This window comes from Lolliginicoccus lacisalsi (assembly GCF_014841105.1).
Classification (GTDB): domain Bacteria; phylum Actinomycetota; class Actinomycetes; order Mycobacteriales; family Mycobacteriaceae; genus Lolliginicoccus; species Lolliginicoccus lacisalsi.
Genome location: NZ_JACYWE010000003.1, coordinates 240,523 through 440,919, shown reverse-complemented (window position 1 = coordinate 440,919; position 200,397 = coordinate 240,523). Strand labels below are relative to the sequence as shown.

Below are 200,397 nucleotides of genomic sequence, written 5' to 3'. Positions count from 1 at the left end.
GGGGCCCACCAGGGACAAGGACGCCACGCGCGGCAGGCACCGCCCCGAAAAAGGGGCGGCACGACCCAGAAAGGGCCCCGCGCGCTCGCGGCACCCACGCGATCATCCACCCGGCCGCACCACTCCCGGCCCCCGCGAGGGGCCCGGCACGACGACGACCAGGATCCAATGAAACAAAACTGGCACACTGTTGAGTTCTCAATCAACACGCCCACCAGGCACCCCGCCAACAGGCGGGGAAGCTCCCACAGGCACAGCCAGCCACACTAGCATCCCCGCGCCCCGGGAGGCAACAACGCCCCCCGCGATCCAGGTCCGCCCTGGCGCCCGTCCCCCGCTCTCGGCGGGCCCGCGCACCGGCTGGCCCCAAGAAAGTTACACACCCGCGGGACCGAATACAAATCCCGGGCAACATCCCGCTGAGCAGGGCACGAATGCCCGCCCAACTCCAGGGGGCGCGATACGTCGGGAGGCGCGCGCGGACTGCCGCCTAGAGCCGACGGATCCCGGCGAAGTTGCGCTTGCCACGGCGGATGACCAGCCATTCGCCGTGCAGCCAGTCGGCCGCGTTCGGCTCCCACGCCTCGTCGCTGATCCGATTGTTGTTGACCGAGGCGCCTCCCTCTCGGACGGCTCGGCGCGCGGCGCCCTTGCTCTCGCACAGTCCGCTCGCCACGAGAAGGTCAACGATGGTGCGGGGCTCGCCCTCGCCCAGCTCAGCGACCGAGGCCTCGATGAGCGCGGCACCCAGGGTGGTCCGATCAAGACCGGCGATGTCCGCGCGGCCGAACAAGGCCTGGCTCGCGAGCTCGACGGAGCGCGTGTTGTCCTCGCCATGGACCAGGTTCGTCATCTCCTGCGCGAGTCGCTTCTGCGCGGTGCGCAGGTGCGGGCGCTCCTTGGTCTCGGACTCGAGCTCGTCGAGCTCGTCCTGGGACAGGAAAGTGAACCACCGCAGGTACTTGATGACGTCGGCGTCGCTGGCATTGATGAAGTACTGGTACCAGGCGTAAGGGCTCGTCATCTCGGGGTCGAGCCAGAGGCTGCCGCCACCGGTGGACTTCCCGAACTTCTTCCCGTCCGCGGATGTGACAAGGGGGACCGTGAAGCCATGGACATGCGCGCCATCGAGCCGGCGCACGAGATCCACGCCAGCGATGATGTTCCCCCACTGGTCCGATCCCCCGACCTGGACAGTGCAGTCGTGCTTGCGGTGGAGCTGAACGAAGTCCTGGGCCTGGAGCAGCATGTAGGAGAACTCCGCGTAGGAGATTCCGTCGGTCTCGAGGCGTCGCTTGACTGTCTCGCGCGCGAGCATGACGTTGACCGAGAAGTGCTTGCCGATATCGCGGAGGAACGAGATCGCGGACTGGTTGGCCGTCCAGGTGATGTTGTTCTCGATGATCGCCGCGTTGGGCGCGTCATCGAACTCCACGAATCGCTCGAGCTGGCCCTTGATCCGGTCGGCCCACTCCGCGACGACATCCTCGTCGTTCATGCTGCGCTCGCCGACATCGCGCGGATCCCCGATCAGCCCTGTCGCCCCGCCGGCGAGCACGATGGGCCGATGCCCGGCGCGCTGCATGCGGTGCAGCACGAGCAGCGGGATGAGATGCCCGGCGTGCAGGCTCGGCGCGGTGGGATCGAACCCGGCATAGACCGTGGTCATACCGGAGGAGAGTTGCTCGCGCAGCGCCTCGGCATCAGTGGATTGCGCGATCAGGCCACGCCAGGTCAGTTCTTCAAGGATGTCGATCGTCACGCACCCGATCATTCCTCATGCGCGGCGCCCAGGCTAATGCCCCAGGCTATTGGGCCCGGCTGCATCGGTGGCCGCTGGGTGCCGCCGGTACGCGGATACCGCAGGATGGCCTGGCAGCCAGAATCGCCACGCGCGATCGGCAGCCAGCCGGACCCCGACGCGCGGCCCCGCGTGGATGGACTCCTCCTGATCGCCCGCGCCACGCTCGAGCAGGACGGGACCCCCCTCGGCGATCACATCAGTGCCACGCAGTTCCCACGGGATGCCCAAAGCGGCGGCGAGATTGGCCGGGCCCCGCGCGAGCTGATGCACGGCACGTTCCATGCCCCGGCGGTCCTGGGCAGCGCCGATGCCGTCGAGGATCTCCCCAGCACGAAGCAGCACGCCACCCGCGCGCCCGTCGGGGCCGTAGGTGATGTTGAGGCACAGGTGCATGCCGTAGATCCGGTAGATGTACAGGTGCCCGGGCGGGCCGAACATCACCTGGTTGCGCGCGGTCGGGCCACGGTACGAGTGGGCAGCGGGGTCTGGCCAGGGGCCATCGGGCGGACCGCCATATGCTTCGGTCTCGACGATCCGCAACCGCACCGGGCCGTGCTCGATGGTGCAGCCAATGAGGAGGCGGGCAGCCTCGGCGGGCTGGCTAGCCTCGAGCGCGGAGCGCAAGTCCGCTCCCCTAATCGCTGGGCGTTCCCACCGAGATGTAGCGCGCATGGGTCTCGTCATCGACATCGCGGGCCTCGTCGACCAGCAGCACCGGGATGCCGTTCTCGATCGGGTAGGCCTTGCGAAGGCGCGGGTTGTAGAGCGCCTCGCCCTCGATATGGATGAGCGAGCCGCGGTCCTCGGGGCAGGCGAGAATGTCGAGCAGTACTGGGTCTAGTGGCACAGTGGTCTACCTTATCCGGATTCAGGGTTGCTTGCGCTTGAGGATGCGCTTGCGGGCGGCCTCGGTCAGCCGCATGTACTTGTGCGTAGTGGTGTCGTAATACCATGCGTGGCTATCGGCGGCGGGGAGCCCCTGCTGGGCGAGCAGGCGTGTCTTCGGGCGGTACCAGGTGGTCATGGGGAGTTCCCGCACCTCGTGGATGATGTCGGGGCGCTGGGACCCGGGCAGCACGGCGAGGGCACGATCGAATTGCTCCGGCGCGAAGTCCCGGCCAGGCTCGTCGCTTCGGCGCGATACCGCGGCGATGACGAATGCGCGGCCCTCGTGCTCCACGCCGTAGACCACCGCCAGATCGAGCACTTCGACGTCCGCGAGCGCATCCTCGATGGGCAGCGAGTACACGATCCCCCGATCGGTCCGCATCACGCTGTTGCGGTTGTCGACCATCCAGTAGTCGCCATCGGCGTCGCGGCGGAAGAGATGGTCGGTGGGGATCCAGGTGTCGCCAGGCCTGAACACCCCGCGGATGACGTTGGAACTGTGCTCCACGCCGGTACGCGGGTGGGCGAGCAGCAGGCCGGTGTCGTCGTCCTCCACCTCGCGGACAAAGCCTCTCTCGTCCTCGAGGAAGCGATTGCTCTCCACATCGAACGCCGCGAGCTTGATCGTCGCGGAACCGGGTATCGGTCGCCCCTTCGCGCCAGGCTTGGCGCCCGTGATGTTCGCCAGGACTGCCTCGCCCTCGGTGGAGGCGTAGAACTCGACGACGCGGGCGGGCGCGAACCGCTCGGTGACACGCTGCCACAGGGCCCGGGGCATGCCTGAGCCCATGAAGAGGCGGATGGGATGGTGCCGCTGGATCTGCAGGTCCTCGTCCTCGACGAGCTCGCGGAGCAGTGTCCAGGTGTAGGACACGACGGTCACGCCGTAGCGGTGGACCTCCTCGGCGAACTGGGAGGAGTCGAAGCTGCGTGTCAGTGCTATGCGGGCGCCGCCGGCGACAGCACCACCGAGGGTCATCAGCAGGCCCGAGGGATGGTGCAGCGGGGTGAGGCAGTAGACGGTGTCGCTGGCGGTCAGCGATGCGGCGGACGCGGTACCGAACGCGGAGAGTGCCCAGCGGTGATTGGTGATGAGCTGGGGCTCGATGTGGCCTCGTGAACGGGTGAAGACGATGAACGCGAGGTCGCTGGCGATGCCCGGGTTGGGCCGGTACCAGGCGGGAAGCTCGACCGCTTCCGGATCGACCTTCTCGAGGTCGGTGACGTTGGGGTGTCCGTCGACGCCCAGGTCGCGGATATCGCCACCGCCAAGCACGTAGACCTGGCCGCCAGTGGCGATTGCATCGTCCATGTTCTGCGGGTCAGTGACGATTCCGGTGGCCTCGCTGAGCCGGAGCGCATCGTCGAGGTTCGTGCCGGGCTGCAGCAGCACCGCGACAGCGCCGAGCCGGGAGAGGGCGGCAATGGTCGCCAGGGCGCTCGGCCGCGTCTCCATGAGGACCGCGACATGGGATCCCTGCCGGACCCCCACCGAGATGAGGCCACGGACGACGTTGTCGATGCGCTCGTTGACCGCCGAGTTGGTGTGGACCCGGTCGTCGAAGAGAAAGCATTCCCCGAGCGGCGCTCGCCGGCCTTGCTCCTCGAGGAGGAGACCGAGCGACATGCGCGTGTGCGCCTGCATCACGCCAAGCCTGGCGAGGCGCGGCAAGGTCCGGGGCGCCTCGCCGGCGATCTCCTTGGTGGTCTTGGCCGCTCCGACGGTGGCATCGACGAAGTCCTGTGCCACGCCGAAGCCGATCTCGGCGGCCTGGCTAGCACTGTTGACCAGCCGTGACATCACGGTGTAGTCGCCATCGGCGGCGGGCTGGTCCTCATCGGTCATGGGCTTGGCGACCTCGGGGCGCTCGGCGATCCCCTCGTTCCAGCGCACCCATTGCGCCACGGTGGGCCAGGTGAGCGTCCCGGCGCTGCTGCCGACCACGAGCCCGAAGTGACCGGCCTTCAGGGTTGCCTCGTAGACGTCGGAGCGAGGCGCGGCGCGACGAATGCCGCGGACCGCGCGAGGTAGCCCGATATCGTCGGTGGTGCCGACGAACGCCAGCACCGGGCAGATGATCTCCGCGAGGCTGATGAGGCGATCGTCAATGACGAAGCCGCCGGTCATCATGCGGTTGTGCACGACGAACTGCTTGAGCAGCTCAGCGATGGCGGGCCCCGACCATGCGACCCATCCGTCGACCTCGAGGAACCGGCGCTGCTTCTCGCGCGGCAGCAGCGCTTCACGGTCGTGGAGCTGCATGAGGAAGTCGAGGCGGGACTTGACGGTCTTGACGGGGTCGAGCATCTGGAAGCCAGTGCGGACCATCCAGCCCGGAATGGCGAGGCGGTTGAAGACGTGGTCGGCGAGGAAGTCCGCGCCCTTCGAGGCGAAGCCCACCGTGATGCCCATGGGCAGGGCCACGGCGTCGGTGGGCGAGCCGAAGGTGATCAGGCTCTTGATGCCGCGGGAGCGCCGGTAGGCGGCGGTCTGGTAGCAGAACATGCCGCCCTGCGAGTATCCGGCGAGGTGGACGTCCTTGCCCGTGTGCTCCCGGACGATGTCGACAACATCGCTGACTGCCACGACGTGGTCAGCGAGGTTGCGGGTCATGCCGCCGATCTCGCGGTCCGGGGCGCCGAAGTCGACGACCCACGGATCGAGGCCGTGGTCGTGCAGGATCCCTACCGCGCCCTGGTCCCGGGTGACGTCGTAGATGTCGGTCGCCACCATCAGGGGCGGAACGAGGATGACGGGGGCGCGCTCATCGAGATTGTCTGCCGCGGGGAAGTAGCGGCGAAGCCGGAACATCGGGCGGCGCTCCATCACCGTGAAGGGAGAGGCCTCCTCGCCGGTATCGAGCCCTCCGAACCGTATGACCTCGAGCCCATTCTGCGCGGTGGCGAGGACTCGATGCACCGGCGACGTGAGGGTTCGGGCAGTGAACTTCACGGGGACCTCCATCCTCGCCCGCCACCGTGGCCCGGCGCCGGGGATGTGCGCTCTTCCTGAATCTTCGCACATCCCCCAACGCGGTTTCTGCTACACGGGCTCCCATATACCGTGCATGGCGGCGTTTGTTGGCTATCTCACAGCCCACGCGCGCAATGCCGCGGATGCCGCTGCGACGCGATCTCGTTGCTCCACTACCCGCTCCCCCGCTGTGCCGCCGCGAGCGTTCCGCGAGGCGATCGAGCCCGCCACCGTGAGAACAGCGCGCACCTCTCCCGTCAAAGCGGGGTCGATGGCAGCGAACTCCGCGTCGGTGAGCTCATCGAGACCAACTCCGCGCGCCTCGGCGGCCCGCACGCAGGCACCGGCAGCCTCGTGGGCGACACGGAAGGGCACACCTTGCCGTACCAGCCATTCCGCGATGTCGGTGGCCAGGGTGAAGCCTGCCGGGGCGAGCTCGGCCATGCGGTCCTCGTGGAACTCCAGGGTGGACACGAGCCCCACGATCGCGGGAAGCAGCAGCTCGAGCTGCAGCACCGAATCGAAGACCGGCTCCTTGTCCTCCTGCAAGTCCCGGTTGTAGGCCAGGGGCTGTGCCTTGAGGGTGGCGAGCAACCCGGTGAGATTGCCGATGAGGCGGCCGGACTTGCCGCGGGTGAGCTCGGACACGTCCGGGTTCTTCTTCTGCGGCATGATCGAGCTGCCGGTGGACCACTCGTCGGCGAGGGTGGCATAGCCAAACTCGGGCGTGGTCCAGATGATGATCTCCTCGGCCATGCGGGAGAGGTCGACGCCGATCATCGCGAGGATGAAAGCAGCCTCTGCGGCGAAATCGCGCGACGAGGTCGCGTCGATCGAGTTGTCCGCGGCCGAATCGAAACCGAGATCCACAGCAATGGCGTCGGGGTCGAGACCGAGCGAGGATCCCGCGAGCGCTCCCGATCCATACGGCGAGACCGCGGCCCGCGCGTCGAAGTCCCGCAGTCGCTCGACATCACGCAGCAGCGGATGCGCGTGCGCGAGCAAATGATGCGCGAGCAGCACCGGCTGCGCCGCCTGCAGGTGCGTCTTGCCCGGCATCACCGCATCGGGGTGCGCGGCCGCCTGGCCGACGATCGCATCGACCACATCGAGCAGCCCGACTGCGATGCGCCGGGCCGCCTCGCGCAGCCACATGCGGAACAGCGTGGCCACCTGGTCATTGCGCGACCGCCCGGCACGGAGGCGCCCGCCGACCTCGGGGCCAACGCGCTCGATGAGGCCGCGCTCGAGCGCGCCGTGGACGTCCTCGTCGCTCTCCGCGGGCTGGAACGCGCCGGAAGCGACATCGGCAGCGAGCCCATCGAGGCCCTCGATCATGATGGCGAGATCCGCGTCCGCGAGGAGCCCGGCCTTGCTGAGCACGCGGGCATGCGCCTTCGATGCCTGCACGTCATAGGGCGCGAGCGCCCAGTCGAAGTGCGTGGACTTGCTCAGGGCCGCCATCGCGGCGGCCGGCCCGGATGCGAACCGGCCGCCCCACAGCGCGCCCTGGTTGGTGCCATGCTGTGTGGTCACTCAGCCATCACCCTTGCTGGTCGAGATCGCGACGGGCGGCGATCTTCGACGAGAGGCCATGCAGCTGCACGAAGCCCTTCGCCGCGGACTGGTCGAAGCTGTCGCCCTCGTCGTAGGTGGCGAGGTTGAAGTCATACAGCGACGTGTTGCTGCGACGACCATTGACCACGACGTTGCCCGCGTGCAGCGTGAGCCGGATATCGCCGCTCACGTGCTCCTGGGTGTGCTCGATGAACGAGTCGAGCGCGTACTTCAGCGGGGAGAACCACAGGCCGTCATAGACCAGCTCGCCCCAGCGCTGCTCGACCTGCCGCTTGAAGCGGGCCAGCTCGCGCTCGTTGGTGACGGCCTCGAGCTCCTGGTGCGCGGTGATGAGCACCATCGCGCCCGGTGCCTCGTACACCTCACGGCTCTTGATGCCCACGAGACGGTCCTCGACCATGTCCAGCCGGCCGACGCCATGCTTGCCCGCGCGCTGGTTGAGCTCGACGATGGCCTCGCGCATCGTGACGGGGCGCCCGTCGATCGCGACCGGCTTGCCCTTGTCGAAGGAGATGACCAGCTCGTCAGGGGCCTGCCAGTGCGCGGTGGGGTCCTCGGTGTAGTCGTAGACGTCCTTGGTGGGGGCGTTCCACAGGTCCTCGAGGAAGCCGGTCTCCACGGCTCGTCCCCACACGTTCTGGTCGATCGAGAAGGGGGACTTCTTGGTGACGGTGATGGGAATGTCGTTCTGCTCCGCGAACGCGATGGCCTTCTCGCGGGTCCAGGCATAGTCGCGGACCGGCGCGATCACGCTGAGGTCAGGGGCGAGGGCGCCGATGCCGACCTCGAAGCGGACCTGATCGTTGCCCTTGCCGGTGCAGCCGTGCGCGACGGTGGTGCCGCCGTGCTCCTTGGCCGCCTGCACGAGGTGCTTGACGATCAGCGGCCGGGAGATCGCCGAGACGAGCGGGTAGCGATCCATGTAGAGGGCGTTGGCCTGCACGGTGGGCAGGCAGTAGTCGTCGGCGAACTCGTCGCGGGCGTCGACGCAGATGGACTCGACGGCGCCGCAATCGAGGGCGCGCTGGCGGACCACCTCCATGTCCTCGCCGCCCTGGCCAAGATCGATGGCCAGCGCCACGACCTCGGCGCCGGTCTCCTTGGCGATCCAGCTGATCGCGACCGATGTATCGAGCCCGCCGGAATAGGCGAGGATCACGCGTTCTGCCATGGTGTTGCTTCTCCTTATCGTTCCTGGTGCCTAGTGTTCGCTATGGTTCCCGGCGCATTGCTGGGGATGTCAGGCCAGCTCCCGCAGCAGGGACACGAGGGCATCGCCATCGTGTGGCGGCCGGGCCACCACCATGATCGTGTCATCCCCCGCGATGGTTCCCGAAACCTGTGCCAGCGCAGCCCGGTCCAGCGCGCTCGCGAGGAACTGCGCCGCGCCCGGGGGCGTGCGCAGCACAGCGAGGTTGCCGCTGGCCTCCACCGAGACGAGCAGCTCGGCGAGCAGGCGCGATACCCGCTCGGTGCCACCGGTGACGCCCCGGATCGTCGTGCCATCCTCGGGGACGACATAGATGCCGCTGCCGCCATCGGCCGCCCGGAGCTTGAGCGCCCCGAGCTCCTCGAGGTCACGTGACAGCGTAGCCTGCGTCGCGTCGATCCCTTCGTCAGCGAGGAGCTGTGCCAGCTCGGTCTGGCTGTGCACCTGGTGGGCCGCGAGCAGCTCCACGATGCGCGCCTGCCGGCGCGCCCGGCTCGCCCCGGCGCCCCGCCCAGGCTCGGTCATTGCTTCCCCAGCAGCCACACGAGAAGAGCCTTCTGGGCGTGCAGCCGGTTCTCTGCCTCGTCCCAGACGACGCTGCGAGGGCCATCGATGACGGAGTCGGTGATCTCCTCGCCGCGATGCGCGGGCAGGCAGTGCAGCACGATGCAATCGGCCGCGGCCCGGGCGAGCAGCTCGTCGTTGATCTGATACGGCCAGAACGGGGCGCGCCTGTCGCGGCCGTCGGCCTCGTGGCCCATGGAGACCCAGGTGTCGGTGACGAGGACATCCGCGCCCTCCGCCGCCGCGGCAGGCTCGTGGGTGACAGTGACCGATCCGCCGGTCAGGCCCGCCCGCTCCCGGGCCGCCTCCACCACGCCCCGCGCGGGCTGGAACTCCGCGGGCGCGGCGATGGTGACGTGCAGCCCGGCTGTCGCGCCACCGAGCAGGAGGGAGTGCGCCATGTTGTTGGCGCCATCCCCGAGGTAGGTCAATCGCAGGCCAGCGAGCTCGCCCTTGTGCTCCGCGATGGTCTGGAGGTCCGCGAGGACCTGGCAGGGGTGGAACGAGTCGGACAGGGCGTTGACGATCGGCACCGTGGCAGTCTCGGCCATCGCCTCGAGCCGCTCCTGCCCGTAGGTGCGCCACACGATGGCGTCGACATAGCGCGACAGGACCTGCCCGGTGTCCTGGAGCGTCTCGTCCCGGCCGAGCTGGGTCGATCGTGACTCGACCACCACCGCGTGGCCACCAAGCTGGGCGACCCCGAGCTCGAAGGAGAACCGCGTGCGGGTGGAGGTCTTGTCGAAGATGACCCCGACGCCCCGCGGCCCCTCGAGCGGGCGGTGCAGGAACGGTGCGCGCTTGAGCTCCGCCGCGAGCGCGAGGACCTCCGCCTGCTCAGCGGGGGTCAAGTCATCGTCGCGGAGGAAATGGCGTGTCATGACGGTCCTTCGTCGAGGGCGGTGTTCAGGATCGAGGGCAGAGCCTCCACGAACCGGTTCGCCTCGTCCTCGGTGAGGATGAGCGGCGGGGCGATCCGGAGGACATCGGGCTGCGCGGCATTCAGCAGGAATCCCGCGTCGCGGGCCGCTGTCTCCGCCGCCGGCGCGCGGGGCTCGGTGAGCACAATACCGAGCAGCAAACCGGCGCCGCGCACATGGTCGATCAGCGGATGCCCGAGGCCCTCGATGCCCGCCCGGATCGTCTTGCCCAGCGCGTCGGCGTGGCTGAGCAGGTCCTGCTCGTCGATCGTCCGGAGCACCGCGAGCGCGGCGGCCGCGCAGACGGGATTGCCCCCGAAGGTGGAACCGTGCATGCCAGGGGCGAGCAGCTCGGCGGCGGCACCGGTGGCGATGCACGCTCCGATGGGCAGTCCTCCCCCGAGGCCCTTGGCGAGGGTGATCACGTCCGGGACGATGCCGGTGGCCTGGTGCGCGTAGAACCAGCCGGTGCGGCCCACGCCCGTCTGCACCTCGTCGAGCACGAGGAGCGCGCCGTGCGCGGCGGTGATGTCACGGGCTGCCGCCAGGTAGCCCGCAGGAGGCACCACCACGCCGGCCTCGCCCATGATGGGCTCGAGGAAGACTGCCGCGGTGGTGTCGTCCACCGCGGCGCGCAAGGCGTCGATATCGCCATAGGGCACGTGCCGTACGCCAGGCACGAGCGGCTCGAACGGGGCCCGCTTGGGTGCTTGCCCAGTGAGCGCGAGCGAGCCCATGGTCCGCCCATGGAAGGCCATCTCGGTCGCGATGACGGCGGTGCGGCCGGTGCGGCGGGTCAGCTTGAACGCCGCCTCGTTCGCCTCGGCCCCAGAGTTGCCGAAGAACACGCGACCGGGTACACCGAGCTTGTTGAGCAGCGCCTCCGCGAGCTCGATCACTGGCGGGCTCGCGTACAGGTTGGAGACATGCCCGAGAGTGCCGAGCTGCTTGTCCACTGCTTCGCGGATCGCCGGATGAGCGTGCCCGAGCGCGTTGACCGCGATGCCTGCCAGCAGGTCGAGGTACTCGCGGCCGTCCGCGTCGGTGACGGTGGCGCCCCGTCCGCCGACGAGGGCGACCTTGGGCACCCCGTAGGTGTCCATGAGGGATGCGGACCAGCGTTGCTGGAGCTGCGCGGTGGCGGTGTTCATGCAGGCCCTCCGGGTGTGGACGGGGTGACCATGGTCCCGATGCCTTCCTTGGTGAAGATCTCGAGCAGCAACGAATGCGGGACCCGGCCGTCGATGACGTGGGCGGAGGGGACACCGCCGCGCACGGCCCGCAGGCACGCCTCCATCTTCGGGATCATGCCGCTCGCGAGGGAGGGCAGGAGCTGCTCGAGCGCGGCCGAATCGATGGTGCTGACCAGCGAGCTCGTATCGGGCCAGGCCGTGTAGAGGCCCTCGACATCGGTGAGCACGATCAGCTTCTCGGCCCCGATGCCCTCGGCGAGCGCGGCCGCCGCGGTATCGGCGTTGATGTTGTGGACCACCCCGGCGCGATCGGGCGCGATGGTGGAGACCACGGGGATCCGGCCCGTCGCGACCAGATCGAGCACAGCGGTGGGATTGACCTCGGAGACGTCACCGACGAGCCCGATGTCGACGGGTTTCCCGTCGATGACGGCTCCGCGCTTCTCCGCGGTGAACAGGTGCGCGTCCTCTCCGGAGATGCCCACCGCGTACGGCCCGTACTCGTTGATCAGGCCGACGAGCTCGCGCCCCACCTGGCCGAAGAGAACCATGCGCACGATGTCCATCACCTCGGGCGTGGTGACGCGGAAGCCGCCGCGGAACTCGCCCTGCATGCCGAGCCGAGCCAGCATGCGGGTGATCTGCGGCCCGCCACCGTGCACCACGATCGGGTGGATGCCGCAGGTGCGCAGGAAGACCATGTCGGCAGCGAAGGCGCGCTTCAACTGATCATCGACCATGGCGTTGCCGCCGTACTTCACGACGATCGTCTTGCCATGGAACTTCTGCAGCCAAGGCAGTGCCTCGGCGAGCACATGGGCCTTGTCCAGGGCCGTCAGGGCATCGAGCCTGGTCTCGGCTGGCTCGTCGTTCGGGTTGTCGGGCATGGAGCAGTGGCCTTCCTCCGGGATGCGGGATCAGGATGAGCGGGCGGAGTTCGCGGTGATGTAGCCGTGCGAGAGGTCGGCGGTGCGGATGGTGGCCTTGCCGCTGCCGATGCCGAGCTCGACACGCACATGGATGCGCGCGCCAGCCAGGTCGATCGTGTCCACGCCGGGCGCGGCCACGCCATCGCGGCAGCCAGGGAGGTCATTGAAGAACACGCTGGTCCGATCGGGGTCCAGCATGATCGGCGCGTTCCCGATGGCCGCGAGGACCTGCCCCCAGCAGGGCTCGGAGCCGAACAGCGCCGTCTTGACTAGGGTGTCGCGCGCCACCACGCGGGCCCCGGCCAGTGCCTCGCTCTCGTTCGCCGCGCCGCTCACCGTGATCAGCACCTGCTTGGTAGCGCCCTCGGCGTCGGCCATGATCTGCTCGGCGAGGTCTTCGCATACCGCCTTCACCGCTGCGGCGAGCTCGTCATCGCCCGGATAGATGCCGGATGCGCCCGAGGCAAGCAGCAGCACGGTGTCGTTGGTCGAAGTGGCGCCGTCCACATCGAGGCGATCGAAGGTGTAGCGCACGGCATGCCGGAGGGCGCGATCGAGCTGGTCCGCGGTCGCGCGCGCGTCGGTGGTGAGCACGCACAGCATTGTGGCCAAGGCGGGCGCGAGCATGCCTGCGCCCTTGGCCATTCCGCCCACGGTCCACCCCTCGGCCGCGACGAGCGCCGCCTGCTTGGCTACCGTGTCGGTGCTCATGATCGCCCGCGCCGCGGACGTGGCGGAGTCGCCCCCGGCTCCTAGTTGCCCGACGGCTCCGTGGATGCCCGCGAGGACGGCGGGCATCGGCAGCAGGTCGCCCATGCTGCCGGTGGAGCACACCGCGACCTCGACGGCGCCGGTCTCCTGCCCGGATGCGGTCAGCGCCCGAGCGACCTCCTCGGCCGTGTGGTGCGCATCGGCGAATCCATGGGGGCCGGTGCAGGAGTTGGCAACGCCCGAGTTGAGCACTACCGCGCGCAGCTCGCCCATGGTGAGGACTTGCTGCGACCACAGCACGGGCGCGGCCTTGACCTTGTTGGTGGTGAACACGCCAGCGGCAGGGCGTTCCTGGCCGTTGTTCACCACGAGGGCGAGGTCGGGCGCGCCGGACGGCTTGATTCCCGCGGCGACACCGGCGGCCGTGAAGCCCGCGGGCGCGGTCACGCCGCTCGCCCGATCGATTCGGGCGCCCGGGATGGGCGGTGTCATGGGGCTAGCCCGACCGTGGAGAGCCCGGCGGTCTCGGGCAGCCCCAGCGCGATGTTCATCGACTGGATGGCGCCGCCAGCAGTGCCCTTGGTGAGGTTGTCGATGGCGGAGACCACAACCAGGGTCCCCGCGCTGGCATCGACGTGGACGCTCAGGTGGACCGCGTTCGAGCCTACGACGGCGCTCGTCTGGGGCAGCTGCCCCTCGGGCAGCACGTGGACAAAGGGCTCGTCGGCGTAGGCCGCGAGGTAGATGTCGCGGGCCTCGGCCGCGGTGGCGGTCGTCGGGGCCACGCAGGTAGCGAGGATGCCGCGGGCCATGGGCGCGAGGATCGGGGTGAACGACACCGAGACCGGTTGCTTGGTGAGGGCCTGGAGGTTCTGGGTGATCTCCGGGGTATGCCGGTGGACTCCCCCGACCCCATACGCGCGGGCGGAGCCCATCACCTCGGCACCGAGCAGATCGGTGCGCAGCGAGCGCCCCGCCCCTGATGCCCCGGTGACCGCGACGATGGTGATCCGCGGCTCGATGATGCCCGCGGCCACGGCGGGCGCGAGCGCGAGGGAGGTGCCGGTGGGATAGCAGCCGGGCACCGCGATCCGTGTGGCGGAGCGCAGCTTGTCCCTGGCGCCGGGCAGTTCGGGCATGCCGTAGGGCCAGGTCCCCGCGTGCGGGCTGCCGTAGAACTTCTCCCAGGCCGTGGAGTCGTTGAGGCGGAAGTCCGCGCCGCAATCGATGATCAGTGTGCTCGGGGGGAGTTGCTCGGCCAGCGTGGCCGAATGACCGTGGGGCAAGCCGAGGAACACGACATCGTGCCCGGCCAGGGTCTCGGGGCTGGTCTCGCCCAGCACGCGATCGGCGAGCGGCAGGAGATTGGGATGGTGCGCGGCCAGCGTGGTGCCCGCGCTGCCGCCTGCGGTGAGCGCGCCGATCTCGATGCTTCCGTCGAGCACGCCGGGATGGTTGAGGAGCAGCCGGAGGACTTCTCCCCCGGCGTATCCACTGGCACCTGCGACGGCGATCCGAAGAGTCATGCGACTGATTATGCGCTCCATTGCAACAATATTCAAACGCTATTTGCGCATGAGTCCCTTGATCTGCTCCAGGCGCTCCCGGGCCGCTCGAGCGCGGTTCTCCCACTGCTGCTCCAGCGACAAGCTCTCGGCCCGCTCCACATCCGTCTCGGGAGCACCGATGGCCACCGCGAACTTCGCAGCGATCCTATCCCGCACCTTGCTGAACGTCGGGATGCCGTCAGTAGTCCATCCCGGGTCGCTCTCCCCGCCGGGCTTGCCCAGCGGCGGAACCTCGCCCACCGGGTAGTCCTCCACGTCACTGGCCCGCACTACCCCGCCCGCCGCCGACAACGTGGCACCGGACAACGCCGCGCCGGACAGGTCCCCGCCCGAGGCGGGGCCCGCGACCAGGGACAACTGCGCGACCTGATGCAGCGCGCGCAGATCCTCGCGATCCGCTGTGGCCGCGGACACCACCTCGCACAATTCTGCGTCGCCGAGCACCGACAACGCACGCGTCAACGAATCGATCGACGAAGGCTTCTTCTCCACGACGACGGGCTCCCTTCGAGCAATATGCTTCCAGGATACGTCGAGCAGCCGGGCCCACAACGGCCACGCGCTACCGCAATCGCGCTCCGACCACCTCGGTGGCCCGCTCGACCGCGGCATCACGAGCAGCCGACGCCTCCTCCTCTGTCAACGTACGGTCTGCGGCACGGAAGCGCAGCGAATACGTCAAGGATTTCCGGCCCTCGCCGAGCTGCTCGCCCGCGAACACCGCGAAGAGCTCGATCTCCTCCAGCAGCTCGCCAGCGCCATCGCGCAATGCAGATTCCACCGACGCAGCGGGCACCTCCTCAGCGACCACCACGGCAACGTCCTGGAGCACCGCGGGGAACACCGACAGGCGCGGGGCCGGGAGGTTCTCGCGCACTGGCAGGGCATCGAGCTCCATCTCCACCGCGCACGTCCGTGGCGGCAATCCCATCTCCTCGATGACGGCTGGATGCAGCTCGCCAGCATGGCCGATGACCCGACCCTCCACCACGAGCTCGGCGCAGCGCCCGGGATGCCACGGGAGGTCCTGCGCCGCCCGGCGCTCGATCACCACGCCCCCGGCGCTCGCGATGACATCCGCCGCCTCGAACGCGTCGGCAGCGTCCGCGGCACGCCCCGGACCCCACGGACCACGCGGCACCCGCGCCCCGGAAAGCACGATTCCCGCACGGACCGGTTGCTCGGGGAGCGACGCGAAGAGCTCCTCGACCTGCTCCGGCTCCGGACGTCGATCCACCGGCAGCATCGGCACCGGACGGGTCGAACCGGTTGGCAGCACCACCTGGCCGATGGTGAACAGCGACACATCATGCTGCCCCCGCGCGACGTTGCGCGCGAGCACATCGAGCAATCCCGGCAGCAAGGTCGTGGCGAGGGTCGCACGCTCGCTATCGAGAGGGTTGAGCACGCGCATGGCCTGCCGCCGCGGATCGTCCGCGGCGAGCCGGAACTGGTCGAAGACCTTCGGCGAGATGAACGGCGACGGCTGCACCTCCACGAAGCCCGAATGCGCGAGCGCCCGGCTCACCGAGCGCCGTCGCCGCTGCAGCGCCGTGAGCCCCGCGCCCGCAGGCGCGGGCGGCAGCACCGAAGGAATGAGATCGAGCCCCTCGAGCCGCAGCACCTCCTCCACGAGGTCGGCAGGCTGCGTGAGATCTGGCCGCCACGATGGCGGGGTCACGAGCAACTGGAGGGAATCCCCCGCCTGCTCCTCAAGGACGCCCGCGCCGATCTGCTCCAGGCGATGCTGGGCCGCGCCCGCCGCGTACTCCACCCCGGCGACCGTGTCCGGAAGGCGGGAATCCATGCGGATCACGGCACGCTCGGGCACCGCACCGATATCGGTGAGCCCGGGCTCCACATCGCCGCCCGTGATCTCAGCGAGCAATGCCGCGGCGCGGTCGAGAGCGGCCACCGTCAGCCCTGGGTCCACCGCACGCTCGAAGCGGCGGCTCGCCTCGCTCGAGAGCTTGTGGCGCCGTGCCGTCCGGAAGATCGCCAGCGGGTGCCAGCACGCGGCCTCGAGAAGGACCTCGGTGGTCGAGGTCGACACCTCGGTGCTCGCGCCGCCCATGACCCCGGCGAGGGAGACAACACCGGAATCATCCGCGATGACCACATCCTCGGGATCGAGGCCACGCTCCACATCGTCGAGGGTGACCAGCTTCTCCCCCTGCCGGGCGCGCCGGACCACGAGGTCGCCGGAGATCCGGGCCGCGTCGAACGCGTGCATCGGCTGGCCCAGCTCGAGCATCACGTAGTTGGTGACGTCCACGGCCGGGGAGATCGGGCGGATGTCCGACAGCATGAGGCGAAGCTGCATCCACCATGGCGTCACGGCCTGCGTATCGATGCCCGTGATGCGACGCACCGCGAACCGTGCCGCATCGGCCTCCGGCTCGACGCTGACCCCCCAGGCGGGCCCCTCCGCGCCGTGGTCCGGGCCCTCGGCCGGATCAGCGAAGGCCAGGTCGAACCCGCAGCACAGCTCCCGCGACAATCCCCGCACCGAGAGGCAATAGCCGCGATCCGGCGTCACCGCGAGCTCGATCACCGTGTCCGTCAGCCCCAGCAGCCCATGCGCGTCGGCGCCCGGCGATGCCGTGCCCGGCGGCAGCACCAGGATCCCCGCATGCTCCCGGCCAAGCCCGAGCTCGCGGACCGAGCAGATCATGCCGTTGGAGACGCGCCCATAGGTCTTGCGGGAAGAGATGGTGAAGTCACCGGGCAGCACCGCGCCGGGCAGCGCCACGACCACGAGATCGCCCTCGACGAAGTTGCGGGCGCCGCACACGATGCCCTGTGGCTCGGCGCCCCCGACATCGACGAGGCAGAACCGGATGGGCTTCTTGAACTCGGTGAGCTCCTCGATCGACACGACGCGACCGACCCGCAGCGGACCCACGACAGGTCCGGGCCGGGTCACGTCCTCCACCTCGAGGCCCACGCCGACGAAGCCGGCGTCGAGCTCCTCGGCGGAGATGCTCCAGCCTGGGTTGGCACGCTGGATGATGTCTGTCAGCCAGGACTGCGCTACTCGCACGGGTGCTCGCTCCCTCGAATCACGTGATCACGAAATCAACAGCAATGAACTAGCGGTGGCTATCCCTGCACACCGAATGGCAAGGTGAAGCGGATATCGCCCTCGACGATGTCACGCATGTCAGGGATGCCATTGCGGAACTGCAGGGTGCGCTCGAGCCCCATGCCGAAGGCAAAGCCCGAGTAGGCATCCGGATCGATGCCATTCGCGCGAAGCACGTTCGGATGCACCATTCCGCACCCGCCCCACTCGACCCCCCCCGGGCCACCCTTCTTCCGCTCGAACCACACGTCCACCTCCGCGGACGGCTCGGTGAAGGGGAAGTAATTGGCGCGCATGCGGGTCCGCGCGCCGGGGCCGAACAGGCCGCGCGCGAGCGCATCGAGGGTGCCCTTCAGGTTCGCCATCGTCAACCCCTTGTCGACAGCAAGGCCCTCGATCTGCGAGAAGACCGGCGTATGGGTGGCGTCGAGCTCATCGGTGCGGAACGTGCGCCCCGGGCACACCACATAGATCGGCACCTCGCGGGTCAGCATGCTGCGGACCTGGACGGGCGAGGTGTGGGTGCGCAGCACCTGGCGGGAGCCCTCGGGAGCAATGTGGAACGTGTCCTGCATGGTGCGGGCCGGATGATCGGGCAGAAAGTTCAGGGCGTCGAAGTTGGCGTGCTCCGTCTCGACCTCGGGGCCCTCCGCGACCTCCCAGCCCATCGCGACGAACACGTCGCAGATCTGCTCGGAGATGGTGGTGATGGGATGCCGCGCGCCACGGGCGGATCGACCAGCGGGCAGGGTGACATCGATGGACTCCGCGACGAGCACTGCCGCATCACGCTCGGCGTGCAGGACCGCGCTGCGCTCCTCGAAAGCCTGCTGCACCTGCGAGCGGTAGACGTTGACCCGCTTGCCCGCATCGGCGCGCTCGGTCCTCGGCAGGCTGCCGAGAACGCGCCGCGCCAGGGCGATGGGCGACTTGTCACCGAGATGGGCAGTCTTGGCGCGCGCGAGCTCCTCGAGGTCAGCGGCGCCGTCGAAAGCAGCGCGCGCCTCCGCCGCTGCCGTGGCAAGCTGTTCCTCGCCGAGCAGGGAGACACCTTCCTGCTCGCCCGCTGGGCTGCTCGTGTTGCCGGGTCCGTGCTGCGCCGAGTTGTCAGCCACTATCCGTTCCACTCCTCGAATCCCATGCCCCTAGGCCCGCGCGGTCGCTCGGGCAAGTTCCGTGTGCGCACGTTCCGCGCGAGAGCGTGCCCCGCCGATGTTATGCGACGTTCGTGCCGCGCACCTAGCCCGCCTGTGCCCGAGCGCTCCCGTGGAGGCTCCGGGCGCTCTCGTAGAGGCACAGCGTCGCCGCCGTCGCGAGATTCAGGCTCTCCGCGCCGCCGCGGATGGGAATGCTCACCGCATGCGTGGCGCGATCGGCGATCGCCGCGGGCAGGCCGTGCGCCTCGTTGCCGAACAGCCATGCCACCCGCGTGCCCGAGAGCACCTCGCCGACGTCGAAGATCGATAGCTCTCCGCGCGCGCTGGTGGCGAGCACGCGGAATCGCGCGCGCAGGAGCTCCTCGACCACGTCTCCCGCGATCGCCGCCCGCACAACGGGCAGGTGGAAGCTGCTCCCCGCCGCGGCCCGGATCACCTTGCCGTTGAGCGGGTCCACGCTCTCCCCGGCGATGATGACCGCCGCGGCGCCGGCCGCATCAGCAACACGGATGATCGTGCCCGCGTTGCCAGGCTCGTTCACGTCCACGAGGACCGCCACGAAACCCTCGGGCGGGACCTTCGCGAGCGTGTGATCCAGCCGGGCAGCCGGAGCCTCGCACACAGCAACGAGGCCCTGTGGGGTCACGGTCTCGGAGAGCCCCTTGGCGATGCGCTCGGAGACGATCCACACCGGGCACCCGGCGTTGCCCATGATCGCCTCGTGCTTCTCGATGGCCTTGCTGGTGGCGAACAGCTCGATCACCGCGCCGCGCGCGAGCGCCGCGGCAACGGCGTTAGGGCCCTCGGCGAGGAATCGTCCGGCCTTGCGCCGCTCAGCGGGCCGGACGAGCTTCAATGCAGAAACGACCCGGGGGTTGCGATCGGAAATCGATTCCCCGGGTCGTTCGTGTGCTGCGCCTGTGCTGGTCAGGCCGCGTCCTCGGACGGTGCGTTCACGTCAGCCGGGAGCGCTGCCTTCGCGGCTGCCACGAGGGCGGTGAAGGCCTCGGGATCGGAGACGGCGATCTCGGCGAGGTTCTTGCGGTCCACCTCGATACCGGCGGCCTTGAGGCCCTGGATGAACCGGTTGTAGGTGATGTCGTTGGACCGGGCGGCCGCGTTGATGCGGGTGATCCACAGCTTGCGGAAGTCACCCTTGCGGGCACGGCGGTCCCGGTAGGAGTAGTTCATCGAGTGGAGCATCTGCTCCTTGGCCTTGCGGTACAGGCGCGAGCGCTGTCCGCGGTAGCCCTTGGTGCTCTCGAGAACTGTCCGACGCTTCTTGTGAGCGTTTACCGCTCTTTTCACGCGTGCCACTGTTGTAGTCCTGTCACTTTTCGGGGGTCATCGACCCGGCTGGTCTGGCTGTCTGGCGCTCGGGTCAGAGGCCGAGCATGCGCTTGACGCGCTTCTGGTCGCTCTTGGCGACCTCGGTGACGCCCTCGAGGCGGCGGGTGCGGTCACTGGGCTTGTGAACAAAGAGGTGGCGACGGTTGGCCTGCTCGCGGAGCAGCTTGCCACGGCCGGTCACCTTGAAGCGCTTGGATGCGCCGCTGTGGGTCTTGTTCTTCGGCATTGGATGTCCTCAGTTCTGTCGAGTGTTCGCAGTGCTCGCCGCTCGCGCGACAGCGCACTGCACGTCCTTGCTGAACGGCGTGGTAAGGCAGCGTGCACGCCGATCACCCTGCCCGGCCATGCCGCCAGGCAGTGATGGATCCTGGATCAGCTGGCCGCGGGGGCGCCCTGGCCCTCTCCCGCTGAGTCACCTTGCTCGCGGTCGCGGGCAGGCGCCTGCTGGGCCTTGATCTTGGTCTTCTGACCGCGATGCGGCGCGAGCACCATCGTCATGTTGCGACCGTCCTGGCGCGCGGTGGTCTCCACGAAGCCCAGTTCCGCCACATCCGCGGAGAGGCGCTGCAGCAGGCGGAAACCAAGCTCGGGACGCGACTGCTCGCGGCCACGGAACATGATCGTCACCTTGACCTTGCTGCCGGCCTCGAGGAACCGGGCAACATTGCGCTTCTTGGTCTCGTAGTCGTGATCATCGATCTTCGGCCGCAGCTTCTGCTCCTTGATGACAGTCTGCTGCTGGTTCTTGCGGGACTCGCGGGCCTTCTGCGCGGCCTCGTACTTGAACTTGCCGTAGTCCATGATCTTGCACACCGGCGGGCGGGCATCAGGGGCGACCTCAACGAGATCCATGTCCGCGTCGATCGCTAGGCGCAGTGCATCCTCAATCCGCACGATTCCTACCTGTTCCCCGTTGGGGCCGACGAGGCGGACCTCGGGAACGCGGATGCGGTCATTGATGCGGGTCTCGGTGCTGATGGGGCCTCCTAGGTCGAAACTGCTGCGGCGCGACAGCGAACCCAGTGCCCCAACAAGAATGCCCCTAGCTCGGATCCATCAGGATGTGGATCAATGCCAGGGGCCCAATTGCCGACCGGCCCGCTCGCACCAGCAACACCCATAGGGGCACTGCCTGCGCTAGCCATGCCCTCCAGGACTTGGCCTCGCGGGACCGGACCACTGGACACCGTTCAAGCAAAAGTGGTGCAGCGGTGGGAGCTTGGGCTCCACTTGATGCCCCCGATCTGCTCAAGGGCGGTCGCATGTGACATCGTACCAGGCATGACAGATGATTCCTACCGGATGGCAGAGGACACGACGACTCCCCCGCAGGCCGAGCTGCCCGTGCGCGAGCTCGCCGCGCTCCCCGCCATCGAGGTGATCTCCCGCGCGGCGGTCATGCTCATGAGCTCCGCGGCGGAGAAGCTCGGCCTCTCCGAGGAGGCCCCCGCCGAGAGCGAGTACTTCGACCTCGACGAGGCGCGGCGCATCATCACTGCCCTCGCTGGGCTCATCACCTCCTCCGCGGAGTACCTCGGCCCGCACGCCGGGCCGCTCCGCGATGGGCTGCAAGCGCTGCAGCGGGCGTTCCGCGAGGCCTCCGCCTACCCCGACCCGCCCGGGCAGGGGCCCGGCGAGAAGTACACCGGCCCCGTCCACTAGGGGCGCTGCCGCTGAGGCGGGCGCTAGGCTCCGTCGCGCGGGCGCGAGGCCTGCCGCGCGGGGCTAGCTGCTCGGGCGCGGGGCCTGCCGCGGACTCAACGGAGGCGGCGGGGGTCATGCGGTAGCCACTCTCGGTCATTGGTCGCGGCCGAGATGCACGTCCCCGGCGCGCTCGCGAATGAGCACGGTTCCCGCCGCGGCATCCTCCAGCCCGCGCCACCAGTGGAAACTTTTCCCGCCTCAGTGGTGAAAAGTTTCCACTGGGCAGCGGGGGGACCGCCAGCCAGCCGCGTCAGCGCGACGAACCGCGCCCGCCCGGCCGTCCGCACGCCCGCGCGCCGAGCCTGAGGTAGCCGCTGCGGCTACCTCAGGCTGGGGACCCAACAGCCAGCGCTGGTGCGAGGATGCCGCGCAGGAACTGGCCGGTATGGCTGTGCGGGGCCGCCGCGACGCTCTCGGGGGTACCTTCCGCGACCACGGTGCCGCCGCCCGAGCCTCCCTCGGGCCCCATGTCGATGATCCAGTCGGCAGTCTTGATCACATCGAGGTTGTGCTCGATGACGATGACGGTATTGCCCTTGTCCACGAGCCCGTTGATGACGCGCAGCAGCTTGCGGATGTCCTCGAAGTGCAGGCCCGTCGTCGGCTCGTCAAGGATGTAGACGGTCCGCCCGGTCGAGCGCTTCTGTAGCTCGGCGGCGAGCTTCACGCGTTGCGCCTCGCCGCCGGAGAGGGTGGGCGCGGACTGCCCGAGCCGCACATACCCGAGGCCCACGTCCACGAGCGTGTCGAGGTAGCGGTGGATCGATTTGATGGGCTCGAAGAACTCGGCCGCCTCCTCGAGCGGCATGTCGAGCACCTCGGCGATGTTCTTGCCCTTGTAGTGCACCTCGAGGGTCTCGCGGTTGTAGCGGGCCCCGTGGCATACCTCGCACGGCACGTAGACATCGGGCAGGAAGTTCATCTCGATCTTGATGGTGCCGTCGCCCGTGCAGGCCTCGCAGCGACCGCCCTTGACGTTGAACGAGAAGCGTCCGGGCTGGTAGCCACGAACCTTCGCCTCGGTGGTGGCGGCGAACAGCGTGCGTATCTTGTCGAACACCCCGGTGTAGGTTGCCGGGTTGGAGCGGGGGGAGCGTCCGATGGGCGACTGATCGACCTGGACGAGCTTGTCGAGCAGGTCAACTCCGTTGATGCGGGTATGGCGACCCGGCACGTGCCGGGCACCGTTGAGCTTGCTGGCCCGTGCCTTGGCACGGATCTCGTTGACGAGGGTGGACTTGCCGGACCCGGAGACCCCGGTGATCGCGGTGAGCGTGCCCAGGGGGAACTCGACGCTGACGTTCTTCAGGTTGTGCTCGCGCGCGCCCACGATCTTGATACGACGCTGCGGATCGATGGCGCGCCACTGCTCGGGCATCTCGATGGCGAGCCGGCCCGCGAGGTACGCGCCGGTGAGTGAATCCTCGTTGGCGAGCAGCCCCTCGAAGCTGCCGCTGTGCACGACCTTGCCTCCATGCTCGCCTGCGCGGGGCCCGATGTCGACGATCCAGTCCGAGGCCCGGATGGTGTCCTCGTCGTGCTCGACCACGATGAGGGTGTTGCCCAGATCGCGCAGGCGGGTGAGGGTGTCGATGAGGCGGCGATTGTCGCGCTGGTGCAATCCGATCGACGGCTCGTCGAGCACATAGAGCACCCCGACGAGCCCCGCGCCGATCTGGGTCGCGAGCCGGATGCGCTGCGCCTCGCCTCCGGAAAGTGTGCCTGCGGCGCGGTCCAGAGAGAGGTAGTCAAGCCCGACATCGAGGAGGAAACCGAGCCTGGCCTGCACTTCCTTGAGGACGCGCCCGGCGATCGCGGCCTCGCGCGCCCCGAGCTGCAGATCGGTGAGGAACTTGGCGCAGTCCGCGATGGAGAGCGCGGCGATATCGGCGATGGAGCGGGCGCTGCCGTCTCCGCCCGCGATGCGCACGGAGAGGATCTCCGGGCGCAGCCGCGTGCCCTGGCACGCGGGGCAGGGAGTGTCCCGCATGAAGCCTTCGTAGCGATCCTTCATCTGGTCAGACTCGGTCTGCTCGAGGCGCCGGTGGAGGAAGGGCATGACCCCCTCGAACTCGGCGTAGTAGGCACGGCTGCGCCCGTAGCGATTGGTATAGGTGACGTGGACCTGCTGCGGCGAGCCCTCGAGCACCGCGCGGCGAGCCTTCGCGGGGAGCTTCTGCCAGGGCGTATCGAGCCTGAAACCCAGTGCATCGCCGAGCCCCTGCAGCAGCCGCTGGAAGTACTCCGCTGATTGGCCCGTGGACCAGGGCGCGATGGCCCCCTCCGCGAGGGACTTCTCGGGATCCGGTACCACGAGATCAGGGTCGACCTCCTTGCGGATGCCGAGGCCGTGGCATTCCGGGCAGGCGCCATAGGGCGAGTTGAAGGAGAAGGACCGCGGCTCGAGATCATCCACCGCGAGCGCGTGGCCGTTCGGGCAGGCCAGCCTCTCGGAGAAGCGCCGCTCGCGCTCGGCGGAGTCCTCGGGCACGTCGACGAAATCGAGCACGACGATGCCGTCAGCGAGCCGCAGCGCCGTCTCCACTGAATCGGTCAGGCGTTGCTTCGCCGAGGGCTTGACCACCAGTCGGTCCACCACGACCTCGATGTCGTGCTTTTCCTGCTTCTTCAGCGTCGGCGGGGAGGACAGCGGATGCACCACGCCGTCGACGCGGACGCGGGCGAATCCCTGGGCGCTGAGCTGGGAGAACAAGTCCACGAACTCGCCCTTGCGGGTGCGCACCACCGGGGAGAGGACCTGGAACCGGGTGCCCTCCTCCATGTCGAGCACCTGATCGACGATCTGTTGCGGCGTCTGCTTCGCGATGCGCTCGTCGCACACCGGGCAGTAAGGGGTACCTGCGCGGGCGAACAGCAGGCGCAGGTAGTCGTAGACCTCGGTGATCGTGCCGACGGTCGAGCGCGGGTTGCGATTGGTGGACTTCTGGTCGATCGATACCGCCGGGGAGAGCCCCTCGATGAAATCGACATCCGGCTTGTCCATCTGCCCGAGGAACTGCCGGGCATAGGCGGAGAGGGACTCCACGTAGCGCCGCTGCCCCTCGGCGAAGATCGTGTCGAACGCGAGGCTGGACTTGCCCGAGCCGGAGAGCCCGGTGAACACGATCAGGCTGTCGCGCGGCAGATCAATATCAACACCACGGAGGTTGTGCTCCCTGGCGCCACGCACAATCAAACGATCGGTCACGTTCATCCCTTCATGAGCCCCGGCCCGGCCGCCCGACGGCCACTGTGCAGGGAACATGCTACGACCCATCCCTGACACTTCGCCGTTTCCGCTGGTAGGGAGCTCTCCGTGACCGCCCGATCGCCAAGCGCTAGCGTGGGGCCATGGCAGACGAAGCAGGCATCCCCGTCCCGATCGACAACCACTACACGGGCGCCACCACCGTGGGCGGGCCCGCCCAGCTCCAGCGCAGCCCCACGGCGTCGATCTACAAGCTCGCCGTCGGGCCGATGGACAACAACACCTACCTCGTGGTGTGCGAGCGCACCGGCGAAGGACTGCTGATCGATGCGGCCAACGAGGCCTCCCGCATCGCCTCCCTTGCCGAGCAAGCGTGCCAGCATCTCGCGCTCATCATCACTACGCACCGCCACCAGGATCACTGGCAGGCCCTCGCCGACGTCGCTGCGGCGACCGGCGCGCCCACCGCCGCCCACTCCATCGACGCCGATCCCCTGCCGGTGCAACCCGATCGCCTCCTCGCTGATGGCGACACCATCGCGGTCGGGGATCTCGCCCTGCAGGTGATCCACCTGCGTGGGCACACCCCGGGATCGATCGCGCTCGCTCTCGTCGATGGAGGCACGACCCACCTCTTCTCGGCCGACAACCTCTTCCCGGGCGGCCCGGGAAAGACAACCACGCCGGATCAGTTCTCATCCTTGATGAACGACCTGGAGAACAAGGTCTTTGGGCAGTTCCCCGACGATACGAAGGTCTATCCAGGGCACGGCAAGGACACCATGCTCGGCACCGAGCGTCCCCATTTCGGCGAGTGGCGAGCCCGCGGTTGGTAGGTCTAGCGACCGCCCCAGGGCATGCCCACGTTTGCTGCAGGCCCGCCGCTGCGGGGCCCGCGCGCGGCCAGCCCTAGCGCGCCGGATGCGACATTCTCCGCGATTCGACCGATAGACGTTCAGGAGCAGCGAATCTGGGTAGCTTGGTGAGCGGAACCCCCCAGCGAAAGGCCAGTCATGATCCTTCGGAGAATCGCGCGCCCCATGATCGCCGGCGTGTTCATCGCAAACGGCATCAGCACGCTGCGCCAGCCCAACGAGGTAGCGGACCGGGCAGCACCGTTCATCGACTACGCGCACGGCACCCTGCCACCCGACGTGTCCAGCAAGCTCCCCCAGGACCCCGTCACCCTCGCCCGGATCAACGCCGTCGCGCAGATCGGTGCCGCGGGACTCCTCGCCTGGGGCCGCGCGCCACGCCTCGCATCGGGCGTGCTGGCCACCAGCCTCATCCCCACCACCGTGGTCCAGCACCCGTTCTGGGCCGAGACCGATGCGGCGGCTCGCGCCAACCAGCGCCAGCACTTCCTCAAGAACGTCGGCCTGCTCGGTGGCCTGCTGATCGCCGCGGCCGACACCGAGGGCCGCCCCTCGGTGGGATGGTGGGCGCGGCGCTACGCGACGCGAGCCTCCGGCACCATCTCCGCGGCGGTGCCCGTGATCGGGTCGGTAGCCTCGTCCTCCGGATCGACCACCAAGGACAAGCTCTCCGAGGGCTGGTCCACCGTGGCGGAGCGCACCGCTGACGGCTGGTCAACCCTCGCCGACCGCACCAAGGACGTAGTGGAGGACGCGGCCGAAGCTACCTCGCGCTGGTACGGAACGGCCGCCGAGCGGGCCCCGGAGCTCTATGAGGTCGCGGCCGACCGTGGCGGCGAGCTCTACCACAAGGCTGCCGACCGCGGTGGCATGCTCTACCACCGTGCCGCGGACCGTGGCGCCGAGGCCGCGCACCAGGCCGCGGAAGCAGCTCGCGAGGGCACCTCCGAGGTCCGTTCGCGGCTGCGCCACCGCTAAGGACGGCACGGGAACAAGGTTCTTCGACTCCGCGTTGATGCTGCATTAGGGTGGTGGGCCCGAGCGCTCTCCCGAGAGGGGAAGCGCCGGCCCACGCCCTGGTGGTGGAGTCGAAGGAGTCTGGGTGGAGCAACGCGAGATCGACCGTGAGCAAGCGTATGTCTCAATGCTGTACGGGCGGCTCGACGCGCTGCGCGAGCAGACGCGAACACGCATCCGCGACGTCCTGCGCATGCGCGAGGAGAACCCCCAGGAGCTCTCGGAACGCGAGTCCTACAACGCCCTCTACACCGACAAGCTAGCCAAGTACACCGCTGCGGAGAACGGGCTGTGCTTCGGCCGCATCGACGACGTCGACGAGTCCGTCCGCTACATCGGCCGTATCGGCATGTGGGACGACGAGGTCGATAGCGAGCCGCTCCTGCTCGACTGGCGCGCCCCGCTCGCCCGCGCGTTCTATCTCGCGACCCCGGCCTCGCCGGACGGAGTGGCACGTCGTCGGCATATCCGCACGCGCGGCCGGGAGATCACCGCGCTGCACGATGAGATCCTCGACCCCGATGCCGCGGACGCCCTCACCGGGAGCGCCGACGGCAGCGCCGAGACCGTGAGCGAAGGAGTCGCCGGGGAGAGCGCGCTGCTCGCCGCGATCAGCGCTGCCCGCACCGGCCACATGACCGACATCGTCTCGACCATCCAGCGCGAGCAGGACGTCATCATCCGCTCGCACCATCGCGGAGTCCTCGTCGTGGAGGGCGGGCCAGGGACCGGGAAGACCGCCGTGGCCCTGCACCGCGTCGCGTACCTGCTCTACACATTCCGCGAGCAGCTCGAGCGGTCCGGGGTGCTGATCATCGGCCCCAACTCGACCTTCCTTGACTACATCAGTCAAGTGCTCCCATCGCTTGGCGAGACCGGCGTCGTCCTGTCCACCGTCGGGGACCTCTACCCTGGCGTCACCGCGCGCACCCATGACACCGATGACGTGGCCGCCATCAAGGGATCGATGCGCATGGTCGATATCCTCAAGACCGCGGTGCGCGACTGGCAGACCGTTCCCAGCGCCCCGATCGAGGTGCCGTTCGATACCTACACGCTGCGTGTGGACAAGGCGCTCGCGACCCGGGCCCGTGGACGCGCGCGCTCCTCCCGCCGCGCGCACAACAAGGCCCGGGAAATCTTCGTCAGCACTGCCGTCGACCTGCTCGCCAGCCAGTACCGCAAAGCGATCAGCGCAGGCATCGATGGCGGCCACGACCTGCTCGACCGGGACGATCTCGCTGATATCCGCGACGAGCTGCGGGCTGACCCCGCGGTGCGTGGCGTGCTGGATTCGCTGTGGCCGATGCTCACTCCCCAGCAAGTGCTGATGGAACTGCTCAGCGATCCTGACCGGCTCCGGACCGCGAGCGGCGAGCTGCTCGCGGCGGACGAGCAGAAGCGCATCCTCCGGGCGCGGAGCGCACTGTTCTCCGACACCGATGCGCCACTCCTCGACGAGCTCGCCGAGCTGATCGGCATCGACAATGACGACGACGATGAGGCAGCGCGCGCGCAGTGGCGCGCCCGCATCGCCGAGGCCCAGGACGCCCTGGACATCCTCACGGGGTCCGCGCCCCAGGACCTCGAGGATGATCTCGACCCCGAGATCCTGATGGCGTATGACCTCATCGACGCCGAGACCCTCGCCGAGCGGCAGCAGCACCGCCAGTACCGCACCACCGCCGAGCGGGCAGCCGCGGACCGCCAATGGACTTACGGCCACACCATCATCGACGAGGCCCAGGAGCTGTCCCCCATGGCCTGGCGCATGGTGATGCGACGGACCCCGAACAGGTGGATGACCATCGTGGGTGATCCGGCCCAAACTGGCAGCCCCGCATCAGCGGGATCCTGGAACGATGCTCTAGAGCCGTATGTGGCGCAACGCTGGCGCCTGCAGGGCCTCAGCGTCAACTACCGCACCCCAGCAGAGATCATGGACGTCGCCAGCGGTGTGCTCGCCCAGTTCGCCCCCGGCATTGACGCGCCACGCTCGATCCGGCATTCAGGCCACGCACCAGTGATCGAGCACGTTGGCGCCGAGGAGCTCGCGGCCGCTGCGTGGCAGAACCTGGCAAAGTGGCGCGACGAGCCGGGGACCGCTGTGATCCTCGCTCCGGAAGACCTTGTCGAGCAGGTGCGCGACGCCTCGGCCCATGACGATGCCAACACGGAGGTATCCGTGCTGTCCGTGCGCGAGGCCAAGGGCCTGGAGTTCGATTCGGTGCTGATAGTCGAGCCGGGCGCGATCGCCGCGCAATCAACCCGCGGGATGAGCGACCTGTACGTGGCCATATCCCGTGCCACGCAACGCCTCGCGATCATTCATCACGCCGCCCTCCCCGCTGGCATGGACCAGGCGGCGTCGGTGCGGTAGTTGGTGCGCCAAGTGGCTCGCGGCGAGCTCGCTGGCGGGCTGGCGGGCGGCGAGCTCGCTGGCGGGCTGGTGGGCCGGCGGCGAGCTCGTGGGCTCGCGGGCGGGCCGGCGGGCCGGCGGCGAGCTCCCCTGCTCGCGGCGGGTCGGCGGCGAGCGCCATAAGCACCGGAAACTGCCAAACGCGATAGAAAATCACCGGGTTCTGGGCCGGTTTCTATCGCGTTTGCAGCCACCGCGGCCACCACGGCCGGGCAGCCACCGCGGCCGGGCAGCCACCGCAGCCACCGCGGGCGGGCGACCCTGCCGATGCTCCACGCACAGCAATGCCCGCCCTGGCCTAGCCGGGGCGGGCATTGCTCACGCTTGTTGTGTTCCCGCAGCTGACGATGCAGCCGGCGGAAATTGCGTCAGCGGGTGGTGTGGACGATCAGCACATCGCTCGCGGACTTGCGCGCGACGTCGGATGGCACCGATCCGAGCAGGCGCCCGGTGATGGTGTTCAGCCCCCGGTTTCCGACGACGAGCAGGTCGGCATCGACTTCCTCGACGAGCGCGAGGAGCGAGTCCACGGGAGCACCTACCACCGCGCGCTCCACGATGTTCTTCGCGCCTACGGATGCAGCGCGCTCACGGGCGGTGCGGAGGATCTCATAGGTGGGGGCGGCACCAGTGATCTGGTAGGCGTCGTCCTTGAGGACATCCGTGGCGTCGCCAAGCTCCTTCGGGTCCGTCGGGTAGTAGGCGCACGCCAGGACGAGGCGGGCGCTCTCGTCACCAGCGAGTGAGCCCGCCTTCTCGACAGCCTTCAGTGATGACTCGGAACCATCGGTACCGACGACAATCGTGCGGTAGGCGGTCATTCATTCCTCCCATGATCTTGCCTGCGCTCGGGCCTCACAGCTTGCACTAGTGAGAGCGTGCATCAAAACACTACTAGCGGAAACACTAGCGGTATCGCTGCCCCTCCAAGGCAAGTTTCGGGCGGAAACACCCAAACTGCCACGATCTTGGACCGCGATATTCCTCACATTCCGGGTGTGTCGTGCTGCCTAGGACATTCCGGCGGCATCCATTCCCCTCAGTTCCTTCTTCAGGTCGGAGATCTCGGCCCGGAGCCGTGCCGCGAGCTCGAACTGGAGATCACGAGCAGCCCCCACCATTTGCTCGGTGAGCTGGTCGATGAGATCGGCGAGCTCGGCCCGGGGCATGGCCTTGGCGTCATGCCCCTCACGGATTCCCGCCGTGGTGTGGGCTGCTTGTTCGCCACGCTTGCCCCGTGCACCGCTGCGCTCGGTATCGCTGGCTTCCTCGTAGACCTGGTCGAGGATGTCGGCGATCTTCCTGCGCAGCGGAGCTGGCTCGATTCCGCGCTCGGTGTTGTAGGCGATCTGCTTGGCCCGCCGCCGGTCGGTCTCCTCGATGGCGTGCTTCATCGAGTCGGTGATGCGGTCGGCGTACATGTGGACCTCGCCGGAGACGTTGCGGGCCGCGCGACCGATGGTCTGGATGAGGCTGGTGGAGCTGCGCAGGAATCCTTCCTTGTCGGCGTCGAGGATCGCGACGAGGGAAACCTCGGGCAGGTCGAGGCCCTCGCGCAGCAGGTTGATGCCGACGAGCACGTCGAAATGGCCGAGGCGGAGCTGCCGGAGCAGCTCGACGCGGCGCAGCGTGTCGATATCGGAGTGCAGGTAGCGGACCTTGATGTCGAGCTCGAGCAGGTAGTCGGTGAGGTCCTCGGCCATCTTCTTGGTCAGCGTGGTGACGAGGATCCGCTGGTCCTTCTCCACTCGCGTCCGGATCTCGTGCACGAGGTCGTCGATCTGTCCCTTGGTGGGCTTGACCACCACCTTTGGATCGACGAGGCCGGTGGGCCGGATGACTTGCTCGACGAACTGGCCACCGGTGCGCCCGAGCTCATAGGAGCCGGGCGTGGCGGAGAGGTACACCGTCTGGCCGACGCGGGCGCTGAATTCCTCCCAGGTCAGTGGCCGGTTGTCCATCGCGGAGGGCAGCCGGAAGCCGAACTCGACGAGATTGCGCTTTCGCGACATGTCGCCCTCGTACATGCCGCCGATCTGGGGAACGGTGACGTGGGACTCATCGATCACAAGCAGGAAGTCATCGGGGAAATAGTCGAGCAATGTTGCCGGCGGCGTACCGGCCGCGCGATCGTCGACGTGGCGCGAGTAGTTCTCGATGCCCGAGCAGAACCCCACCTGCCGGATCATCTCCATGTCATAGGAGGTGCGCATGCGCAGGCGCTGTGCCTCGAGCAGCTTGCCCCGGTTCTCGAGGTCCTCGAGGCGCGACTCGAGCTCCTGCTCGATGCCACGAATGGCCTTCTCCATCCGGTCTGGCCCCGCGACATAGTGCGTGGCCGGGAAGATGCGCACCGAATCGACCTGCTCGACGACATCACCGGTGAGCGGATGGATGTAGTAAAGGGAATCGATCTCGTCGCCGAAGAACTCGATGCGGACGGCCAGCTCCTCGTAGGCGGGGATGATGTCGAGCGTGTCGCCGCGGACCCGGAACGCGCCGCGGGTGAAGGCCATGTCATTGCGGGTGTACTGGATATCGACGAGCAGGCGCAGCAATCGCTCGCGCGATACTTCCTCCCCGACGGACGCGGTGATCGACCTGTCGAGGTAGGACTGGGGCGTGCCGAGGCCGTAGATGCAGGAGACCGAGGATACGACGATCACGTCGCGCCGCGAGAGCAGGCTCGAGGTGGCACGGTGCCGCAGCCGCTCCACGTCATCGTTGATCGACGAGTCCTTCTCGATGTAGGTATCGGTCTGCGCGATGTACGCCTCGGGCTGGTAGTAGTCGTAGTAGGAGACGAAGTACTCGACGGCATTGTGCGGGAACATCTCTGATAGCTCGTTGGCGAGCTGGGCCGCGAGCGTCTTGTTCGGTGCCATCAGCAGCGTCGGCCGCTGCATCTGCTCGATGAGCCAGGCCGTGGTGGCGGACTTGCCAGTGCCGGTCGCGCCGAGCAGCACGATATCCTTCTCGCCCGCGCGTAGCCGGCGCTCGAGCTCAGCGATCGCCGTGGGCTGGTCACCGGCGGGCTTGTGGTCGCTGACCACCGTGAACTGGCCGGAGGTGCGCTCGACCTCGTGCATTGGCCGGTACTCCGAGTGCGCGAGCACTGCATCGGGGAGACCGGAGGGATCGTGGTCTTGCTCGGTCGCGAACGCCATAGGCAACAGGGTAGTGAGGGGGGCCGACAATTCCCACGCCTTTCGCGGGCGGGCAGTACGGTGGGGTGATGCCCGAGCGACCAGCATCGCATTCCCCTGGCGTCCACCCGCCGAAGTTCGAGACGTTCGACCTCGCGGCAGGCACGAACACCGATCCGAAGGGCTTCGTGCGCGCGGTCGATACGTACGTGGCCGAGCCGTGGGGGCTGTACATGGGCCGCCCCGCTGACCACCGGCAGTTCCACTACATGGAGTCGTGGCTTCTGCCCAGCATGCGGATCCGTGTCACGATCTTCCACTTCAACCCCGGGCACGAGCGGGACCAGGACTACTACATCGATATCGGCGAGTTCGCGGCCGGGGAGCAGGCCTGGACGTCGGTGGATCACTACCTCGACATCATCGTCCGCGAGGGGCGCGACGCCTATCTCGAGGATGTGGACGAGCTGCTCATCGCCCACAAGGAAGGCCTCGTTGCCGCCGAGGAGGCATCGACGGCCGTGCTGACCGCGACCACCGTGATGAGCGGCATCGCGGGGCACGGGCATTGCTTGATGAAGTGGCTCGCTGCCGAGGGGATGCCGCTGCGGTGGCGCTCTCCGGCTAGCTGAGCCTCGCGCGAGCGTGCTCGATCCATTCATCGAGCGGAGCCGCCTCGCCGACCGCCGCCCGGCGGGCACGGTCCGCGTACTGCTCCCGCGCCTCTGGGTCGGCGCGCAGCATATCGCGCAGCGCGATCGCGACCCGCTGGCCAGGCGATCCCGCCACCTGCACTTGCACGATGGCGGGGCGCCCGGGGTCAGCGTTCGCATGGAGCGCTAGCAGATCGGTGACCGGTCTCGGAGCGCTTGCGCTGTCCGCTCGGGGGAATCCCGCCTCGGCGAGCCTGTCGGCGAGCTCGTCGGCCTGGCCCTGGTCCGCGACAGCGACCTGGATATCGATCGCGTCGGGCGCGGGAAGCCCGGCCACCGCGGTCGGGCCTATGTGCTCGACCGTGGCGCTCGTGCCGCCGCAGGCCAGCTGCAGCCTCGCCACTAGCCGGGCGGCCTGCGCCGCCCACTCGAGGTCCGGCTCGCTGGGCACGATCGGCGGCGGGACCGGGGTGCGGGTGCGCAGGTTGCGCTCGAACGGGACGAGCCGGTCGTGCCATGCCGCGGTGACCTGCTGGAGCAGGTGCTCGCGGTCCTCGGTGTTATCGAGCCAGATGTCGGCGGCGGCGCGGCGCTGCTCATCGGTGGCCTGGGCGGCGATGCGGGCGCGGGCGTCGGCCTCGGGCATGCCTCGGCTGCTGGTGAGGCGGTGGACGCGCTGGTCCTCCTCCGCGTGCACGACGAGCACGAGGTGGCAGGTGGGCGCGAGGCCGTTCTCGATGAGCAGGGGGATGTCATGGATGAGGATGCCATCGGGGGGCGCCGCAGCGATGATCTCGGCGGTGCGGGCGCCCACGCGGGGGTGCACGATGCTGTTGAGGGTGGCGCGGGATTGATCATTGCTGAACGCGACCGCGGCGAGCGCGGGGCGGTCGAGGGCGCCGTCGCTGGTGAGGATCTCGGGGCCGAATGCCTCGACGAGCTCAGCAAGGCCGGGGGTGCCGGGCTCGACGACCTCGCGGGCGATCTTGTCGGCATCAACGATGGTGGCGCCGAGCTCAGCGAGCCTGGTCGAGACAGTGGATTTTCCGGCTCCGATGCCGCCGGTGAGGCCTACGCGTAGCACGCGGTCGAGTGTGCCATACCGGGGCTTGGTGCGCGGTGCCGACGACGACGGGACGGACCGAGCCCCGGTCTTCGAAGGAAGACCGGGGCTCGGTGCTGGTGCTGGGCTTGTCAGCCGTTGGGCAGGATCAGCCGTTGTTGCCGGAGAGCTTCTCGCGGAGCGCGGCGAGCTGCTCGTCGCTGGCGAGGGTGCCGGAACCGGTGGTGGCCGGCGCGGCGGCTGCCTCGGCGACGCCACTGTCGGAGGAGTAGTTGCTCGGTGCGGCCTCGGCTGCCTCGGCCTCGACCTTCGCGAACTTCTCCATCTGGGTGGTGTGCATCTTGTGGCGACGCTCGGCCTCGGCGTAGCGGGCCTCCCACTCCTCGCGCTGCTTCTCGAAGCCCTCGAGCCATTCGTTGGTCTCGGGATCGAAGCCCTCGGGGAAGATGTAGTTGCCAGCCTCGTCGTACGAATCGGCCATGCCGTACTTGGCGGGGTCGAACTCCTCGGTGTACTCCTCGTTGGCCTGCTTGAGGCTCAGCGAGATCCGGCGACGCTCGAGGTCGATGTCGATGACCTTGACCATGGCGTCGTCGTTGACGCTGACGACCTGGTCCGGGACCTCGACGTGGCGCTCGGCGAGCTCGGAGATGTGCACGAGGCCCTCGATCCCCTCTTCGACGCGGACGAACGCGCCGAACGGAACGAGCTTGGTGACCTTGCCGGGCACGATCTGGCCGATGGCGTGGGTCCGGGCGAACTGGCGCCACGGGTCTTCCTGGGTGGCCTTGAGCGACAGGGAGACTCGCTCGCGGTCCATGTCGACATCGAGGACCTCGACGGTGACCTCGTCGCCGACCTGCACGACCTCGGAGGGGTGATCGATGTGCTTCCAGGACAGCTCGGAGACGTGCACGAGGCCGTCGACGCCGCCCAGATCGACGAAGGCGCCGCAGTTGACGATCGAGGACACGACGCCCTTGCGGACCTGGCCCCTCTGGCGCTGGTGCAGGAACTCGCTGCGAACCTCGGACTGGGTCTGCTCGAGCCATGCGCGGCGGGAGAGGACCACGTTGTTGCGGTTCTTGTCGAGCTCGATGATCTTGGCCTCGATCTCCTTGCCGACGTAGGGCTGGAGGTCGCGGACGCGGCGCATCTCGACGAGGGAGGCGGGAAGGAAGCCACGGAGGCCGATGTCAAGGATGAGTCCACCCTTGACGACCTCGATGACGGTGCCCTTGACGGCCTCGTCCTTCTCCTTGAGCGCCTCGATGGTGCCCCAGGCGCGCTCGTACTGCGCGCGCTTCTTGGACAGGATCAGGCGCCCGTCCTTGTCTTCCTTGGTGAGGACGAGTGCCTCGACAGCGTCACCGACCGTGACGACCTCGCTGGGATCGACATCGTGCTTGATCGACAGCTCGCGGGACGGGATGACACCCTCGGTCTTGTAGCCGATATCGAGCAGGACCTCGTCGCGGTCGACCTTGACGATGGTCCCTTCAACGATGTCGCCGTCGTTGAAGTACTTGATGGTTGCGTCGACGGCGGCGAGGAAATCCTCGGCGGAGCCAATATCGTTAATGGCTACCTGCGGCGAGGTCGAGGTTGTGGTGGGCATTAGGTGAGGTGCTCCGGACAGTTGGACTCAAAGTTACATGGACAGGTGCGGGACTGCGCGGCACCTCGGGCACCCCTGCTGGAAGACACCGCAGAGAGGGTGGCCGCGAGGCAATCCCCGGGCAGCCCTCGAGCACCGTCAGGCACACGCAAAACCCTACCGTGCACACGGCACAGCACGAATAGAATACGTGATCACACAGTTGTGCGGCAAACCCAACCCGCGGCAACATAAGTCATTCCGCCGACCCCTCATCGGCGCGCCAGGCCCCCGGTAGACCACCCGCGAGCCCCGTCGCGCGGGGCCGCCGATCCGGTCGCCAGCAACCCGCTCGCCCACCGTCGGCCCAACCCTCTATACATTACTGTGTGTCACACAGTATAGTAGGACCCATGACACGGGACGAGCTGCTGACAGGGCACATGCAAGAGCTGCGCCGGGGCACCGTCGCATTGGCGTGCCTCGCGACGCTCTCCACCCCCCGCTACGGCTACGCGCTGCTCGAAACCCTGCGAGAGGCGGGGCTCGACGTCGACGGCAATACCCTCTACCCCCTCCTGCGGCGGCTCGATAAGCAGGGCCTCCTCGACAGCGAGTGGAATACCGAGGAGCCGAGGCCACGCAAGTTCTATCGCGTCAGCGAGCTCGGCAGCGCCATCCTCCAGGAACTGACCGACGAGTGGCGTCGCCTCAACGCATCGATCGAATCACTCTCACGAGGAGAAACGAAATGACTACTCTCACCGAGCGCTACGTATGGGACGTCGTCCGGCGCCTCCCCGAAAAGCAGCGCGGAGACATCGCCGCCGAGCTGACTGTGGCGATCACCGACATGGTCGACGCGCGCACCGACGCTGGCCAGCCGCACGCCGACGCTGAGCGGGCGGCGCTGGTCGAGCTGGGCGAGCCCCGCGCGCTGGCGGGCAAGTACCGCGACCGGCCGCAATACCTGATCGGGCCCGAGCTCTTCCCGGACTACGTCAGGCTGCTCCGGCTGCTCGCCTCGATCGTCCTTCCTGTCATTGCCATCGTGATCGTCGCGATCAAGCTGGTCGAGGACGAACCGATCGCCAGCGTGCTGGGCTCAGCGATCGGCGTCACCATCGAGGTCGCCGTGCAACTCGTGTTCTGGGTGACGCTGGTCTTCGCGATCATCGAGCGATCCGGTGGACAGGAAGACGTCCTCGAGCATGAGGATTGGGACCCGGATTCACTGCCAGCCACCACCGGCACGACAACGATCTCCCGCGGCGAGACGGTCGCCGGAATGGCGTTCATCCTCGTCGCCATCGGGTTCCTGTTCTGGCAGCACCTGCGCTCACCGGTCTCCACGCTCGACGACGCCCGCGTTCCCATGCTCTCCCCCGAGCTGTGGAACGGCTGGATGCAGGTCATCATCGCCATCCTCGTCCTGTCGCTCGCGATCGAGATCGCCAAGTACGTTCGTGGCCAATGGAACTACCCCATCGCGATCGCGAACACAGCAGCGAACGTGGCATTCCTCGCGGTCATCGGCTGGCTAGCCAGCGCCGAGATGCTGATCAACCCTGAACTGCTCGTGACCATCGCGGAACGAGCGCAGTGGGATTCCGTGCCCACGATCAACCCGTGGCTGATCATCCTGGTCGTCGCGGCGATCGCGATCTGGGACAGCGTGGACGGATTGCGCAAGGCACGCGCCACCGCCTAGCCGCGCCGCGATGGCCCGCAGCCCGGCCGTCGTCTATGGCTAAGCTATGTGCTTTCCCCCATCAACCAGCGGCAGGAAGCATGAGCCCCCAGACGCCCGGGCACGCGCCCGACCCCGAGCACACGACCGTGTCCCTGCGTCGCGTGACCTCGCCCGAGAGCGACGCGGCCAACCGTGCGTGGTGGGATCATGATTCTGCCGCGTACCACGACGAGCACGCGGACTTCCTCGGCGTGGACTCCCCTGCCGGCGAGTTCATCTGGTGCCCCGAGGCCCTGCATGAGGGCGACGTGCGCCTGCTCGGCGACATCAGGGGCAAGCGCGTCCTCGAGATCGGGTGCGGCTCCGCGCCATGCTCGCGGTGGCTGGCGAGCAATGGCGCCACCGCGATCGGGCTCGACATCTCCGCGGGCATGCTGGACCGCGCGCGTGACGTCATGGCACGCGGCGGGCCACAGGTACCCCTGGTACAAGCCTCCGCGGAGCGGCTTCCGTTCGTGAGCAGCAGCTTCGACGCGGCCTGCTCCGCGTTCGGTGGAGTGCCCTTCGTTGCTGATTCCGCTCGTGTCATGCGGGAGGTGGCGCGCGTCCTCCGGCCCGGCGCGCCCTGGGTGTTCTCGATCAACCATCCGATGCGCTGGATGTTCCCCGACGATCCCGGCCCCCGCGGCCTGACCGTGGTGTCCTCGTACTTCGACCGCAGCCCCTACGTGGAGGTGGACCGCAACGGGATCCCGGCCTACGTCGAGCACCACCGGACAATGGGCGATCGTGTTCGCGAGATCGTCGCCGCAGGACTCGTGCTCGAGGACGTGATCGAGCCCGAGTGGCCGGAATGGCTCGATCGGGAATGGGGCCAGTGGAGCCCGCTGCGGGGCTGGCACTTCCCCGGGACCGCGATCTTCCGCGCGCGCAAGCCCGCGGCCTGATATCGGCCTCTACTCCCCCGAATGCACGGCCACGCCCACCGGCCCGGTGCCCACGCACATCTCGAGACCGGGCTCGAGCGTGCGGAGCAGGAGCGTGCCCCCGCTCCCCACGACGCGGACGTGCACGGTATCGAGCCCGGGCTCGACGGGAAACACCACCTCGCGGCCGGGCTCGCCGTCGAACCGGATCGTGGCGCTGCCCGCGCCCGAGGCGAAGTAGTTGAGCTGGACGGTCCACCCATGCTCGACCATGGCACCATCGAGCGGCACCCGCCGCGGGGCGCTGTCGGTGATCCGATGCCCGCAATCCGGGACGGGACCGGGCAGGATGCGGCGGTTCCACCACACCTCGGCAGGCACGACGGCGCCCTGGTCGGTGAGCATCCGCAGGTCCGTCACCGAGTCCGTGACGACGATGCGGTCATCGAGCGGGGCGAGGAACCCGCTCGCGAGATTGTTGGGGTAGGCAACCGGCCCGAGCACCGCCCACGGCACCTCCTGCTCGAGGATCTCCACGGTGCCCTCGCCAGTGCTCGCCCGGATGCCCTCCATGTATGCACGCGCGGGGGAATCGGACCAGGTCCGCGAGAACGCGATCGTGGTCCATGCGCTGCCAGCGAGGAACACCGCGCCCGCCACTGCCAGCGACACCGGAACCACCAGCGTCGGCCGCGCGCGATGGGCCACCCGGCGGGGGGCCACGAGCACCAGGGCCATCGCGATAGCAATGACCACGGCGGAATCAGCGAGGTAGCGCAGTGACAGGACGATCTCGATGGCCGTGCCGCTGCCGCCCCGCACGGCCGCGACCGGCACCAGCGTGGCCGCGACGTACAGTCCTGCTGATCCCAGGACAAGCAACGAGGACTGCCTGCGCCGCGCCGCGAGAACAACGCCCCCGGCCACCGCCGCGACAGCGACCACCACAAGCACGACCGGCGGGTCCGCCCACGGCGTCGAGGGCTGCCACCGTTCCCATCGCCACGGTCCGCCGACAAGAGCAGGCACCACGCCGTCAGTGATCGCGCGCGCGAGGAACCTCGGATAGCTCGCCAGGCCGTCCCAGGAGGCATCGCGCGCGCCCGCCAGGTAGTAGAACGGCAGCCAGGCCACTAGCACTAGCCCCTGCGCGAGCCACATCGGCCAGGTACGGCGCAGCGCCCCCGGCCCGGCGCCCGTCGCCCGTGACCACAGCAGCAGCGCCGCGAGCGCGACCGCCGGCACCACGATGGCCTTCTCGAAGAAGCCGAGGCCCACCAGCAGGACCACCACGCTGCTCGCCAGCCATCGCCGGTGGCCCGTGCGCGCGTAGAGGACCGCGTCGCCAACCACCCAGGCCATCGCGGCCTGCAGCGGGAGCGCATTGAGCGCTGCGGACCACCATGCCATCGCCGGCAGCGTCAACGGCCCGAGCGCGAACCATGCGAGCGGCACGAGCAGAATGGGCCGCCATCCGACCAGGATGATGAGCATGCGCAGCACTGCGGCGAGCGCGAGCGCCTGCAGCACCAGCACCGAGGCCGCTGCTAGCCCCCACCCGAGCGGGCTAGCGGCGGTCACGATCCATGTCACCAGGAATGCCAGCGGCATCACGTGGCCATCGTGGCTGGCCAGGAGAAGCTCGGCCGACCAGGGCGCTTCGCGGGCGGCGCGGCTCGCGAGGATGAAATCGTCCCAATAGAAGTAGCCCTCGTGCAGCACCCAGCCGCGCAGCAGCAGCGCCGTGGCGATGATCGCCAGGGCGCAGCCGAGAATCACCGAGCGGCGGCCCTCACGCATCGGCAACCAGTAGCTCCCTCGCCGCAGCGACGATCGTCGCGGTCATCGCGGGCCTGCGCGCGCCGCCGAGGTCGTGCCGTCCTCCCTCGATCACGACGAGCCGGACGGGCGCGGTGACCTCGCGCAGCGCGGTGGTGGCCTCGTCGACGGTGCTGAACGGATCGCGATCACCGTGCACGAACACCGTCGGCCGGGTGATGGCTGGGAAATGCTCGGTGCGCATCCGATCCGGCTTGCCTGGTGGATGGAAGGGATACGAGAGCAGAAGCAGGCCGTCCGCGAGATCGGGCTGTTCGGCGCAGAGCATGCTCGACTGCCGGCCTCCGTAGGAATGGCCACCGAGGAACACGGGCGCGCTGGTGCGCTCGCGCAACATGCTCGCCGCGAGCGCGATGCCCGCGCGATCGAGGCCCGAATGCGCGCGGTGCGGCGGCCCGGACGGTCGCCGGACCCGGAACGGAAGGGTGAAACGCAGGACCAGGACGCCCTGGCTCGCTAGCTGGCTGGCGAGCTCGACGAGCAGCGGGCTCGTGGCGTCGCTGCCCGCGCCGTGGGATAGCGCGAGCGCCGCGCGCGGGCCAGCGCACTCGTGGAGGAAGCCCGTGACCGACACAGCGCCGTCGCTGAGCTCGACGGGCACCACGGGGGGCGTCGGTACGGGTTCCATGCGCACGACCGTAGCGGACGGGCGCGGTTGGAACATTTCGCGGCGCGATCTCGTTACGTAGTGTAGACCGAGCCGGGTCACCACCCCGGCAACGATCAACGTTAGGAATAGCCAGTGGCGACTCAGGCCCTTACCCACACCGATTTTGAAACCACGATCACCGACAACGACGTGGTCCTGGTGGACTTCTGGGCCGAATGGTGCGGTCCCTGCAAGTCCTTCGCCCCGACGTTCGAGGCGTCGTCGGAGAAGCACCCCGATGTGGTGCACGCCAAGGTCGACACCGAGGCCGAGCAGCAGCTCGCCGCCGCCGCGGGCATCCAGTCGATCCCGACGGTGATGGCCTTCCGCGAGGGAATCCTCGTGTTCGCGCAGCCCGGAGCCCTTCCGCCCGACGCGCTCGAGAGCCTGATCACGCAGGTCAAGGACCTTGACATGGACGAGGTCCGCGAGCAGATCGCCGCGCAGCAGGAGAACCCGCCGCAGGAGAACTCGCAGTAGCGAAACTCTTAGCAGGTAGACCCGCCGTCGGCGGGCAGTCACCGGGGAGGCAGTGATCCTGCCTCCCCGTGGCGCATCCGGAGCCGCCTTGGCCGCGGCGCCGAGCTCGCCAGGAGCCAGCGCCGCCAGGCTCAGCCCCGGCGCCCGACCCGGGCCAGCACCAGCTCGGTGAACTCGTTCGTCGATGCCAGACCGCCGAGGTCAGCGGTGGCGACACCACTGCCAAGGGTGCCGGAGATGGCGTGGCGGATGCGGCGCGCGGCGTCGTGCAGGCGCCGGTCCGCGCGCTGCCGGGCCAGCCACTCGAGCAGCAAGGCCGCGGAGAGGAACAACGCGGTGGGATTCGCGCGGTTGCGCCCCGCGATATCGGGCGCGGCACCGTGCGCTGCCTGCGCCATCGCCTGGGTGTCGGAGGAGTTGAGCGAGGCCGCGAGGCCCAGCGAGCCGGAAAGCTCCCCGGCGAGGTCGGACAGGATATCGCCGAGCATGTTCTCGGTGACGATGACATCGAAGTCCCCGCCGCGCACCAGGTGCGCGGCCATGGCATCGACGTGCTCGTCGTCGACGTGGAGGCCCGGGTACTCGCGCGCCACCGCGTGGCAGGCCTCGAGGAACATTCCCATCGCGAGCGGCAGGACGTTCGCCTTGTGCACGATGGTCAGCCGCTTGCGCCGGGTCGCGGCGAGCTCGCAGGCGACGCGGGCGATGCGCTCGCACGCTGGCCGGGTGAATACCCCGACCGCGAGCGCCACATCGACGGTGGGCTTGAACTCGCCCGAGCCGACAGCCATGTTGCGATCCGCATAGAAGCCCTCGGTGTTCTCGCGGACTATCACCACATCGAGGTCCGGGCGCAGCGCGTGGATGCCCGGCAGCGCCGCGGCGGGCCGGATGTTCGCGTAGAGGCCGAATTGCTTGCGGATGCGCCCGCCCGGGGCGGTGCGGGCGCGGTGCTCGGCAGGGTAGGCGGCATTGTCGTGCGGGCCAAGGATCCAGCCCGCCATGCTGGCCAGCGCATCAACGGTCTCGGCGGGAAGCGAATCGCCATGCGTGTCGATCGCCGCGCGGCCATACGGCAGCTCGCGCCAGCGGATCGGGGAGGCGCCCGCCGCGGCCAGCGCTGCGTCCACGACCGCCACGGTGGCGGGCACGATCTCCGCGCCGATCCCGTCTCCGTGCAGGACCCCGAGCTCGATTTCACCCATGGGTCCATCCTCGCGCATCGCGGACGGCAACGAGCAACCGGGCGGCGCGCGCGGCGGAAGCCCCTCGCGCGATAATGGGCTGATGGTGCAATCGGTCGAGCTGCTGCTGGATCCCGGCCTCGATGCCGCGGTCCGCGCGGACTGGGAAGCCCTCTCCTCGACGGGGATACGCGCGCTGCGTCCCCACCATCGGCCCCATATCACTATCGGTGTCGCGAGCGAGATCTATCCGCGCATCGACAAGGCCCTCGCGCGGGCGCTGGCGACGCTGCCGATCCCGGTGACGCTGGGCGGCCTGCTCGTGTTCGGCACGGGGCGGGTCGTGATCGCGCGCGCGATCACAGTGTCGCCGGAGCTCGTCGAAGCACATCGCGCGGTGTGGTCGGCGATGCGGGATTGCCCCGGCCAGCCGCGGCATACGGCGCCGGGCGAATGGACCCCGCACGCCACGCTCGCCAAGCGGGTTCCCATCGCGGATTGCGCCACCGCGATCGGCACGGTGGCGCGGCGCCACGACCTGCATGGCCACATCGTCGCGGCGCGGCGCTGGGATGGCGAGGAGCACCGGGATTGGCTGATCGCCGGAACCGATGGGACCAGCGGCCCCGCCGTCAGCGGCCCCACCAGTTGAGGGAGCCGTGCGGGAGAATCTCCTGGTGGGTATCCGCCCCGATCCCGGCGAGGGCGAGCAGGTTGAGAAGGACCAGGACTCCAGCGAACGCCACAAGCACTGTCATGCCTCCCACCCTGCTCCGGTGAGCCCCAGCGCGACAGTGGCGGGAATGCCATTCCGCGGCGAATTCCTGCCACACTGATGGAATGGTGCTTCGCATTGCCGTGCTCCTGCCCGCACAGACCGAGACCTTCGAGCTCGGCGTCGCCTGCGAGGTGTTCGGCGTCGACCGCCGCGATGACGGGCTGCCGCTCTACCGCCTCGATCTCGTGGCAGCTGAGCCTGGGCCCGTATCCACCCGCTATGGATACAGCATTCCCGCCGCGCATGATCTCGACGTCCTCGACCGCGCCGGGCTCATCATTGTCAACGCCGGCGGCAACGGGCTCCACCCTGATGGCTCGACCAGCGTGAGCGAGGAGCCCGGCGGTCTCGGCCCGGCACTGGAGGCGCTGCGCCGGGCCGCGCGCCGCGGCATCCCGGTCGCCTCGCTCTGCACCGGAGCGTTCATCCTCGGCGCGGCGGGACTTCTCGACGAGCGCCGCTGCACCACGCATTGGCGGCACGCTGCCGAGTTGCAGCGCAGGTTCCCGCGCGCCCGCGTCGACCCGTCCGTGCTGTACGTCGAGGATCCGCCGGTGTTCACGAGTGCCGGAACCGCTGCCTCGATCGATCTGTGCCTGCACCTGGTCCGCCAGCTCGATGGTCCACGCGTGGCCAACGGGATCGCGCGCCGCATGGTGGTGCCGCCGCATCGCGAGGGCGGGCAGGCCCAGTTCGTCAACCAGCCGCTGCCCGCGGGATCGGGCGATTCCCTGTCGGCGGTGCGGGAGTGGATGCGCGCGCACCTCGCGGAGGATCATTCGGTGGCGGCGCTGGCCCAGCGGGCGCGCCTGTCCCCGCGCACGTTCGCGAGGCGCTTCGTCGACGAGACGGGCGTGCCCCCGCATCGGTGGTTGACCGATCAGCGCGTGCTCGCCGCGCAGCACCTGCTGGAGTCATCGACACAGCCGATCGAGCGGATCGCATCGCTGGTGGGATTCTCGTCCGCAGCATCGCTGCGCGCCCATTTCCTTCGATTGCGGCAGGTCACGCCGCTGGAGTACCGCCGCATGTTCGCAGCGCCCAGGGATGCCGCTCACGCGCTGGTGGCGCCGGGCCCCGGGGGCTAGGCGGCCCACAAGCGTTGCGGGCCCAGGTCCTCGGCGCTGACAGGAATGGTCTCCGGGATCTCGCTGCCCGTCAGTACCGCTGCGGCGGCGACCGCGAGCGCGGGCGCCATCTGGATGCCGTAGCCGCCCTGCCCGGCGAGGAAGCCGAAGCCGGGGACATCCGGTACCAGCCCGGCCACCGGTGCACCGTCGGGCGCGAAAGTGCGCAGCCCGCCCCAGGAGCGGCGCACCGTACGCAGGCCGAGGGTAGTGGCCTCGTTGATCTCCTCCATGGCGCGGGCGATGTTCAGCTCGGATGGCTTGGCGTCACCAGCCTCCACGGGGTCGGCGTCGGCGGGCGAGGCGAGGATGCCGTCGCCCTCGGGCTTGAAGTACCAGCGCTCGGCGGGGTCACCGATGGTGGGGCCGTGCGGGTCGACCGGCACGCTCGCGGGGCTGAGGAACAGCGTGCGGCGCTTGGGCACCAGCCCGAGCGGGCGCGCGCCGGCCATGGTCGCGATCGCATCGGCCCAGGCTCCGGCGGCGTCGATGACAAGGCCGGCCTCGTGGGTCTCGCTCCCGGTGGTGATGCGCCAGGCCGAGCCGGATCGCTCGAGGCCGGTGACGCGTGCTCCGGTGCGGGTGGTCCCGCCGCGCGACTTGAATCCCCGCACATACATCTGGTGGACGGCGAGCACGTCGATGTCCTGGCCGCCACCGTCGAGCACGCACCAGCGCAGCGTCTCCGGCTTGAGCAGCGATGACTTCTCTAGCGCCGCGGGGGCATCGAGCTTCTCGACGCTGCCTTCCTGCGCAGCGAGCATCGATGTCAATGCGGCATCGCTCTCCTCGTCGAAGGCGGTCCACAACCGCTCGCGCGGGGTCAGCGGGTGCGTGTCCCCCCACTGCTCGGCGAGCGAGTCGAAAATGGGACCACTGGCCACAGTAAGCGCGCGCACCACCTCTCCGCCGTAGGAGGGCAGGTACATCGCGGCGGATCGCCCCGTCGAGTGAGCGGCAAGCATCGGTTCGCCCTCGAGCAGCAGCACACGGGACTCGCTGGCGAGCTCATAGGCAATGGACGCGCCCGCCATGCCGCCGCCGATGACTACTACGTCCCATGTCTCGCTCATATCAGTGACCCGCGCTCTCCCACGATGTTCCGGCGCCCATCGATACATCGAGCGGCACGGACAACGTGTATGCACCTTCCATCTCCGTACGGACCAACTGTTCCACGGTTTCCCGCTCATCGCTACGCACTTCGAGAACTAGCTCGTCATGCACCTGCAGCAGCATTCGCGAGCGGAGCCCCTCCCCGGCGAGCGCCTTGTGCACGCGCAGCATCGCGACCTTGATGATGTCGGCGGCGCTGCCCTGGATGGGCGCGTTGAGGGCGGCACGCTCGGCGACCTCGCGGCGCTGCCGGTTGTCGCTGTTCAGATCGGGCAGGTAGCGGCGGCGACCAAACACTGTCGAGGTGTAGCCATCCTTGCGGGCCTGCTCGACGACCTCGTGCAGGTAGTCACGGACCGCGCCGAACCGCGCGAAGTAGGCCTCCATCTGCGACTTGGCCTCCTCGTTGGAGATCTTGAGCTGCTGCGCAAGGCCGTAGGCGGACAGCCCGTACACCAGGCCGTAGGACATGGCCTTGACGCGCCGCCGCAGCTCGGGGGTGACCTCATCGATGGGCACGCCGAACGCCTGCGAGCCGACGAAGCTGTGGAGGTCCTCGCCGGCGTTGAACGCTCCGATGAGCCCGTCATCGCCCGATAGGTGCGCCATGATGCGCATCTCGATCTGCGAGTAGTCCGCGGTGAGCAGCGTGTCATAGGTGGTCTCGCCCGAGTGGCCGACCACGAAGGCCTCGCGGATGCGGCGGCCCGCGTCGGTGCGGATCGGGATGTTCTGCAGGTTCGGCTCGGTCGAGGAGAGGCGCCCGGTGGCAGCGATCGTCTGGTTGAACGTGGTGTGGATGCGGCCGTCGTCGGCGATGGTCTTGAGCAGCCCCTCGACGGTGGTCTTCAGCTTGGTCGCGTCGCGGTGAGCGAGCAAATGCTGCAGGAACGGGTGCTGCGTCTTCTCGTAGAGCCCCACGAGCGCCTCGGCGTCCGTGGTGTAGCCGGTCTTGGTGCGCTTGGTCTTGGGCATGTCGAGCTCCTCGAAGAGCACGACCTGTAGCTGCTTGGGCGAGCCGAGGTTGATCTGCTTGCCGATCTCCCCGTAGGCGGCCTCGGCGGCCTCATGGACGTGACCAGCGAACTCCTTGCGCAGGTCCTCGAGCATGCCAGTATCGACCGCGATGCCTGCTGCCTCGAGATGGGCAAGCACGAACGCGAGCGGCAGCTCCATCTCGGTGAGCAGGGAGCGGGACTCGATGCTCTCGAGCTCGGCGTCGAGCGCCTCGGCGAGGTCCGCCACCGCGCGGGCCCGCAGCATCGCCGCGCGGGCCTGCTTCTCGTCGGTATCGTCGGCATCGTCGAGCAAGGACAGCTGCTCGGTCTCGTCCTCGTCGATGCGCAGCTCGCGCCCGAGGTAGCGCAGCGAGAGATCGTCGAGCTTGAACGTGCGCTGCCCCGGCCGCACGAGATAAGCCGCCAGCGCGGTATCGCTGCCCACCCCCGCGAGCGTCCAGCCGCGACCGCGCAGCGCATGGATCGCCCACTTGACGTCATGCACGGCCTTGAGGTGGTCCGCGCTCGCGAACCACTCCCCGAGGGCGGCCTCATCGTCGGACGCGAGCTGCTCGGTGGCGAGGTAGGCGCCGGTGCCGTCCGCCGCTGCCAGAGCGATCGCGGTGGCGTCGGCATCGTGCACGCGGTGCACGCTGAGCACCTCCACGCCATGCCGGTCACCGGCGGTGGCGTGGGTGGCCAGCCAGTCACGGACCGTGCCGGGCTCGAGGACGGCGCCATGGATATCGAACCCGCTCTCCGCCTCGGGCTCGGTCGAGGAGAGCGAATCGAACAGGCGGTCGCGCAGCACCCGGAACTCCAGCTCGTCGAAGAGCCCATGGATGCGTTCCCTGTCCCAAGGCCGCAGCTCGAGATCCCCGGGCTGGTACGGCAGCGCCATGTCGCGCACCATCTCGGTGAGGTCCCGGTTGAGCAGCACCGCGGACAGGTTCTCCCGCAGCGCATCGCCGACCTTGCCCCGCACCTTGTCGACGTTCTCGACGAGGCCATCGAGCGTTCCGTACTCGCGGATCCACTTCGCGGCGGTCTTCTCCCCCACGCCCGGGATGCCAGGGAGGTTGTCGCTCGGATCCCCGCGCAGCGCGGCGAAGTCCGGATACTGCTGCGGCGTGAGGCCGTACTTCTCCTCCACCGCCTCCGGGGTATAGCGAGTGAGGTCGGAGACGCCCCGCTTCGGGTACAGGACCGTCACGTCGTCGGTGACGAGTTGCAGGGAGTCTCGGTCACCGGTGCACACGAGCACCTCGAACCCCTCCCCCGCGGCGGTGGTCGCCAGCGTGGCGATGATGTCGTCGGCCTCGAAGCCGGCCTCTGCCATCACCGGGATGCCCATCGCGGTGAGCACGTCCTTGGTGATCTCCACCTGCCCCTTGAACTCGTCAGGGGTCTTCGCCCGGTTCGCCTTGTACTCGGGGAACTTCTCGCTGCGGAACGTCTGCCGCGACACATCGAAAGCGGCCGCCACATGCGTAGGGCGCTCATCGCGCATCAGGTTGATCACCATCGAGGTGAAGCCATACACCGCGTTGGTGGTCTGCCCGCTCGAGGTCTGGAACTTGTCCGCCGGCAGCGCGAAGAAGGCCCGGTACGCCAACGAATGACCGTCGAGCAGCAGCAGGCGCGGGCGACCGCCGCCCTCTGGAGGCACGGTGGTGGACGAGGCGGGCTTCTTCGCTGCGGGGGAACTCACGCGACACAGTCTAGGGATGCGCCCTGACACTCGGCAGCATCGACGTGTCGTTGATTTCCCGGCACCGCCGAAACACTGGCGCAACACGCCGACATGCGCAAGCGAAACCAAACCGACGTATGGTTCCACAGTTGAGAAGATGAAACGGACAATTCGCGGAACGACGCGATTCCGACCGGCCCCGGCCCCGCGCTCGCGCGACCGGGAGGAGGACACGTGACACACACTGCTGGCCGGCGGGGCGCTTCACTCGGGGGAGCCGCGCTCGCAACGCTGCTGCTCGCGCTGCTGTCGGCGCTCCTCGCGAGTGGATTCGCCCACGCCCAGGATCCGTCCGACGATCCTCCCGCCGCCACCGGCACCGTGCAGGGCACCCTGATCAACGCGGGGAACCCCGTGGCCGGGGCAACGCTCACCGCCACCGACGAGACCGGCGCCGAGTCCGCCGAGGCTACCTCCGACGAGCGGGGCCGCTGGTCGATGACGCTCGCCCCCGGCACTTACACCATCACCCTCGTCGAGGCATCCCTTCCACCCGACGTGCTCGTGCAGACCAGCGAGCGCACCGCCACCGTCCGCGCGGATCGCGTCGCCTCCGTCATCTACACCTTCGGCGACATCCGTAGCGGCCTGAACATCTCGATGGGCGAGAAGCTGCTGCGCCTAACGATCGAGGGACTGCGATTCGGCCTGGTCATCGCGATCACCGCCGTGGGCCTGAGCTTGATCTTCGGCACCACGGGGCTGACGAACTTCGCCCACGGCGAGCTCGTCACCATCGGCGCGGTGGCCGCGTGGGTCGCCAACCTGCTGCTCGGCGAGGTGTTCCGCTTCGGCGACGGCACCTCATGGGGGGCGAACCTGAGCCTCGCCGCGAACCTCGGCATCGCCACGATCATCGCGATCATCGTCGGCATCATCGTCGGCCTGCTCAATAACTCGGTGATCTGGCGGCCACTGCGGCGCCGCGGCGCGAGCCTCGTCGCGCAGCTCGTGGTGTCCATCGGCCTCGCGCTCGCCCTGCGAGCGGCGATCCTGCTGTTCTTCTCCGACCGGTCACAGGCGTTCACCACCTACCAGGCGCAGCGACAGCTCGAGTTCGGCCCGGTCGCGATCACCCCGGTCAACCTCGGCACCATGGTGATCAGCCTGGCGGTCCTCGTGGCGGTCGCGCTGATGTTCAAGATGACCCGCATCGGCAAGGCCATGCGCGCGGTCGCGGACAACCGGGACCTCGCGGCCTCGTCCGGCATCAACGTCGAGCGGGTCATCGCGTTCGTCTGGGCCCTCGGTGGTGGCCTGGCCGCGCTCGGTGGCGTGCTGTTCGCCGTCTCGGAGCTCAATGGCACCGTGCAGTTCGAGATGGGCTTCAAGCTGCTGCTGCTGATGTTCGCCGGCATCATCCTCGGCGGGCTTGGCACCGCCTACGGCGCGCTCCTCGGCTGCGTCCTGCTGGGGCTGCTCGTGCAGTGGTCCACGCTCATCATCAATCCCGACCTCAAGTACACAGGAGGCCTGCTGGTGCTGATCCTCGTGCTCGTGCTGCGCCCGCAAGGCATCCTCGGATCCCGGACAAGGGTGGGGTGAGGCATCGATGGACATCCTCGGAATCGACACCGGCGTGGTGCTGAGCAATGCGCTCGCCCAGTTCGTCGGCCCGCAAGCGATCTTCTTCGCCCTCCTCGCGATCGGGCTGAACATCCACTTCGGCTACACCGGCCTGCTGAACTTCGGGCAGATCGGCTTCGCGCTCGTCAGCGCCTACGGCGTGGGCATCACCGTGGTGGTCTACGACCAGCCGATGTGGATCGGCCTGCTCGTGGGCATGAGCGCCTCCGTGGTGCTCGCGCTCCTGCTCGGGGTGCCCACACTGCGGCTACGAGCCGACTACCTCGCCATCGTCACCATCGCCGCGTCGGAGATCCTGCGGCTCGCCGCCCGCTCCACCGCATCCGATGACATCACCCGCGGCACGCGCGGCATCCAGGGGCAGAACTTCGCGTTCCAATCGGTCAACCCCTACGACGCGGGCCGCGAGTACACCATCCTCGGGGTGAAGTTCCTCGGCTCCACCTTGTGGTCGATGACCGTCGGATGGGCCCTGATCGCCGTGCTGCTCGTCGTGGTGTGGCTGCTGGTGCGCAGCCCCTGGGGGCGCGCGCTCAAGGCGGTGCGCGAGGACGAGGACGCCGCCCGGGCGCTCGGCAAGAACGTCTTCATGTACCGCATGCAAGCGCTCGTCCTCGGTGGCTTCTTCGGCGGCCTCGCCGGCATCTTCATCGCCATGACGCAGGCACTGAACCCCGACTTCTTCTCCACCCAGCAAACGTTCTTCGCCTGGACCGCCATGATCCTCGGCGGGGCCGCGACCGTGCTCGGGCCAGTCGTCGGCGCGATGGTGTTCTGGTTCGTCTTCTCCCTCATCGACAACGTGCTCCGCCAGCTCGCCACCGGCCCCGACTCCGTGCTGCCCATCTCCACGCAGCAGGTCGGCGCCGTGCAGATCATGCTCGTCGGCATCCTGCTCGCGGTCCTGATCATCTACCGCCCCCAGGGCATCCTCGGACGCAAGGAGGAGGTGCAGCTCAATGCCTGACACCACCATTGACCCGTTCGCCGGGGTGGAGCGCGTGCCCGGCAGCACCAAGCCCGACCCGATCATCACCGCTGATCACGTAACCCGGTCCTTCGGCGGCGTGCAAGCGGTCAACGTCGAGCACCTCGAGATCCAGCGCGGCACCAGCACCGGGCTGATCGGGCCGAACGGGGCAGGCAAGACCCCCCTGTTCAACCTGCTCACCGGCTTCGACCGCGCCAACAGCGGCACCTGGTCGCTCGACGGCACGACCATCTCCTCCAAGCCCGCCTACCGCGTGGCGCGCAGCGGCATGGTGCGCACCTTCCAGCTCACCAAGGCGCTCTCCCGCCTCACCGTGCTCGACAACGTGCGCCTCGGCGCTACCGGACAGACCGGGGAACGCATGATCGGCGCCCTGATGCCCTGGTCCTGGCGCGCGCAGGAAGCCGAGATCACCGAGCGCGCCCATGCCATGCTCGCGCGGTTCAAGCTCGACACGAAGGCCATCGACATGGCGGGCTCGCTCTCGGGCGGGCAGCGCAAGCTCCTCGAGATGGCACGAGCATTGATGACCAACCCGAAGGTCGTGATGCTCGACGAGCCCATGGCCGGCGTGAACCCCGCGCTCACCCAGAGCCTCCTCGGGCACATCAAGTCCCTCCGGGACGATGGCACCACCGTCGTGTTCGTCGAGCACGACATGGACGTCATCCGCGATGTCTCCGATTGGGTGGTCGTCATGGCGCAGGGCGAGATCATCGCCGAAGGGCCACCGAGCGAGCTCTCCAGCAACTCCGCGGTCGTCGATGCCTACCTCGGCAGCCATCACGACAAGCCGCTCGAGTTCGACGAGCAGGGCGACCCCGTCGGCGAGACCGCGCGGATGGTCGAGGAAATGGAATCCGAGCTCGCGCACCGGGTCCGCAAGGGCCAGAGCATCTCCGACGCCCCCGAGCCCGAGAGGGGAACCAGCTGATGAGCACGGGCACCGGATCCTCCTCCGGGGACCTCTCCCCCGCCCAGCTCGCCGCCACCCCGGCCGAGCACGCCCGCCTCGCTGAAGGCGCCCTGCTGCGCGCCGACGACCTCACCGCCGGCTACCTGCCTGGCGTCAACATCCTCGACCGCTGCAACTTCTACCTGAGCGAGGGCGAGATCGTCGGCATCATCGGACCCAACGGCGCCGGGAAATCCACCTTGCTGAAGTCGCTGTTCGGACTGATCCCTGTCCGCGGGGGCACGGTCACCCTGCGGGGCGCCAGCATCACCGCGGCACAGGCGCACACGCTCGTCACCCTCGGTGTCGGCTATGTGCCCCAGACCAACAACGTGTTCCCCACCCTGACCATCGAGGAAAACCTCCAGATGGGCATCTACCTGCGGCCACGCCTGTTCGCCGAGCGCTTCGCCAGCGTCACGGAGCTGTTTCCGATGCTGCGGCAACGCAGGACCACCAAGGCTGGCGCCCTCTCCGGCGGCGAGCGGCAGATGGTTGCCATGGGGCGGGCCCTCATGATGGATCCCAGCGTCCTGCTGCTCGACGAGCCGTCAGCGGGGCTGTCGCCAATGTTCCAGGACGAGGTCTTCGTGCGCTGCAAGAAGATCAACGCCTCCGGGGTCTCGATCATCATGGTGGAGCAGAACGCCCGCCGCTGCCTGCAGATCTGCGACCGCGGCTACGTCCTCGACCAGGGGCGCAACGCCTATACCGATACCGGTTCGAACCTGCTGCATGATCCGAAGGTGATCGAGCTGTACCTTGGCACGCTCGCTGGCCGCAACGAGGCACGCGGCTAGCGGGTAACGCCGGCGCCGCTGGCCGGGGGTGGCCGAGGTTCCCGCCGCTGGCCGGGGGTTCCCGCCGCTGGCCGCAAACGCGATAGAAGCTGCTTCGAATCCCGTGCTGCTTCTATCGCGTTTGGCGTTTTCCCGTGCTTTTGCGGCCCGAGGGGCAACGGGAGGGTCGGCCGAGGGCGCTAACGGCCCCGCCGCGGCTCAAGACACGCCGCGGCTCAAGACACGCCCCGGCCCCTCGACAAACGGGAGCGGGGTGGCACTCCCGTGGAGCGCCACCCCGCTAGCGTCAATCAAGACCTGCCAGGTCAGTCACCGACGACGATGTAGTCCTCGACGGGGAGCAGAGCGTTGGCGGGACCGAACTCGAGCACACCGTACGAACCGACGCCAGGCTCGCCAGCGGGGGCGAACTCGAGGTCACCGGTGACACCGTTGTAGTCGACATCCTCGCCGGCGGCGATCAGGTCGCGGCACTCGGCGAACGAGGCACAGGCCTCGCCACCGCTGGTGATGCCGTTGACCTCGGAGGCGATGTCGGGGCCGTTGGTGGAGCCCGCGGCCTCGGCGGCGAGCGCGGAGATGATCACCGCGTCGTAGGCCTCGGCGGAGTACTGGAGATCGGCCAGGTTCAGCCCGGATGCGGCGCCCGCCGCACGGACCCGCTGCTCGAAGTCACTGCTCATCGGCGACTGCGGGGCCGTTCCCTTCATCCCCTCGAGGATGCCAGCGTCCATGCCCTCGCCGAGCGCGTTGCCCATGTTGCCATCGGTGCCGTAGACGTTCTTGTCCTGCGGGCCGATGCCGATCTCGGACATGCGGGTGATGATGCGCTTGCTCTCGTCGAACCCGATCACGGCGATGCCGTCGGGGTCGAACTGGGCGATCTCATCAAGCTCAGCGTTGAACGACTGGGCGTTCGGGTCGTAGATGATGACCTGGATCTGGTCCTCCGCGATGCCGGCATCCTGGAGGAACCGCTCGGTGTTGCGGCCGAGGCCCGCGCCGTAGGGATCGTTGCGAGCAAGCACGGACACTCGCTGCACGCCATCGTTGGCAATGAGCTGCACCAGCGCCTGGGCCTGCAGCACATCCGTTGGAGCCGTGCGGAAGTACAGGCCCTTGTCCGGGTAGCACACGAACTGATCGGAGGTGTTGGCCGGGGAGAACATCAGGACTCCGGCGTCGACGACCTTGTCGATCACGCTGAGCGACACCCCGGAGGATGCCGCGCCAACGATCACCTGGACGCCATCGGCGAGCAGCCGATCAACGGTCTGGTTGGCGATGTTGGTGGTGGTATCGCCCGAGTCGCCCTGGTTGATGGTGACCGGGTTGCCGAGGACTCCACCGGCGTCGTTGATCTCCTGCACGGCAAGCTCGGATCCCGCGATCTCCGGGGGCCCGAGGAACGCGAGGTCGCCGGTCTGCGGCAGCAGGCCACCGAACTTCAGTGGCTCGGTGGACGGGTTGCCGGTCGCTTGGGCCTGGGGCGGATCGCAATCGGTATCAGCGAGCTGTACCTCGTCGGCCCCATCGTCGGAGCCGCCGCATGCGGTGAGCAGCAGCGAGGTGGCGCCCGCGATGGCTGCGAGGCGGATCCAGTGTGGTTTCGCCATAGGGAGTTCTCCTCAAAAGGTCGGGCCCAGGTGCAGGCGCTCGCTCTCGCGCGAACGGATCCCGGGCGTCCTTGTGAGGAACATAGCGGCAATTGCGACCAATCCCTCGGCCGACTCGCCGCATGTCACCATCCCGCAATAGTGGAAACAAAAAGTTTCCACAGTAATGCAGAATTCTACTTTCCAGACTTGGGCTTCATGGAAAGCGTATCGATGACGACCTGCGCGACAACCTTCATCGTCGTACGACGATCCATGGCCGCCCGCTGGATCCAGCGGAACGCCTCCGGCTCGGTCATGCCATGCGCCTTCATCAGCGCGCCCTTGGCCCGGTCGATGAGCTTGCGCGTCTCCAGTCGATCGGTGAGCTCACCGACCTCCCGCTCCAGGGCCTTCAGCTCGGCGAACCGGCTCGTCGCCAGCTCGATCGCCGGGACGAGGTCGCCCTGCGAGAACGGCTTAACCAGGTATGCCATCGCGCCCGCGTCCCGCGCCCGCTCCACGAGCTCGCGCTGGCTGAACGCCGTGAGGATCACCACCGGGGAAATGCGCTTCGCCGCGATCTCCGACGCCGCGTCGATGCCATCGCGCACCGGCATCTTGACGTCCATGATCACCAGCTCCGGCGTGAGCTCCTCGGCGAGCTCCACCGCGCGCTGCCCGTCGCCAGCCTCGCCCACGACGTCGTAGCCCTCCTCGCGGAGCATCTCGGTGAGATCGAGCCGGATCAAGGTCTCGTCCTCGGCCACGAGCACGCGCCGGACCGGCCACGCCGATCGGGCATCATGCTCCCCGGCCGCGTCCTGTGCCTCCGACGCGATCGCACCCGCGACATCCGATGCCCCGTCGCCCGCTGGCGCGCCAGTGCCGCCGGACTGATCCTGCATCGCCTCGGAGTCCTTCATCGACACCCGTTCCCCTCACCTGCCGCCGAAGACATCATCGACCGCGTTGTATTGTATTCGCTCCGCAGCAAGAGCCTACCGCCGCCAACGGCCTCCGCGCGATCATCGCCGCGCGCCACCACGCCCGATCGCGAGATGTGCAACGAGCAGCCACGTTCGGGTAGCATGCACTGTTGTCCGCGCACCGCTCGGCCACGCGCCCCACGGCGCCACCGATGCACGCGGCCCGCCCTCGTAGCCCAATTGGCAGAGGCAACGGATTCAAAACCCGTACAGTGTGAGTTCGAGTCTCACCGAGGGCACTTCTTGCTGCGAGCCAGCTCGCGCCCAGCCCGACTGGGCCTAGCGCCCATCCGGCCCGCGTCCCTGCTCGGCGAGCGCTGCCGTGAGCTCCGAGATGCGCTCCTCGAGCTGACCGATGCGCTCGTCCACAGCGGTCACCTGAGCGCGCGTCGCCGCTTTCTCGGTCTCATCGTTCTCGGATACCCGATTGACGATCGCCGACGCGATGAGGCCCGTGATGACACCGATGATGCTGATTCCGCCGAACATCAGCAGCACCGCGATGATCCGGCCCACCGTGGTCACGAGCACGATGTCGCCATAGCCCACGGTCGTCACCGTCACGATCGACCACCAGACGGCATCGCCGAAGTTGGTGATCTGCGTGCCCTCCGCGGCGCGCTCGGCATCGAGCACCGCGAGCGAGGCCATGTAGATCAGCAATGCCGCCGACGTGGCGGCATACAGCCCGACCCGCCCGTGCAAGGTGCGGCCGACCGAGGCATGCAGCTTCTGCACCACGATGACAACGCGGAGCAGGCGCAGCGGCCGCAGCATTGGCAGCGCCACGATCGCGAGCTCCAGCGGGTGGGTCAGGAACCATCGCAGCTTGCGCTTCGCCGCGACGAGGCGCACGAGGTAGTCGATCGCGAAGACCACCCACACGGCCACCATGATCAGCTCAGTGGCCGCCCGCACCCCAGGCTCCGGCCGCAGCACCGAGACCGTGTAGGCAATGATGTAGACGAAGGCGGCGCCGACCATGGGCCACTCGGTCGGTGGCAGCACTGATCGTGCATCCGGAATGCGGCGGATCATTCAGGAATGGTGCCACGGCGTTGCGGCGATGGCGAAACCTACCGCGCGCCGGGACCCTTGCCGCGCCGGGACCCTTGCCGCGCGCTAGTGGAAACTTTTCCCGCCCAGGGGAGGAAAAGTTTCCACTAGCGGGCGTTGGGTTCCAGCGGTGGCCCACGACCGCGTGCTAGTGGTCGTCCTCGCCGATGCGATGCACCTGGATGAGGTTGGTCGATCCCACGGTTCCGGGCGGGGCCCCGGCCACGATCACGACACGGTCGCCGCGCTCATACCCACCGATGGCCAGCAATGCCTCATCGACCTGGCGGATCATCTCATCGGTGCTCTCCACGTACGGCACGGTGAATGTGTCGGTGCCCCACGTCAGGGACAACTGGTTGCGCACCGCGGGAACAGGGGTGAGCGCCACCAGCGGCAGCGAGGTGTGCAGCCGCGCGAGCCGCCGCACCGTGTCGCCGGACTGGGTGAAGGCCACGAGCGCCTTCGCCTCGAGCCGCTCGCCTATGTCGCGCGCCGCGTAGGAGAGCACCCCCCGCTTGGTGCGCGGCACATGCGTCAGGGGTGGCACGACGGTTGACTCGGCCTCGACGGCGGTGATGATCCGCGCCATGGTGCGCACGGCCTCGAGCGCGTACTGGCCCACCGACGTCTCGCCCGACAGCATGACTGCATCCGCGCCGTCAAGCACGGCATTGGCCACGTCGGACGCCTCCGCCCGGGTGGGGCGGGCATTGGTGATCATCGATTCGAGCATCTGCGTCGCGACGATCACGGGCTTGGCGTTCTCCCGGGCGACCTGGATGACGCGTTTCTGCACGACCGGCACCTGCTCGAGCGGCATCTCGACGCCCAGGTCACCACGGGCGACCATGATGGCATCGAATGCCAGGACGATCGCTTCGAGGTTGGCGATGGCCTCGGGCTTCTCGAGCTTCGCGATGACCGGGACTCGGCGGCCCACCCGATCCATGACGTCGTGGACGAGCTCGATGTCGGACGGCGATCGCACGAACGACAGCGCGATCAGGTCCACACCGAGGCGAAGCGCGAACTCGAGGTCCTCGACGTCCTTCTCCGACAGCGCGGGCACCGAGACATTCATGCCGGGCAACGAGATGCCCTTGTTGTTGCTGACGGGCCCGCCCTCGACCACGCGGCACACCACGTCCGGGCCGTCGATCGCGGTGACCACGAGGCCGACCTTGCCATCGTCGATGAGCAGCCGGTCGCCCGCGCGCGCATCCTCGGCGAGGCCCTTGTAGGTGGTCGATACGCGGTCGTGGGTGCCGGCGCAGTCCTCGACGCTGATGCGGACTTCCTCGCCGCTCGCCCAGTGCGTGGCGCCATCGCCCTCGAACCGGCCGAGGCGGATCTTGGGGCCCTGCAGGTCAGCGAGGATTCCCACATTGCGACCCGCTGCCTCGGCGGCGGCACGGACATGCTGGTAGTTCTGCTCATGGGTGGCGTGGTCGCCATGGCTCATGTTGAGGCGGGCGACGTTCATGCCGCTGTCGATGAGCTGCTTCACCTTCGACTCGGTGCCGGTAGCTGGCCCCAGGGTGCACACGATCTTCGCTCGACGTTTCACAGTCACCAACATAGTCGCCTGGGTTGGGAGTGTCTGCATCGCACGGAATGAACGGGCAAGGAATTCTCGGGCCCCGCGGCCGCGACCAGCGTGGCAGCACCCACTGGTCTGGCGCTACGAGCCAGGCACGAGCGGGAAGCCGGGGATGTTGCGGACGATCCCCCAGATGATCGCCAGCGCCGTGATCACGATGATGGCGCGCCACGGCACTCGCCGAGCACGGCCTCGCGAGCGCTGCCAGGCGAGCCAGCCGCCGTAGCCGAGGAGCACCGGGGCAAGCGCGAGGAGGAACGCGTTGTCGTGGGCCGCGGCGATGAGATCGCCCCGGAGCAGGTCGTGTCCCATGCGCAGCGCGCCGCACCCCGGGCAGTCGAGGCCGGTCACCAGCTTGGTCGGGCAGATCGGGTATACCGAGGAGCTGTCGTGCGGGCTGAACGCCCAGAGGTAGAGGCAGCCCCCGCCGAGGAGCGCGGCGAGCGCGACCGCATGCAGCCGGTTGCGCGGGCGTGCCCCATGGCCGCAGCCAGGATGGTGCGGCCCGGCGTGAGGGGCCGGACGCGCCTTGGACTGGCTTGCCATGGGGCTACCTCGCTATCGCGGATCCACGCTCAGCGGGGATCCGCGCCGCTATCGCGATGGCCTGGATCGCGCGAGCTCGTGTCGTCGTCCGCATCAGCGACCGGCTCGCCCGCGGTGACCGTGGCGTTGCTGCCCGCGGGTGCCTCCGCGTCCGGGCCCGCGTCGGCGTGCGTGCCGCCGGGCTGGAGCGTGGCGGGGTCCTCCCGGCCCTTGCGGGCGAGCAGCACGTAGATGAGCGCGCCGGTGAAGACGATGGCGGAGGTGTACGAGTTGATCCGGATGCCGAAGAACTCGTTGGCCGGGTCGGCCCGCAACAGTTCCACCCAGAACCTGCCGAAGCTGTAGCCCGCGACGTAGAGCGCGAACAGCCGGCCGTGGCCGATGCGGAACCTGCGGTCGATCAGCACGAGCACCACGACGAAGAAGACGTTCCAGAGCAGCTCGTAGAGGAACGTGGGATGCACGACGTCCACGAGCTGGCCGGTGGAGATGCCGTTGAGGTTGTCGATGCGCCCTGCCGCGTCGAGCCGGGTGTAGATCTCCAGGCCCCACGGCACGTCGGTGCTGCGGCCGTAGAGCTCCTGGTTGAAGTAGTTGCCGAGTCGACCGATGCCCTGCGCGAGCAGGATGCCCGGCGCGACGGCGTCACCGAACGCCGGCAGCGGAACCTTCTTGACCCGGCAGCCGATCCACGCGCCGAGGGCGCCGAAGGCCACGGCGCCCCAGATGCCGAGGCCGCCCTGCCAGACCTTCAGCGCATCGATCGCGTTGGCGCCCTCCCCGAAGTACTTCTGCCAGTCGGTGAGCACATGGTAGGCGCGGCCACCGACGAAGCCGAACGGGATCGCCCACAGCGAGATATCGAGCACGGTTCCGGGTTCCCCGCCGCGTGCCTGCCAGCGCCGGTCGCCCCAGGTGATCGCGACGATGATGCCGACGATGATGAACAGCGCGTAGGCGCGCAGCGCGAACGGACCGACGTACCACACGCCCTGCGGCGGGCTCGGGATGTACGCGAGCAGATCAACCGTTGTAGCGGCTGGAGAGCCCTGGTTCACAGCTTTCCCCTCGATTGGCTAGGCATGGGACGCCGCAGGGAGCACTCGTCTCCCCGCGCAGGTGGACCACTTCACACGGTAGCGGAAGCGTGCGGCTCGCGTACTCCGGCTGCTAGCTCGCGAGTGAGCGCCGACACCGCGTCGATGCTGTCCTCGGCGGCGCTGACCAGCGCGGATCCCACGATGACCGCATCGGCATAGCGGGCGATCTCGGCGGCCTGGGCGCGGTCGCGCACGCCGAGCCCGATTCCGATGGGGATGTCGCTGTGCTGGCGGATGCGGGCGACGAGGTCAGGAGCGGAGTGGGAGACAGCATCGCGGGCGCCGGTCACGCCCATGGTCGATGCGGCGTAGACGAAGCCGCGGCACTGGTCGAGCGTGGTGGCGAGGCGCTCCTCCGTGGAGGACGGGGCGACGAGGAAGATGCGGTCGAGGCCGTGCGCGGTCGACGCGTCGATCCAGTCGTGGGCCTCGTCGGGGATCAGGTCCGGGGTGATGAGCCCGAGCCCGCCAGCGGCGGCGAGATCGCGGGCGAACGCATCGACGCCATACTTGAGCACTGGGTTCCAGTAGGTCATGACCACGGCGTTGCCACCGAGCTCCTTGATGTGCGCGACCGAGTCGAACACGTCCCGGACCCGGAAGCCATTGCGCCGGGCCGTCCCGGCGGCGTTCTGGATCGTGGGGCCATCCATGACGGGGGCGGAGTACGGGACGCCGACCTCGATGATGTCGCAGCCTGCCTCGACGAGCGCGGCGAAGAGGTCGCGGGAGGTCGCCTTGTCGGGGTAGCCGGCCGGGAGGTACCCGACGAGGGCGGAGCGGCCCTCGGCCTTGCAGCGCGCGAAGATCGGCGCGAGGCGGGAGGTCGATGGATCGCTTGGGCTGATGGGTGCGGTCACTGCGCGATCTCCCTTTCGGACTCGGTGTCGCTGGACGGAGCGAGCCCGAACCAGTCCGCTGCGGTGGCGACGTCCTTGTCGCCGCGGCCCGCGAGGTTCACCACGATGATCGCGTTCTCGCCAAGCTCGCGGCCGAGCACGAGGGCCCCCGCGATGGCGTGGGCGGACTCGATGGCGGGAATGATGCCCTCGGTGCGGCTTAGCAGCGCGAACGCGTCCATCGCCTCGGTGTCGGTGGCCGAGCGGTACTCCGCGCGACCGATATCGTTGAGGTAGGAATGCTCCGGGCCTACGCCGGGATAGTCGAGTCCTGCGGAGATCGAGTGCGATTCGATGGTCTGGCCGTCGTCGTCCTGGAGCAAGTAGGAGAACGCGCCATGCAGGGCACCGGGGGTGCCGCCGCCGATCGTGGCCGCGTGGCGCCCGGTCTCGACGCCGTCGCCGCCCGCCTCGATACCCACCAGCCGGACCCCGGGGTCGCCGATGAAGGCGTGGAACAGCCCGATGGCGTTGGAGCCGCCCCCGACGCAGGCGACCGCGGCGTCGGGCAGCCGTCCCGCGAGCGCCTGGATCTGGACGCGGGCCTCGAGCCCGATGATGCGCTGGAAATCGCGCACCATCAGCGGGAAGGGGTGTGGGCCGGCCACGGTGCCGAAGCAGTAATAGGTGTCGTCAGCATGGGCGACCCAGTCCCGCAGGGCCTCGTTGATGGCGTCCTTGAGAGTCCTCGAGCCTGTCTCGACAGCGACGACCTCCGCGCCGAGCAGTCGCATTCGTGCCACGTTGAGGGCCTGCCGGTCGGTATCGACCTTGCCCATGTAGATCACGCAATCCAGGCCGAGGAGGGCGCACGCGGTGGCGGTGGCCACGCCATGCTGCCCGGCACCGGTCTCGGCGATGACGCGGGTCTTGCCCATGCGCTGGGCGAGCAGGGCCTGCCCGAGCACATTGTTGATCTTGTGCGAGCCAGTGTGGTTGAGATCCTCGCGCTTGAGGAAGATGCGCGCGCCCCCGGCATGCTCGCTGAGGCGCTTCGCCTCGTACAGCGGGGAGGGCCGTCCGGAATAGTCGCGGTGCAGGCGATCAAGCTCGGCGAGGAAGCCATCGTCGGCGCGGGCCTTCTCGTACTCCGCGGTGGTCTCCTCGATCACCGCCATCAGCGCCTCGGGCACGAACCTGCCGCCGAACGCGCCGAAATGCCCGCCCGCATCGGGGTCGGACGGACTGCGCTCGGTGAGCCCGGCGCTGGCCCGGGGCATGTGCTGCCCGCCTGGCTGCGCGGCTGCCTTGAGATCCACAGGTTCGAACGGCGTCATGCCGCCAGTCTGCCCCACTTCGCTACTTCCTGTTCCCATGTCGGTGGCCGGCCCTGTCGCGCGCCGGGTCATCCCTTGCGCGCTGGCTTCGGGCAGGAGGGATGCGCGCCCGCGGTGACAAGATCGGACACGGCTGCCCGCGGATCGCCGCTGGTGACCAGCCCCTCCCCGACCAGGACCGCGTCCGCGCCAGCTCCTGCGTAGGCCAGCAGGTCCGCTGGCCCCCGGACCCCGGACTCCGCGATCTTGATGACGTTGCTCGGCAGGCCGGGCGCGATGCGCGCGAAGCAATCCCGATCCACCTCGAGGGTCTTCAGGTCCCGGGCGTTAACGCCGATCACGCTGGCCCCGGCCTCGAGCGCCCGGTCCGCCTCCTCCTCGGTATGGACCTCGACGAGCGCGGTCATCCCGAGGGACTCGGTCCGGTCGAGCAGCGCCATGAGCACGTCCTGCTCGAGCGCGGCAACGATCAGCAGGATGACATCCGCGCCGTGGGCCCGCGCCTCATGGATCTGGTAGGGGCCGACGATGAAGTCCTTGCGCAGCACCGGGATGCGCACCGCCGCGCGGACCGCGTCGAGATCGGCCAGGGAGCCCTGGAAGCGTCGCGCCTCGGTAAGGACACTGATCACGCGAGCACCGCCGAGCTCGTACTCGTGGGCGAGAACGGCGGGGTCCGGGATGTTCGCGAGCGCGCCCTTGGACGGGCTCGCGCGCTTGACCTCGGCGATCACGGCAATGCCGGGCTCGCGCAGCGCAGCGGCCGCATCAAGGGGATCCGGGGCCTGCCGCGCCAGCTTCTTCACCGCCGCGAGGTCAAGGGCGGACTCCCTGGCCGCGACATCCGCACGCACGCCGTCGAGTATGGAGTCGAGAACGGTCATCCTGCCCCCACGTGTCCTTTCCGTCGACGAGTGCATCCGCGCGCTGCGCGGCCGATCATTCATCACGACGCACCGTCATTGCTCGTAAATCGTCTAGGGCCGTCTTGGCTCAGGGTCATCGGTCGTGGGATCCTCGCCCGCATCGAGCGCATCCCAGAGCAACCGATCGCTCAATGGTATGCCCGACGCTTCTCCGGCCGAAATCGGCCCGGCCGCGAGCCCTGTCCGGGCGTTCTCCTTGCGCACCGCCGGGGTCTCGTACGGGTTGCTCGAGCGGGCAGCGGGGCGCGGCGCGCGAGCGAGGAGCAGCGCCGCAGCGAGTCCCAGCGCGGCACCGGCAACAGCAACGAGCGCTGCCACGGGATTGCCGACGATCTCACTGGCCTCCGCCCGGGCAGGCAGCTCAGCGAGCCGGGTCACGCGATCCGCATCGATCCCGCCGACGACCGTCCGGAGCGGCTCGATGAGCGCGAGGGCGGCAAGGAGACCGATCGCGAGGGCCAGCGCGGGCTGCGCCCGGCCGCGGGCGACGAGGGCAACGAGCAGCGCTGCCCCGATGGCGAGGGCGAGGGGCGCGAGCCCGGCCGCCCAGTCGGCCCCGACGATCGTGGCGCCGTAGGGCGGCCGCAGTCCATCGAGCACGGTGTAGGACACCCAGTGCAGCCGCGATGACACCCACAGCAGCGCGGCGCCGAGCAGCGCGAGCAGCAGCGCGCGCCGCCGGGCTGTCCCGGTCGGGGGCGCGGTCATGTGGGCGCGGAATCGCTCGGCGCGGCTGGGGCAGGCATGGGCTCGATGGTGCCTGCCGCAGCGACTGCTTTCAACACCGCCATTGCCTTGCTGCGTGATTCGTTGTCCTCGTACTCGGGCTGCGAGTCGGCGACGATGCCACCACCAGCCTGTACATAGGCCTTGCCATCCTTGAGCAGCGCGGTGCGGATCGCGATGGCGGTATCGGCGTTGCCGGTGAAGTCGAGGTACCCGACGATCCCGCCGTAGAGCCCGCGGCGGGTGAGCTCGAGCTCGTCGATGAGCTCCATGGCGCGGACCTTCGGCGCTCCGGACAACGTGCCCGCCGGGAAGCAGGCCGTGATCGCGTCCAGCGCGGTCCGTCCCTCGGTGAGCTGCCCGGACACCGTCGACACCATGTGCATCACATGGCTGTAGCGCTCGATGTGGCGGTAGTCGGAGACCTTGACGGTGCCGGGCCGGCAGACCCGCCCGAGATCGTTGCGACCGAGGTCGACCAGCATGAGGTGCTCGGCGTTCTCCTTCTCGTCAGCGAGCAGGTCCTTCTCGAGGAGGATGTCGTCCTCCTCGCTCGCGCCGCGCCAGCGGGTGCCGGCGATGGGATGGGTGGTGGCGACGCCCTCCTGCACGGTCACGAGGGCCTCGGGGCTCGAGCCGACGATCGTGAACGCGGTCTGATCGGGCAGCCCCTCGCCTGCCGCGCCGTCACCAGGATCGGCGGGCACGCGCATCAAGTACATGTAGGGGCTCGGGTTCGAGGCCCGCAGCATGCGATAGACGTCGAGCCCATCGGCATCGGTGTCCATCTCGAAGCGCTGGGAGAGCACCACCTGGAACGCCTCGCCCTCCTCGATCTCGTGCACGACCTGGGTCACGGCCGCGCCGAACTCCTCGCTGGTGCGCTGCCGCACGAAATCGGGCTCGGGGCGGCTGAAGGTGGAGACGGTGGAGGCAGCGGGCGCTCCGAGGGCGGCGGTCATCGCGTCGAGCCTGGCCACCGCGGCGTCATAGGCCTCGTCCGCGCGCTCGGCGGCCCCGTCCCAGTTCACGGCGTTGGCGATCAAGGTGATGCTGCCCTCGTGGTGGTCGAACGCCGCGAAGTCCGTGGCGAGCAGCATGACCATCTCGGGAACGTGCAGATCGTCGGTGGTGTGCTCGGGCAGCTTCTCCAGGCGGCGCACGATGTCATAGCCGAGGTAGCCGACGAGCCCGCCGGTCAGCGGTGGCATGCCGTCGATGTGCTCGCTCTCGAGCAGGGCGAGGGTGTCGCGCAGCGCCGCGATGGGGTCGCCCCCGGAGGGCGCGCCCTGGGGCGCGCCGCCGATCCAGACGGCCTCGCCGTCGCGCACCGTCAGGGCGCAGGTGCTCGCGGCACCGATGAACGACCACCGTGACCACGATCGACCATTCTCGGCGGACTCAAGGAGGAAAGTTCCGGCCCGGTTTCCGGAGAGCTTCCGGTAGGCGGACACCGGGGTCTCGGCGTCGGCGAGGACCTTCCGGGTCACGGGCACGACCCTGTGCTCGGCCGCCAGGTGGTGGAACTGTTCCCGCGTGGTCGTCGAATCGTGCATGCCCCCATCCTTGCAGGACGGGCCGCGCGCGTCACAACCGGTGGAGCCGCGCGGGCCGCAGCAAGGCTCAGGAGAGCTGGATGGAGCGCTTGGCCAGGCCCATCCAGTATCCGTCGATGACCTGCTCGGGCGCCTGCTCGGGGTCGCTCGAGGCGCCTAGCGCGACGAACAGCGGCGCGAAATGCTCGGTACTGGGGTGCGCGTAGGGCATGCCGGGGGCGGAGTGGCGGAAATCGAGGAGAGTGTCGAGATCACCGCGCGCGAGCGTCTCGGCGGTCCAGTGGTCGAACTCGCTGGACCATCCGGGCGGGGAGGCGCCGGCGGTGGGGTCTGTGAGGTAGGGCAGGCCGTGGGTGGTGAAGCCGGAGCCGATGATGAGCACGCCTTGCTCGCGCAGGGGGCGGAGGCGCTCGCCGAGGGACAGGAGCGCGTGGGGCTCGAGGGTGGGCAGCGATATCTGCAGCACCGGGATGTCGGCCTCGGGGTACATGACGGTCAGCGGCACGTAGGCACCATGGTCGAGGCCGCGATGGGGCTGGCGGGCCACCTCGAGCGGGTCGGGCACGAGGGATTCGACGAGGTCGGCGAGGCCGGGGGCGCCCGGGGCGGGGTAGGTCACGTCGTAGAAGCGCTGCGGAAAGCCCCAGAAGTCGTAGACGAGCGGGGTCGTGCCCGCGGTGGCGCCGATGGTCAATGGCGCGGATTCCCAGTGGGCGGAGACGATCAGGATGCTGGCGGGTCGCGGCAGCGCGCGGGCCCAGCGCTGGAGCTGGCCGACCCAGCGGGCGTCGTCGACCAGTGGTGGCGCGCCGTGGCTGAGGAATAGTACGGGCAGGGCGGCCATCGAACCTCCTAGTAGTTGCTTACGCAATTATCACGCCAGCAGGCCACGGAAGTCCAGCAACTATTCCCCGGATCACACGCCCTGGGATCGCCTGCCTCAGCCCAGCGGCACGCCACCAACGCCCCAGCTCGCGCGCGGCACATCGGTCATCACGACCCACACCGCGCTCTCGCTCTTGCCCGTAGCGGCGCAGTACGCCTGCGTCACCGCCTCGATCGCGGCACGCTTCTGCTCATCGGAAAGCCCCGGGGTCTGGGAGATCTGTATCAAAGGCATGGCACCTAGTGTGCCCCACGGCAGGCCAGGGCCTGCGCCTGGACCCGGTTCGAGATCTAGTCCTGCACGAGCGGCAGCAGCACCCGCTCATCGCCCGTGAAACAGGTGTGCACGCCCGTGTGGCAGGCCGGCCCTACCTGATCGACCACGAGCAGCACGGTATCGCCATCGCAGTCGATGCGCGCCTCATGCACATGCTGGGTATGGCCCGAGGTCTCCCCCTTGACCCAGTACTCGCCCCGGCTGCGCGAGAAGTAGGTTCCCTTGCGGGTCGCCAGGGTGTGGGCGAGCGCATGGTCATCCATCCACGCCAGCATCAGCACATCACCGGTGCTCCGCTCCTGCGCCACCGCGGCCACCAGGCCATCCGCATTGCGCTTCAGCCGCGCCGCGATCGCCGGATCCAGGCGCGCCGCCGCGATCTCGCTGCTGCTCATCGCACCACGATCCGATCCGCGCGCATCGCATCCTTGACGTCGCCAACAGTCATGTCCCCGAAATGGAAGACGCTCGCCGCGAGCACAGCGTCCGCGCCCGCGTGCACCGCGGGCGGGAAATGCCGCGCCGTGCCCGCGCCGCCCGACGCGATCACCGGGATAGCCACCGCTGCACGAACCGCCCGGATCATCGGCAGGTCGAAGCCAGCCTTCGTGCCGTCGGCATCCATCGAGTTGAGCAGGATCTCCCCCACACCGAGCTCCGCCCCGCGCACGGCCCACTCGACCGCATCGATCCCGGTGCCCTTCTTGCCCCCGTGCGTGGTGACCTCCCAGCCCGACGGCGTGTCATCCTGCCCGTCCGGCACCGTCCGGGCATCGACCGAGAGCACGATGCATTGCGAGCCGAACCTGGTGGACAGCTCGCGCAGCAGCTCCGGGCGACGGATCGCCGCGGTGTTCACGCTGACCTTGTCCGCCCCGGCGCGCAGGAGTTGGTTCACATCCTCCACCGAGCGGACGCCGCCACCCACGGTCAGCGGGATGAACACCTGCTCGGCGGTGCGCCGCACCACGTCGATCATCGTGCCGCGATCACCGGTGGAAGCAGTGACGTCGAGGAACGTCAGCTCATCAGCGCCCTGCGCGTCGTACACCGCGGCAAGCTCCACGGGATCACCGGCATCGCGCAGGTTCTGGAAGTTCACGCCCTTGACGACACGACCGTTGTCGACATCCAGGCATGGAATGACTCGCACTGCCAGGCTCATCCGCTCTCCTTCACCACACTTATCATCGGCGATGCCGCGCTACAGCCCATCATTGCCTCGGCCCCTCATTGCCCGGGCACCGATGCCGCGAGGCGCAGCAGTTCCCCGTGCGCGCCCGGCGCGGCAGCGAGCACCGACCGCGAGCGCACCGTCCATGGCTCGCCCGCCAGATCCGTCACGATGCCGCCGGCCGCTCGCACCAGCGCCACCCCCGCGGCGTGATCCCATACATGATGCCCGAAGCTGATGGTCGCGCCCAGCGTGCCCGTCGCGGTGTAGGCGAGATCCACCCCGGTCGCGCCGAGCATCCGCACCCGCGAGCTGCGGCGACTGATCTCGCCGATCAGGTCGAGCCGGTAGCGGCCGGACAATCCGCGCGTGCTATCGAGGTTGAACGAGCCCACGGCCACCATGCTGTGATGCAGCGAGCGTGGCTCGAGGCGGGGCTGCGCCTCGCCGTTGCGCATCAGCTCCCCGCCCACGACTGCCCAGATCCGCTCGTCGAGATGCGGCAACCAGGTCAGGCCGATCACGGGCTGCCCCTCGTCGAGCAGTGCGAGCAGCATCCCCGCGTACGGCAGGCCCAGCGAGTAGTTCATCGTCCCGTCAATGGGGTCGAGCACCCACACGGGCCCCGCGCTCAGGCTGTCGCCGCCGAACTCCTCGCCGTGGGTGCCGATGCCGGTGCGGCGCTCGAGCTGCGCGGCAACGAACCGCTCGAGCTCGAGATCGATCTCGGTGGCGAAATCGCGGTCACCTTTCGACACGGCGCTGGGCGAGCCATGCCCGGCCAGGAACCGTGGCCACGCCTCGTCCAGGACCTCGCATGCCTCGACCGCGAGGCGATCGAGAGTCGTGGTATCCAAGGGGGCCATGGGGAAACGCGCTACCGGGAGACCGCGCGCAGCGCCTCGGGCAGCGTGAATCGTCCGGCGTAGAGCGCCTTGCCCACGATGGATCCCTCCACCCCGTCCTCGACGAGCGTCGCGATGGCCTCGAGGTCCGCGATGGTCGAGACACCACCGGAAGCGATCACCGGAGCGTCGGTCGCGGCGCACACTTGGCGCAACAGATCAAGGTTCGGTCCGGTAAGCGTGCCGTCCTTGGTCACATCGGTGACGACGTAGCGGCTGCACCCGTCCCGATCGAGCCGCTCGAGCACCTCCCAGAGGTCACCGCCATCACTGACCCAGCCGCGCCCGCGCAGGCGCCACTGCCCGTCGATGAGCTTCACGTCCAGGCCGACCGCGATGCGCTCGCCATGCTCGGCGATCGCGCGGGCGCACCACTCGGGATCCTCGATCGCCGCGGTACCGAGATTGACCCGGGCGCACCCCGTCGCGAGCGCTGCCGCGAGCGAATCATCGTCGCGGATGCCACCGGAGAGCTCCACCTTCACATCGAGCTCGCCCACCACTTCGGCGAGCAGCTCGCGGTTGGAGCCCCGGCCGAACGCCGCGTCCAGATCCACCAGGTGCACCCACTCGGCACCATCGTTCTGCCACTGCAGCGCGGCATCGCGGGGAGAGCCATAGCTCGTCTCGCTCCCCGCCTCTCCCTGCACGAGCCGGACAGCCTGACCATCCGCGACATCCACCGCGGGCAACAACACAAGACTCACGGGCGACAACCCTAGTCGCTCGGCCCGGGTTTCACCGAACCTCGCTGCTCCGGACCGTGCGGCCCGAGCGCACGGCGCGTCATCGTGGTCGACACGAGCCCCACCGCCGCCACGGACGCTCCCAGCCCCACCAGCCCGATCACTAGCCCGATCACCGGAGAGGGCTGCGCCAGCAGGATGATCGCGGCCGCCCCAAGCAGCACCAGCGAACCCGCACCAAGGGAGAACAGCGCGAGCCGGGCCATCGAGAACTCCCCGGCAGGTCCCTCGCTGGCCCTCATAGGGATCTCACCCAGTTCTCCAGCAGGTGCGCACCAGCATCGCCGGACTTCTCCGGGTGGAACTGGGTCGCCGAGAGCGGGCCGTTCTCCACCGCCGCGAGGAAACGGCCTCCGTAGTCGCCCCACGTGAGCTTCGGCGGCGCGATGAAGTCGGAGGGCTCCATCTCCCACGACTGCGCCGCATAGGTGTGCACGAAGTAGAAGCGGGTGTCCTCGGGCAGCCCCTCGAACAGAACGCTGCCCCGGGGTGCCTCGACGGTGTTCCAGCCCATGTGCGGCAGCACCTCGGCATGCAGCCGGTCGACAGTGCCAGGCCATTCCCCGCACCCCTCGGCCTCGATGCCGAACTCGATGCCACGCTCGAACAGCACCTGCATGCCCACGCAGATGCCGAGGACCGGTCGGCCACCGGCCAGGCGGCGCCCGATGATGCGATCGCCCCGCACGGCTGTCAGGCCCTCCATGCAGGCGGCGAAGGCACCCACGCCCGGCACGACGAGGCCATCGGCATCGAGCGCCTCGCTGGCGTCGGTCGTCACGACGGTGCGGGCTCCCACCCGGTCGAGCGCGCGCTGCGCGGACCGCAGGTTGCCCGAGCCGTAGTCGAGGATCGCCACGCTCGGCGCAGGGGTTGTCATAGGACCTCCAGCAATCGCAGTGCGGCCGCGACGCCGCAGATCACCGCTGTCGCGGCGAGCACGCCGGAGAGGAAGCGGTTGGTCCGCCACAGCGCGATGGCCCCTCCCAGGAGGAAGCCCGCGGCCATGAACAACAGGTACATCACGGTGGCGCTCATCGCGCTCCCGCCCTCACAGCGCGCCCTTCGTCGAGGGGATGCCTCCGACGCGCGGATCCGGCTCCACGGCCGCGCGCAGCGCCCGCGCCACGGCCTTGTACTCCGCCTCGGTGATGTGGTGGGGGTCGCGGCCATAGAGCACCCGCACGTGCAGGGCGATGCGGGCGTTCATCGCGAGGGACTCGAAGACATGCCTGTTGATCACCGTGGAGTAGGGCGCGCTGGCGTGCCCCGGGATGATGGTGTGCAGCATGTGCTCGGGCTCTCCGGTGTGCACGCAGTACGGTCGGCCCGACACGTCCACGACGGCATGCGCGAGCGTCTCGTCCATCGGGATGTAGCAGTCACCGAAGCGCCGGATGCCCTTCTTGTCGCCGAGCGCCTGGCCCAGCGCCTGCCCGAGCACGATCGCGGTGTCCTCCACCGTGTGATGCGCCTCGATCTCGATGTCGCCAGTGGCCCGGACCGACAGGTCGAAGCTGCCGTGCGCACCGAGCGCGGTGAGCATGTGATCGAAGAACGGCACGCCCGTGGAGATGTCCGTGCGGCCCGAGCCGTCGAGGTTCCATTCCACCGCGATGCTCGATTCGCGCGTGGTGCGTTCCGCGCGACCGATCCGTGGGGTCATGATGTTCCTTCCCGTGGCGTGCTGCCGGTCACGAGCTCGCTCGCCGCGAGCTTCTTGCTCGCCTCGAGGAACGCATCGTTCTCGGCGTCGAGGCCAATGGTCGCACGAAGATGGCCGGGGATGCCCACGTCCCGGAGCAGCACCCCGTGGTCGAGGTAGCGCTGCCAGCTCGCGGCACTGTCGCGGAAGCTGCCGAACAGGATGAAGTTGGCATCGCTGGGCACCACATCGAACCCCCACGCTGCCAGCGCCGCGGCGACCCGGTCGCGCTCCGCGGCGAGGTGGTGCACGCTCGCGAGCGTCTCGTCGGCATGCCGCAGCGCGGCCCGCGCCGCAGCCTGCGTCACCACCGACAAGTGGTACGGCAGCCGCACGAGCAGCATCGCCTCCACCATCGCGGGCGCGGCAACGAGGTATCCGAGCCGCCCGCCAGCGAACGCGAACGCCTTGCTCATCGTCCGGCTGACAACGAGCTTGGACGGATGCTCATCGATGAGCCCCACCGCGCTCGGCACCGCGGAGAACTCGCCGTAGGCCTCGTCGACAACGACGATGCCGGGGGCGGCGTCGACGATCTGGCGCAAGCCGGCCAGCGGGATGCTGTGCCCGGTCGGATTGTTCGGGCTCGTCACGAACACCACATCGGGCTGATGCTCGCTGATCGCCAGCACCGCCGCATCCACGTCGAGGGAGAAGTCCGCTCGTCGCGGCGACTCGATCCACAACGTCTGGGTCCCTGTGGAGATGATCGGGTGCATCGAGTAGGACGGCGTGAAGCCCAGCGCCGTGCGGCCCGGCCCGCCGAACGCTTGCAGAAGCTGCTGGAGGATCTCGTTGGAGCCGTTCGCCGCCCACAAGTTCGCCTCGGTGACCGCGATGCCGGTCTGCTTGGACACATAGGCAGCGAGATCCTGCCGCAGCGCCCTCGCATCCCGATCAGGATAGCGATGCAGCTCGGCCGCGGCCTGCCGCACCGACTCGGCGACATCCGCGATGAGCGCCGCGGACGGCGGATGCGGGTTCTCGTTCGTATTGAGCTGCACCGGCACCTGTAGCTGCGGCGCCCCGTAGGGGGACTTGCCCCGCAGGTTCTCGCGCAGCGGCAGGTCAGCGATCGTTGCTCCGCTACCAGGCGCGTTCATCCCCGGGATCACTCCGCGGCCTTGCCGGGAAAGCGGCGCTCCACGGCCTGGCCATGCGCGGGCAGATCCTCCGCCGAGGCCAGCGCGACCACATGCGGCGCCACCTCGGCCAGCGCCTCGGCGCTGTACTCGACGACGTGCATGCCCTTGAGGAACGTTTGCACCGACAATCCCGCGGAATGGCGAGCACTGCCAGCGGTGGGCAGCACATGGTTCGAGCCCGCGCAGTAGTCGCCCAGGCTCACCGGGGAGTACGCCCCCACGAAGATCGCGCCCGCGTTGCGGACCTTGCCCGCTACCGCGGCAGCGTCCCGGGTCTGGATCTCGAGGTGCTCGGCCGCATAGGCATCAACGACCGCGATCCCCTCGTCGAGGGTGGAGACCAGCACGATCCCGGACTGCTCTCCGCCCAGCGCGGTCGCGATGCGCTCCTGGTGCTTGGTGGCCGCGAGCTGCTCGTTGACCTGCTTGTCCACGGCATCGGCCAGATCCGCGCTGGTGGTGACCAGGACGCTCGCCGCGAGCACATCATGCTCGGCCTGGCTGATCAGGTCCGCCGCGACGTGGGCCGCGTCCGCGGTCTCATCGGCCAGGATGGCGATCTCCGTCGGACCCGCCTCGGCATCAATGCCCACGAGGCTGCGGCATAGCCGCTTCGCCGCGGTCACGTAGATATTTCCCGGCCCGGTGATCATGTCCACCGGCACGAGCTCCTCGCCGGTGGTATCGGTGCCGCCGTGGGTCAGCAGGGCCACCGCCTGGGCACCGCCGACGGCCCAGACCTCCTCGACGCCGAGCAGCGCTGCCGCCGCCAGGATCGTCGGGTGCGGCAGGCCCCCGAAGTCGGCCTGCGGCGGAGACGCGACCACCAGCGATGCGACACCAGCCTCCTGCGCTGGGACCACGTTCATCACCACGCTCGACGGATACACCGCGTTGCCGCCGGGGACATACAGGCCTACCCGCTCGATCGGCACCCAGCGCTCGGTGACCGTCCCGCCCGGCACGACGCGGGTGGTGGCATCGGTGCGCCGCTGGTCTGCGTGGACGCGGCGGGCACGCTCGATCGCGACCTCGAGCGCCGCGCGCACCGCCGGATCGAGGTCATCGAGAGCACGCCGCACCTCCGCGCCGGGAACCCGAACCTGCTCCGGGCGCACGCGATCGAACTTCTCGCTGAGCTCGAGCGCGGCCGTGACGCCACGGGCACGCACATCGTCCACCACAGGACGGACCTGATGGAGCACCGCGTCCACATCCACGCCCCCGCGCGGCAGGGCCGCGCGCAGCTCGACGGTGGAGGGCATCCGGCCACGGAGATCAACGCGGCGCAGATCAACACGGGGTGACATGCGGGTCCTTCCTGAAGGGTCGCTTACCCAACCAGGATACGGGTCCGCGGCGGGCCGGCGGCAATCGTGGCGGGCAGGGCCCTACCGGCGCGGCGATTGCTCGATCTGCAGCCGCGACAGCGCTGTGCCGACGCCGCGGATCATCGAGGCGGTCATCTCCGCGAGGTCGAACCGGTCGCGCCACACCGCGATCGACCCGTCCGCGAGCTCGAAGGTCCCGCACATCCAGAACTCGAGCTCGATGGAACCGAGCAGGGCGATGCGATGGGTGCGCTCGGTGAGCACGGTCTCGCCATTGGCAGCGATGCTGTGGATCGTGATGTCCATGCTGCTGATCAGCGAGGCAGCCTTGCGCAGCTGCCGGAGCACCGGGGCGATCCCCTCGATGGGCCGGAACGGCACGATGCGCAGCTCCACCTCTGGGTGCAGGCCTCGGGACGCTGCCTCGACATCGCCGCGCTCGAGCGCGGCAAGGAAGGCCCGCACCACCGCGATGGCATCGTCACCAGCGACCGCGGGCACGCCCGTGCCCCGAAGCTCGGGCAAGCGATTGGCGCTGCGTGAAGTGTCCATGACTGCGGAAGGTACCCCGCGGCAGCAGGGGCGACAAGGGCTCGGCCGCGGCAAGCGGGACAACGTGACCAAGGCCATCATTCGGGCACTGTGTCGTCAGGGAATGTCGAGCCCGAGATCGAGCACCGATACCGAGTGGGTGAGCGCGCCAATGGCGAGGTAATCGACACCCGTCCCGGCATAGTCGCGGGCCACATCGATGCTCAGGCCCCCGGAGGACTCGAGCTTGGTGGCGGGGGCGCTGCGGTCGCGGCGCTGCACGGCGATCTGAGTCTGCCAGACGGGAAAGTTGTCGAGCAGCACGAGCTCCGCCCCGGCTGCGAGCACCTCGTCAAGCTGCTCGAGCGAATCGCCCTCCACCTCGCATGGCACGCCCGGATGGCGCGCGCGCACCGCGTCGAGCGCCGCGACGACGGATCCCGTCGCGGCAACATGATTGTCCTTGATCAGGGCCGCGTCACCGAGGCCCATGCGGTGGTTCTCGCCACCACCGGCCCGGACGGCGTACTTCTGCAGCAGCCTGAGCCCCGGCAGAGTCTTGCGGGTATCGCGGATCCTCGCCCCGGTCCCGTCGATCGCGTCGACCCAGCGGGCCGTCTCGGTGGCGATGCCCGACAGATGGCACATCGGGTTGAGCATGGTGCGCTCGGCGGTGAGCAGGCCGCGCGCGGGCGCGTCGATGGCGAGGACGACGTCACCAGGAGCGACGCGCGCCCCATCGGCGGCACGGATGTCGAGCTCGTAGTTGCCCGCGCCGAGGACCTCGTCGAGCACGAGCGCGGCGATGCCGGTTCCCGCGATCACTCCGTCAGCCCGGGTGACGATGTCCGCGCGCAGCCGCGCTCCGGCAGCGATCGTGGCCTCCGAGGTGATGTCCGGGCCGTAGCGCAGGTCCTCGTCGAGCGCGGCGCGGACCACACCGCGCGCTTCCTCGATCTCCGCGGGCGCCAGCGCGATGGCAAGGTCAGGCATGGACAGGAACCTCCAGGTCGTCGGTGATGATCATGCCGTCGGCAAAGCGGATCGTGGTGCTCCGCGCTGCGGCTGGGTCACTGCGGGGATGATCGCTCCGGGTATGGCAGCCGCGGGTCTCGCGCCGGTGCAGCGCCGCGTGGACGATCGCGCGAGCAACCAGAGCGGGGCCGTGCCACGCGTCCTCCAGCCTGCCCGCGGCGTGCTCGAGCCCGACCTCGTCGCGCACGACACCGGCATGCCGGCTCATGAGGCCCTGGACGGCGCGCAGCGGGATATCGGCGAGCGGCATGGTGCTGGGAGCGCACGCGGGCCATTCGACAGTGGCCCGGTGCAGGCTGCCTCCGCGGCGCCTGGCCCGGCCTGGCACGTGGTCCTCAGCAGCGATCGCCTCGGCGACCCGGTCGCCCATCACCGCGGCCTCGAGGAGGCTGTTGGACGCGAGCCGGTTCGCGCCGTGCAGGCCGGTGCGCGCGACCTCGCCCACGGCGAAGAGGCCCGGGACGGTGGTGCGGCCCGACCGGTCAGTGCTGATTCCACCGCAGTGGTAGTGCGCGCCGGGCGCAACGGGAATGAGATCGCGCGCGGGCTCGATCCCTTCCGAGCGGCAGAGCCGGGTGATGGTGGGGAACCGCTGCGCGAAGCCCTCGACATGCCGGGCGTCGAGGTACACGTGCTGCGTGTTGGTCCGGGCCATGCGGTCGGCGATCGCGCGGGCAACGATGTCGCGCGGAGCGAGGTCGCCCCCGCGCGCTGGGGCCGTGACCCGCTGGCCATCGTGATCGCGAAGCACCGCTCCCTCGCCCCGCACGGCCTCGCTGATCAGCGGGCACGTGCCGCTCGTGCGCGGCAGGTACAGCATCGTGGGGTGGAACTGCACGAACTCCATGTCCGCCACCGCGGCCCCGGCCCGCAGCGCGAGATCGATCCCGTCACCGCGCGAGCCCAACGGATTGGTGGTGACCTCGTACAACTGCCCGAGGCCGCCCGTGGCGAGCACCACGGCAGGCGCGTGGATGATCCCGATGGCGCCCGTCGCATCCTCGACCTTGGCGCCGGCCACCACGCCGGCCTGCACTGCCAGATCGGTGACGGTGGAGCCGCCGAGCACGACGATGCCGGGGTGCTCGTGGTGCGCCGCGCGACCGAGGGCACGCTGGATCTCGGCGCCCGTGGCGTCGCCCCCGGCATGGATGATGCGCGGGCGGGAGTGACCGCCTTCCATGGTCCGCCGAAGTGTGCCGTTCGCGTCATGGTCAAAGCGAGCACCGCGCTGGACGAGCGTGGCGACCGCTGCCGCGCCGTAGGCGACGACCATCTGGGCCGCGCGAGGCTCGACCAGCCCCGCACCGGCAGCGATCGTGTCCGCGACATGCAGCCCCGGGCTGTCGAGCGGGTCGCCGCCGTCGACCACCGCGACACCACCCTGGGCGAGCGCCGTGGCGGTCCCGGTGGTCGTTGCCGCGACCACCACGACGCGCAGTCCGCGCTCCCGCGCGCCGAGCGCCGTGGTGAGCCCGGCGATGCCCGCGCCCACCACGACGACATCCGCCGCGCACTCCCAATCCCGCGCGGGGATCGTCACTCGCCGCCGCCCGGGTTGCCGATCTCGATCATCCGCTGCACCGACTTGCGCCCCGCTGCCGCGACGCGCGGGTCCACCTCCACCTCATCGGTGCCCTCGACGAGGCTCCGGAGCAGGGCTGCGGGGGTGATCATCTTCATGTACTTGCAGGAGGCGCGGTCATTGACGGCTCGGAAGTCGACATCGGGGGCGGCGCGGCGCAACTGGTGGAGCATGCCCACCTCGGTGGCGACGAGGACCTCGCGCTTGCCGGTCGAGCGGGCAGCATCGAGCATGCCGCCGGTGGAGAGGATCTTCACACGGTCGGAGGGGACGGCCCCCTCGCCGGCGAGGTAGAGCGCCGAGGTCGCGCAGCCGCACTCGGGGTGGACGTACAGGTCGGCATCGGGGTGGCTGCGTGCCTGCGCGGCGAGCTCGTCGCCGTTGATCCCCGCGTGGACGTGGCACTCCCCCGCCCAGATGTGCATGTTCTCGCGTCCCGTGACGCGCTTGGCGTGCGCGCCGAGGAACTGGTCGGGCAGGAAGAGCACCTCGGTGCCGGGGTCGATCGAGTTGACGACGTCCACCGCGTTCGAGGAGGTGCAGCAGATATCGGTGAGCGCCTTGACCTCCGCTGTGGTGTTCACGTAGGAGACCACCACGGCTGCGGGGTGGTCGGCCTTCCATTCGCGCAGCTCGTCGGCGGAGATGGAGTCAGCGAGCGAGCAGCCCGCGCGCTGGTCCGGGATGAGGACGGTCTTCTCCGGGGAGAGGATCTTCGCCGTCTCCGCCATGAAGTGGACGCCGCAGAAGACGATGGTGTCCTCGCTGGCCTCGGCGGCAAGGCGCGAGAGGGCGAGGGAATCGCCGACGTGGTCGGCGACGTCCTGGATCTCGGGCAACTGGTAGTTGTGCGCGAGGATGGTGGCGTTGCGCTCCCGCGCGAGGCGCCGGACCTCCTGGGCCCATTCCGGGGTGGCGGCGACTCCGCCGTATCCGGCGGGACCGTCGGTGAGCTGGCCGAGCAGCCGCACCGTGGTGTCGGTCAGGTACAGCGGCGTTGTCACTGCGGTCGTCATGGCCGTTCTCCTCACGATCAGGTGTTTCCGGGTCAGATGCCCGGAGCGTTGCTCGGGAACGGCGTGGTCCGCCCCCTCGCATCAGTTTTCGACTTACAATCGAAAACGTGAATGTCAATACTATCACCGCTCACGAAGTACTGGTAGCCGTGTTCCAGGTCCGCCCCAGCCCCGGCGGGGCTCTGCCCGCCACTACCCCGGAGCTTTGCGTCCTGCTCTGGCAGCGAGCCCTCCCGCCGATGCCCGGCACCTGGTCGCTGCCCGGCGGGCAGCTCCGCAACGACGAGGACCTCCCCACCTCGGCCCGCCGCCAGCTCGCCGAGAAGGTCGACGTGCGCGAGCTGAGCCACCTCGAGCAGCTCTCCGTGTTCAGCGAGCCGGGACGCGTCCCGGGGAAACGCGTGATCGCCTCGACATTCCTCGGGCTCATTCCCTGCCAGTCCGAGCCAGAACTTCCGGCCGACACCGCATGGCATCCCGTCGCGAGCCTGCCCGGCATGGCATTCGACCATCGGATCGTCGTGGACCACGCGCGCAGCCGGCTCGCCGCCAAGCTGTCCTATACCAACATCGGCTTTGCGCTCGCGCCCGGCGAGTTCACCATCTCCACGCTCCGCACGATCTACAGCGCGGCACTCGGATACCCCGTCGACGCGACCAACCTGCAACGCGTCCTCGGCCGCCGCGGCGTGATCCTCCCCACCGGGACGACTGCACCATCCGGGCGAACCGGCGGGCGCCCCGCGGCCGTCTACCGCTACACCGACACCGACTACCGGGTCACCGACGAGTTCGCGGCGCTGCGCCCGCCCAGCTAGGCAAACACGGCTCCACCCCGCGAGATCGGGCTACCGTAGGAAGGGCATGTCGCGACAGGATGCGGCGCGGAAGGATGCGGCGCGGAGGGTTGCGACCCGGCAGCGACCCGCCGCCACGGACCACCCGATCGCAAGGACCGATGTTGAACGAGTTCACTGGTTTCCCCGTCGCCGCGCTGGACTTCTACGAGGACCTCGAGGCCGACAACTCGAAACAGTTCTGGACGTCGAACAAGCACATCTACGAGAACGCCGTCAAAGGCCCGATGGTCGCGATGCTCAGCTGCCTCGAGGCAGAGTTCGGCCCGGCGAAGCTCTTCCGGCCCAACCGGGACGTGCGGTTCTCGCGGGACAAGGCCCCCTACAAGACACACCAGGGCGCGTACGTTGGCTCGGGCCAGAGCGCCGGGTGGTACGTCCAGATCGATGCGGCCGGAATCTTCATCGGCGCCGGCTTCTACGGTGGATCGACCACCGAGATCACCGCATACCGGCGGGCCGTCGACGACGAGACGACCGGGCCGGAGCTAGAGACAATCGTCGACAGCCTGCGCGCGGACTACGAGATCGGCGGGGAACAGCTGAAGACGCATCCGCGTGGCTTCGCTCCGGACCACCCGCGGATCACGCTGCTGCGGCACAAATCGATCACCGTCGGGCAGCGGCATGTTTCCCCGGAATGGCTGAGCACGCCGGAAGCGCTCGACCGGGTCCGCGGGACATGGCGGGAGCTACGCCCTCTCGTCGAGTGGCTCACCCGCAACACTGCATGAGGAAACAACTGCTCACGCGCTCACGGTCTCGCGCCGGCGCTGCGACCGCGCCTCCACGCCAAGACCAGGATCATCGCTCATTCCCGCGGCGAGGAAATACACGAACACCGCGACCAAGGGCTGGATGAGCAAGGCCTGCCACAGCGACATCTCCGGCGGCACCGACACCATCATCAGGTCTCCCGCGGGCACGGGATCCTGGTTCCGCAGGCCCGCGAGCAGCGTGCCCACGGTCGCGGCTATCCACGAACCGAGCCCTGCCGAAGCCGCCAGCATCACCACCGCGAGCGGACCACGGACAGCGACGACCAGCCATGCCCCGATGCCGAGCACGATGCCCGCGATCACAGTGATGCCTGCGAAATACATCACGGCATCAAAAACGGCCGTGCTCTCGCCCGGAACGGTCGCCATGCCCTGCTCAGCGACGAGCGTCGGCACCGACGGCGCCACGACGGCCCACACGGCGGCCGCGCCGAGACCAACGATGACGCCCAGGAAGAGGATTCGTGCCACGTTTCCACGGTACGCGAGCTACCGAGGGATCCGCGCGCGAGCACCGTCGGCGCGAGCACCTAGGAGCGGCCACCCTCCTGCATCGAGCGAGAAACCTCCGAACGCGCCACGATGGACCGAGCAAGCGCACGGCCCGCCTCGTCGACCATCTCGCCGTCCAGCATGATCGCCCCCCGCGCTCCGCCCTCGCGCGACGTGGCTTCCTCGTAGGCCCCGAGCAGTCGCCGCGCCCGATCAAGCTCCTCCCCCGACGGAGTGAACGCGGCATTGCCCCGCTCGATCTGCGAGGGATGGATCACCCACTTGCCGTCGTAGCCCAGCGCTGCGGTCCGCCGGGCAGCCCGCTCGAACGCCTCCGGATCGTCGATGTCGACGAAAGGCCCATCGATGGCTTGCACGCCATGCGCCCGTGCCGCGACGAGAATGGTCATCAGCGCATGATGGTAGGCATCGCCCGGCGCGTACCCCGGCGGCTGGTCGCCGACCCGGAGCGTGCGGATTCCCAGGCTCGCCATCAGATCGGCAGGCCCAAGGACCAGCGACAGCAGGCGCGGGCTCGCTGACGCGATCTCGTCGATCCGGCGCAGCGCTGCCGCGGACTCGATCTGGGCCTCGATGCCAATGCGCCCGACCGGCAATCCGTGGAGCACCTCGAGCTGATCCAGCAGCAAGGACAGGGCCTGGACATGACCAGGATGATCCGCCTTGGGAAGCACGATCGCGTCGAGCTCGCTCCCGGCCCCCGCCACGATGTCAATGACATCCCTATGCGTCCATGGAGTGGACCAGGCATTGACCCGAACCGTGCGGGCCCGGCCGCCCCAGCCACCCGAAACCAGCGCCTCGACCACCTGCTGGCGCGCGGCGTCCTTCGCGCCCGCCGCGACGGCATCCTCGAGGTCGAGCAGGACCGCATCGCACGACAAGGCGCGCGCCTTGTCGATCATCCGCGGATTACTGCCCGGAACAGCGAGGATGGTGCGCCTGGCGGATCGTTCCATGGTCATCGCGAGCCTCCTTGGCGGTACGTGCCTGCCGACGATTCCTGAGAGTTTTCACTCCGCTGCCCCAATACCACCCATTCGGTACGCGAGCGGTTGCAACAAGACTGTAAAGTAAGTCACGTTTTGACGACGAAGGTGAGGAACCAGCCAGTGCCGAAGCTTCCCCGCACCCGGTCACGGTCGACCCAGCCGGGCCACAACCCCACCAGTGTTCTCGCGCTGGCCGCCCTGCTCCCCGTGGGATTGTTCGGCATCGCCGCAGGCTCCGACCTCGAGCATGCCGACACTGTCGCCGAGCAGGCCCGGGCCACAGCGGTCGCCGATGTCTCGATCCGCCATGCGGCGGCATCGACGAACGAGGCCGCGGTGGTAGGCATTGCCACCCCGGAGCTGCGCACCCCGGCCCCGTTGCGCAGCGCGCGCTCGATCGCCGTTGACGACGCCGCGCGCGCGGCCGGGCTCGACCCCGATGAAGCCCTCGCCCAGCTGGACCACGCCATCGGCTCCGCGCTCGAGAACGTCGCGGTCAACCTTGGCGCATTCTCCGTGCCGGCGGTGATGCTCGATGCGTACAAGCGCTCGGCCGCGACGATGGTGGACACCCGCCCTGGCTGCGGGATCTCGTGGACGCTCCTCGCTGGCATCGGCCGGGTCGAGTCCGGCCACGCCAGCAACGGCGCCGTCGACATCAATGGGCGCACCCTGCGCCCGATCCTCGGCCCTCGGCTCGATGGGACCACACCGGGCACCGCCACGATCCGCGACACCGATGGCGGGCAGATCGACGGCGATGGCGAGTTCGACCGGGCAGTCGGCGCGATGCAGTTCATCCCCGGCACCTGGGCCATGTACGCCTCCGACGGCAATGGCGATGGCGTATCCGATCCTCACAACGTCTATGACGCGACCCTCGCCGCCGCGAAATACCTGTGCGACGCCGGCGGTGACCTGACCGTCCCGGCGAACCAGGAACGGGCGATCCTGCGGTACAACCAGTCCCGCAGCTACCTCCACAACGTGCGCAACTGGGCCACCGCCTACGCCACGGGCGTCCTCCCCACGCCGACCGACCTTCCCCCGGCCGGAATCCTGCCCTGGGAGCTGCCCGCGCCCGGCGGGCCCGGTGCCACCACCGAGGGATCTGCCCGGACCCTCGCCGCGGAGCTCCTCGCCCAGCGCGAGGGCGAGGGACTCGAGATCGATGCCGCAGAGGAATCGACCGAGCCCGAGGCACCCCGCACACCGCTCGACGACCTCGCCGAGCTGCTGCCGCCGCCGCCCAACCTGCCGTGCGTGATCTTCTGCCCGCCCCCCGCGCCTCCCCAGGCGCCGGCACCGGCCGAGCAAGCACCCGCGCAGCAAGCACCTGCGCAGCAAGCACCCGCGCAGCAGCAGCCCGCCCCGGCACCGAGCGGGCCGCCGCCGATCGTCATCCCCGGCGTGGGCGAGATCCAGCTGCCCTTCTAGACCCGACCCCTCCCGCGAGCCGCCCTATCAGGCCGCTCGCGGGAGGGATTCGTGGCGGGCCTGCCCCAGGGCCTATGATCGTCAGTGATGTCCGCACCAAGTGAGTCAGCCATCCGGTCCGCGCTCGCGCGCGTCCAGGATCCAGAGATACGCAAGCCCATCACCGAGCTAGGCATGGTGAAGAGCATCGACATCGCCGACACCGGCGACGTCGATATCGCCATCTACCTCACGGTGTCGGGATGCCCGATGCGCACCGAGATCCATGATCGGGTGCAAGCCGCGGCGGCCGACGTGCCCGGGGTGGGAACGGTCACCGTCACCCTCGATGTGATGAACGACGAGCAGCGCACCGAGCTCCGCACGAAGCTGCGCGGCGACTCGACCGAGCCCGTCATCCCGTTCGCGCAGCCAGGCTCGCTCACCCGCGTGTTCGCGGTCGCCTCCGGCAAGGGCGGCGTGGGCAAGTCCAGCGTCACGGTTAACCTCGCGGCGTCGCTCGCCGCGCGCGGGCTCTCCGTCGGCGTGCTCGACGCCGATATCTACGGCCACTCGATCCCGCGCATGCTCGGCACCGATGCCAAGCCCACGCAGGTGGACCGGATGATCCTGCCACCGATCTCGCACGAGGTGAAGCTGATCTCCATCGCGCAGTTCACCACGGGCAATGTCCCCGTGGTGTGGCGCGGCCCCATGCTCCACCGCGCGCTGCAGCAGTTCCTCGCGGACGTGTTCTGGGGCGACCTCGACATCCTTCTCCTCGATCTGCCACCCGGCACGGGCGATATCGCCATCTCGGTGGCGCAGTTGATCCCCACGGCGGAGATCCTCGTAGTCACCACGCCCCAGCAGGCAGCGGCCGAGGTCGCCGAGCGCGCCGGGGCGATCGCGCTGCAGACCCGTCAGCGCGTCGCCGGGGTCATCGAGAACATGTCCTGGCTGGAACTGCCCGACGGCACCCGCATGGACATCTTCGGCGAGGGCGGCGGCGCAATCGTCGCGGATCGCCTCACCAAGTCGATCGGCGCGGACGTTCCCCTGCTCGGCCAGGTCCCGCTGGACCCGACCGTCCGCGAGGGCGGCGACGCGGGCATGCCGATCGTCCTCTCGAAGCCCGACTCCGCCGCGGCGCAGGCGTTGTCCGCGATCGCCGACAAGCTCGCGGTGCGCCAGCGTGGACTAGCCGGGATGTCGCTGGGCATCGACACCACACGGCACCTGCGCTAGGACTTACCGCGGCGGCTGGTTTCGGCGGCTTGGTTCGTAGCGGCCGCGGTTCGTTGCGGCCGCTTGGTTGGCCGCGGCCGCGGTTCGTTGCGGCCGCGGTTGGAGCCAAACGCGATAGAAGTTGCGGAAAACCCCCGCCATCTTCTATCGCGTTTAGCAGTATCCGGTGCTTTTACCGACCACCACCTGCCGAGCGGCGCGGCCGCCACCCACCACGCCGACCACGCCGACCGCCACCTGCCGAGCGGCGCGGCCGGCAGCGGGCGCGGCTAGTTGTTCACGAAGAAGGACACGACCGACAGGATCACCAGCAAGGAGATCAGCACCGCCCAGATGATCGTGGTCTTGTCGGGGCCGCCGTCGTTCATCGTTCTCCTCCTCGGTGCTGGATCACGCTAGGTGGCATCGGGGTCGATGGGTGGCATCTCGTCCATCCCTAGCGGCGCGCGCTCAGGATTGAGGTGCGGGCGGCCGGGATTCGCGCCGCTGGCGCTCCCTCCTGCCCCACCACGGCCGGGCTGGTCATCGAAGTTTCCGGTGAAGAACGAGTCATCCCCATCGAGCAGGTGCCGCGTGACCACCGATCGCGGATTCATGCCCCGGAGCTTCTGCAGCTCGGAGAGCGGCTTGCGGAACTCGTCGATATCGGTACCGAACTCCTCCTGGAGCTGCTTGCTCGCGCCGCTGACGTAGTCGCGGGCCTGCCGGGCCGTGCGGCCAAGCCACATGGCGGCGCCAGGCAGGCGCTCGGGCCCGAGGATGACAAGCGCGGCGACCATGAGGACAAAGATCTCGCCCCAACCGATGTTGCTGAACACGTCATTAGACTACGTTGATTCGTCATCGGCAGCACAGTGTCGCCCCGCGCGAGGGCACAGTGTCGCCCCCGTATCAGCACGATGCCGCGCCAGGAGCGCGCCGAGCACCGGTCAGGACAGGATGCGGGGTGTCACCTGGATCTCGAGGGGGCGCCCTTGCCGCCGCACCTCGAGGGTCACCGATTCCCCTACGGGCAGCTCGCCGATCGCCACGGTCAGCTCATCGCTGCTGAACACCTCGCGGCCAGCGACCCGCGTCACCACGTCGCCCTCGCGCAGTCCCGCTTCCTCCGCGGGGCTGCCCGCCGCGACGTTCGCGATCTGAGCCCCCGCTACGGCCTCGTTGACCACGGTGCGGGCGGTGACCCCGATGCCGGGGTGGTCGACGCGGCCGCTCCGGATGAGCTCCTGGACGATGCGCGCCGCGGTATCGGACGGAATGGCGAAGCCGAGCCCGATGGAGCCTCCGGTGCTGGACTGGATGGCGGTGTTGATGCCGATGATCCGGCCGGCGAGGTCCACAAGAGGCCCGCCGGAGTTGCCGGGATTGATCGATGCATCGGTCTGGATGGCATCGATGACGCCGTCGGTGTCGCTGCCGGGGCCGGAAAGCGGCACTGCCCGGTTGAGGGCGCTGACGATTCCCGTGGTGACGGTGCGGTCGAGCCCGAGGGGGGCGCCGATGGCGATGACTTCCTCGCCTACCTGCACCTCGCTGGAACTCCCGAACTCGGCCACGGTCAGGTTGTCGGCATCGGTGCGCAGCACGGCGAGATCGGTGCGGGTATCACGGCCCACGATGGTGGCGCTGGCCCGGGATCCGTCGAAGAACAGCAGCTCGATCTCGGCATCGGCGTTGCGGGCCCCGATCGAGATGACGTGATTGTTGGTGACGATGTATCCGGCCTCGTCGATGATCACACCGGAGCCGGTCGTGGCCTGGTTGCCGACGCGGACACGGATCGAGACGACAGCAGGGGTCACCGCGCGGGCGACCTCGACGACCTCTCCGCGGGGCGCATCGCCTTCCTCGCCCGCGACCTGCGCGACCGACACCTTGGTGCTGGTGCGCGATTCATAGACCTCGGCGGTGACGCGGCCGATGAGTCCTCCGGCGACGCCGATCAGGACGGCAACGAGGCCGAGGGTCGCGAGCGCCCGCCAGGACACGCGGCCGCCGAGCAGGACCTCGCGCGTGGTCAGCGGGGGCAGTGCGGTCGCGGGCGTGGCCGGGGAGTTCCCGGCTGGCTCGTCGACGGGGTTGCCCAGGGTTACCGGCGCGGCGGGATCCCGCCAGGGATCCGCGGGAGGGGTCTCGGTCCGCGGGGAGCGTTGTTGATCACGCGGATCGCGTTGCAGCACATCGGTCGAGCCGTCTGGCCGCCCGAATGCCTCGGCGAGGATCGGGTCGGGCTCGCGGACGGTGATGCCTGGGTCGCTGCGGGCCTCGTGGCGGCTCTCGGTGGCGGAGGGGCCGTCGACGCCGGAAGGGCGTCCGAACGCGCGGGAGGTCGCATCGTCGATCGTGGGGCGGTGGATGGGCCGGGGCTCGAGGCGCGGCGGCCCTGCGGTGTCCGCGCGGTTCACGGGCGCTTCCGGCGTCGCTTCCTCTGCGGGCTCGGCGCCGCCACCGGGAACCCGGGCGCGACGTCCTGGTCGTTCGTGGGGATCCGGGCGAGGGCGCTCAGCAGCGAGGCGGGTGCTCCTACGGGATCCGCGCGGCGCAGCGCGGCGCGGGCCTGGCTCTGCGCGTGGATCTGATCGCGGCACTCGCCGCACTGGGCGATGTGGGCGCTGGCCCTCAGGTGCGGCCCCATCGCGAGCTCGCCGTCAACGTAGGCGGCGACAGCCTCGGGCGACAGGTGCTCGGTGGAGGAGAATGTCCGGCGCGGCGCCGCGGGGAGGAAGCGCTCCTCCAGGCTCCCCGGCGCTGGCTGCGCGTAGGACGTGTTGCTGCGCTCGTCGTGGCCATGCGGGAAGATGCTCCACGCGCCGAAGGCCGCGAACCGCCATCCGCTACCGCCTCGTCCCGACACCATCATCACACCTCCCCTGCTGCGTATCTGACCGGTTTCCACGCTACGCCACTTGCGCGAGAGGTGGCGCGCTTGGAGAGTCTACCGGGACTGGCTCGCTGGCGCGGGTGGCCTCGCCAGCGCGCGCGACCGGGCTACCGTGGCTTGCTCAGCGGCTCGCGTGGCCGGAAGCCACGTGCTCGAGGCCTCCGGGGTCGAGCACGCCCCTGCGCTCGAGGCTATCGCGCAGCGCTTGTCGGCCGCGATGGATCCGGCTGCGCACGGTGCCGAGCTTGACGCCCAGGGTCGCGGCGATCTCCTCGTAGGACAATCCCTCGATGTCGCACAGGACCACGGCGGCACGGTACTCGGGCGCGAGCGAATCGAGCGCGCGCTGCAGGTGCGGGTCGAGGTGGGTGTCGTGGTAGACCTGCTGCGGATCCGGGGTGCCGGAGGGGACCCGGTCGTAGTCCTCGGGCAATGCCTCCATGCGGATCCTGCTGCGGCGCCGCACCATGTCGAGGAACAGGTTGGTGGTGATGCGGTGCAGCCAGCCCTCGAACACGCCGGGCTGGTACGAGGACAGCGACTTGAAGACCCGGATGAAGGTCTCTTGCGTCAGGTCCTCGGCATCGTGCGCGTTGCCGGACAGCCGGTAGGCCAGGCGGTACACGCGATCGGCGTGCTCGCGGACGATCTCGTCCCAGCTCGGCAGCGGAACGGCACCATCGGTCGTATCGAACGCGGCGGTGCCATCCATGGCCGGCGCGACGGGGGCCGGTGCGGCCTGCCCGCCGCTAGCCTCCGCGGCCGCGGCATCACTGCTGGTGGCGCTGCCGCTTGCCTGCCACGCCTCGCGCGTTCCTGGTCCCGAGAACCACATCAAGCTTCGTGCCGCCTCCCCGTCAAGACTCCTGCCGGCCAATCCTCTTCGAGGTAACACCACGGGGAGCGAGAACATTCCCCCCGGCGATGAGCCGACCGGTATGCCATACCGGTACTTCCGTGCAGCTCTACTGTCTCTGATCGGAGTATGCCGGTACTATGATCAGGCTAAGTTTCTGCTGAGAATGCAGCGGGCTCGATGGACCCGCTTCCGCGTGCCTCACGCCGAAGCGCCCCCCTGGAAGGATAACCTCACAGTCGTGCTTGCCAATGCCGACCTGATGCTTTCCCACGCCGAGACCTCCGTGGCGGAGGACGATACGTTCCGCGCCGCCCGCGAGTTCTCCGATGATCTCGGGGCCCGGGCGGTCACGCCCGCGACCGGAGCCCTCCTCGCCTTCCTGGCCCGGCTCGCCTCCGCGCGCGCGGTCGTGGAGATCGGCACCGGTGCCGGGGTGAGCGGCCTCTACCTCCTGCGCGGGATGGCGCAGGATGGTGTCCTCACCACCATCGACACCGACACCGAGCATCTGCGCGCGGCGCGGCGCGCGTTCCGGGAAGCCGGTGTGGCCACGACGCGCACCCGGCTCATCAACGGCCGCGCCCTCGACGTGCTCCCCCGCCTCGCGGATGGGGCCTACGACATCATCTTTGTCGACGCCAACGTCATCGACCAGCCGTCCTTCGTGGCCGCGAGCTCGCGGTTGCTCCGGCCCGGCGGCATCCTCATCGTCAACGCGGCCCTGCTCGGCGGGCGCGCCAGCGATCAGAGCCAGCAGGATCCGGCGGCGGTCAGCGCCCGCGAGGCCACGACGATGATCACCGAGGACGATTCGCTGACCGAGCTCATCATTCCCCTGGGCGAGGGCGTGCTCTGCGCCATCCGTTCCTGAACGCGCGGGCGGGCCGTCCGTAGGAGCCCACGGGTCCTAGACCCACACGCCCTTGCCGACCGCCACGACGCCCCCGGCGCTCACCGCGAAGCGCTCGCGGTCCTGCTCGGCATCGACCCCGATCATCGCGCCCTCCCCGACGACGACGTTCTTGTCGAGGATCGCGTGCCGGACGATCGCCCCGCGGCCGATGCGCGCGCCGGGCATGATGACGCTTCCCTCGACCGACGCCCCCGCGTTGACCAGCACGTTGGAGCTGAGGACCGAGTGGCGCACCACGGCCCCGGCGATGATGCTGCCCGCGCCCACCACGGATTCCTGCGCGAGCCCGCCCTCGATGAACTTGGCGGGGGCGAGGTTCTCCGCCTCTCCCCGGATGGGCCATTTGCGGTTGTAGAGGTTGAATACGGGCTGGGGAGATACGAGGTCCATGTGTGCCTCGTAGAAGGCGTCGATGGTTCCGACGTCGCGCCAGTAGCCGCGGTCGCGCTCCGTGGCGCCCGGAACGTGATTGTCATCGAAGTCGTAGACGTGGGCCTCCCCTCTCGCGACCAGCATCGGGATGATGTCGCCGCCCATGTCATGATCGGAGTCCTGGTTGCCCGCGTCCTCCCGCAGTGCCTCCACGAGCGCCTTGGTGGTGAAGACGTAGTTGCCCATCGACGCGAATGTCACCTCGGGGTCATCCGGGGTGCTGGGTGGATCCAGCGGCTTCTCGACGAACCGGGTGATCCTGCCGGTCTCGTCGGCATCGATGCAGCCGAACGCGGTGGCCTCCTTGCGGGGGACCCGGATCCCCGCGACCGTGGCGCCCGCTCCGGAGGCGATGTGCTGCTCGACCATCTGCTGCGGATCCATCCGGTAGACGTGGTCCGCGCCGAACACGACGATGTACTCGGGGTCCTCGTCGACGACGAGGTTCATCGACTGGAAGATGGCATCAGCGCTGCCGGTGTACCAGCGTGGCCCGAGCCGCTGCTGGGCGGGGACCGGGGTGATGTACTCGCCAGCGAGGCCGGACAGCCGCCAGTTCTGCGAGATGTGGCGATCCAGCGAATGGGACTTGTACTGCGTGAGCACGCAGATCCGCAAGTAGCCAGCGTTGACGAGGTTGCTCAGCACAAAATCGATCAGCCGGTAGGCGCCCCCGAACGGCACGGCGGGCTTGGCCCGGTCCGCGGTCAAGGGGTAGAGGCGCTTGCCCTCCCCGCCGGCGAGCACGATCCCGAGTACGTGTGGCTGACTCCTCACGGTTCCCAACCTATCGTTGACGGGCCGGGGCGGCTAGCCGAATGGCCGCGGCTCATCGCCTAGCGCAACGCTGGTTCCAGCGCGCCGCCCCTAGCGCGCGGGTGGAGCAGCGAGCCGGTACTCGGCGATGTCGACCGAGAGCGTCAAGGGCAGGTGGGTGGTTGCCGCGGCCGCCTCGAATGCCGACTCGACGGCGCGGGCGCGCTGCTGCGGATCAAGATGCCGGGCGGTGGGACCCATCGCGAGGACCAGGGACGCTTCCTCCGGTGTCACATCGACGGTGGCCCGCACCTCGTGGATCTCCTGCTCGACGAAGCGATCACCCAGCGTCGCCGCGAGCCGTTCCCCCTTTCGCTCGTCGATGCCGAGCACTCCGTCGATGCGGGCGAGCTCGGCGAGGTGGCGCGCGGCAGGGGTCGCGATCAGCCAGGTTCCACCGGGGCGGAGGATGCGCGCGGTCTCGACGGCATTGCGCGGCGCGAAGACTGTCATGGCCACGTCCGCGCACTCGCTGGCGAGCGGGAGGCCCGACCACACGTCGGCGATGATCGCCCCGGCACGGGGGTGGGCGCGAGCGAGGCGCCGGGCAGCGGGCTTGGACACGTCGATGCCTATGCCGTGGCTTGCTGGGGCCTTCTCGAGCGCGGCCGCGAGGTAGTTGCCGATGCCCGCGCCCAGATCGACGATCACCGGATCAGGGCGGCTCCGGGCCACCCGGGCAGCGATGCCGGCGATCGCCTGCTCGACGAGGCGGTAGGGCCCGCGAGCGAAGAGCTCCTCGCGCGCGGCGATCATGGCGGCATCATCCCCATGGATGGGGTTGCGCCCGCCACGCAGGAGCGACACATAGCCCTGCCGGGCGATATCGAACGCGTGGCCGCTGCTGCACCGCATGGACCGGTCCGTGCGCGCGAGCGGCTGGGCGCAGTGGGGGCAGCGCAGGCATGCGACGACGCGATCGATCACGGGGCAGCGAGCTGCTCGACGACCGTGGCAAGGGTGCGCGCGGCGAATCCCGACGCGACGGGGTTGACCTCGTCGTAGGTTTCCTCGGTGCGGGCGGGCCCGGCGATATCGAGGTGCGCCCAGGGCACATCGCTCACGAACTCGCGCAGGAAAAGGGCCGCGGTGATCGCGCCCGGCCCGGCTGGTGCCTGCCGGACGTCGGCGATGCGGGAGCTGACCGCGTCCTGGTACTCGGCGGACAGCGGCAGCCGCCACCACTTCTCTCCCACGGTGGCGCCGGCCCGCGCGATGCGCTGCGCGAGATCATCGGACTCGGTGAGGATGGCGCCGGTCCGCATCCCGAGCGCGATCTTCATGGCACCGGTGAGCGTGGCTGCGTCGATGATCAGATCGGGCTCGAGGGTGGCGACGGCGTAGGCGAGGGCGTCAGCGAGGACCATCCGGCCCTCCGCGTCGGTGTTGGTGACCTCCGAGGTGATGCCCCCGTAGTGGGTGACGACGTCGCCTGGCCGGTAGGCGCTGCCGGAGAGCATGTTCTCCGCCGACGGCAGCAGCGCGGTGACGGCGATCGGGAGGTCGAGCTCCGCGATGGCCGCCATGGCACCAGCCACGGCCGCGGCCCCGGCCATATCGGTCTTCATCAGGTGCATGTTAGCCGCGGGCTTGACCGAGATGCCGCCGGTGTCGAAGGTGATGCCCTTGCCGACCAGCACGATGTGGCCGCTGGCCCCAGCGGGCCGCCACCGGATCTCGGTGAGCCGGGGCGGCTCGGCCGATCCACTGCCCACCGCGAGGATCCCGCCGAATCCGTGCTGCCGCAGCCACGTCTCGTCCCTGATCGTTGCCTCGAGGCCCTCGGGGAGCGCGTGCTCGATCATCCGGGCGAGCTCGCGGGGCGGCTTGAGGTTGGAGGGCATCATCGCGAGATCCCGGGCGAGAGCGGTGCCGCGGGCGAGCGCCTGGGCATGGCGGATCGTGGCGCTGACGTCGTCGTGGTGCTGCACGAGGACCTGGCCCAGCGGCGCGGTCCTCGTTGTTGCCAGTGTGAGCTCATGGGAACCGGCGACGATGCCGATGGTCAGGGCATGGACCTCGGCCTCGGTGGTGGTGCGGGGCATCTCGACCACCACCACATCGATGCCGAGCTCGGCTCCATGCTCCCGCCCCGCGCGGGCGAGCGCCGCGCCCGCCGCGCGCCATCGCCGGCCGGGGTCCTCCCCCTCGGTCGGCGAATCGATCCGCACCGTCCACTGGCTGCTGTTGCGCGCGTCGATCTCGACAGGGTTGCACCAGCGTGGCGCATCACCATCAGTGATGACCGCGCGGGCGACGTTGGGGCTCGATTCGGAGAGGTCCTCGTGCCCCTGGCGGACCGCGGTCAGGGAGGTGGGAATCGCTGGGTGGGGCATGTGGCTCCTTGCGGTGCATGGGCGAGCCCCGCGCGGCTCGGGCCGGTGGCCGCTGGCCCGCGCGGGGCTCGTATCGTTCAGGGGCTCCCGGTTGCCCGGGCCGGGGCGGGGATGCTCCTCCACCCGTCCGCGCTAGCCCGTGACGTCCTTCAGCGCATCGCCGAGATCAGCGGCTTCCTGCGGAGTGAGTTCCACGACGAGGCGCCCTCCCCCCTCGAGCGGCACGCGCATCACGATTCCGCGTCCCTCCTTGGTTGCCTCGAGAGGACCGTCACCAGTCCGGGGCTTCATCGCCGCCATCTCTGCTCCCTCCAAAACTCGTGCCTGCCCCAGCGGATCCGGGGCTGCCGATGCCAGGCATCTCAGTCTAGTCCGCGCGAGCACGGGCCGTCCCGGCCACCCACAGGGGCGGCACGCCAATCAGCACGACACGATTATCCCCCGCGACACGCGGGAACAGCGGCCACGACACCAGGTTCCGCGCATCCGCCGGTGCCGATACGTCCTTGTCCCTCGGTGATCGCGCCTAGCGCTGCTTCCCGGGCGGGGCCTGCTGGGCCGACGGCTCGAGCTGGCGGACCTGCTCCCGCAGGTCGTCGATCTCCCGGCCCAGCCTGTCGAGCACCCAATCGACCTCGGCGGCCTTGTACCCACGCAGTACTTGCTGGAACCGCACCGCCCGCACGTCCGCACCGGTGACCTCGTCGCGAGGCAGCCAGGTGGGGGTCGTTCCCGGCGCCACCGGCGGCACATCCTCGCCACGACCGAACGTCAGCGCCGCGAGCACGAACAGCACCACCGCCACACCGACGATGCCCAGCACATACAGCAGCAACGTGATCATGCGCGCTTGCGCTCCCCGTCGCGCAAGCGGCGCGCTAGCTCCGCGAGGGGAGGCCGATCCTCCTGTTGCACGGGCTCGGTCCGCGACCGGTAGCCGCCAGCGGACGGCATGTACTGCGTCAGGGGAGTTCCGGAGTCCGCGATGCCCAATCGATCCAGCGCGGTCGCGAGGATCTGCCGGCTCATGAAGCCCAGATCGCTGAGTGGTCGATTGCGATGCTGCCGGACTCCCAGGTTGACCTGCGCGATGCCGTGCATGCCGTGGCGCCGGTACGCGTCCAGCAGGATGCCGATCTCTACCCCGTAACCAGGAGCGAACGGGATCGCGGCTAGCAGCTCCCGGGTCCCGGCGTACTCGCCGCCAAGCGGCTGGAACACCGCGGCAAGCTCCGGGCGCAGCGCCGCCAGCAGGGGCCGCGCCACGAGCTCGGTGACCCGTCCGCCGCCATGCTGGTCCACCCCGGCCCCCTCCCGCAGGGGCCGCCGGTAGTAGCCCTTGACCAGTTCCACGCCCTGTCGCAACAACAGAGGGCCGACCAGGCCGGGAACGAACATCGGATCAGGATCGATCAGGTCCGAGTCGATGAACACGATGAGATCGCCCCGGCTCGCCGCCACGCCCCGCCACAGTGCCTCGCCCTTGCCCGGCATCGGCGCCACGCCCGGCAGCGCCTCCTCGCGGCTGATGACCGTCGCCCCCGCCGCCCGGGCCCGCGCGGCAGTCGCGTCGGTGCAGCCGGAGTCCAGCACGATCAGCTCATCGACCAGCGACCCCAGCAGCGGCGTGATCGAGCCGACCACCGCGCCCACGGTGGCCTCCTCGTCGAGGGCGGGCAGCACCACCGAGATGGTGCGGCCCCGCTTAGCGGCCACGAGCTCGGGTATCGACCACGGGATGGAATCCCAGCTATGGGTGCGCAGCCATTCGTGGCGCAGGGGTGTGATCGTCACGCCAGGCCCCTCACCGTGCGCGCGGGCTGCCGGGTGCCGGCGATCGCGGCCACCATGTCCACCACGCGGCGGGTCTGCGCCACCTCATGCACGCGGAACACCCGGGCGCCGGTCCATGCGGCTACTGCTGTGGCGGCCAACGTGCCCTCCAATCGCTCCGTGAGGCTCGCATCAAGCGTTTCACCGATGAAATCCTTGTTGCTCAGCGCCATCAAGACAGGCCATGGAGTCTTCACGAGAACGTCTAGCCGACGCAACAAAGCGAGGCCGTGGAAGGTGTTCTTGCCGAAGTCATGGGTCGGATCGATGAGGATCCCGTCCGCCCGCACCCCAGCGCCGACCGCGCGCTCCGCCGCGCGCTGCAGCTCCGCGGCGACCTCGGCGACGATATCGCGGTAGCGGACGCGGTGCGGCCTCGTCCGTGGCTGCGCCCCGCCGGTGTGGGAGCAGACGATGCCCGCCCCGACCTCGGCAGCCACGTGCACGAGGTCCGGATCATGCCCGGCCCAGGTGTCGTTGATCAGGTCGGCACCGGCGTCGCAGGCCTGCCGCGCGACCTCCGCCCGCCAGGTATCGACGCTGATGACGATCCCCGGGTGGGCGGACCGCACGGCCTCAACGAAGGGCACCACGCGCCGCCGCTCCTCCGCCGCATCGACCATCGAGCCGGGGCCAGCCTTGACGCCGCCGATATCGATGATGTCCGCGCCCTCCTCGACCGCGCGGTGCACCAGGCTCATCGCGGCATCATCGCGGAAATGGGCGCCGCGGTCATAGAACGAGTCGGGCGTGCGGTTGACGATCGCCATGACCAGCGCCCGGTCCTCGGCCACGGGCCGGCCACACAGCGTCGACGCCTCACCGGTTTGCATGCTTCCATCGTGGCACGATCCCCGGCGCGCATGCCGTACCGGCAGGTGAACAGCTATCCGCAGCGGTCCAGGGCTTCCCTCAGGGAGCGGACGCGGGAGATCCGCGCGAGCGCGGCGTCCCCGACGAAGCCCGCCGGGCGCAACGACTCGAGCCAGTCGAAGAACCCGTCGTAGTGCCCGCCCGGGTCGAGGATGACCACGGGCTTGTCATGCATCCCCAGGTAGCCCGCCGTCCATGCCTCGGTGAACTCCTCCAGCGTCCCGATGCCGCCGGGCAGGACGAGGAAGGCATCCGCGCGCTGCTCCATGTGCTTCTTGCGCTGCCGCATGGTGTCGGTGACGATCAGCTCGTCCGCCTCGGTGTCCGCGACCTCGCGGTGCACCAGTGCCTTGGGGATGACGCCCACCGGCCAGGCCCCGGCCGCCCGCGCCGCCGTGGCGACAGCACCCATCATCGACACGTTGCCGCCGCCGGATACCAGGCCCCAGCCACGGTCGCCGAGAGCCTCGCCCACCTCGGAGGCCAGCTGCAGGTGTACCTCGGGGACGGGGCCCGACGCGCAATACACCGCGATCATGCGCTGCCCGCGCGAGCCGCTCACGGGGCGGTCCTGTCCGCTGCGCGAGGGGCGAGCCTGTCCGTTATGCGTGGGTCTGTTGCGCGCGGCGAGGCGAGGGCCTCGTGGATGTGATCCTGCGCGGCATCGATGATCGCGATCGCCTCGGCCACGCTGTCGGTGACATGGATCAGGTCCACATCGCGCGGCGAGACCGTGCCGCTCTCGAGCAACTGGTCGGTGATCCACTGCACCAGGCCGCCCCAGAAGCGAGTGCCGAGCAGGATGATCGGGAACCGGGTGACCTTGCGGGTCTGCACGAGCGTGAGCGCCTCGAAGAGCTCATCGAGGGTGCCGAACCCCCCGGGCAGGCAGATGAATGCTTGCGAGTACTTGACGAACATCGTCTTGCGGACGAAGAAGTAGCGGAAATCTATGCCGAGGTCCACCCAGTCGTTGAGTCCCTGCTCGAACGGCAGCTCGATGCCTAGCCCGACCGAGAGCCCTCCCGCGTCGCTCGCGCCCTTGTTGGCGCCCTCCATCACTCCCGGCCCGCCACCGGTGATGACCGCGTACCCGGCCTCGGCGAGGGCGGCACCGATCTTCCGGGCGGACTCGTACTCGCCGGTTCCCGGTCCGGTGCGCGCCGACCCGAACACTGATACGGCCCGTGGCATCTCGGCGAGCGCGCCGAAGCCCTCGACGAACTCCGCCTGGATGCGCATCACCCGCCACGGATCGGTGTGCACCCAGTCGCTGGGGCCGCGCTGGTCCAGCAGCCGCTGATCGGTGGTGGAGTCGTCGCAGTCGATGTCCCGGCGCAGGCGGACTGGCCCGCACTGCTGGTCCCACGTGTGGCGGGGGTGGTGTGGGTCGTCTCGCGTGTCGTCGGGCGCCATGCGGCGAGAGTATCGGCACGGGCATCGCCGCTCAACCGAGGGTGTGATCAGTGGCCGGGACCGGTGCGCTCGAGGTGGGCGATGAGGGCGAGCAGGTGGCGGCGAAGCTCGGTCTGGTCCTCGAGGCCGGCGATGAGCCGCGGGTCGCTGCGCTCCTGCTGGAGCACCGCTTCGTACCGCTGCCGCCCGGTATCGGTGATGCGGACCTCGGTGCGTCGCTGGTCGGCCGGGTCGCGGTGACGGGTGACGCAGCCGAGCTCAGCGAGCCTGTCGAGGGTGCGGCTCATGGTCTGGTCGGTGACGCGGCAGCGGCGCGCGATCTCGCGCTGGTACTGCGGCTCGTCGGCGAGGCAGTGCAGCGCGATGAGCCCGGCATGGGTGAGGCCGTGCTCGGCGAGCACCTGCTCCCAGGCGTGCTCGAGCCGGCGCGCGGCGACAGAGAGCAGCCGTCCAGTAGGCCAGTCGGCGAGGTCGTCGTCATTCATTCCGAACCTCCCCGTGCATTGTTAAGCTTGCTGAACAATAATGTGATCATGGCGCTCACCGACACCCCCTCCCCAGAACCTCCCGGTCCGGATCATTCCCGCGCGCGCGGTCGCTTGCGCTGGATCCTGCCCGCCCTGCTGCTCATTGGCTGGCTCGCCCTCGGCGGGGTCGCTGGCCCCTTCGCGGGCAAGCTTAGCGAGGTCCAGGTCAACGATTCCGCATCCTTCCTCCCCGCCTCCGCCGAATCCACCGAGGTCCAGGAGCTCCAGGCCCTGTTCACCGACAACGAGGCGCTGCCCGCGATCATCGTCGCCGAGCGAGCCAGCGGCATCACCGCCGAGGACGCGGCATTCCTCCAGCAGACCACTGCCGAGGCCTCCGGGCAGCCCGGCTACGCGGCTCCCCCCTCGCCCCCGATCCCCTCGCAGGACGGCCAGGCGTTGCAGGTGATCGTTCCCCTCGATACCACGATCGATGTCGCCGACACCGTCGAGCAGCTCCGCGACAACCTCGCTCGCGCGCCCGACGGCCTCACTGTCCTCGTCACCGGCCCCGGTGGGCAAGCGGCCGACCTCGGCGAAGCGTTCGCCGGCATCGACGGCCTGCTGCTCGGCGTGGCGGCGACCGTCGTCATCATCATCCTTGTCATCGTCTACCGCAGCCCGCTGCTGCCCTTCATCGTGGTCACCAGCGCCATCCTCGCGCTGAGCCTCGCCAGCTTCCTCGTCTACCTGCTCGCCGATGCCGGAACGCTCACCCTTAACGGGCAGAGCCAGGGCAGCCTGTTCATCCTTGTCTTCGGCGCCGCCACCGACTATGCGCTGCTGCTCGTCGCCCGCTATCGGGAGGAGCTGCACCACCACGAGGACCGGTTCGCCGCGATGGCCCGGGCCTGGAAGGCCGCGCTGCCGCCGATCGCCGCGTCCGCGGGAACCGTCATCGCCGGCGTGCTGTGCCTCCTGCTCTCCGACCTGAACTCCAACCGGGGCCTCGGGCCCGTGGCCGCGCTGGGCATCGTCGCCTCGTTCGTCGCCACCATGACCTTCCTCGCCGCCGTCCTCGCCCTCCTCGGGCGCTCCGCGTTCTGGCCCTACCGGCCGCGCCTCGAGCCCACGGGCACCGCGAACGGCAAGGACGCGTCCCGCTCGGTGTGGGCGAAGCTCGCCCGCCGCATCGAGGCCCGACCGCGCCGCTACTGGGTCGTGCCGCTCATCGGCCTGCTCGCGCTCGCCGCGTTCCTGCCGACCCTGCGCGCCGACGGCGTGGCGCAATCGGACTTCTTCCTGCTCCCCGTGGAGTCGCAGCAGGGCCAGGAGGTGCTCGAGCAGCACTTCGATGCAGGAACGGGTTCCCCGGTCATCATCATCGCCGAGGCCGAGGCGCTCGATCCGGTGCTCGCCGCGACCCGGATCGACGGCATAGCCGACGCCACCGCGACCCCAGATCCCGCTACCGGGCAGCCCCTCGTCCGAGACGGCCTCGTGCGGATCGAAGCGACCCTCACCGATGCCGCCGACTCCGCGGCGGCGGAGAGCACTGTCCGCGACCTGCGTTCCGGGCTCGCGAGCGTCGAGGGCGCGGATGCGCTCGTCGGCGGGCAGACAGCACTGCAGCTCGATACCAATGACACCTCCGCGCGCGACCGCACCGTCATCATCCCGATGGTGGTCCTCGTGGTGTTCCTCATCCTCGCGATGCTGCTGCGATCCCTGCTCACCCCGTTGTTCCTGATGGCCACGGTGGTGCTGTCCTTCGCCGCCACGCTCGGCGCGAGCGCGCTGGTCTTCAACCACGTGCTCGGGTTCCCGGGAGCCGACCCCGCCATCCCGCTGTTCGCGTTCGTCTTCCTCGTCGCGCTCGGCATCGACTACAACATCTTCCTCATGACCCGGGCACGGGAGGAGGCAGGACGCATTGGCACCCGGGACGGGGTGCTGCGCGCCCTCGTGGTCACCGGTGGCGTCATCACCTCGGCCGGCATCGTGCTCGCGGCCACGTTCGCCGCGCTGTCGGTGATCCCGTTGCTGTTCCTCGCGCAGATCGCGTTCATCGTCGCGTTCGGCGTGCTGCTCGACGCGCTGATCGTGCGCTCGCTGCTCGTGCCCGCGGTGGTGCGCGAGGTCGGCCCACGGATCTGGTGGCCGGGCTCGCCCGACCGGAAGGAAGGCGGCCGCCATCGCTTCGACAAGGAGAGCGACCGGGTGACGGTGGATCAGCTGCTCAAGTAGGCACGCAGCGTCTCGGTCACGTCCGTGATCTGGTGCACCGGCACATGCTCGTCACGCCGGTGCGCCAGGTTCGGATCCCCCGGCCCCAGGTTCACCGCGGGAACGCCGCGCGCCGCGAAGCGGGACACATCGGTCCAGCCGTACTTGGCGCGCACCGAGCCCGCCGCGCGCACCAGCTCCGCCGCTGCGGGATTCGACAATCCCGGCAGCGCGCCCGGGGACAGATCGGTGACCGTCCATTGCAGCTCGATGCCCTCGAACACCTCGCGCACGTGGTCGAGGGCCTGCTCGCCCGAGCGATCCGGGGCGAACCGGAAGTTCACATCCACCGATGCCGCATCGGGCACCACGTTGCCCGCGACGCCACCATCGATGCGCACCGCCGACAACCCCTCCCGGTAGACGCAGCCGTCGATGTCGATCGACCGGGGCTCGTAGGCGGCGAGCCGCTCGAGCACCGGGGCGAGCCGATGGATCGCGTTCTCCCCCATCCAGGCGCGCGCGGTGTGCGAGCGAGTGCCGGACGCGGCGAGGTTGACGCGCAGCGTGCCCTGGCAGCCGGCCTCGATCACCCCGGCCGTCGGCTCGCCGAGGATCGCCACGTCCGCCTCGAGCCACTCCGGCATCTGCCGCTCGATCCGGGCGAGGCCATTGTGCTCGGCGGCGATCTCCTCGCAGTCGTAGAAGATCAGGGTGAGATCGAACCGCGGGTTCTCCAGCGTGGCCGCGAGGTGCAGGAACACCGCGTCCCCGGACTTCATGTCCACTGTGCCGCAGCCGTGCAGGATGTCGCCGTCGCGGCGCGAGGGCACGTTGTCGGCGATCGGCACGGTATCGAGATGCCCTGCGAGAATGACGCGCTGCGCCATGCCACGATCGGTCCGCGCGAGCACGACGTTGCCCGAGCGCATGATCTGGAAGGCTGGCGCCTGCTCGCGCAGCGCGATCTCCACCATGTCGGTGAGCCGCTTCTCATGGTGGGACTCGCTCGGGACATCCACGAGGGCCGCGGTGAGATCGATCGGGTCTGCGCGCAAGTCGAGGCTCATTTTTCCAGGTTAATCACAGGCTCCGGGCCGCCTTGGCGGTTTGCGGCGACAGTGCGCCATCTCTCACCCGCACGAGCCCGTGACCGGGGACGCGCCGGAATGTAACCTGTGTCCTCGTGAGTACTCCAGTGAAATCCTCCACCGGCGCCCAAGCAGTCGGCATCGCTAGCATCACCAACGACGGTGCCGTGCTCGACACCTGGTTCCCCGAACCCATGCTCGGTGATTTCGGCCCGGCAGGCACCGAGGTGCTCAACACGGCCGACACGCCCTCCGAGCTGATCGGCCTAGTCGGCGCCGATGATGACCGGGGCGTCCGCAAGGTCGCCGTGCGCACCACGCTCGCCGCGCTGAGCGACGCGCCCCTCGATCCCCATGACGTGTACCTGCGCCTGCACCTGCTGTCGCATTGCATGGTTCCTCCGCACGGGCTGAGCCTCGATGGCCAGTTCGGCCTGCTCTCCAACGTGGTGTGGACCAACTACGGCCCCTGCGCCGTGGATGGTTTCGAGAAGGTGCGCGCGCTGCTGCGCCGCCACGGTCCCGTCACCGTGTACAGCATCGACAAGTTCCCCCGCATGGTCGATTACGTCGTGCCCCGCGGGGTGCGCATCGCCGATGCCGACCGGGTACGCCTCGGCGCGCACCTCTCCCCCGGCACCACCGTGATGCACGAGGGATTCGTCAACTTCAACGCCGGCACGCTGGGCTCCTCCATGATCGAGGGCCGCATCTCCGCCGGTGTCGTCGTGGGCGATGGCTCCGATGTCGGCGGCGGCGCCTCGATCATGGGTACCCTCTCCGGCGGCGGCAAGGAGACCATCGAGGTCGGTGAGCGCTGCCTGCTCGGTGCCAACGCCGGGCTGGGCATCTCCCTCGGGGACGATTGCGTGATCGAGGCCGGGCTGTACGTCACCGCGGGCACGAAGGTCGCCGTGATCTCCGAGGGCCAGTCCACCATCGTCAAGGCGCGCGAGCTCAGCGGCCGCAACGGGCTGCTGTACCGCCGCAACTCGGTCTCGGGTGCCGTCGAGGGCGTACCCCGCGAGGGCACGGGCGTCGAGCTCAACGCCGCGCTGCACGCGAACGACTAGCCAGTTCCCTCCGCATCGCCCTGGCCCTCCGCCGCGCTCCTAGCGAGCCGCCGGCGAGAGGCCAAGGGCGATGCGTCCCCGCAGAAAGCCCGCGCGCATGAGCACAGCATCCCTCTCCACCGAGACCAACAACCTCGGCCATGGGCTGAAGGTCCGCCACCTCACGATGATGGGCCTCGGCTCCGCCATCGGCGCGGGCCTGTTCCTCGGTACTGGCGCGGGCATCTCCACCGCGGGCCCAGGCATCCTCATCTCGTACTGCATCGCCGGGTTCATCGTGATCCTGGTGATGCGCATGCTCGGCGAGATGGGCGCCGCGATCCCCGCGAGCGGATCGTTTTCCCACTACGCGCGCATCGGCATCGGGCCGGTAGCGGGCTTCGTGATGGGCTGGCTGTACTGGTCGCTGCGCGTGATGGTGATCGGCGCGGAGATCACCGGCGCGTCCGCGATCCTGCACTCGTGGCTTCCCGACGTGCCCCAGTGGGTGATCGCTGCGGTGATCGTGGTGTTCTTCGCCGCGGTGAACCTCTCGAGCGTCGGCAACTTCGGCGAGTTCGAGTTCTGGTTCGCGCTGATCAAGGTCGCGGTCATCGTGGCGTTCCTCATCCTGGGCGCGGGGCTCGTCCTCGGGCTGCTGCCCGGCACCGATCCCGTCGGACTAGTCAATCTCACCGAGCACGGCGGCTTCCTGCCCAACGGCATCGGCGGCATCGCGGCGGGCCTGCTGATCGTGGCTTTCGCGTTCGGTGGCATCGAGATCGTCACCATCGCCGCCGCGGAGTCCCGCGACCCGGAGCGCAGCATCGGTTTCGCGGTGCGCAGCGTCATCTGGCGCATCAGCCTGTTCTACATCGGCTCGGTGGCCATCATGGTGCTGCTGCTGCCGTGGGACTCCGAGACCATCGCGCAGAGCCCGTTCGTCTCGGTGCTCAACCTCGCCAACATCCCGTACGTGGCCGGCTTCATGGAGTTCGTCGTGGTCGCGGCGCTGCTGTCGGCCTACAACGCGCAGATGTACGCCACCTCGCGGATGGCGTACTCGTTGTCGAGCCGCGGCGACGGCCCACGCATCCTCACCCGCCTGACCCGCAACGACGTTCCCTTGTTCGCGATCCTGCTGTCGGTGTTCCTCAGCTTCGTCAGCGTGGCTCTAATCTGGTGGCTTCCCGGCACGCTGCTCGGGATCCTGCTGAACGCGGTGGGCGCCTCCCTGCTCGTGATCTGGATCTTCATCGCGATCGCGCAGCTACGCTTGCGCCGCCGCCTCGAGGAGCAAGGGCCGCTCGCTGTGCGGATGTGGCTGTTCCCCTATCTCACGTGGCTCGCGCTGGCCATGCTCGCGGGGCTCATCGTCCTGATGCTCACTGACGCCGACGCCCGCGACCAGTTGATCTCCACCGCGATCTTCTGCCTGCTGCTCACCGCGCTCGGCATGCTCAACCACCGCCAGGCGCGGGTGGCATAGCTGCCACCCTTCGCGAGCACCTGCCACTGCTACGCACAGCTGCCACCGATATTTGGGTGGTCGCTGGCACTCAACGGTGGCCAGAACTGGCCAAGGGTGGCAGGAAGCCAATGCGCCGAGCACGTCCGGTGGCAGGAGGCCGGAATCGCGGTCCCGGATTCCGCACCGCCGGAGGACCGCGATCAGCCCAGCTGGGTCTTCTGCACCTTGCCCATGGCATTGCGCGGAAGGCTGGGAACGATCCGCACCTCGCGGGGCCGCTTGTGCGCCGATAGCCGCTCGCCAACCCAGTCGATCAGTTCGCCGGGGTCCGCGGCGGCGCCCACGACGTGCGCGACGATCCGCTGCCCCAGGTCGTCATCGGGCACGCCGACCACAGCGACCTCGTCGACGGCGGGGTGATCGAGCAGGACGTTCTCGATCTCCCCCGCGCCGATGCGGTAGCCGCCGGACTTGATGAGGTCCGTGGACTCGCGACCGACGATGCGATGCGTCCCGTCCGGCTCGATGGCCGCGATATCGCCGGTGATGAACCATCCGCCGTCGCTCCAGCTCGCTGCCGTGGCGGTCGGGTTGCCGTGGTAGCCGTCCCCGAGCATCGGGCCACGCACGTGGAGCACGCCGATGCTGCTGCCGTCGCGGGGCAGCTCGTGGCCGTCACCGTCAACGACGCGTGTCGTCACGCCACGCAGGGTCGTTCCGACATGGCCGGGCCGCCGCGGGCCGTCCGCCCGCGCGCTGAGGGTGATGAGGGTCTCGGTCATTCCGTAGCGCTCGACGATCTCGTGCCCGGTGAGGTCCCTGATCGCAGCGAAGACAGTGGCGGGCAGCGGCGCGCTGCCGGAGACGAGGAGGCGCGCCCGGGAGAGCGAGCGAGCGTGCTCGGGCTCGCGCGCGAGGCGATGCCACACGGTGGGAACCCCGAAGTAGAGCGTTCCGGGCGCAGCGGCATAGGCCTGCGGGCTCGGGCGGCCGGTGTGGATGAGGGGGCTACCGAGGCGCAGCGGGCCGAGCACTCCCAGGATCAGCCCGTGAACGTGGAACAGCGGCAGGCCGTGGACCAGCGTGTCCTTGGCTGTCCATTCCCAGGCATCGGCGAGCGCATCGATTCCCGCCGCGATGGCGCGGCGGCTCAGGAGGACACCCTTGGGGCGCCCGGTGGTTCCGGAGGTGTAGACGATGAACGGCTACCGAGCCGGGGAGGGCTCGGGGTGGTGGTGCCAGTCCCGGGCGTGGACCCGCACGGGGATGCGCGGCACTTGCTCGGCCGCGTCGTGGCCGGGCGGGGCGCCGGGCGGGGCGCCGAGCCAGGCTTGCGCGCCGGAGGCGGAGATGATGTGGGTGATCTCGTCCGGGCCGGAATCGGGGGGCACGGGCACGACGGTCACACCGGCGGTGATCGCTCCCGCGATGGCGACGATCGTCTCGAGGGTGGGCCGGGCGAGCACCGCGACGGTCCGGGCGCCACGAATGCGGGGCACCACAGCGGATGCGGCCCCCATGAGGGATTCGCGGGAGAGGGTGGTTCCCTCGATGGTGACCGCGGGCGAGCTAGCCTCGCTAGCGGGCGATGCGTGGAGGGAGGCGAGGAGCGAGGGTGCCATCAGGGCCGATCAGATGTCGGAGAATCGCTGGGGCGGCTCGATGCCCAGTGCCGTGCAGGCCCGCTCGATGTGGTCGAAGCCCTCGTTGATGACTTCCTCGGCAGCATTGGCCGCCTCGGCGGTGGTGGCGACGTTGAGCATCACGCGCGCGTTGTCGAGGCTGTCCTTGGCCCGGTCCAGGTGACCGGCGGCGACATCGTCATTGTCGCCACGGATGGTATCAACGGCGAACGCGAGCTGCAGGTACGCGCCACGGGCTCGCGCCTTGGCCTCGTCGGCCTCGCGGGTGACCTCGAGGTTCTTCAGGAACTTGCGGCCCGCTCCGAACGCAGCGACGCCCACACCGACCGCGATCGGTATCAGTGGAATTGGCATCTGCGGTTCTCCTCTCACATTGGGCACGCCTGGGTGCTGGAGCCCGCCCCGCGCCGGCGGCGGCTAGGGTGCTAGCCGCCGCGCCGCGGCCGCGATGCGCTCGTCGGTAGCAGTCAGCGCGATCCGGACGTGCTGCGCGCCGGCCGGCCCGTAGAACTCTCCTGGCGCGGCCAGGATACCGCGCTCAGCGAGCCACTGGACAGTATCGCGGCCTTGTTCACCACGCGTTGCCCACAAGTACAGGCCCGCTTCGGAATGGTCGATGCGGAACCCCGCGCCGAGGAGCGCCGCGCGGAGCACCTCGCGGCGCTCGCGGTACCGCTCCTTCTGATCCTGCTCGTGCGTGTCCGAGGACATCGCGGCGGCAGCAGCAGCCTGGATGGGCAGTGGCACCATCATGCCAGCGTGCTTGCGCACGGCGAGCAGATCGCCCACGAGCTCGGGGTCCCCGGTAATGAAGCCCGCCCGGTAGGAGGCGAGGTTGGAGGTCTTCGACAGCGAGTGCACCGCGAGGAGGCCCTCGTGGTTGCCGCCGCTGACGCGCTCGTCGAGGATCGATACGGGCTCGGCATCCCAGCCAAGCCCGAGGTAGCACTCGTCGGAGGCCACGATGGTGCCGCGCTGGCGGGCCCACTCGACGACCTTGCGCAGATGGTCCACCCCGAGCACGCGCCCGGTGGGATTCGACGGAGAGTTGATGAACAGCAGCGGCGCGCGCTGCGGCCCGATCGCTACCGTGCTGTCGGCACGGAGCACGTCGGCGCCAGCGAGCAGCGCGCCCACCTCGTAGGTGGGATAGGCCAGCTCGGGGATGACTACGGTGTCCCCGGCGCCCACGGCAAGCAGGCGGGGCAGCCAGGCGATCAGTTCCTTGGTGCCGATCGCTGGGAGCACCGCGTCCGGGTCGATTCCGCCGATCCCGTAGCGGCGGGCCATCGATCCGGCCGCGGCCTCGCGGAACTCGCTCGTGCCGTGCGTGGTGGGATACCCGGGCTGGGCCGCCACCGAGGCGAGCGCCTCCTGGATCACCGGGGCGACAGGATCCACCGGCGTGCCGACGGAAAGGTCAACGATTCCGTCGGGGTGGGCCTGCGCGAGCTGCTGGGCGCCTGCGAGCGAGTCCCACGGGAAATCAGGCAGCACGCGCGCCACGGGAGTGCGGTGCACGTCACTCCTCGTTCATCGGGGGCAGTTCCTTGATGAACGCGGGATCGAACGCCTTCTTGCCCACCTTCGCCGCGCCGCCCGGAGAACCGAGCTCGTCGAAGAAGTCAACGTTGGCGGCGACGTAGTCGTCCCACTCGTCGGGAACGTCATCCTCGTAGAAGATCGCCTCGACGGGACACACAGGCTCGCACGCGCCGCAATCCACGCACTCGTCGGGGTGGATGTAGAGCATCCGCTCGCCCTCATAGATGCAGTCGACAGGGCATTCCTCGATGCATGCCTTGTCAAGGACGTCGACACACGGCTCTGCGATGACATACGTCACAGCAGTTCTCCTGTCCTACTCGCCTGGCCTCAAGCTATGGCCACCATTGTGATGTCACGTCCCGCGGGCTGTGCGGAACGCGATGCCTGCGAAGCACTGGGCCGAGCAGCTCAGCCACGCCAAACGGCCCACGTCATCATTATCACGCAACCGCGGGCTCCCGATCGTGCCAGGGTTCCCTCACCCCGCTGCGAGCCCCGCCCAGGGCCACAAGCAGTTCCTAGCCTACCGGCATGCAGCGCCCCGCCCGAAATCCCGCGGGATCATCCCCGGAACAGCTCGCGCACGAAGGGCAGCGAGTCCTCGAGCGAGGCGGGCATGGTGGAATCATGGCCCTCGGCGGGGTAGTACCGCAGGGTCAGCGGCTGCTGGGCCGCGCGCATCCGCGATGCCAGGATCTCCGTCAAGGGCGCCCACACCGTGCCGTCGAGACCACCCTGCGCGATCATGTAGGGCCGCTCGTACCCGTCGACGGGCACCTCCACGACCTCTCGCACGGCGGAGAAGAATGGAACGGTCGTGAGCTGCCGGCTGAACAGCGACCCCAATGCGATCCCGGAGACCCGATCGCGCTGCGCGCTGTAGCAGAGCCGCTCCGCATCGGCGACCACGGATCGCCCGAGCGGGGTGAGGTAGCTATCCACGTCCGCCTCCGGATGCGAGGCGCGAACGCTGGCGAGAAGGTAGGTCACGAACACGGTCAATCCGGGTTGCCCGATCTCCGGGAACCAGGGCCCCAGTGCCGGGATGAGAGCCTCGAGCTGCGAGGGCGCTCCGGTCGCCACAGCGCCGCGGAAATCGAGCTCGGGGGCGCGCCCGGGCGCCAAGCGGGCCGTGAACAAGGCGGCGTGCCCGCCCTGGGACTGGCCCACCGCCACCCAGGAACGGGACAGCGCTGGCTCGGCGGCGCGCGCCGCCCGCACCGCGTCGATCACCCCATGGGCGGCGATCCTGCCGTTGAGATAGGGGTGGACGCCTGGGCCGCCGAGCCCCGGATAGTCGCTGGCGACGATCGCGTAGCCCTCGTCGAGCCAGGCCTCCAGGTAGCCGAGATCGCGCTCCGAGCGGCCACTGATCGAGGGCGCGCAATGATCGGCGAGGCCCACGGTGCCATGCGCCCAGGCGATGATCGGCCACCCGCCTGGCGGTGGCGCTCCCCCGGGCAGGTACACCGCGCCGGAGACGGGCGATCGCTGCTCCCCCGCGCCATCCGACCAGTACGAGATCCGGAACGCGCGCGCCGTGCCGGGGATCCATTGCTCGGCGGGCGCCGCCGACGAGGCGATCAGCTCGCCAGCGACCGGCAGGGAAGCGGCAAGGGGCGCGCCGGCGAGCGATCCTATCGCCAGGGCGCACGCGACGGCGAGCGAGCAGGCGCGCGCGGACGGCGTGCCCTTCACCCCTGCTCCCCCAGGTCAGCCGTGATCGCCACCGCGGCGAGCCCTCCCGGGCCACCGACGGGATCGTAGGTGGTGGTGCGCTGGCGGGCGGGCCGACCGATGCCGCGAGCGATCTCCTCGAGCTCGGCGACGGTGCGGGCGGAACCGTGCTGCGAGCCGGCCATGCGGGAGATCGTTTCCTCCATGAGCGTCCCGCCGAGATCGTTGGCTCCAGAGCGCAGCATCAGGCGTGTCCCCTCGGTGCCCAGCTTGACCCAGCTCGTCTGGATGTTGTCGATGCGGCCGTGGAGCATGATGCGGGCGAGCGCGTGCACGGCCTGGTTCTCCCGCGGGGTGGGCCCGGGACGGGACGCGCCCGCCAGATAGAGCGGCGCGCTGTGATGCACGAATGGCAGCGGCACGAACTCGGTGAAGCCGCCGGTGCGGTCCTGGATATCGCGGAGCACGCGCAGGTGCCCCACCCAGTGCCGGGGCTTGTCGACGTGCCCATACATCATGGTCGAGCTCGACCGCAGGCCTTCCTCGTGCGCTGCGGTGATGACGTCGATCCAGGTGCTCGCGGGCAGCTTGCCCTTGGTGAGGATCCAGCGGACATCGTCATCGAGGATCTCGGCGGCGGTCCCGGGGATCGTGCCCAGCCCCGCCTCGCGCAGCTCGCGCAGCCATTCGCGGAGGGGCTGGCCGGATCGGGATACGCCGTTGACGATCTCCATGGGGCTGAAGGCATGGACGTGCATCCCGGGGACGCGCGCGGTGACGGCACGGACGAGATCGGCGTAGGCGGTGACCGGGAGGTCCGGGTCGATTCCTCCTTGCATGCACACCTCGGTGGCCCCGGCGACGTGCGCCTCCCAGGCGCGGTCCGCGACCTCGGCGCTCGAGAGCGTGAACGCGTCGGCATCGCCCTTGCGCTGCGCGAACGCGCAGAACCGGCAGCCGGTGTAGCAGATGTTGGTGAAGTTGATGTTGCGGTTGACCACGTAGGTGACGTCATCGCCGACGGTGTCGCGCCGGATCGCGTCGGCGAGGCCGGCCAGCGCGTGCAGGGCCGGGCCGTCGGCGTGGGCAAGGGCGAGGTACTCGTCATCGGAGAGCCCGGCGGGGTCGGTCTCGGCGCGACGCAGGGCATGCAGAACGGCGGTGTCGAGGCGCTCGGGCGCCTGGCTGCTCCCCTCGGTGGTATCGGCACGGCCGCGCACGACGTTCCAGTCCCCGAAGGCGCTCTCGAGGTCGCTGCGGTGGTCCGTGCGCCGTCCATCGACGTCGATCTCCTCGTGCAGATCGGTGCGGCCCGAGGAGGCCCAGTCCGGGTCCGGCTCCTGCCAGGGAAGCCCGGCGGGGCGGGTGTCCCGGGCGAGCCCCGTGCTGGGATCGAGCAGCGCCGCGACATGCGGGCGCACGCGCGGATCGATCCACGGCTGCCCGGCGCGCGCGTAGCGGGGATGGGCGGTGAGCCTCTCGACGAGCTGGTAGCCGCATTCCGCGGTGATGGCGGCAAGGGCGTCGAGCTCGGGCCAGGGCCGCTCCGGGTTCACATGATCCGGGGTGACCGGGGAGACGCCGCCCCAATCGTCGATGCCGGCGGCGATCAAGCGCCGCGACTCCTCGGGCGAGACCAGGTTCGGCGGGGCCTGGATGCGCATGCCGGGGCCGAGCACGAGCCGGGCCACAGCGACGGTCGCGAGGAACTCCTCGAGATCGGCATCGGGGGCGGCCCGCATGGCCGTGTCCTGCTTGGCCCGGAAGTTCTGCACGATCACTTCCTGGATGTGCCCGAACTCGCGATGCGCCGCACGGATGGCGAAGAGCGATTCGGCCCGGTCCTCGACGGTCTCCCCGATGCCGACGAGGATCCCCGTGGTGAACGGCACGGCGTGGCGGCCGGCGTCGCGCAGCACCTGCAGGCGGCGCTGGGGATCCTTGTCGGGGCTGCCGTGATGGCAGGCGCCGGGAGTCTCGAACAGCGCTCGGGAGGTCGTCTCGAGCATCATGCCCATCGACGGCGCGACCGGCTTGAGCCGCGCGATCTCGTCCCACGACATCACCCCGGGGTTCAGGTGCGGCAGCAGGCCCGTCTCCTCGAGGACGCGGATGGACATGGCGCGCACATAGTCGAGCGTGGAGCGGTAGCCCCGCGACTCGAGCCACTCGTGGGCCTCGGGCCAGCGATCCTCCGGACGATCGCCCAGCGTGAACAACGCTTCCTTGCAGCCTTGGGCCGCGCCGCGGCGGGCGATGTCCACGACCTCGTCCGGGTCGAGGAACATGCCTTCCCCCGCCGCGCGCAGCTTGCCCGGCACCGTCACGAACGTGCAGTAGTGGCAGCGGTCCCGGCACAGGCGCGTCAGCGGGATGAACACCTTGCGCGAGTACGAGACCGGCAACGGGCCCTCCCAGCCGGGGAACGCCGCGCGCGAGCCCGCGTCCCGCGCCCGCCCCGCCGCGACGCACAAAGCCTCGAGATCAGCGCCCCGCATCCGCAGCGCGACCGCCGCCTCCGCCTCGTTGAGGGTCACGCCATCGCGGGCCCGGCGCAGCACACGGCGGACAGCGGAGGCAGGGACGGCGTCAGCGGTGTGGAAAGTCACCCCCCGATCATGCTCCAAACCCGCCATCCCGACCAGCGGACAACGCCCGCCGTACGTAAAGTCGCAGTCACGAGCCATCGAGGTCGAGGTGGCCCCGAGGCCCGGACCCCGAGGCCAGGACAAGGTGGTGGTGCGCGTGATGGATGTTCCGACGAGCAAGCTGGCCGACCCCGCATGGCGGCCCAGCCGCAAGGCTCCCCTGCTGTGGGCGTCGGGGATCGTGATCCTGTGGCTCGTGCTCATCGTCGCCCAGGCCCTCCTGGCCCTCGCGCGCCCCGGGATCGGCTGGCCGCTCGCCGCCGCGGCCGTGGCGACGGTGGTGCTCGCTCCGCTGCACATCATCGGCGTCCCCTGGTGGCGATACCGGGTGCACCGCTGGGAGATCACCGGGGAGGCCGTGCACACCCGGCAAGGGTGGCTCGTGCAGGAGCATCGCATCGCGCCGATCTCGCGCGTGCAGACCGTTGATACGACGAGGGGACCCATCGACCGCCTCCTCGGGCTCGCGACGGTCACCGTCACCACCGCCTCCTCCGCCGGAGCGGTGACGATACCCGCGCTCGACCTCGACGTCGCCGAGCGCACCGTCCGCGAGCTGACCGACATCGCGGCGCAGACCCGCGGGGACGCGACGTGAGCAGCGTGGAACCACCCCCCGCGGCCGATGCGGCCGGGATCACCGATGAGGCCGTGCCCTGGCGCCGCCTCGACGCTCGCATGCTGCTCGTCAAGCCCGTCACCGCAGGCTTCCGGGCCCTTCCCGCGCTGGTGGTGCCGCTGATCCTCGGCGCGCAGACCGGCAACCCGGCCTTTCTGCTCATCGCCATCGTGGGACTCGTCTATGTCGCGACGATCGACTGGCTGACCACCCGCTACCGCGTCGGCCCCGAGCACGTGCAGCTCAAGCGGGGCCTGCTGCAGCGCAATGTGCTCTCCGTGCCGCGCTCGCGCGTGCGGTCGGTCGATACGCACGCCACGGTGCTGCACCGCATCCTGGGGCTCACGGTGCTGCGGATCGGCACCGGCACCGACGATTCCGGGTTCGAGCTCGACGCCATCGCCGCCGAGGCCGTCCCCGAGCTGCGCGCGGTCCTGCTGGTCAGCGGCCCCCCGGCCGCCAGCGACGACCCCGAGCCCGAGACCGGTCCCGGCTCCGAGATCGCGGACTGGCAGGCCTCCTGGATGCGCTATGCGCCGCTGGGATACACCGGGCTCGTGGCGATCGGCGCCGGGCTCGGCCTGTTCTTCCAGTCCGGCGCCGCGATCGATCGCATCGCGGACTCCGGGCTGGCGCAGGATGCTGCCTCGCTCGGGCGGGAGCTCGGCCCCCTCGTCGCGTCCGCGATGGCAGTGCTGCTCGTGCTGGTCGCGGCGAGCGCCATCGCCATCGCCCGCTACATCCTGTCCTACTCGGGCTTCACCCTCCACGATGACGGCCACGTGCTGCGCGTCGAGCATGGCCTGCTCACCACCCGCGAGAGCACGCTCGATCGGCGCAGGCTGAGGGGGGTCTCGATCGAGGAGCCCGTGCTGCTGCGCCTCGGCGGCGGGGCAAGGGCGCGCGCAATCATGACCGGCATCGGCGAGTCCTCCGGCACCTCGGCGCTGGTCCTGCCCGATGCGCCGCGCCAGCGTGCCCAGCAGGTGGCGGCCGCGGTCGTGGGCGATCCCGGCGTCATGCATGTGGCTTTGCGCGGCCACGGCAGCGCCGCGTTCCGTCGCCGCATGTTCCGCGCGGTCGCGCCGCCCGCGATCGTGCTCGCCGCGCTGGCGATCGCCGTGCTCGCCGGGGCATCGGTCCCGTGGTGGGCGTGGCTCGCGGCGGGCCTGCTGCTCGCCGCGTCCACGGGCCTGGGCGTCGACCGGTACCGCTCCCTCGGGCATGCCACTCCCGCGGGCTGGCTGGTCTGCCAGAGCGGATCGCTGCTGCGCTCCCGCGACATGGTCGACGCCGAGGGAATCGTGGGCTGGAGCGTGCGCCAGACGTTCTTCCAGCGACGCTCGGGCCTCGCCACGCTCACGGCCGCCACCCCCGCGGGGGCCGATGCCTATCAGGTGATCGACGTTCCCGAGCCCTGGGCATGGGACATCATCGCGGCGGTGACGCCACGCATGATCCAGTCCCTCCCCCGCGCCACCCGGTAGCCGAGCGAGCCGGGGTCAGCGCTGGGCGGTCGGCGTGGTCCCGGTGTTGTTGTCGAGCATGGATTCCCGCAGCATCCAGAACGCGACCGGCACCAGGCCCCCGATCATCAGATACAGCCCGCGCGGGTCATGCCCCGGCAGGAGCGTGGAGCCGCCCGGGCCACCGAGGAAGGCGAGCAGCACCACGACGGTCCACGCCATCACGGGCGCGGCGGCCCGCTTGATGGTGTAGCCGAGCCTCAAGCCCGCTTCGACCAGCAGGATATTGCCCACCGCAGCCATCAGCACCGCATAGGGAAACGGCACCCCGTCGAGCTGGCTGGGAAGCAGGAAGATGGACAGCACCGCGAGGAGGATGCCGTCGGTCACCAGCACGCCCACGATGTACGGATCGAGGCGGGACGCGCTCATCGTGGGCCGCTGCCGCGGGCCCGCCCAGGACGACATGCTGCCACGGCCACGCTGGATGCTCGCGGTGGAGCGCGACGCCACGTTCACGGTTCCTGCCTCTCCGATGCGGTGCCAGGGGTCGCCCGTCGGCCCGGGCCTGGGGACTGGGGCGTCACCGTGGCGGGTAGCCGATCTGCGTCAGGTAGTTGCTGTAGTTGTTCACCGCGCCGTAGATGGCTCCCCAGTAGGCGTCGGAGATCTCCTGCTGGTAGCTGACCGGATCCAGGATCCAAGCGATGAGGTCCATGTGCTTCCTTTCGATCTCAAGTGGGTCCGGGCCCGGCGAACAGACCGTGAGCGGCCTGCCCGTCCGGCACGGGATGGCCCGTGGTGCGGACCAGGACGAAGTGTTCCTCATCCATTATCGGTTGCGCGACCCAGTTGGACAGGGCGAACGCGCGGTTGGGCAGATCAACCATGATCTGCGTGGCATGGCACTGGAGCGCGGCGGCCTTCCGGTCGCGCTGGTCACGCACGTCGATGCGGGTAGTGATCTGCTCGTCGGGGAAGAGCCCGAGCCCGCCACCGGGCTCCCGCACCCAGTCCGCGGGGACGCCGCTGAGCCGGGCCGCGTTCTCCTGGAACGCCTGGTGCCCGATGACGCTCCAGTACAGGCGGGGCACGTCCCAGCCACGCGCGGAAGCCGCAGCGAGCTCGACCGCGCGATGGGTGACCTCATGGACCCGGATGTGGTCGGGATGACCGTAGGTGCCGTTGGGGTCGTAGGTCGTGACGACGTGGGGCTGGAAGTCCTGGATGAGGGCAGCCAGCGCGCTCGCGGTGTCCACCAGTGGGGCGTTGATGAACGCGCGCGGATTGCGAGAGCCGTCGGTTCCGGCCATCCCCGAATCGCGCCAGCGGCCCGCGCCGCCGAGAAAGACTCCGCGCACCCGGCCGCGGCTTTCCGGCGCCTCGAGCGCGCTGAGCGCTCGCTGGAGCTCCCAGTAGCGGTAGCCACCGAGCTGGTCGGCATGCTGCGCGGCGAGCCCGGCGAGCTCGTCGCCGATGATCTCGCCCTCCTCGCCCAGGGTGCAGGTCACGACGAGGACCTCGATGCCGGCATCGCACGCGGCGGCGATCGTCCCTCCCGTGATGAGGGTCTCGTCATCGGGGTGGGCGTGGACGAGCATCAACCGGCGGGCCGCGCTGGTCGTTCGGGATCTGGTCATTCGGGAGCTGGTCATTCGGGCAGCCTGGTCCACTGCGCTGCGTCACCGAACACACCGACGGGCACGGGCAGGTCGAGATTGACCCCGGCCACGGTGTCCCGGGCCGCGACGAGGGTGACGTCCTGCAGGATGGGGCGCACTGCCGCGAGCTCCCACAACACGGGTTCGGCCTGGGTGATGACGGCATCGGCGCTGGCCTGCCCAGTGAGGGCGGCCCGGATGAGGGCATCGATCGCGGGCGCGCAGGCCCCGGAGAGGTTGCTGGGCGCCCGCTCGATGTCCCGCTGGTTCCCGGTGGCCGCGGGCTCGGCCGGAGCCGCGTCCTCCCCCTGCGGGCAGGACCAGCGCGAGGCGAGGGTGGTGGCGGGATCGTAGCCGGTCTGCGTCCACCCGACGAGCATGTCGATCTCGCCACCGGTGAGCGCTTCGCCGTAGAGCCGCGCCGGGGCGAGCTGGGTGACCCGTGCCCGCACACCCACCTGGCGAAGCTGGTCCGCGGCGGTGTTCGCGACCGCGCGGGCGGTCTGGTCCCCGCCGGGCACGCCGATGACGAGGTTGAGCGCGGCGCCCGCCGGGTCCCCGCCGAGGCGCAACGTATCGTCGACGAGCTGGTATCCGCCGTTGGCGAGCACGGCCATCGCTTCCTCGTAGCGCATGCGGGACGGCTCGGTGGGCGTGTAGGCGGGATCGGAAGGTGGCCGGATCTGTGCCTCCGCCACCGCGACAGTGGCAGTGCCGCCGCCTCCGACGGCCGCGAGCACGTCGGTATCGAGGACGCTCAGCAAGGCCTTGCGCATGGCCGGATCGTCGAGTGGCTCGATGCGGGTGTTGAGCACGAGCTGCAGGGTGCGGGTCTGGTAGGCGCGCGCCGTGGAGAGTCCCCGGATGGCGGAGAGCTGCGCCTGCAAGGATGCCCCGCCATGGACCTCGGCGACCTGGGCATCGTTGGAGCGCAGCGAGTCGGCGATCTGCGAGGCGCTGCCGCCACGGCGCATGTGGATGCGGTCGGCGCTGGCCGGAACGCCCCAGAAGCGATCATTGCGCTCGAGCCGGATGTCATCGCGGCCGCGATCGACGCGCTTGATGTTGAACCGCGAGCCCGAGACGGGGATCGTGTCAGCGAGCCCGTCGTCGAATCCCCCTGGGGAATCCTTGATGAGGTGAGCGGGGAGCAGGTGGCTGAAGAGCTCTCGCCAGGCCGGGTAGGGATCGCTGAACTGCACGGTGACGGTCTTGCCGCCCGCCGAGGAGCGCACCGCGGTGATCAGGTCGTATCCGGCGGGATCGACCACACCGGGCTGCGTGGTCATCTGCCGCCACAGGTAGAGGAAGTCCTCGGCCGCGATCGGTGCGCTATCGGACCATTGCGCCTCGTTGCGGAGCACGTAGGTGACGGTGAACGGGGTCTCCCCGCTGCCGTCATCGGTGACCTCCGCCGACTCGAGCACCGAGGTGTCGGGCTCCCAACTTACCCCGCCCGCTGCTTGCGGGTCGGGCACCGGCCGGAACGGGCTCGGCAGGACCAGGTCAGCGATGGCGCTGCTGACCGGCGAGAGGTGGGAGAGCAGGTGCGGGTTGAAGCCGGAGCCGATGTCGTCGATCGCCACGACGATCTCGTTCTGCACCGTGACGGGCGGCGGGACCGGCGTGACCGTCCCCGTGCTCTCGATGGGGGGCGGCGGGCTCGCGGTGCAAGCGGTGAGCGAGAGCAGTGCCGCCCCGGCGAGCAGGGCTCTGGCCCACCCGGCTGCGGGCGTCGTCGACTTGGTCGGCACTCGTTCCTCCCCGTGTGCGCTGCGCGCGGGCGAACCGCGCCCGCTAGGGCCCGTGCTTGCCGACCCTCCCTGCCATCGTGCCATGTTCCCCGCCTCCGTTCGTGGACGCGGGGAACTATGCGACACGTTGTCCCGCTGCGACTCCGCAGCGCCTACCTGGCAGCGATTACTCGGCGGCCTTGTCACGGGTCTTGGCGCGCGAGCGCTCCCGGCCACGAGTGGTCGAGTCGAGGATGACCTTGCGAACCCGCACGATATCGGGGCCCACCTCGACGCACTCGTCGGATCCACAGAACTCGAGCGCGCCCTCGAGGTCGAGCCGGGCAGCCCGCTGCAGGCGCTCGAGCTCGTCACCGGTGGAGGAGCGCATGTTGGTGAGCTTCTTCTCCTTGGTGATGTTGACGTCGAGGTCCTCGGCGCGGGGGTTCTCGCCCACGACCATGCCCTCGTAGCAGGTATCACCGGGCTCGACGAAGAAGCGGCCACGGTCCTGGAGGGTCTGCAGCGCGAAGTTGGTGATCGCGCCCGCGCGGTCGGCGACGAGCGAGCCGGTGTGGCGGCTGCGGATCTCGCCCGCCCAGGGCTCGTAGCCGTGCGAGTGGTTGTTGGCGATGCCCGTGCCGCGGGTCTCGGTGAGGAACGCGGTGCGGAACCCGATGAGGCCGCGAGCGGGGACGACGAACTCCATGCGCACCCAGCCCTGGCCGTGGTTGTGCATCTTCTCCATGCGGCCCTTGCGGGCGGCCATCAGCTGGGTGACCGCGCCGAGGTGCTCCTCGGGCACGTCGATGGTGAGCAGCTCGAACGGCTCGTGGAGCTTGCCGTTGATGGTGCGGGTGACCACCTGCGGCTTGCCGACGGTCATCTCGAATCCCTCGCGGCGCATGGTCTCGACGAGGATCGCGAGGGCGAGCTCGCCACGCCCCTGGACCTCCCAGGAGTCGGGACGCTCGGTGGGCAGCACGCGCAGCGATACGTTGCCGATGAGCTCCTGGTCGAGCCTGGCCTTGAGCAGCCGGGCGGTGAGCTTGGTACCGCCATTGCGACCCGCGAGCGGCGAGCCATTGGTACCGATGGTCACCGAGATCGCCGGCTCGTCGACGGTGATGCGCGGCAGCGCGACCGGGTTCGCGGGATCGGCGAGGGTGTCGCCGATCATGATCTCCTCGATGCCCGCGACCGCCACGATATCGCCGGCCACTGCTTCATCGGCGGGGACGCGGGTGACGCCCTCGGTGCGCAGCAGCTCGGTGAGCCGCACGTTCTTCACCTCGCCATTGCTCCGCAGCCACGCGACGGTCTGTCCCTTGCGCATGGTGCCGTTGTAGATGCGCACGAGCGCGATGCGGCCGAGGAAGGCGGAAGCATCAAGGTTGGTGACGTGGGCCTGCAGCGAGGCATCGGGATCCGCGACGGGCGCCGGGACATGCTCGAGGAGCAGGTCGAACAGCGGCTGGATGTCGGGGGAATCAGGCTCCTCGCCGTCCTCGGGCTGGGTCAGGCTGGCCTTGCCGGAGCGTGCGCACGCGTAGATGACGGGCATCTCGAGGGCATGCTCCGCGGCGGCCGAGGCCTTCTCGTCCTCGAGGTCGCTGGCGAGATCGAGGAGCAGGTCATGGACCTCGTCGACGACCTCGGTGATGCGGGCGTCGGGACGGTCGGTCTTGTTCACGGCGAGGATCACCGGGAGCGACGACTCGAGCGCCTTGCGCAGCACGAAACGGGTCTGCGGGAGCGGTCCCTCGCTGGCATCGACGAGCAGGACGACGGCGTCGACCATCGACAGACCGCGCTCGACCTCGCCACCGAAGTCAGCGTGGCCCGGGGTGTCGATCACATTGATGATCACTTCGGAGCCGGCGGGGTTCACGCGCCGCACCGCGGTGTTCTTGGCGAGAATGGTGATGCCCTTCTCGCGCTCGAGATCGCCGGAGTCCATGACTCGCTCGACGAGCTCCTCGCGCTCGGCGAAGGCCCCGGACTGGCGCAGCATCGCGTCGACCAGCGTGGTCTTGCCGTGGTCGACGTGCGCGACGATCGCGATGTTGCGGAAGGCTGGGGTGCGGGTATCAGCCGAGGTGGACGACACACAAGCTCCTGTACATGATTGAGGCGCCCCGGTCGTGCTGGTCGCGCCAGGGGGCGCGCCGTGGCCGGGACGTGGTGAAGAGTCGGTTGCTCATGCGACTGCCCGAGTGGGCATGGTCGATGATGCTTCCAATGAGCAACCAGCCCCGAGGATACCCGCTCGGGGGCGCAAGGGCTCAATCGAGCGCCCCAAGATCAGTTAGCCCTACCTACATAAGCGAGGCTATGCTTAGTTGACGCACTGCGTCCCCGACCACCGCCGACCACACTGGAGCACTACACGATGGGCAAGGTCAAAGCATCGAAAGTCAGCAGCCTCAAGCCGAAGAAGAAGTGCTGCCGATCCAAGACCCGATGCATGCGCTGCCCCTACGTCGTGGCGAAGATGAAGAAGCTCGAGTCCAACGGAGTCAAGGGCAGCGACCTGAAGAAGCAGCTCAAGCGCGTTCGCGCGGCCTGAGCAGCTCGCGCAGGGCCGCGATCAGCGCACGGTCGCTCGGCACCCACGGCAAGTCATCGAGCGCATCGCTGCCGATCCACGCCACCTCGAGGTGCTCGATCGCCACCGGCTCGCCGGAGACCCACTCCGCGGCGTAGGCGCGCAGCACCATCCGCTCGCCGATCAGCACCTCCGGCCCCACGCGCTCGCCCCCCACCACCACGATCGCGAGCTCCTCGGCGAGCTCCCGCTCCACCGCCGCCCGCGGCTCCTCCCCCGGCTCGGCCTTCCCGCCAGGCAGTTCCCACAGCCCCGCGAGCTCCGGGGGCGACGCGCGGCGAGCGACGAGCAGCAGGCCCTCCCGCACCACCGCGCCGGCCACGACCTCGCGACGCTGCTCGCCCAGGCACTCCTCACCCACGCGCCGCCACCCCGTCCGGCTCGGCCCTGCTGGACCGGGCGGGCGCGCTCGCGATCAACCCGGTGCGCCGCCCGTCCAGGCCGAGCCGGATCTGCTGCCCCGGCTCGGCACTGTCATGGAGCGTGCCCACCGCGCCCAGCTCCGCCCGACCACCGGGCAGGCCCTCGACGGCCACGCGCAGCCGCAGCCCATCGGGCATCATCACCCGCGACAGGACGGTCGCGGCGACCGGCCCGTGCGGAGCAATGGCGAGCGAGTGCTGGCCCAGCGCCAGCACCGCTGGCCCATCCGGGGCGTCCACGCCCACCGCGCCGAGCACGCAGCGCGCCACCCCGTGCCGGACGTCCGCGTCCAGGAACGCCTCGAAGCCGAGGAAGCGCGCCACAGCCCGGTCCGCCGGGCGGCGCCACAGATCCCGCGGGGCCGCGATCTGATGGATGTGCCCGTCGATGAGGACGGCGATGCGATCGGCGAGGAAGGCGGCCTCGTCGTGGTCGTGGGTCACCACGATCGCTGGCGTCTGGTGCGTGGTCACGATGTCGCGCACGTCGGTCGCCAGGCGATCCCGCAGGCCGCGGTCGAGCGCCGAGAGCGGCTCATCGAGCAGCAGCAGGCGAGGGCGCGGCGCCAGCGCCCGGGCCAGCGCCACCCGCTGCGCCTCGCCGCCGGAGAGCCCCGCCACCCCGCGGTCCCCGAAGCCACCCATGCCAACCATCTCCAGCAGCTCCGCGCCCCGGTCATGCTGCGCCGCGCGCGGCATCCTCCTGCCGGCCTCGTCCCGCGCCAGCCCGAGCCCGTAGGCGATGTTCCCGGCCACCGACTTGTGCGGGAAGAGCTGCCCGTCCTGGAACACCAGCCCGATGCGGCGCTTGTGCACCGGCACCGCGGAAAGGTCCTCGCCGCCGAGGGTGATCGAGCCGGAGGCGATGGGCTCCAGGCCCGCGACGGCGCGCAGAACGGTGGTCTTGCCCGAGCCGGAGGGCCCGAGCAGCGCGAGCACATGCGCCTCGCCGGGAACCTCGAGCGTCACATCGTGCGCCGCGAGGGTGTCCCCGTAGCGCACCGTGATCCCTGTGAGGCGCAGCATTCAGAACTCCCCTATCTCGCCGACCCGAACGATCTCGACGACCGCGATGACCGCCGCGGTCAGCACGAGCAGCGCGACGGCTCCCGCCATCGCCACCGAATAGCTCTCTGCCCCGGGCCTGCTGATCAACCGCCCGATGAGCACGGGCAGCGTTGGCTCGCCCGCGCGGGCGAGGAAGGATGTAGCGCCAAACTCCCCGAGGCTGACGATGAACGCGAACCCCGCCGCGACCGCGAGCGACCGCCACGCCAGGGGAAGGTCGATGCTGGCCCACACCCGCGCTGGCGACGCGCCCAGCACGCGCGCGCCCTCCCGCAGCCGCGGGTCCACCGCGCGCAGCGCCGGCAGCAGCACCCGCACGACCAGCGGGATCGCGATGAGGGCCTGCGCGATGGGGATCACCAGCGGCGAGGACCGCAGATCAACGGGCAACTGCCCCAGCGTGATGAACAGGCCGAACCCCACGGTCACCGCGCTGATTCCCAGCGGCGCGAGCAAGGCCGCCTCGCCCGCGATCGCCCACCGCCCCCGAGCAGCGGTGATCGCGACGGCCGCGAGCACGCCCAGCACGGTCGCGAGCACCGCGGCATCGGTGGCGGTGCGCAGCGACATCAGCATCGCGCCCCAGGCCTCGTGATCGCCGCCCCGCCCGAGGAGCAAGCGATAGCCCTCGAGCGTGAAGCTGCCGCCGCGCCGCACGGACGTCCATGCCAGCAGCAGCGGGGGCGCGACCAGCAGGGCCGCGACCACCCCGAGGACCAGAGCGACCGGCACCCACTGCGCGCCCCGGGGCCGCGCCTGCTGCCCGGACGCCATCGCGGCCTGCCCGTCGCTCCGCCGCCCGCGCCGCGCGAGGGTGGCGATGAGGATCGCCGCCCCGATGGTCAGCATCTGCAGGATCGATAGCGCAGCGGCGGCGCGCAGGTCGAACGCCTGCACGGTCTGCAAGTAGATCTCCGTCTCGAGGGTGCGGTACCGGCTGCCGCCGAGCACCAGCACCACGCCGAAGCTGGTGGCGCAGAACAGGAAAACGATCGCGGAGGCGGAGAGGATGGCGGGCCGCAGCGCCGGCAGGGTCACCGTGCGCCAGGCCTGGAAAGGAGTGGCACCGAGGGTGCGTGCCGCCTGCTCGGCCCGCCGGTCGAGGGTGGACCAGACCGAGCCGACCGTGCGCGCGATCACGGCGATGTTGAAGAAAACATGCGCGAGCAGGATCGCCCAGACGGTGCCGTCGAGGCCGAGGAAGCCGAGTGGCCCTTGCGGCGCGAGGATCACCCGGAACAGGATGCCCACCACAACGGTGGGCAGCACGAACGGCACCGTGACCGCGATCCTCAGCACCAGGCGCCCGGGCAGGGCCACGCGCGCGAGCAGCCATGCCACGGGCAGCCCGGCCAAGAGTGTCAGCAACGTCGAGGCGAGGGCCTGGCCGATGGTGAAGCCCGCGATGCCCCACACGCCCGGCTCCGCGAGGATCCGCGCCGCCCCGAGCGGATCGGGGCCGCCATCAGGCCCCGTGAGCCCGCGTCGCAGGATCGCGATCACCGGCCAGGCGAAGAACACCAGGAGGAAGGCCGCGGGCAGCACGCCGAGCCACACGCCCGCGGGTATCCGGCGGGCGCCCCGGGCGACGACGGCTGGAGCCACTAGCCGAGCATGAGGGCGCGCCACTGGGATATCCACTCGTCACGGTTCTCGCCGATGCGGCCGGGATCCATGGACATCGGCTCGGCCGGGCGCGGGGCGTGCAGGTCGAAAGCCTCGGGCAGCGGAGTGCCCTCCACCACCGGCAGCACATACATGCTCTCGGGCAGCGCTTCCTGCACCGCAGGGCTGAGCAGGAACTCGATCAGCTCGCCCGCGGCGTCCGCGTTGGCCGTTCCCGCAACGATCCCGGCGTACTCGATCTGCCGGAAGCAGGTATCCGGCAGCGCCCGCGTGGGCGGCGGGGCGCCATCGGGCCCGGCCTCCGCGGGCGGCGAGGTGGCGTAGGAGACGACGATCGGGCGGGGGCCCTCCCCCGCGGAGCCCGAGAACTCGACCGTGTAGGCCTGCGTCCAGCCGTCGACGACGAGCACGCCGTTGTCCCGCAGCCGCGTCCAGTAGTCCTGCCAGCCATCCTCGCCGTGCTCCTCGATCGTTGCGAGGAGGAACGCAAGGCCCGGCGATGATGTGGCGGGGTTCTGCACCACGGCGAGATCCCGGTAACGGGGATCAGCGAGGTCGCCGAGGCTCGTGGGCTCGGGGATGCCACGATCAGCGAAGTAGCGGGTGTCGATGTTGAGGCACACATCGCCATAGGCGATGGGGGTCAGCACGGGGTCGCCCGGGTAGGCGAAGCGCTGCGGCACGGCGGTGCTCGCCTCGTAGGGCTCGAGCACATCCTCTGCCACGGCGCGCGAGGCGAACGTGTTGTCGATGCCGAACACGACGTCGCCGATCGGCCGATCGCGGGACAGCGCCAGGCCCGTCACGAGCTGCCCGGCGTCGCCCTGCGGACGATGATCGATGGCGATGCCTGTCTCTGCCTCGAACGCGTCGAGCACATCCTCGGGCAGGTAGAACGAATCGTGCGTCAGCAGCACCACGGCCCCGTCCGCGTCACTGCCGCCGGAACCGATCGTGGAGCAGCCCGCTAGGGCCGGGAGGAGCGTCGCGAGCGCGCAGCCCGCGACGACTGCTCGAGGTGACGCGGCCATGGTGAGTTCCTCTCGCGGTGGTATGGCAAGCATCCACCATACGGGCACCGGCGGGCGCGATGGGCGCCACGGCACGGTTCGCCGCCTTCCGCAGCGGCGGCACGGGCCATTCCGCTGCAGCGGTGATGGATGTCACACTAGAGGGATGAGCGATATCCTCGACGACGCCACGATCGACCAGTTCCTCGAAAGCCTGGACTCCTGGCACCGGGACGGGGCAGCACTGAAAAGGACAGCCGCGATGGCCTCGTTCCCCGACGCGATCCTCCTCATCGATCGGGTCGCGGTGATCGCCGAGGAGCTCGACCACCATCCCGACATGGATATCCGGTGGCGCACGGTCCACTTCTCCTGCACGACCCATTCGGCAGGGGGCCTCACCCAGCGTGATCTCGACCTCGCGAACCAGATCGAGGCGGAGATCACGAGCATCAGCACCTCCTAGGCCCGCGCGGCGACCCGCGGGCGATGTCCGCGCCAAGTTGCGATGTGGCGTGGATTCGGCTGAACTACAGCCAAGAGTTGGTAACGCTCCCGCAAACCCGGAACGGTGCCGCCTCCCGCCATGAATCATGAACCCCAAGCATCGTGGGGCCCCGGACCGGAAGGTGCCACGGAGCTCAGCATCCGCGCGGGCCGCGCGCGATCGTCGGCAAGCCTCGATGCTGCCCGCCATCGCACACCAGATCCGGCAGCTCGGGCGCTGCTGAAACGACCACCGGCCCCGACCTCAATGGAGACAAGGATGGAACCTCGCGTGCTCCACATCCGAAAATCGCGAACAACGCTCGCGGCACTGGCGATCACCGTCACCGCCGCGCTGTCGCTCCCCGGCATCAGCTCGGCACAACCGGCGCTACCGATCGTCTACCCCGACATCAATCTCTCTGACATCGACCCCGCGGCCATGGAGATCCTGCCCGCGATCATCGGGTCCGCGGCGACCGGTGCCGGCAATGGCACGGAAGCCCAGGACCAACTGCTCGCGACCCTCACCGGCCTGCTCGGCCAGCCTGGAGTGCCGGAGCAGGTGCAGGACGGCGCGCGCCGCATCGTGTCGTTCATCAGCGCCCCCGAGCCCCCGCAGGGCGGACCGCCGATTCCCACGGATGGACCACCCATCCAGCAGTTCCTCTACCCGACCATCGGGTTCGACTGCATCGGCCCCGGCCAGAGCTCCATCGCCACGGCCCTCGCGGTGTCCGGCCCGGCCGATATCCCGGCACCGGGCCCGCGCTCCCGCGAGGCGGCGTTCGTGTTCACCGCGCTTGGCACCGGAGGAGCAACCAGCCAGGTTCCCGCGGACCCGCTCACTGTGTCGTGGTTCAACATCGATTCCGGCCGATCGGGCGCCACAGCGCTCGACAACAGCGCCGGCATCAACGCCGACGGCCCCGCGACCTATACGGCCATCTCCCGGACCGGCAAGGGCCGCATCCTGGCCACCATCCATGGCCAGGCCACCCTCGAGGGGCCCAACGGACCGATCACCTGTGGATTCGCGCCCACGGTAGGCCTGTTCGTGGTCGACTGATCCGCTAGCCCTACTGCCCGGTCAATTCGCCAGGCACCCCACGAGAACCCCGTCGGTGACTTGTCCCGGCGGGGTTCTCGCTGCTTGGCCACCGGCGCTAGCGCGAGGAAACGCCTGCTTGGTTCGGGGCGTCCGGTTCAGGGGCGCTCGGCGAGCTCCTCCTGATAGCCACGGATGCGCTCGGCGATCTCGTTGGCATCGGCCTCGCGGCCTTCCTTCCGGGCCTCGTTCTCACGGACACGCAGTTCCCGGATCGCGGTTCGGATGTCATTGATGCTCATTACGTGACCCATGCCACAATGATGCGCTTTTTGGGCACTGCTCGCCAGGACTTGGCCCACATCCCCGTACCACACTTCCTGCCGCGTGTTGAAACACCCGCGCATCTGGTAGGACACCAGTTGGCCACTTCCCGCCAGCATCGCGAATGAGTCGTTTACCGTGTGCTTAGCCGCCGCGAAACGCGGCACGCTCCCCCAACCGCCGCCAACAGAAAGCCGCCACGAATGGACACACCACGCGAGGTATGGAGCGCGCGATCAGTCTTCATCCTGGCTGCGATCGGCTCCGCGGTCGGCCTCGGCAACATCTGGCGCTTCCCGTTCGTCGCCTACGAGAACGGCGCCGGGGCCTTCGTGATCCCCTACCTGATCGCGCTGCTCACCGCCGGTATCCCGCTGCTCTTCCTTGACTACGCCATCGGCCACAAGTTCCGCGGATCCCCGCCCCTCGCGTTCCGCCGCCTCAGCAAATGGACCGAGACCCTCGGCTGGTGGCAGGTCGGGATCTGCTTCGTCATCGCCGTCTACTACGCCGTCATCGTGGCCTGGGCCGTGCGATACACCTTCTTCTCCATCGGGCAGGCCTGGGGCGACGATCCGGAGGGATTCCTGTTCAGCAACTTCCTCCAGCAGGAGGACGGCGCGCGCGTGGGCTTCGACCTCGTTCCCGGCGTCGCGATACCGCTCGTGCTCGTCTGGCTGGCCACCCTCGCCGTCCTCGCGCTCGGCGTGCAGCGCGGCATCGGCAACTCGGCACGGATCTTTGTCCCCCTGCTCGTCGTGCTGTTCCTCGTGCTGGTCATCCGTTCGCTGTTCCTCGACGGCGCGGCCGCGGGCCTCAACGCCTTCTTCGACCCCGAATGGAGCCTGCTGCTCAACCCCACCGTATGGATCGCCGCGTACGGTCAGATCTTCTTCTCGCTCTCCATCGCGTTCGGCATCATGATCACCTACGCCTCCTACCTGCGCATCCGCACGAACCTCACCGGGTCCGGCATGGTCGTGGCATTCTCCAACAGCAGCTTCGAGATCCTCGCCGGCATCGGCGTCTTCGCGGCCCTCGGCTACATGGCCAGCATCGCGAGCGTACCCGTCGACGAGGTCGTCAGCGGCGGCATCGGCCTCGCGTTCATCGCGTTCCCCCAGATCATCTCCGTGATGCCCGGCGGCTCCGTGTTCGGAGCACTGTTCTTCCTCTGCCTCGTCTTCGCGGGATTCACCTCGCTCATCTCGATCGTGCAAGTAGTGATCTCGGCGGTACAGGACAAGCTCGGCATCACCCGGATCCCGGCGGTGCTCGGCGTCGGCGGCGCCATGGCCGCATGCTCCATCGCTCTGTTCCCCACGACCACCGGCGTAAGCGTGCTCGACGTCGTTGACAAGTTCGTCAACAACCTCGGCATCGTCGGCGTCGCGCTCATCACCGTCATCTCCGTCGCCTGGCTGCTGCGCCGCACCGGCGAGCTCGGCGATCACCTCAACGCGGTCTCGTCGTTCAGAGCGAACATCGTGTGGCAGTTCTGCATCGTCGTCGCCACACCGATCGTGCTCAGCGCCATGCTGATCAGCGAGATCCGCACGCTCGCGGACGAGGGCTACGGCGGCTACCCGGACAGCTTCATCCTCGTCCTCGGCTGGTCGGTCCAGGCCGTGCTGATCGCCTTCGCGATCATCCTCGCGGTGCTGCCCTGGCGGCGCGGCACCGACCTCGGCCATCCAGAATCAACCCAGTTCCTCGCGAAGGAAGGCCACCGATGACCACGACCGCGATCATCATGATGATCCTGTCCCTGACCATCGTCTGGGGCGGCCTCATCGCCAGCCTCATCCACCTGCGCAACAACCCCGACAAGGAGGACTAGCGGGCGGTCCGGCTCCGCGGCTAGTCCCGGTTCCCGCGCGGCGAGTGGAAGCTTTTCCTCCTCGGAGCGGGAAAAGTATCCACTAGCCGGGTGGCCCTACGGCGACGGCCAGCACGGCGCCCCAATTCGGGACACCCGCTAGGCCGTGGACCCCAGCCGCCACCGATAGCGTGCTGCTGCCACGGTTCCCGCCCAGCTGCCACGGTTATTTCCGTGGGAGATTCGCGCAGGGGTGGCAGCTCGCAGCGAAGGGTGGCAGCCGTGATCCTCGCCCGCGCCCGTTTCGTAGCAAGCCCACTGCGAGGAGTACCAATGCGGCAGGCACCGGGCGCCTGCCCTGCACCAAGTCCACCGGGCGCTAAGCCTGAACTACGGCCGCCAAGCGTCGAGGATCCCGGAGAGCTGCTCGAGATCGGCACCGGTGACATCGAGGTGCGGACTCACGCGCAGGACACCGCGGGTAGCCTCGAGCGGTCCGCGCTCCGGCCCCGCGTAGGTGGTCACCATGCGGGGCGAACAGGCAAGAAGATGCTCCCGCAGCGCCGCCACGTCCTGGTCCCGGAAGCCAGCGGGCGGACGCAGCGTCGTCACAGCGCATGGCTCAGCGTGTGGCTCGACCACCTGCCATCCGCCCCGGCCGTCGAGGGAACCGCGGACGAGCTGCCCGATCGCATGCAGCCGCTCCCGCACCCGCGGTGGCCCGAGCCGCAGGTGCTCCTCGAGCGCCACCGCCAGGCCGACCCGGCCCGCGATGTACGCCTCCTGCGATTCCACTAGGGCCGCGCCATCGCCGAGGAAGCCGTCGCGCAGCATGGCGAAGCCGACGCCCCGCGGGCCGCACAACCACTTGCGGCTCGTCCCATAAATGGCGTCGGCGTCGATGCGGCAATCGAGGTGCCCGAATCCTTGCGCGGCGTCCACGAGCACGGGGATTCCCCGCTCGCCGCCCAGCCTCGCGAGCTCCCGCACGGGTTGCACGACGCCCCGGTGCGAGCCGAGGTAGCACAGGTGCACCAGTGCCGGGGATCGCTGATCGAGCTGGTCGGCGGCGTGCCCGAGATCGAGCTGCCCCTGACCGTCCCACGGATCGATGACGCACGGCTCGAGACCGAACGCGCGGAGCTCGCGAAGGTTGGGACCGAACTCGCACGGCAGCACCGCTACCTGCGATCCCGCCGGCAGCCGGAGCGCGAGCAACATGGCGCGGAGAGCGGCAGTCGCGCTCTCGGTGTACATGACTCGATCAGGCCGCCCACCACACAGCTCCGCGATGGCGTGGCGGCCACCATCGATGCGCTCGCTGGCCTGCTCGTGCGCCACATAGCCACCCACGCGCGCCTCGAGATCGAGATGATCACGGATCGCTGCCCGCACCGCGAGGCTCATGCGGCCTGCAGCGGCGCTGTCGAGATGGCAGGTTCCTGTGTCCACTGGGGCCTCGCGGGCGGCGGCGTAGGCGGCGGCAAGCTCGGGATGCGGCAGGCGCGCGGTGCTCATGGCGCAGACACTAGCGAGCGGCGCGCGCGCCCGCACCACACCATCCAGGCGAGAACGGTGATGGCTCCCACGACGTAGACGAGGGCGATCCAGGCGAGCGGGGCTGGCTCGACGATCTCCCAGATCGTGGGCTGGAAGAAGCTCAGCACCCACGGCACGCCCACCAGCACCATCGCTGCCCATGCGCTCGCGATCGCCCTTGCCCCCGGCATCCCCGCGAACGGGCCCCGGACCAGCCAGAGCAGCAGGGGGATCACCCACACCCAATGGTGCGACCACGACACCGGCGACACCAGCAGCCCCAGAATCTGCACGACCAGCAAGGTGCCCAGCACATCGTGCCGGTGCAGGGCCCGCCACGCCACCCAGGCCAGCACGCATACCAGCACGACCGCGACGAGCCACACGATCCGGGCCGTGCCCTCCGGCAGGCCGAAGCGGTGCGCTGCACCGAACAACGACTGGTTCCACACCGACCCGGTCGGGCCGATCCGATCTGCATCGCCGAAGTAGGAACCGATGTACTCCCGCGTCTCGTCCCGGATCACCAGCCACGAGACTCCCACCGTCACGAAGAACACCACCGCCGAGAACGCTGCGGCACCAAACCGGCGGCGCGCCAGGAAGAACAGTCCGGTGATCGCCGGGGTCCGCTTGATGCCCGCGGCGATGCCCACGAGTGCCCCACCCAGCCACCACCGCGCGGTGCTCGCCGCCACCAATACCAGCAGCACCAGGAAGACATTGACCTGGCCGTAATCGAGCGTGGTGCGTACCGGCTCGGTCCACAGGCCAACGCCGGTCCACAGCATTGCCTCCCGGCGGCTGCCCACCCGGCCCGCGGCACCGAGCATGCGCTGGCACAGTCGCACGACCGCATAGAGCGCCGCGGCGATACCGACCTGCCAGAGCAGCGCCACCAGCGTGAAAGGCAGCGCGCTCAGCGGGAAGAACACCAGCGCCGCGAACGGCGGGTAGGTGAACGGCAGCGGGAACTCTGGCGTATTCGTCGCGTACCGGAAGCCGTAGAGATCACCCGCGGTGATCCGCGCTGCGCCGTCGACATACACATGCAGATCAAGGAAGTTCGTCGCGTTCGGCACCAGCGCGGTCCATAGCAGGCGGGCCGCGAAGGCGACGGCGAGCACCAGCGGCGCCCACCGGAGCAGGCGCGAAAGCCTCGGGTCCGACGCGCTTTGCGCTGGCTGACCGTGCGCTGGCTTGCCCTGCGCTGGGCCGACCGACAGGGCGCTGCCGTCCACTGCTCGTCCTCGCTGTCTCGCTGCATCGCGCGACCCGTGTGCCGGGCCGCGCATCGAATCACCACGATAGCGAAGACGTGGCCGTCCGGCCGCCCGGGAAGCACCAGCCGACAGACAGCGCTGACGCTCAGGCGCTCAAGGCCGGGACATGATGGACGCCCCCGCAGAGCCAGGAACCAAGGAGAAAAACACGTCTGTGCGGGGGCGCGATACCGACTCTACGGCCGCTCGCCAGCCCTCAGCCCGCCGGCGGTGTCATTCTCAGCGACTTCACAGCAGCCCCACGGAGGTACTCGCTCACCAGCGAGGCGTGGCCGACGAGTCCTCCAGCGGGATCATCGCCCACATCACCAGATACACCAGCACACCGATGCCCAGCGTGCCCAGCAAGGAGACCAGCACGAACACCAGCCGGACCAGGTTCACGTCCCACCCATACTGCTTGGCGATGCCCGCGCACACACCACCCATCCAGCGACCGTCCCGGGTACGCCTCAACTGGCTCTGCATCGTCATGGCACGACCTCCATTGCTCGGAAACAGCGCGGCACCCGCCACGCCTTGTCATGCCACCCACGCTACGACGATCAGGGGCACGAGCGCATCGGGAGAAACCCCGAGGAGCACCCGGAAACGTGGGGCGTCAGGGCAATGGTCCCGCCCATCGTGCTAGCTCCACCGCTGTCTCGCTGTAGCCAATCGCCCCCTAGGCGAGATCGACGATGACATCGTCGGCATCGTCGTCGGGAGCCTCCAGGCGATAGCGATTCAATCCATAGACAACGAGCACGGCCAGCCATCCCAGGCGATTGCTGCCGTCGACCAACGGGTGGTTCCGCACGATCGACTCAAGGAGCGCTGCGGCCTCCTGCTTGCTGATGCCCGACCCGTCTCCGGGCACAGCGCTACCCGGTTGCTGTACTCGTGCCCATGGAGATCGAGGATTGGGGCATCACCCGGTTCTGCAACCGCGACACATCGGGCTGGGTGATCAACGTCGGGACATATACGTGAGCGCTCACTCCTGGCTACGGGCGATGATGATCGCCCCCGGGGCATCGTCATCAGGCCGGAAGACCGACTCGGACTCGATCCGGAAGCCGCTGTCGCGCAACCAGTCCGACATCGTGCTCACCTGTCGGAGGTGGGTATCGACACTGATCGGGCGGCCCGTATATCCAGTCGAGGTGTGCTCGATCCCTGCTCCGACGTGGAAACCGACGAGGAGGTAGCCCCCGGGTCGCAGGACGCGAGCGAACTCCGCGATCACCCCCGGCATGGCGTCGTCGGGAATGTGGACCGTGGACCAGAACGCAACGATGCCGGCGACCGAGTGGTCGTCCAGGTGGAGGCTCGTCATCGTCCCCGTCTCGAAGCGCAGACCAGGGTGGGCACGGCGCGCGATCGCGACCATCTCGGGCGAGAGGTCGATGCCGAACGCTGCGGCGCCCGAGTCGTGAAGATGCCGCGTCACGTATCCGGGACCACAACCGATGTCCGCCACCGGACCGCCGCCGTTGCGCCCCACGAGTTCCGCGAGCACGTCCAGATGTGCCCGAAGGTGCGGATGCTTCTCTAGCAGCCCTTCAACTCGCTCCGCGTACCCGGCGGCATCGGTGTCATACGAGGTCCTGGTTTCCGCGAGCCACGGGGTCGCCTCACTCGCCGCGTTCTCGTCCCCCATCACGAACCGGTCGCTTCGAACGCGGTGATGCCGAGGATCGTCACGCTCACAGCCTTGCGCATCGGCTGCGGCCCGTCAACGGCCAACGACTAGCAGCGACTTGCCCGGGCAGCATGCGCGTAAGATCGGGCCAGGAGCTACCCCTGGTTCCCCAATGATGGGAGCCCCTATTCCCGGCGCAGTTCTACCCACTGCCACTATCCCCACCCCTCCGAACAGCACTGTGCTCACCCTCGGGCTGCTCGCGGAGTCCTCGATGGAGAACGAGCGGCGGCTACCGATCCACCCCCATCACCTCGACCGGATCGAACCGGATCTCCGAGCGCGGATGATCGTCGAGCGTGGCTACGGTGCTGGCTTCCAGCTCGAGCCCGGCTACGTCGAGTCACGGGTCGGCAGGGTCGCGGATCGCTCCGAGGTGATCGAATCGGCTGATGTGCTGCTGCTACCGAAGCCCCAGGCCGCCGACATGACGGTGATTCCCGAGGGCAAGGTGCTGTGGGGGGGGCCGCACTGCGTGCAGGACGCCGGGCTGACGCAGACGGCGATCGACCGTCGGCTCACATTGATCGCGTTCGAGGCGATGCAGCACTGGAGCCGCCGCGGTGACTTCAGCCTGCACGTCTTCCACAAGAACAACGAGCTCGCCGGCTATTGCTCGGTGCTCGATGCGCTGCGTCTCACAGGATCGACGGGCGGGTACGGGCCACGGCTCAGCGCGGTCGTCATCGGCTTCGGAGCGACGGCACGAGGAGCCGTGACAGCGCTCAACGCCCAAGGCGTCCACGACATCCAGGTCCTCACCCAGCGCGACATCACGGCCGTCGGCTCCCCGATCCACGGCGCCCACATGGTCCAGCTCAACACCGGCGACGGCGAGGTCCATCTCAGCGAGGTGCTCACGGAGAACGGCAACGTCCTGCTCCCGGAGTTCCTCGCCTCGCACGACATCGTCGTCAACTGCACGCTCCAGGACGTCGCCGCGCCACTGACCTACCTGCGGACCGAGGACCTGAAGGGATTCGCTGCGGGCAGCCTGATCATCGACGTCTCGTGCGACGCGGGAATGGGCTTCGAATGGGCCACGCCCACCGGGTTCGACGACCCCATGTTCACCGTCGGCGACGGCGTCCACTACTACGCCGTCGACCACAGCCCCTCCTACCTGTGGAACTCAGCGACCTGGGAAATCAGTGCGGCGCTGCTGCCCTTCATGCGCACAGTCATGGACGGCCCGGCGACGTGGGAGAAGAACCTCACCATCTCCCGCGCGATCGAGATCCTCGACGGCGTGGTCCGCAACCCGAGCATCCTGAGCTTCCAGGCGCGGGAGGCGGCTTACCCGCATGTGCGGATTGCTTGACGGCCTAGACGTTGAAGCGGAAGTCCACAACATCCCCGTCAGCCATGATGTAGTCCTTGCCCTCCATGCGGACCTTGCCGGCGGACTTGGCAGCAGCCATGGAACCAGCGGCGACGAGGTCGTCGAAGGATACGATCTCGGCCTTGATGAAGCCGCGCTCGAAGTCGGTGTGGATGACGCCGGCGGCCTTGGGGGCGGTGTCGCCGCGGTGGATGGTCCAGGCGCGTGCTTCCTTGGGACCGGCGGTGAGGTAGGTCTGTAGCCCGAGGGTCTCGAAGCCGGCGCGGGCGAGGGAGTACAGGCCGGGCTCGGTCTGGCCGATGGTCTCGAGGAGTTCCATGGCGGATTCCTCGTCGAGCTCCTGGAGGTCGGATTCGACCTTCGCGTCGAGGAAGACGGCCTGGGCGGGGGCGACGGAGGCGCGCAGCTCGTTCTTGCGGTCCTCGTCGGTGAGCACGCCCTCGTCGGCGTTGAAGACGTACAGGAATGGCTTGGTGGTGAGCAGCTGGAGCTCGCGCAGCAGCGGCAGATCGATGCTGTCCTTCTGCGAGAAGAGGGTCTTGCCGCTGTCGAGGAGCTGCTGGGCTTCCTTGGCTGCCTCGGCGAGGGCGCGGCGATCCTTGTTGTTCTTGGCTTCCTTCTCGATGCGCGGCACGGCCTTCTCGAGGGTCTGCAGGTCCGCGAGGATCAGCTCGGTCTCGATGACCTCGATGTCGGCGAGCGGATCAACACGTCCGTCAACATGCACGACGTCGCCGTCGGTGAAGACGCGGACAACCTGGCAGATGGCATCGGCCTCGCGGATGTTGGCGAGGAACTTGTTGCCAAGCCCGGCACCTTCGCTCGCGCCCTTGACGATGCCGGCGATGTCGACGAACGACACGGTGGCGGGCAGGATGCGCTGGGATCCGAAGATCTCCGCGAGCTTGTCGAGGCGCGGGTCAGGCAGCTCGACAACGCCGACGTTGGGCTCGATCGTCGCGAAGGGGTAGTTCGCGGCGACGACATCGTTCTTGGTCAGGGCGTTGAAGAGGGTGGACTTGCCCACATTGGGGAGGCCGACGATTCCGAGGGTTAGGCTCACAGCTAGATCAGTGTACGGACTACTCCGTCACAGTCCTATTCGGCCTAGTCCCGCGCGCGCCGCCCCGCTGTGCGTCGCCTGTCACTCCTCGACGATCACCGTTCCAGTCATCTGTGGATGGATGGAGCAGAAGTAGGGATACTCGCCGGGCTCGGTGAACGTGAAGGACCAGGAGTCCTCACGGATGGTGGGGCTGCGGAACTGCTCGGGCGAGGGGTCGCGGCTGATGGCGTCGTGCGGGATCTGCCCATCGTCGAAGACCCAGGTGACGGTATCCCCGACGGAGATGGTGATGCTCGACGGGGCGAACTCGAAGCCGGAGACCCGGATCTCGCTCGCCGCGGTGGCCTCCGCTTCCCCGTCCGCGCCGTCCTCGCCCTCGGCTGCACCGTCCTCGCCCTCGGCGCCGTTCGCGGTCGCCGGTTCCGAGGCGGGCGCTCCGTACCCGCCTGCTGGCGCTCCATCCTCGGTGTCGCTTCCGCAGGCGACAAGACTGCTGGCAATGAGCAGCACGCTGCTCGCCGCGAGTGTCGCGCGCGTTCCTAGAATCCGTCGTGCCATGATCTGCCTCCGGCCGCATCGATCACACCGGCGCCCAGGCGCCCGGTCCTGGGTCCGAGCCTAGTGCCGATTGCCGGGTATGTCCTGAGCAGTACGATTTTCGTGCACCGATCATGGTGATGCGCATCAAAACGTGGTCGCTCCGGTGGCCGACAGGCCAGCATGGTGACAACATCGACCTGACTATCCGCTCACATCAGATGGGGCTTGAGGTGACTGCACAGGATCGGCCAGACCGTGCCGAGCGCGAGAGCGCGCTCGAGACCGCGTTGACGGCGCACGAGCCCAACCGCGCGACCACGACAGAGAACCCCCCGGACCGGGGCACGTTGATCGGCATCGGTGGCGGCTGGCTCGCCACGTGGAGCCTGCGCATCATCCTGATCGCGGCCGCCGCCTGGGTGCTCGGCTGGATCGTCGGCGAGTTCTGGGTGATCCTGCTGCCGATCTCGCTGGCATTGATCATCACCACGGTGCTGTGGCCCATCACCGCCCTGTTGCGCCGCGCCTACCTGCCGCCAGCGCTGGCGGCGCTCGTGACAATGCTGGGAGCCATCGGCGCATTCGTCGGCGTCATCGCGCTGATCGTGCCGTCGGTGATCAGCCAGGCTCCGGAACTGGCGAACCAGGCGTCCGGCGGCGTGCGGGAGATCCAGGCGTGGTTGCAGGGGCCGCCGCTGAACCTGCGCGAGGAACAGTTCACCGATTTCATCAATACCGTGGTCACGGGCATCCAGGACTCCTCGAGCGCCATCGCCTCGGGCGTGTTCACCGGCGTCGGCGCGGTGACGTCGGTGATGATCACGCTGGTGCTCACACTGGTGCTGTCGTTCTTCTTCATCAAGGATGGGCCCGGGTTCCTGCCGTGGATGAGCCGGGTCACCGGCTCCCCCGCGGCGCGCCATGTCGAGGAGGTCCTGTTCCGGCAGTGGCGCACCCTCAGCGGCTTCATCCGCACGCAGGCGATCGTCAGTTTCGTTGATGCCGCGTTCATCGGCCTCGGCCTGGTGATCCTGGGCGTTCCCCTCGCGGGCCCGCTGGTCATCATCACGTTCGTCGCGGGCTTCATCCCGATCGTCGGTGCATTCGTCGCGGGCGCCCTCGCCGTGCTGGTGGCGCTGGTCGCGAATGGTTGGATCACCGCGTTGATCCTGCTGGGCATCATCATCCTGGTGCAGCAGCTCGAGGGAAACGTGCTGCAGCCGGTGCTCCAGAGCCGCAGCATGAACCTGCATCCGGTGATCGTGCTGCTGTCGGTGACCGCCGGCTCGACGTTGTTCGGCATCATCGGCGCGTTCCTCGCGGTGCCGGTAGCGGCGATGGTCGCGGTGCTGGTGCGCTACATCGACGAGGTGATGACGCTCAAGAGCACCGGCAAGGACCTATGGGTGGATGGGGAGCTCAGCGACGAGATCGCGGAGAAACCCGCGTCATATCCCGAGGAGGCGGCCGAGGCCTAGCCCCGGCCTGGGCAACGGTGGTTTCGAGCTCCCGCCACCTAGCTGGGCGGGGGGCTGCTGCTGGGGGCGGTGCTGCGGATCGAGGACCCGTCTCGGTGCTTGCGGACATGGATGCGGGACGGGATCCTCTGCCGCATCTCGTCGACGTGGCTGACGATCCCGACGACGCGGCCCCCCGCGCGCAGCTCGTCGAGCACGCTCATCACCGCGTCGAGCGTGTCCGCATCGAGGGTGCCGAATCCCTCATCGATGAAGAGCGTATCGAGGATGGCGCCCCCGGATTCGGCGGCGACGACGTCGGCGAGACCGAGCGCGAGCGACAGTGATGCCATGAAGGTCTCGCCGCCGGACAGGCTGTTCACGGGCCTCAGGGTGCCGGTGTAGTCATCGCGGATGTCGAGGCCGAGCCCGCCTCGCTTGCCGTGGCGGCCACTGCTGTCGGAATGCTGGAACTCGTAGCGTCCAGCAGTCATGATGCGCAGGCGCTGCGATGCGGCCTCGGCGACCTCCTCGAGGCGGGCCGCGAGGACGTAGGACCGCAGCGACATGGTCCGGGTGTTCTCGCCGGTGCCGGTGATCACCTCGGTGAGGCGGATGAGCTGCTGGTGCTTGTCGTGCTGGTCGGCATGCTCGTCGAGCAAGGCCGTGAGCGCGGCGATGCTGCTGGCAGTGCGATCGCGCGCGTGGCGGGCCCGGGCAAGGTCCTCGGAAGCCTGATCGCTGGCGTCCTGGGCGAGGGCGAATGCTTCCTCGGCGGCCGCGACGTCACAGGGAGCCTGCTCCGCCGCCTGGTTCAGCGGTTCGTCGAGCATCGCGCGGGCCTGGATCCCCCGGTCGCGGTGCTGCCGCAGATCGGCCTCGGTCTCCTGGTGCCATGCGGGCGCGCGGAGCGCCGCTATCGCCGCGTCCACGGTGCCAAACCCTGCGTCCCGGGCCGCCTGCTCGCACTCGCTGGCTTGCTCGCTCACCCGGGACTCGAGGTCGTGCACGGACATCATGGCGTCGCGCAAGCCTGCGGCGGTGTCGACGAGCTCCTCGAGCCTGGCGGTGCGCGAAGGAATGTCAGCGTCGCTGCCGCGGGCCTCGTCGAGGATCACGGTCAGCTCCTGCGCGCGCTGATGCAGCGACACGTGCTGTTCCTCCAGGGCTGCGAGGGCTGTGCGCGTGGTCGCGAGATCCTCGCGCAGTGCCCCCTCGGTGGCATCGAGCTCGGTTCGCCGCAGCCGGAGCTGCTCGAGCATGCCAACTGCCTGCTGCGCCTGCTCGTGGCGGGCGGCGGCCTCGGTGTGCCACCGGTCGAGCTCGCCAGGCTCAGCGTCCCCGGTCCGTTCGCGCAGGCGCTCCACCTCGTGCTCGGCTGCCCGCAGCTCCTCGTGGCGGGCGTCGCGATCTGCGAGCGCCTCGGTTTCCGCGCGCGCCGCCTCGTTTTCCTCGTCCTCGCTGATGGTGTCCCGGCCAGGCGCCGTCGGAGCCGGGTGGTCGATGGAGCCACACACCATGCAGGGCTCCCCGTCGCGAAGCTGGCGCGCCAGCGCGCTGGCCATGCCGGAGATCCGCTGCTCGCGCAGGCGTTGCAACAGATCGCGGGCATCGAGGTGCCGGGCGTGCGCCGTGTTATGCGCCGCGCGCGCGTCCTCGAACCGGGCGACGGCCGACGGAAGCTTCCCCGCGGCGTCGCGGCGATCGACGAGCAGGGCAAGCTCGTTCCGCAAGGATTCCTCGGCGCGCGCGGTTTCCGCGGCCTCGGCCAAGGCGGCGTCAAGCTGCTCGCGCTCCGCGGGCATGCCCTCGATCCGCGCGGCCAGGTCGTCGCGACGCGCTTGGGCGGCCTGGATCCTCGTGCTGATCTTGCTCATCCGGGCGGCGGCGTCGTCCCGCTCGGTCGCGTAGCGGATCAGTCCCCGGAGTGCGCCGACCTCGGCGTTCCACTGCCCGATCGCCTCATCGAGCAGGCCTCGGGCCCGCGCATGCTGGCCATGCTCGAGGAGGCTCTCGATCGCTGAGCTGCTGGGCACTTCCTGGAGCACCTGCGCGTGCTGGTGCATCGCGGTGCGTGCCGCTGCCAGCCTGGTGCGCAGCTCGCCGAGCCTGTCGTTCGGGCTGGCGACCGCGCTGGCCCGCTGGGCTGCGCCCAGCTCCGCGGCGAGCGCGGTGATACGGCCAGATTCGAGCTCGAGCGCCTCGATCTGCTGCCGCGCCGCGGCAAGCGACGCGCGGCGCTGCGCGTTCTCGCGCGCCAGCGTCCGTGCTTCGTCGGCGGAGGCGAACGCGGCGGCCGCGCCTGCGCGGGCCTGTTCGGCATCCTGGGCCCGTGCGGTCACGACGGCGGCAACGGTGTCCATCCAGGCACGCACGTCATCGTTGCTCCCGGGAACGGGATGCTCGTCGGCAGCCAGGTCGGCCGCCGTGCCGATCGCGCTGATCCGCAGCTCCCGCTGGTGCAGGGCGTCGCGCATGCGCTGTTCGGACTCGCGGCGCCGATCGCGGAACCAGTTCTCCACGGTTCCGAACCGGTATGTGGCGAACAGGCTCTCGAGCAGCTTCTCGCGATCTTCGATGGGTGCGCGCAGGAACTCCGCGAACTCGCCCTGCGGCAGCAGGACCACCTGGAAGAACTGGTCCTTGCTCATGCCGAGGAGGTCGCTGACTGCACGTCCGATCTCGTCGATGCGCGTGAGGTGCTCGCCGGTGCCGGTGCTGCCATCCGGCGAGAGCCATTCCAGGCTCGCCCGGGCATTCTGGGTCGTGAAACCTGCGCCCCGGCGCTTCGGGCGCTGATGCTCGGGGCTGCGGATGAGGCGCAGGCGACGACCCTTGATCGTCGCGTCGAGCGTGACTCGCGGCGTAGCGTCCGGCGGCGCGTGGTGGGACAGGAACTTGTGCCCGCTGCCGCGCGCGCCAGGTGCCGCGCCGAACAGCGCGAACGCGACGGCATCAAGGATCGTGGTCTTGCCCGCGCCGGTTTGGCCGTGCAGGAGGAACAAGCCGTCGGCACCGATCTCGTCGAAGTCGACGCGTTCCGTGCCAGCGAACGGGCCGAAAGCCTCGATCGTCAGGGTGTGCAATCGCATAGGTGGTGACGGTGCTTTCTCTGGGGACGGTGCAGGGGTGTCGGTCGTGGCGACGGCGCTAGGGTGATCCCGCGCGCGCTTGCTGGAGCGCTTCCTCGACGAGATCCAGGTCCGCGGCGGTGGGCTCCCGCCAGGTATCGATGAGGAAGCGCCGAGCGATCTCCTTGTCGCTCGCCCCGCTCACCCGCTGCCGGTAGCTCGTTTCCTTGTCGCGCGCAGGGCTCTCCCATCGCAGGTGGACAAGGTGCGGGAAGCGCTCGCGCAGCACACGCATGGGATCGCGCGGTCGAACTGGGTCGGTGAGCACGGCGGAGAGGTAGTGGCTGGTGAGCTCCTCGAGAGCAGGCTCCGACAGTAGCTGCGCCACCGTCCCGGTCATCTCGCCCAGCGGCCGCGCGAGCGGCAGGGCTACCTCGGTGACATCGCGGAGCCCGTTCGCGTCCAGGTCGACGAGCCACACGGCCTTGCGGTCGCTGCGCTCACCGAACGAGTAGGGCACTGGGCTGCCCGAGTAGCGGACGCTCCGCGCGAGGACTTGCGGAGTGTGCAGGTGGCCGAGCGCCACGTAGTCGACATCACCGAAGACCGACATCGGGACGGTCTCCACCCCACCGACGCTGATCGTCCGCTCGGATTCCGACGGCACCGCGCCCGTGACGAACGCATGCGCGCTGACCACCGTGCGCAGGCGGTCAGCACCCGCGCTGGCTTCGCGGGCTTCGCGATCGGCGTTGATGCGAGCCATCGCGGCCGCAAGCACAGCTTCATGGGATCGCTCCGCGACGGCGAGCTCGCCGCGCACCACATCCGGCTCGAGGTACGGGATCGCATAGAACGCGACCGGTCCGTGCTCGTCCTCGATTAGGACGGGCACGTCGATCTCTGGCACCCGGGTGCGCAGGTGCAGCCCACCGGCCGCGGCGAACTCCGCCGCCGCGCCCACGCGCGTGGCGGAGTCATGGTTGCCCGAGGTCGCGATGATGCGGGCGCCCGCGTCGCGGATCCGCACGAACGCGTCGTTGCACAAGCGGACCGCGTCCGCGTTCGGCATCGCCCGGTCGTAGAGATCGCCCGACACCACCACGACGTCAACCCCTTCGGCCGCGACGATCCGCGCGATCTCCGCGAGCACCGCATCCTGGTCCGCGCGCAGGTCCACACCGTGGAAGGTGCGACCGATATGCCAATCGGAGGTGTGGAGGATCCTCATGGCGAACGAGAGTAGAGCACCACACCGACAATTCGGTGGTCCGTGTTTCTGTCGGTGCGAGCCGCCATGATGGCGACCATGAACGCGTTGACATTCCTCGCACTGCTCGTCGCCCTCGCCGCGGGGATCGGCATCGGCTGGCTCCTGCAATCAAGCCGCCATGGGCAGCGCCTCGCCTACGCCGAGGCCCAGCTGCAGGCGCGCAAGGACTCCGAGCACCTGCTCCGCGATTCGCTCACCGCGGCCAGCGAGGACTCGGCGAAGCGGCACTCGGGTGCCATGAACGAGCAGGTCCAGCACATCGTCGGGCCCCTGCGCGAGGCCGTGGGAACGCTGGCGGAACAGGTGCAGCGCGTGGAGCACAACCGGATCGCCGCCTACTCGGGGCTCATGGAGCAGGTAACGGGGATGCAGCAGGTCTCCCAGACGCTCAATACCCACACCGGCCAGCTCGTGCAGGCGCTCCGTGCTCCGCAGGTGCGGGGCCGGTGGGGCGAGATCCAGCTCCAGCGAGTGGTGGAGCTATCCGGGATGACCGAGCACTGCGACTTCAGCACCCAGGCGCACGCGACGCACGATGGGCCCGAAGGCTCGCGCGCTGTGCGGCCAGACCTGGTGGTGCACCTCGCCGGGGGCAAGAACATCGTGGTGGATGCCAAGGCGCCGCTCAGTGCGTACCTCGAGGCTCTCGAGGCTCGCGACGACAGCGAGCAGACCGCCCTCCTGCGCAAGCACGCTGCCCAGCTTCGCGCCCACATCGGGCAGCTGTCGTCCAAGTCGTACTGGGCCGCGTTCGACCCGTCTCCCGAGTTCGTGGTGCTGTTCATCCCCGGCGACCCGTTCCTCGACGCGGCTGTCGGTGCCGATCCCGAGTTGCTCGAGCACTCGTTCGCCCGCAATGTCGTGCTCGCGACCCCCAGCACCTTGGTGGCGCTGCTGCGCACGATCGCGCACACCTGGAAGCAGGAGGCGCTGTCCCAGGACGCCCAACGGATCCACCAGCTCGGCAGCGAGCTCTACAGCCGCCTCGGCACGCTCGCCAAGCACCTCGACCAGCTCGGTGGGCAGCTCGGGAAATCCGTGGAGGCATTCAACTCGACGGTCTCATCGATGGAATCCCGCATCCTCGTCACCGCCCGCAAGCTGCATGAGCTCCCCGCATTCCCCGCGGAACCGCCGTCGGTGAGCTCCGTGGACATGGTTCCCCGTGCGGTGACCCGATCCGACGGCACGCTGGCGTCGCTCGCGCCCGCGGAGCGCCTGCCGTGACGGCCGCCCGGTATGGTGCGAGAGTGCCTGACAACCGCCAGTTCTCCAGCCCGGTCCCCGCGGAGATGCGCTCCCTGCTCCCCCACCGCTCAGGCGTGCCCTGGTGGGGCGCGATCGCCATCGCGGTGGGCCTCACCATCGTCGGCGTCGTGCTCGACGCGATCCGCGGCGATGAGCTCACGCTGGTGTTCAGCGCGTTCTACTTCCTCGGCTGCACCGCTGCCGTCATCCTCGTGCAGCAGCGCGCGCTGTTCACCGCGATGGCCCAGCCCCCGCTGATCCTGTTCGCGGCCGTGCCGCTTGCCTACCAGGTGATCGTGCCGGAGAGCTCCGGTGGCCTGCGCACCCGCATCTTCGACCTCGTGATCCCGCTCGTGTCCCGGTTCCCGCTCATGCTGCTCGTGGCGGCAGTCGTCGTGGTGATCGGTGGCATCCGGCTGTTCCTGCCCCGGAGCACTCCGCAGCAACCGCGACGCGTCCAGCGGCCCGGTCGCGCGAGCCAGCGTCCCGGAAGCAGCGGGCCCGGGGCATCCCGCGCCGGGTACCCGCAGGCAGGATCTGCTCAGGCAGGAGCGCCCCGCGCGGGCACGAGCAGGCAGCATGGTGGACGTGCCGGCAACTACCCTGGCGGCACTTACGGGCAAGCGACACCGCGCTCCCCGCAGCATGAACCCCGCAGCGACAGGCCCGGCATCACAGGGCACGGCCCCAGCGACCCGCGCGGCTAGCAGCGCGTCGGCCCTGGGCCCGGGGACAAGAGCGAACCCCAGCCGGGACTAGCCGTTGCGGCGCGCGGTACGGAGCTCACGGGGCAAGGAGAAGACCAGGGTCTCGTTGGCCGTGGTCACTGGCTACACCGTCGCGAAGCCGTGCTCGGCCAGGTACTCGATGACACCCTCGACGAGGATCTCGGGCACCGATGCTCCCGAGGTGATGCCGACCGTCTCGACTCCCTCGAGCCAGCTCGGGTCGCTCTCCTTGGCGTAGTCAACAAGGAAGCTCGCCCGAGCCCCGCATCGAGCGCCACCTCGACCAGCCGCACCGAGATGGAGGAATTGGCCGAGCCCACCACGATGACAAGATCACATTCCGGGGCCATCGCCTTCACTGCAACCTGGCGGTTCTGCGTGGCATAGCAAATATCGTCGCTCGGCGGATCCTGCAGAGTGGGGAACTTCTCCCGCAAGCGCCGGACCGTCTCCATCGTCTCGTCCACGCTCAGCGTGGTCTGGGAAAGCCACACGACACGATTCTCGTCACGCACGGTCACGTCATCCACGGCATGAGGCCCATCGACGAGCTGCACATGGTCCGGGGCCTCCCCGGATGTGCCCTCGACCTCCTCATGCCCGGCATGGCCGATGAGCAGGATGTCGTAGTCATCGCGAGCGAACCGCTTGGCCTCCTGGTGAACCTTGGTGACCAGCGGGCACGTCGCGTCGATCGCGTGCAGGTCGCGCTCCTTGGCGCCCGCATGGACCGTCGGGGCCACCCCGTGGGCCGAGAACACCACGATGGAGCCCTCGGGCACCTCATCGACCTCCTCGACGAAGATCGCACCGCGCTCGGAGAGCGTCTCGACGACATGCTTGTTGTGGACGATCTGCTTGCGCACATACACCGGGGCACCGAACTTGGCGAGCGATTGCTCCACCGTCTCGACCGCGCGATCAACCCCAGCGCAATAGCCGCGCGGCTCCGCGAGCAGGATCCGCTTTCCCTGCCCGGGGGAAGCGGCGCTGCTGACGGACCCGGGAATTCCCATGTTCACTGCCGACGACATGCCTCCAGGGTACGGTGCGCCCGCAAGTTCCCGCGACACGTCGGAGTGGATCTCCTAGAGAACACGGCGGCAATAGGGCACGCTGGAAGCATGAGACGCCCACCTTTCGCCGCACGAGTCATGGCTGGCATCGCCGTCACGCTGGTCGAGGAAACACGACGACTACCCAGCACCGCCGCGACCTTCCCGATGACCGCGGTGAGCCAGGTGCTGCAAACCTCGATGCGGATGCAGCAGAAGATGACGGAGCTGGCCATCAAGGGTGACCAAGCTTTCGTGTGGCTTTACCCACCGCAGGACGAGCCGGAATGGGCGACGTTCGACGAGGACCGCGACAGCGTGAGCACCCTCGCCCGGCCCACCGACTCGCCCGCCCCCAAGGCAGTGACCGCATCCGCCGCCTCGTCAACGTCGAATGGCCGGTTCGCGCTCTACTCCGCGCCGGTCAGCACGGGCAAGGCTGTCGTGCCGCCCCGCCGCCCCGCCGCAGCAGCCTCGAGCCGCGCCATCAGCGTCGCGCTCGAGAACGACGTCTTCGTTCCGGCGATCGCCGCGCGCATCGCCTACGACACCCTCACCCTCGCGCAGCTGCGTGCCCGCCTGCGGAAGCTCTCGCGCGACGAGCTCTCGGAGCTGCTGCGCTACGAGGAGCAGAAGTTCTCGCGCGCCCCGTTCCAGACCATGCTGGCCAACCGGATCTCCACCGTCTCGGGCAGCTAGGCGCAGCAGGCAGCGGCACCGCCACTCGTGATAGCGCGAGCATCCGGACAATGTCGGTGCCGGCTTGTACTGTCGTCCGGGTGAGTTCCCCAGCACAGTCCAGCGGCGGCACCCCGCCACGCACCACCGCGGCCAGCGTCTCGGCCACGGCGAGCGGTTCGGCGGGGGCGAGCTCCGCGGACGAGCCATGGCCTGTCCGCGTCGTTTCCACGAAGATCAAGCAATGGATCGATCGTCTCGGCGGCGTGTGGGTGGAGGGCCAGATCACGCAGCTCAGCCGTCGCCCCGGCACCCGGACGTCGTTCCTGACCCTGCGCGATCCTTCAGCTGATGTATCGCTGCAAGTCACCTGCTCGCCCCGGCTTCTCTCGGAATCCCCGGTCGAGCTAGTGGAGGGCACGCGGGTCGTGGTGTGGGGCAAGCCCACGTTCTATGTCGGCCGCGGCACGTTCTCGCTCCAGGTGACCGAGATCCGCCCCGTCGGCATTGGTGAGCTGCTGGCCCGCATCGAGCGGCTGAAGGCACTGCTGCAGGCCGAGGGATTGTTCGATCCCCGCCTGAAGCGGCCGCTGCCGTTCCTGCCGAACCGGATCGGGCTCATCACTGGGCGCGCGAGTGCTGCGGAGCGCGATGTGGTGTCGGTGAGCGAGCGGCGCTGGCCGGAAGTGAAGTTCGAGATCCGGAACACCGCGGTGCAGGGCGCGGGCGCGGTGGCGCAGATCGTGGAGGCGCTGCGGGAGCTTGACGCGGATCCCGAGATCGATGTGATCATCATCGCGCGAGGCGGCGGGAGCGTGGAGGACCTGCTGCCGTTCTCGGACGAGGCGCTGTGCCGCGCCATCGCCAGCGCCACGACACCCGTGGTGTCCGCGATCGGCCATGAGCCTGACAGCCCGGTGTGCGACCACGTCGCCGATGTACGGGCCGCGACACCCACCGATGCCGCCAAGCGGGTGGTCCCGGACGTGGTGGCGGAGCGCCAGCTCGTGCGGGAGCTTCGGGACCGTTGCGTCTCGGCGCTGCGGACCTGGGTGGTGCGCGAGGAACGCCTGCTCGAGCAGCTACGGACGCGCCCCGTCCTCGCCACGCCCATGGTGATGGTCGACCAGCACCGCGAGGACATCGCCCTGCACCGCGAGCGCGCGCGCCGGGAGCTTTCCCGGGCCCTGGATGTTGCGGGCTCCGAGATCTCGCACGTCCGGGCCAGGCTGGCCGCCCTCGGCCCCGCAGCAACATTGGCACGCGGCTACGCGGTAGTGCAGGAAGTCCCGGCTGACGGCCCGGCACGAGTGATCACCTCGGTCGCGCAGGCCACAGCGGGCACCGAGGTCCGGGTACGCGTGACCGACGGTGTGTTCCGCGCCACCTCCCGCGGCTCCGAATAGCACGAGCACCCCCCGAACCGACAACGAAAGGTCCCCGATCATGTCGCAGGCCGAGCAGATCACCCCCGAGCAGATCCAGGCGCGCCCGGCGACCGCCACGCTTGGCTACGAGCGTGCCCGCGATGAACTGGTCGACATCGTTCGCGTGCTGGAGCAAGGCGGCCTCGATCTCGATACGTCGATCACCCTCTGGGAACGTGGCGAGCAACTCGCTGATCGCTGCGAGGAGCATCTGTCCGGCGCGCGCAACCGCATCGAGACCGCCATCGCGGCGCGCGCCGATGCGGACGGCGACGGGGGCAGCACTGAGGGCGATCCTGACAAGGAATGACCGCGGTGCGGCGCGCTAGCAGCCGCGCTCGCCAGCGACGGGATGGCCGCCGGTAGCCGCGGGAGGGGCGCCGGTAGCCGCGGGAGGGGCCAGTAACCGCGGGAGGGGCGCCGGTAGCCGCGGGAGGGGCCAGTAGCCGCAGGAGGGGTCAGTAACCGCAAACGCGATAGAAGCGGCCGAGAACCCGGTGGTATTTCTATCGCGTTTGGCGCTTTCCAGTGCTTTTGCCGCCAGCCAGGCCCGCCGGAGCCCGCCGGAGCCCGTCGGCGGCCGCCAGCCAGCACCGCCCAGCGCCGCCAGCCAGGCCCGCCGGAGCCCGCCAGCGCAGCCCAGCCGGGCCCCGCTCTAGTCGAGGGGCTCGGCGGCCATGACGGCCTCGGCCATGGTGGTGAACTGCGCCTCGGTGGCACTGCCGGTCATGGCGATGCGCACGTCGTCGAGGTCGGCGAGCCAGATGGGCTCGTTGTTGCCGGCGCGGTAGAGGGTCCAGGTGGTGCCGTCGACGGTCTCGCTGCCGATGATGTTGCTGGCATCGCCGTAGTGGTATTCCACGAGCCGCTCGGCGCTGATGCCGGACTGGCTGTAGCGCAGGTAGAGGTTGTCGTCGGTGACGTAGCCGATCCAGGTGACGGTTCCGCCGCCATCCTCCTCCAGCTCGACGCGCTGCCCGGAGTTGGGCTGCCATTCCGAGGGCGCGTCGGGGATGCGGATGGGGAAGTCGACGACGGTGGCGTCGTACTCGAGGGCGAGCGTCTCGTCGATGCTGCCGACGGGGGCCGGGTCGGGGTTGCTCCACAAGCCGGAGATGCCGGCGACGAGCGCGATGAGGATGACGAGCGGGATCATCGTGAGGAGCATGTCCCGATGGTTCTGCAGGATCCTGGGTTTGTTCGACGCCACGGGGCCCAGTATTCCAAACTTCCGGCCGGGATCCCGCATCGCAGCGCCACGCGCCTCGCGGCAGTGGCGAGCATCTCGTGGCTGCGCCTGTCGCCTCGCAGCTACCGTCCGCCCAGGGCCAGCGGTTTGTGCTTGCATCCGCCACGACATGTTGCGCCTGCCGCCCACTTGGGTGGGGTTTCTCTGGAAGAATGCGAGCGAGCACATCCTGACGCTGTCGGCTCGTCGCTTCTCGGGGCGCCGGGCGCGGCGACAAACCTGAGGGAGGCACCTCGTCCATGACGACCATTTCCGGTGGCAAATCCACCCCTGATCCTTTGCTGAACCCCAAGCCTGACCGCAATCTCGCGCTGGAGCTCGTGCGTGTCACGGAAGCGGGCGCGATGGCTGCGGGCCGGTGGGTTGGCCGGGGCGCCAAGGAAGGCGGGGATGGCGCTGCGGTGGATGCGATGCGCCAGCTCGTGAGCACGGTGACGATGCGCGGCACAGTGGTCATCGGGGAGGGCGAGAAGGACGAGGCCCCGATGCTCTACAACGGCGAGGAGGTCGGCAACGGCGACGGCCCGGAGGTGGATGTCGCTGTCGATCCCATCGATGGCACGACGTTGATGGCGAAGGGCATGCCGAACGCGATCTCGGTGCTCGCGGTGTCCGAGCGCGGCGCGATGTTCGATCCTTCGGCGGTGTTCTACATGGAGAAGATCGCGGTGGGGCCGGATGCCGCGGATGTCATCGACATCAATGATCCAGTGAAGGCGAACATCCAGCGGGTCGCGAAGGCGCACAAGTCGAGCGTGGGCGATGTGGTGGTGTGCATCCTGGATCGTCCGCGGCATGCGAAGCTGATCCAGGAGGTCCGGGAGACCGGGGCCCGGATCCGGTTGATCTCGGATGGCGACGTGGCGGGCGCTATCGCTACGGCCCGCCCGGATTCCGGCACGGACATGCTGATGGGCATCGGTGGCACCCCGGAGGGCATCATCGCGGCCGCGGCGATGCGCTGCCTGGGCGGCACCCTGGTGGGCCGGCTCGCGCCGAAGGATGACGACGAGCGCCAGAAGGCGCTTGACCGCGGCTACGACCTCGACCAGGTATTGCTGACGGAGGATCTGGTCGCTGGCGACAATGTCTTCTTCGTGGCGACGGGGATCACTGATGGTGATCTGCTGCGTGGCGTGCGCTACCGCGCCGGGGGCGCGACGACCCAGTCGATCGTGATGCGCTCGAAGTCGGGCACGGTGCGGATGATCGAGGCCTATCATCGCCTGACGAAGCTGAAGTCGTACTCCAGCATTGATTTCGAGGGAGATGGCACGGCGTTCCCGCCGCTGCCGTGATCGCCGGCGAGGGGCGCTGGCGCCCGGTGCGCCGCCTCCCCCGCTGCCCTCACCATCCTTGATGGGCGGGGGCAGCAGTATTGTGCACGAAGAGCAAGGCCTGAGAGCAAAGTCGACCATCCCGGAGGAACCGTGGCTGAACAGCAGTACCGCATCGAGCACGACACCATGGGAGAGGTGCATGTCCCTGTCGACGCGTTGTGGCGCGCTCAGACGCAGCGCGCGGTGGAGAACTTTCCCATCAGTGGCCGTGGCCTCGAGCGCACGCAGATCCGCGCGATGGGCCTGCTGAAGGCCGCGTGCGCCAAGGTGAACAAGGATCTCGGGCTGCTCCCGGCCGAGCAGGCCGACGCGATCATCGCGGCGGCCAACGAGATCGCCGAGGGCAAGCACGATGACCAGTTCCCCATCGATGTGTTCCAGACCGGCTCCGGCACGAGCTCGAACATGAACAGCAACGAGGTGATCGCGTCGATCGCCGCGCTGAACGGCGTCACCGTCCACCCGAACGATCATGTGAACATGTCGCAGTCGTCGAACGATACGTTCCCCACGGCGACGCATCTCGCGGCTACCGAGGCCGCTGTGAAGACGCTCATCCCCGCGCTCGAGCACCTGCACAAGGCGTTGCAGGCGAAGTCCGTGGAGTGGAAGAACGTGGTGAAGTCCGGCCGCACGCACCTGATGGATGCGGTGCCGGTGACGCTGGGCCAGGAGTTCGGTGGCTACGCCCGGCAGATCGAGGCCGGTGTCGAGCGGGTCAAGGCGACGCTCCCCCGCCTGGGCGAGCTGCCGATCGGCGGCACCGCCGTGGGCAGCGGGCTCAATGCTCCGGACAAGTTCGGCGCGAAGGTCGTCAAGGAGCTGAAGAAGTCGACGGGCCTGTCGGAGCTGCGCGAGGCTGCTGATCACTTCGAGGCGCAAGCTGCCCGGGATGGGCTCGTGGAGGCCTCGGGCGCGCTCAAGACGATCGCGGTGTCGCTGACCAAGATCGCCAACGACATCCGCTGGATGGGCTCCGGGCCGCTCACGGGCCTCGGAGAGCTCCAGCTGCCGGACCTGCAGCCGGGCTCGTCGATCATGCCGGGCAAGGTCAACCCGGTCATCCCCGAGGCAGTGACGCAGGTGGGCGCGCAGATCATCGGCAATGATGCGGCGGTCACGTGGGGCGGTGGCAATGGCGCGTTCGAGCTCAACGTCTACATCCCGATGATGGCGCGCAATGTGCTCGAGTCGTTCACGCTGCTGTCGAACGTGTCGCGGATCTTCGCGGATCGCTGCGTGGCCGGCCTAGTGGCCAACACCGAGCACCTCAAGGAGCTCGCGGAGTCGTCGCCGTCGATCGTAACGCCGCTCAACAGCGCGATCGGCTACGAGGAGGCCGCCGCGGTCGCGAAGGAAGCGCTCAAGGAGAAGAAGACGATCCGGCAGGCGGTGATCGACCGCGGCCTGGTGCCGGAGAAGCTGTCCGAGGCCGAGCTCGACAAGCGCCTCGATGTGCTGGCGATGGCGAAGGTCAAGTAAGCACGACGCATAGCTCCTGGCTGCCCGGTGGTGGACGTGGTCCACTTCCGGGCAGCCGTTGATGCACAGGAGGTCTCGTCTGCGTTGCGTTCCGGTTGAGGCGCCCGGAACCGGCGCGGTGGCGTGCTACCAATGCTGGAGCGGCCGTGTGAGCTCGGCCAGTATCGCAAAGCGCGGACAACGATTGGAGCGGCCAATGCTGGATGCATTCCTCGATGGAGGATTCGACCTGCTCGGCATCGTGGGTGGCGATGCCTTGAACGAGGTCTTCGGCGAGATCTTCGGGCAGGTCTCGACCGGGATGCTTGACACGATCCTCGCCACCCTGTCCGAGTCGGGCAGCCTCGACCAGCTCGACACGATGTCGTTCGGCGAAGCACCTGCTGATGATCTCGGCACCACCGCCCCGCTGGAGCCCGGCGACGACCTCACCGGCGAGGAGTAGCCAGGCGCCGCCGCTCCCCCAGCGGATCGCCCCAGTAGCAGGAGCCACGGCCCCGGGATCTTCCCGGGGCCGTGGATCGTGCTGGTTCGATCGTGGAGGGTCAGCTCTCCAGCAGGTCGGTCACGAGCGCCGCGATGGGCGAGCGCTCGCTGCGCGTCAGGGTGATGTGCGCGAACAAGGGATGGCCCTTGAGCTTCTCGATGACCGCGGCGACCCCATCGAACCGGCCGACGCGGAGGTTATCGCGCTGCGCGACATCGTGGGTGAGCACGACGCGCGAGCCGGTTCCGAGCCGGGAGAGCACGGTGAGCAGCACGTTGCGCTCCAGCGACTGCGCCTCGTCGACGATGACGAACGAATCGTGGAGGCTGCGTCCACGGATGTGGGTGAGCGGCAGGACCTCGAGCATGCCGCGCGAGAGCACCTCCTCGATCACGTTCGGGCTCGCGAGCCCCTCGAGCGTGTCGAACACGGCCTGTGCCCACGGCCCCATCTTCTCGTTCTCGCTGCCGGGCAGGTAGCCGAGCTCCTGCCCGCCGACGGCGTAGAGGGGGCGGAACACCACGATCTTGCGGTGGTGGCCATGCTCGAGGACGGATTCGAGCCCGGCGCACAGCGCGAGCGCGGACTTGCCGGTTCCCGCGCGGCCGCCGAGTGAGACGATGCCGACGCTGTCATCGAGGAGGATGTCGAGGGCGATGCGCTGCTCGGCGGACCTGCCGTGCAGGCCGAAGGCCTCGCGGTCGCCCCGGACGAGCTTGACGGTCTTGTCGGCGGTGACGCGGCCCAGGGCGCTCGAGTGCGCCGAGAGCAGCCGCAGCCCGGTGTGGCAGGGCAGTTCGCGGGCCTCGTCGAGATCGATCTCGCCGGCGGTGAACAGCGTGTCGATGGTGGTGCGGTCGACGGAGACCTCGGTCATGCCGGTCCAGCCGGAGATGACGACGTCATGGGCGTGGTACTCGTCGGCGCGCAGGCCCACGGCCCCGGCCTTCACGCGCAGCGGGATGTCCTTGCTGACGAGCACCACATCCTGCCCCTCCGCGGCGAGGTTGAGCGCGCACGCGAGGATGCGGGAGTCGTTGGTCTCGGTGCGGAACCCGGTGGGCAGCACGTCGGGATCGATGTGGTTGAGCTCGACGCGGAGGGTGCCGCCCTGGGTGCCGACGGGCACGGGGCTGTCGAGCCGTCCGTGCTCGGTGCGGAGATCCTCGAGGGTGCGGAGGGATTCCCGCGCGAACCAGCCGAGCTCGGGGTGGTGCCGCTTGGCCTCGAGCTCGCCGATCACGACGAGGGGCAGGACGATGTGGTGCTCGTCGAACCGCGCGAGCGCCCTCGGGTCGGACAGCAGGACCGACGTGTCGAGGACATATGTGCGGACGGAACGTGCAGTGTTCGTCACGGTCACGGGCGCTCCTTTGCCCACGCGCACCAGTGTGGGCGGTCTCGCTGTGGCCGGGATGGTCCGCGCGCCGGGTCGGGTGCCGACCCTTTCGTGATGGCGGTCAGGGCTTCCCGGGTAGGCACGTGATGTGGCCTACAACGGCGACGGTACCGGTCGCTCGTTGTCGCGGTGACGGCATGACGGTAAACGTTGGGTGAACCGTTACAAAAGGCGGCGAGACCACCGTTCACCTGTGGTTTCGCCGCCTTCGGAAGTGCTTGTCAGCCGATGAGGCGCCAGTCCTCGAGGCCCTCGTACAGCGGGAGGTCCTTGGCCAGCGCGCTGACCTCGCCCCGCAGCTTGTCGACATCGGCGGCGCCGGTGAGCGCGCGGGCGATGATGTCGGCGACCTTGCTGAACTCGGCGTCGCCGAATCCGCGGGTGGCGAGCGCGGCGGTGCCGATGCGCAGGCCGGAGGTGACCATCGGAGGGCGCGGGTCGAACGGCACGGCGTTGCGGTTGACGGTGATGCCGGCCTCGTGGAGGAGGTCCTCGGCCTGCTTGCCGTCGAGCTCGGAATCACGCAGGTCAACGAGCACGAGGTGCACGTCGGTGCCGCCGGTGAGGACGGTGATGCCCTTGTCCGCGACGTCGCTGTGGGTGAGGCGCTCAGCGATGATCCGGGCACCGGAGAGGGTGCGTTGCTGGCGCTGCGCGAACTCCTCGGTCCCCGCGATCTTGAACGCGACGGCCTTCGCGGCGATCGCATGCATCAGCGGGCCGCCCTGCTGCCCGGGGAACACCGCCGAGTTGATGGGCTTCTCCCACTCCTTGGTGCCCATGATCAGTCCCGAGCGGGGCCCGCCGAGGGTCTTGTGGACGGTGGTGGAGACGATATCGGCGTGCGGCACGGGCGAGGGGTGCAGGCCCGCTGCGACGAGGCCGGCGAAGTGGGCCATGTCCACCCACAGCTTCGCGCCGACCTCATCGGCGATGGCGCGGAACGCGGCGAAGTCCTGCTGGCGGGGGTAGGCGGACCAGCCGGCGACGATGACCTCGGGGCGGAACTCGAGCGCCTTCGCGCGGATCGCGTCCATGTCCACACGGAAGGTGGTGGGATCGACGCCGTAGAAGCCGACCTCGTAGAGCTTGCCGGAGAAGTTGAGGCGCATGCCGTGGGTGAGGTGCCCGCCGTGGGCGAGGTCGAGGCCCATCAGCCGCTGCCCCGGCTTCATCAGCGCGTGCAGCACGGCAGCGTTGGCCTGCGCGCCCGCATGGGGCTGCACATTCGCGAACTCGGCGCCGAACAGGGCCTTGGCGCGGTCGCGCGCGAGGTTCTCGACGACGTCCACGTGCTCGCAGCCGCCGTAGTAGCGGCGCCCCGGGTAGCCTTCCGCGTACTTGTTGGTCAGGACGGAGCCCTGTGCCTGCAGCACCGCGCGGGGCACGAAGTTCTCGGAGGCGATCATCTCGAGGGTGTCGCGCTGCCTCGCGAGCTCACCAGCCATCGCCGCCGCGACGTCGGGATCGACCTCCGCGAGCGAAGCGGTGAAGCTCGAAGCGGCAACGGGTGCAGCAGTCATCAGTGAATCTCCTGGGGTTTTCGTTCGTGGCGACGTCGATCGCGCGAAGCCTGACCAAGTGTACGGAACTTCGCAGCCCCGGTGAAACCCGCCACAACCGACCCGCGGCGAACGGCTCAGCGCCCGGCCCGGGCCAGATCGGCGCGCAATGCGCCCGGGAGCAGCGGCTCGTCGAGCAACCGGGCGAACCGCTCCCCCTTGCCTGCCTGCCCGGGCTCCGGGGTGCTCGCGACGTCGAGGCGCAGCCAGTCGCGCAGGAGCTGGTAGCCCTCCACATAGGTGCTCACGTACGCCCGCCACAGCGGCGAGGTGAGGAACCGCAGGGTCTGGCGGGAGCGCTGCGGCGTGATGAGCAGCCAACGCTGCAGGAACGCCGCCACCTCGTCGGCATCGGCGTGCCGGTCATGCAGCATGATCGCCGCATCCTGGCGGACCGTCAGCAACCCGGACGCCGCCGTCGCGATGCGCTGCGCGCGCTCGCCATCGAACCGGATGCCCAGGTCGGCGTAGATCTCTTGTGCCCAGGTGCCCCACTGCTCCCCGGTGGCGGCGCGCAGCGCGAGGTCCGCGAGCCCCTCCGCCATCAGGCATTGCGGGGTGTTGACCAGGAATATGGTCTGCTCCGCCTGCCCCTGCTCCACGAGGGCGATGTCCTTGTGGCAGTGCTCGGTGTGGTGGCCGGGGTAGGCCTCGTGCGCGATCAGGTGCGGCAGCGAGGAGGTGTGCTGCCGCAGGTCCGCGTTGATGGCGACGGTGGAGCGGAACCTGCCCTCGTAGTAGTTGAACCCCGACCAGGGCTTGTCGGTGACGACGTCGAACACGACCTGCTCGCTGGCGGGCAGTCCGAAGCGGGTCCGTACGATGTCGCGCAGCGCGCTGGAGAAGGCCGCCACGCATTCCTCGAGCCGCTCGGGCGGGATCTCCTCGCTGGCCCGGTGGGCGCGCATCCGGTCGGCGATATCCCCGGCGCCCGGGAGCAGCGCGTCGAGATCGCGGTGGGCCTGCCGGTACTGATCTGGGTCACCGAGCCCGATCTCGACATCGAAGTAGTCACGGACCTCGTCGATGAAGGCGCCCTCCTCGCCGGCGAGCTTGCGCCCGGAGCATTCGAGCGCGCGCAGGTGCGTGGAGATGAACTCCCGCCGCTGCGGGGGCAGATCGCTCTGGTCCACATTGGCGCGGAGGCGGCGGGCCTCGGCGGCGAGGCGCGCGGGATCGGGCGCGGGCTCATCGAGGACCTCGCGCCGCAGCGCGGGATCGCCGGTGTAGGCATCGACGAAGCCTTCCTCGATCCTGTCGAACCGCAGCCCGAGCCGCAGGTAGTCGTTGACGAGTCCGTCCGTGGGCGCCGCGCTGTCCATGATCGTCCACGATATCGGCAACGCGGCCATGGCGGCCGAGGTACTGGATGCGCAGCGGGTCGCAGGGGCTAGGATCTGCCTGTAGGGCCGCGTGGGCAGGGCATCGGGCCAAGCACGAGGAGTTGACGATCAGTTCGAACATCGGTGAGCGCACGGCATCCAGGTCCGGCGCCCGGCACGACGCCAGCGAGGGGGCTTGTCGATGAGCGAGCCGAGCCCGTATGTGGCGTTCACCCGCGACCAATGGCGAGGGCTGCGCAAGTCGCAGCCGATGGTGCTGACCGAGGATGAGCTGCGCGGCCTGCGCGGACTCGGCGAGCAGATCGACCTAGCAGAGGTGGAGGAGGTCTACCTGCCGTTGTCGCGGCTGATCCACCTGCAGGTGGCGGCCCGCCAGCGCCTGTTCGCCGCCACCGCGACCTTCCTCGGCGAGGCGCACCCTGACCAGCAGGTCCCGTTCGTCATCGGCGTCGCCGGCAGTGTCGCGGTGGGCAAGTCCACGACGGCGCGCGTGCTGCAGGCGCTGCTGGCGCGCTGGGAGAACCACCCCCGGGTGGACCTGGTGACCACGGATGGATTCCTGCATTCGACGAAGGAGCTGCAGCGGCGCGGCATCATGAACCGCAAGGGGTTCCCTGATAGCTATGACCGGCGCGCGCTGCTGCGCTTCGTCACCGAGGTCAAGTCGGGTGCCGCGGAGGTCTCGGCGCCGGTGTACTCCCACCATGCCTATGACATCGTGGCCGGGGCGCGGCATGTGGTGCGCCAGCCCGACATCCTGATCATCGAGGGCCTCAATGTGCTGCAGACAGGCCCGACGCTGATGGTCTCGGACCTGTTCGATTTCTCCATCTACGTCGATGCGCGCATCGAGGACATCGAGGACTGGTACATCCAGCGGTTCCTGACGCTGCGCAAGACAGCATTCGCCGATCCGCGCTCGCACTTCCACCACTACTCGTCGCTGTCCGATGAGGACGCGCGCGCGAAGGCGTCCGAGATCTGGGCGTCGATCAACTATCCGAACCTCGTGGAGAACATCCTGCCGACTCGTCCCCGGGCGACGCTGGTGCTGCGCAAGGACCACAACCACCGGATCAACAGGCTGCGGCTGCGCAAGCTGTGATCGCGCCGCCGGTGCTGGTCAGCGGCCGAATCGCCGGTGACGGGCGCCGTAGTCGCGCAGGGCGCGCAGGAAGTCCACGCGCCGGAACTCGGGCCAGTAGGCCTCGGTGAACCAGATCTCGGAGTAGGCGCTCTGCCACAGCAGGAACCCGGAGAGGCGTTGCTCGCCGGAGGTGCGGATGACGAGGTCGGGGTCGGGCTGCCCGGAGGTGTAGAGGTGGTCGGCGATGCCTTCGACGGTGAGGGAATCGATGAGCTCGTCGCCGGACTTTCCGTCGGAGATGGCGCGGGCGAGCAGCGCGCGCACGGCGTCGGAGATCTCCTGGCGGCCGCCATAGCCAACCGCGACGTTGACGTGGGTGCCCGTGCGGCCGCGGGTGCGCCGGGCGGCTTCCTGGAGGCGGTGGGCGGCTGCCTCGGGGAGGAGCTCCATGGCGCCGACGACGCGGACGCGCCAGTTCTTCCCGGGGCCGGAGATCTCCTCGACAACGTCGGTGATGATCTCGAGGAGAGCGGCGAGCTCATCAGGGTCGCGGTGGAGGTTCTCGGTGGAGAGCAGATAGATCGTGGTGAGGCCGACACCGGCCTCGTCGCACCATTCGAGCATCTCGGCGATCTTGCGGGCGCCCATGCGGTAGCCGTGGCTGACGTCGGTGAATCCTGCCGCGCGTGCCCAGCGGCGGTTTCCGTCGCAGAGGACGGCGATGTGCTTGGGGCGCTGCATGCCTTCGAGCTTCCGGAGGAGTCGCTGCTCATAGAGCCGGTACACCGTTGTGGACGGTTGCTTCACGATTCGATCACCACGGTGAGGTAGCCTACGCCGCTTGTTCGGCGGCATTGTGCGACTCGGGAGGAGGAGAATGGATTGACGACGGGTTGATCGCGCCACATAATAAGTTACTGCTGCGTAACCTACGCTACCGTAACTAGCGTTCCTGCCCGATCGAACAGCCCTGAAGGAGGCGACGGCTCCCATGTCATCGATCGTCGAGGCGCTCAAGCCGCTCAAGCCGCGCATGCGCGGGTGGATACATCTCTACGCGTTCGGCATCTCGATCCTCACCGGCATCGCCCTCGTCTCCGTGGTCGGTGCCCTGGAGGACTCGCGCGCCCTGCTCGCGGTGTCGATCTACAGCGTCACGCTCTCCGCCCTGTTCGGGGTGAGCGCGCTCTACCACCGTGTGACCTGGAAGTCTCCCGCCAAGCGCATCTGGATGAAGCGGGCCGATCACTCGATGATCTTCCTGTTCATCGCCGGCAGCTACACGCCGTTCTGCATGCTCGCGCTGCCCGAGGACACCGGTCGCCTCATCCTCACCGTGGTCTGGGCCGGCGCGCTCGCCGGGGTCGCGCAGAAGATGCTGTGGCCCCGGTCGCCGGCATGGCTGGGCGTGCCGCTCTACATCCTGCTGGGCTGGGCGGTCGCTTTCGTCATTCCGGATCTCGTCGCCGAGGCCGGGGTGGCCCCCTTGGTGCTGCTCGCCGTGGGCGGCGCGTTCTATAGCGTCGGCGCGGTGCTCTACGCCACCAAGTGGCCGAACCCATGGCCCACCACTTTCGGCCACCACGAGTTCTTCCACGCCGCGACCGTCATCGCCGCGCTCTGCCACTACATCGCGATCTGGCTCGTCGCCCTCAGCTAGCCCGCCCGCGCGTCGAGGTCAGCCCTCGATCGCGCGCACCGCGCGGATGATCGTCGCCATCGCCTCGTCGAGCAACTCGGCGAGGCGATCGTCGTATCCGGTGTCGGCCCAGTGGCGGATCGCGGCCACGAGCCCGGCGACCACCATCGCGGCGATCATCCGGGTCCGCAGCCCTGCCCCGCCCGCCGCGCCGCGCGCGTCGAGGGCCGAGCGGATCAACGACTCGAACTCGGCCATCTGGAGAGTCATGGCAGCGTGAACGCTGTCCTCGTTGAGCATGACGCGCAGCCGCCGGGCGATGTCGTCGACCTCGCCGCTTTCCCAGCCCGCCATGATGGCGGCCATTCCCGCCCGCATCGCCTCGAGCGCCTCGACGACGGTTCCGGGGGCCGCGGCGAGGAACGCGAGGAGCTGGGGATCGTAGTCATCATGCAGGACGAGCTGTTCCTTGGTGCCGAAGTAGCGGTACACGGAGCTCGGTGAGGTCTCGGCGGCGCGGGCGATCTGCTCGATGGTGACGTTCTGGTAGCCCTGCTCCTCGAAGAGGTCCAGCGCGGCGTGCTGGATGCGGCGCATGGCTTCGGCCTTCTTGCGCTGGCGCAGCCCGGGTTCACGGTGCGTGGTGGGGCTCATGGCACCATGCTAGCGAATTCTGAAAGTCACTTGCAGGTTGCTGTCCAATGCGCTACATTTTTGGTAGTCACTGTCATTTGACAGTGACTGACCATTTGCTTCGCCAGCAGGAGCCACCATGAAGCTCGCCATCGACGCGACCGCGCTCACCAAGGACTTCGGCCGCTTCACCGCCCTCGCCGGGCTCGACCTCCAGGTCGCCACCGGATCCATCCACGGCTTCCTCGGGCCCAACGGCGCCGGGAAATCCACCACCATACGGATCCTCCTCGGCCTCATGCGGCGCACCGGCGGCACCGTGGCCGTGCTCGGCCACGATCCCGCCACCCACGCGCTCGACATCCACCGCCGCACCGCCTACGTCCCCGGCGACGTCGCGTTCTGGCCCAGCCTCACCGGTGGCGAGACGCTCGAGGTCCTCGCGCGCGCCAACCCCGGAACCAGCGCCCGCAAGCGCGCCGAGCTCATCGAGCGATTCCGCCTCGACCCCCGCAAGCGGATCCGCGGCTACTCCAAGGGAAACCGGCAGAAGATCGCCCTGATCTCCGCGTTCTCCGCCAGCCCGGACCTGCTCGTGCTCGATGAGCCCACCACCGGGCTCGACCCCCTCATGCACGCCGAGTACGCGCGATGCGTCACCGCCGCGGCCGAGCAAGGCACCACCGTCCTGCTCTCCAGCCACATCCTCAGCGAAGTAGACCAGCTCTGCGACACCACCACCATCATCCGAGACGGCCGCACCGTGCAGACCGGGTCGCTCGCCGAGCTCCGCGGCGTCGCCCGCTCCCACGTGATCGCCCGCACCCGCGCCCGGCCCGCGATCGACGACGCGGACGGCATCACGAACCTCGCGATCACCCCCGACGACGGCAACCACCGCACCGAGTTCGACATCTCGGCCCCCGGGCTGCCTGCTGCCATCAACCAGCTCGACACCGCGGGCCTGCTCGAGCTGTCCTGCACGCCCCCCACCCTCGAGGACCTCTTCCACAGCTACTACACCTCCACCGGGAGCGACCGATGACCGGCACCGCCACCCTGGTCCGGCTGCTCCTGCGCCTCGACCGGACACGCATGGCCATCTGGCTGCTCGCCCTGCCCGCCCTCGTCTGGCTCGGCGCCCGCTCCATCGTTTCCCTCTACCCCACCGCCGATGATCGCGCCGCCTATGCGCGCACCGCGAGCGAGATCACTGCCCAGATCGCCATGAGCGGCCCGCCACGCGGGCTCGACACGATCGGCGGCATCACCGTCTACGAGGCCGGCTGGCTCGCCAGCATCGCCGTCGCTGCCAGCGCGATCCTGCTCGGGATCCGCGCCACCCGCGCCCACGAGGATTCCGGCGCGTGGGAACTCATCCTCGCCGGACGAATCGGTCCGCGCGCGCCCCTCGCGGCCGGTGCCATCCTCGTCACCGCCAACCAGCTCGCTCTCGGCACCGCCATCAGCCTCGCCCTCGTCGTAGCAGGTGCGGATCGCGCCGGATCACTCGTGTTCGGTTCCGCTGTCGCGTCGATCGGGATCCTCTTCGGAATGCTCGGGCTGCTCGCCGCGCAGGTGGCCAGCAATGCCCCCGCGGCGCGCAGGCTCGCGCTCGGAACCCTCGGCATCGCCTTCGCCGTGCGCGCGGTCCACGACACCACGGACATGCCCCTCGGCTGGGCATCCCCGCTGAGCTGGGCACAAGCCAGCGAGCCCTTCGCGGGCAACTATCCCGCTCCGCTCGCGGGCGCGCTCGTCGCCGCGGCCGCGCTCCTCGCTCTGGCGCTAGCGATCAACGCGCGCCGCGACCTCGGGCAAGGACTGCTCGCCGCGCGGCCCGGGCCCGCGAGCGCGGGGCCGCTGCTTGGGACGCTGCCGGGCCTGCAACTACGGCTCGCGCGGGGAACCATCATTGCCTGGGCCGTGGCCGCCGCGATCACGTTCGCCGCGTTCGGCTCGATCGTGCCCAGCATCGATACCATCGCCGGGACCTCCGACGGCACCGCTGAGGTCATGGCGGCCTACGGCGACGAGTCCCTCACCGAGGCGTTCCTCGCCTTCAGCTTGATCATCCTCGCCATCCTCGCGGCCGGCAGCAGCACCGCGGTCGCGCTGCGCCTGCACGCCGACGAGCGAGCCAGCCGGCTCCCGCTCCTTGCCGTCGCGCCGCTGCGCAGGCACCGGATCCTCGCGCACTACGCGCTCCCGACGCTCCTCGCTGCCGTGCTGACCTGCCTCGTCGGCGGCATCGCGCTCGCGCTCGGCGCGGGCGCGAGCGGGAACGACTGGTCAGCCACCGGAAGCATCATCACCGGCGGACTGGTCCAGGCCGCGCCGGCGCTCGTGCTCGGCACCCTCGCGCTCGCCCTCGCCGCCGCCGCGCCCCGCCTCGCGGGCTTCGCCTGGCTGGCCTACGCCGCGGCCGCGATCGCCGCGATCCTCGGTCCCGTCCTGCGCCTGCCGGGTTGGGCGCGCGACCTCACGCCGTTCACCCACGTCGCCGACTACCCCGCCACGGGCATTCCGTGGGTGCTGCTCGCCATCTCCGTCGCGCTGCTCATCGCCGCCGCGATGGGGCTCGCTCGCCGCGACATCACCGGATGACCAGCGGCGGAGCGGCTTGAGCCCGGCCGCGGGCGGTGTGGCGCGCGCCACCAAGATGACGAAACCGAGATCCTGCGTTATGGTCGTGGGCATGATCCATGTCAGGTCGTATTGGCGCTTTACACCGGCTCCGGGTGGAGCTGGTGGTCGATTCACGCGCTGACGATCACTGTTCATCCGGAGCCCAAGCCGCAGGCACCTCGCCCTGCTGGCTTTCCGTCCGCTAGCCGGCGGGCACCGGGATGAGCATTCCACGTGTGGCCGCCTGAGCATCAACGAAAGGCCCACGATGTCACTCTCCCTCGGCGACGATATCCAGCGCGCCACCCAAACTGGCGGTCCCCGCGCCTCGACCAGCGATGTGCACGTCCGCTCCATCTCGCCCCTGCCTAGCCCGCGCGAGATCCTCGAGGAGATGCCGCTCGGTGACGAGCGCGCGAGCCTCGTCGCCTCCAGCCGGGACGAGGTGCGAGCCATCCTCGACGGCACCGATGACCGCCTCGTCGTGGTCACCGGCCCCTGCTCGGTGCACGACACCGAGGCCGCGCTCGACTACGCGCAGCGGCTCGCGCCGATCGCCCACGCCCACCGCGATGAGCTGCGCATCGTCATGCGCATGTACTTCGAGAAGCCCCGCACCACTGTCGGCTGGAAGGGCTTGATCAACGATCCGGGCATGGATGAGTCGTACGACATCCCGCGCGGCCTGCGGCTCGCCCGCTCGGTCCTGCTCGGCGTGCTCGACACGGGCCTGCCCGTCGGTTGCGAGTTCCTCGAGCCGACCAGCCCCCAGTACATCGCGGACACCGTCACCTGGGGCGCCATCGGGGCCCGCACCACCGAGAGCCAGGTGCACCGCCAGCTCGCGTCGGGGGTCTCGATGCCGATCGGCTTCAAGAACGCCACCGACGGCACCGTGCAGGTCGCCATCGATGGCTGCCGCGCCGCGGGATCAGCACAGGTTTTCTTCGGCTCCGACGTCGACGGCAAGGCAGCATTGGTCTCGACCACCGGCAACCCGGATACACACGTCATCCTGCGCGGCGGGCGTGGCGGCCCCAACTACTCCGAGGCCGATATCGAGGCAGCCGCAGCGCTGCTCGCCAAGGCAGGCCTGCCAGCATCAGTGATGGTCGATGCGAGCCACGCCAACTCCGGCAAGAGCCACATCCGCCAGGCCGAGGTAGCACGGGAGATCGCCGCGATGGTCGCGTCGGGCAACCGGGGCATCTCCGGTGTGATGCTCGAGAGCTTCCTTGTCGCGGGCCGCCAGGAGCCTGGACCGGGCACGCTCGTCTACGGCCAATCGGTGACCGATGCCTGCATGGACCTCGCCACCACCGAGAGCCTGCTCGACGAGCTCGCCGCGGCCGTGATCAGCCGTCGAAAGCAGTGAGCAGCGCAGCGAGGGCATCGCGGTCGCCCACGGGCGACTGGCATACCGTGCCCCGGCACACGTAGGCCGCTGGCTGGCCGTCCACGGCAGGGCGGTCGGCCAGCGGCGGCGTGCTGCCCGCTTCGGCAGCAACCACGACGGCGCCTCCCGGTGACTGCTCCCGGGCCGCCGCGAGCAATCCACCGTCCCGCCCGCTCGTGGTGCTGATCGCCACCTCGATCGGGCCATGCAGGGCGGCCTCGGCCACCGCGAACCAATGCCCCGCCGAGCGGGGTGCTCGCTCGATCGGCAGCACCGCCCGCGCCAGGGATGCCTCCGCATGCTCGCGGTACCGGATGGCCTTCTCGGGCCCTGCGACGACCGCGAGCGTGAGCAATGCCTCAGTGATCGTCGATGCGCCCGAGGGGGTAGCGCCGTCCAGCGGATCGCGGGGGCGCGCGAGAAGCGCCTCGGCATCATCAGCGGTATCGAACCAGCTACCCGGAGCCTCGGCATCCGCGAAGCGCGCGAGAGCAATGTCAGCGAGCTCCTCCGCGCGAACCCGCCAGCGATCATCGCCCGTGGCCTGGTAGAGCGCGAGCAGAGCCACAGCGAGCGCTCCATGATCGTCGAGGACCGCGACAGCGTCGCCGACCGAGCCGCCCAGCGAAGCACGTCGCAGCCGACCATTCACCACGTGGGTCGCCAGCAAGTACTCGGCAGCCACACGCGCCTGCTGGATGTAGTCCGGCTCGTCGAGCGCCAGCCCGGCCTCGACGAGCGCGGTGATGGCGAGCCCGTTCCAGGCGGTGACCACCTTGTCATCACGCTCCGGCTGCGGCCTCTCGTCCCGCGCGGCACGCAAGGTGGCGCGGACCCGGGCGAAGCGCTCCTCGTCATCGGGATCCCCGGGCAGTTGCAGCACGCTCTGCGCGCCCTCGAACGTGCCTGTGCTGCCGACCGCGAACAGGCTCGCCGCCCACAGACCGTCCTCGAGGCCGAGCACATCGATCAGTTCCTGCGGCGTCCACGCATACGTCAGGCCCTCCACGCCCTCGGTGTCCGCGTCGAAGGCCGAGGCAAATCCGCCCTCGCGGGTGCGCAGATCCTTCAGCAGGAACCCCGCGGTCTCCCGCGCCACCCGCGCGGCAAGGGGATCGCCCGTGCGGCGGGCGAGGTGCGCGTAGAACCGCAGTAGCAGCGCGTTGTCGTAGAGCATCTTCTCGAAGTGCGGCACCACCCACTCGGCGTCCACCGCATACCGGGAAAAACCACCCGCGAGCTGGTCATAGATGCCGCCGCGCGCCATGGCCGAGGCGGCGCGCTCGATCGTCGGCAGCCCCTCGCCCGTGCGCTCGTGGTGGCGCAGCAGGCCCTCGAGCAGGGCGGACGGCGGGAACTTCGGCGCCCCACCGAACCCGCCCCGCGCGGTGTCCTCATCCGCGATGACCGCGGCCGCCGCAGCGTCGAGCATCGCCGCATCAGGAAGTCGCTCTCCCGCGGGCAGCGCGCCCGCGTTCTCGCGCAGCGCCTCGGTCACCGAGCCCGCCGCGCGATGCACATCCTCGCGCCGGTTCTGCCAGGTGCCCGAGATCGCCGCGAGCACCTGCGGGAACGTCGGCATGTTGCCGCGCGGCCGGGCCGGGAAATAGGTGCCGCAATAGAACGGCTCCCCGCCGGGGGTGAGGAAGCACGTCATGGGCCAGCCGCCCTGGCCGGTCATCGCGACCGTGGCATTCATGTAGATCGCATCAAGATCGGGGCGCTCCTCCCGATCGACCTTGATGCACACGAAGTCCTGGTTCATCCGGGCCGCGATCTGCTCGTCCTCGAATGATTCATGCGCCATCACATGGCACCAGTGGCACGAGGCGTAGCCGATCGACAACAGGACCGGCACGTCCCGCTCGCGCGCCCACTTGAGCGCGTCGCTGCTCCACTCCTGCCAATGCACGGGATTGCTCGCGTGCTGGCGCAGGTACGGGCTCGAAGCCTCGCCCAGCATGTTCCGCGCCCGGGGATCCCCAGGCGCCCCGTCCTGATCCCCGGCCATGCTCACTGTGATGTGTCCGTCTCCACGGCAGCACGATCCGTGCCCTCGTCCACTGCTTGATCAGGCTCGGGATGCTCCCGCTCGAAGGTCTCCGGCAACCTCGCCAGATGCTTGTTCATCGACCTGATCAGCAGGAAGAGGCCGATCGCGAGCAGCACGATGATCGCTGCCGCCACCGGCGGTGCCTTGCCGAACTCGGGACCAGTCGTCTCCACCCCATTCTGGGCGAGAAAAGTGGCACCCTCGGCCAGCGCCCAGGACCCCCAGGCCGCGACGTCGGGAATATGGGTGGCCACGATCAGTCCTGCTCCTTCGCTTCATCGCCGGCGGAAAGGCCGGCGAACAGATCAGTCTCCGGGATAGTGGTGCGGATCCTCGTCCGGGCGAGCTCGAACTCCTCGGTCGGCCACAGTCGCTGCTGCATCTCCAGCGGCACCACGAAGAACGGACCGTTCGGATCCACCTGCGTCGCATGGGCGCGCAGCGCCTCATCCCGGAGGGGGAAGTAATCACCACAGGTTATCTGGGTGGTCACGCGCCCCATGATGTCGCCTTGCCGCGGCTTCCAGTTCGCCAGCCACTCGGCGTACGGGCTCTCGAGGCCGCGGTCGAGGAAATCATCGTGGAACAACTGCATGCGGTCACGGAGGAAGCCGTGCACGTAGTAGATCTTCGACGGCTCCCACGGCTCGCCCGCATCGGGGAACCGTCCGGCATCCCCGGCTGCCTCGAACGCCTCCATCGACACCTTGTGGCACATGATGTGATCGGGATGCGGATAGCCACCGTTCTCGTCATAGGTGATCATCACGTGCGGCTTGAACTCCCGGACCACACGCACCAGCGCTTCGGTGGCAACCTCCAGCGGCACGAGCGCGAACGCATCATCGGGCAGCGGCGGCACCGGATCACCCTGCGGCAGGCCCGAATCAATGAACCCCAGCCAGTGATGCTGCACGCCCAGGACCTTCGCGGCCTGCGCCATCTCCTCCTGCCGCACCTCGTTGATGCGCTCGAGCACGCCCGGGATGTCCATCGCGGGGTTGAGCACATCGCCCCGCTCGCCACCCGTCAAGGTGACGACCATGACGTCATGGCCTTCCTTGGCATAGCGGGCCATCGTCGCGGCACCCTTGCTCGCCTCATCATCAGGGTGCGCGTGTACCGCCATCAGCCTCAAACCGGCCACGAAATCTCCTCCGCAATCTCCCCAGCGCGACCCCGGGGCCGCTCCCAGCTTGCCGTGGTCCTCTCACGATTCCGCATGAGCGGCACGACGGCAACTCACGGGCAACTCCTCTAGAGAATACGTGGGGCCGGCCGCGCGCCGCCACGGCGCACCACCCGCCCGGGCAGCACCCGCCCGCGCGCCGGGCAGCAGGCAAGGACCGGGTGGCATCATGGGAGGCCAGCACCACCTCCACCGGCCCAGCACGCCCGACGGGAAGCATCGCATTGAGCAGCACGCAGCACGACCAGCCCCCGAGATACCCCGAAGCAGCGGCGACCGGGCGGACCAAGCGCCCCCTCGTCATCGTGCTCGGAGTGCTGTTCGCCCTCGGCATCGCCGTGATCGCCTACCTCGGGTACCGGCCGATCACCTCGACGCCCATCGAGGCCGAGGCGCTCGGATACGAGGTCATCGACGATGCGACGATCACGGTGCGCTTCAAGGTCGTCCGCGACGATCCGAGCGCGGACGTCGTGTGCATCGTGCGCTCCCGCTCCCGCGACGGATCCGAGACCGGGCGGCGCGAAGTGCTCGTGCCGGGCTCCACCAGCAGCGCCGTCGAGGTCACCACCACGATCACGACCTCCAAGCCCCCCGGCATGGCCGAGGTGTACGGCTGCGGCGGCAGCGTTCCGCAGTACCTCCAGCCCCAGCAGGGCTAGGCGCTGGGCCGCGGCCGGGGCCCGGCGCCACGGCCTCGCCGCCCGCGCACGCTCGTGGCCCCGCCCAATGATGCACAGGCGGGGCCACGAGGCACGCCTCAGGACTCGAGGGAGCCGGACTCCACCTCGGCGGTGGTGACGTCCGGGATGATCAACGCGCCCGGGGTGCATGTGACGAGCACGCCGCCCACCAGGTCAGTGGCGCTGAGCAGGACCAGCGTGGCGTTGCCGTCCGCGTCCGCGGTGCCGCCGAACACCTGTGGCGGCACGGTCACGCACTCCGACTCGGGCTGGGCGCCCGACACCGAGACGATGATGACCGGGCCGAGCTCCATGGCGGTGGCGCTGAGCTCGGTCTGGGCCGAGGCCATCCCGGAGGCGGCGAGCATCATCGGCACGGTTGCGGCAGCGGCGATTCCCGCGCGCACGACATTTCGCATGGATCGTTCTCCCTTGATCAGGAACGGGGGTGGTGACGGGCGTCACCCATGCCAAGAATGGTCGATGGCATCGGATTCCGCAGCGTTTTCCAACTGGAACCGCTTGGGGCGAAATGGGAACGAGATATCCGGACGTATCCGTCATTCGAGGCGGATCCGAGTGGATCCGGCGAGGCCAGGCCGGGATTCGGCAAGTCGCGGTTCGGGTTTCATTAGACCGTTGTTCATGCGAAGGACGTGTATCCTGTATGTACACGGCCCTGAGTGGGGCCGTGTACGCGCATGTGGGAGCACTTGCTCCCAATGGCATGGCGACCGCGGATGGTTCCCGGTCCGCCCGGCTTGGGCTCGGTGCCAAGCGCATCAGCCACAGTATAAAGGAGTGATCGACAATGACCGACACGAAGGCGAGCTGGCTCACCCAGGAGTCGTACGACAAGCTCGATCGTGAACTCCAGGCGCTCATCGCCAACCGGCCCGTGATCGCCGCGGAGATCAACGCGCGACGCGAGGAAGGCGACCTTCGGGAGAACGGCGGATACCACGCTGCCCGCGAGGAGCAGGGGCAGCAGGAAGCGCGGATCCGCCAGCTGCAGGAACTGCTGAACAACGCCAAGGTCGGTCAGGCGCCCAAGCAGTCCGGCGTTGCTCTTCCCGGTTCGGTCGTCACGGTCTACTACGCTGGCGACGAATCGGATTCCGAGACGTTCCTCATCGCCACGCGCGAGGAGAGCACGGCCACCGATGAGCTCGAGACCTACTCCCCCAGTTCCCCCCTTGGCTCGGCATTGATCGACGCCAAGGTCGGTGAGACGAAGGAGTACAAGCTGCCGAACGGCAAGACCATGACCGTCACGCTCACCAAGGCAGAGCCCTATCACGGCTGACCCCTGATCGAGCAACGAGGGCTCCCGGCTTTTCACGCTGGGAGCCCTCGTGCTTTCCCTGGCTTGGCCGATCCTCACTGAGTCACGGCGCGACGACAGCCCCGTGCGGGCCGGGCGGCGGCACTCAGTCGAGGAGCTCGCGCAGCTGGCTCTCGTCGATGATGGAGATCGCACGCCCGGCGGCGATGTGCTCGCGCGCCTTGCGCTCCTTGCTCGTCTCGATCGGTGACCCGTGGGCATCCACCCAGGTTCCCTTGATCAGCATGGTGGTGCGCCGGGTGACATTGAGCTCGGGCTTGCCACCGCGCTCGGCGATCATGTCCCACAGCGCCTCGCGGCTGCATCCGGCGAACTCGCCCGTGACAACGACGATCTGGCCATGAAAAGGGTGGCCTGGATCCGCCGTGGGGCTCGGCACTGGCATCTCGCTGGCCTTGCGGCTGGGCTGGTGGCCCTGCCAGGAAACGGTCGGCCGGGTCGATGCGCACAACGTGAGCCCGTGCGGGGAGAGCGACCCCAGGACCGTATCGGTGGCCTTCGCGTAGGCAGCGAGATCGCGGGACTTGCGCGCCTGGGTGAGCTGGAGCGCGATCCCGGCAGCGGCGAGCGCATCCGCGGCGGCGTCATGGTGCTGCTCGAGCGGCACGCCAACGTGCTGGGCGATGGTGGGCAGCTTGTAGTTGACGAGCCCGGGCAGATCGATGCGCGACCACACCAGCGTGCAGCCGAACGAGATCTCCGGGACGTGGATGCCCGAGACCGTGCAGGCCTCGCGCAGCGCCGTCATGTCGAACCGCGCGTTGTGGCATACGAGTTCACGATCACCGATCACGTCGCGAAACTGCTCCATGCGCTCCACGAACGAAGGCTGGCGAGCGACATCGTCAGGCGTGATGCCATGGATCTCGATGTTGCCAGGATCAAAATGCCCGAGTCCGCGCGGAGGCTGGCAGAGCAGGCTCTCGGTACGGGTAACGGCCCCGTTCTCCACGACCGCGAAACCGAGGGCACAGATGCTGCCCCATGAGCCGTTGGCGGTCTCCACATCGAAGGCCACGAAGCTCGGTGCCCGCGTGCTCGCTCGCGCGCTCGTTCGCGCCGGAGCGACCAGCGGGAACAGCGCTGGCTCCTCGTCTTCCTGGAACGGATCATCGAACAACGATCCTTGCTGCGGCTCGGGCCGCCGCGCTGCCGCCATGACGTCTCCATTCTCCCGTCCGCCCCGAGTGCCATGACACTAGCGGACAGAGCCGACAATTCCCGCGCCAAGCCAGCGCGTGCGCTTGCGACTAGCCCTCGTCACCGATCAGGCCGAGCAGCTCCTGCCACGCCTGGCGCAGGACCTCGGCGTTGTCCGCGACCACGCGGGCAGGATCGGTGAGCCGATCATCGTCGCCGTACTCGCCACGCAGCGGAATGTTCACCGGGGTCTCGACAAGATTGACCCCGACCCGGCCGAGCACCTGCTTGAGCTGCTCGAAGGACCGCTTGCCACCGCCCCCGCCGTAGCTGATGAGCAGGCCCGGCTTGTCCTTCCACTCGGCGTACAGGTAGTCGATGGCGTTCTTCACCGACGCGGGGTAGCCCCAGTTGTACTCCGGGGTGAGCACCACGATCGCGGCGGCGCCCCCCACCATGCGCGCCCAGTTCCGCGTGTGCTCATGCTGGTAATCACCGGTTGCCGCCATGCGCGGCTCGTCGAGGATCGGTAGCGCTAGCTCGCGCAGGTCCGCGACCTGGACCCTGGGGCCATCCGTGCCCGGGATCTGGTCGAGGATCGCCCGCCCGAGTTGTCCGCCGACCCGCACGGGCCGGGCGCTGCCGATGATGAAGAGAATCTCGCCTGCCATGCCCACGACCCTAGTGCCCCGGCGCGCCCACCGGCGAGCGTGGCTGCCTGACGGGCGTCCCCGGCCGGTGTGTCAATTGCCGGGGCGTCCCCGGCCGGTGTGTCAATTGCCGGGGTGTCCCCGGCCGGTGTGTCGGTTCGGCGGCGACGAGTGTGCGAAAAGCGTCAGGATTCACGCGTTGCGCTGTCGTTCTTCGCACACTCAAGCGCGCTGCGAGCCCATCGTTCCGGCTAGCCGAGTGCCTGCTAGTTCCGGCTAGCCGAGTGCCTGCTCGAGATCAGCGACGAGATCGTTGGCATCCTCGATACCGACGGACAGGCGCACAAGATCCTCGGGCACCTCGAGCACGGAGCCGGCGGTGGAGGCATGCGTCATTGCCCCAGGATGCTCGATGAGGGATTCGACCCCACCGAGCGACTCAGCGAGAGTGAAGACCTTGGTTCGCGCGCACAGGTCGAGCGCGGCCTGGCGGCCACCATTGAGCCGGACGGAGATCATGCCGCCAAAGCGCCGCATCTGCTTCACCGCCACGTCGTGGCCGGGATGCTCGGGCAGGCCCGGGTAGAGCACACTGCTGACGGCACGATGCCCGGCGAGGAAGTCCACGACCGCCTCGGCATTGTCGCTGTGGCGGTCCATGCGCACCGCGAGGGTCTTGATGCCGCGCATCGTCAGGAACACGTCGAACGGCCCGGGAACCCCGCCCGCCCCGTTCTGGAGGAACGCGACATCCGCGTCGAACTTCTCATCGCGCGTCACGATAGCGCCGCCGACCACGTCGGAATGCCCGCCGAGGTACTTCGTGGTCGAGTGCAGGACCACATCGGCGCCCAGCGTGAGCGGCTGCTGCAGGTACGGCGAGGCGAAGGTGTTGTCCACCACCAGCTTGGCCCCGGCAGCGTGAGCGATCTCCGCGATGGCCGCGATATCACCGACATTGAGCAGCGGATTCGTCGGTGTCTCGATCCAGACGAGCTTCGTCTCGAGCCGGATCGCTGCACGGATCGCATCGAGATCAGTGATTGGCACCGCCGTGTAGGAGATGCCCCACTGGGTGAAGACCTTATCGATCAGCCGGAAGGTGCCACCGTAGGCATCATTGGGGATCACGAGGTGATCGCCCGGGCGCAGCGCCGCGCGCAGCACCGCATCGGTGGCAGCCATGCCGGACGAGAAGGCGCGACCGTGGGTTCCCTGCTCGATCGCCGCCATGTTGGCCTCGAGCGCTTGCCGGGTGGGGTTGCCGGTGCGCGCGTACTCGAAGCCGCCACGCATTCCACCCACCCCATCCTGGGCGAACGTGGAACTCGCATAGATGGGAACGTTCACCACACCGGTCTGCGGGTCCGGGTCGAAGCCCGCGTGGATCGCCGTCGTCGAGAACCCGTGCTGCTCACTCATGGGTGACAGCCTAATGCGGGGGCACGACAAATATCGAGCACGCCTTCCCCGGTAGCGGGGTAACGTCGGCGGGGACAACCCGAGGCTGCCGAGGTGATCCTGTGCAAATGCGCAATATCGCGATCTATGTGGGCACTGTGATCGTCGCCGCGATCGGGGTGCTGCTCGGGGCGGCCCTCACGATCCCCGACGAGTGCGCCATCACCGACGCCTGCGCGAGCACGCAGCGCAGCATCATCCTGTTCGCGCCCGTCAGCATCCTCCTCCTCGGCGTAGCGGGCGCCGCGGCCTTCACCATCTGGTGCTGGCGCGACGGAATCGAGTGGCGCCGCTGGTTCGGGGCCGTCTGGTTCCTGCTCGTGATCCTGCTCGTCGTCATGTCGATGGCGGGCGGCGTCCTCACTGGCTAGCCTGGCCTGCTCGATCCAGTTCTCCTCCGGGCAAGCCGTCAACGAATCGCAGGATGGCGCCGTTGACCCTGTCCGGCTCCTCGAGGTGGAGGAAATGCCCGAGGCCCTTGACCACCCGCGCCTTGCTGGCGGGTGGCAGGTGATCCGGCGTTGAAGCACCGAGATCGGCCCGGACGCAGGTGTCGCGCTCGCCGTGCAGATAGAGGATCGGCACGCGATGCTCGCGGTAGATGCCGTGCCGCTCGGGCGCGCGGCTTGTTCTCCAGCGCAGGGGATTCCATAGGGCGCGGTAGTAGCCGAGAGCGGCGCGGCAGTGCGCGGCGTCGGGCAGCGCGCGGTGGGCGGCGGCGAGATCCGCGTCGTATTCATATGCCGGTGCCCAGCGTGCCCAGATTTCATTGATGAACCTGTGGCTCAGCGCAGGGACGCGCTCGAGGGGCGCCTGGGCGGCGAGCATGTACCAGCTGCGTGGTGCTTGGCGCAGCCACGTCCTCGCGTGGCGCGCGAGTCGACGCGGCGGCCATGCCCGGGCAAGGAGCACCGGCAACGGGGGCACCGCGAGGAGGATCGCGGCGTGAAATCGGTCGGGGGCGAGGCTAGCGGCGCCCGAGGCGATCATGGATCCCCAGTCGTGACCAATGAGCAAGGCCCTCCTAGGAGCACGCGCACCTGGGGCGGCGAGGGCGTCCTGGATGTCGAGGACGTCGCGGACCAGCGCGGCAAGCTCGTAGTTGCCGTCGGGCGCGGGGCCGGTGGGAGCGTATCCACGATTGGCGGGGGCGATGGCGCGCCAACCACGTTCCGCGAGCCGGGGGCCGAGGTGGCGCCAGGTGTGCGGGGAGTCCGGGAATCCGTGCAGCAGGAGTACGAGGGGTCCGTCGATGGGGCCCCAGGCCTGCGCGGCGATGGTTCTGCCCGGCAGCGGGATCGTCAGGTTCTCGGCCACGTGCCCAGCATGCCAGGCCCACTGCTCCGGTGGCTGGCGCGGCTTGCTGCGGGCGGCTGGCTGGCGCGGCTGGCTCCGGTGGCTGGCTGGCTGGCTGGCTGGCTCCGATCGTGAAGATCCCGCCACATCACGCGTGGCCAGATCTTCACGATCGGAGTGGCGGCACCCCGGCCGCGCTGGCAACCTGGCCGCACCAGACAGCCGCACCCCACCCCTATCTATATATAGCTTCTCTATCTATAATCGAGGCGAGGGGCACCCGCGCCGCAATAGGAGGACCGCTATGACAGGGACCGCACGAACAGCCACCGCCACATCCACCACGGCGCGATCGGCGGCTGGAACCACCACGCCAGGTCCCGCCGAGACGGTCGCCGCGCTCCTCCACCACCACGCAGACCGGCCCGCGCTCGGCGACCGCGAACGGATCGCCCACACCGACCCCACCACCGGCGAGCAGCACGTCACCCTGCAGCCCCGGTTCACCACCGTCACCTTCCGCGAGCTGGCCGAACGCATCACCAGCCTCGCCGCCCACTGGAGCGCCACCCCCGCGCTACAGCCGGGCGACATGGTCGCGGTCATCGGGTTCGCCAGCATCGACTACACCGTCATCGATCTCGCCATCACCCATCTCGGCGCGGTGAGCGTGCCCCTCCAGGCGGATGCGCCGGTGCCACAGCTGGCCGCGATCCTGGCGGAGACCGAGCCTCGGATCCTCGCCACCAGCATCAACAACCTCGGCAAGGCCGCCGAGCTCGCGCGCGCCACGCCCTCGATCGAGCAGGTCATCATCTTCGACGTCCTGCCCGGACTCGCGAGCCACGAGCAATCTATCGCCCGGCTCCGCGCGGACGGCACGATCAATGTCCTCGCCCTCACCGACGCGATCGCCCGTGGCGCCGAGCGGCCGAAGCCTCCCCCGTTCCGGCCCGCCCCGGGCGAGGAACCGCTCGCGCTGCTGATCTACACCTCCGGCAGCACCGGCACCCCCAAGGGCGCGATGTACACCACCCGCATGCTCGCGCACCTGTGGGCCGAGCCGGACGACGAGGACTCCGATCCCGCTCCCCCGGCCTACTTGCACTACATGCCGATGAGCCATGTGTACGGGCGCATGTGGCTGCTGCGCGGCCTCGCGCTCGGCGGCACCGGCTTCTTTGCTGCCGCCCCGGACATGTCCACCTTGTTCGAGGACCTCGCGCTCGTCCGCCCCACCGCGGTCAACCTGGTGCCCCGCGTGGCGGAGCTGCTCCACCAGCGCTACCGGGCCGCGGCGCGCCGGGCGGGGATCACCAGCACCGACGCTTTTGAGGTGAACGATGCGCTGGCCACCGCGACCAGGCAGGCCATGCTCGGCGACCGGTTGCAGCATGCCGTCGTGGGCAGCGCGCCGCTCACCCCGGAGCTGCGCCGCTTCCTCAAGGGCTTCCTCGCGGTTCCGCTGCGCGACGGCTACGGGTCGACGGAGACCAGCGGCGGGGTGGTCACCAATACGGTGGTGATGCGCCCTCCCGTCCTGGACTACAAGCTCGTCGACGCGCCGGAGCTCGGCTACCTCACGACGGACGAGCCGCATCCGCGGGGCGAGCTGCTCATCAAGGCCACCACGGTGTTCCCCGGCTACTACCGGCGCCCCGACGCGACCGCGCAGGTCTTCGACGAGGACGGCTTCTACCGCACCGGCGATATCGTCGCGGAGATCGCCCCCGACCGGCTGGTGTATGTCGATCGCCGCAATAACGTGCTGAAGCTCGCGCAGGGCGAGTTCGTGGCGATCGCCCGCCTTGAGGCGCTGTACTCCGCGAGCCCGCTGATCGATCAGGTGTTTCTCTACGGCAACAGCGCGCGCTCCTACCTGCTTGCCGTGGTCGAGCCCAGCGAGCAGGCCCGTGCGCGGCCGGGCGCGATCCCCGAGACCCTGCGCGCGGCGTTCGAGGAGGTCGCGGAGCGGCACGAGCTCGCCGCCTACGAGGTGCCCCGCGAGATCGTCCTCGCGGACGAGCCCTTCACCACCGCCAATGGCCTGCTCACCGGTATTGGCAAGCTGGCGCGGCCGAGGTTGGCCGAGCTCTATGGGCCGCGGCTCGAGGATCTGTACGTGCAGCTCGACACCACCGAGATCGACCAGGTAGCGAGCTTGCGGGAGCAGCGGGACCACCGTCCCGTCGTTGAGGTGCTGCTCGATCTGGTGCAGGCACGGATCGGCTCCGCCGAGGCGGATGTGCCCTTCACGGATCTGGGTGGCGACTCCCTCGCAGCGATGTCGGTGGCGACCGGCATCGAGGAGATCTACGACCTCGCCATTGCCGTGCACGAGATCATCAGCCCGACTGCCACTCTCGCTAGCCTCGCCGCGCGCATCGAGCAACAGCGAACAACCGCGCCGGGCGATTCGGTGTTCAGCGCGATTCACGGGCACCGGCCAGCCGTGACCCGCGCGTCGGACATCCAGCTCGCCAAGCTGCTCGACGCCACGACGCTGCGTTCCGCCACCGATCTGCCGCTGGCCACCGGAGAACCACGAACGGTACTGCTCACCGGTGCGACTGGCTATCTCGGCAGGTTCGTGTGCCTCGAGTACCTCGAGCAGCTCGCCACCACCGGCGGAACGCTCATCTGCCTGGTGCGCGGCCGCGATGAGACGGACGCCCGCGCCCGTCTCGATGCCGCGTTCGACAGCGGCGACCCGGAGCTGCTCGCCCACTACCAGGAGCTTGCCACCGATCATCTCGAGGTCATCGCTGGCGATGCCGCGGCACCCCGGTTCGGGCTAGCCAGTCACCAGTGGCTCGACCTCGCGCGACGCACCGACCTGATCGTCCACGTCGCCGCGCTCGTCAACCATGTGCTGCCCTACCCCGAGCTGTTCGAGCCGAACGTGATCGGCACCGCCCGCGTGATCGAGCTCGCCGCAACCACCACCCGCAAGCCCGTGCACTTCCTTTCCACCGTCGCCGTCACCCTCCTCGACGACGGCAGCCGCCTTGCCGAGGATTCCGATATCCGCGAGGCCAGCCCCGCCCGGGCGGTGAGCGACGGATACGCCAACGGGTACGCCACTAGCAAATGGGCCAGCGAGGTGCTGCTGCGGGAGGCGCACGAGCATCTCGGCATTCCCGTCACCGTGTTCCGCTCCGGCATGATCCTCGCCCATTCGCGCTACACGGGGCAGCTCAACGTGCCGGACAACTTCACCCGGCTGCTGCTCAGCGTCCTCGCCACCGGCCTCGCGCCAGGATCGTTCTACCGGCGCGGCCCAGCAGCACAGCGCGCGCACTACGACGGGATCCCCGTCGACTTCACTGCCGCGGCCGTGCGTCGGCTCGGGCAGGCCGCGGGCGACAGCTACCGCACGTTCAACGTGCTCAGCACTCACGACGACGGCATCTCCCTCGACACCTTCATCGACTGGCTCATCGAGGACGGGCACCCCATCACCCGCATCGACGACCACCGCGCATGGGTCGCCAGGATCAGCGCGGCGATGGAGGCCCTTCCCGAGCAGCAGCGCCAGCACACGGTGCTGCCCTTGATGCACGCCTACCAGCGGCCCGCTACCTCGCATGCCGAGGATCCGGTGCTCACCGCGCGGTTCCGGGAAGCCATCGCCCAGCATGGCGTGGCGGGCCAGCACGCGGTCCCGAGCCTCGACCACGCGCTGATCAGCAAGTACGCCCGCGATCTCGCCGCGCTCGGGCTGCTCAGGATGCCAGCGCGGTAGTGGCTCTCGCGGTGCCCCGCCCGCTAGTGGAAACCTTTCCCGGTGGGAGCGGGGAAAGTTTCCACTGAGGGCGCGGTGGCTGGGAGCGGGCAACAGCCAGCCCACCGAGCCCCCCCGCCGATCAGTACGTCGGCAGTGCCCGGGAGATGAGCCAGCCCTGGGGGTCCATGGAGCGGCCGAGAGGGTCGCGGACCTCGAAGTGGAGGTGCGGGCCGGTGGAGTGGCCGCGGTTGCCGACGGTGGCGATCTGCTGGCCGGCGAATACGGGCTGGCCGGGTGCGACGAAGTACCGGTCGATGTGGCCGTAGACGGTGACGGTGCCGTCGAGGTGACGGATGCGGACCCATTGGCCGAAGCCGCTGGCGGGGCCGACGTCGGTGACAACGCCTGGCCCGGCGGCGAAGACGGGGGTACCGATGGGGGCGGCGATGTCGACGCCTTCGTGGAAGCGCCCCCAGCGGGGACCATATCCGGAGGTGAGGACGCCGACCGCGGGCTGCGCGGCCCAGGGAAGGGAAACGGCTTGCCCGAATCCCGCGGAGCCGGTGTCGAAGGGCAGGGATTGCGCGGTTGCGCCGCCTGCTGCGACGAACGGTGCCATGGTGCCGATGAGGATGGCACCGGCGGCGATGAGGGCACGGCGGGGACTGGCGTGGCGGCGGGAGCGCAAGAGTTGACCTCCGGGTGACGGGACCGGATCGCTGGTGTGGTGCGCGATCGGGCCCGGGTATGGAAAAGGAACCGTTATCAGAGCGTTACCTTAGCGGAGGTTTGCCCCCCAATGTGGCGGCACGCCGTGAGCGGCGAAGCATTAGGCTCGTGATTGTGATCCCTACCACTTCCGAATCCTCGTCCCCGGGTCCGCGCGTTCTGCTCTACAGCGACGATCGCTCGATCCGCGACCGAGCCCGCGCGGCGCTGGGCCCCCGGTTGCTGCCCGGGTCCGCCGCGACCGAGCACGTGGAGGTGGCGACGGCCGACGCCGCGGTGGCCGGGGTGGAGCGCGGGATGATCGATCTGGTGATCGCCGATGGCGAGACGGCGCCCCTGGGCGGGATGGGGCTGGCCCGGCAGTTGCGTGATGAGATCACGCAGTGCCCGCCGATCATCGTGCTGCTCGGCCGCCGCGACGATCGCTGGCTGGCGCGCTGGTCGGGGGCGGATGGCGCGGTGCCGCTGCCGGTGGATCCGTTCGAGCTGTCGCAGCTGGCCGTTGAGCTAGTGGAAGCGCGCACCGGGGTCGGCGCCAGCTAAGCCACGCGCGGCACTTCCGGGTTCCTCGTGCGCCAATCCTGCTGTGGGCGAACAAGGTCGGTGACACGCCATGGCAAGCGCCCGTCGCAAAAGCATGCAGGGTCACCGCCTTGACGGCTACCCTGAGAGCTAGATCACAATCCGTGGTGATGCCGGTGCGGCACTACCGGGGAGCCAGGCTCGCGGCGAGGGGAGTTCAGGCACATGGGCACGCTGGTCCCGATCCTCGTCCTGGGCGCGATAGCGGCGGCATTCGCGTTGGTCTCCGCGGCCATGGGCTCGCTGCTGGGCCCGAGCCGCCGCAATCAGGCGAAGCTCGAGGCCTACGAGTGCGGCATCGAGCCCGTGCCGCCCCCGGCAATGCCAGGCCGTGGCCGGTTCTCGGTGAAGTACTACCTGACGGCGATGCTCTTCATCATCTTCGGCGTGGAGATCGTGTTCCTGTACCCGTGGGCGGTCCACTTCGATGAGCTGGGCTTGTTCGGCCTCGCCGCGATGGGATTGTTCCTGGTCAACGTGTCGGTCGCTTATGTGTACGAGTGGCGGCGCGGCGGGCTCAGCTGGGACTAGCGGGAGCAAGAGGAGGTACGGCGCATGGGCTTGGAGGAGAAGGTTCCGGGCGGGTTCCTGCTGACCACGGTCGAGCGGGCCGCGGGGTATGCCCGCAAGGGCTCGTTGTGGCCGGCGACGTTCGGGCTGGCGTGCTGCGCGATCGAGATGATGGCCACCTCGGGCGGCAAGTTCGATATCGCCCGCTTCGGGATGGAGGCGTTCCGCGCGTCGCCGCGGCAGGCCGACCTGATGATCGTGGCTGGGCGGGTGAGCCAGAAGATGGCCCCCGTGCTGCGCCAGGTGTATGACCAGATGGTCGAGCCGAAGTGGGTGCTCGCGATGGGTGTGTGCGCGTCATCGGGCGGGATGTTCAACAACTACGCGATCGTTCAGGGCGTGGACCACGTCGTGCCCGTCGATATCTACCTGCCGGGCTGCCCGCCGCGCCCCGAGATGCTGCTGCACGCGATCATCGCGCTGCACGACAAGATCGGCGACATGCCGCTGGGGTCGAACAGGGCCGAGGCGGTCCGGGCGGCGGAGCAGGCCGCGATGGCCCAGAAGCCGCTGATCGAGCTGAAGGGGATGCTTCGATGAGCGGCGGCGAGCGGATCCGTTCCCTGCGTGGCATGTTCGGCGCGCGCGGCAGCGGCGATACGTCGGGCTACGGGCGGCTCGAACGGACGGTGGAACTGCCCGGTGGCGCCCAGCGCCCGTATGGCGGCTGGTTCGACGAGGCCATCGACGCCCTCGAGGCAGCACTGTCGGAGCATGAGGTGGCGCTCGCCGATGCTGTGGAGCGGGTGGATACCGATCACGGGGAGCTGTCGCTGGAGGTGCGCCGCGAGCACTTGCCGGTGGTGGCGCGCGCGCTGCGCGATGACCCGGCGCTGCGGTTCGAGCTGAGCCTCGGGGTGAGCGGGGTGCACTATCCGGAGGACGCGGGCCGCGAGCTGCACGCTGTGTACCCGCTGCTGTCGATCACGCACAACCGTCGGCTGCGGCTGGAGGTGGCGGCCCCCGACGCGGATCCGCGCATCCCGTCGGTGACCGCGGTGTATCCGACGTGCGACTGGCACGAGCGCGAGACCTACGACTTCTTCGGCATCGTGTTCGAGGGCCATCCGGACCTGGTGCGCATCGAGATGCCCGACGACTGGGAGGGCCATCCGCAGCGCAAGGACTATCCGCTCGGTGGCGTGCCGATCGAGTACAAGGGCGCGACGATCCCGCCGCCGGACGAGCGGAGGGCGTATTCATGACGGATGGCTTCATGACGGATGGCGAATCGGTGCACGTGGCCGCCGGGCAGGATTGGGATGACATCGTCGAGGCCGTCAACGACGCGGGCGGCGAGCGGATCGTCGTCAACATGGGTCCGCAGCATCCGTCCACCCATGGCGTGCTGCGGCTGATCCTCGAGATCGAGGGCGAGACCGTCACCGAGGCGCGCTGCGGCATCGGCTACCTGCACACGGGCATCGAGAAGAACCTGGAGCATCGCACCTGGACGCAGGGAGTCACGTTCGTCACCCGCATGGACTACCTGTCGCCGTTCTTCAACGAGACGGCGTACTGCCTGGGCGTGGAGCGGCTCCTCGGCATCGAGGACGACATCCCGGAGCGGGCCAGCGTGATCCGCGTGATGCTCATGGAGCTCAACCGCATCTCCTCGCACCTCGTGGCGCTCGGCACCGGCGGGCTCGAGCTCGGCGCGATGTCCCCGATGCTGTACAGCTTCCGCGAGCGCGAGCTCATCCTCGAGGTGTTCGAGCACATCACGGGCCTGCGCATGAACCACGCGTACATCCGCCCCGGCGGCGTGGTGGCGGACCTGCCCGACGACGCGGTGGAGAAGGTCCGCGAGCTGCTGCGCGTCCTGCCCGGGCGCTTGCGGGACCTCGAGCTGCTGCTCAACGACAATCCGATCTGGCGGTCGCGCACCGTCGGCATCGGCTACCTCGACCTGGCCGGTTGCATGGCGCTGGGCATGACCGGGCCCGTCCTGCGCGCCACCGGGCTGCCCCATGACCTGCGCAAATCACAGCCCTACTGCGGCTACGAGGACTACGAGTTCGACGTCATGACCGAGAATGGCTGCGACTGCTACGGCCGCTACCTGATCCGCGTCAACGAGATGAACGAGTCGCTGAAGATCGTCGAGCAGTGCCTGGACAAGCTGCGGCCCGGGCCAGTGATGGTGGCGGACAAGAAGATCGCCTGGCCCGCCCAGCTATCGCTCGGCCGCGATGGGCTCGGCAACTCGCTGGAGCACATCCGCACCATCATGGGCGACGACATGGAATCGCTGATCCACCACTTCAAGCTCGTCACCGAAGGCTTCCGCGTCCCGCCCGGCCAGACCTACATCGCGGTCGAGTCACCGCGCGGCGAGCTCGGCGTGCACATGGTCTCCGACGGCGGCACCCGCCCCTACCGGGTGCACTACCGCGACCCGTCGTTCACCAACCTGCAGGCCGTCTCGGCGATGTGCGAGGGCGGCATGGTCGCCGACGTGATCGCCTCCGTGGCGAGCATCGACCCCGTGATGGGGGGCGTGGACCGATGAGCTCCGATCCGATCCTCTTGCCCCTCGGCCAGCGTCCCGCCATCGACCTGCCCGGGCCCACCACCTATCCGGCCGAGACCGAGCAGCGCCTCGAGCGCGACGCCGCTACCCTCATCTCCCGCTACCCCCAGGCCCGTTCCGGGCTGATCCCGCTGCTGCACCTCGTGCAGTCCGAGGACGGCCACCTCACTCCCGCCGGCATCGGGTTCTGCGCACGCGCGCTCGGGCTCACCGAGGCCGAGGTGATGGCGGTGGCGACGTTCTACAGCATGTTCCGCCGCGCCCCTACCGGCGAGTACCTCGTCGGGGTGTGCACGAACACGCTGTGCGCGGTGATGGGCGGCGACGCGATCCACGAGGCACTGCGCGAGCACCTCGGCGTCGACCACGGCGGGACCACGCCGGACGGGATGGTCACCCTCGAGCATGTGGAGTGCAACGCGGCCTGCGACTACGCGCCCGTGGTGATGGTCAACTGGGAGTTCCTCGACAACCAGACCCCCGCATCGGCGCGCGAGCTCGTCGACGCGCTGCGCTCCGGGGAGACCGTGACGCCCCCGCGCGGCGCCACGCTGTGCACGTTCAAGCAGGCCGCCCGGATCCTCGCGGGATTCGATGACGAGCAGCCCGGCACGGTCGAGGCGCCCCGCCCCGGGGCCCCCACCCTCGCGGGATTGCGTGCCGCGCGCCGCGACGGAGGAGACGAGCGATGAGCAAGCCCACTCCGCTGGTCCCCGTGCTGAGCGAGCACTGGGACGAGCCCCGGTCCTGGACGCTGGAGGCCTACCGGCGCCACGGGGGCTACGAGGGCCTCGCCGCCGCGCTGGCCATGGATCCGGACGAGGTGATCGCCACCGTCAAGGCAGCGGGCCTGCGCGGGCGCGGCGGGGCAGGCTTCCCCACTGGCATGAAGTGGTCGTTCATCCCACAGGTGCCCCAGAAGGACGGCGCTGGCAAGGATGCTGCCGACAAGCCGCACTACCTGGTCATCAATGCGGACGAGTCCGAGCCGGGGACGTGCAAGGACATGCCGCTGATGCTGCACGAGCCGCACGTGCTGATCGAGGGCGCGATCATCGCCGCCTACGCGATCCGCGCCCGTCACGCATTCATCTCCGTGCGCGGCGAGGTGCTGTCGGTGATCCGTCGGCTTCGTGCTGCCGTCGCCGAGGCGTATGCCGCTGGCCTGCTGGGCCCGGGCGCGCGCTACCCGATGGAACTAGTGGTGCACGCCGGAGCGGGGGCGTACATCTGCGGCGAGGAGACCGCGCTGCTCGATTCGCTGGAGGGTCGGCGCGGGCAGCCGCGCCTGCGGCCACCCTTCCCCGCGGTGGCGGGCCTGTACGCCGCGCCGACGGTGGTCAACAATGCCGAGTCCATCGCGAGCGTGCCGGCCATCCTGCGCCGCGGCGTGGACTGGTTTCGCTCGATGGGCAGCGAGAAGTCCCCCGGATTCACCTTGTACTCGCTGTCGGGGCATGTCACCCGGCCAGGGCAGTACGAGGCGCCGCTCGGCATCACCCTGCGCGAGCTGCTCGACCACGCGGGCGGCATCCGCGCCGGGCACCGGCTCAAGTTCTGGACACCGGGCGGCTCCTCGACCCCGCTGTTCACCGAGGAGCATCTTGACGTGCCGCTCGACTACGAGGCCGTCGCAGCGGCGGGCTCCATGCTCGGCACCAAGGCACTGCAGATCTTCGACGACACCACCTGCGTGGTCCGGGCGGTGCTGCGCTGGACCGAGTTCTACAAGCACGAGTCGTGCGGCAAGTGCACGCCCTGCCGCGAGGGCACCTACTGGCTGGTGCAGGTGCTGCGCGGGCTCGAGGACGGCACCGGCAGCCCCGCGGACGTGGACCTGTTGCTCGATATCACCAGCACCATCGCGGGCAAGTCGTTCTGCGCGCTCGGCGATGGCGCCACCAGCCCGATCATCTCGTCGGTCCGGTTGTTCCGCGACGAGTATCTCGAGCACCTGCGCCACGGCGGATGCCCGTTCGATCACCACCGGTCCACGCTCTTCGCGGAGGCGACTGCACCATGACCCATGCCAGGACCAACGAGGAGACCAGCACCCGCGACCCGGGTCTCGTGCACGTCACCATCGACGGCACAGGCGTGGATGTGCCGCCGGGCACGCTGATCATCCGGGCCGCCGAGCAGATGGGCGTCGCGATCCCCCGGTTCTGCGACCACCCGTTGCTCGACCCGGCGGGCGCGTGCCGGCAGTGCATCGTTGAGGTGGAGGGCCAGCGCAAGCCCGTCGCGTCCTGCACGATGCCGGTTACCGACGGCATGGTCGTCCACACCCAGCACTCCTCGGTGGAGGCCGCCTCGGCGCAGCGCGGCGTGATGGAGCTGCTCCTGATCAATCATCCCCTCGACTGCCCGGTATGCGACAAGGGCGGCGAGTGCCCGCTGCAGAACCAGGCCCTGTCCGCTGGCCGCTCCGAGACGCGCTTCACCGGCACCAAGCGCACCTTCCCCAAGCCGATCCCGTTGTCCGAGCAGGTGCTGCTCGACCGCGAGCGGTGCGTGCTGTGCGCGCGCTGCACCCGCTTCGCGCAGCAGATCGCCGGGGACCCACTGATCGATATGGTGGAGCGCGGCTCCCAGCAGCAGGTTGGCATCAGCACCGAGGAGCCCTTCGACTCCTACTTCTCCGGCAATACCATCCAGATCTGCCCCGTCGGGGCGCTCACCAGCGCCACCTACCGCTTCCGGGCGCGTCCCTATGACCTGGTGTCCACCCCCAGCGTGTGCGAGCACTGCGCGAGTGGCTGCGCCCAGCGGACCGATCATCGCCGCGGCACCGTGATGCGCCGCCTCGCCGGGGATGACCCGGACGTCAATGAGGAATGGAACTGCGACAAGGGCCGGTTCGCGTTCACCTACGCCACCGAGGCCGATCGCATCACGAGCCCCCTGGTGCGCGGCAGCGACGGGGAACTGCACGAGGCGTCCTGGCCGGAGGCGCTCGCCGTGGCCGCGCGGGGACTCGCCGCCGGGCCAGCCGGGGTGCTCGTGGGCGGGCGGGCCACTATCGAGGATGCCTACGCCTACAGCAAGCTCGCCCGGCTCGTGCTCGGCACCAACGACATCGACATGCGCGCACGGCCGCACTCGCGGGAGGAAGCGGGTTTCCTCGCGCGGCGCATCGCGGGCATCGGCACGGCCAGCTATGCCGACCTCGATGCCGCCCCGGCCGTGCTGCTCGTGGCGCACGAGCCCGAGGAGGAATCCCCGATCGTGTTCCTGCGGCTGCGCCGCAACGCGCGCGCCCGCGGGCTGCCCGTCTTCTCGATCGCCCCGTTCGCCTCGCCGGGCCTGCGCAAGCTGTCCGGCACGCTGCTGCCCACCATCCCCGGTGACGAGGCCGCGACCCTCGCCGAGCTCGGCCGGGGTGGCGCTGCCGGGGCCCAGCTGCGGCAGCCCGGCGCGGTCATCCTCGTCGGTGAGCGCGCCGCCGCCATCCCAGGAGCCCTCACCGCCGCGGAGCGGCTCGCCGACGAGACCGGAGCGATCCTCGCGTGGGTCCCGCGCCGCGCCGGGGAACGTGGCGCGCTCGAGGCGGGCGCCCTGCCGGGGCTGCTGCCCGCCGGGCATCCCGTGGCCGACCCCGACGCCCGCCGCGCCGTCGCTGGGCTGTGGAAAGTACCGGACCTGCCGCGCGAGGCGGGCCGCGACACCAGCGGCATCCTGGACGCGGCCGCGCGCGGCACGCTGCATGGCCTGCTCGTCGGCGGTGTCGATCCGCATGACCTGCCTGATCCCGCCGCGGCGCTCAGCGCGATCGACCGGGCCGGGTTCGTCGCGAGCATCGAGATCCGCCACAGCGCCGTCACCGCCAGGGCCGATGTGGTGCTGCCCAGCGCCGTGGTCGCGGAGAAAGCAGGCACCTTCCTCACCTGGGAGGGCCGCCCGCGCGGCTTCGGGGCCGCGCTGCGCGATACCGGCATGCTGCCCGACCATCGGATCGTCGATGCGCTCGCTGCCACCATGCGGCGCCCCCTCGGCCTGGCTACCACGATCGCGGTGCGTACCGAGCTTGATGCCCTGGCGCCGTGGCACGGTGGTCGGGAAGAGCCCGTCGCCCCGGCGCCGCGCCGTGCAGAAGGCACCGCCGCACCGGGCGAGGCGATCCTCGCGAGCTGGCACCTGCTGCTCGACGACGGCCGCATGCAGGACGGCGAGCCGCACCTCGCCGGCACCGCCCATCCCGCTGTCGCGCGCCTCTCCGCCGCTACCGCTCACCAGCTCGGGGCCTCCGACGGGGACCCCATCCGGGTGAGCACCCCGCACGGGGCAATCACGCTGCCGCTGCGCATCACGGACATGCCCGACGCCGTGGCCTGGGTCCCCACCTGCTCCCCGGGCAGCCACCTCCACGCCGAGCTGCACGCCCTGCCCGGTGACCGGGTTCGGCTGGCCCGCGCGGAGGTGGGACCGTGAGCGCGGACCTCAGCATGTTCGGCCAGGATCCCTTGTGGCTAGTCGTCGCGAAATCCCTGGCAGTGTTCCTGTTCCTGCTGCTGACCGCGCTGTTCATGGTGTTGGTCGAGCGCAAGATCATCGCCTGGATGCAGATGCGCATCGGCCCGAACCGGGTCGGTCCGCGAGGGATCCTGCAGAGCCTCGCCGACGGCATCAAGCTCGCGCTCAAGGAAGGCATCTTCCCCACGCAGGCCGACAAGCCCGTGTACTTCCTCGCTCCGGTCATCGCGCTCGCCGCGGCGATCCTCGCATTCGCCGTCATCCCCTTCGGCCCGGTCGTCTCGATCCTCGGCACCACTACGCCGCTGCAACTGACCGACCTACCCGTCGCCGTGCTCTACATCATCGCCGTCACCTCGGTCGGGGTGTATGGCATCGTGCTCGCCGGCTGGTCCTCGGGATCGACATACCCGCTGCTCGGCGGGCTGCGCGCCACCGCCCAGGTGATCTCCTACGAGATCGCGATGGGTTTGTCGTTCGTGGCGGTGTTCGTGCTCGCCGGCACCATGTCCACCTCGGGGATCGTCGCCGCCCAGCAAGGCACCTGGTACATCGTGCTGCTGCTGCCGTCGTTCCTGATCTATGTCACCGCGATGGTGGGCGAGACCAACCGGGCACCGTTCGACCTGCCCGAGGCGGAGGGCGAGCTCGTCGGCGGGTTCCACACCGAGTACTCGTCGCTGCGGTTCGCGATGTTCATGCTCGCCGAGTACATCAACATGGTCACCGTCTCCGCCCTCGCCACCACCTTGTTCCTCGGCGGATGGCGGGCCCCCTGGCCGTTGTCGATCTGGGAGGGCGCCAACACGGGCTGGTGGCCGGTGCTGTGGTTCACCCTCAAGGTGTGGGCGTTCCTGTTCCTGTTCGTCTGGCTGCGCGCCACCCTGCCACGCCTGCGCTACGACCAGTTCATGCGGCTCGGCTGGCAGGTCCTCATCCCCATCTCGCTGGTCTGGGTGATGACCGTGGCGACGGTGCGGGGGCTCTCCACGGCCGGGTATGACACCGCCGCGATGCTCACCATCATCGTCGCGGCCGCGATCGTGGCCTCGGCACCGTGGCTGGCACGCCGCGCCACGACCCGGCGCCCCGATGCCCGCCACGCGACCGCCCCCGATCCCCGTCCCGACCCGTCCGGGGCCGCCAGCCCCGGCGGGTTCCCCGTGCCACCCCTGCCCGTGCCACCGCGCCCCGGAGGCCGTCATGAGTAAGACATTCCTCGGACCGATCCGCGGCTTCGGCGTCACCTTCGGCACCATGTTCGCCAAGCCCAATACCCAGCAGTACCCCGAGGAGAAGGTCCCCACCGCGCCCCGCTACCCCGGTCGCCACCAGCTCAACCGGTACGCGGATGGCCTGGAGAAGTGCATCGGCTGCGAGCTGTGCGCCTGGGCCTGCCCCGCCGACGCCATCTACGTCGAGGGCGCAGACAATACCGACGAGGAGCGCTACTCGCCGGGCGAGCGGTACGGCCGCGTCTACCAGATCAACTTCCTGCGCTGCATCGGCTGCGGACTGTGCATCGAGGCCTGCCCCACCCGGGCGCTGACCATGACCAACGACTACGAGATGGCCGACGACACCCGCACCGGGCTTATCTACGAGAAGCACCAGCTCCTCGCCCCGCTCGAGCCGGGCATGACCCCGGCCCCGCATCCCATGCCGCCCGGCGCCACCGACGAGGACTACTACCGCGGGCACATCACCGGGACGGAGGAGCAGGCATGATCCTTGCCGCCCACGCGGTCAACGCCGAGCCGCTGCTGCGCACCACCACCGGCGAGGCCGTGCAGTTCTGGGTGCTCGCTGCCATCGCCGTGACCGGTGCCATCGGGGTGGTCGCGTCGCGGCGCCCCGTGCACTCGGCACTGTTCCTCGCCACGACGATGATCACCCTCGCCATCCTCTACATCGCCCAGGGCGCCCTGTTCCTCGGTGTCGCGCAGATCGTGGTGTACACCGGCGCGGTGATGATGCTGTTCCTGTTCGTGCTGATGCTCATCGGCGTCGAGTCCTCCGACTCGTTCGACGAGCCCCTGCGCGGGCACCGCATCCTCGGCATCATCGCCAGCGTCGGCTTCGGGCTGCTGCTGATCGCCGGCATCGGCAACGCCACGCTTCCAGAGTTCGTGGGCCTCGACGATGCCAACCAGGACGGCAACGTGCCCGGCCTCGCCGGGCTGCTGTTCCTGCGCTACGTGTGGGTGTTCGAGCTGACCGGGGCGCTGCTGATCATCGCGACGCTCGGCGCGATGCTGCTCGCCCACCGGGAGCTGCACGAGCGCCGCCAGACCCAGCGGGAGATGTCCATCGAGCGGTTCCGCGACGGGCTCCGCGCCACGCCGCGCCCCGCGCCCGGCGTCTACGCGCGCCACAATGCCGTTGACATGCCTGCCCGCCTGCCCGACGGGAGCTATGCGCGGGGCTCCGTCAGCCGCACCCTCCGCCCCCGCGACCCCGAGGAGGAGGAGACGTGAACCCGGCCAACTACCTGTTCCTGTCCGCGCTGCTGTTCGCCATCGGCGCGGGCGGGGTCCTCGTGCGCCGCAACGCCATCGTCATGTTCATGTGCATCGAGCTGATGCTCAACGCCACCAACCTGGCGTTCGTCACGTTCGCGCGCATGCATGGCCACCTCCACGGCCAGGTGTTCGCGTTCCTGACCATGGTGGTGGCGGCGGCCGAGGTGGTGATCGGCCTGGCGATCATCATGGTGATCTTCCGGTCCCGCCAGACCGTGTCCGTCGACGACGCGCACCTGGTGAGGGGCTGATCCATGACCCTCGGCCCCGCGTTGCTCACCGCGCTGCCACTTTTGCCGCTGCTGGGTGCCGCCATCCTGCTGCTCTCCCCTGCCGTCACTGCTGGTGCGGCATCCACCGACGAACGACGCGCCGCCTGGGGCCCGGCCCTGGCGTGCGCTGCCGCGATCTCCTCCTTCGCAGTGGCGCTGGTGCTGCTCGTCGACCTGCTCGGCCGCCCCGGCGAGGACCGCACCATCACCCACACGCTGTTCACCTGGGTGCCCGTCGCGGACCTGCGCATCGGCATGGGCCTGCTGCTCGATCCACTATCGATGAGCTTCGTGCTGCTCATCACCGGCGTCGGCTCGCTCATCCACATCTATTCGCTCGGCTACATGAGCCACGATCCCGGCCGGCGCCGCTTCTTCGCCTACCTGAACCTGTTCCTCGCGGCGATGCTGGTGCTCGTCCTCGCCGACAACTACCTCGGCCTCTACCTCGGGTGGGAAGGCGTCGGCCTCGCCTCCTACTTGCTCATCGGCTTCTGGGCGCACAAGCCGAGCGCCGCCACCGCCGCGAAGAAGGCCTTCATCATCAACCGGGTCGGCGACACCGGCCTGGCCATCGCCATGATGATCCTCATCGCCACCTTCGGCAGCCTCGCGTTCGACGTCGTCTTCGCCAGCGCGCCCGAGGCCGGGACCAGCACGCTCACCGCGATCGGGTTGCTGCTGCTGCTCGCCGCGTGCGGAAAGTCCGCCCAGGTACCCTTGCAAGCCTGGCTCGGCGACGCCATGGAGGGCCCCACACCGGTCTCCGCGCTCATCCACGCCGCCACCATGGTCACCGCGGGCGTGTACCTAGTGATCCGGTCCGGGCCGCTCATCGAGCCCGCTCCCATCGCCGGCCACGCCATCGTCACCGTGGGCGCGGTGACGCTGCTGTTCGGAGCGATCATCGGCTGCGCGAAGGACGACATCAAGAAGGCCCTCGCCGCCTCCACCATGAGCCAGATCGGCTACATGATGCTCGCCGCTGGCCTCGGCCCCGCGGGCTACGCGTTCGCCCTGATGCACTTGATCACTCACGGCTTCTTCAAGGCCGGGCTGTTCCTCGGCGCCGGGTCGGTCATGCACGCGATGAACGACGAGACCGATATGCGCCGCTTCGGTGGGCTCCGCGCCGCCATGCCCCTCACGTTCCTGACCTTCGGGGCCGGCTATCTCGCCATCATTGGCGTCCCGCCGTTCGCCGGGTTCTTCTCCAAGGACAAGATCATCGAGGTCGCGTTCGCGGCGGACGGCATCAGCGGCATCATCCTGGGCAGCGTCACGCTCCTCGGCGCGGCCCTGACCGCCTACTACATGACACGAGGGATGCTCATGACGTTCCTCGGAGCGCCCCGCTGGGCCGAGGACCAGCACCCGCACGAATCTCCAGCCAGCATGACCGGGCCGATGATCATCCTTGCTCTCGGCTCCGTCGCCGCCGGAGGATTCCTCGCGCTCGGGGATCGCTTCGCCCACTGGCTCGAGCCCGTCATCGGCAGCCACCACCCCGAGCCACGCCTCCCCATCTGGGCGACCACCTCGCTCGCGCTCGCCGCCGTCGCCATCGGTGTGCTCATCGCCTACCGGCAGCACGCCGCCCATGGCGTGCCCATCACCGCGCCCACCAGTGTCTCGATGCTCACCCGGGCCGCGCGGCGGGACCTGCACGGCGACACGATCAACGAGGCGCTGCTCGAGCGGCCCGGCCGCCACCTCGCCCGCGGCCTCGCCGCCGCCGACACGAACCTGCTCGCCCGCGCCGTGAGCTCCGTCGGAGCACTGTCCGCCGCTGCCAGCCGGATGCTGCGCACCACCCAGACCGGCTACGCGCGCAGCTACGCGCTGGCGATGCTCGCGGGCTCCGCGCTGATCCTCGCCGCGTTCTGGATCGGAGGCGTCCGATGAGCGCCGTCCCTTGGCTCACGCTGCTGTGGCTCGTCCCCGCCGCCGGCGCGGTGCTGCTCGTCCTCGGCGGAGGCCGCGGCGAGCGCACCATCGCCGCCGTCGCCTCGCTGGCGCCGCTCGCGATCGTCACTGTCATCGCCATCGGGTTCGAGACGGCCGGCCCCGGCACCGGGAGCGATCGGTACCAGCTCGTCGAGTCCCAGCCATGGATCCCCGCGCTCGGCGCGCGCTACACGCTCGGCCTCGACGGCATCGGCCTCGCCCTCATCGCCCTGACCGCTGCCCTCACCCCGCTGCTGGTCCTCGCTGCCCGCCAATCCCGCAGCACCATCGCCCTGCTGCTCACCACCGAGGCCATGGCGCTGGCAGCGTTCGTCGCGCTCGACGTGCTGCTGTTCTACGTGCTGTTCGAGGCGATGCTCATCCCGCTGTACTTCCTGCTCGCCCAGCGCGGCCGCGCTACCACGCCCGATGACGAGCGGGCCGCCCGCACCACCGCCGCGGGCCGGTTCCTGCTGTACAACCTCTTCGGCGGCCTGGTGATGCTCGCCGCGGTCATCGGGCTCTACGCCGCCGCGGCCCGGCAGGGCCTGCCGACGTTCGACCTGCGCACCCTGACCAGCGCCGTCGAGACCGGAGCCCTCGACCTCGATCCGGCGCTCGCGAACCTGCTGTTCCTCGGGTTCCTGCTCGCGTTCGCGATCAAGGCCCCCTTGTGGCCGTTCCACACCTGGTTGCCTGATGCCGCCAAGCACGCCCCGCCCACCGCGGCGATCATGATGATGGCCATCGTAGACAAGGTCGGCACCTTCGCGATGCTGCGCTACTGCCTCACGCTCTTCCCCGAAGCCTCCGACACCTTCGCTCCCGTCATTGTCGGGCTCGCTGTCACCAGCATCCTCTACGGCGCGATCCTCGCCCTCGCCCAGACCGACCTCATCCGGCTCATCGCCTACGCCTCGATCTCTCACTTCGGGTTCATCGTCCTCGGAATCTTCGCGATGACCAGCCAGAGCCAGGCCGGCGCGACCCTCTACATGGTCAACCACGGCCTCGCCACCGCTGCGCTGATGCTCGCCGCCGGATACCTCATCCACCGGCGCGGCAGCCGGGCCATCGCCGACTACGGGGGCGTGCAGAAGGTCGCCCCGCTGCTCGCGGGCAGCTTCCTCATCGCCGGGCTGGCCACCCTCTCGCTGCCCGGCCTCGCCCCCTTCGTCTCGGAGTTCCTTGTCCTCATCGGCACTTACGGCCCCTACCCCGTGGCGGCGATCCTCGCCTCTGGTGCTCTTGTGCTCGCCGCGCTCTACGTCCTGTGGACCTACCAGCGCATCATGACCGGGCCCACCACCAGCAACACCGCCACCCTGCCCGACCTGCGCCCCCGCGAGGCCGCAGCGATCGCGCCGCTGCTCGCCGCCCTCATCGTCCTCGGTGCCTATCCCGCGCCGCTGCTCGATGCGATCACCCCGGCCGTCGCGCACACCACAAGCGCCCCGACCGACATCGAAGCCGGAGGTGAGCGATAGTGAACGGCCCCAGCATCGACTACGGAGCCCTCTCCCCGCTCCTGATCATCCTTGGTGCCGCCATCGTCGGCGTGCTCCTCGAGGCGTTCCTGCCGCGGGCCGCGCGCCACGCCGCGCAGCTCGTGCTCGCCATCGCCGCGCTCGCCACCGCCCTGCGCGCCACCATCCTGCTCGCGGGCACGACCACCACCCCCGCCATCGGCTCCCTGCACATCGACGGGCCCGCACTGTTCGCGCAGGGAACGTTGCTGGTCCTCGCCGCGCTCGCGCTGCCCGCCATCGCCGAGCGCGCCCCCAATGGGGGACTGCACGCGTTCACCCCGCAGGGCTCCGCGATCCCCGGCAGCGCCGCCGAGCGCACCGCCGCCCGTGTGGCCGCGAGCCACACGGAGGTGTTCCCCATGCTGCTGTTCAGCCTCGGCGGCATGATGATCCTGCCCGCCGCGGGCGATCTCATCACCCTGTTCATCGCCCTCGAGATCCTCTCACTGCCGCTGTACGTGCTGTGCGGGCTCGCCCGCCACCAGCGGCTGCTCTCCCACGAGGCCGCCGTCAAGTACTTCCTGCTCGGCGCGTTCTCCTCCGCGATCCTGCTGTACGGCATCGCGTTGATCTATGGGCACTCCGGCACGGTCGAGCTCACCGGAATCGCTACCTCGCTCGCCACGACCGAGGGCGCGGGCCTCGCGCTGCTCGGCGCCGGGCTGCTCGCAGTCGGACTGCTGTTCAAGATCAGCGCCGCGCCGTTCCACTCCTGGACCCCCGACGTCTACCAGGGCGCACCCACGCCGCTCACTGGCTTCATGGCCGCCACCACCAAGGTCGCCGCGTTCGTCGCGCTCCTGCGAATCACTACCGTCGCGCTGCCCGCCCTCCACGACCAGTGGCTCGCCCTGCTGTGGGCCATCGCCGCGCTCACCATGGCGGTCGGCACACTAGCTGCCATCACGCAGAGCGACCTCAAGCGAATCCTCGCCTACTCCGCCATCGCCCATGCTGGCTTCCTGCTCACCGGGGTCCTCGCCGCGAGCCCCGCGGGCACCGCCGCAACGCTCTTCTACCTCGCCACCTACGGCATGAGCACCATCGGCGCGTTCACCACCCTCGCGCTGCTGCGCCGCCACACCGGGGATGCCACCGCCCTCGCGCACTGGGCCCGCCTCGGCCGCCGCGCGCCGCTGCTCGCTGCCGCGCTGACGCTCTTCCTGCTGTCCTTCGCCGGAATACCACTGACCAGTGGGTTCATCGGCAAGCTCACGGTCTTCCAGGCCGCTGCGACGAGCGGCTACCTCAGCATCGTCGTGATCGGTGTGCTCGCCAGCGCGCTCGCTGCCCTGTTCTACCTGCGCGTCATCACGGTGCTCTACCTCTCGGGGGAGGACACGGAGCCTAGCGACGAGACGGCAACGCCTACCCAGGACCGGGGAACGGGCAGCGAGAGCGGCATTGGCGCGCGGGAGCACGGCCAAGCGACCGCCACCGTTGCCCCGTCGCCCGCGGAGATCGCGCCGCGTCCCGCCCTCTACGCCGTCGTCGGCATCACAGCGGCGCTCACCATCGCGCTCGGGATCATACCGGGCCCGCTGCTCGTGCTCGCCGAGAACGCCGCTACCTTCTGGCGGTAGCCGATCGAGGCGCCGGCACTCGATCGGCGGTGCAGTGGCTACCCATCGCGCTCAGCAGCCACTGAAAAAGCACAGCGGCCACCGCCATATGCGTGGCTGCTGCGATCGGAGGGTGGCAGGTACCTCGTAGGGGTGGCACACGCGCGCTGTTTAGGCAGCGGAACAGCGTGCGCCCGCCACCCCCGATCGACCAAGATCAGTAGTGGAAAAGGATGTATGGCGTCCGCAGGAAGCCAATGCAGTTGATCCGCCACTGCCCCGCCACGACGTGGTTGAACAGGCTCTGCAAGCACTGCTCCTGCGTATCGTGTACCTCGAAACCCACCCCGGGATGGGCCGACGCAGCCGGTGCTGCCACCAGAGACACGCCCGACGCCATCATCACCGATGCTGCCACCACAGCTAGCTTCCGCCGCATGATCGACTCCTCTGCTCACGAAGCATCGCGGCACCGTCCGCGCCGCGCATGATCATCCTATTGTGTCGCACCTCACAACGCACGACCGCAGCGGGGTGATCCAGTCAGGTGCCGTTGGCGAGCGCCCGGGGGCTTCCGCCAACCCTCCACCAGACCAACGCATTTCGCCCATCACCCGTGGTTAGCCCGTTGCGGGCAAAGGCGGCACGATATGTTGGCGGATGGATCGTGTCCGCGATCGAGAAGCGAGCAGGAGTCGAGCCGATGCGCGTCAAGGGGCGGGAGATCCCGGTTGCGGGAAACTTGCTGCAGCCGCGCTCGCGCCGGACCACCGACATCGTGCGGGTCGTCGCGTCGGTCGTGCTGGTTTCACTGGTCATCGCGGCGTCCGAGATCACCCGCAACAAGTGGAATGACCTCGAGCGATCAGTCTCCAACATCGTGGGAGTGCTCTCGCCCGAGCAGGCGAACCTGGTGTACCTGCTATACGGGCTGGTCATCCTGGCATTGCCGTTCGCGATCCTCATCGGTGTGCTCGCGAGCCTGCAATGGAAGCTCGTCGTGGCGTACTTCCTGGCCGGGAACATCGCCGGACTGCTGCTATCGATCACTCCACAGGGCTTGACGACCTCGCGGCTGAGCTTCGAGGGCGCCACGGAGCTGGAGCTGAACTCTTTCCTGTCGCAATTCCTCATCGATTCGCGTTGGATCGCGGGGCTCGCGGCGGTGCTGACGGTAGCGGGCCCCTGGCTGCCCAAGCTGTGGCGTCGCTGGTGGTGGGCGTTGCTGCTGGCGTTCGTACCCATCCATCTCGTGGTGAGCACCGTGGTCCCCGCTCGCACAGTGCTAGGACTCGCGGTGGGCTGGTTCGTCGGAGCGGTCACCGTGCTGCTGGTGGGCACCCCCGCGCTGGAGGTCCCGCTCGCCACGGCGGCAAAGGTACTGGCCCGCCACGGGCACACGACATCGCGCTTCACGGTGCTTCGCCCGGCCGGCACGGGCCCCCTGGTGCTGTCCTCGACGGGGTCAGGCTTGGACGAGGAAGCGATCGTCGAGCTGTATGGCCCCTACCAGGGGTCGAGCCGCGCGCTGAGCCAGGTGTGGCGATGGTTGTCGTTCCGGGAGGAGGAAACGGCGCCGCTGCACGCCTCGTTGCAGCGGGCAGTGGAGCATCGCGCGCTGATGGGCATCGCCATCGACGATCTGGGGCTAGCGAGCTCGCGCCCGCTCGTGGTGGCCGCGCTCGATCGCGGCTGGGTGCTGTACTCGCGCACCCGGATGCGAGGCACCCCTCTCGAGCAGAGCGCGAGCGAGGAGTCCGTCACCAGCGCGTGGCGATCATTGCGGTTGCTCCACGAGAACCGGATCGCCCACGGCGACCTGCGTGCCTCGCAGATCCGCATGGACGGCGACGCGGCGTTGTTCGGAGGCTTCGGAGCCGCGGAGTTCGGGGCCACGGAGCAACAGCTCTACTCCGACATCGCCCAGCTCCTCATCACGACCACCGCCCTGGCAGGGCATCAAGTTGCAGTGCGCAGCGCGATCGCCGAGATGGGCGCGCAACAAGTTCTCGCCGCCTCATCCCGCCTGACGCGCACCGCGATCCCCGTCGGGCTGCGACGCTCCGTGACCGACGCCTCCGCGACGATGGCGAGCGCGCGGGATGAGGTGCTGCGGCAAACCGGCGCCGACCAGATCAAGCCCGAGCAGGTCACGCGCCTCACCCGCAACCAGGCCATCCAGCTCGTGCTGCTCGTCGCGCTGGTCTATGTGGCGTATCCGTTCATCAGCGCGGTGCCCACGTTCTATGACCAGCTGCGCACAGTCGATTGGGGCTGGGCAATGATCGGGCTGGCAGTGTCCGGGCTGACCTACCTCGGCGCGGCGGCGGCCCTCTGGGCCTGCGCGAACGGCCTCGTGAGCTTCCGCAGCCTCACCGTGGTGCAGCTCGCCAACACCTTCGCCGCGACCACCACCCCGGCCGGGGTGGGAGGCCTCGCGCTGAGCGTGCGATTCCTCCAGAAAGGTGGACTGGGCGGCGTTCGTGCCACCGCAGCGGTGGCCTTGCAGCAGTCCGTGCAAGTGATCACCCATGTGTCGCTGCTCGTGCTCTTCGCGGTCGTCGCGGGCACCACGGCACAGATCCAGCAGATCGTTCCCGACCCCACCATCATCTACCTGATCGTCGGTGCGGCCCTGGGCATCGTAGGCACCTCGATGCTGGTACCGGCGCTGCGCCGGTGGCTCGGGCGGGAGATCGTGCCGCAGTTGCGCGATGTCGCCGGGGAGCTGAGCGACCTCGCGCGTGACCCGCAGCGGTTCGGCATCATCTTCCTCGGCTCGGCGATGACGACGCTGGGCATGGCGCTGGCCCTGTGGGCGAGCGTCGAGGCGTTCGGTGGAGGAACGACGTTCGTCACCGTCACCGTGGTGACCATGGTCGGCGGGACGCTCGCCTCCGCGGCCCCCACCCCCGGCGGCGTCGGCGCGGTGGAAGCCGTGCTCATCGGTGGCCTGGTCGCGTTCGGGTTGCCCGCGGCAACGGCCGTCCCCGCTGTGCTGCTGTACCGGGTGCTCACCACATGGCTTCCGGTTTTCCTGGGATGGCCGACGATGCACTGGCTCACCGCGAAGGGAATGATCTGACGCCGCTGGTGGAGGCCGCCGGGCGGCGAGCGGTGGGCTGGTCGGTGGTGTGCGCCAGGCGAGCGGTGGCTGCAAACGCGATAGAAACCACCGGGGATCCGGCCGAATTTCTATCGCGTTTGGGAGTTTCCGGTGCTTTTAGTGCGGAATGGCTCGGGATGCCTCGGGAGAGCCCCGGCCGCGAGCACCCGCGAGCACCCCACCGCGGCCGGGCCAGCGCGCCGTAACCTGCCGCCTAGACTCATCCGGCATGAGTGGATTCTGGAAGAACCCCGTCGTCCGCCAGCTCGGCCGTGCCGTGGCGCGGGAGGCACCCCGGCTGCTGCAGCAGCTCAGCACGCAGCGCACGAGTCATGCTCGCGCGACCACGCCCGCGCGTGCTCCACAGGCAACCACGCCCGCCCCAGCCCCCGTGCCATCCCCGTCGAGCATGCCGCGGCGCTCGCGCCCGACGCGGGAACGTGCCCGGCGGGTGGCCTATGCGCCGGAGCTTGATGGCCATGCCGATCCGGGCGAGGTCGTGTGGACCTGGGTGGAGTACGAGGAGGATGCGAGCCAGGGCAAGGATCGCCCCGTGCTCGTGGTGGGCCGCGAGGGTGCGACGCTGCTCGGGCTGATGCTGTCGAGCCAGGATCACGGTGGTGACCGGGACTGGTTGCCGATCGGCAGTGGCGCATGGGACTCCCAGGGGCGGGAGAGCTGGGTACGGCTCGATCGTGTGATCGATGTGCCCGAGAAAGGTATCCGCCGGGAGGGCGCGATCCTGGGGCGGGGCCGCTTCGATGCAGTGGCAGAGGTACTGCGCGAGCAGCATGGCTGGAGCTAGGTCGCAGTGCCCGATGTAGCGCCCGGAACCACAGCAGCGGGCCGGACATCGAGCCGCGGCAACCAAGCCGTCACGCTTCGGTGACGGGGCGGCCCAATCGAGGGTCAACAATGCGTTGTGGCGCACATGCTTTCGCGCAAGCAGGTTTTGCTTGCGTGAACGTGAGGAGCAGGTGTGCGAACTGGCAAGGCGGTCTCCCTGGGGCTAGCGCTCGCTATCGGAGCAGGGTTGCAGACCGTGTCCCCGATCAGCGCGATGGCCCAGCCATGCGGCTCCTCCGGCGGAGCGAACATCGAGTCCGACGAGGGGCGCGCGGTCATCGGGACGCCGCTCGGGCGCAAGCCGCTCACCGCGGATGGGCCAGTGGGCGTGGAGCTGCTCAGCGAGCGCGTCGGTGCTCGCATCGCCTCGCCCGCCCGGCTCGTGCAGTGGCTGACCGGGCCGCGCAGCGCGAACCAGACGTCGTCGCGCTTCTCGATCTCGGGCACCGACCTGGGCATCATGTGGGACAACGGCGCGACCGGCGATGAGCGCCAGGTGCTCATCGCCTATGGCGACACCTTCGGCGACTGCTCGAAGCCAGACCAGGAATGGCGCTACAACACGCTGATGCGCGCTTCCGACGCCACGCCCGGCGACGGTCTCGACATCCCTGACCCCCTCACCGAGGAGGACGACGGCTACCTCTACGGCGGCTCGCCCGTCACGGTCGACAAGCCGAGCTTCGCCAAGCAGATCATCGACAAGCTCGGCCTGGCCCCGGAGGAGTTCACCGTCATCCCCACGGCTGGGATCTCCGTGGACGGAGTGCAGTACATCAACTTCATGTCCGTGAAGCAGTGGGGACCGCCGAGCCGGTGGACCACCAACTTCTCGGCGATCGCGGTCTCCGAGGACAACGGCGAGAACTGGGAGGTCGATGTCGCCACGATCCGCGAGAACACCGAGGGCAACCTCGATGGGATCGACGTCATCGACGGCAACGAGAACTTCCAGATGACCGCCTACGCCAAGCGCGACGGCTTCGTCTACACCTTCGGCACGCCGTCGGGACGGTTCGGCGCGGCACGGGTGGCTCGTGTGGCGGAGGCCGACATCCTGGACCTCACCGCGTACGAGTACTGGGATGGCGACGCCTGGACGAGCGAGGATCCTGGGGCTGCGGCGGTGGTCATTCCCGCCCCGGTCAGCGAGATGTCCGTGACCTGGAACGAGCATCTCGGCAAGTTCATCGCCCTCTATACCAACGACATTGGCAGCGTGGTGATCCGCACCGCCAGCCAGCCGCAGGGACCCTGGAGCGCGCCCGAGGCCATCATGACGGCGCAGGCATTCCCCGGGGGCCTCTACGCCCCGTACATTCACCCGTGGTCGAGCGGGGACGAGCTGTTCTTCACGGTATCGCTGTGGTCGGAATACAACGTGATGCTGATGCGCACCACGCTGAACACCGATCCGCCCCCCAGCCCGGGCTGGGGATCGTAGCCGCAATACCTGGTAGACGTGGTGCTCCGCCCGCACCGGTAGGCTGATCGAGGCTCGCGCGCAGCGACGCGCACCATCGAGCTACTGGCAGGAAGGCGCGCGATGAGAACCTTGAGGATGGCGGCAGCGGCAGGATCGCTCCTGCTGCTCGTCGGCTGCGGCACGAGCGAGCCGGGCACGGGCGACCCGGGCGCGACGAGCGACAGCGGAACGTTCCCGGTGACGGTCGACGGGACGACCGTCGATGCCGAGCCCGAGCGCATCGTCTCCCTCTCCCCCGCGGTGACCGAGATGCTCTTCGCCATCGATGCGGGCAGCCAGGTGGTGGCCGTCGATGAGTACTCCAACTATCCTGCCGACGCCCCGATCACGGATCTCTCGGGGTTCTCGCCCAACATCGAGGCGATCGCGTCCTACGATCCTGACCTCGTGATCGTCTCGGCGTTCGGCGACGAGATCGTGCCCCAGCTCGGGACCCTCGGCATCACGGCGTTCGTCGCACCCGATGATCCCCGCACCATCGATGCTGTCTATGACCAGATCACCGACCTCGGCACCCTCACCGGCAACTCCCCGGACGCCGAGGATCTCGTCGAGCGCATGCGGGCGGATATCGGCAAGCTCGTCGCGGACTCCCCCGAGCGCGAGCAACCGCTGACCTACTACATCGAGATCGACGACACCTACTGGACCTACACCGCGGGCAGCCTCGTGGGTTCCCTGCTCGAGGAGCTCGGGCTGCGCAACATCGCCGACGACGAGGCAACCGTCTCGACGCAGCTCTCGGCGGAGGCGATCGTCGCGGCGGATCCCGACGTCATCTTCCTCATGAACTCAGGCTTCGGCGTGGATGCGGAAACTGTCTCGGAACGGCCTGGATGGGGCACCATCACCGCGGTGCGCGAGGGCACGATCTTCCCGCTCGACGCGGACATCGCCGCGCGGTGGGGACCGCGCACCGTGGATCTCGTCGCCGAGGTAGCGCGGGCCACCGACACCATCCAGTGATGCGGCAGCGCGGGCGGCCGTGGTGGATCGCGGGCGGCATCGTGGTCCTCGTCCTCGCGGGCGTCGCGGGCCTCGCCCTCGGAGCGGCGGGCCTGCCCCTGCGCGGCGTCACGCTGGAAGTGCTGAACCTCCTGCCTGGCGTTGGCATCGATTCGGGGCTCACCGAGCGCGAGGCCGCCATCGTCACCCGCATCCGCTTGCCCCGTGTGGCGCTGGGAATGCTCGTGGGGGCCATGCTCGCCCTCGCCGGAGCCGCCTACCAGGGTGTGTTCCGCAATCCGCTGGCCGAGCCGTACCTGCTGGGCGTTGCTGCGGGGGCCGGGCTCGGCGTGACCGTGGTGATCGCGCTCCAGCCCAGCACCGCGGCAGGACTGCCCGTGACCGCTCCCCTCGCCGCGTTCACCGGAGCGCTCGGCGCCGTTACCGCCACCTACTTGCTCGGCGCGGCAGGCGGGCGGGCGCGCTCGGCCGAGGCGCTGATCCTCGCGGGCGTGGCCGTCTCGGCGTTCCTCACGGCATTGCAGACCTATGTCCTGCAGCGCCACGTCGAGGTGATCCGCCAGGTCTATACGTGGCTGCTGGGCAGGCTCGGAGGCGCCACCTGGGGCGAAGTGAGGATGCTGTTGCCCTACGCCATCATTTCCGCCGTGGTGATCCTGCTGCTCGCGCGCCCGCTCGACGTCCTGTCGGTGGGCGACGACGAAGCAGCCGGGCTCGGCCTCGACCCGCGGTACATCCGCATCGCGCTGCTCGCCGCCGCCTCGCTGGGGACCGCGGCGGCCGTGTCCGTCTCCGGCCTCATCGGATTCGTCGGCATCATCGTCCCCCACTTGGTACGCATGCTGCTAGGCACGTCCTATCGCGTGATCCTGCCAATGTCCATGCTGCTCGGCGCGGCGTTCCTGGTGCTCGCCGACCTCGCCGCCCGCACTGTGGACATGCCCCGTGAGGTACCGATCGGCGTGGTGACCGCGTTCCTCGGCGCCCCGTTCTTCGTGCTGGTGCTGCGGGCAACCAGGCGGACCGGGCCGTGACCGTGGCAGGGACCGTGCCGATGCTCTCCGTTGCCGGGGCCAGCGCGCGCCTCGGCGGCCGGGAGGTCCTCCACGGCGTCGACCTCGATGTCGGGCGCGGCGAGTGGGTGACGATCATCGGCCCCAACGGCGCGGGCAAGTCCACGCTCCTGCGCGTCATCACCGGCCTGGTCCGCCACGGCGGCGAGGCACTCATCGATGGCCATCGCGCGGCCGGGCTTTCCGCGCGGCAACGCGCCCGGCTAGTCGCTACCGTCGCGCAGAGCCCCATCATCCCGCCCGGCATGCTCGTCCGCGACTACGTGCTGCTCGGGCGCACCCCCCACGTCCCGCTGCTGCGCGCCGAGACCGCGCTCGACCACGCCGCGACCGATGACGCCCTCGCGATGCTCGACCTGGGCACCTTCGCTCGGCGCCGCCTCGACCAGCTCTCCGGCGGCGAGCGGCAGCGAGCCTTCCTCGCCCGCGCGCTCGCCCAGGACGCACCACTGCTGCTGCTCGACGAGCCCACCACCGCGCTCGATATCAGCCACAAGCAGGATGTGCTCGAGCTCGTCGACGAGCTGCGCCGCCAGCGCGGGCTCACTGTCGTCTCCACCATGCATGACCTGTCCATCGCCGCCCAGTACGCCGACCGCATGGTCTTGCTGGCCCGTGGCACGGTCGTCGCCACCGGTCGCCCCAGCGAGATCCTGACGGCCCCGATCATCGAGCAGCACTACGGCGCGTCCGTGCAGATCCTGCCTGGCCCATCCGGACCCGTCGTCGCGCCCATCCGGCCCACGAGCGCATCCCGCACCACCGGAGAATGAGGATGCGCGCGGCTCGGTGATCGGGGAGGCTTGCCCTGTGCCGACCCTGACGCCCCGCGCCCGAGCACGAGCGATCCCGCCCGCGCTCATGCTCGCCAGCGGCACGTCGATGTATGCCGGGGCGGCCACGGGCGTGCTGCTGTTCGCCTACCTGCCCCCGGCGGGCGTGGCGTGGCTGCGAATCCTCGGTGCCGCGCTGATCCTGCTCGCCATCGTCCGCCCCCAGCGGCACGCCTGGACCGGCCAGCGCCTCATCCTCGCCGGAGCGTTCGGCACCATCACCGCCTTGATGAACATCGCGTTCTACGAGGCCATCGCGCGACTACCGCTCGGCACTGCCGTGGCGCTCGAGTTCATCGGTCCCATCCTCGTCGCCGCCTGGGGATCACGCGGCCCGCGCGATGTCCTCGCCCTCGCCAGCGCCGCGGGCGGGGTGCTGCTCATCGCGGACGTGCACCTCGCCGGGTCGCCGCTCGGCCTGGCGCTCGCGCTGCTCGCCGCGCTGCTCTGGGCGGGATACATCGTGCTGGGCGCGCGCGTCGCCGATGCAGGATCACCGCGCGACAGCCTCGCCGTCGGGTTCGCCGTGGCCGCGCTGGTGACATCACCGCTGGTGCTGGTGATCGCGGGCTCCTGGCAGCCCGGCACGCCCGCGGTCACGGTGCTGCTTCTCGGCATCAGCCTCGGCCTGCTCGCCAACGTCATTCCCTATGGCCTCGACCAGGTGATCCTCCGCACCGCCGGGCGCGCGTACTTCGCCACGCTGCTCGCGCTGCTGCCCGTCACCTCCGCGCTGATCGGCTGGACCATCCTGGGACAGGACCTCGCCGCGCGCGAGCTCATCGGCATCGCGGCAGTGGCGCTGGCGGTGGCGATGCGCCGCCCCTAGCGCCGATCACCACGAGGCGGCGCGACGTGCGGTAGACATGGAACATGACGTCTGTGGATGAACTGTTCGCCATCGAGGGACTACTGGCCGGCGAGGAGCTGGACGTGCGGGCCACGGCGCGCGCGTTCGCCGACCGGGAGCTTCGTCCGCACATCGCGGAATGGTACGACGCCGGCACGCTGCCCGTGCGCGAGGTGGCGCGGGAGTTCGGCAGCCTCGGCCTGCTCGGCATGCACCTCGACGGCTACGGCTGCGCGGGCACCTCCGCGACCGCCTATGGCCTCGCATGCCACGAGATCGAGGCCGTGGACTCGGGACTGCGGAGCCTCATGTCGGTGCAGGGCTCGCTCGCGATGCACGCGATCCACGCCTACGGCTCCGACGAGCAGAAGCAGCAATGGCTGCGCGGAATGGCCGCGGGCGAGCTGATCGGCTGCTTCGGGCTGACCGAGCCCGATTTCGGCTCCAACCCGGGCGGCATGCGGACCCGGGCGCGCCGCGACGGCAAGGACTGGATCCTCGATGGCACGAAGATGTGGATCACCAACGGCACCGTCGCGGACGTGGCGGTGGTGTGGGCGCGCACCGACGACGGGGGGCGCGGCTTCCTCGTGCCCGCGGGGACGCCAGGGCTCGAGGCCCGGGTGATGCGCCGCAAGCTGTCCCTGCGGGCCTCGGTCACCGCGGAGCTCTCGTTCGATGGTGTGCGGCTGCCCGCCGAGGCGCTGCTGCCGGGCGCGCGCGGCCTGCGGGCACCGCTGGGCTGCCTGGGCGAGGCCCGGTTTGGCATCGTGTTCGGCTCGATGGGTGCCGCGCGCACCTGCCTGGAGACCGCCATCGAGTACGCGAAGGCGCGCGTGGTTTTCGACAAGCCGATCGCCGGGTACCAGCTCACCCAGGCGAAGATCGCCGATGGCGCCGTCGAGTATGGCAAGGGGATGCTGCTCGCGCTGCACCTCGGCCGACTCAAGGATTCGGGGCAAATCACCCCGGAGCAGGTCAGCGCGGGCAAGCTCAACAACACCCGCGAGGCGCTGGCGATCGCTCGCGAGTGCCGGACGATCCTCGGCGCCAACGGCATCACGCTGGAGTACCCGGTGATGCGTCATGCGGCGAACCTCGAGACTGTCATCACCTACGAGGGGACGTCCGAGGTGCACCAGCTCGTCCTCGGCCAGGCCCTGACCGGCGAGAACGCCTTTCGCTAGGCGGTGGCGCCGGTGTTCGGGCGCGCGGCGTTCGGGCGCGCGTCGTTCGGGCGCGCGGCGTTCGGGCGCGCGGCGTTCGTTGGCCAGGTCGCGCCGGCCCAAGTGGCGCAAACGCGATAGAAGCGGCGGAGGAGCCCGGCCAGTTTCTATCGCGTTTGGCGGTTTCCGGTGCTTTTA

Annotated in this window: 186 protein-coding genes, 1 tRNA gene and 2 pseudogenes; 73 read left to right on the top strand and 116 right to left on the bottom strand. The window is 69.3% G+C overall.

Annotated features, from left to right (window positions below; translation table 11 throughout):
- Positions 1–490: 490 nt before the first annotated feature.
- From tyrS to infC, 19 genes are all read right to left on the bottom strand, one after another.
- Complete coding sequence (tyrS, locus tag HT102_RS07740; RefSeq protein ID WP_192038803.1) at positions 491–1,774, bottom strand: tyrosine--tRNA ligase; 1,284 nt, start codon at positions 1,772–1,774, stop codon at positions 491–493.
- 21 nt (positions 1,775–1,795) lie between these two features.
- Positions 1,796–2,428, bottom strand: a complete 633-nt coding sequence (locus HT102_RS07735; protein ID WP_225443346.1) for a DNA-3-methyladenine glycosylase — start codon at positions 2,426–2,428, stop codon at positions 1,796–1,798.
- A 10-nt stretch (positions 2,429–2,438) separates the two neighbouring features.
- Positions 2,439–2,651, bottom strand: a complete 213-nt coding sequence (locus tag HT102_RS07730; RefSeq protein WP_192038801.1) for a Trm112 family protein — start codon at positions 2,649–2,651, stop codon at positions 2,439–2,441.
- 21 nt (positions 2,652–2,672) lie between these two features.
- On the bottom strand, positions 2,673–5,657 hold the full coding sequence (locus HT102_RS07725) for an AMP-binding protein (protein ID WP_192038800.1): 2,985 nt from the start codon (positions 5,655–5,657) through the stop codon (positions 2,673–2,675).
- Positions 5,658–5,777: 120 nt separating this feature from the next.
- Positions 5,778–7,202, bottom strand: coding sequence for an argininosuccinate lyase (argH, locus tag HT102_RS07720; RefSeq protein WP_192038799.1), 1,425 nt, complete (start codon positions 7,200–7,202; stop codon positions 5,778–5,780).
- A gap of 7 nt (positions 7,203–7,209) precedes the next feature.
- Positions 7,210–8,415 (bottom strand): argininosuccinate synthase, encoded by a 1,206-nt coding sequence (locus HT102_RS07715; RefSeq protein ID WP_192038798.1) that lies wholly within the window; start codon positions 8,413–8,415, stop codon positions 7,210–7,212.
- Between the two features lie 69 nt (positions 8,416–8,484).
- A complete protein-coding gene (locus HT102_RS07710; protein WP_192038797.1) occupies positions 8,485–8,979 on the bottom strand; it encodes an arginine repressor in 495 nt (164 codons plus the stop codon).
- Complete coding sequence (argF, locus tag HT102_RS07705) at positions 8,976–9,899, bottom strand: ornithine carbamoyltransferase (RefSeq protein ID WP_192038796.1); 924 nt, start codon at positions 9,897–9,899, stop codon at positions 8,976–8,978. Before argF ends, HT102_RS07710 begins: the two co-directional genes overlap by 4 nt.
- Positions 9,896–11,089, bottom strand: a complete 1,194-nt coding sequence (locus HT102_RS07700) for an acetylornithine transaminase (RefSeq protein ID WP_192038795.1) — start codon at positions 11,087–11,089, stop codon at positions 9,896–9,898. Before HT102_RS07700 ends, argF begins: the two co-directional genes overlap by 4 nt.
- Positions 11,086–12,018, bottom strand: coding sequence for an acetylglutamate kinase (gene argB / locus HT102_RS07695; protein WP_192038794.1), 933 nt, complete (start codon positions 12,016–12,018; stop codon positions 11,086–11,088). The genes HT102_RS07700 and argB overlap by 4 nt, the downstream gene beginning before the upstream one ends.
- A 30-nt stretch (positions 12,019–12,048) precedes the next feature.
- The gene (argJ, locus tag HT102_RS07690; protein WP_192038793.1) at positions 12,049–13,263 is read right to left on the bottom strand and encodes a bifunctional glutamate N-acetyltransferase/amino-acid acetyltransferase ArgJ; all 1,215 of its coding nucleotides are present in this window, start codon (positions 13,261–13,263) and stop codon (positions 12,049–12,051) included.
- A complete protein-coding gene (gene argC, locus HT102_RS07685; RefSeq protein ID WP_192038792.1) occupies positions 13,260–14,297 on the bottom strand; it encodes an N-acetyl-gamma-glutamyl-phosphate reductase in 1,038 nt (345 codons plus the stop codon). The genes argJ and argC overlap by 4 nt, the downstream gene beginning before the upstream one ends.
- Positions 14,298–14,336: 39 nt before the next feature.
- Positions 14,337–14,831 (bottom strand): hypothetical protein, encoded by a 495-nt coding sequence (locus tag HT102_RS15915; RefSeq protein WP_225443345.1) that lies wholly within the window; start codon positions 14,829–14,831, stop codon positions 14,337–14,339.
- Positions 14,832–14,901: 70 nt separating this feature from the next.
- A complete protein-coding gene (pheT, locus tag HT102_RS07675; RefSeq protein WP_192038791.1) occupies positions 14,902–17,382 on the bottom strand; it encodes a phenylalanine--tRNA ligase subunit beta in 2,481 nt (826 codons plus the stop codon).
- Positions 17,383–17,441: 59 nt separating this feature from the next.
- A complete protein-coding gene (pheS, locus tag HT102_RS07670; RefSeq protein WP_225443405.1) occupies positions 17,442–18,467 on the bottom strand; it encodes a phenylalanine--tRNA ligase subunit alpha in 1,026 nt (341 codons plus the stop codon).
- Positions 18,468–18,663: 196 nt separating this feature from the next.
- Positions 18,664–19,470, bottom strand: a complete 807-nt coding sequence (locus tag HT102_RS07665; RefSeq protein ID WP_408611330.1) for a TrmH family RNA methyltransferase — start codon at positions 19,468–19,470, stop codon at positions 18,664–18,666.
- A gap of 38 nt (positions 19,471–19,508) precedes the next feature.
- A complete protein-coding gene (gene rplT / locus HT102_RS07660; RefSeq protein WP_192038789.1) occupies positions 19,509–19,898 on the bottom strand; it encodes a 50S ribosomal protein L20 in 390 nt (129 codons plus the stop codon).
- A gap of 64 nt (positions 19,899–19,962) precedes the next feature.
- Entirely contained in the window at positions 19,963–20,157 is a 195-nt protein-coding gene (rpmI, locus tag HT102_RS07655; RefSeq protein ID WP_192038788.1) for a 50S ribosomal protein L35, read from the bottom strand.
- 146 nt (positions 20,158–20,303) lie between these two features.
- Entirely contained in the window at positions 20,304–20,954 is a 651-nt protein-coding gene (gene infC, locus HT102_RS07650) for a translation initiation factor IF-3 (protein ID WP_192038853.1), read from the bottom strand.
- A 279-nt stretch (positions 20,955–21,233) separates the two neighbouring features.
- Here infC and HT102_RS07645 point away from each other — a divergent pair, with 279 nt between their 5' ends.
- Positions 21,234–21,593, top strand: a complete 360-nt coding sequence (locus HT102_RS07645) for a DUF1844 domain-containing protein (RefSeq protein ID WP_192038852.1) — start codon at positions 21,234–21,236, stop codon at positions 21,591–21,593.
- Between the two features lie 367 nt (positions 21,594–21,960).
- Here HT102_RS07645 and uvrA read toward each other — a convergent pair whose 3' ends face one another.
- A complete protein-coding gene (gene uvrA, locus HT102_RS07640; protein WP_192038787.1) occupies positions 21,961–24,843 on the bottom strand; it encodes an excinuclease ABC subunit UvrA in 2,883 nt (960 codons plus the stop codon).
- Positions 24,844–24,986: 143 nt separating this feature from the next.
- Here uvrA and HT102_RS07635 point away from each other — a divergent pair, with 143 nt between their 5' ends.
- The 3 genes from HT102_RS07635 to HT102_RS07625 all read left to right on the top strand — a co-directional run bounded on the left by HT102_RS07635 (position 24,987) and on the right by HT102_RS07625 (position 29,115).
- Positions 24,987–25,679, top strand: a complete 693-nt coding sequence (locus tag HT102_RS07635; protein WP_192038786.1) for an MBL fold metallo-hydrolase — start codon at positions 24,987–24,989, stop codon at positions 25,677–25,679.
- A gap of 177 nt (positions 25,680–25,856) precedes the next feature.
- Positions 25,857–26,696, top strand: a complete 840-nt coding sequence (locus tag HT102_RS07630; RefSeq protein ID WP_225443343.1) for a DoxX family protein — start codon at positions 25,857–25,859, stop codon at positions 26,694–26,696.
- A 166-nt stretch (positions 26,697–26,862) separates the two neighbouring features.
- Complete coding sequence (locus HT102_RS07625) at positions 26,863–29,115, top strand: HelD family protein (protein WP_192038851.1); 2,253 nt, start codon at positions 26,863–26,865, stop codon at positions 29,113–29,115.
- A 407-nt stretch (positions 29,116–29,522) separates the two neighbouring features.
- Here the strand turns inward: HT102_RS07625 and HT102_RS07620 are convergent, their stop codons facing one another.
- A complete protein-coding gene (locus tag HT102_RS07620) occupies positions 29,523–29,975 on the bottom strand; it encodes a universal stress protein (RefSeq protein ID WP_192038784.1) in 453 nt (150 codons plus the stop codon).
- Positions 29,976–30,164: 189 nt separating this feature from the next.
- Positions 30,165–32,321 carry an excinuclease ABC subunit UvrB gene (gene uvrB, locus HT102_RS07615; RefSeq protein ID WP_192038783.1) on the bottom strand — a complete coding sequence of 719 codons (2,157 nt, stop codon included), beginning with the start codon at positions 32,319–32,321 and terminating at the stop codon, positions 30,165–30,167.
- Positions 32,322–32,389: 68 nt separating this feature from the next.
- Here uvrB and HT102_RS07610 point away from each other — a divergent pair, with 68 nt between their 5' ends.
- Complete coding sequence (locus HT102_RS07610; protein WP_192038782.1) at positions 32,390–32,932, top strand: DUF402 domain-containing protein; 543 nt, start codon at positions 32,390–32,392, stop codon at positions 32,930–32,932.
- Here HT102_RS07610 and coaE read toward each other — a convergent pair.
- Together coaE and rpsA are read right to left on the bottom strand one after the other, a co-directional pair.
- A complete protein-coding gene (coaE, locus tag HT102_RS07605) occupies positions 32,925–34,037 on the bottom strand; it encodes a dephospho-CoA kinase (protein ID WP_192038781.1) in 1,113 nt (370 codons plus the stop codon). The two genes, HT102_RS07610 and coaE, sit on opposite strands and share 8 nt — an antisense overlap.
- 127 nt (positions 34,038–34,164) lie before the next feature.
- Entirely contained in the window at positions 34,165–35,634 is a 1,470-nt protein-coding gene (rpsA, locus tag HT102_RS07600) for a 30S ribosomal protein S1 (protein WP_192038780.1), read from the bottom strand.
- A gap of 392 nt (positions 35,635–36,026) precedes the next feature.
- On the opposite strand from rpsA, the gene HT102_RS07595 reads away from it, so the two are divergent.
- The 3 genes from HT102_RS07595 (at position 36,027) to HT102_RS07585 (ending at position 38,253) form a co-directional block, all read left to right on the top strand.
- Positions 36,027–36,368 carry a PadR family transcriptional regulator gene (locus HT102_RS07595; protein WP_192038779.1) on the top strand — a complete coding sequence of 114 codons (342 nt, stop codon included), beginning with the start codon at positions 36,027–36,029 and terminating at the stop codon, positions 36,366–36,368.
- The gene (locus HT102_RS07590; RefSeq protein WP_192038778.1) at positions 36,365–37,324 is read left to right on the top strand and encodes a permease prefix domain 1-containing protein; all 960 of its coding nucleotides are present in this window, start codon (positions 36,365–36,367) and stop codon (positions 37,322–37,324) included. Before HT102_RS07595 ends, HT102_RS07590 begins: the two co-directional genes overlap by 4 nt.
- An 80-nt stretch (positions 37,325–37,404) precedes the next feature.
- Positions 37,405–38,253, top strand: a complete 849-nt coding sequence (locus tag HT102_RS07585) for a class I SAM-dependent methyltransferase (RefSeq protein WP_192038777.1) — start codon at positions 37,405–37,407, stop codon at positions 38,251–38,253.
- Between the two features lie 9 nt (positions 38,254–38,262).
- Here HT102_RS07585 and HT102_RS07580 read toward each other — a convergent pair whose 3' ends face one another.
- Both HT102_RS07580 and HT102_RS07575 read right to left on the bottom strand, forming a co-directional pair.
- Positions 38,263–40,032, bottom strand: coding sequence for a hypothetical protein (locus HT102_RS07580; protein WP_225443342.1), 1,770 nt, complete (start codon positions 40,030–40,032; stop codon positions 38,263–38,265).
- Complete coding sequence (locus HT102_RS07575; RefSeq protein ID WP_192038776.1) at positions 40,025–40,699, bottom strand: alpha/beta hydrolase family protein; 675 nt, start codon at positions 40,697–40,699, stop codon at positions 40,025–40,027. The genes HT102_RS07580 and HT102_RS07575 overlap by 8 nt, the downstream gene beginning before the upstream one ends.
- Positions 40,700–40,813: 114 nt before the next feature.
- Here HT102_RS07575 and trxA point away from each other — a divergent pair, with 114 nt between their 5' ends.
- Positions 40,814–41,200: a thioredoxin gene (trxA, locus tag HT102_RS07570; RefSeq protein ID WP_192038775.1), complete on the top strand. Its 387-nt coding sequence runs from the start codon at positions 40,814–40,816 to the stop codon at positions 41,198–41,200.
- Between the two features lie 131 nt (positions 41,201–41,331).
- Here trxA and HT102_RS07565 read toward each other — a convergent pair whose 3' ends face one another.
- Positions 41,332–42,405, bottom strand: coding sequence for an isocitrate/isopropylmalate dehydrogenase family protein (locus HT102_RS07565; RefSeq protein ID WP_192038774.1), 1,074 nt, complete (start codon positions 42,403–42,405; stop codon positions 41,332–41,334).
- Here HT102_RS07565 and HT102_RS07560 point away from each other — a divergent pair.
- Positions 42,404–43,036 (top strand): 2'-5' RNA ligase family protein, encoded by a 633-nt coding sequence (locus HT102_RS07560; RefSeq protein WP_192038773.1) that lies wholly within the window; start codon positions 42,404–42,406, stop codon positions 43,034–43,036. The two genes, HT102_RS07565 and HT102_RS07560, sit on opposite strands and share 2 nt — an antisense overlap.
- Here HT102_RS07560 and HT102_RS16155 read toward each other — a convergent pair.
- Positions 43,017–43,142: a hypothetical protein gene (locus HT102_RS16155; protein WP_269902748.1), complete on the bottom strand. Its 126-nt coding sequence runs from the start codon at positions 43,140–43,142 to the stop codon at positions 43,017–43,019. The two genes, HT102_RS07560 and HT102_RS16155, sit on opposite strands and share 20 nt — an antisense overlap.
- Before the next feature lie 82 nt (positions 43,143–43,224).
- Here HT102_RS16155 and HT102_RS07555 point away from each other — a divergent pair, with 82 nt between their 5' ends.
- Positions 43,225–44,250: a GlxA family transcriptional regulator gene (locus HT102_RS07555; RefSeq protein WP_192038772.1), complete on the top strand. Its 1,026-nt coding sequence runs from the start codon at positions 43,225–43,227 to the stop codon at positions 44,248–44,250.
- Here the strand turns inward: HT102_RS07555 and HT102_RS07550 are convergent.
- Together HT102_RS07550 and polA are read right to left on the bottom strand one after the other, a co-directional pair.
- Positions 44,247–45,362: an NAD(P)/FAD-dependent oxidoreductase gene (locus tag HT102_RS07550; protein WP_192038771.1), complete on the bottom strand. Its 1,116-nt coding sequence runs from the start codon at positions 45,360–45,362 to the stop codon at positions 44,247–44,249. The genes HT102_RS07555 and HT102_RS07550 overlap by 4 nt on opposite strands.
- Position 45,363: 1 nt before the next feature.
- Positions 45,364–48,114 carry a DNA polymerase I gene (polA, locus tag HT102_RS07545; protein ID WP_408611324.1) on the bottom strand — a complete coding sequence of 917 codons (2,751 nt, stop codon included), beginning with the start codon at positions 48,112–48,114 and terminating at the stop codon, positions 45,364–45,366.
- 216 nt (positions 48,115–48,330) lie between these two features.
- On the opposite strand from polA, the gene HT102_RS07540 reads away from it, so the two are divergent.
- From HT102_RS07540 to HT102_RS07525, 4 genes are read left to right on the top strand one after another with little or no spacing between them, the layout of a single operon-like run.
- The gene (locus HT102_RS07540) at positions 48,331–49,701 is read left to right on the top strand and encodes a branched-chain amino acid ABC transporter permease (RefSeq protein WP_333473333.1); all 1,371 of its coding nucleotides are present in this window, start codon (positions 48,331–48,333) and stop codon (positions 49,699–49,701) included.
- A gap of 7 nt (positions 49,702–49,708) precedes the next feature.
- Positions 49,709–50,710 carry a branched-chain amino acid ABC transporter permease gene (locus HT102_RS07535; protein WP_192038770.1) on the top strand — a complete coding sequence of 334 codons (1,002 nt, stop codon included), beginning with the start codon at positions 49,709–49,711 and terminating at the stop codon, positions 50,708–50,710.
- A complete protein-coding gene (locus HT102_RS07530) occupies positions 50,703–51,668 on the top strand; it encodes an ABC transporter ATP-binding protein (protein WP_192038769.1) in 966 nt (321 codons plus the stop codon). Before HT102_RS07535 ends, HT102_RS07530 begins: the two co-directional genes overlap by 8 nt.
- A complete protein-coding gene (locus HT102_RS07525) occupies positions 51,668–52,489 on the top strand; it encodes an ABC transporter ATP-binding protein (protein ID WP_192038768.1) in 822 nt (273 codons plus the stop codon). Before HT102_RS07530 ends, HT102_RS07525 begins: the two co-directional genes overlap by 1 nt.
- A 305-nt stretch (positions 52,490–52,794) precedes the next feature.
- On the opposite strand, the gene HT102_RS07520 is transcribed toward HT102_RS07525, so the two are convergent.
- Both HT102_RS07520 and HT102_RS07515 read right to left on the bottom strand, forming a co-directional pair.
- Positions 52,795–54,105: an ABC transporter substrate-binding protein gene (locus tag HT102_RS07520; protein WP_192038767.1), complete on the bottom strand. Its 1,311-nt coding sequence runs from the start codon at positions 54,103–54,105 to the stop codon at positions 52,795–52,797.
- A gap of 176 nt (positions 54,106–54,281) precedes the next feature.
- Positions 54,282–55,010 carry an ANTAR domain-containing response regulator gene (locus HT102_RS07515; RefSeq protein WP_225443341.1) on the bottom strand — a complete coding sequence of 243 codons (729 nt, stop codon included), beginning with the start codon at positions 55,008–55,010 and terminating at the stop codon, positions 54,282–54,284.
- A 228-nt stretch (positions 55,011–55,238) separates the two neighbouring features.
- On the opposite strand from HT102_RS07515, the gene HT102_RS07510 reads away from it, so the two are divergent.
- A tRNA-Leu gene (locus tag HT102_RS07510) sits at positions 55,239–55,312 on the top strand.
- A gap of 40 nt (positions 55,313–55,352) precedes the next feature.
- Here the strand turns inward: HT102_RS07510 and HT102_RS07505 are convergent.
- The 25 genes from HT102_RS07505 to nadA all read right to left on the bottom strand — a co-directional run bounded on the left by HT102_RS07505 (position 55,353) and on the right by nadA (position 77,097).
- Positions 55,353–56,111 (bottom strand): potassium channel family protein, encoded by a 759-nt coding sequence (locus tag HT102_RS07505; protein ID WP_192038766.1) that lies wholly within the window; start codon positions 56,109–56,111, stop codon positions 55,353–55,355.
- A gap of 166 nt (positions 56,112–56,277) precedes the next feature.
- Positions 56,278–57,699, bottom strand: coding sequence for a pyruvate kinase (gene pyk, locus HT102_RS07500; RefSeq protein WP_192038765.1), 1,422 nt, complete (start codon positions 57,697–57,699; stop codon positions 56,278–56,280).
- A 114-nt stretch (positions 57,700–57,813) separates the two neighbouring features.
- Entirely contained in the window at positions 57,814–58,278 is a 465-nt protein-coding gene (locus HT102_RS07495; protein WP_192038764.1) for a DUF2752 domain-containing protein, read from the bottom strand.
- A 29-nt stretch (positions 58,279–58,307) separates the two neighbouring features.
- A complete protein-coding gene (lgt, locus tag HT102_RS07490) occupies positions 58,308–59,336 on the bottom strand; it encodes a prolipoprotein diacylglyceryl transferase (protein ID WP_192038763.1) in 1,029 nt (342 codons plus the stop codon).
- Between the two features lie 71 nt (positions 59,337–59,407).
- Positions 59,408–60,238, bottom strand: coding sequence for a tryptophan synthase subunit alpha (trpA, locus tag HT102_RS07485; RefSeq protein ID WP_333473332.1), 831 nt, complete (start codon positions 60,236–60,238; stop codon positions 59,408–59,410).
- Positions 60,235–61,497, bottom strand: coding sequence for a tryptophan synthase subunit beta (trpB, locus tag HT102_RS07480; protein WP_225443399.1), 1,263 nt, complete (start codon positions 61,495–61,497; stop codon positions 60,235–60,237). The genes trpA and trpB overlap by 4 nt, the downstream gene beginning before the upstream one ends.
- Positions 61,498–61,622: 125 nt before the next feature.
- Complete coding sequence (gene trpC, locus HT102_RS07475) at positions 61,623–62,438, bottom strand: indole-3-glycerol phosphate synthase TrpC (RefSeq protein ID WP_192038761.1); 816 nt, start codon at positions 62,436–62,438, stop codon at positions 61,623–61,625.
- Positions 62,439–62,531: 93 nt separating this feature from the next.
- Positions 62,532–63,188, bottom strand: a complete 657-nt coding sequence (locus tag HT102_RS07470; RefSeq protein ID WP_192038760.1) for a TIGR02234 family membrane protein — start codon at positions 63,186–63,188, stop codon at positions 62,532–62,534.
- Entirely contained in the window at positions 63,185–64,762 is a 1,578-nt protein-coding gene (locus HT102_RS07465; protein WP_192038759.1) for an anthranilate synthase component I, read from the bottom strand. The genes HT102_RS07470 and HT102_RS07465 overlap by 4 nt, the downstream gene beginning before the upstream one ends.
- 67 nt (positions 64,763–64,829) lie before the next feature.
- Complete coding sequence (locus HT102_RS07460) at positions 64,830–65,606, bottom strand: dioxygenase family protein (RefSeq protein ID WP_192038758.1); 777 nt, start codon at positions 65,604–65,606, stop codon at positions 64,830–64,832.
- Between the two features lie 96 nt (positions 65,607–65,702).
- Positions 65,703–65,882: a tautomerase family protein gene (locus tag HT102_RS07455; RefSeq protein WP_192038757.1), complete on the bottom strand. Its 180-nt coding sequence runs from the start codon at positions 65,880–65,882 to the stop codon at positions 65,703–65,705.
- A gap of 56 nt (positions 65,883–65,938) precedes the next feature.
- A complete protein-coding gene (hisI, locus tag HT102_RS07450) occupies positions 65,939–66,319 on the bottom strand; it encodes a phosphoribosyl-AMP cyclohydrolase (RefSeq protein WP_192038756.1) in 381 nt (126 codons plus the stop codon).
- Positions 66,316–67,089, bottom strand: a complete 774-nt coding sequence (hisF, locus tag HT102_RS07445; protein WP_192038755.1) for an imidazole glycerol phosphate synthase subunit HisF — start codon at positions 67,087–67,089, stop codon at positions 66,316–66,318. Before hisF ends, hisI begins: the two co-directional genes overlap by 4 nt.
- A gap of 65 nt (positions 67,090–67,154) precedes the next feature.
- On the bottom strand, positions 67,155–67,964 hold the full coding sequence (locus HT102_RS07440; RefSeq protein ID WP_192038754.1) for an inositol monophosphatase family protein: 810 nt from the start codon (positions 67,962–67,964) through the stop codon (positions 67,155–67,157).
- A gap of 11 nt (positions 67,965–67,975) precedes the next feature.
- The gene (gene priA / locus HT102_RS07435; protein ID WP_192038753.1) at positions 67,976–68,710 is read right to left on the bottom strand and encodes a bifunctional 1-(5-phosphoribosyl)-5-((5-phosphoribosylamino)methylideneamino)imidazole-4-carboxamide isomerase/phosphoribosylanthranilate isomerase PriA; all 735 of its coding nucleotides are present in this window, start codon (positions 68,708–68,710) and stop codon (positions 67,976–67,978) included.
- 11 nt (positions 68,711–68,721) lie between these two features.
- The gene (locus HT102_RS07430) at positions 68,722–68,991 is read right to left on the bottom strand and encodes a hypothetical protein (protein WP_192038752.1); all 270 of its coding nucleotides are present in this window, start codon (positions 68,989–68,991) and stop codon (positions 68,722–68,724) included.
- Entirely contained in the window at positions 68,988–69,629 is a 642-nt protein-coding gene (gene hisH / locus HT102_RS07425; RefSeq protein ID WP_192038751.1) for an imidazole glycerol phosphate synthase subunit HisH, read from the bottom strand. Before hisH ends, HT102_RS07430 begins: the two co-directional genes overlap by 4 nt.
- On the bottom strand, positions 69,626–69,787 hold the full coding sequence (locus HT102_RS07420; RefSeq protein WP_192038750.1) for a hypothetical protein: 162 nt from the start codon (positions 69,785–69,787) through the stop codon (positions 69,626–69,628). The genes hisH and HT102_RS07420 overlap by 4 nt, the downstream gene beginning before the upstream one ends.
- 13 nt (positions 69,788–69,800) lie before the next feature.
- A complete protein-coding gene (gene hisB, locus HT102_RS07415; RefSeq protein WP_192038749.1) occupies positions 69,801–70,415 on the bottom strand; it encodes an imidazoleglycerol-phosphate dehydratase HisB in 615 nt (204 codons plus the stop codon).
- Positions 70,412–71,557, bottom strand: coding sequence for a histidinol-phosphate transaminase (locus HT102_RS07410; RefSeq protein ID WP_192038748.1), 1,146 nt, complete (start codon positions 71,555–71,557; stop codon positions 70,412–70,414). Before HT102_RS07410 ends, hisB begins: the two co-directional genes overlap by 4 nt.
- A gap of 8 nt (positions 71,558–71,565) precedes the next feature.
- Positions 71,566–72,909, bottom strand: a complete 1,344-nt coding sequence (hisD, locus tag HT102_RS07405) for a histidinol dehydrogenase (protein ID WP_192038747.1) — start codon at positions 72,907–72,909, stop codon at positions 71,566–71,568.
- Between the two features lie 81 nt (positions 72,910–72,990).
- Positions 72,991–73,482 (bottom strand): limonene-1,2-epoxide hydrolase family protein, encoded by a 492-nt coding sequence (locus HT102_RS07400; protein WP_192038746.1) that lies wholly within the window; start codon positions 73,480–73,482, stop codon positions 72,991–72,993.
- Positions 73,483–73,578: 96 nt separating this feature from the next.
- Positions 73,579–74,454, bottom strand: a complete 876-nt coding sequence (gene nadC, locus HT102_RS07395) for a carboxylating nicotinate-nucleotide diphosphorylase (RefSeq protein ID WP_192038745.1) — start codon at positions 74,452–74,454, stop codon at positions 73,579–73,581.
- Positions 74,447–76,039 (bottom strand): L-aspartate oxidase, encoded by a 1,593-nt coding sequence (nadB, locus tag HT102_RS07390; RefSeq protein WP_192038744.1) that lies wholly within the window; start codon positions 76,037–76,039, stop codon positions 74,447–74,449. The genes nadC and nadB overlap by 8 nt, the downstream gene beginning before the upstream one ends.
- Positions 76,036–77,097 (bottom strand): quinolinate synthase NadA, encoded by a 1,062-nt coding sequence (gene nadA / locus HT102_RS07385; protein ID WP_192038743.1) that lies wholly within the window; start codon positions 77,095–77,097, stop codon positions 76,036–76,038. Before nadA ends, nadB begins: the two co-directional genes overlap by 4 nt.
- A 107-nt stretch (positions 77,098–77,204) precedes the next feature.
- On the opposite strand from nadA, the gene HT102_RS07380 reads away from it, so the two are divergent.
- Positions 77,205–77,915 (top strand): NUDIX hydrolase, encoded by a 711-nt coding sequence (locus tag HT102_RS07380; protein WP_192038742.1) that lies wholly within the window; start codon positions 77,205–77,207, stop codon positions 77,913–77,915.
- Positions 77,916–78,055: 140 nt separating this feature from the next.
- Positions 78,056–78,688 carry a DUF2461 domain-containing protein gene (locus HT102_RS07375; protein ID WP_192038741.1) on the top strand — a complete coding sequence of 211 codons (633 nt, stop codon included), beginning with the start codon at positions 78,056–78,058 and terminating at the stop codon, positions 78,686–78,688.
- Positions 78,689–78,700: 12 nt separating this feature from the next.
- Here the strand turns inward: HT102_RS07375 and HT102_RS07370 are convergent, their stop codons facing one another.
- Positions 78,701–79,204: a hypothetical protein gene (locus HT102_RS07370; protein ID WP_192038740.1), complete on the bottom strand. Its 504-nt coding sequence runs from the start codon at positions 79,202–79,204 to the stop codon at positions 78,701–78,703.
- Positions 79,205–79,263: 59 nt separating this feature from the next.
- Positions 79,264–80,211 (bottom strand): HpcH/HpaI aldolase/citrate lyase family protein, encoded by a 948-nt coding sequence (locus HT102_RS07365; protein WP_408611323.1) that lies wholly within the window; start codon positions 80,209–80,211, stop codon positions 79,264–79,266.
- A 147-nt stretch (positions 80,212–80,358) separates the two neighbouring features.
- On the opposite strand from HT102_RS07365, the gene HT102_RS16285 reads away from it, so the two are divergent.
- Together HT102_RS16285 and HT102_RS07355 are read left to right on the top strand one after the other, a co-directional pair.
- Positions 80,359–81,675, top strand: coding sequence for a lytic transglycosylase domain-containing protein (locus tag HT102_RS16285; RefSeq protein WP_192038739.1), 1,317 nt, complete (start codon positions 80,359–80,361; stop codon positions 81,673–81,675).
- A gap of 87 nt (positions 81,676–81,762) precedes the next feature.
- On the top strand, positions 81,763–82,902 hold the full coding sequence (locus HT102_RS07355; protein WP_192038738.1) for an Mrp/NBP35 family ATP-binding protein: 1,140 nt from the start codon (positions 81,763–81,765) through the stop codon (positions 82,900–82,902).
- Positions 82,903–83,297: 395 nt separating this feature from the next.
- On the opposite strand, the gene tatB is transcribed toward HT102_RS07355, so the two are convergent.
- The 4 genes from tatB to sigE form a co-directional block, all read right to left on the bottom strand.
- Positions 83,298–83,720: a Sec-independent protein translocase protein TatB gene (tatB, locus tag HT102_RS07350; protein ID WP_192038737.1), complete on the bottom strand. Its 423-nt coding sequence runs from the start codon at positions 83,718–83,720 to the stop codon at positions 83,298–83,300.
- A gap of 111 nt (positions 83,721–83,831) precedes the next feature.
- Positions 83,832–85,307 (bottom strand): S1C family serine protease, encoded by a 1,476-nt coding sequence (locus HT102_RS07345; protein ID WP_333473331.1) that lies wholly within the window; start codon positions 85,305–85,307, stop codon positions 83,832–83,834.
- On the bottom strand, positions 85,304–85,762 hold the full coding sequence (locus tag HT102_RS07340) for a zf-HC2 domain-containing protein (protein WP_225443338.1): 459 nt from the start codon (positions 85,760–85,762) through the stop codon (positions 85,304–85,306). Before HT102_RS07340 ends, HT102_RS07345 begins: the two co-directional genes overlap by 4 nt.
- A gap of 142 nt (positions 85,763–85,904) precedes the next feature.
- The gene (gene sigE, locus HT102_RS07335) at positions 85,905–86,618 is read right to left on the bottom strand and encodes an RNA polymerase sigma factor SigE (RefSeq protein ID WP_192038735.1); all 714 of its coding nucleotides are present in this window, start codon (positions 86,616–86,618) and stop codon (positions 85,905–85,907) included.
- Between the two features lie 283 nt (positions 86,619–86,901).
- Between sigE and HT102_RS07330 the strand changes: the two genes are divergently transcribed.
- Positions 86,902–87,513, top strand: a complete 612-nt coding sequence (locus HT102_RS07330) for an O-methyltransferase (RefSeq protein WP_225443395.1) — start codon at positions 86,902–86,904, stop codon at positions 87,511–87,513.
- A 36-nt stretch (positions 87,514–87,549) separates the two neighbouring features.
- Here HT102_RS07330 and glgC read toward each other — a convergent pair whose 3' ends face one another.
- The 10 genes from glgC to HT102_RS07280 all read right to left on the bottom strand — a co-directional run bounded on the left by glgC (position 87,550) and on the right by HT102_RS07280 (position 95,746).
- A complete protein-coding gene (gene glgC, locus HT102_RS07325) occupies positions 87,550–88,764 on the bottom strand; it encodes a glucose-1-phosphate adenylyltransferase (RefSeq protein WP_192038733.1) in 1,215 nt (404 codons plus the stop codon).
- Between the two features lie 90 nt (positions 88,765–88,854).
- Complete coding sequence (locus HT102_RS07320; protein WP_333473330.1) at positions 88,855–89,730, bottom strand: putative RNA methyltransferase; 876 nt, start codon at positions 89,728–89,730, stop codon at positions 88,855–88,857.
- The gene (locus HT102_RS07315; RefSeq protein WP_192038731.1) at positions 89,727–91,139 is read right to left on the bottom strand and encodes a leucyl aminopeptidase family protein; all 1,413 of its coding nucleotides are present in this window, start codon (positions 91,137–91,139) and stop codon (positions 89,727–89,729) included. The genes HT102_RS07320 and HT102_RS07315 overlap by 4 nt, the downstream gene beginning before the upstream one ends.
- Before the next feature lie 132 nt (positions 91,140–91,271).
- The gene (locus tag HT102_RS07310) at positions 91,272–91,439 is read right to left on the bottom strand and encodes a DUF3117 domain-containing protein (RefSeq protein WP_149360916.1); all 168 of its coding nucleotides are present in this window, start codon (positions 91,437–91,439) and stop codon (positions 91,272–91,274) included.
- A gap of 226 nt (positions 91,440–91,665) precedes the next feature.
- Entirely contained in the window at positions 91,666–91,983 is a 318-nt protein-coding gene (locus HT102_RS07305; protein ID WP_192038730.1) for a DivIVA domain-containing protein, read from the bottom strand.
- A complete protein-coding gene (locus HT102_RS07300; RefSeq protein ID WP_192038729.1) occupies positions 91,980–92,933 on the bottom strand; it encodes a glucosyl-3-phosphoglycerate synthase in 954 nt (317 codons plus the stop codon). The genes HT102_RS07305 and HT102_RS07300 overlap by 4 nt, the downstream gene beginning before the upstream one ends.
- Positions 92,930–93,805 carry a dihydropteroate synthase gene (folP, locus tag HT102_RS07295; protein WP_192038728.1) on the bottom strand — a complete coding sequence of 292 codons (876 nt, stop codon included), beginning with the start codon at positions 93,803–93,805 and terminating at the stop codon, positions 92,930–92,932. Before folP ends, HT102_RS07300 begins: the two co-directional genes overlap by 4 nt.
- 53 nt (positions 93,806–93,858) lie before the next feature.
- Positions 93,859–94,383, bottom strand: coding sequence for an LOG family protein (locus tag HT102_RS07290; protein WP_192038844.1), 525 nt, complete (start codon positions 94,381–94,383; stop codon positions 93,859–93,861).
- A 20-nt stretch (positions 94,384–94,403) separates the two neighbouring features.
- Complete coding sequence (locus tag HT102_RS07285) at positions 94,404–95,261, bottom strand: LOG family protein (RefSeq protein ID WP_192038727.1); 858 nt, start codon at positions 95,259–95,261, stop codon at positions 94,404–94,406.
- Positions 95,262–95,308: 47 nt separating this feature from the next.
- The gene (locus HT102_RS07280; RefSeq protein WP_192038726.1) at positions 95,309–95,746 is read right to left on the bottom strand and encodes a MarR family winged helix-turn-helix transcriptional regulator; all 438 of its coding nucleotides are present in this window, start codon (positions 95,744–95,746) and stop codon (positions 95,309–95,311) included.
- Positions 95,747–95,794: 48 nt separating this feature from the next.
- On the opposite strand from HT102_RS07280, the gene HT102_RS07275 reads away from it, so the two are divergent.
- Positions 95,795–97,975: an MMPL family transporter gene (locus HT102_RS07275; RefSeq protein WP_192038725.1), complete on the top strand. Its 2,181-nt coding sequence runs from the start codon at positions 95,795–95,797 to the stop codon at positions 97,973–97,975.
- Here the strand turns inward: HT102_RS07275 and dapE are convergent.
- Complete coding sequence (gene dapE / locus HT102_RS07270; RefSeq protein ID WP_192038724.1) at positions 97,960–99,024, bottom strand: succinyl-diaminopimelate desuccinylase; 1,065 nt, start codon at positions 99,022–99,024, stop codon at positions 97,960–97,962. The genes HT102_RS07275 and dapE overlap by 16 nt on opposite strands.
- 116 nt (positions 99,025–99,140) lie before the next feature.
- Between dapE and dapD the strand changes: the two genes are divergently transcribed.
- Both dapD and HT102_RS07260 read left to right on the top strand, forming a co-directional pair.
- Positions 99,141–100,118 (top strand): 2,3,4,5-tetrahydropyridine-2,6-dicarboxylate N-succinyltransferase, encoded by a 978-nt coding sequence (gene dapD / locus HT102_RS07265; RefSeq protein WP_192038723.1) that lies wholly within the window; start codon positions 99,141–99,143, stop codon positions 100,116–100,118.
- 97 nt (positions 100,119–100,215) lie between these two features.
- The gene (locus HT102_RS07260) at positions 100,216–101,586 is read left to right on the top strand and encodes an amino acid permease (RefSeq protein ID WP_192038722.1); all 1,371 of its coding nucleotides are present in this window, start codon (positions 100,216–100,218) and stop codon (positions 101,584–101,586) included.
- Between the two features lie 182 nt (positions 101,587–101,768).
- Here HT102_RS07260 and HT102_RS07255 read toward each other — a convergent pair.
- From HT102_RS07255 to HT102_RS07230, 6 genes and pseudogenes are all read right to left on the bottom strand, one after another.
- Positions 101,769–103,190: pseudogene (locus tag HT102_RS07255) on the bottom strand (acyl-CoA synthetase).
- 9 nt (positions 103,191–103,199) lie between these two features.
- Positions 103,200–103,565: a hypothetical protein gene (locus tag HT102_RS07250; RefSeq protein WP_192038721.1), complete on the bottom strand. Its 366-nt coding sequence runs from the start codon at positions 103,563–103,565 to the stop codon at positions 103,200–103,202.
- A 63-nt stretch (positions 103,566–103,628) separates the two neighbouring features.
- On the bottom strand, positions 103,629–104,732 hold the full coding sequence (gene dapC, locus HT102_RS07245) for a succinyldiaminopimelate transaminase (RefSeq protein ID WP_192038720.1): 1,104 nt from the start codon (positions 104,730–104,732) through the stop codon (positions 103,629–103,631).
- 1 nt (position 104,733) lies between these two features.
- Positions 104,734–105,057, bottom strand: a complete 324-nt coding sequence (fdxA, locus tag HT102_RS07240) for a ferredoxin (protein WP_149360928.1) — start codon at positions 105,055–105,057, stop codon at positions 104,734–104,736.
- A 263-nt stretch (positions 105,058–105,320) separates the two neighbouring features.
- Positions 105,321–106,457 carry a lipase family protein gene (locus HT102_RS07235; protein WP_192038719.1) on the bottom strand — a complete coding sequence of 379 codons (1,137 nt, stop codon included), beginning with the start codon at positions 106,455–106,457 and terminating at the stop codon, positions 105,321–105,323.
- Positions 106,454–109,045 carry a bifunctional FO biosynthesis protein CofGH gene (locus HT102_RS07230; protein WP_333473329.1) on the bottom strand — a complete coding sequence of 864 codons (2,592 nt, stop codon included), beginning with the start codon at positions 109,043–109,045 and terminating at the stop codon, positions 106,454–106,456. Before HT102_RS07230 ends, HT102_RS07235 begins: the two co-directional genes overlap by 4 nt.
- A gap of 139 nt (positions 109,046–109,184) precedes the next feature.
- Here HT102_RS07230 and HT102_RS07225 point away from each other — a divergent pair, with 139 nt between their 5' ends.
- The gene (locus HT102_RS07225; protein ID WP_192038843.1) at positions 109,185–109,682 is read left to right on the top strand and encodes a PH domain-containing protein; all 498 of its coding nucleotides are present in this window, start codon (positions 109,185–109,187) and stop codon (positions 109,680–109,682) included.
- A complete protein-coding gene (locus HT102_RS07220; protein WP_333473328.1) occupies positions 109,679–111,190 on the top strand; it encodes a PH domain-containing protein in 1,512 nt (503 codons plus the stop codon). The genes HT102_RS07225 and HT102_RS07220 overlap by 4 nt, the downstream gene beginning before the upstream one ends.
- 15 nt (positions 111,191–111,205) lie before the next feature.
- On the opposite strand, the gene HT102_RS07215 is transcribed toward HT102_RS07220, so the two are convergent.
- From HT102_RS07215 to typA, 5 genes are all read right to left on the bottom strand, one after another.
- Entirely contained in the window at positions 111,206–111,688 is a 483-nt protein-coding gene (locus HT102_RS07215; RefSeq protein ID WP_192038717.1) for a hypothetical protein, read from the bottom strand.
- A gap of 64 nt (positions 111,689–111,752) precedes the next feature.
- Complete coding sequence (locus HT102_RS16150; RefSeq protein ID WP_269902747.1) at positions 111,753–111,887, bottom strand: hypothetical protein; 135 nt, start codon at positions 111,885–111,887, stop codon at positions 111,753–111,755.
- A 16-nt stretch (positions 111,888–111,903) separates the two neighbouring features.
- Positions 111,904–112,809, bottom strand: a complete 906-nt coding sequence (mshB, locus tag HT102_RS07210; protein WP_192038716.1) for an N-acetyl-1-D-myo-inositol-2-amino-2-deoxy-alpha-D-glucopyranoside deacetylase — start codon at positions 112,807–112,809, stop codon at positions 111,904–111,906.
- Between the two features lie 11 nt (positions 112,810–112,820).
- Positions 112,821–114,584: an ABC transporter family substrate-binding protein gene (locus tag HT102_RS07205; protein WP_333473327.1), complete on the bottom strand. Its 1,764-nt coding sequence runs from the start codon at positions 114,582–114,584 to the stop codon at positions 112,821–112,823.
- 166 nt (positions 114,585–114,750) lie between these two features.
- Positions 114,751–116,673, bottom strand: a complete 1,923-nt coding sequence (gene typA / locus HT102_RS07200; protein WP_192038714.1) for a translational GTPase TypA — start codon at positions 116,671–116,673, stop codon at positions 114,751–114,753.
- 282 nt (positions 116,674–116,955) lie between these two features.
- On the opposite strand from typA, the gene HT102_RS07195 reads away from it, so the two are divergent.
- On the top strand, positions 116,956–117,132 hold the full coding sequence (locus HT102_RS07195; RefSeq protein ID WP_192038713.1) for a hypothetical protein: 177 nt from the start codon (positions 116,956–116,958) through the stop codon (positions 117,130–117,132).
- On the opposite strand, the gene HT102_RS07190 is transcribed toward HT102_RS07195, so the two are convergent.
- The 4 genes from HT102_RS07190 to HT102_RS07175 are packed head-to-tail and all read right to left on the bottom strand — an operon-like array spanning position 117,110 to position 121,318.
- Positions 117,110–117,532 (bottom strand): (deoxy)nucleoside triphosphate pyrophosphohydrolase, encoded by a 423-nt coding sequence (locus HT102_RS07190; RefSeq protein WP_333473326.1) that lies wholly within the window; start codon positions 117,530–117,532, stop codon positions 117,110–117,112. The genes HT102_RS07195 and HT102_RS07190 overlap by 23 nt on opposite strands.
- Positions 117,525–118,619 (bottom strand): ABC transporter ATP-binding protein, encoded by a 1,095-nt coding sequence (locus HT102_RS07185; protein WP_192038712.1) that lies wholly within the window; start codon positions 118,617–118,619, stop codon positions 117,525–117,527. Before HT102_RS07185 ends, HT102_RS07190 begins: the two co-directional genes overlap by 8 nt.
- Positions 118,620–120,266, bottom strand: coding sequence for an ABC transporter permease (locus tag HT102_RS07180; protein WP_192038711.1), 1,647 nt, complete (start codon positions 120,264–120,266; stop codon positions 118,620–118,622).
- A complete protein-coding gene (locus tag HT102_RS07175; RefSeq protein WP_192038710.1) occupies positions 120,266–121,318 on the bottom strand; it encodes a thiamine ABC transporter substrate-binding protein in 1,053 nt (350 codons plus the stop codon). Before HT102_RS07175 ends, HT102_RS07180 begins: the two co-directional genes overlap by 1 nt.
- 145 nt (positions 121,319–121,463) lie before the next feature.
- On the opposite strand from HT102_RS07175, the gene HT102_RS07170 reads away from it, so the two are divergent.
- The gene (locus tag HT102_RS07170; RefSeq protein ID WP_192038709.1) at positions 121,464–121,763 is read left to right on the top strand and encodes a 4a-hydroxytetrahydrobiopterin dehydratase; all 300 of its coding nucleotides are present in this window, start codon (positions 121,464–121,466) and stop codon (positions 121,761–121,763) included.
- Positions 121,764–122,075: 312 nt separating this feature from the next.
- Positions 122,076–122,852 carry an Rv1157c family protein gene (locus HT102_RS07165; protein ID WP_192038708.1) on the top strand — a complete coding sequence of 259 codons (777 nt, stop codon included), beginning with the start codon at positions 122,076–122,078 and terminating at the stop codon, positions 122,850–122,852.
- Between the two features lie 137 nt (positions 122,853–122,989).
- Here HT102_RS07165 and HT102_RS07160 read toward each other — a convergent pair whose 3' ends face one another.
- Positions 122,990–123,145 carry a hypothetical protein gene (locus tag HT102_RS07160; RefSeq protein ID WP_192038707.1) on the bottom strand — a complete coding sequence of 52 codons (156 nt, stop codon included), beginning with the start codon at positions 123,143–123,145 and terminating at the stop codon, positions 122,990–122,992.
- Between the two features lie 213 nt (positions 123,146–123,358).
- Here HT102_RS07160 and HT102_RS07155 point away from each other — a divergent pair, with 213 nt between their 5' ends.
- Together HT102_RS07155 and HT102_RS07150 are read left to right on the top strand one after the other, a co-directional pair.
- Entirely contained in the window at positions 123,359–124,891 is a 1,533-nt protein-coding gene (locus HT102_RS07155) for a sodium-dependent transporter (protein ID WP_192038706.1), read from the top strand.
- The gene (locus HT102_RS07150; protein WP_192038705.1) at positions 124,888–124,995 is read left to right on the top strand and encodes a methionine/alanine import family NSS transporter small subunit; all 108 of its coding nucleotides are present in this window, start codon (positions 124,888–124,890) and stop codon (positions 124,993–124,995) included. Before HT102_RS07155 ends, HT102_RS07150 begins: the two co-directional genes overlap by 4 nt.
- Positions 124,996–125,364: 369 nt before the next feature.
- Here the strand turns inward: HT102_RS07150 and HT102_RS07145 are convergent, their stop codons facing one another.
- The 5 genes from HT102_RS07145 to HT102_RS07125 form a co-directional block, all read right to left on the bottom strand.
- Positions 125,365–126,492 (bottom strand): aminotransferase class V-fold PLP-dependent enzyme, encoded by a 1,128-nt coding sequence (locus HT102_RS07145; RefSeq protein WP_192038704.1) that lies wholly within the window; start codon positions 126,490–126,492, stop codon positions 125,365–125,367.
- Complete coding sequence (locus HT102_RS07140) at positions 126,489–127,754, bottom strand: mannosyltransferase (RefSeq protein ID WP_333473325.1); 1,266 nt, start codon at positions 127,752–127,754, stop codon at positions 126,489–126,491. The genes HT102_RS07145 and HT102_RS07140 overlap by 4 nt, the downstream gene beginning before the upstream one ends.
- Before the next feature lie 297 nt (positions 127,755–128,051).
- On the bottom strand, positions 128,052–128,270 hold the full coding sequence (locus HT102_RS07135; protein ID WP_223114716.1) for a PspC domain-containing protein: 219 nt from the start codon (positions 128,268–128,270) through the stop codon (positions 128,052–128,054).
- 190 nt (positions 128,271–128,460) lie between these two features.
- On the bottom strand, positions 128,461–128,655 hold the full coding sequence (locus HT102_RS07130; RefSeq protein ID WP_192038702.1) for a Fic family protein: 195 nt from the start codon (positions 128,653–128,655) through the stop codon (positions 128,461–128,463).
- Between the two features lie 117 nt (positions 128,656–128,772).
- The gene (locus tag HT102_RS07125) at positions 128,773–129,438 is read right to left on the bottom strand and encodes a class I SAM-dependent methyltransferase (RefSeq protein ID WP_192038840.1); all 666 of its coding nucleotides are present in this window, start codon (positions 129,436–129,438) and stop codon (positions 128,773–128,775) included.
- Positions 129,439–129,661: 223 nt separating this feature from the next.
- Between HT102_RS07125 and HT102_RS07120 the strand changes: the two genes are divergently transcribed.
- Positions 129,662–130,801, top strand: coding sequence for a N(5)-(carboxyethyl)ornithine synthase (locus HT102_RS07120; RefSeq protein ID WP_333473324.1), 1,140 nt, complete (start codon positions 129,662–129,664; stop codon positions 130,799–130,801).
- Between the two features lie 4 nt (positions 130,802–130,805).
- Here HT102_RS07120 and ychF read toward each other — a convergent pair whose 3' ends face one another.
- Positions 130,806–131,885 carry a redox-regulated ATPase YchF gene (gene ychF, locus HT102_RS07115; RefSeq protein WP_192038701.1) on the bottom strand — a complete coding sequence of 360 codons (1,080 nt, stop codon included), beginning with the start codon at positions 131,883–131,885 and terminating at the stop codon, positions 130,806–130,808.
- 81 nt (positions 131,886–131,966) lie between these two features.
- On the bottom strand, positions 131,967–132,446 hold the full coding sequence (locus tag HT102_RS07110; RefSeq protein ID WP_192038700.1) for a cupredoxin domain-containing protein: 480 nt from the start codon (positions 132,444–132,446) through the stop codon (positions 131,967–131,969).
- A gap of 269 nt (positions 132,447–132,715) precedes the next feature.
- Here HT102_RS07110 and HT102_RS07105 point away from each other — a divergent pair, with 269 nt between their 5' ends.
- Complete coding sequence (locus HT102_RS07105; RefSeq protein ID WP_225443385.1) at positions 132,716–133,906, top strand: AI-2E family transporter; 1,191 nt, start codon at positions 132,716–132,718, stop codon at positions 133,904–133,906.
- 38 nt (positions 133,907–133,944) lie between these two features.
- Here HT102_RS07105 and HT102_RS07100 read toward each other — a convergent pair whose 3' ends face one another.
- The gene (locus HT102_RS07100; RefSeq protein ID WP_192038698.1) at positions 133,945–136,977 is read right to left on the bottom strand and encodes an AAA family ATPase; all 3,033 of its coding nucleotides are present in this window, start codon (positions 136,975–136,977) and stop codon (positions 133,945–133,947) included.
- Between the two features lie 58 nt (positions 136,978–137,035).
- A complete protein-coding gene (locus HT102_RS07095; protein ID WP_192038697.1) occupies positions 137,036–138,187 on the bottom strand; it encodes an exonuclease SbcCD subunit D in 1,152 nt (383 codons plus the stop codon).
- A gap of 78 nt (positions 138,188–138,265) precedes the next feature.
- Between HT102_RS07095 and HT102_RS07090 the strand changes: the two genes are divergently transcribed.
- Both HT102_RS07090 and HT102_RS07085 read left to right on the top strand, forming a co-directional pair.
- A complete protein-coding gene (locus tag HT102_RS07090) occupies positions 138,266–139,456 on the top strand; it encodes a DNA recombination protein RmuC (RefSeq protein ID WP_192038696.1) in 1,191 nt (396 codons plus the stop codon).
- Between the two features lie 23 nt (positions 139,457–139,479).
- On the top strand, positions 139,480–140,184 hold the full coding sequence (locus tag HT102_RS07085; RefSeq protein WP_192038695.1) for a DUF6542 domain-containing protein: 705 nt from the start codon (positions 139,480–139,482) through the stop codon (positions 140,182–140,184).
- A 48-nt stretch (positions 140,185–140,232) separates the two neighbouring features.
- Here HT102_RS07085 and HT102_RS07080 read toward each other — a convergent pair.
- Positions 140,233–141,239 (bottom strand): annotated as a pseudogene (locus HT102_RS07080) (4-hydroxy-3-methylbut-2-enyl diphosphate reductase).
- A gap of 90 nt (positions 141,240–141,329) precedes the next feature.
- Here HT102_RS07080 and HT102_RS07075 point away from each other — a divergent pair.
- From HT102_RS07075 to HT102_RS07065, 3 genes are all read left to right on the top strand, one after another.
- Positions 141,330–141,959, top strand: coding sequence for a lipid droplet-associated protein (locus HT102_RS07075; RefSeq protein WP_192038694.1), 630 nt, complete (start codon positions 141,330–141,332; stop codon positions 141,957–141,959).
- Between the two features lie 80 nt (positions 141,960–142,039).
- Positions 142,040–143,344 (top strand): exodeoxyribonuclease VII large subunit, encoded by a 1,305-nt coding sequence (gene xseA / locus HT102_RS07070; RefSeq protein ID WP_333473323.1) that lies wholly within the window; start codon positions 142,040–142,042, stop codon positions 143,342–143,344.
- A 40-nt stretch (positions 143,345–143,384) separates the two neighbouring features.
- The gene (locus HT102_RS07065; RefSeq protein WP_192038692.1) at positions 143,385–143,675 is read left to right on the top strand and encodes an exodeoxyribonuclease VII small subunit; all 291 of its coding nucleotides are present in this window, start codon (positions 143,385–143,387) and stop codon (positions 143,673–143,675) included.
- 345 nt (positions 143,676–144,020) lie between these two features.
- Here the strand turns inward: HT102_RS07065 and HT102_RS07060 are convergent, their stop codons facing one another.
- Entirely contained in the window at positions 144,021–144,614 is a 594-nt protein-coding gene (locus HT102_RS07060; protein ID WP_225443335.1) for a DUF4245 domain-containing protein, read from the bottom strand.
- 239 nt (positions 144,615–144,853) lie between these two features.
- Between HT102_RS07060 and glpX the strand changes: the two genes are divergently transcribed.
- The 3 genes from glpX (at position 144,854) to HT102_RS07045 (ending at position 147,881) form a co-directional block, all read left to right on the top strand.
- Positions 144,854–145,912, top strand: a complete 1,059-nt coding sequence (glpX, locus tag HT102_RS07055) for a class II fructose-bisphosphatase (RefSeq protein ID WP_192038690.1) — start codon at positions 144,854–144,856, stop codon at positions 145,910–145,912.
- Positions 145,913–146,044: 132 nt separating this feature from the next.
- Positions 146,045–147,436, top strand: coding sequence for a class II fumarate hydratase (locus HT102_RS07050; RefSeq protein WP_192038689.1), 1,392 nt, complete (start codon positions 146,045–146,047; stop codon positions 147,434–147,436).
- A gap of 196 nt (positions 147,437–147,632) precedes the next feature.
- Positions 147,633–147,881 carry a hypothetical protein gene (locus tag HT102_RS07045; RefSeq protein WP_192038688.1) on the top strand — a complete coding sequence of 83 codons (249 nt, stop codon included), beginning with the start codon at positions 147,633–147,635 and terminating at the stop codon, positions 147,879–147,881.
- A gap of 100 nt (positions 147,882–147,981) precedes the next feature.
- Here the strand turns inward: HT102_RS07045 and HT102_RS07040 are convergent, their stop codons facing one another.
- The 3 genes from HT102_RS07040 to HT102_RS07030 all read right to left on the bottom strand — a co-directional run bounded on the left by HT102_RS07040 (position 147,982) and on the right by HT102_RS07030 (position 152,206).
- Positions 147,982–149,286, bottom strand: coding sequence for a PhoH family protein (locus HT102_RS07040; RefSeq protein ID WP_192038687.1), 1,305 nt, complete (start codon positions 149,284–149,286; stop codon positions 147,982–147,984).
- A gap of 257 nt (positions 149,287–149,543) precedes the next feature.
- Complete coding sequence (glyA, locus tag HT102_RS07035; protein ID WP_192038686.1) at positions 149,544–150,845, bottom strand: serine hydroxymethyltransferase; 1,302 nt, start codon at positions 150,843–150,845, stop codon at positions 149,544–149,546.
- Between the two features lie 116 nt (positions 150,846–150,961).
- Complete coding sequence (locus tag HT102_RS07030; RefSeq protein WP_192038685.1) at positions 150,962–152,206, bottom strand: DUF885 domain-containing protein; 1,245 nt, start codon at positions 152,204–152,206, stop codon at positions 150,962–150,964.
- Between the two features lie 202 nt (positions 152,207–152,408).
- Here HT102_RS07030 and coaA point away from each other — a divergent pair, with 202 nt between their 5' ends.
- Positions 152,409–153,332, top strand: a complete 924-nt coding sequence (gene coaA, locus HT102_RS07025; RefSeq protein WP_192038684.1) for a type I pantothenate kinase — start codon at positions 152,409–152,411, stop codon at positions 153,330–153,332.
- Positions 153,333–153,350: 18 nt separating this feature from the next.
- Here coaA and HT102_RS07020 read toward each other — a convergent pair whose 3' ends face one another.
- The gene (locus HT102_RS07020) at positions 153,351–154,121 is read right to left on the bottom strand and encodes an isoprenyl transferase (RefSeq protein ID WP_333473322.1); all 771 of its coding nucleotides are present in this window, start codon (positions 154,119–154,121) and stop codon (positions 153,351–153,353) included.
- 184 nt (positions 154,122–154,305) lie between these two features.
- Here HT102_RS07020 and trhA point away from each other — a divergent pair, with 184 nt between their 5' ends.
- Positions 154,306–154,974, top strand: coding sequence for a PAQR family membrane homeostasis protein TrhA (gene trhA / locus HT102_RS07015; RefSeq protein WP_192038682.1), 669 nt, complete (start codon positions 154,306–154,308; stop codon positions 154,972–154,974).
- 18 nt (positions 154,975–154,992) lie between these two features.
- On the opposite strand, the gene HT102_RS07010 is transcribed toward trhA, so the two are convergent.
- Positions 154,993–155,607 (bottom strand): TetR/AcrR family transcriptional regulator, encoded by a 615-nt coding sequence (locus tag HT102_RS07010; protein WP_192038681.1) that lies wholly within the window; start codon positions 155,605–155,607, stop codon positions 154,993–154,995.
- 118 nt (positions 155,608–155,725) lie between these two features.
- Between HT102_RS07010 and HT102_RS07005 the strand changes: the two genes are divergently transcribed.
- The 3 genes from HT102_RS07005 (at position 155,726) to HT102_RS06995 (ending at position 159,589) form a co-directional block, all read left to right on the top strand.
- Positions 155,726–156,631: an ABC transporter ATP-binding protein gene (locus tag HT102_RS07005; RefSeq protein WP_192038680.1), complete on the top strand. Its 906-nt coding sequence runs from the start codon at positions 155,726–155,728 to the stop codon at positions 156,629–156,631.
- Positions 156,628–158,193 carry an ABC transporter permease gene (locus HT102_RS07000; protein ID WP_192038679.1) on the top strand — a complete coding sequence of 522 codons (1,566 nt, stop codon included), beginning with the start codon at positions 156,628–156,630 and terminating at the stop codon, positions 158,191–158,193. The genes HT102_RS07005 and HT102_RS07000 overlap by 4 nt, the downstream gene beginning before the upstream one ends.
- Before the next feature lie 289 nt (positions 158,194–158,482).
- The gene (locus tag HT102_RS06995; protein ID WP_192038678.1) at positions 158,483–159,589 is read left to right on the top strand and encodes a 3-deoxy-7-phosphoheptulonate synthase; all 1,107 of its coding nucleotides are present in this window, start codon (positions 158,483–158,485) and stop codon (positions 159,587–159,589) included.
- Here HT102_RS06995 and HT102_RS06990 read toward each other — a convergent pair.
- Genes HT102_RS06990 through mca form a run of 3 tightly spaced genes read right to left on the bottom strand, consistent with a single transcriptional unit; the run spans position 159,570 to position 162,810 of the window.
- Positions 159,570–161,621, bottom strand: a complete 2,052-nt coding sequence (locus HT102_RS06990) for a thioredoxin domain-containing protein (protein ID WP_192038677.1) — start codon at positions 161,619–161,621, stop codon at positions 159,570–159,572. The two genes, HT102_RS06995 and HT102_RS06990, sit on opposite strands and share 20 nt — an antisense overlap.
- Before the next feature lie 2 nt (positions 161,622–161,623).
- Positions 161,624–161,917: a hypothetical protein gene (locus HT102_RS06985; RefSeq protein ID WP_408611321.1), complete on the bottom strand. Its 294-nt coding sequence runs from the start codon at positions 161,915–161,917 to the stop codon at positions 161,624–161,626.
- A 2-nt stretch (positions 161,918–161,919) separates the two neighbouring features.
- On the bottom strand, positions 161,920–162,810 hold the full coding sequence (gene mca, locus HT102_RS06980; RefSeq protein ID WP_192038676.1) for a mycothiol conjugate amidase Mca: 891 nt from the start codon (positions 162,808–162,810) through the stop codon (positions 161,920–161,922).
- 203 nt (positions 162,811–163,013) lie between these two features.
- Between mca and HT102_RS06975 the strand changes: the two genes are divergently transcribed.
- Positions 163,014–163,514, top strand: a complete 501-nt coding sequence (locus HT102_RS06975) for a DUF4307 domain-containing protein (protein WP_333473321.1) — start codon at positions 163,014–163,016, stop codon at positions 163,512–163,514.
- 98 nt (positions 163,515–163,612) lie between these two features.
- Here the strand turns inward: HT102_RS06975 and HT102_RS06970 are convergent, their stop codons facing one another.
- Positions 163,613–163,954, bottom strand: coding sequence for a hypothetical protein (locus HT102_RS06970; protein WP_192038675.1), 342 nt, complete (start codon positions 163,952–163,954; stop codon positions 163,613–163,615).
- Positions 163,955–164,346: 392 nt separating this feature from the next.
- Between HT102_RS06970 and greA the strand changes: the two genes are divergently transcribed.
- The gene (gene greA, locus HT102_RS06965; RefSeq protein WP_192038674.1) at positions 164,347–164,841 is read left to right on the top strand and encodes a transcription elongation factor GreA; all 495 of its coding nucleotides are present in this window, start codon (positions 164,347–164,349) and stop codon (positions 164,839–164,841) included.
- A gap of 124 nt (positions 164,842–164,965) precedes the next feature.
- Here greA and HT102_RS06960 read toward each other — a convergent pair whose 3' ends face one another.
- The 3 genes from HT102_RS06960 to HT102_RS06950 all read right to left on the bottom strand — a co-directional run bounded on the left by HT102_RS06960 (position 164,966) and on the right by HT102_RS06950 (position 168,092).
- Positions 164,966–166,039, bottom strand: coding sequence for an exonuclease domain-containing protein (locus tag HT102_RS06960; RefSeq protein WP_192038673.1), 1,074 nt, complete (start codon positions 166,037–166,039; stop codon positions 164,966–164,968).
- A 91-nt stretch (positions 166,040–166,130) separates the two neighbouring features.
- Positions 166,131–166,691, bottom strand: coding sequence for an NADPH-dependent FMN reductase (locus tag HT102_RS06955; RefSeq protein WP_192038672.1), 561 nt, complete (start codon positions 166,689–166,691; stop codon positions 166,131–166,133).
- A 255-nt stretch (positions 166,692–166,946) separates the two neighbouring features.
- Positions 166,947–168,092, bottom strand: a complete 1,146-nt coding sequence (locus tag HT102_RS06950) for a cystathionine gamma-synthase (RefSeq protein WP_192038671.1) — start codon at positions 168,090–168,092, stop codon at positions 166,947–166,949.
- Between the two features lie 107 nt (positions 168,093–168,199).
- On the opposite strand from HT102_RS06950, the gene HT102_RS06945 reads away from it, so the two are divergent.
- Complete coding sequence (locus tag HT102_RS06945; protein ID WP_192038670.1) at positions 168,200–168,502, top strand: hypothetical protein; 303 nt, start codon at positions 168,200–168,202, stop codon at positions 168,500–168,502.
- Here HT102_RS06945 and HT102_RS06940 read toward each other — a convergent pair.
- On the bottom strand, positions 168,492–169,448 hold the full coding sequence (locus tag HT102_RS06940; RefSeq protein ID WP_192038669.1) for an alpha/beta fold hydrolase: 957 nt from the start codon (positions 169,446–169,448) through the stop codon (positions 168,492–168,494). The genes HT102_RS06945 and HT102_RS06940 overlap by 11 nt on opposite strands.
- Positions 169,449–169,731: 283 nt before the next feature.
- Between HT102_RS06940 and car the strand changes: the two genes are divergently transcribed.
- The gene (car, locus tag HT102_RS06935) at positions 169,732–173,172 is read left to right on the top strand and encodes a carboxylic acid reductase (RefSeq protein ID WP_192038668.1); all 3,441 of its coding nucleotides are present in this window, start codon (positions 169,732–169,734) and stop codon (positions 173,170–173,172) included.
- A gap of 121 nt (positions 173,173–173,293) precedes the next feature.
- Here the strand turns inward: car and HT102_RS06930 are convergent, their stop codons facing one another.
- Entirely contained in the window at positions 173,294–173,842 is a 549-nt protein-coding gene (locus HT102_RS06930; RefSeq protein ID WP_408611319.1) for a M23 family metallopeptidase, read from the bottom strand.
- 155 nt (positions 173,843–173,997) lie between these two features.
- Here HT102_RS06930 and HT102_RS06925 point away from each other — a divergent pair, with 155 nt between their 5' ends.
- The 15 genes from HT102_RS06925 (at position 173,998) to nuoN (ending at position 189,894) form a co-directional block, all read left to right on the top strand.
- Complete coding sequence (locus HT102_RS06925; protein WP_192038835.1) at positions 173,998–174,426, top strand: response regulator transcription factor; 429 nt, start codon at positions 173,998–174,000, stop codon at positions 174,424–174,426.
- 204 nt (positions 174,427–174,630) lie between these two features.
- A complete protein-coding gene (locus HT102_RS06920; RefSeq protein WP_192038667.1) occupies positions 174,631–174,996 on the top strand; it encodes an NADH-quinone oxidoreductase subunit A in 366 nt (121 codons plus the stop codon).
- A 24-nt stretch (positions 174,997–175,020) separates the two neighbouring features.
- Positions 175,021–175,575 carry a NuoB/complex I 20 kDa subunit family protein gene (locus tag HT102_RS06915; protein WP_192038666.1) on the top strand — a complete coding sequence of 185 codons (555 nt, stop codon included), beginning with the start codon at positions 175,021–175,023 and terminating at the stop codon, positions 175,573–175,575.
- Positions 175,572–176,240, top strand: a complete 669-nt coding sequence (locus tag HT102_RS06910; protein WP_192038665.1) for an NADH-quinone oxidoreductase subunit C — start codon at positions 175,572–175,574, stop codon at positions 176,238–176,240. The genes HT102_RS06915 and HT102_RS06910 overlap by 4 nt, the downstream gene beginning before the upstream one ends.
- Positions 176,237–177,547, top strand: coding sequence for an NADH dehydrogenase (quinone) subunit D (gene nuoD / locus HT102_RS06905; RefSeq protein WP_192038664.1), 1,311 nt, complete (start codon positions 176,237–176,239; stop codon positions 177,545–177,547). Before HT102_RS06910 ends, nuoD begins: the two co-directional genes overlap by 4 nt.
- Complete coding sequence (nuoE, locus tag HT102_RS06900) at positions 177,544–178,260, top strand: NADH-quinone oxidoreductase subunit NuoE (RefSeq protein ID WP_192038663.1); 717 nt, start codon at positions 177,544–177,546, stop codon at positions 178,258–178,260. Before nuoD ends, nuoE begins: the two co-directional genes overlap by 4 nt.
- Positions 178,257–179,591, top strand: a complete 1,335-nt coding sequence (gene nuoF, locus HT102_RS06895; protein ID WP_192038662.1) for an NADH-quinone oxidoreductase subunit NuoF — start codon at positions 178,257–178,259, stop codon at positions 179,589–179,591. Before nuoE ends, nuoF begins: the two co-directional genes overlap by 4 nt.
- Positions 179,588–181,999 (top strand): NADH-quinone oxidoreductase subunit G, encoded by a 2,412-nt coding sequence (locus HT102_RS06890; RefSeq protein ID WP_192038661.1) that lies wholly within the window; start codon positions 179,588–179,590, stop codon positions 181,997–181,999. The genes nuoF and HT102_RS06890 overlap by 4 nt, the downstream gene beginning before the upstream one ends.
- A gap of 14 nt (positions 182,000–182,013) precedes the next feature.
- Positions 182,014–183,252: an NADH-quinone oxidoreductase subunit NuoH gene (gene nuoH / locus HT102_RS06885; protein WP_192038834.1), complete on the top strand. Its 1,239-nt coding sequence runs from the start codon at positions 182,014–182,016 to the stop codon at positions 183,250–183,252.
- Positions 183,245–183,769, top strand: a complete 525-nt coding sequence (gene nuoI / locus HT102_RS06880; RefSeq protein WP_192038660.1) for an NADH-quinone oxidoreductase subunit NuoI — start codon at positions 183,245–183,247, stop codon at positions 183,767–183,769. Before nuoH ends, nuoI begins: the two co-directional genes overlap by 8 nt.
- Positions 183,766–184,518 carry an NADH-quinone oxidoreductase subunit J gene (locus HT102_RS06875; protein WP_192038659.1) on the top strand — a complete coding sequence of 251 codons (753 nt, stop codon included), beginning with the start codon at positions 183,766–183,768 and terminating at the stop codon, positions 184,516–184,518. The genes nuoI and HT102_RS06875 overlap by 4 nt, the downstream gene beginning before the upstream one ends.
- Positions 184,515–184,814 carry an NADH-quinone oxidoreductase subunit NuoK gene (nuoK, locus tag HT102_RS06870; protein WP_192038658.1) on the top strand — a complete coding sequence of 100 codons (300 nt, stop codon included), beginning with the start codon at positions 184,515–184,517 and terminating at the stop codon, positions 184,812–184,814. The genes HT102_RS06875 and nuoK overlap by 4 nt, the downstream gene beginning before the upstream one ends.
- 3 nt (positions 184,815–184,817) lie before the next feature.
- Positions 184,818–186,740, top strand: coding sequence for an NADH-quinone oxidoreductase subunit L (gene nuoL, locus HT102_RS06865; protein WP_192038657.1), 1,923 nt, complete (start codon positions 184,818–184,820; stop codon positions 186,738–186,740).
- Positions 186,737–188,269 carry an NADH-quinone oxidoreductase subunit M gene (locus HT102_RS06860; protein WP_192038656.1) on the top strand — a complete coding sequence of 511 codons (1,533 nt, stop codon included), beginning with the start codon at positions 186,737–186,739 and terminating at the stop codon, positions 188,267–188,269. Before nuoL ends, HT102_RS06860 begins: the two co-directional genes overlap by 4 nt.
- Positions 188,266–189,894 carry an NADH-quinone oxidoreductase subunit NuoN gene (gene nuoN / locus HT102_RS06855; RefSeq protein ID WP_408611329.1) on the top strand — a complete coding sequence of 543 codons (1,629 nt, stop codon included), beginning with the start codon at positions 188,266–188,268 and terminating at the stop codon, positions 189,892–189,894. The genes HT102_RS06860 and nuoN overlap by 4 nt, the downstream gene beginning before the upstream one ends.
- Positions 189,895–190,090: 196 nt before the next feature.
- On the opposite strand, the gene HT102_RS06850 is transcribed toward nuoN, so the two are convergent.
- Positions 190,091–190,312, bottom strand: coding sequence for a hypothetical protein (locus HT102_RS06850; protein WP_192038654.1), 222 nt, complete (start codon positions 190,310–190,312; stop codon positions 190,091–190,093).
- A gap of 264 nt (positions 190,313–190,576) precedes the next feature.
- Between HT102_RS06850 and HT102_RS06845 the strand changes: the two genes are divergently transcribed.
- From HT102_RS06845 to HT102_RS06810, 8 genes are all read left to right on the top strand, one after another.
- Positions 190,577–192,958 (top strand): lysylphosphatidylglycerol synthase transmembrane domain-containing protein, encoded by a 2,382-nt coding sequence (locus HT102_RS06845; RefSeq protein WP_192038833.1) that lies wholly within the window; start codon positions 190,577–190,579, stop codon positions 192,956–192,958.
- A gap of 250 nt (positions 192,959–193,208) precedes the next feature.
- Positions 193,209–193,784, top strand: a complete 576-nt coding sequence (locus tag HT102_RS06840) for a type II toxin-antitoxin system PemK/MazF family toxin (RefSeq protein ID WP_192038653.1) — start codon at positions 193,209–193,211, stop codon at positions 193,782–193,784.
- Between the two features lie 174 nt (positions 193,785–193,958).
- A complete protein-coding gene (locus HT102_RS06835; protein WP_333473320.1) occupies positions 193,959–195,269 on the top strand; it encodes a DUF4185 domain-containing protein in 1,311 nt (436 codons plus the stop codon).
- A 102-nt stretch (positions 195,270–195,371) separates the two neighbouring features.
- Positions 195,372–196,277, top strand: coding sequence for an ABC transporter substrate-binding protein (locus HT102_RS06830; protein WP_192038652.1), 906 nt, complete (start codon positions 195,372–195,374; stop codon positions 196,275–196,277).
- Positions 196,277–197,311 (top strand): FecCD family ABC transporter permease, encoded by a 1,035-nt coding sequence (locus tag HT102_RS06825; RefSeq protein ID WP_192038651.1) that lies wholly within the window; start codon positions 196,277–196,279, stop codon positions 197,309–197,311. The genes HT102_RS06830 and HT102_RS06825 overlap by 1 nt, the downstream gene beginning before the upstream one ends.
- The gene (locus HT102_RS06820; RefSeq protein WP_333473319.1) at positions 197,308–198,123 is read left to right on the top strand and encodes an ABC transporter ATP-binding protein; all 816 of its coding nucleotides are present in this window, start codon (positions 197,308–197,310) and stop codon (positions 198,121–198,123) included. The genes HT102_RS06825 and HT102_RS06820 overlap by 4 nt, the downstream gene beginning before the upstream one ends.
- Positions 198,124–198,169: 46 nt before the next feature.
- On the top strand, positions 198,170–199,012 hold the full coding sequence (locus HT102_RS06815; protein WP_192038830.1) for an EamA family transporter: 843 nt from the start codon (positions 198,170–198,172) through the stop codon (positions 199,010–199,012).
- Positions 199,013–199,056: 44 nt separating this feature from the next.
- Positions 199,057–200,220, top strand: a complete 1,164-nt coding sequence (locus HT102_RS06810) for an acyl-CoA dehydrogenase family protein (RefSeq protein WP_192038650.1) — start codon at positions 199,057–199,059, stop codon at positions 200,218–200,220.
- Positions 200,221–200,397 lie beyond the last annotated feature (177 nt).

Excerpts from the sequence above, each read along its gene's own strand:
- tyrS (WP_192038803.1), bottom strand. The coding sequence starts at position 1,774 with ATGATCGGGTGCGTGACGATCGACATCCTTGAAGAACTGACCTGGCGT.
- HT102_RS07725 (WP_192038800.1), bottom strand. The coding sequence starts at position 5,657 with ATGGAGGTCCCCGTGAAGTTCACTGCCCGAACCCTCACGTCGCCGGTG.
- HT102_RS07715 (WP_192038798.1), bottom strand. The coding sequence starts at position 8,415 with ATGGCAGAACGCGTGATCCTCGCCTATTCCGGCGGGCTCGATACATCG.
- HT102_RS07710 (WP_192038797.1), bottom strand. The coding sequence starts at position 8,979 with ATGACCGAGCCTGGGCGGGGCGCCGGGGCGAGCCGGGCGCGCCGGCAG.
- argF (WP_192038796.1), bottom strand. The coding sequence starts at position 9,899 with ATGACACGCCATTTCCTCCGCGACGATGACTTGACCCCCGCTGAGCAG.
- HT102_RS07700 (WP_192038795.1), bottom strand. The coding sequence starts at position 11,089 with ATGAACACCGCCACCGCGCAGCTCCAGCAACGCTGGTCCGCATCCCTC.
- argB (WP_192038794.1), bottom strand. The coding sequence starts at position 12,018 with ATGCCCGACAACCCGAACGACGAGCCAGCCGAGACCAGGCTCGATGCC.
- argJ (WP_192038793.1), bottom strand. The coding sequence starts at position 13,263 with ATGACACCGCCCATCCCGGGCGCCCGAATCGATCGGGCGAGCGGCGTG.
- argC (WP_192038792.1), bottom strand. The coding sequence starts at position 14,297 with ATGACTCTTCGGATCGCCGTCGCAGGTGCCAGTGGATACGCCGGGGGA.
- rpmI (WP_192038788.1), bottom strand. The coding sequence starts at position 20,157 with ATGCCGAAGAACAAGACCCACAGCGGCGCATCCAAGCGCTTCAAGGTG.
- HT102_RS07645 (WP_192038852.1), top strand. The coding sequence starts at position 21,234 with ATGGCAGAGGACACGACGACTCCCCCGCAGGCCGAGCTGCCCGTGCGC.
- HT102_RS07635 (WP_192038786.1), top strand. The coding sequence starts at position 24,987 with ATGGCAGACGAAGCAGGCATCCCCGTCCCGATCGACAACCACTACACG.
- HT102_RS07630 (WP_225443343.1), top strand. The coding sequence starts at position 25,857 with ATGATCCTTCGGAGAATCGCGCGCCCCATGATCGCCGGCGTGTTCATC.
- HT102_RS07625 (WP_192038851.1), top strand. The coding sequence starts at position 26,863 with ATGCTGTACGGGCGGCTCGACGCGCTGCGCGAGCAGACGCGAACACGC.
- HT102_RS07620 (WP_192038784.1), bottom strand. The coding sequence starts at position 29,975 with ATGACCGCCTACCGCACGATTGTCGTCGGTACCGATGGTTCCGAGTCA.
- uvrB (WP_192038783.1), bottom strand. The coding sequence starts at position 32,321 with ATGGCGTTCGCGACCGAGCAAGACCACGATCCCTCCGGTCTCCCCGAT.
- HT102_RS07610 (WP_192038782.1), top strand. The coding sequence starts at position 32,390 with ATGCCCGAGCGACCAGCATCGCATTCCCCTGGCGTCCACCCGCCGAAG.
- rpsA (WP_192038780.1), bottom strand. The coding sequence starts at position 35,634 with ATGCCCACCACAACCTCGACCTCGCCGCAGGTAGCCATTAACGATATT.
- HT102_RS07595 (WP_192038779.1), top strand. The coding sequence starts at position 36,027 with ATGACACGGGACGAGCTGCTGACAGGGCACATGCAAGAGCTGCGCCGG.
- HT102_RS07590 (WP_192038778.1), top strand. The coding sequence starts at position 36,365 with ATGACTACTCTCACCGAGCGCTACGTATGGGACGTCGTCCGGCGCCTC.
- HT102_RS07585 (WP_192038777.1), top strand. The coding sequence starts at position 37,405 with ATGAGCCCCCAGACGCCCGGGCACGCGCCCGACCCCGAGCACACGACC.
- HT102_RS07580 (WP_225443342.1), bottom strand. The coding sequence starts at position 40,032 with ATGCGTGAGGGCCGCCGCTCGGTGATTCTCGGCTGCGCCCTGGCGATC.
- HT102_RS07575 (WP_192038776.1), bottom strand. The coding sequence starts at position 40,699 with ATGGAACCCGTACCGACGCCCCCCGTGGTGCCCGTCGAGCTCAGCGAC.
- HT102_RS07560 (WP_192038773.1), top strand. The coding sequence starts at position 42,404 with ATGGGTCCATCCTCGCGCATCGCGGACGGCAACGAGCAACCGGGCGGC.
- HT102_RS07565 (WP_192038774.1), bottom strand. The coding sequence starts at position 42,405 with ATGGGTGAAATCGAGCTCGGGGTCCTGCACGGAGACGGGATCGGCGCG.
- HT102_RS16155 (WP_269902748.1), bottom strand. The coding sequence starts at position 43,142 with ATGACAGTGCTTGTGGCGTTCGCTGGAGTCCTGGTCCTTCTCAACCTG.
- HT102_RS07555 (WP_192038772.1), top strand. The coding sequence starts at position 43,225 with ATGGTGCTTCGCATTGCCGTGCTCCTGCCCGCACAGACCGAGACCTTC.
- HT102_RS07550 (WP_192038771.1), bottom strand. The coding sequence starts at position 45,362 with ATGAGCGAGACATGGGACGTAGTAGTCATCGGCGGCGGCATGGCGGGC.
- HT102_RS07535 (WP_192038770.1), top strand. The coding sequence starts at position 49,709 with ATGGACATCCTCGGAATCGACACCGGCGTGGTGCTGAGCAATGCGCTC.
- HT102_RS07530 (WP_192038769.1), top strand. The coding sequence starts at position 50,703 with ATGCCTGACACCACCATTGACCCGTTCGCCGGGGTGGAGCGCGTGCCC.
- HT102_RS07525 (WP_192038768.1), top strand. The coding sequence starts at position 51,668 with ATGAGCACGGGCACCGGATCCTCCTCCGGGGACCTCTCCCCCGCCCAG.
- HT102_RS07520 (WP_192038767.1), bottom strand. The coding sequence starts at position 54,105 with ATGGCGAAACCACACTGGATCCGCCTCGCAGCCATCGCGGGCGCCACC.
- HT102_RS07515 (WP_225443341.1), bottom strand. The coding sequence starts at position 55,010 with ATGAAGGACTCCGAGGCGATGCAGGATCAGTCCGGCGGCACTGGCGCG.
- HT102_RS07505 (WP_192038766.1), bottom strand. The coding sequence starts at position 56,111 with ATGATCCGCCGCATTCCGGATGCACGATCAGTGCTGCCACCGACCGAG.
- HT102_RS07495 (WP_192038764.1), bottom strand. The coding sequence starts at position 58,278 with ATGGCAAGCCAGTCCAAGGCGCGTCCGGCCCCTCACGCCGGGCCGCAC.
- trpB (WP_225443399.1), bottom strand. The coding sequence starts at position 61,497 with ATGCCCCGGGCCAGCGCCGGGCTCACCGAGCGCAGTCCGTCCGACCCC.
- trpC (WP_192038761.1), bottom strand. The coding sequence starts at position 62,438 with ATGACCGTTCTCGACTCCATACTCGACGGCGTGCGTGCGGATGTCGCG.
- HT102_RS07470 (WP_192038760.1), bottom strand. The coding sequence starts at position 63,188 with ATGACCGCGCCCCCGACCGGGACAGCCCGGCGGCGCGCGCTGCTGCTC.
- HT102_RS07465 (WP_192038759.1), bottom strand. The coding sequence starts at position 64,762 with ATGCACGATTCGACGACCACGCGGGAACAGTTCCACCACCTGGCGGCC.
- HT102_RS07460 (WP_192038758.1), bottom strand. The coding sequence starts at position 65,606 with ATGGCCGCCCTGCCCGTACTATTCCTCAGCCACGGCGCGCCACCACTG.
- HT102_RS07455 (WP_192038757.1), bottom strand. The coding sequence starts at position 65,882 with ATGCCTTTGATACAGATCTCCCAGACCCCGGGGCTTTCCGATGAGCAG.
- hisI (WP_192038756.1), bottom strand. The coding sequence starts at position 66,319 with ATGAGCAGCAGCGAGATCGCGGCGGCGCGCCTGGATCCGGCGATCGCG.
- hisF (WP_192038755.1), bottom strand. The coding sequence starts at position 67,089 with ATGAGCCTGGCAGTGCGAGTCATTCCATGCCTGGATGTCGACAACGGT.
- HT102_RS07440 (WP_192038754.1), bottom strand. The coding sequence starts at position 67,964 with ATGGCCCCCTTGGATACCACGACTCTCGATCGCCTCGCGGTCGAGGCA.
- HT102_RS07430 (WP_192038752.1), bottom strand. The coding sequence starts at position 68,991 with ATGAGGGCCAGCGAGGGACCTGCCGGGGAGTTCTCGATGGCCCGGCTC.
- hisH (WP_192038751.1), bottom strand. The coding sequence starts at position 69,629 with ATGACAACCCCTGCGCCGAGCGTGGCGATCCTCGACTACGGCTCGGGC.
- HT102_RS07420 (WP_192038750.1), bottom strand. The coding sequence starts at position 69,787 with ATGAGCGCCACCGTGATGTACCTGTTGTTCATGGCCGCGGGCTTCCTC.
- hisB (WP_192038749.1), bottom strand. The coding sequence starts at position 70,415 with ATGACCCCACGGATCGGTCGCGCGGAACGCACCACGCGCGAATCGAGC.
- HT102_RS07410 (WP_192038748.1), bottom strand. The coding sequence starts at position 71,557 with ATGAACGCGCCTGGTAGCGGAGCAACGATCGCTGACCTGCCGCTGCGC.
- hisD (WP_192038747.1), bottom strand. The coding sequence starts at position 72,909 with ATGTCACCCCGTGTTGATCTGCGCCGCGTTGATCTCCGTGGCCGGATG.
- HT102_RS07400 (WP_192038746.1), bottom strand. The coding sequence starts at position 73,482 with ATGGACACTTCACGCAGCGCCAATCGCTTGCCCGAGCTTCGGGGCACG.
- nadC (WP_192038745.1), bottom strand. The coding sequence starts at position 74,454 with ATGCCTGACCTTGCCATCGCGCTGGCGCCCGCGGAGATCGAGGAAGCG.
- nadA (WP_192038743.1), bottom strand. The coding sequence starts at position 77,097 with ATGACGACCGCAGTGACAACGCCGCTGTACCTGACCGACACCACGGTG.
- HT102_RS07375 (WP_192038741.1), top strand. The coding sequence starts at position 78,056 with ATGTTGAACGAGTTCACTGGTTTCCCCGTCGCCGCGCTGGACTTCTAC.
- HT102_RS07365 (WP_408611323.1), bottom strand. The coding sequence starts at position 80,211 with ATGACCATGGAACGATCCGCCAGGCGCACCATCCTCGCTGTTCCGGGC.
- HT102_RS07355 (WP_192038738.1), top strand. The coding sequence starts at position 81,763 with ATGTCCGCACCAAGTGAGTCAGCCATCCGGTCCGCGCTCGCGCGCGTC.
- HT102_RS07340 (WP_225443338.1), bottom strand. The coding sequence starts at position 85,762 with ATGATGGTGTCGGGACGAGGCGGTAGCGGATGGCGGTTCGCGGCCTTC.
- sigE (WP_192038735.1), bottom strand. The coding sequence starts at position 86,618 with ATGTGGTTCTCGGGACCAGGAACGCGCGAGGCGTGGCAGGCAAGCGGC.
- HT102_RS07330 (WP_225443395.1), top strand. The coding sequence starts at position 86,902 with ATGCTTTCCCACGCCGAGACCTCCGTGGCGGAGGACGATACGTTCCGC.
- HT102_RS07315 (WP_192038731.1), bottom strand. The coding sequence starts at position 91,139 with ATGCCCCACCCAGCGATTCCCACCTCCCTGACCGCGGTCCGCCAGGGG.
- HT102_RS07310 (WP_149360916.1), bottom strand. The coding sequence starts at position 91,439 with ATGGCGGCGATGAAGCCCCGGACTGGTGACGGTCCTCTCGAGGCAACC.
- HT102_RS07305 (WP_192038730.1), bottom strand. The coding sequence starts at position 91,983 with ATGATCACGTTGCTGCTGTATGTGCTGGGCATCGTCGGTGTGGCGGTG.
- folP (WP_192038728.1), bottom strand. The coding sequence starts at position 93,805 with ATGCAAACCGGTGAGGCGTCGACGCTGTGTGGCCGGCCCGTGGCCGAG.
- HT102_RS07290 (WP_192038844.1), bottom strand. The coding sequence starts at position 94,383 with ATGATCGCGGTGTATTGCGCGTCGGGCCCCGTCCCCGAGGTACACCTG.
- HT102_RS07285 (WP_192038727.1), bottom strand. The coding sequence starts at position 95,261 with ATGGCGCCCGACGACACGCGAGACGACCCACACCACCCCCGCCACACG.
- HT102_RS07280 (WP_192038726.1), bottom strand. The coding sequence starts at position 95,746 with ATGAATGACGACGACCTCGCCGACTGGCCTACTGGACGGCTGCTCTCT.
- HT102_RS07275 (WP_192038725.1), top strand. The coding sequence starts at position 95,795 with ATGGCGCTCACCGACACCCCCTCCCCAGAACCTCCCGGTCCGGATCAT.
- dapE (WP_192038724.1), bottom strand. The coding sequence starts at position 99,024 with ATGAGCCTCGACTTGCGCGCAGACCCGATCGATCTCACCGCGGCCCTC.
- HT102_RS07260 (WP_192038722.1), top strand. The coding sequence starts at position 100,216 with ATGAGCACAGCATCCCTCTCCACCGAGACCAACAACCTCGGCCATGGG.
- HT102_RS07250 (WP_192038721.1), bottom strand. The coding sequence starts at position 103,565 with ATGCCAATTCCACTGATACCGATCGCGGTCGGTGTGGGCGTCGCTGCG.
- HT102_RS07225 (WP_192038843.1), top strand. The coding sequence starts at position 109,185 with ATGGATGTTCCGACGAGCAAGCTGGCCGACCCCGCATGGCGGCCCAGC.
- HT102_RS16150 (WP_269902747.1), bottom strand. The coding sequence starts at position 111,887 with ATGGACCTCATCGCTTGGATCCTGGATCCGGTCAGCTACCAGCAGGAG.
- mshB (WP_192038716.1), bottom strand. The coding sequence starts at position 112,809 with ATGACCAGATCCCGAACGACCAGCGCGGCCCGCCGGTTGATGCTCGTC.
- HT102_RS07195 (WP_192038713.1), top strand. The coding sequence starts at position 116,956 with ATGGGCAAGGTCAAAGCATCGAAAGTCAGCAGCCTCAAGCCGAAGAAG.
- HT102_RS07185 (WP_192038712.1), bottom strand. The coding sequence starts at position 118,619 with ATGCTGCGCCTCACAGGGATCACGGTGCGCTACGGGGACACCCTCGCG.
- HT102_RS07175 (WP_192038710.1), bottom strand. The coding sequence starts at position 121,318 with ATGGCCGCGTCACCTCGAGCAGTCGTCGCGGGCTGCGCGCTCGCGACG.
- HT102_RS07170 (WP_192038709.1), top strand. The coding sequence starts at position 121,464 with ATGAGCGATATCCTCGACGACGCCACGATCGACCAGTTCCTCGAAAGC.
- HT102_RS07160 (WP_192038707.1), bottom strand. The coding sequence starts at position 123,145 with ATGGGTCACGTAATGAGCATCAATGACATCCGAACCGCGATCCGGGAA.
- HT102_RS07155 (WP_192038706.1), top strand. The coding sequence starts at position 123,359 with ATGGACACACCACGCGAGGTATGGAGCGCGCGATCAGTCTTCATCCTG.
- HT102_RS07150 (WP_192038705.1), top strand. The coding sequence starts at position 124,888 with ATGACCACGACCGCGATCATCATGATGATCCTGTCCCTGACCATCGTC.
- HT102_RS07145 (WP_192038704.1), bottom strand. The coding sequence starts at position 126,492 with ATGAGCACCGCGCGCCTGCCGCATCCCGAGCTTGCCGCCGCCTACGCC.
- HT102_RS07135 (WP_223114716.1), bottom strand. The coding sequence starts at position 128,270 with ATGACGATGCAGAGCCAGTTGAGGCGTACCCGGGACGGTCGCTGGATG.
- HT102_RS07125 (WP_192038840.1), bottom strand. The coding sequence starts at position 129,438 with ATGGGGGACGAGAACGCGGCGAGTGAGGCGACCCCGTGGCTCGCGGAA.
- HT102_RS07110 (WP_192038700.1), bottom strand. The coding sequence starts at position 132,446 with ATGGCACGACGGATTCTAGGAACGCGCGCGACACTCGCGGCGAGCAGC.
- HT102_RS07100 (WP_192038698.1), bottom strand. The coding sequence starts at position 136,977 with ATGCGATTGCACACCCTGACGATCGAGGCTTTCGGCCCGTTCGCTGGC.
- HT102_RS07095 (WP_192038697.1), bottom strand. The coding sequence starts at position 138,187 with ATGAGGATCCTCCACACCTCCGATTGGCATATCGGTCGCACCTTCCAC.
- HT102_RS07090 (WP_192038696.1), top strand. The coding sequence starts at position 138,266 with ATGAACGCGTTGACATTCCTCGCACTGCTCGTCGCCCTCGCCGCGGGG.
- HT102_RS07075 (WP_192038694.1), top strand. The coding sequence starts at position 141,330 with ATGAGACGCCCACCTTTCGCCGCACGAGTCATGGCTGGCATCGCCGTC.
- HT102_RS07065 (WP_192038692.1), top strand. The coding sequence starts at position 143,385 with ATGTCGCAGGCCGAGCAGATCACCCCCGAGCAGATCCAGGCGCGCCCG.
- HT102_RS07060 (WP_225443335.1), bottom strand. The coding sequence starts at position 144,614 with ATGCGGGATCCCGGCCGGAAGTTTGGAATACTGGGCCCCGTGGCGTCG.
- glpX (WP_192038690.1), top strand. The coding sequence starts at position 144,854 with ATGACGACCATTTCCGGTGGCAAATCCACCCCTGATCCTTTGCTGAAC.
- HT102_RS07045 (WP_192038688.1), top strand. The coding sequence starts at position 147,633 with ATGCTGGATGCATTCCTCGATGGAGGATTCGACCTGCTCGGCATCGTG.
- glyA (WP_192038686.1), bottom strand. The coding sequence starts at position 150,845 with ATGACTGCTGCACCCGTTGCCGCTTCGAGCTTCACCGCTTCGCTCGCG.
- HT102_RS07030 (WP_192038685.1), bottom strand. The coding sequence starts at position 152,206 with ATGGACAGCGCGGCGCCCACGGACGGACTCGTCAACGACTACCTGCGG.
- coaA (WP_192038684.1), top strand. The coding sequence starts at position 152,409 with ATGAGCGAGCCGAGCCCGTATGTGGCGTTCACCCGCGACCAATGGCGA.
- trhA (WP_192038682.1), top strand. The coding sequence starts at position 154,306 with ATGTCATCGATCGTCGAGGCGCTCAAGCCGCTCAAGCCGCGCATGCGC.
- HT102_RS07010 (WP_192038681.1), bottom strand. The coding sequence starts at position 155,607 with ATGAGCCCCACCACGCACCGTGAACCCGGGCTGCGCCAGCGCAAGAAG.
- HT102_RS07005 (WP_192038680.1), top strand. The coding sequence starts at position 155,726 with ATGAAGCTCGCCATCGACGCGACCGCGCTCACCAAGGACTTCGGCCGC.
- HT102_RS07000 (WP_192038679.1), top strand. The coding sequence starts at position 156,628 with ATGACCGGCACCGCCACCCTGGTCCGGCTGCTCCTGCGCCTCGACCGG.
- HT102_RS06995 (WP_192038678.1), top strand. The coding sequence starts at position 158,483 with ATGTCACTCTCCCTCGGCGACGATATCCAGCGCGCCACCCAAACTGGC.
- HT102_RS06990 (WP_192038677.1), bottom strand. The coding sequence starts at position 161,621 with ATGGCCGGGGATCAGGACGGGGCGCCTGGGGATCCCCGGGCGCGGAAC.
- HT102_RS06970 (WP_192038675.1), bottom strand. The coding sequence starts at position 163,954 with ATGCGAAATGTCGTGCGCGCGGGAATCGCCGCTGCCGCAACCGTGCCG.
- greA (WP_192038674.1), top strand. The coding sequence starts at position 164,347 with ATGACCGACACGAAGGCGAGCTGGCTCACCCAGGAGTCGTACGACAAG.
- HT102_RS06960 (WP_192038673.1), bottom strand. The coding sequence starts at position 166,039 with ATGGCGGCAGCGCGGCGGCCCGAGCCGCAGCAAGGATCGTTGTTCGAT.
- HT102_RS06955 (WP_192038672.1), bottom strand. The coding sequence starts at position 166,691 with ATGGCAGGCGAGATTCTCTTCATCATCGGCAGCGCCCGGCCCGTGCGG.
- HT102_RS06950 (WP_192038671.1), bottom strand. The coding sequence starts at position 168,092 with ATGAGTGAGCAGCACGGGTTCTCGACGACGGCGATCCACGCGGGCTTC.
- HT102_RS06945 (WP_192038670.1), top strand. The coding sequence starts at position 168,200 with ATGCGCAATATCGCGATCTATGTGGGCACTGTGATCGTCGCCGCGATC.
- car (WP_192038668.1), top strand. The coding sequence starts at position 169,732 with ATGACAGGGACCGCACGAACAGCCACCGCCACATCCACCACGGCGCGA.
- HT102_RS06920 (WP_192038667.1), top strand. The coding sequence starts at position 174,631 with ATGGGCACGCTGGTCCCGATCCTCGTCCTGGGCGCGATAGCGGCGGCA.
- HT102_RS06915 (WP_192038666.1), top strand. The coding sequence starts at position 175,021 with ATGGGCTTGGAGGAGAAGGTTCCGGGCGGGTTCCTGCTGACCACGGTC.
- HT102_RS06910 (WP_192038665.1), top strand. The coding sequence starts at position 175,572 with ATGAGCGGCGGCGAGCGGATCCGTTCCCTGCGTGGCATGTTCGGCGCG.
- nuoD (WP_192038664.1), top strand. The coding sequence starts at position 176,237 with ATGACGGATGGCTTCATGACGGATGGCGAATCGGTGCACGTGGCCGCC.
- nuoE (WP_192038663.1), top strand. The coding sequence starts at position 177,544 with ATGAGCTCCGATCCGATCCTCTTGCCCCTCGGCCAGCGTCCCGCCATC.
- nuoF (WP_192038662.1), top strand. The coding sequence starts at position 178,257 with ATGAGCAAGCCCACTCCGCTGGTCCCCGTGCTGAGCGAGCACTGGGAC.
- HT102_RS06890 (WP_192038661.1), top strand. The coding sequence starts at position 179,588 with ATGACCCATGCCAGGACCAACGAGGAGACCAGCACCCGCGACCCGGGT.
- nuoH (WP_192038834.1), top strand. The coding sequence starts at position 182,014 with ATGTTCGGCCAGGATCCCTTGTGGCTAGTCGTCGCGAAATCCCTGGCA.
- nuoI (WP_192038660.1), top strand. The coding sequence starts at position 183,245 with ATGAGTAAGACATTCCTCGGACCGATCCGCGGCTTCGGCGTCACCTTC.
- HT102_RS06875 (WP_192038659.1), top strand. The coding sequence starts at position 183,766 with ATGATCCTTGCCGCCCACGCGGTCAACGCCGAGCCGCTGCTGCGCACC.
- nuoL (WP_192038657.1), top strand. The coding sequence starts at position 184,818 with ATGACCCTCGGCCCCGCGTTGCTCACCGCGCTGCCACTTTTGCCGCTG.
- HT102_RS06860 (WP_192038656.1), top strand. The coding sequence starts at position 186,737 with ATGAGCGCCGTCCCTTGGCTCACGCTGCTGTGGCTCGTCCCCGCCGCC.
- HT102_RS06850 (WP_192038654.1), bottom strand. The coding sequence starts at position 190,312 with ATGCGGCGGAAGCTAGCTGTGGTGGCAGCATCGGTGATGATGGCGTCG.
- HT102_RS06845 (WP_192038833.1), top strand. The coding sequence starts at position 190,577 with ATGCGCGTCAAGGGGCGGGAGATCCCGGTTGCGGGAAACTTGCTGCAG.
- HT102_RS06840 (WP_192038653.1), top strand. The coding sequence starts at position 193,209 with ATGAGTGGATTCTGGAAGAACCCCGTCGTCCGCCAGCTCGGCCGTGCC.
- HT102_RS06830 (WP_192038652.1), top strand. The coding sequence starts at position 195,372 with ATGAGAACCTTGAGGATGGCGGCAGCGGCAGGATCGCTCCTGCTGCTC.
- HT102_RS06825 (WP_192038651.1), top strand. The coding sequence starts at position 196,277 with ATGCGGCAGCGCGGGCGGCCGTGGTGGATCGCGGGCGGCATCGTGGTC.
- HT102_RS06810 (WP_192038650.1), top strand. The coding sequence starts at position 199,057 with ATGACGTCTGTGGATGAACTGTTCGCCATCGAGGGACTACTGGCCGGC.